Consider the following 230,686-nt stretch of genomic DNA (forward strand, 5'->3'; position numbering starts at 1 on the left):
ACTGGTGGATGTGCATGTCACTCAAGTGGGCTCTCTGTACAGACTTTCCTACGTGGATTGCACTTTATCGAATACGGTCAAAAGGCATTTACAGACATTGTTGACACAGTTGTAACCCTTGCAAACTCTGAAGATTTACCGGCACACGGTGAAGCAATGACTGCGCGCTTGGAGAATTTGTAATGGCTTGGCCAAGTTGGTTACCGCTGCGCGATAACTTGCGTCCGCTATCTCCATACGGTGCGCCACAAGTTCCGGCTCGCGCAGCTTTAAATACCAATGAAAATCCCTACTCTCCTTCACCTGCATTGCAAAAGGCGATCACCGATGCTGTTGCAAAGGTTGCTTCTGATTTAAATCGCTACCCAGATCGTGATGCAACTGTTCTGCGCACAAAGCTGGCGGATTACATAAACGAGCAAAGTGGCACAAAGTTTTCAGCAGACAACCTGTGGGCTGCTAACGGATCTAACGAGATTATTCAATCAATCTTCTTAGCTTTTGTCCAAGGTTCAGTTTTAGGTTTCACACCTTCCTATTCAATGCACCCTTTGATCGCGAAGGTGACTGGGTCGTCATGGATTGATGGAAAGCGCAACGCAGACTTTTCGCTTAATACCGCAGATGCTGTCGCAGAGATCCAAAAGCACAAACCAACTTTGATCTTTATTACAACACCTAATAATCCAACTGGTGGTGCAGTCACAATTGATTCCATTCAGATGTTGGCAGATGCTGCTAAATCTGTTGGGGGATTACTAGTTGTTGACGAGGCGTATGCAGAGTTCTCGCAAGAAATATCTGCGGTTACATTAATTGCCAATAACCCACATGTAATTGTTATTCGCACGATGAGCAAGGCATTTGCCTTTGCTGGTGCACGTGTTGGTTATTTGGTAAGTGATGCAAGTGTTAAAGATGCGATGATGATTGTGCGCTTGCCGTATCACCTCAGTGCATTAACTCAAGCTGCAGCTGTTGTTGCCATCGATCACCGTGCTGAGTTATTAGGAGGGGTTTCAACCCTTATCGCTGCACGAACACATGTTGTTCAGGCACTGCACGACATGGGCCTTGCCACCATTCCAAGCAGCGCTAACTTTGTTTTGTTCACTGGATTCAAGCAGGATGCGCCACAACTGTGGGCTGCGCTGCTGGAAAAGGGTGTTCTGATTCGAGATGTGGGATTATCAGGGTACTTAAGAGTGACCATTGGCAATGAAGCCGAAAACATTTTATTTATTTCAGCCCTCAAAGAGCTCATTTAAGAAGGAGAGACCCATGAGAACAGCACGCGTCGAAAGAAAGACCAAGGAGTCACATGTACTCGTTGAGATCAATCTTGATGGCCAAGGCATCATTGATGTTGCAACAGGGGTTCCATTCTTCGATCACATGATGTCTCAGTTGGGCAAGCACTCAGGTTTTGATCTAACAGTTAAGACAACTGGTGATGTTGATGTTGATTCACACCACACAGTTGAGGACACATCCCTTGCCTTTGGTCAGGCACTTCGCGAAGCACTTGGCGATAAGGCTGGCATCCGTCGCTTTGGAGATTCAATGGTTCCATTGGATGAGGTGCTTGTTCAGGCAGCGGTAGATCTTTCAGGTCGCCCATACCTAGTGCACCGTCAGCCAGAGATTGTTGAACTTATCGGAACCTTTGATACAACACTCGGAAAGCACATCTGGGAATCAATCGTTGCTGAGGCGCGAATTGCATTACACATCCGCGTACTTGAAGGTCGTAACGCTCACCACGTTTTTGAAGCACAATTCAAAGCTGTTGCACGTGCATTACGTGACGCAGTTTCACTAGATGGCAGAGTTGCCGGAATCCCATCTACAAAAGGTTCTCTTTGATAGCAATTCTTGATTACGGATCTGGAAATCTACGATCAGCCGAACGCGCATTTGCAACAGCAGGAAAAGATGTAGTTGTTACATCTGATCGATCAGTTGCACTTGAAGCAGATGGATTAGTAGTTCCAGGTGTTGGCGCATTTGCTGCATGCATGAGCGGATTAAATGCGGTTGATGGTGCAGCAATTGTTCGTGAACGTTTAGCAAAAGAACGTCCAACTTTAGGAATCTGTATCGGTATGCAAATTATGTTTAGCGAAGGTACTGAACACTCCGAAAAGGGAGCTCATGCAGGTATTGGAATTTGGCAAGGCGTCGTATCGAAATTAGATGCACCAATCCTTCCTCACATGGGATGGAACACCGTAGAAGCTGCAACTACATCTACGCTGTTTAGCGGTGTCGAAGGTGAGTCCTTTTACTTTGTTCACTCCTATGCAGCAAAGCAAGCTGTAGGTACAACGCAGGCGTGGAGTACCCATGGAGAAAAGTTTTTAGCTGCTGTTGAAGATGGCTACATCAGTGCAACGCAGTTTCATCCAGAAAAATCTGGTGCAGCAGGCTTGGCGTTAATTAAGAATTGGGTGGGATCGCTATGAGTTACCTAGAACTATTGCCTGCAGTTGATGTTAAAGATGGTCGCGCTGTTCGATTAGTTCAAGGCGAACTTGAAAAGGAAAGCATTTACGGCGCACCACTAGATGTTGCCCTTGAATTTCAAGCAGCAGGTGCTGAATGGCTGCACTTAGTAGATCTTGATGCAGCATTTGGTCGTGGCGAAAACTCTGCGCTACTTGCCGAAGTTGTTGGAAAGCTTGATATCAAGGTCGAACTTTCTGGTGGAATTCGCGATGATGAATCTTTAAAGCGCGCACTTGCCACCGGTTGTCGCCGAGTGAATCTCGGAACTGCAGCACTTGAAGATCCTGAATGGACCGCACGTGTGATTGCAGAACATGGGGACCGGATTGCAGTTGGCCTTGATGTTCGTGGTCACACACTTGCAGCACGTGGTTGGACAAAAGAGGGCGGAGATCTTTTTGAAACTCTTGCTCGTTTAGATCGCGATGGTTGCGCTCGTTATGTCGTAACAGATGTTGCTAAGGATGGAACTTTAGCTGGACCAAATATTGAATTATTGAAATCGGTATGTGCCGCAACAAGTAAGCCGGTAATTGCAAGTGGTGGAATTTCTTCCCTTGATGACATCGCCGCCCTAACGGCACTAGTTGGAACAGGTGTAGAAGGTGCGATCGTTGGTAAAGCTTTGTATGCAGGAAAGTTCACATTAGAACAAGCGCTGAAGGTCAGCGGTAAATGACTCTTTCTGTTCGCATCATTCCGTGCCTAGATGTAACCGATGGCCGCGTAGTTAAAGGTGTTAACTTCACCGATCTTGTCGATGCTGGCGATCCAGTTGAAATGGCATCCTTGTATAACCTCGAAGGCGCCGATGAACTTACCTTTCTAGATATCTCGGCAAGTGTTGCAGGACGTGAAACTACTTTGGATGTTGTTCGTCGTACCGCAGAGCAGGTATTTATCCCGCTAACTGTTGGTGGTGGAATTCGCAGTGTTGAAGATGTAGATCGTTTACTTCGAGCAGGTGCGGACAAGGTTTCAATCAATACCTCTGCAATCGCACGCCCTGAATTAATCGCTGAAATCGCAGATCGATTTGGCTCACAGGTTTTAGTAATTTCAGTTGATGCTCGTCGCGCTAACACTGAATCTGGTTTTGAGGTCACAACACATGGCGGCCGACAAAGCGCTGGACTCGATGCACTTGCTTGGGTTGAAAAGGCGTGCGCATTAGGTGTTGGCGAGATTCTTCTTAATTCAATGGATGCTGATGGAACTCGTGCAGGGTATGACATCGGAATGATTACCGCAGTTCGTGCAGTATCGAAGGTGCCTTTGATCGCAAGTGGCGGAGCTGGAAGCCTCGAAGATTTCTCGGCAGCCCTGGATGCAGGTGCCGATGCGCTGCTAGCTGCGAGCGTATTTCACTTCGGAATTCACCGCATTGGAGATGTGAAGTCATATCTGGGTAAGCACAATTATCCGGTGCGCACGTTGGCTGCTCGTTAAGGCAGAATGAGCACATGACGACAATCGATCCTCAGGTAGAAGCGTTGCTGAAGGATCCTGCTGCATTAATTCCAGCGATTGTTCAAGATGTTACAAATAATGAAGTGTTGATGTTGGCGTACATGAACGCCGAATCTTTAGCGCTCACACTTTCAACCGGCAAAGCAACATACTGGAGCCGTAGCCGCAATGAACTGTGGGTGAAGGGTGCAACATCTGGTCACTACCAAGATGTTCATTCAGTTGCACTTGATTGCGATGGAGATGCATTACTTCTCAAAGTTACTCAAACCGGAGCTGCCTGCCATACGGGGGATCGCACCTGTTTTCACACACCATTAGAGCTTGGCAAGTAAGTGAACATAGAAGAGTTTCGCGCCTATGCGAAGGTTTCAAATGTCATTCCAGTTTCTCGTCGTTTACTTGCAGATGGTGAAACACCACTTGGCGTGTATCGCAAATTAGCCAAGAGTGCCGATAACACTTTTTTATTGGAGTCTGCAGAACACGGCGGTGCTTGGTCACGGTACTCATTTATCGGTGTGCGCAGCGAAGCAACTTTGAGCGAAAAAGATGGTCTTGCGTACTGGCAAGGAACCGCACCAGCTGGAGCACCAACTGGAATTGATCCATTGGAAGCACTTCGCCTTTCTGCAGCTCATTTGAAATCTCCGAAGATTGCAGGGCTTCCACCACTTACTGGTGGCCTCGTTGGATTCATGGGGTACGACGTTGTGCGTCGCCTTGAACGCTTACCTGATCTGACAACAAAAGATATTCCGCTGCCCGAACTTTCATTCATGCTTACAAGTGATCTTGCAGTACTAGATCACAGCGATGGAACCATCACATTGATTGCAAATGCAATTAACTGGGATGGAAGCGATGATCGAATCGATGAGGCGTACGCTTCTTGCGTCGAACGTTTAGATCGCATGCAAGCCGATCTTTCAACACCATTAACTGGGGATGCGACAGCAATTCCAGATTTCTCATTACCTCATTACGAAGGCAATATTTCTGCAGATCAATTCAAGGAAAATATTGCAAAGGTAAAGGAAGAGATTCTTGCAGGCGAGGCTTTTCAGGTGGTGCTATCACAACGTTTTGCGATGCCATGTACTGCTGACGCAATTGATGTCTATCGTATGTTGCGCCTGAACAATCCATCTCCATATATGTATTTGTTCCGCTTTACCGATGGAATTGAAATTGTTGGTTCAAGTCCTGAAGCACTTGTAAAGGTAAATCAAAAAGATGTAATGATCCATCCCATTGCTGGCACCAGAAAACGCTCTGCAAATCCCGAAGAGGATCATCGCCTTGCAGAAGAGTTACTGGCAGATCCAAAAGAACGTGCTGAGCATTTAATGCTGGTAGATCTAGGACGCAATGATTTAGGTCGAGTGTGCGCACCAGGTTCAGTAGAGGTTGTGGACTTCATGCATATCGAGCGTTACTCACATGTGATGCATATTGTTTCTACAGTTATTGGAAAGCTTGCTGATAAAGCAACACCAGTAGATGCACTCTTTTCTGTATTTCCGGCTGGAACCCTGTCAGGTGCACCAAAGCCTCGCGCAATGGAGATTATCGAAGAGCTTGAAACAACTAGACGCGGTGTTTACGGCGGCATCGTTGGGTATCTTGATTTCACAGGCAATATTGATACCTGTATCGCAATCCGTACCGCGTTATTGCACCAAGGAACCGCTTACGTTCAAGCAGGTGCAGGTGTAGTTGCAGACTCTGATCCTGAATCTGAAAACCAAGAATGTCGCAATAAAGCTGCCGCTGTTTTAACCGCGGTGCATGCTGCAAATCGTTTAGGTGATGTGCGATGAAGGATTACTTAACGATCGCTGGCATGGCTGTTGTTGTGATGGTGTTAGTTGTTTTAATTGGCAGAAAATTTAATTTATCGTCCCGCTACGAACGCAAGCCGCGTGTACTTAACTCGTGGAACGCTTTAGATAAAGGAATAGATCCAACCGAGGATGTTCATCAATGAGCGTTCTCGATTCGATTATCGAAGGTGTGCGTGAGGATTTAGCTGCACGTCGACTACCTATGGGGCAGCTGCACGAACAATTAGAGCAGGCACCTGCAGTACGAGATTGTTTGGCAACTCTGCTCACCGAAGAGATTTCAGTTATCGCTGAAGTAAAAAGATCATCGCCCAGCAAAGGCGCCCTTGCTGCAATCACAGATCCGGCTGGCCTTGCTGCGCAGTATGAAGAGGCTGGCGCATCTGTCATTAGCGTCCTAACGGAACAACGTCGATTTGGCGGATCATTGGCAGATTTAGATGCGGTACGTAAAGCGGTTGACCTTCCCGTATTGCGCAAAGATTTCATGGTTGATGATTACCAATTTTATGAAGCACGCGCTCATGGTGCAGATGTAGTTTTGTTGATCGTTGCTGCACTAAGCAAAAATCAATTGGAAGATTACTTTCACTTATCAAAAGAGCTTGGAATGCGTGCATTGATTGAAGTGCACACACCATTAGAGTTAGAAAGTGCGTTAGATATTTCTCCTGACATCATTGGAGTTAACTCACGTAATTTGAAGACACTTGATGTTGACGCACAAGCCTTTGCCCAATTAATTCCACAAATCCCATCAACAATCGCTCGAGTTGCTGAATCCGGTATTTCCACCCGCGAAGAGGTTGCATTTGCGCAAAGCAATGGAGCCACCGCGATCTTGGTAGGCGAGGCGTTAGTTCGTGCAGGTGATCCTCGTGTTGCGATCAACCAATTGCTAGGTAGGCTTTAACTCATGAGCGCAATCGGCCACTTTGGTGAATATGGTGGACGCTTCGTTCCCGAAGCTTTAATTGGCGCACTTGAAGAGTTAGAGGCCGCACATAACTCGGCACAAAAAGATCCCGAATTTCTGGCAGAGCTTGCCGAACTTCATCGCAGTTACACAGGTCGCCCCAGCATCATTACCGAAGCTAAGCGATTTTCTGAACATGCAGGTGGCGCGCGAATCTTTTTGAAGCGTGAAGATCTCAATCACACAGGTAGTCACAAGATCAACAATGTTTTAGGTCAAGCGCTATTAACAAAGCGCATGGGCAAGAAGCGCATCATCGCCGAAACTGGAGCAGGTCAGCATGGTGTTGCATCTGCAACAGCTGCAGCGCTTATGGGACTCGATTGCGTTGTGTACATGGGCGAGGAAGACACACGTCGCCAAGCGCTCAATGTTGCACGTATGAAATTGCTTGGCGCCGAAGTTGTTCCAGTTACTTCAGGATCAAAAACTTTGAAAGATGCAATTAATGAAGCGATGCGCGACTGGGTTACCAATGTTGCCGATACTCATTACCTTTTAGGAACAGTTGCAGGTCCACATCCATTCCCAACAATGGTGCGTGATTTCCACAAAATTATTGGCGAGGAAGCCCGTGAGCAAATGCTCGCACTCACCGGTCGCTTGCCTGATGCAATCCTTGCTTGCGTAGGTGGGGGATCTAATGCAATTGGAATCTTTAATGCATTTATCCCAGATGAAAGTGTGCGTTTAATTGGTCTTGAAGCAGGTGGTGATGGAGTTGAAACCGGTCGCCATGCAGCAACAATCACTGGTGGATCTCCAGGTGTTCTTCATGGAACTCGTTCATATGTATTGCAAGATGCAAATGGTCAAACAATTGAATCGCACTCAATTTCAGCAGGTCTTGATTACCCAGGTGTAGGACCAGAGCATGCATATCTTCATGACATCGGTCGCGCTGAGTATCGTGCGATTAATGATGATGCTGCAATGGCTGCCTTTGCTTTAATGAGCAAGACCGAAGGAATTATTCCGGCAATTGAAACCGCACACGCATTGGCAGGTGCACTTGTTGTAGGTAAAGAGCTTGGCCCTGATGCGAATTTGTTGATTAACTTATCTGGACGTGGAGATAAGGATGTGCAAACAGCGGCCGAATACTTTGGAATTCCGCTGTAATGACGCAACTCGATTCTGTAATGGCCAAGGTGCGCGCAGAAAATCGCGCAGCGCTGATTGCATATATTCCAGCAGGATTTCCATCTCAAGCAGGGTGCGCAATGGCGATCCAAGCACTTGCTGATGCAGGTGTAGATGCAATTGAAATTGGTTTTCCTTACAGCGATCCAGTGATGGATGGCCCGGTAATTCAAGAGGCCGCAGATATATCTCTGAAAGCAGGTACTAATGCTGCAGATGTATTTGCTGCATTAAAGGTTGCAAGTAGCACCGGTGTTGCGGCGGTTGTCATGACTTACTGGAATCCGATTGAAAAGTACGGAGTTGAAAAGTTTGCGCAAGCGATCGCAGATAATGGGGGATCGGGTGTAATTACTCCCGATCTGACAATTGAAGAATCGACGGGCTGGCTTGCTGCTACAGCTAAGGCACAAATCAATCCGATTTATGTTGTTGCACCAAGCACCAAGGATGCACGCCTTGCCGAAGTCACCTCTAAGACAAGTGGTTTTGTTTACGCTGCAAGTTTGATGGGTGTCACGGGTACTCGAAACAGTGTTTCAACTGGTGCTGCTGATTTAGTTGCACGAGTTCGTTCTGTTACAGATTTACCAATCTCTGTTGGTTTAGGTGTTTCAACGCGGGAGCAAGCAAAATCATTAGCTGCATACGCCGATGGCGTCATTGTTGGCTCTGCATTTATTAAGTTGCTGCTTGAAGCAAAGAGCGAGCAAGAAGGCTTAGCTGCAATTTCACATTTAGCATCTGAATTGGCGCTAGGAGTCCGTGAAGGACGATGAAAAACTTCAACGCTCGTTTCCAACCTCAGATCACTTTATTGGCACGATTGCTATTAGGCGGAGTTCTGCTTGTCGCTGGTGGTTTAAAACTTAATAAACCAACTGACTCAGCAAATGCAGTTGCAGCGTACAAAATTCTCCCAGCAAATCTTGCTCATCTTGTTGGGTATGCATTGCCGTGGCTTGAGGTAGCAATTGCACTGTTGCTCATCATTGGAATTATGGTTCGTCCAGCTGCGCTCATTGGTGGAGCGATCATGCTTGTATTTACCGCGGCAATCGCTTCGGTGTGGGCGCGAGGGTTACTCATTGACTGTGGCTGCTTTGGCGGAGGCGGGGAAATCGATCCTTCTCTTGCGGCACAGGTGCATAGGACCTACTTCATAGAAATAATGCGCGATTTAGGTTTGGCTCTAGCAGCCCTTTATCTATACCTTTTCCCATACGGAAAACTTTCCTTTGAAAAAGCAGCGGTGGAGGAGTAACGATGGCACAGCAAAAGGCGAAAGCTCAGGACAACACAACACGTTGGATCGTCATCGCGATGGTCTTATTAGTTGTAGTCACTGGAGTTGTCTTCTCATTGATGAGCCAGAACAACAAGGAGAACGCCTCACTTGCAGCACTTGATGGCACAAAGTTAAAGCCAGCAGTAACCGCAACAATTGATCCAGCAAATGGTTCAGCGATTGTGCTCAATCCTGGTCAAGCAAAGGTTATAGATGTGTGGGAAGACCCACAGTGCCCTGTATGTAAGAACTTCGAAGATGCAAATGGTGATTACATCGAATCATTAGTTCGCGACAACAAGGCAACTGTTCGTTTCCATGTTCTTTCATTCTTAGGTGATGAATCTGTTCGTGCAGCTAACGCATCATTTTGCGCCGCAGATGAAGGTCAGTACTTAGATTTCCACCACGCTTTATACGCGGTTCAATCACCACTTGAAAACTCAGGTTTCTGGAGCATTGAAAAGTTGGTGGCGATCGGATCCAAGATCGGAATCACTTCGACAAAGTTTGCAGATTGCGTGAACAAGGGATCCAAGATTGATCTTGTGAAAGCAAATTACGATTCGATGGAAAAGTATGGAGTGAAGGGAACTCCAACTGTTTTCATCAACGGAAAACTTTGGGAGCGCAAGAGCCCAGACTTTAACCTTGCAGAGTTCAAAGCCGCTGTAGAGGCTGCTTAAACCTTGTTGCTCGCCTTTCCAACGCCAAGTAATTCGGCGTTAGAAATTGGGCCATTAACTATTCATTACTACGCGCTGTGCATCATCACTGGTGTTGCAGTTGCAATTTGGTTGGGTGACAAAAGATTTCGTGCTGCAACTCCATTGGGTGCACATGTTGTATCTGAAGTTGCAATCACTGCGGTACCAGCTGGTGTTATAGGTGGCCGTCTGTATCACGTGATCACATCCCCTTCTGCATACTTCGGAAGCAACGGAAACCCATTAGCTGCCTTCAAAATTTGGGAGGGTGGCTTAGGTATTTGGGGCGCTATTTCCCTAGGGTTATTAGGCGCTTTCCTTCGATATCGATCATTGCAAAAGCGAATTGAGCTCCCATCATTTGCAGTTTTTGCCGATGCGTTAGCACCAGGAATTCTTCTAGCTCAAGCAATTGGACGTTTTGGAAATTGGTTTAATGGAGAGTTATTTGGTCGTCCACTAGATACCTGGTGGGCGCTTGAAGTCCCTTTTAAGTATCGACCATATGGCTACAGCCAATTTGAAAGTTTTCACCCAACATTTTTATATGAAGCTTTGTGGTGCACCCTTGTTGCGATTGCCCTCATTGCATTTGGAAACAGGTGGAAGCCGGGTCAGGTTTTTGCAGGGTATGTATTTGCCTACTGTTTGGGCCGATTCTTCATCGAACTCATTCGGATTGATTCAGCCAATACCATCGCCGGTTTACGCGTAAATGTCTGGGTGAGTGTGATCGTCGCCCTATCTGCACTTAGCTTTTTTGCTCGCGCCTCAAAACAACAGCAATAGCTTTCAGGTAGGCTCGTTGCATGAGTTTAGAAGAGGTCTACAAGAGAAACCTTGAACATCGCACCCATCGCGCAGGTTGGTTACGTGCCGCTGTATTGGGAGCAAATGATGGACTCGTTTCAACCGCATCATTGATGATTGGTGTTGCAGCTGCGGGTAAAAATGATTTTCTCGTAACGGCAGGTATCGCCGGAATTACAGCTGGTGCGATGTCGATGGCTGTTGGCGAATATGTTTCTGTCCGTTCTCAAAATGATGTTGAAGAATCAGATCGCCTTTTGGAGATTCAGCATCTGGCAGCAGATCCAGATGGCGAACTTCAGGAGCTACAACATATTTACATTAATCGCGGTTTAACTCCAGAGCTTGCTTTGCAGGTTGCACTTGAAATGCATCGTAAGGATCCACTGGAAGCGCACCTTCGCGATGAGCTAGGTCAACATCCACATACAAAGGCCCGCCCCGTGCAGGCAGCTATTGCGTCAGCGATCTCGTTTACCGCCGGTGGTTTGATTCCATTTGCTGGAGCCTTCGCACCAACTCTGGGTGCTAAGGCGTGGAGCATCATCGGATTCACAATGGCTGGTCTACTGCTGACCGGTGTTGTCTCCGCTCGAACTTCAGGCTCAAAGGTCCTAGCTCCCACCATTCGCGTGATGATCGGTGGCTGCTTGGGTATGGCGATCACCGCTGGAATTGGTCAACTCGCCAACGTATCTGGCCTCTGATTTCACCGCTTCCGAGGCTTCCCTTCTACCTACTTGTTGCTACGATTTCGCACTAAGCAAGACGGGCCAAGGATGTCCCTGTACACGTAGGACAATCCCGTAGGAGCGACGCCCATGGCACTTGCATCCAATTATCCACAGGCACAAGGGCTCTATAACCCTGCCAATGAACATGATGCATGTGGTGTTGCAATGGTTGCGACCTTAAACAAGGTAGCAACACACGAGATCGTTGCTAAAGCGTTAACCGCTCTACGAAACCTTGAACACCGTGGCGCATCAGGTGCTGAACCAGATAGTGGTGATGGTGCAGGAATTCTTATCCGTGTTCCAGACGCATTTTTTCAAGCTGTTGTTGATTTCAAACTTCCGGCAGCTAACGCATATGCAACAGGTATCGCATTTGTTGCACAAGGTGCGGATGTAAAGGCAGATATCGCAAAGATCGCTGAAGAAGAGGGCTTAACAGTTCTTGGATGGCGCGAAGTTCCAATTAATTCTTCATCTTTAGGTAAGACCGCACTTTCTGTCATGCCAGATTTCCACCAGGTGTTTGTTGCAGGCAAGAATGGTGAAACCGGTATTGCGCTAGATCGTTTAGCGTTCTGTTTGCGCAAGCGCGCAGAGCATGCACTTGATCTGTACTTCCCATCATTGTCATCACAGACAATTGTGTACAAAGGAATGCTTACAACTGGACAGTTAGAAGAGTTTTTCCCAGAGCTATCTGATGAGCGTGTTGTATCTCCGCTTGCACTAGTTCACTCACGCTTTTCAACCAACACTTTTCCTTCATGGCCACTGGCACACCCTTATCGCTTTATCGCTCACAATGGTGAGATCAATACAGTTAAGGGAAACCGAAACTGGATGCGCGCTCGCGAATCATTGCTTGCAAGTGATGTAATCCCTGGTGATTTAAAGCGTCTATTTCCTATCGTTGAAATGTCAGGCTCTGACTCTGCTTCATTTGATGAGGTGCTAGAGCTGCTTTACCTTGGCGGGCGTTCATTGCCACACGCTGTTTTGATGATGATCCCTGAGGCATGGGAAAACCACGCAACAATGCCGCAGAATCGACGCGACTTCTATGCATTCCACGCATCAATGATGGAGCCATGGGATGGACCTGCGTGTGTGACATTTACGGATGGGCATCAAGTTGGTGCAGTTCTTGATCGCAACGGACTTCGTCCTTCACGTTTCTGGGTAACAAAGGATGGACTTGTTGTTCTTGCCTCTGAAGTTGGCGTGTTAGATATTCCTGCGGAAAACATTGAACGCAAGGGTCGCCTACAACCAGGAAAGATGTTCTTAGTAGATATTGAAGCAGGACGCATCATTGAAGATGGCGAAATTAAAGATAATCTAGCAAACGCTGCTCCATACGGAGATTGGTTACACGCTGGAATTATTAAGTTAAGCGAACTTCCTGCACGCGAGCACATTGTGTATCCACACTCATCAGTTGTTCGCCGTCAACGCGCATTTGGTTACACAGAAGAGGATCTACGCATCCTTGTTACTCCAATGGCTAAGAACGGCATGGAGCCACTTGGTTCAATGGGAACAGATACTCCAATCGCTGCACTTTCTGAAAAGCCACGTTTGATCTTTGATTACTTCTCACAGCTTTTTGCTCAAGTTACAAATCCACCACTTGATGCGATCCGCGAAGAATTAGTTACAAGTCTTGGCACATCTATGGGCCCAGAGCACAACCTGCTTGATCCTGGCCCAACATCATGTCGTCAAATTTCACTTGCCTTCCCGGTTATTGATAATGATGAACTTGCAAAGATCATTCACGTTAACGCCGATGGAGATCATCCCGGTTTGAGCGCACATGTAATCCGTGGCTTGTTCAGCATCGCCGATGGGGGAGACTCACTGCGCGAACGTTTAAATGAGATTAAGGCTGAAGTTTCGCAAGCGATTAATGATGGTGCGCGCATCATTGTTTTATCTGACCGTGATGGCGATGCTGAAAATGCACCAATTCCTTCACTGCTTTTAACATCTGCTGTTCACCATCACCTGATCCGCGAAAAGAGTCGCACCAAGGTTGGTTTAGTTGTTGAAGCTGGAGATGTACGCGAAGTTCACCATGTTGCACTTCTTATTGGTTACGGCGCAGCATGCGTTAACCCATACCTTGCAATGGAGTCAGCTGAAGATCTAGTTCTGCAAGGTGTAATCACAGGCATTACCCCTGAAAAGGCGGTTAAGAATTTAATTAAGAGCCTTGGCAAGGGCGTTCTAAAGGTTATGTCGAAGATGGGAATTAGCACCATCGCTTCATACACCGGTGCTCAAGTTTTTGAAGCGATCGGATTGTCACAGGAAGTTGTCGATGAATACTTTGTTGGAACCACATCTCGTCTTGGTGGAGTTTCACTCAATGTAATTGCTGAAGAAACTATCGCCCGTCACCACATCGCGTATCCACCTGGGGGAGAAGTACCAGGAACAAAGCGTCTTCCAATCGGCGGCGAGTATCAGTGGCGTCGCGAAGGTGAGCCTCACCTATTTGATCCTGAAACTGTATTTACTTTGCAGCACTCAACACGTAACAAGCGTTATGACATCTTCAAGCGTTATACCGATCGTGTTAATGAGCAGAGCAAGCGTTTAATGACTTTGCGCGGATTGTTCCAATTTAAAGAGGGCGAAAACGCACCTATTTCAATTGATGAGGTTGAGTCCGCGCATGACATCATCAAGCGCTTCTCAACAGGTGCGATGTCATACGGATCAGTTTCAGCTGAAGTTCACGAAACCTTAGCGATTGCAATGAATCGCCTTGGTGGAAAATCCAACACCGGTGAAGGCGGAGAAGAGCCAGAGCGCTTTGTTCCGATGGCTAATGGTGATTCAAAGCGTTCTGCAATTAAACAGGTTGCCTCTGGTCGTTTCGGAGTAACTAGTAATTACCTTGTTAACAGTGATGACATTCAGATCAAGATCGCACAGGGTGCAAAGCCTGGCGAAGGTGGACAACTGCCAGGTAACAAGGTGTACCCATGGATTGCTAAGGCTCGTTACTCAACTCCAGGTGTTGGTTTAATTTCTCCACCACCTCACCACGATATTTACTCAATTGAAGATCTTGCACAATTAATTCACGATCTAAAGAACGCTAATAAGAATGCACGCGTACATGTAAAGCTTGTGGCTGAAGTAGGCGTTGGAACAGTTGCTGCTGGTGTTTCTAAGGCTCACGCAGATGTTGTTTTGATTTCAGGTCATGATGGCGGAACTGGTGCATCACCACTTACTTCGCTGAAGCATGCTGGTGCTCCGTGGGAGCTCGGACTTGCTGAAACTCAGCAGACATTGCTGCTTAATGGTTTGCGCGATCGCATTGTTGTTCAAACAGATGGTCAGCTAAAGACAGGTCGCGATGTTGTTATCGCAGCTTTGCTTGGCGCTGAAGAGTTTGGTTTTGCAACTGCGCCGCTAGTTGTTTCTGGTTGCATCATGATGCGCGTATGTCACTTGGACACATGCCCAGTAGGTGTTGCAACTCAAAACCCAGAGCTTCGTAAGAAGTTCAGCGGTAAGCCAGAGTTTGTTGAAACTTTCTTCGAATACATTGCCGAAGAAGTTCGCGAATTACTTGCTCAACTTGGATTCCGCACACTTCAGGAAGCGATCGGACATGTTGAGTATTTAGATACTCGCAAGGCCGTTGATCACTGGAAGGCTGCAGGATTAAATCTTGAACCATTATTAGTACGTCCAGATGTAGATAGCGCGCTACACAACACAATCAAGCAAGATCACGGTTTGGATGCTGCTCTTGATAATAAATTGATTGAGCTTGCACAGCCTGCACTTACTAAGGGCGAAGCGGTAAAGATTGATCTTCCAGTTCGAAATGTAAATCGAACAGTTGGAACTATGTTGGGCGCTGAAGTAACACGTAAGTACGGGGCAGAAGGATTGCCTGCCGGAACTATCGATGTAACTTTGCATGGCTCAGCTGGTCAATCACTTGGAGCATTTATTCCAAAGGGTGTTGCAATTCGTCTTTACGGAGATTCCAATGACTACGTAGGTAAGGGAATTTCTGGAGGACGTGTGGTTGTACGTCCTGATGAAAGAGCATCCTTTAACTCACAGGACAATGTGATTGCCGGAAACGTCATTGGATACGGAGCGACAGCGGGCGAGATCTTTATTCGTGGTGTTGTTGGAGAACGTTTCTGCGTTCGAAACTCTGGAGCACTAGCGATTGTTGAGGGCATTGGCGATCACGGTTGCGAATACATGACCGGCGGAACAGTTGTAGTTCTTGGTCGTACTGGCCGCAATATTGCAGCGGGTATGTCCGGTGGACGTACATATGTATTGGATCTTGATACCGCAAATGTAAATGCTGACATGGTTGATGTGCTTGCAGTTCCTGAAGATCAGAAAGAGATTTTGAAGTCTCATATCTCTTCTTACTTCACCGAAACTGGTTCTGAAATCGCATCAGCGTTGCTTAAGGATTGGGATAAGAGCATTGCTCGCATCTCATTGATCATGCCTCGTGACTACGCACGTGTTCTTGCCGCAATGGAGAGAGCAACACGTGAAGGTTTACCGGTAGATGCACTAGTGATGGAGGTTGCAGCAAATGGCTGATCCAAAGGGATTTATGACAACTCCACGCGAAACACCAACGCGTCGACCAGTTGATGTTCGTATTCAAGATTGGCGAGAAGTGTATGAGCCACAGAGCCTTGAGCACTTACAGAAGCAAGCTGGTCGCTGCATGGATTGTGGAATTCCTTTTTGCCACAATGGGTGCCCACTCGGAAACTTAATTCCTGAATGGAATGATTTGATTTGGCGTGGAGATCTAGATGAAGCGATTGATCGCTTACATGCCACTAACAACTTCCCAGAGTTCACAGGGCGACTATGTCCTGCACCATGCGAAACAGCATGTGTAGTTGGAATTAATCGTGATGCTGTAACTATCAAGCAGGTTGAACTTCGCACGATCGAAGAGGCTTTTGGCGCAGGAAATGTAAAGCCAATGGCACCTGACCGTTTAACAGGAAAAACCGTTGCGGTAATTGGTTCAGGTCCAGCAGGACTTGCAGCTGCACAACAGCTAACCCGCGCAGGCCACACAGTTGCTGTGTACGAGCGTGCTGACAAAATCGGTGGCTTACTTCGTTACGGAATTCCAGAGTTCAAAATGGAAAAGCACATCCTTGATCGACGTCTTGAGCAGATGGAAAAAGAGGGAACTCGTTTCCGTCCAGGTGTTGATGTTGGTGGCGAATTAACAGGTTCTGATCTGCGTAAAAAGTACGATGCAATTGTTCTTGCAGTTGGATCAACTCAGTGGCGCGATCTTTCAATCAAGGGCCGCGAACTAAAGGGTATTCATCAAGCTATGGAGTTTTTGCCATGGGGCAACAAGCAGGCACTTGGTGAAGTTGAAACTCCACCCATTAATGTTGCGGGCAAGCATGTTGTAATTCTTGGTGGCGGAGATACCGGCGCAGATTGCCTTGGTACATCTATCCGCCAAGGTGCAGCAAGCGTTACTCAACTTGAGATCATGCCTCGACCAACTGAAGAACGTCCATCAGGACAACCGTGGCCTACATATCCAATGATTTATCGTGTTTCTAGCGCGCATGAAGAGAAAGACAATCGCATGTTCTCTGTCAGCACTGAAGAGTTCTTGGGTGATGACAATGGAAATCTTCGCGCAATCAAGATTGTTGAAACACAATTTATCAATGGAAAGTTCGAGCCAGTTGCTGGAAGTGAAAAAGAGCTTCGGTGCGACTTTGTCTTCATGGCGATGGGCTTTACAGGTCCTGAAAAATCTCCACTTCTTACTCAACTAGAAGTGCAATTAGATGAGCGCGGAAATATTAAGCGCGATGAAAATTTCCAATCAACTGAAGAAGGTGTATTTGTTGCAGGTGATGCTGGACGTGGTCAATCATTGATCGTGTGGGCAATCGCTGAAGGACGAAGCACAGCTGCTGCTGTTGATAGATATCTCACTGGACGCACCCAACTTCCTGCGCCCATAGAGCCAACTGCCCGCCCACTAATGGTTTAAGGTTCACTTATGCGTAGAGCGAAGATTGTTTGCACGATGGGTCCTGCTGTTGAGTCTCCAGAGAAGGTTAAGGAGCTCATCGAAGCGGGCATGAATATGGCGCGTCTGAACCTGTCACATGGTGGATATGACGAGCACCAAAACCGACTCGACCGAGTTCGTGCAGCTGCAAAGGAAGCCGGCAAGCCTGTTGCGATCCTTGTTGACCTTCAAGGTCCAAAGATTCGTTTAGCGCGATTTGCTAACGGCCCACACGAGCTTGCTCGTGGCGATATTTTCACAATTACTATTGATGAGGTTGAAGGCACGAAGGATCGTGTTGGAACTACTTATAAAGGTTTACCGGGGGATTGCAAGCCTGGAGATCGCATCTTGATCGATGATGGCAAGGTAACCGTCGAGGTTGTCGAAGTTAAGGGCAACGATGTTGTTACAAAGGTAATTCAGCCAGGATTTGTTTCAAACAATAAGGGAATTAACCTTCCAGGAGTTGCAGTCTCTGTTCCTGCGCTTTCTGAAAAGGATAAGGAAGATCTTCGCTGGGGCTTACATGCTGGTGCAGATTTCATCGCTCTCTCATTTGTTCGTAACGCAGCAGATGTTGATGATGTTCATGCAATTATGGATGAGGTCGGAATCCGCGTTCCAGTTATTGCAAAGATTGAAAAGCCACAAGCTGTAGAAAATCTTCAGGAGATCGTAAATGCATTTGACGGCATCATGGTTGCCCGCGGAGATTTAGGTGTTGAGCTTCCTATCGAAGAGGTTCCACTAGTTCAAAAGCGTTGTATCGAACTTGCACGCGAAGCGGCAAAGCCAGTAATTGTTGCTACCCAGATGCTTGATTCAATGATTACTAACTCATCACCAACTCGTGCAGAGGCGACAGACTGTGCAAATGCAGTGCTAGATGGCGCAGATGCATTGATGTTGTCTGGTGAAACATCTGTTGGTGCTTTTGCAATTGAAGCGGTTGCAACCATGGCTCGCATTATTGCTCGTACCGAAGAAGGTGGATTTGAAATGATCCGCCCACTTCGCACGACACCAAAGACAAAGGGTGGCGCTATTACTCGTGCTGCAGCTGAAGTTGGACCAATTGTTGATGCAAAGTATTTAGTTACATTTACTCAAACTGGTGACTCTGCGCGTCGCATGGCACGTCTGCGTTCACCAATTCCAATCTTGGCCTTCACCCCTGAAGTGGGCACATACAACCGTCTTGCGCTTACCTGGGGAGTAGAACCAGTAGTTGCATCAATGGTTAAGCACACCGATGACATGGTGAAGCAGGCAGATGCGACATTGATCGAATCAGGTCGCGCACAGGTCGGCGAAAATGTTGTCATCGTTGCCGGTGCACCTCCAGGAATTCCAGGATCAACCAACGCTATGCGCGTTCACCGCGTAGGCGATGCTGTTGGTGGCGTAGTTCCTGCGTATCGCTGAGCGGTTTTAAGCGGCTAGAATTACAGGCTTAAAGGCCTCGGTACTCCAACGGTAGAGAGGGCAGTCTCAAACACTGCATAGTGTCGGTTCGAATCCGACTCGGGGCACGCACGTTAACTGAAAATTCCGAAAGGATGAATGAGTATGAGCGTTCGTATCCTTGTCGCTGAAGATGAAGCATTAATTCGCATGGACCTTGTTGAAATGTTGCAAGGTGCGGGATACGAAGTAGTAGCACAGGCAACTAATGGTCAAGAAGCAATTGATCTAGCAACAGAACATAAACCAGATCTTGCAATTCTTGATGTGAAGATGCCGGTTTTAGATGGCATCTCAGCTGCTGAAAAAATTATTGAGATCGCACCCGTATTGATGTTGACCGCTTTTTCTCAAAAAGAGTTGATCGATCGCGCACGTGATGCAGGTGTCATGGCATATGTTGTTAAGCCATTCACAATTGGTGATTTGATGCCAGCTATTGAGATTGCAATCAGTAGGCATCTGCAAATGAAATCACTTGCAGCAGAGGTCGCAGATCTTCATGATCGTCTTGAAACCCGTAAATTAATTGATCGCGCTAAAGGTATTTTGATGAAGGCGCTCAATCTTTCTGAGCCGGAAGCCTTTTCCTGGATCCAAAGAGCTGCCATGGATCGCCGTCTCACTATGAAAGAAGTGGCCGAGGCGGTTATTAATCCCAATGCGGTCCCAGATCACTAAAGACCCCCAAATATAACGAAACTGAAACAATTCACGCGGGGCCCTGCCTTGTCTAACACTCACCCCTGCCATTACTCTTTCAGCCTCCCTGTCCCGGGACACAAGAACAGGAAAGGCACTACATATGAAGAAATTCATTTCGCTTGCAGCAGCTAGTGCACTAGTTGTAGGAGTATCTGTAACAGTTGCTCCATCAGCTTTTGCAGCTTGCACAGGCAACCCAGCAATTTACTTCCAAGGCGCGCTAACAGGCCCATACCAGGAAACTGGAATTAACGAGGCTAACGGTGTGATCTTGGCGATCGATAAGTACAACGCATCAAACCCAAAGGTTAAGGTTGAATACAAGTCAATCGATACTCAGGCTTCAGGCGCTAACTCACCAGCTCTAGCTCAGAAAGTCGTAGAAGACGAGTGTGCAATTGGTGTCGTTGGTGGAATGTACTCAGGTGAAACACTTGCTGCAGTACCTATCTACGAAGGTGGAAAAGTTCCAGTAGTTTCACCATCTGCAACTAATCCAGCTCTGACAAACAAGTCTCCATACTTCCACCGTGTCGTTGGTTCAGACCTAGTTCAGGGACCAGCTCTTGCGCAAATCGCAATTAGCCTGAAGTCGAAGCTATTTGTTGTTGATGATGCAACTCCTTACGGTAAGGGGCTTGCAACAATCGTAAAGAAGACAGCAGGCAAGATTGTTGTTGGAACCGACGGAGTTACAGAAGGTACAACTAACTTCACTTCTGTTGTTTCAAAAGTTAAGGCTTCAAAGGCAACTGCGGTCTTCTACGGTGGTTACTACCCAGAAGCTTCAATCTTTATCAAGGCTCTACGCGACAACCCTGCGACAAAGAACGTTAAGTTCATTGCTGGAGATGGTGTTCTTGATGGCGAGTACATCAAGCTTGCTAAGAAGAATGCAGAAGGAACTTACCTAACTGCTCCAGGTCAGCCAATGGAGAAGGTTGCTCCTGCTCTAGCTGCTGAATACAAGAAGAAGTTCAACCGCGCACACGGTCTCTACACTCTAGAGGCATACAACTCTGCGTATGTTCTTCTTCAGGGCATCAAGGCTGGAAAGACCACTCGTGAAGCTCTAAACACATGGTTGGGTGAAGCTGTAGTTAAGGTAAATGGAACAACTATTTCCTTCTCAGCAACTGGAGATCCTGACAACATCGTCATGAACCAGTACACAATCAAGAATGGCCAAATGGTTTGGGTTAAGAGACTTTCATAAGTTTCTTGCCAAGCTAACATTAATCAAGTGGCGGGTTCTAAATAGTGAACCCGCCACTTGATTCATAAACAAAGGAAGTAAAGTGAATTTTTCAATCTTGGTAACAGATTTTTGGTCACTCACAATTGATGGCATCGTGGTTGGCGCAATTGTCGCGCTAGTTTCTCTGGGATACACCTTGGTGTACGGAGTTCTTCGCTTAATTAACTTTGCGCACTCCGAGATTTTCATGATCGGAACTATGACTTGCTATCTCGTAATTCAACAATTTGGTTTCACGGGATATGAAGAACCATTACCTCTTTGGAAATTTGCTTCACTATTTTTACTATTCGGCCTAACCGCTGCCATCGTGAGCGGTGTTGCAGCAGTTATTTTAGAGATTGTTGCATATCGCCGCCTGCGTGTATTAGGCGCAAGCAGATTAAGCTCACTGATTTCTGCGATAGGCGCATCCTTTTTCCTTGTAGAAGTTTTCCAGAAACTCTCGGGAGCTAAGAATCTAGATTTCCCACGCTTGATAAGCAAGGAACCAATATTCACCTTTAGCAGTGCGTATATTTCTGCAGATAAAATCCTTGTAATTGTGGGAGCAGGAATCGTCTTTTACATTTTGAATAGAATCATTAACCACACAAAGCTGGGACTCGGAATCAGGGCTGTATCTCAAGATGAGAAAACTTCGATTTTGATGGGAGTGAATGTGAATCGCATAATCTCCTACACATTCTTACTTGGCGGTGCATTGGCGGGCGTCGGATCCGCCTTTTATATGGTTTTCTACGAAACAACGAAAGCAAATGTTGGATTCTTGATTGGAATTTCAGCATTTACAGCTGCAGTGCTGGGTGGAATCGGAAATGTTCGGGGAGCTCTCGTAGGTTCATTTGCATTAGGCCTTTTCCAGCAATACACATCAGCGGTACTTGGATATAGCTGGAAAGATGTTGTTACATTCATAATCTTGGTCTTTGTATTACTTGTAAAGCCAACAGGTTTATTTGGTGAATCGTTGCAGAAAGCGAGAGTTTGAGATGAAGGCAAAAGCTTTTAACCTCCGCGATATATTCGGAGATTGGTGGGAGAGTGCCACCCCTATTCAGCGGGGAATCACGCGCACAGTTGTTATCGCGACTTTCTATGCTCTTCCTTTTTTGAATAATCCTGTGATTGATACCCCTGAGACATCCTTTAAGTCAGTTCTGTTCTATCCACTAGTTCTATTTGCCTTAATGGCGGTCGGACTAAATGTTGTTGTTGGCAAGTCAGGAATACTTGATCTTGGGTATGTGGCCTTCTTTGCCATTGGCGCATACACACACGCTGTGATGAGCGCACGAACGCCGCTAAATTTTTGGGAAATTCTTCCCTTTGCAATGGGTTTTGCCATGTTGGCAGGATTGATTCTGGGTCTTCCTGCATTAAGACTCAGAGGCGATTATTTAGCGATCATCACCCTTGGTTTCGGTGAGATCATCCGTATTATTGCTATTAATACAGAAGCAATTGGTGGGGCAGCGGGTATTACCGATATCCCAGGTCCAACCCCAATATTTGGATTTGAGTTCTCAGTGATGGACCCACGTCCTTATTACTGGCTAACTTTGACTCTTTTGATCTTGGTTATTTGGGGAGTTCTTCGACTTTCTCATAGAAAGCCGGGCCGTGCTTGGGAAGCGATTCGCGAAGATGAAGATGTCGCTGAATTTATGGGAGTGGCTACTCTGAAATACAAATTGTGGGCCTTCATTATTGGCGGAGCTGTTGGTGGATTAGCAGGAGCAATTTATGCTTCCAAGATTCGCTCAATTCAACCAGAGTTATTTACCCTCAATTTATCCATCATGATTCTTGCTTGTGTTGTATTCGGCGGAATGGGAAATATCTGGGGTGTTATTTTGGGAGCGGTGCTTTTGGGTTATATCCCTGAAAAGCTTAGATTCCTCAGTGATTACAGAATCATTTTCTTTGGTTTATTGATGGTTGTAATGATGAATATCCGACCAAATGGTTTGATGCCTCGTAAGAAACGGGAGAAATTCCAGGAGAAGATTTCATGACAAAAAAACTATTAGAGATTCAAAATTTAGTTGTGAAATTTGGTGGCGTTACAGCCCTCAATGAAGTGAACCTTCATGTCAACGAGGGTGAGATAGCTGCACTTATCGGTCCTAATGGAGCCGGTAAAACAACAGTGTTTAATATTGTCACCGGCTACTACAAGCCGTTATCTGGCGATGTATTGGTTGATGGCAATTCAGTTCTTGGCTTGAGACCATATTTGATCGCTCGTATGGGCTTAGGACGAACCTTCCAAAACATTAGATTATTCGGCGACATGACAGCTCTTGAAAATGTAGCTACTGCAGCAGATGCATTAAATAAGTCTGGTCTGCTCTCCGCGCTATTCGGATTAGGTCGTAGCCGTAGAGATGAAAAGCGAAGCATGGAAACGGCACAATCTCTTTTGGAGTTTATTGGCCTAGACCATCGAGCACATCAAATGGCAAAGAATCTTCCTTATGGAGATCAAAGAAGACTAGAGATCGCAAGAGCTTTGGCGCTTAACCCCAAGGTTCTTCTTCTCGATGAACCTGCTGCCGGCTTTAATCCGCAGGAGAAGGTTGAATTGGGTGATCTGATTTTGAAGATTCGAGATAAGGGTTATGCGGTGCTTTTAATTGAGCATGACATGAGTCTTGTTATGAAGATTTCAGATCGCATCTCAGTGCTTGATTTCGGACAAAAAATTGCCGAAGGCACACCTTCTGAAATCCAGAAAAATCAAAGAGTTATCGATGCCTATCTAGGAGTTGCAGAAGATGCTTCTTAATATTAAAGATCTACATGTCTCATACGGCAAGATCAAGGCGATCAAGGGAATCTCTCTCGAAGTGCCAGCCGGTGAAATCGTGACTCTCGTTGGAGCCAATGGCGCAGGAAAGACAACCTTACTGAAGACTATTTCTGGGCTGCTTCAACCAGCAAGCGGAAGTATTGACTACGAAGGTAAACCACTTTCCGATATCAAGCCCTTCGAACGTGTTGTTGAAGGTATTTGCCAAGCTCCAGAAGGACGCGGAATTTTCCCTGGAATGACCGTCCTGGAAAATCTGGAAATGGGAAAGTTCAGCCGCGTCGCTGCAAAATCTGAGAATGCTCAAGATCTAGAAATGGTTTATAACTTATTTCCACGTTTGAAGGAGAGAGCAAACCAAGCCGGTGGAACTTTGTCGGGCGGAGAGCAACAAATGCTCGCGATTGGCCGTGCGCTAATGAGCCGTCCTCGATTACTTCTTCTCGATGAACCTTCTATGGGTCTTGCACCAAAATTCATCGCCCAAATTTTTGAGATCATTCAAGAGATCAAAAAGCAAAATGTAACTATTCTTTTGGTTGAACAAAATGCGGCTAAAGCCCTAACAATTGCAGATCGTGCTTATGTACTTGAAACAGGGTATATAACAATGCAGGGTAGTGGTGTTGAACTATTGAATGATCCAAAGGTTCGTCAGGCTTATTTGGGCCACGGCGCTTAAAGAGCTAGCGATCCGCGAGGATCATGCAGGTGATACGGGCAGTGCAGGTGCGCTGTCCGTCTTCATTTGTAATCACAATATCCCAGCAGCACAGCGTCTTTCCGATTGAAACCGCTGTTGCAACACCTGTCACCATTCCAGTTGCTGTTGCTTTGTGATGGGTTGCATTGATATCGATTCCAACAATTCTGCGATTTGCGCCAGCATTTATTTGAGTTCCGATCGAACCAAGACTTTCGGCGAGAACAACATTTGCGCCACCATGAAGAATTCCCATTGGTTGGGTATTTCCTTCAACAGGCATCGTACCCACCAAGCGAGTCAATGAAGCTTCGGTAATTTCGATGCCCATCTTCTTATCAAGGGCGCCGCTTCCGCGCTCACGAATAATTGAAAGATAATCCGGTTCTGTCATGCGCTGAGTCTAACGGGCACTCTACGATGCATCCATGACCAAACGCCTATTACTTATCGATGGGCACTCCATGGCATATCGTGCTTTTTACGCATTACCTGCTGAGAACTTCACGACCGCCCAAGGTCAGCACACCAACGCTATTTATGGCTTTGCAACGATGTTGCTTTCGCTGCTCTCAAGTGAAAAGCCAACACACGTTGCCGTAGCTTTTGATGTATCGCGCAAAACATTTAGATCCGAAATTTTCCCGGAATATAAAGCCAATCGTGCAAAGACCCCTGATGAGTTCAGATCACAGATGTCCTATTTACATGAGCTGGTAACCGCTTTTGGAATCACAACATTTGAGGTTGAAGGTTTTGAAGCAGATGACATCATCGCCACAATTGCAAAGCAGGCAGAGCGAGAAGGCGCAGAAGTATTTATCTGTACCGGCGATCGCGATTCATTCCAGTTGGTTAATGACAAGACAACTGTTCTGTATCCAAAGCGTGGCGTCAGCGATTTAACTCGAATGACTCCAGATGCCGTTCAAGAAAAGTATGGAATGTCTCCTGAGCAGTATCCAGATTTTGCCGCGTTACGTGGAGATCCAAGTGACAACCTGCCATCTGTTCCGGGAGTCGGAGAAAAAACTGCGGCTAAATGGGTTGTTGAATACGGTTCACTTCACGAACTTATTGCCAACATCGACAAGCTAGGTGGCAAAGTTGGGCAGTCCCTACGCGATTCAATTAATGATGTGATTCGAAATCGCGAGCTAACACAACTTGTTGCAAATGTTCCGCTTGAGTTAAGTATTGATGCTCTTGCTTGGAGCGGCGTAGATGAGAACAACACCAACCCACTATTTGAAAAGCTTGAGTTTAAAACCCTTAAAGATCGCATGAAACCAATTTTGCTCAAAGGCAGCGGCAAGAGTGCAGAGCCGGCCCTGGAATTATTCGCGGCAGAGATCGCCGAAGGGGTTTTAACTCCAGAAGAGGCATCAACGAAGATCGCACAGCACAGCGGCGAGATCGCAATCGCTTTTCAGTTAGTGGAAGAAAAATTGCACCGATATGCAGTTGCCTTGAGTCCGGATGATGTTTTCTTGGTGCATTCAGCGGTGATGGGGGATTGGGCCACTAATTCGGCGGTTCCGAAGATTGCGCATGATGCAAAATCACTTGCTCGAACAAATGGTTTGACTGGAATCGCTTTTGACACCTCACTTGCTGCCTATCTAGTAAATCCTGGTGTTCGCGCACAAGAGTTAAAAGATATTCAGGAACGTTGGGGAGATGGTTCTGCAATCAACCAATCCTCGCCAGAACAAGAGCTTCTTACATCGGCTCGTGCCATGTTTACCTTAAAGGATTCCCTCACCCGCGAGCTCAAAGAGCGCAATGTGTGGGAGCTCTTCACGACAATGGAGTTACCTGTCGCCGACCTTTTAGCGCGCATGGAATCAATCGGAATTGCAGTCAACAGAAAAGAGCTCGAATCCCTTGCCGCCTTTTTTGAAGGTGAGGTCGCTCGCGAAACTAAGGCGGCTCATGATGCGGTTGGGCATGAATTTAATGTTGCATCGCCGAAGCAATTACAAGTTGTCCTGTTTGACGAACTGAAATTACCAAAGACCAAGAAGATTAAAACTGGCTACACAACAGATGCCGAAAGCTTGGATTGGTTACACCAAAAGAGCGGCCATCCCGTTCTTACCTCGCTGCTTCGAATTCGTGAAACAAAGAAGCTCGGAACAACTGTTGAAGGCTTGATCGCTGAAATTGCAAAGGACGGTCGCATCCACACCCATTTCCAGCAAACTGTCGCTGCAACGGGACGCCTGTCATCAACCGGACCAAATCTGCAAAACATCCCAGTGCGCACCGAAGAAGGTCGCAGAATTCGAAACTGTTTTACCGTTGGCAAGGGCTATGTTGCATTGCTGACAGCTGATTACAGCCAAATTGAAATGCGCATCATGGCGCACTTGTCACATGATGAAAAACTTTTATCCGCCTTTGCATCGGGTGAAGATCTGCATGCGACAGTTGCTGGTCTTGTCTTTGGCGTTAAAGCATCTGAGGTTGATCCTGAAATGCGCCGACAAATGAAGGCGATGTCATATGGACTTGCATATGGACTGTCTTCCTATGGTTTAGCCGCGCAGCTGGATATTTCACCACCTGCAGCACAACAGTTAATGGACACATACTTCGAACGATTTGGCGGAATCCGTGATTACTTAAAGGATGTCGTAGAAGAAGCACGCAAAGTTGGCTACACCGAAACCATTATGGGTCGACGTCGATACCTGCCAGATCTTATGCATGACAATCGTCAACGTAGAGAAGTTGCAGAACGTATGGCTCTCAATGCACCGATCCAAGGATCAGCAGCAGACATTATTAAGTTAGCGATGCTCAATGTTCAAAAGGCAATCGAAAAGGAAAAATTGAACTCTCGCTTGCTTCTGCAGATTCACGATGAATTGATTCTTGAAGTTGTTAAGGGCGAAGAGGAGAAAATTAGCGAGCTTGTTCGTCGCGAAATGGGAGCTGCTTATCCGCTCAATGCACCATTAGATGTAAATGCAGGCTTGGGACTTACTTGGCACGAGGCGGCTCACTAACTACTTAACGTCGTCAGAGATATCTTTCATTGCGCGTAGATCCTCTTCTTCAGTTGGAACATCATTTGCTGCAGAGAGTCGACCTTTTCCGATTGTGAAAATTATTAAACCAATGATCAACATTATTGGCGTCAGCGCTAAACCAGTACGTGGCGAGTAATGCTCTGACACCCAACCACCAACTGCAGCACCAATTGCCATGAATGAACCTTCAACACTCCAGATCCATCCCAGTGATGAAGTTTGTGAACCTTGCGGACGAACCGCTTCCAAAACTTCAAAGTAAAAGACTTGTACCGCTCCGCCAATAAATCCGATTCCGGCACCGACTACCGCCATAGACCAATCAGGGTAGGTAAAGACAAATGGAATACTGGCAGCAACCCAGATTGCGTATGCGCGCAGAAGCGCTGAAAGGGGAGCTAATCTTTTCGAAACCAATCCACCCAATAAACCACCAATTACATTTGCAACTCCAAAGGCTGCAAAGATCCACGCGACGCGATGAGCAACACCTTCTTGGGTGGCAAAGGCTGGAACGGCAACATCAAATACACCCCATCCAAATCCGATGAAGCAACCTTCAAACATCAGAAGTTGAATCGCCTTATCGCGCCATAATCTTTGTTGGCCCTTTTCCTTCTTTTCTGGAATCCAGTTTCGAGACACCGAGGTTAAAGCAAGCGCAGTTCCACCGATCAGCATCAGCGCTGCGGTAACTCCAAGACCAAGTGCTGGATGTGAAGACAACGCCAAAGTTGTAATAACAACAGGACCAATCACCGATGTAAAACTCATCATTGATGAATCAAGAGCGTAGGCGGTGCGTAAGAAGTTTTCTGGAACAATGTCTTTCCATAAAGGTCGAACAGATAAATTAATTGGGGGAGCGGTTGCTCCTAAAACAAAAGCAGTGATCAGAAGCGATTCTTTTGATTGCATGGTGTTGAGCGCCAGGATCATCGCTGCATATGAAGGAACCAATATTCGAAGTGGCCACTTTTGTCCCCAGCGATCCATGACAGATCCACGAACTCCCGCGGTCAAAGATCCAGCGAGCGAGTTCAATCCAATAGCTAGACCTGCAGCTGCAACAGATCCTGTCGTCTGCTCTGTTTTAAAGAAGATTCCCAGAGCGATCATGGAATAGGCCAATCGGGCAGGAAATGCGCTAATTGCCAGAATCAGCACATTAGGCATCGCCAGTAACTCTTTATATCGCTTCATATCGAGTTTTAGTCTAGCGATCACGCTCAATAATTCATGCGGATTTGCCCTCACAAGCGTGCAAACCGTACCCTTGCCCTTCAGCCGCGAAAGCGGGAACTACTACTTTCTATCCCTACGGAGCACAATTGTCTACACCACAAATTGCAGTAAATGACATCGGATCAGCTGAAGATTTCCTAGCAGCGATCGAAGGCACAATCAGAAATTTCAATGATGGCGACCTAGTTTCAGGTGCCGTTGTTCAAGTTGGACGCGATGAAGTTCTTGTCGATATCGGATACAAGACAGAGGGTGTTATTCCTTCTCGCGAACTTTCAATTCGCCACGATGCAGATCCAAACTCAATCGTTAAAGTCGGTGAGATTATTGAAGCTCTCGTTCTTCAGAAAGAAGACAAAGAGGGTCGCCTGATTCTTTCTAAGAAGCGCGCACAGTACGAGCGTGCATGGGGAGACATCGAAGGCAAGAAGGAGCGCGACGAGGTTGTCGTCGGAACTGTTATTGAAGTTGTTAAGGGCGGACTTATCGTGGACATCGGTCTACGTGGCTTCCTTCCAGCATCACTTGTTGAAATGCGTCGCGTTCGCGATCTGACTCCATACATTGGCAAGCAGGTTGAAGCACGCATCATCGAGCTTGATAAGAATCGCAACAACGTTGTTCTTTCACGTCGTGCATTCCTTGAGCAGACACAATCAGAATCACGCACAACATTCCTGAATCAGCTTCAAAAGGGCCAGGTTCGCACAGGTGTTGTCTCATCAATCGTTAACTTCGGTGCTTTCGTTGACCTTGGTGGCGTAGATGGTTTGGTTCACGTTTCAGAGCTTTCATGGAAGCACATCGATCACCCAGGTGAAGTTGTTGAAGTTGGCGACGAGGTAACTGTTGAAGTTCTCGAAGTTGATTTCGAGCGCGAGCGTGTATCGCTTTCACTGAAGGCAACACAAGAAGATCCATGGCAGGCATTTGCTCGCACACACACAATCAATCAGGTTGTTCCAGGTGTTGTGACAAAGCTTGTTCCATTCGGTGCATTCATTCGTGTTCACGAAGGAATTGAAGGCCTAGTTCACATTTCAGAGTTGGCAGAACGCCACGTTGAAATTCCAGAGCAGGTTGTTCAGGTTGATGATGAACTATTCGTAAAGATCATCGACATCGACCTAGAGCGTCGTCGTATTTCACTTTCTCTCAAGCAGGCTAATGAAGGTACAGAGATTGAGATCGAAGCATTTGATCCAACTCAGTACGGAATGGCTGCTCGTTACGATGCAGAAGGAAACTTCATTTACCCTGAAGGTTTCGATGCTGACTCACAAGAGTGGAAGCCAGGATTTGAAACACAGCGCGAAGAGTGGGAAAAGCAGTACGCCCAAGCTCAAGAGCGTTTCATGGCACACAAGAAGCAGAAGGCTGAAGCGAAGGCTGCAGATGCAGCTGCAACTCCAGCAGATGAAGTTGCTGCTGAATAAGTAATAAAGACTTCCGTAAAAAGGAGTCCAGCTTGAAGTCGCGAGAAAAACGTTTGAACCTCGCTAACTTCAACTGGACTCCTTTTTCTTTGTACAGCACCCTTTCTTGCATCATCCAAATCCCCTCTTAAAAGATTGAGGTGGCGATAAGATTCAACTATGCGGGTGATTGCTTTAACTGGGGGCATTGGTTGCGGTAAGTCATTGGCGGCGCAATTCTTTGCTGAACTTGGAGCGTTGGTGATTGATGCTGATCAGTTGGCCAGGGCGGCGATTGAACGTGGGTCAAAGGGTTTTGATGAAGTAGTTACTGTATTTGGTGATGGTGTTTTAAGGAATGGCGATATTGATCGCCGAGCACTTGGTGAATTGGTGTTTAAGGATCCAATCGCAAAACAAAAGCTGGAAAACATCGTTCACCCCTTTGTTCGACGTGAGTTTGAAGAAGCTGTTGCATCGTTAAAGGCTGATGAAGTTTTGGTGTATGAAATTCCATTGCTCGTTGAAACAAAAGCGCATGAAAGATTTGATTTAGTAATCACCGTTGAATCTGAAATGGAAAATCGCATCGCACGTCTTCGTGACCGCGGAATGCATATCTCAGAGATTGAAGGCCGGATAGCAGCACAGGCCACTCGCGAGCAGCGTATAGAGGTGGCTGATTTCCTCATTGAAAATGATGGAACTGAGGATGAGCTACTGCGCCAGGTCGAAAACATTTGGGATAGCCTCCACGATAATTAGTAAGTAGGCTTGGCAAATGCGCCCGATCTCTGAACTCCAACGCAGAGTCGAGCCCTTTCAGGTCATCAGTGATTACGTTCCAGCAGGTGATCAGCCTCAAGCAATTGAAGAGATCGCTCGTCGCTTTAACGCTGGCGAGCAGGATGTTGTCCTTCTCGGAGCCACTGGTACAGGTAAATCTGCAACAACTGCCTGGTTAATTGAAAAGCTTCAACGACCTACATTGGTTCTTGCACCCAATAAGACCTTGGCCGCTCAGCTTGCAAATGAGTTCCGTGAGCTATTGCCTAACAACGCTGTTGAGTACTTCGTCTCGTATTACGACTACTACCAACCTGAAGCATATGTACCTCAGACTGATACCTTTATCGAAAAAGACTCAAGCGTTAACGAAGAGGTTGAACGGTTGCGTCACTCAGCAACAAATTCATTATTGACGCGCAGAGATGTAATTGTTGTAGCTACAGTGTCTTGTATTTACGGTTTGGGAACCCCTCAAGAGTATGTAGATCGCATGGTTCGTTTGCGCGTAGGTGAAGAGATTGAGAGAAATGCATTGCTGCGCCGCTTTGTGGATGTTCAATACAAGCGCAATGACATGGCCTTTGAACGTGGAACATTCCGCGTCCGTGGTGACACCATTGAAATCATTCCTATGTATGAAGAGCTGGCCATCCGCATCGAGATGTTTGGTGATGAGATTGAGAAGCTAACGACCTTGCATCCCTTAACCGGTGAAATTATTCGCGAGGAGGAAGAGATCTTTATCTTCCCTGCTACTCACTATGCCGCGGGACCTGAAACGATGAAGCGGGCCATAGGTGATATTCAGGATGAGCTGCAGGTTCAGTTAAATCTTTTTGAAAAGCAAGGCAAGTTACTTGAAGCCCAGCGCCTTCGGATGCGTACAACCTTTGATATTGAAATGATGGAACAGATTGGTTTCTGTTCTGGAATCGAAAACTACTCACGTCACCTTGATGATCGTGCAGCAGGATCTGCTCCTCACTGTTTGCTCGATTACTTTCCGGAAGATTTCTTGGTTGTAATCGATGAAAGTCACGTAACCGTTCCGCAGTTAGGCGCGATGTTTGAAGGTGATGCTTCACGTAAACGAACCCTGGTTGAGCATGGATTCCGTCTACCTAGCGCCTTAGATAACCGACCATTGAAGTTTCCAGAGTTTCTAGAGCGCACCGGGCAAAAACTTTATTTATCTGCAACGCCAGGAAAGTATGAGTTAGCAAAGGTAGATGGCGATGTTGTTGAGCAGGTAATTCGCCCAACAGGTCTGGTTGATCCGCAAATTGTTATTAAACCAATCAAGGGTCAGATCGATGATTTGCTAGAAGAGATCAAGATTCGCGCAGAAAAGAATGAACGTGTCTTAGTAACAACTTTGACTAAGAAAATGTCAGAGGACCTAACCGATTACTTGCAAGAAAAGGGTGTGAATGTTCGTTACCTCCATAGCGAGGTTGATACTTTGCGACGTGTAGAACTGCTGCGTGAACTACGTACAGGTGAATACGATGTTTTGATCGGTATTAACTTGCTTCGCGAAGGTTTGGATTTACCTGAAGTCTCGCTAGTAGCAATCCTGGACGCAGATAAAGAAGGCTTCCTTCGCTCATCTACATCGTTGATTCAGACAATTGGTCGAGCAGCTCGTAACGTAACTGGTGAAGTTCATATGTACGCCGACAGAATCACCGATTCAATGGCCAAGGCGATTGATGAAACAAATCGTCGCCGAGCAAAGCAGGTTGCATACAACCTCGAGCGCGGAGTTGATCCGCAGCCATTGCGCAAGAAGATCGCAGATATCACCGACCTCATTAACCGCGAATCAGATGACACCGATGAGCTTTTGGCGCATGAAAAGGGTGCTGCCAAGCGCGTTGATACCGCCGCTGGAATTTACGATAAATCATCGCTCTCCTTGCCGCGCAAGGATCTAATCGCGTTGATAGGCTCGCTCACCGAACAGATGCGTAACGCCGCATCTCAACTTCAATTTGAGGTCGCGGCGCGTTTGCGTGATGAGATCAAGATTTTGAAGAAAGAGCTACGAATGATGGAAGAGGCCGGGGTTTGAGCATCGATAAGTTGGTTGTGCGCGGAGCACGCGAACACAACCTTAAGAATGTTTCTATCGAGCTACCTAGAGACTCCCTAGTTGTATTTACTGGGCTATCAGGCTCAGGAAAATCATCACTTGCCTTTGACACCATCTTTGCCGAAGGACAACGCCGATACGTTGAATCTCTTTCTGCGTATGCACGCCAATTCTTGGGCCAGATGGATAAGCCCGATGTTGATTTCATTGAAGGTTTATCTCCTGCGGTTTCTATTGATCAAAAATCAACTAACCGAAACCCACGTTCGACCGTTGGAACAATCACAGAGGTTTACGACTATCTGCGTCTTTTGTTTGCTCGTGCAGGTCGTCCACATTGCCCTAAGTGCGGCAAGGCGGTTACTCGTCAATCTCCACAGGCGATTGTTGATCAAATTCTTGAACTTCCGGCCACAACAAAGTTTCAGGTTTTAGCTCCAGTTGTGCGATCACGCAAAGGCGAATTTGTTGAACTTTTTAGCGATCTGATTACTCAGGGCTACTCACGTGCACGTATCGATGGGGAAGTGGTTCAGCTTTCAGATGCACCAAAACTTAAGAAACAAGAAAAGCACACTATCGAAGTTGTTATTGACCGCTTAACTGCAAAAGCAGAAAGCAAGACTCGTTTAACAGATTCGATTGAAACGGCACTACGTCTTGCATCCGGAATCGTTGTTTTGGATTTTGTTGATGCAAAGGGTGATGACAAAGAGCGCACATACAGCGAGCATCTAGCATGCCACGACTGCGAACTCTCCTTTGAAGAGCTTGAACCGCGTTCCTTCTCATTCAACTCTCCATTTGGTGCCTGTCCTGAATGTTCAGGAATCGGAACCAAGAAAGAGGTTGATGAGGATCTCATCATTCCCGATGACTCGATTTCCATTAATGATGGGGCAATCGCACCGTGGTCTGGCGGTCAATCATCAGATTACTTCCTTCGTTTGCTTGAAGCGTTAGCAAAGGACCTTCCATTCTCATTGGATACGCCATGGAAGAAGATCTCCGCTAAGGCGAAAGATGCAATTTTGAACGGCTATGAGTACGAAATTAAGATGAAGTACAAGGGTCGTTACGGAGCACGTAACTACACAACCGGCTTTGAAGGTGTAGTGCCATTTATTCATCGTCGCCACGAAGAAACAGATAGTGATTACAGCCGCGATAAGTACGAGGCGTACATGCGCGAAGTTTCTTGCGAAACATGTAACGGAGCCCGCTTAAAGCCAGAAGTTTTAGCTGTGACTATCGGCGACAAAAACATTTCCGAGATTTGCGAGCTTTCAATTGCAGATTGCGCAGCCTTTTTAAAGCAGATCAAACTGAATAAGCGTGAAGCACAAATCGCTGAACGTGTGATGAAAGAGGTCCATGCTCGTCTTGGCTTCTTGCTAGATGTTGGTCTTGATTACCTATCCCTTGCTCGTCCTGCTGGCTCCCTTTCAGGAGGAGAAGCGCAACGTATTCGACTTGCAACCCAGATTGGTAGCGGACTTGTTGGAGTTCTCTACGTTTTAGATGAACCATCTATCGGTTTGCACCAGCGTGATAACAAGCGATTGATTGAAACCCTTACTCGCTTGCGCAACCTCGGTAACACCTTAATCGTGGTTGAGCATGATGAAGAAACCATTCGTACAGCTGACTGGATCGTTGATATTGGTCCAGGCGCAGGCGAACATGGTGGAAAGGTTGTTGTTTCTGGAAGCTATGAAGATTTAATTGCCTCAAAGGAATCAATAACCGGCGCATATCTATCTGGACGCAAGTCGATTGAAATTCCAAAAAGTCGCCGTCCTGTAGATCCAAAGCGCAAGCTTGTCGTCAAAGGTGCAAAAGAAAATAACCTCAAGGATATTGAAGTTGAAGTCCCTCTTGGCGTATTTGTATCGGTTACCGGCGTTAGTGGTTCGGGAAAATCAACTTTAGTAAATGACATTTTGTACACAGTGTTAGCTAACAAGCTAAATGGCGCCCGATTAGTGCCAGGTCGTCACCGCACGGTTACGGGTATCGAACTACTGGACAAGGTTGTTCACGTTGACCAATCTCCAATTGGTCGCACACCGCGTTCTAACCCTGCTACCTATACAGGTGTTTTCGACAAGATCCGTGCGCTCTTTGCTGAAACCAGCGAAGCAAAGATTCGTGGTTATCAGCAAGGTCGTTTCTCCTTTAACGTAAAAGGCGGGCGCTGCGAGAACTGCTCCGGTGATGGAACTATTACTATTGAAATGAACTTCTTGCCTGATGTTTATGTACCGTGCGAGGTTTGCCACGGCGCTCGTTACAACCGCGAAACTCTAGAGGTTCACTACAAGGGTAAAACTATCGCTGAAGTTCTCAATATGCCGATTGAGGAAGCGCATGGATTCTTTGAATCTGTACCAGCGATCGCTCGATACCTAAAGACTCTTAACGATGTAGGTCTTGGCTATGTACGCCTCGGCCAATCTGCGCCAACACTTTCTGGCGGAGAAGCACAGCGTGTAAAGCTAGCCACGGAATTACAACGCCGTTCAACCGGAAGAACTATTTACGTACTTGATGAGCCAACTACCGGTCTTCACTTCGAAGATGTTAATAAGTTGTTAACCGTTCTTAATCGCCTCGTTGATACCGGTAACACCGTTGTTGTGATTGAGCACAACCTTGATGTCATCAAGTGTTCTGACTGGGTCATTGATATGGGACCAGAAGGCGGATTCCGTGGCGGAATGGTTGTTGCCGAAGGAACACCTGAAACAGTTGCAGCCGTCAAGGAAAGTTACACCGGTCAATTCTTGGGCGAAATCTTAATATCAAATAGAAAAGCCCCAGCGAAGAAGTAGTCCCATGGCAGATCCTCAAAGTTATCGGCCAAGCAATATTCCTGAGCACCCCGGGGTTTATCGTTTTTACAATAAGCAGGACAAGGTTATTTATGTCGGTAAGGCGAAGAATCTTAAGAATCGTTTAAGCAATTACTTTCAGGCAAATCTTGCGACTAAGACATATCGCATGGTGCATGAAGCGGTTCGGGTTGATTGGACCATTGTCAGCACTGAACTTGAGGCGTTGGCGCTGGAGTTCAGTTGGATCAAGCAGTATCAACCCAAGTACAACGTTCAGTTTAAGGATGACAAGTCTTACCCCTATTTAGCATTGTCATTAAATGATGAGTACCCAATGATCTTCATTACTCGCAAAGATAAGCGTCCTGGACTTAAGTACTTTGGTCCATATACAAATGCATGGGCGTTACGTAACACCTTTGAAGTACTACTAAAGGTATTCCCAGTGCGTTCATGTTCATCCTCAAACTTCACACGTGCACAGAAGAGCAAGCGTCAATGTCTTTTGGGGGATATCGGCAAGTGCGCAGCACCATGTGTGGGCTGGATTTCTAAAGAAGATCATCATGAGTTAGCGGTAAAGCTCAATGATTTTATGGAATCAGGAATGGAAAATATCCTTCCAAAGTTGCATGAAGAGATGCAGAACGCAGCGAACAATGAAGAGTTTGAAAGAGCCGCGCGGCTTCGTGACCAAATCGAATCATTTGAAAAGGCTCAAAAATCTACCCAAGGTAATTTTTCAGATGATCTAGATGGTGACTTTATTTCGATCTATCAAGATGGCTTCCATGCTGCAGGCTCGATCTTTTCCATGCAGCGCGGTTCGGTAAAGGGATCACGTTCATGGATCGTTGATCAAGAAATGGTTCTTGAGGGTCAAGATGTACTTACATCTCTTCTCTATTCTATCTATGGAGCAGGAGCGATCTCCGTCCCGCGAAATATCTATATCAATGCCGAACCTCAGGACAAGGAACAACTTGAACAATGGTTGGCCACAATTGGTGGTTCAAAGGTCGAAATTAAAGTTCCGCAACGCGGTGAAAAGGTCGAGCTCTTAGATACCGTGAAGCGAAATGCCCAGTACTCACTTATTCAATACTTAAGTAAGCGTGCAACAGATGCGGCAGTTTCAGGTAAAGCCTTAACTGAAATAGAAGAGTTGTTAGACCTAGGTCGCACACCGCTTCGAATCGAGTGTTTTGATATTTCAAATATTTCTGGAACTAGTGTTGTTGCCTCCATGGTTGTTTTTGAAGATGGCATGGCTAAAAAGAGCGAATACCGCAGATTCATTATCAATACTGATGAAGGTTTTGATGACACTCGCGCGATGCATCAGGTTATTACTCGCAGGCTTAAGCGTTTAATTGATGATCGTCAGGAAAATGAAGCAGAGGTTGCCGAACTTGGAGGCAAGCCAAGCAAGTTCGCTTATCCACCACAGTTAATTGTTGTTGATGGAGGCGCACCTCAAGTTAATGCCGCAGCACGAGCGCTCAATGAACTAGGTATCACCGATATTGCGTTGTGTGGACTAGCAAAGAGATTAGAAGAGGTTTGGATAGCAGGATCAAGCGATCCGTTGATCTTGCCAAGAAACAGCGAAGGTCTTTACCTGCTTCAGCGAATACGCGATGAGGCTCACCGTTTTGCTATCTCATTCCATAGATCTCGTCGCTCAAAGGTGATGCTTGAGTCGATTTTGGATGACATTCCCCAACTAGGTTCCGCGCGCAGAGCCGCATTGTTAGATCGATTTGGATCGGTTGCAGCCATTCGTAAAGCAAAGGTTGAAGATATCGCGGCAACTCCTGGAATAGGTTCTAAAATTGCTTCAATCATTGAAGAGCATTTATCTGCGATTACCACGCAAAAAGTAAATGTAGAAACCGGCGAGATTCTAGAAGGTTGATGATGACAGAAAATTTCTTTGATACACCGGTGGAAGTGCAAACACATTCACTAGCGAAATTTGCACACGAGGTTTTAAAGAAGTACGGAATCAACAATGCAGAGGTTGAGTGCATCAACTTTGAATTTAATGCAACCTTTGCCATCACAACCGAATCAGCTCAGCGTTACGCCCTTAGACTCAACATCAATTCCACGCGAGTTGAATCCAATATTGTTGCCGAAGTTCAGTGGGTGCGACACCTGGCGCGAGTTCAAGGAATCAAGGTGCCGGCACCAATTGCGACTCTAGATGATCAATTTGTAGTTAGTGGAATACATCAAGATTCTGGACTAACTATTTACGGCGTGATGTACAGCTGGCTTGAAGGTGAAGAACTGGGCGATGAACCAACACTTGAGCAGCTGCATCTGGTCGGAAGCTCCATCGCGCTGATGCATCTGAACTCTGGTGAATTCGTGCTGAGTGAAAAAGCGGAGCTGCCAACCTTTAATGATTTCTTTTGGGGAACAGAGGATTACCTATTTTCAGAAAAATCATCTCTGCTCCCAGAACAACGTGATGCGATTGAAAAAGCCCATGATCTGATCATGAAGTACACGAAGCAGTTGTACGCCGAATCTCCAGTTCACATTATTCACGCCGATTATCACGGGTGGAACTTGATGTGGAACGACGGCCAGCTTTCAATCTTTGATTTCGATGATTGCGGTTTTGGAGTAGAGGCACAGGATTTAGCGGTTGCGCTGTATTACCTCGATACCCCTGAGCAAGAAGCGGCTTTGCTTGCTGGCTATACGAGTGTGCGACCATTGCCGGTGTACTCCGATAATGCGATGAAATCCTTATTACTTCAAAGAAGGTTATTGCTGTTGAACTACCTCTTCGAGACCAAAAATGCTGAGCATAAAGAGATGCTCCCTTCATATCTCGAAAAGAGCATGGAGCGTGTTTCCGCATTCTTGACAGATGTAACACAATAGAGCCATGACTCAAGAGACCTTGATCCTTACCGGGATGTCTGGCGCAGGACGTTCAACAGTTGCGCACGCATTGGAAGATCTTGGTTGGTATGTAGTCGATAACCTGCCACCAGCGTTGTTACCGGCGCTAGTCAGTAAAGGCACTGGCCCTCAGGGTAAAGAGTTAGCGGTAGTTGTAGATGTTCGCGGGGGAGAGTTCTTTGATGAACTCACTCATGCACTTGCAGAACTCAAAGAGAGTAAATCTGCTTATCGATTAGTTTTTCTAGATGCAACAGACCAGGCGTTAGTGCAGCGATTTGAATCCACACGACGACCTCACCCATTGCAAGGCAAGGATCGAATTGTCGATGGCATCGAACGTGAACGAGCAAAGCTTGAAGTTGTCCGGTCACAATCTGATGTTGCGATCGATACCTCTAATCTCAATGTGCACCAACTTGAAAAGCGTATCGGCGAAATCTTTGGCTCAGGTATGTTGCAAGGTATCCGAGTTAATGTTTTATCCTTTGGCTACAAATATGGAATCCCTGTTGATTCAGATTTAGTTTTGGATTGTCGCTTCATTCCTAACCCTCATTGGATTCCAGAACTTCGCCCACTGACTGGATTAACCCCACAGGTAAGTGAGAAAGTTTTGGGCAGCGAAGGCGTCAAGGATTTTGTGCACGGATATGTTCGTTTAGTGAATTCAATGATGGATGGGTATATGCGCGAAGGCAAGAAGTATGTAACCATCGCAGTTGGATGTACCGGTGGAAAGCATCGAAGCGTTGCCATCACAGAAGAGATTGCAAAGCAGTTGAATGCAATTGGTACCGACGTCTCGGCTCATCCAACGCACCGTGATGTAGGTCGGGAATAACTTTGTCTAAAGTTGTTGCTTTAGGTGGCGGCCATGGTTTGGCTGCAACACTGACAGCATTGCGCCAAGTTACGCAAGAAATCACCGCGATCGTAACCGTTGCAGATAATGGCGGATCATCTGGTCGATTGCGCGAAGAGTTTCCTATATTCCCACCTGGTGATCTGCGAATGGCACTTGCCGCACTGTGCGCAGATGACGAATGGGGTCGTACCTGGGCTCAAATAATGCAACATCGTTTTGTTAGCAATGGCGAACTCAATGGCCATGCAATGGGAAATTTACTTCTTGCATCTATGTGGAACGCTGGAGATGATCCCGTTGTTGCCTTAGATCGAGTCGGAGATTTATTAAAAGTTATTGGTCGCGTCTTGCCAATGGCAGCTGTTGCATTAGATATTGAAGGAACATTTACAACATCTACCGGGCGAATCGTTGTACGCGGACAAAAAGAGGTTGCAACGGCAAAGGGACATATTGAATCTCTACGGATAATTCCAGAGGACCCAGAGGCTCGTCCTGAAGCGTTAGCTGCGATATCTGCCGCTGAATGGATCACGATGGGACCAGGATCCTGGTTTTCAAGTGTGATCCCACACCTTTTAGTACCTGCTCAATTGGAGGCGTTGAAGAGTTCGAAGGCTAAAAAGATTTTGATTTTGAATCTCGATGCATCAAGTCGTTCTCAGGGCGAAGAGTTTGCAGGATCTACCCCAGAGCAGCATTTAGAGTTTTTCCATCGTTACGCCCCTGGTTTAACCGTTGATTACTGCCTTGTAGACCAATCAGTGGTTCGCGATGAGGCTGCTTTACGCGCAACAGCATCAACCTTAGGTTCAGAGATTGTTATCGCAGATATTCGCAAAGCCCCCGGCAGTATTCATCATGATGCGGAAAAATTAGCCCTCCATTTGGGCCACATTTTGCGCAAGTAACTGGTTGGATAACCCCATGGCAATGACAGCATCAGTTAAGGACGAGCTCACTCGTCTTTCCATCACCAAACCATGCTGTCGTAAGGCTGAAGTCTCTTCTCTTCTTCGCTTTGCTGGCGGCCTTCATATCGCAGCAGGCAAGATTGTTATTGAGGTAGAACTTGATACCTCGCAGAGTGCTCGCCGTTTGCGAAAAGATATTGCAGATATTTATGGACATGATTCAGATCTTGCCGTCTTGTCATCAAGTGGTTTGCGAAAAGGTTCACGGTATGTAGTTCGTGTCATTAATGAAGGTGATGCACTTGCTCGCCAAACAGGTTTAGTAGATGCAAATGGTCGACCAGTGCGCGGACTTCCACCACAAGTTGTATCAGCTGCAATCTGTGACTCAGAAGCTGCATGGCGTGGAGCGTTTATTGCGCATGGTTCATTAACTGAACCAGGACGTTCATCCTCACTTGAAATTACCTGTCCAGGACCAGAGGCAGCATTGGCACTTGTTGGTGCCGCTCGTCGTTTAGGAATTGTTGCAAAGGCTCGCGAAGTTCGTGGAGTAGATCGCGTTGTTATTCGCGATGGTGATGCGATCGGTGTTTTGCTTACTCGCCTTGGAGCACATGAATCTGTCCTTGCTTGGGAAGAGCGACGCATGCGCCGCGAAGTCCGCGCTACAGCTAACCGCCTTGCAAACTTTGATGATGCAAACCTTCGTCGTTCTGCACGTGCGGCAGTTGCAGCAGCCGCCCGTGTTCAGCGCGCAATGGAGATCCTTGGGCCAACAATTCCTGACCATCTGAAAGAGGCAGGGGAGTTGCGCATCAACCATGGGCAGGCCTCTCTCGAAGAGCTCGGCTCATTAGCGACACCTCCTATGACAAAGGATGCGATCGCAGGTCGTATTCGTCGCTTGCTGGCTATGGCCGATAAGCGCGCTGCAGAGCTCGGAATTCCCGATACTGAGAGCGGATTATCACCAGATTTACTGAACTAACCCATCAGTAGACGCAGACGTACGCCCATTCCCACTGATAAGGTTGGCAATAAGACCCCAGCGTTGTGGCAGTTTTACGAACCACCAACAGCTGGGCTTTTTCATGTGCCCCACTAGTAGCAAGGACACTTTCGTGATTAATGTCGGAATCAATGGTTTTGGACGTATCGGTCGTAACTTCTTCCGTGCCTCACTAACTAACCCAAATATCAACATCGTCGGAATTAACGACCTAACTCCTAATGAGACTCTTGCTCACCTATTGAAGTACGATTCAATCTTGGGTCGCCTAGGTCTAGAAGTTACCTACACAGATGATTCAATCACTGTTGGCGGAAAGACAATTAAGGTTTTCTCAGAGCGCGATCCAGCTAACCTACCTTGGGCATCTGTTAAGGCAGATGTAGTTGTTGAGTCAACAGGTATCTTCACAAAGGCTGCAGATGCTCAGAAGCACATCACAGCAGGAGCGAAGAAGGTAATTATCTCTGCTCCAGCAACTGATGAGGACATCACAATCGTTATGGGTGTAAACCACACTCAGTACGACGGTTCAAAGCACAACATCATTTCAAACGCTTCATGTACAACAAACTGCCTTGCACCAATGGCAAAGGTACTTCAGGACAACTGGGGAATCGTTAAGGGCTTGATGACAACAATTCACGCCTACACAAATGACCAGGTAATTCTTGACTTCCCACACAAGGATCTACGCCGCGCTCGCGCAGCTGCAACAAACATGATCCCAACATCAACAGGTGCTGCAAAGGCGATCTCGTTGGTTCTTCCAGAGCTCAAGGGCAAGCTAGATGGTTACGCAATGCGCGTTCCAGTTCCAACAGGATCTGCAACAGATCTGACTGTTGAACTAGCAAAGGAAGCAACAGCTGCTGAGATCAACGCAGCGATGAAGGCTGCTGCAAATGGTCCACTTAAGGGATTCCTTTCATACACTGAAGATCCAATCGTTTCTTCAGACATCGTGACCGATCCATCATCATGTATCTTCGACGCAGGTCTTACCAAGGTAATTGGTAACCAGGTCAAGATCGTTGGTTGGTATGACAACGAATGGGGTTACTCAAACCGTCTCGTTGACTTGATCGATTACGTTGGCAAATCTCTGTAATGCCAGATCTTTCAACAATTGATGTAGCAGGAAAGCGAGTCTTTCTTCGTTGCGATCTTAATGTTCCTTTGAAAGAGGGAGTCATTAAGGATGACGGACGTATTAAAGCCTCGCTTCCTACTATTCAAACTCTTCTTGAAAAGGGCGCATCACTTGTAATTGCTGCACACCTTGGTCGCCCAAAGGGTGAGGCAAAGCCTGAACTTTCACTTGCACCAGTAGCAAAGCGTTTAGCTGAACTGCTTGGCCGCGAAGTGAAGTTCACAGGCGAGGTAACAGGTGCTGCGGTAACAACCGCAGCTGAATCACTCAAGGCTGGCGAAATTCTTCTTCTTGAAAATATTCGTTTCAGCGCAGCAGAGACAAGCAAGGAAGAGTCAGAGCGCGCAGCATTTGCTGCAGATCTAGCAAAGCTTGCTGATGTTTATGTTGGTGATGGCTTTGGTGCGGTTCACCGCAAGCATGCATCTGTTTTTGATCTACCAAAGTTGCTTCCTCATGCAGCAGGAAAGTTAGTTGCAGCAGAGGTTGAAGTTCTTAAGAAACTGACTCAAAACCCAGAACGCCCATACGGTGTTGTACTTGGTGGAGCAAAGGTTTCAGACAAGCTTGGCGTGATCGAAAACTTGCTGGGCAAGGTAGATGTTCTAGCTATTGGCGGGGGAATGGTGTTCACATTCCTTAAGGCCCAAGGTAAAGAAATTGGAACCTCACTTGTTGAAGCAGAGATGCTTGATGTTGTTAAGGGATTAATCGCTACAGCTGAAAAGAATGGCGTAAAGCTGCTTCTTCCAACTGACATTGTTGTTGCACCTGCATTTGCAGCCGATGCAACACCAACCTTGGTTTCAGCCGATGCAATTCCTGCAGATCAGATGGGTCTGGATATCGGACCTGTCTCTGCAGCAGCCTTTGCATCAGAGATCGCTAAGTGCAAGACAGTATTTTGGAACGGCCCAATGGGAGTATTTGAATTCCCTAACTTTGCGGCTGGTACAAAGGTTGTTGCTCAAGCACTTACTGAAGTTTCAGGAATTTCAGTTGTTGGTGGAGGAGACTCTGCGGCAGCTGTACGTGCACTTGGTTTTGCTGATTCACAGTTTGGATATATCTCAACTGGCGGAGGAGCATCACTTGAATACCTTGAGGGCAAGGAACTACCTGGCCTTCAAGCGCTTGAATTAATCTAAACGAAGTTAATCTAGCCAGAGCTAGTTAGGGGAGCACATAATGCGTAAGCCATTAATGGCAGGAAACTGGAAGATGAACCTCAATCACCTTGAGGCGATTGCAGTTGCTCAGAAGTTGGTTTACGGACTAGATGACAAGGATTACGACGCAGTTGATGTTGCGGTAATTCCTCCTTTCACTGATATTCGTTCAATTCAAACCTTGGTTGATGGAGATCGCCTGCGCCTTCAATATGGAGCGCAGGATCTTTCACCAGAAGTTAGCGGTGCATTCACCGGAGATATCTCTGGCTCAATGCTTGCAAAGCTTGGTTGCACCTATGTTGTTATCGGCCACTCAGAGCGCCGTGCAATTCACAATGAATCTGATGCGCTCATTAATCGCAAGATCAAGGCTGCCCTTGCTAATGAATTAACTCCAATCTTTTGCGTAGGCGAAGAGTTAGCGATTCGCGAAGCGGGAACACATGTAAGCCATGTAATTCGCCAGGTGCGTGCAGGCCTTGAAGGTTTCACAAAGCCAGAGCTCAAGAAGATTGTTATTGCTTACGAGCCAGTGTGGGCGATCGGAACTGGAAAGACTGCAACACCTGAGGATGCTCAAGAGGTATGTGCTTCAATCCGTGAAGAGATCGAAAACATTGGATCTCCAGAGATCGCATCAAATATGCGCATCCTGTACGGCGGTTCGGTGAAGTCTTCAAACATCGTCGAAATCATGAAGAAGCCAGATGTTGATGGCGCCCTGATCGGTGGCGCGAGCCTAGATCCTGAGGAATTGGCCAAGATCGCCAAGTTCCACGCGGTGACAGAGTAAGCATTACCCCCATGGGGCGGGTATCCTTACCCTCTACGAACTAGGAGTTTAAGAAAAGTGAAACTAGCTCTCTCAATCGCGCTGATCATCACCAGCGTTCTCATGATCCTTTTGGTACTTCTTCACAAAGGTAAGGGAAGCGGCCTATCCGATCTATTCGGTGGCGGTATCTCATCAAACTATGGCGGTTCATCTGTTGTAGAACGCAACCTTGATCGCATCACAATCGTCGTTGGCGGCTTGTGGTTCGCATTTGTTGTGGCTTTATCTTTGTTGCTTAAGTAACTCTTTTCTTTTTTAATCAAGCATTTAACTGGGAGTAAATAATGGCAAGTGCAATTCGCGGAAGCCGTGTTGGCGCCGGACCAATGGGTGAGGCAGAGCGCGGCGATTCGATCGCTCGTGCATATGTTTCATACTGGTGTGCAAATGGCCATGAGGTTCGTCCATCATTTGCTGTTGAAGAAACAGTTGTTATTCCAGCTGAATGGGATTGCCCAAAGTGTGGTTATCCAGCAGGTCGCGATCGCAACAATCCGCCTAGCCCAGAAGTAAATGTGCCGTACAAGACCCACCTTGCTTATGTAAAAGAGCGTCGCACAGATGCTGAAGGTGAAAAGCTACTTGAAGAAGCACTTCGTAAACTTCGCGGAGAAGACGAAGAGTAACTTTTACAAAGACTTAGCAGCATCCAGTAATTCAGAGATACCCACTGCACGATTCGTAAGATTGAATCGAAGGAGAGGGTATTTTCTTGATGCCAGCGCCTTTCCATCACCTAGTGCTTGGGCAGCAACCAAGGTCTTAAAGCCATAGCTTTGTCCCGGAATTGCAATGTCATTCTTTACATCGCCAGTGATCTGTAAGAAGACTCCGTTTTGTTGTCCACCCTTATGGAATTGACCTGTTGAGTGCAAGAAACGTGGACCCCAACCAAAGGTAACTGGGCGACCAGATTTGTCAGCCAGAATTGCTCGCAACTCTGCAACCGCAACATCATCCTTGCGATCTAGGTACGCCATCACCGCTATGTAGCCATCTTCAGGAATCATTGCGATTAATTGAGTTAAGGCATCTGTAGCGTTTTTACCAGCACCGAAGATTTCTAAAACGCCATCTTTGGCATCTCCAGTAAATGTTGGCAGTACGCCCTTCCACTCATTCAGAAGTGCAGATGTTTGTTCCTTTGCTTCTGTCACATTTGGTTGATTGAAGGGATCAATTGCAAGAGCAGCGCCAATGAGCGCTGTAACCCATTCCCACACAATAAATTGTGAGGCTAGATCTGCTTCAACCACTAGATCAGCAGAACCTGCGAAGGCGACGGTAAATGCTTGACCTTCACGACCATTGTGCGAAGTTTCAGCAACAACCGGCAGACGACCAACCTGATTCTTTCCAGTTGATTCTGCAACTAACTGTTCGATCCAATCACTTAAGCCCGGCATGCCCGATGCTTCATCTGTGTACGCAACATATTGACCAGCTGCATATGTCAGTAAGTACGCGATATCGCACATCTGTTGTGAATCAGCAAAGAACCCTTTCTTCGCATCACTTGCGTTATCAAGTAAAACCGAGACATCCACGCCAATTAACGCTGCTGGGACTAAACCAAATGGGCTCAGCACACTAAAACGACCACCAACATTGGGATCTGCGTTAACAACTGTGAATCCGCCTTCGCGAACCTGCTTATCTAATGGTGATCCTGGATCTGTAACAAAGACCATGTGGTCGATCGGGTTAAGGCCAGCATCCTTGAACGCGCCTTCAAATAATGCGCGCTGCGAAGCGGTCTCAATTGTTGAACCTGATTTAGAGCTAACAACTACAACGCTCTTGGATAAATTAAATTTCAAAGCATGGGCTACATAATCTGGATCGGTTGAATCCAAGACAAAGAGTTTTTTCGAAAATGTTTGTGCAATAACTTCGGGTCCAAGTGATGACCCGCCCATTCCACACAAAATCACATGCTCCTTATCGCGGTGCTTTGCAGCAAGGGCATCAAACTGAGGGAGTAGTTCACGTGAGCTTTCTGGAAGATCGATCCAATTCAGACGGATCGCAGCCTCTGCTTGAGCTTCAGGGCCCCAGATAGTTGAATCCTTTGTCTTCAAACGGTCATGGAATACCTGTAGTGCTTTGTACTCAGCGGACGTTCGATCAATCTTTATTAGCGCATTACCTTTAAGTGAAATCATGATTGTTGTGCAGCCTTTACATTCTCTAGTAGTTCATCCCATGCCTGTGCAAACTTCTTCACTCCATCAACCTCTAAATCAGTTGTGATCTGATCCAGTGAAATCCCAAGTGCGGACAATCCTTTTAGTACCTCAACAGCTTCTGGATACTTACCGCTGATGGTGTTTCCTCGAACATCGCCATGATCGATTAATGCATCAAGGGTTGATTGAGGCATGGTGTTAACAGTGTCAGGGGCGATTAATTCGATTACATATTGAGTATCAGGATAAGCAGGATCCTTTACGCCGGTAGATGCCCACAATGGACGCTGCTTATTGGCACCTTTTGCTTCTAGTTCTAACCACTTAGCTGAAGAAAACTTCTCTTCAAATAATTGGTAAGCAAGGTGAGCGTTTGCAATTGCAGCCTTTCCAAGCAAGGCGGTCGCATCAGCTGTTCCATTTGCCTTGAGTAATGCGTCAACAGATGAATCAATACGGCTGATGAAAAATGAGGCAACTGAATGAACCGATGAAGGATTTTCGCTGCGGTCGATTCCCTGCATGTATGCATCAATAACCTGCCCGTAACGCTTTACCGAAAAGATAAGGGTGACATTGACGCTGATTCCAGCTGCAATTAATTCTGTAATCGCTGGCAAACCTTCAATTGTTGCCGGGACTTTGATCATGACATTGGGACGATCAATGATCTTCCATAACTCTTTACCCGCGGTGATAGTGCCTTCGGCGTCATGAGCTAAGCGAGGGTCCACTTCGATGCTGACGCGACCATCAACGCCTTTGCTGCTTGTATAAATCTGAGTAAATAGATCACATGCTTGGCGAACATCATCTGTCGTTAATTTCTTAACAACATCATCAACGCTTGCACCCTTCATCTGAGCAATATCTGCGCTGTATTCGGCGGCTCCACTAATCGCAGCGCTAAAAATACTTGGATTAGTCGTAACACCTACAACGCCACTTGTTGCAATTCGCGATGGCAGCGAATGTGAATCAGCGCCTGAAATCTTTGCTCGCGACAAATCATCAAGCCAGATCGATGTTCCGGCATCTAATACTTGCTGAGCTCTCATTAAATTGCCTTCTTTACTTGGGCGACAACGTTTTCAACAGAGAATCCAAACTCCTTGAATAAACGCTTTGCATCAGCAGAAGCACCGTAATGTTCGAGCGAGATAGCAACTCCTGAATCGCCAATTAACTCACGCCATCCCTGTGCGATTCCTACTTCAATGCTTACCTTTACAACACCAGGGGAGAGGACTGAATCCTTGTACGCCTGATCTTGCTCTGCAAACCATTCAAGACATGGAGCACTTACTACTCGTACATTGATTCCTTCGGCAGCAAGAGCTGACTGAGCATCCATTGCTAAGGAAACTTCTGAGCCAGTAGCGATCAAGATCGCCTTTGGATTTTCTGCATCCTTCAAGATGTATGCACCCTTTGCAGTTCCTGATGCTGGTTCACATACGGTGCGATCAAATACCGGAAGGTTTTGGCGTGAGAGCAAAATTCCCGTTGCCCGACCACGGGTAATGATTTTCTTCCAAGCCTCTGCAACCTCATTGGCATCTCCCGGGCGCACAACATCTAAACCAGGGATCGCACGAAGTGCTGCAAAATGTTCAATAGGTTGATGTGTAGGACCATCTTCGCCAACACCAATTGAATCATGGGTCCACACAAAGGTTGATCCAATATTCATAAGCGCGGCAAGACGTACAGCAGGACGCATGTAATCGCTGAAGACCGCAAATGTTCCACCGAAAGAACGGGTTAATCCATGCAAGGTAATTCCATTGAGAATTGAACCCATTGCATGTTCGCGAATTCCGAAGTGAATGATTCGTCCATAAGGATGCGCACCAGCAATTGCAGAGGATGCTGGCAAGAATGAACCGCCGCCCTTAATGCTGGTGTTATTTGATCCAGCTAAATCCGCTGAACCTCCCCAGAACTCTGGCAAGACAGCTGCGATCGCATTAATAACATCACCAGATGCTGCGCGAGTTGCAACATCTTTACCTGGTGCAAAAACTGGAATATCTGAGTCCCATCCTGCTGGCAAACTACGCGTGCGAAGTCTTTCTAACAACGCAGCCTTTTCACTATGTGCAGTTTTCCAAGCGGCAAACTTTTCATTCCATAGTTGATGGGCCTGGGCGCCACGATCTTTAACGGCGCGAGCATGCGCCAAAACTTCTGCTGGCATTGCAAAGTTCTCATCTGGATTTAGTCCTAATGCAACCTTTGTTGCTTTGATTTCATCCTCACCAAGTGCAGATCCGTGTGAAGCTGCGGTTCCTTGCGCCTTAGGTGCAGGCCAGGCAATAACTGATTTCATGCGAATTAAAGTTGGCTTAGCGGTTTCTTTCTTCGCGGCCGTCATCGCTGCATCAAGTGCCACTAGATCTACGCTGCCATCTTTTGCAGCAGCAACTTCAATTACATGCCAGCCATAGGCACGGTAACGAGCAGATACATCTTCAGTAAATGCGTTATGTGTATCGCCTTCAATTGAAATACGATTGTCATCATAAATAATGTTCAGGTTGCCAAGTTCTTGAGTTCCGGCAAGTGAATGCGCTTCGGCGCTAACGCCTTCTTGTAAATCACCATCTGAACAAATAACCCAAATTGAGTGATCAAATAAAGATGTATTTGCTGGCGCATCAGGATCTAGTAATCCACGCTCATAACGAGCAGCCATAGCCATACCAACCGCGGTGGATACGCCCTGTCCAAGTGGACCTGTAGTCATTTCTACACCTGCAGTATGTCCATATTCAGGGTGTCCTGGTGTTAAAGAGCCCCATGTTCTAAAGCTCTCAAGATCTTTCATTTCTAAGCCATAGCCACTTAAGAAAAGTTGAATGTACAAAGTTAAGGATGAGTGACCACAAGAAAGAATAAAGCGATCGCGACCTAACCACTGTGGATCTGATGGATCATGCACTAAATGGCGCTGGAAAAGCGAGTATGCAACAGGTGCAAGAGACATCGCAGTTCCGGGGTGACCATTTCCTACCTTTTGAACTGCATCGGCTGCCAACGCACGCGCATATGCGATCGCGCGATCATCTAGCTCTGTCCATCCGGTGAGTGTGCTCATTCTTTATCCATTCCGTGTGATGACTGACAGTCGGATGCGCCACGATGCGATCCAAACCAATGTAGCTCCCAATAAATGGGCTGCAACTAAAATTTCTGGAATACCTGTGAAGTATTGAATGTAACCAACTCCGCCTTGTGCCAAAGCAACTACTGCAAAAACTTTTAGCACTCTCTTTGTTCGCTCACTCGTACCTTGTGCAACGTAAAAAGCAACGGTGATCCCAAGCAGGAAAATAACCGCGTCAGCATGAATCCACGCCACGGTTCGAATATCAAAACCAAATCTCTTAGCTTGAAGATCTCCAGCATGTGGTCCAGATCCCGTCACCAATGTTCCAAGCACGATGACAATAAAAGAGGTAACAATATGAGTAATTGAAATCTTCGATGTAAGTGATGGTGCCTTTACAAAGGTGGCAGGTGAATGTCTACGTGAATGAAGTGATGTTGCTCCGGCGATCAGAATTATTGAAAGCAACAAATGTCCCGCTACAGGGATTGGATTCAAATCAGTCAGTACGGTGATTCCACCCAAGACTCCTTGGCCAAAGATTCCAAAGAACTGTCCGGCTGCAAGTAATCGTAAATCTTTTCGACCGGCACGTAAGACTGCAATTAAGACCGCGATTGCTGCAAAGACCAAAACAAAGGTCAGCAATCTGTTTCCGAACTCGATCCATGCGTGAAGCTGACCCTCTGCTTGATGGGGAACAGGGGTGTACGAACCGGGTGTGCATTCAGGCCAGGTAGGGCAACCAAGCCCAGATCCCGTTAAGCGAACCGCCCCGCCTGTTACTACCAAGGCGGCCTGTAGAAAGAGTAGTAAACCGGATGCGGGGGCCAAGACCCGAGTAGCTAGGCGCACGGTTCGGGACATGGCCTAAGCCTATGACCCCGACAGGCGGGTGGCTCCCGAGTGGCTGAACGTGTCGAATTACGACACAATACTGTTGTGAAAATGACAGGAGCCAACCCAGCTGGCGATGATGCCCGCACGAGGGATCTGGTTGCCCGCTCCATTCTCGAAAATGGTCCATCAACAGCAGCTGTCCTGGGGGAGCGTTTAGGCCTTACCCCTGCAGGAATCCGTCGCCACCTAGATCTTCTGGTTAATGATGGCGTTCTTGAAGCACGCGATCCTCGCGCATCCTCAATTCGCGGTCGCGGTCGACCATCCAAAGTTTTTGTTATGTCAGATCAGGGTCGCGAAAAGTTTGAGCATTCATACGATGACTTAGCGGTTGCCGCTCTTAAATTTATGTCAGCACAATCTGGCGAGCATCTGGTTAATGCCTTTGCTCAATCACGCGCAGATGACATCGAAAGAAAGGCTGCAGTTGCAATTGCAAAGCGCTCGCACAAAGTTGATGCGCTCGCAGCCTTCTTAACCGATCAAGGGTATGCGGCAAGCGCTCATGAAAAGCCAATGGGCGCAGAACTGTGCCAGCATCACTGTCCAATTGCACACGTTGCAGCTGAATTTCCCCAACTATGTGAAGCAGAAACAGAAGCGTTATCAAAACTTCTGGGAACACATGTTCAACGTTTAGCAACCATCGCTCATGGTGATGGTGTTTGTACGACATTTATACCTCAGGCGCAAACAAACAATGGAAAGGTCCGTGCATGACTACAGCACATCCAGAGCTCGATGGACTAGGCAACTACGAATACGGTTGGTCAGATAAAAGCACGATTGGCGATAACGCTAAGCGTGGTCTCAATGAGGATGTTGTTCGCGACATCTCATCAAAGAAATCTGAACCACAGTGGATGCTAGACCTTCGCCTAAAAGGCTTGTCTTTGTTTGATAAGAAGCCAATGCCTAACTGGGGATCAGATCTTTCAGGAATTTTCTTTGACACAATCAAGTACTTCGTTCGCTCAACAGAAAAGCAAGCGACAACATGGGATGACCTTCCTGATGAAATTAAGAACACCTACGATCGTTTAGGTATTCCAGAGGCTGAGAAGCAGCGCTTAGTTTCAGGTGTTGCAGCACAGTACGAGTCAGAGGTTGTGTACCACTCAATTCGCGAAGACCTAGAAGCACAAGGTGTAATTTTCCTTGATACAGATAGCGCGCTGAAGCAGCACCCTGAACTATTCAAGGAGTACTTCGGAACAGTTATTCCTGTTGGAGATAACAAGTTCGCAGCGCTCAACACAGCTGTATGGTCTGGTGGTTCATTTATCTATGTACCAAAGGGTGTTCACGTTGATATTCCTTTGCAGGCGTATTTCCGTATTAACACTGAAAACATGGGTCAGTTTGAACGTACATTGATTATTGCTGATGAGGATTCATACATTCACTACGTTGAAGGATGTACTGCACCTATTTACAAGTCAGATTCACTTCACTCAGCAGTTGTAGAAATTATTGTAAAGAAGGGTGCACGCGTTCGTTACACCACAATTCAAAACTGGTCTAACAATGTGTACAACTTGGTTACAAAGCGTGCAACATGTGCTGAAGGTGCAACCATGGAATGGGTTGATGGAAACATCGGTTCAAAGGTAACCATGAAGTACCCAGCAATTTTCTTGATGGGACCACATGCAAAGGGCGAGACCTTGTCACTTGCATTTGCGGGAGAAGGTCAGCATCAGGATTCTGGAGCGAAGATGGTTCACGCAGCTCCTTACACATCATCATCTGTTATTTCTAAATCAGTTGCACGTGGCGGAGGACGTACCTCATACCGCGGTCTGGTTCAGGTTCAAGAAGGTGCACACCACTCTGCAAGCACAGTTAAGTGTGATGCTTTGTTGGTTGACACAATTTCTCGTTCTGACACATATCCATATGTAGATATCCGTGAAGATGATGTCTCTATGGGTCACGAAGCAACAGTTTCAAAGGTAAGCGATGATCAGTTGTTCTACCTGATGTCTCGCGGCCTTAATGAAGATGAAGCTATGGCGATGATCGTCCGTGGATTTATCGAGCCAATCGCTCGTGAACTTCCAATGGAATACGCACTTGAGCTCAATCGTCTTATTGAACTTCAGATGGAAGGTGCTGTCGGTTAATGTCAGTTTTAACTACTAATTACTTAACACCAACTGGTCGTGAAGAGGCCTGGCGCTTTACACCGCTCAAGCGCCTTCGCGGATTACATGATGGTGTGGCGGTTCAATCTGATCGCCAATCACTTATTTCAAAGGGCACACTCCCTACGGGCGTGAGCTTTACCCGTGAAAATCTAGAACCTCTTGCTGCATCTGATGATGTAATCATCGAGCGCATCAGAGGAGCGGCAACATCTGTTGCACATCTAGCGATCGCTGCAAATACTGAAGTTTCAGAGCCAATCTTCTTGGGACGTTCTGCAGGAGCTTTAGACACAGCAGAGTTTTCACGCGTCCGCATCACTCTAGGAACGCACGCAGTTGCAACGGTAATTGTTGAAAATACAACAGATACCGTTCTTGCAGAAGACCTAGAGATCAACTTAGCGCCGGGTTCAAACTTAAAGTTTGTAACCTTGCAAGAGTTTGAATCTCAATCTGTCTACACCGCTCGTCACCATGCAGTGGTTGATAAGGATGCAACATTTAAGTCAGTGACTGTCACGGTTGGAGGAGATGTAGTTCGAATTCTTCCAACAGTTGAGTTCACAGCACCTGGTGGATCAGTAGATCTTCTTGGTGTGTACTTTGCAACCGCGGGTCAGTTCTTTGAGCATCGCATGCATGTTGATCATGCTGTACCAAATGCAAAGTCAAATGTGAATTACAAGGGCGCACTAGCGGGCAAGGATGCACACACTGTTTGGATTGGTGATGTTCTTATTCGCGCAGCGGCTGAAGGAACCGATACTTACGAGCTCAATCGCAATCTCTTGCTCAGCGATGGTGCTCGTGCAGATTCTGTTCCAAACCTTGAAATCGAAACTGGCGAAATTGTTGGCGCAGGCCATGCAAGTACTACTGGCCGATTTGATGATGAGCAGTTGTTCTACTTAATGTCACGCGGTATCGATATGGCTGATGCACGTCGCTTGGTAGTTCGTGGTTTCTTTAATGAAATCGTTTCCGAGATCGGTAATGAAGAGGTTCAAAACCGAATCATGGATCGCATCGATGCAGAACTTGAAAAGGCGGCTCACAATGGCTGATCTTGCATTTGATCAAATTGTTGAAGGAAAGCCGGTAAAGATTGAAAAAGCCGGCAAAACGATCTGCGTCGCACGTGTAGGCCAAGAGGTTTTTGCCATTGCAGATACCTGCACTCACTCAGATGCGTCATTGTCTGAAGGAGATGTCACTGGTTTCAAGATTGAATGCTGGCTTCATGGAGCTGAGTTTGATCTACGCACAGGGGAGGCCTTAACCCTTCCAGCAAATATTCCACTTGAAACATATGCGGTATCAATCGACGGAAACGCCGTCACGGTAGAGATTTAGTAACGAGAGAAGAGAGAAAACAATGAGCACACTAGAAATCCGCAACCTGCAGGTATCAGTAGATACAGATAACGGAACGGTCGACATCCTTAAGGGCGTAGATCTAACAATCAACTCAGGTGAAACTCACGCAATCATGGGGCCTAACGGTTCAGGTAAATCAACTCTTGCTTACTCAATCGCAGGACACCCTAAGTACACAATCACTGGTGGCTCTGTAACTCTTGATGGTGCAGATGTTTTGGAGATGACAGTTGATGAACGCGCAAAAGCTGGCTTGTTCTTAGCGATGCAGTACCCAGTAGAGGTTCCAGGAGTATCAGTTTCAAACTTCCTGCGCACAGCAGCGACAGCACTACGTGGAGAGGCTCCAAAGCTTCGCACATGGGTTGGCGAAGTTAAGGAAGCCATGGAAGCACTCAACATGGATCCATCTTTTGCTACTCGTAACGTCAATGAAGGTTTTTCTGGTGGAGAAAAGAAGCGCCACGAAATCATGCAGCTTGAACTATTGAAGCCAAAGATGGCAATCCTCGACGAGACTGATTCAGGTCTTGATGTGGATGCGCTGCGCATTGTTTCTGAAGGTGTTGTTCGTGCGAAGGCTGCAAACAACCTCGGCGTGCTACTTATTACCCACTACACACGCATCCTTCGTTACATCCAACCTGACTTTGTGCATGTATTTGCAAATGGTCGCGTTGTTGAACAAGGTGGACCAGAGCTAGCTGAGAAGCTTGAAGCAAATGGTTACGCAGATTATGTGAGCAAGTAAGAACTTATGTCCTTTAACGTTGCGAAGGTACGTCAAGATTTCCCAATCTTTGAACGTACTATTCGCGACGGTAAAAAACTTGTTTACTTAGATAGCGGTGCAACTAGTCAGAAGCCACTGTCAGTCATTGATGCCGAGAGTGATTTCTACAAGTTTCACAACGCAGCGGTGCATCGTGGCGCTCATCAACTTGCAGAAGAAGCAACAGATGCCTTCGAAGGAGCTCGTTTAAAGGTAGCCAACTTTATTGGTGCTCATGAAGATCAAATAGTGTTTACAAAGAGCGCAACTGAATCACTTAACTTAGTTGCGTACGCAATGGGTAATGCTGAACCAGGGACTCGCTTTGCACTGACATCTAAAGATCGCATCGTCGTATCCGAGATGGAACATCACGCCAATTTAATTCCATGGCAACAGTTAGCGGCTCGAACTGGAGCTCAACTTTCATGGTTTGAGGTAACGCCAGAAGGTCGTTTAGATCTATCCAATATCAACTCTGTCATTACTGAAGATACAAAGGTTGTTGCGCTCACTCATCAATCAAATGTTTTGGGAACAATTAATCCACTAGAGGCAATTGTTGCTCGTGCACATGAAGTCGGTGCAGTTGTTGTACTTGATGCCTGTCAATCAGTTCCACATATGCCAGTAGATGTAAAAATGCTAGGCGTAGATTTCTTAGCTTTCTCTGGCCACAAAGCCGTAGGTCCAACCGGTGTAGGCGTTCTATGGAGTTCATTGCTCAACGAGCTGCCACCATTTCTTTATGGCGGATCGATGATTGAAACTGTAACGATGACAACTGCAACGTGGGCACCTGCGCCTCGTAAATTTGAAGCAGGCGTTCCCAACATGGCTCAAGCCGTTGGGCTTGGTGCCGCGATTGATTACCTAACAGGTATTGGTATGCAAGCGATTCATGATCATGAAATTGAATTGACGGGATATTTGCTGAACAAGTTATTAGCTGTTCCTGATCTGAAGGTAGTAGGACCAACAAATACACAGTCACGCGGTGGTTCAGTTTCCTTCACCGTTGGCGATATTCATCCACATGATTTAGGTCAGTTCCTCGATAGCCAAGGTGTTGCAGTGCGTACTGGACATCATTGTGCTTGGCCGTTGACACGCAAACTCGGCGTACCTGCTACAACTCGAGCTTCTCTATATCTATACAACGATGAATCAGATTGCGATGCATTATTTGATGCAATCCTTGGCGCACAGAAATACTTTGCATAATGGAACTAGATAGCCTTTATCAAGAGGTGATCCTGGATCACTACAAACATCCCTTAAATAAGGGTTTGTCAGAAAATTATGGCGCTCAGGTCCACCATGTAAATCCAAGCTGCGGCGATGAGATCACTCTCAATGTAACTGCAACTAATGGAAAGATTTCAGCAATTACCTGGGATGGAGTTGGTTGCTCGATTTCTCAGGCGAGTGTTTCAATTGCAAGTGATTTGTTGGTTAACAAGAGCTTTGCCGAAGCTGATGCAATTCTTAATGAGTTCACCGAACTTATGCAGAGCAAGGGCACTAAAGAAGGTAACCCAGATGTTCTGGAGGATGCCGTAGCGCTTGCTGGGGTTTCTAAGTTCCCAGCACGTATTAAATGCGCATTACTAGGGTGGATGGCGTTCAAGGATGCAGCGGTTAGAATTAACACCACAACAGGGGGAGAGTAACAATGGCAACTAGCGTTGATGATGTAACTGAGGCGATGAAGGATGTGGTTGATCCTGAACTTGGTATCAATGTTGTAGACCTAGGACTTATCTACGATGTCATGGTTGATGAAGCAAACATTGCAATTCTCAATATGACACTTACCTCTGCTGCTTGCCCATTGCAAGATGTAATCGAGGATCAGACACGTGCCGCACTAGCTGGCATGACAACTGATGTAAAAATTAACTGGGTGTGGATGCCGCCTTGGGGTCCAGACAAGATCACTGATGATGGAAGAGAACAGCTCCGCGCTCTAGGCTTCACCGTTTAATTATGTCAATGCATGCAGCGTGGATGACCCACCGCTCAATGACAGCAGATCCTTCAGTGAAGGAACAGAAGTTAAAGCCAGGGACTGTTAAGCGCATCTTTAAGTTTGCGCAGCCATATCGCATCAACATCTTCATTTTCTTAGCAACAGTTGTTGTCGATGCTGCTTTAGTGGTTGCAACACCTTTGCTTTTGAAGCGCCTTATCGATGATGGTGTAATTCCAAAGGATGGTGCGGTTGTAACCAGACTTGCACTCTTAGTAGGCCTGCTTGCTATCGCCGATGCTGGTTTCAACATGCTGGGCCGTTATTTTTCTTCACGTATCGGCGAAGGACTCATTTACGATCTGCGTTCCTTAGTTTTTGCGCATGTACAAAAGCAGTCGATTGCATTCTTTACCCGCACTCAAACAGGTGCCTTAATCTCAAGAATTAACTCAGATGTCATTGGCGCACAACAAGCTTTTACTGCAACCCTTTCAGGTGTTGTCAGCAATGTGGTCAGTTTGGTTTTAGTAGGCGCAACAATGTTGATTTTGTCCTGGCAGATCACTATCTTTTCCCTGCTGCTTTTACCGGTTTTCTTAATCCCGACTAAATGGGTTGGCCGCAGATTGCAGGCGCTAACTCGCGAGTCATTTAACGTTAACGCCGAGATGTCGAGCACTATGACTGAGCGCTTCAACGTTTCAGGCGCAATGTTGGTTGCTCTGTATGGTGAACCAGATCGCGAACGTGAGTACTTCAGAAGTCGAGCACGTCGCGTTGCTGATATCGGAATCAAGATGGCCATGCTCAACCGCTTGTTCTTTATTGCACTTACAAGCGTGGCAGCTGTTGCAACTGCATTTGCCTACGGAATCGGTGGCCATTTAGCAATTAGCGGGGGAGTAACCGTTGGAACCCTTCTTGCAATTACCGCTCTATTAGCTCGTTTGTATGGGCCATTAACGGCGTTATCAAATGTGCGTATCGATGTCATGACATCACTTGTTTCCTTTGAACGCGTCTTTGAAGTCTTAGATCTTGAACCAATGGTCAAAAACCGCGAGAACGCAATCGAGTTGAAAACAAAAGAACCCCGCATCGAATTTAACAATGTAGATTTTTCATATCCGCGTGCTGAGGAAATTTCTTTGGCATCTCTTGAATCGGCAGCAAAGGCTGAAACAGTGCAAAGCGGTCAGGTGCTTCGTAACCTTTCATTTATCGCTGAACCTGGCACCATGACCGCACTTGTTGGTCCATCAGGTGCTGGTAAGACAACGATCAGCGCACTGTTGCCCCGTCTTTATGATGTAACAGAAGGTGCGATCACAATCGATGGTCACGACATTCGCGATCTAACCCTCGAATCATTGCGTGATTCAATCGGTGTAGTTATGCAAGATGCACATTTATTCCATGAATCAATTGCGGAAAATCTTCGCTATGCAAAGCAGGATGCAACGCTTGAAGAAATGAAGGCCGCTTGTGAGGCTGCGCAAATTTGGAATCTCATTGAATCCTTGCCGAATGGTTTGGACACAATGGTGGGAGAGCGTGGACACAGACTTTCAGGCGGAGAAAAACAGCGTCTGGCCATTGCGCGCTTACTGTTGAAATCACCTGCGGTAGTTATTTTGGATGAGGCAACAGCCCACTTAGATTCAGAGAATGAACAGTTAGTTCATGCCGCCTTGCAAACTGCGCTTAAGGGAAGAACTAGCATTGTTATTGCTCACCGCTTAAGCACTGTGCGTGATGCTGACCAGATTCTTGTGCTTGAAAAGGGTTCCATCGTTGAGCGCGGAACACACGATGAACTTGTAGCTAAGGGTGGCTTGTACTCCGAGCTATACAACCGTCAGGATTTAACGGGTGCGGCGAATTAAAATTCGTCCGTAGATAACTAGGCCGCCAAAAAAGATCCACTGCAAGGCGTAAGCCATATGTGGCCCATCGCTGAGTTCCGGAAGCTGCGCAGTAACTGCAGGTGTTAATTCTGCCTCAGACCCAGACAAAAGATCTATGTAAAACTTTTCAGTATTTAACTGCGATTGCGCATTGAGTTCAGATACCAAGCCCTGTCCCTTGCCCGGCAAGGCAAAGAAAGAACCTCGCGGCAAGGAAGAATCTAAACGTAGACGTCCTGTGATACTTACTTGATTATCGGGTACCGGAGTAACAACAGGTGCTGTTGTCGCGGTTGCACCTGCTTGCACCCAACCGCGATCAACCCAAAAGTTACGGGAATCATCTGATGTAAAAAGAGTTAAGACTTCGTACCCGTATTTACCTTCGTTGTATCTATTGCGTAAAAGAATTTGTTTGTTTGAATCAAAGCGCCCTGTTGCTGTGATCGTTTGCCATTCATAGTCGGCAAGTTCACCTTCAACCTTTGCTAACGCTAGGGGTGTTTTTGCTATTCGTTCTTCAATAACTGTGTTGCGTGCATGTCGATCAACCCCACGGTGATACTGCCACTGAGCAGCCCACGCACACAGAATTATGAGAAGTAAGGCTAAAAATGACTTAAAGAAAGCCCACGGCTCTTTTACTTTAATTTCAGAAGACATTATTAATTAAGTTCAAGCGGCTTATCTTCTACAACATCAGCACCGCGGGTAACGGTTTCGCGTCCTGCATTTGCGATCACAACAGCAAAGTACGGCAATGTGACCGCACCTAGAAGAGCAAACCAGCGGAATGGGCTGGGCAAAATAACTGTCAGGATGAAGCACGCGGTACGGATCATCATCGAAATGAAGTATCGCTTCTGGCGGCCAGCTTGATCACGTGTCAACGCCTTTGGAGCGTTGGTAATGTCGAAAATCTTCTTTTCTTTGGCCATGTACGCAAGCGTAGTGCTCGGCGCGCACCTTCGCTTCTTTTGTTTACTCAAAGGTAGCCAGTAGGTTTTGAACATGAGTTCAATCGCCCTGGTAACAGGTGGAAATCGCGGAATTGGTTTAGCGATCGCTCAATCCCTCAAAGCTGCTGGCCATGATGTCGTTGTGACCTACCGCAGCGGCAATGCACCTGATGGATTCAAAGCGGTTCAGATGGATGTCACCAGTACTGAAAGTGTTGATGCGGGATTTACCTCAATTGAAGAACAATGGGGATCTCCTGAAATCATCGTTGCTAATGCGGGCATCACAAAGGATGGCCTTGTCATGCGAATGAGCGATGAGGATTTTGAATCAGTTATTGATGCAAACTTAACGGGCGCCTTCCGAGTTGCTCGCCGGGCAACTAAGGGTTTGCTGAAGTTAAAGCGCGGACGTCTTATTTTTGTCGGATCTGTAGTTGGCGCACTTGGCTCAGCTGGCCAGGTCAATTACTCATCATCTAAATCAGGTCTAGTTGGAATGGCTCGTTCCTTTGCGCGAGAACTTGGTAGTCGCGGAATCACAGCAAATGTGATCGCACCCGGATTTGTTGAAACAGATATGACAGCAACCCTTGATGAAAAACGCCGAACAGAGATCGCAGGATCAGTTCCACTTGGTCGCTTCTGTTCAGCTGAAGAGATTGCAGATGTCGTCACCTTTATTGCATCACCACAAGCAAGTTACATCTCTGGAGCATTGATTCCAGTTGATGGCGGATTAGGAATGGGACACTAAATGGGAATCCTCGAAGGTAAAAAGATCCTTGTAACAGGAGTACTTACCGATGCCTCAATTGCATTTCACATTGCTCGACTTGCACAGGAACAAGGCGGCGAGGTCATCCTTTCTGGATTTGGCCGTGGACTTTCCTTAACAAATCGAATTTCTGGTCGTCTTCCAAAGCCATGCCCAGTAATTGAACTTGATGTAACTAGCGAAGCAGATCTTGCATCACTTGAATCACGAGTACGTGAACACTTTCCTGAAGGTTTAGATGGCGTTGTTCACTCAATTGGATTTGCTCCAGAAGCAGCACTTGGTGGAAACTTCTTAAACACTCAGTGGGAAGATGTTTCAACAGCGGTTCAGGTATCTGCATTTTCCTTGAAATCATTAACGATGGCTGCTCGCCCACTATTTAACGGCGGGGGATCAGTGGTTGGTTTGGATTTTGATGGTCAAGTCGCATGGCCAAAGTACGACTGGATGGGTGTTGCTAAGGCAGCACTTGAAGCAACCTCTCGTTACCTTGCACGTGATTTGGGCGCGGAAAATATTCGCATTAACTTGGTAGCAGCGGGTCCAATTCGCACTATCGCTGCAAAGTCGATTCCAGATTTTGAACGTTTCGAACATCTATGGGATGAGCGTTCACCTATGAAGTGGGATGTAAATGATCCAGTGCCAGCCGCTCAAGCTGCGGTCGCACTGCTCTCAGATTGGTTCCCTAAGACGACCGCTGAAATCATTCACGTCGATGGCGGCTTCCACGCCATGGGTGGCTAAGCGGGCGTTCACGCTCGATTTCACCTTTTTACCCCTATGCGGGTAATCTTTGCCCCAGACCAGTGGCGTAACAGTCACTGCAAGAGGAGTTACCGCTCCCACCTTCATCGCCACTAGTGCGGGCTGGTTTGTCGGATAAGAGAAGTATTTCTCTTGCCCTTGCGGTTTTCTTTTGCAGCGCTGTCACACCAAAGCGTTAACGAACCGAAGGAGCTCAAAGTCACCACTGAACCGCGCATCAACGATCGAATTCGCACACCCGAAATTCGTTTGATCGGTTATACCGGCGAACAAGTGGGAGTTGTAGATATCGATACAGCGCTCAAGATGGCAGATGAAGTTGGTCTCGACCTAGTCGAAATCGCACCAGATGCTAATCCACCCGTTTGCAAGATCATGGACTTCGGAAAGTACAAGTACGAAGTTGCACAGAAGGCACGGGAAGCGCGTCAAAACCAGACCCACATTGTGGTGAAGGAAGTGCGACTAACACCCAAGATTGAAAACCATGATTACGAAACAAAGCGTTCTCAGGTTGAAAAGTTTCTTAAGGGTGGCGACAAGGTCAAGGTAACCATGAAGTTCCGCGGACGCGAACAAACGCGACCTGAGTTGGGATACAAGATGTTGCAACGTCTTGCAGAAGATATTGCAGAAGTTGGTTTCGTCGAATTTGCTCCAAAGCAAGAGGGACGAAACATGACCATGGTTCTTGGTCCAACTAAGAAGAAGACAGAAGCAGTTGCAGAAGCAAAGGCAGCACGCAAGGCGAAAGCTGAAGCTGCTGCAGAGACAACGGAGTAAGGGAGCATAACCATGCCAAAGATGAAAACACACAGCGGTGCGAAGAAGACTTTTCGCATCACCGGTTCTGGAAAGGTTATGCACGAGCGCGCAGGAAAGCGCCACTTGCTCGAGCGTAAATCTTCACGAGTAACACGTCGTTTATCGACAGAGTCAGCTGCAAAGCCAACTGTCGCAGTCACAGCCAAGCGCATGCTTGGGTTGAAGTAAGGAGCGGGTTAAATGAGAGTAAAGCGCGGAGTCCACGCAGCTAAGAAGCGTCGTACAACTCTTGAACGTGCCAGCGGTTACCGCGGACAACGTTCACGTCTTTTCACAAAGGCGAAAGAGCAAGTTACGCACTCAATGGTTTATGCATTTAATGACCGTAAAGATAAGAAGGGCGATTTCCGTCGCCTATGGATCCAGCGTATTAACGCTGGTTGCCGCGAACATGGTCTTACATACAACCGTTTCATCCAGGGCCTAAAAGCTTCAGGTGTAGAGGTTGATCGTCGCGTTCTTTCAGAGCTAGCGACTAATGATCCTGCAACATTCAAGACTCTTGTGGATGTTGCTCGCAAGACTCTTGCATCACTCTAAGTTCCAATAATGATTGAGAGCCTTAACTCGCCACATGTTGCGCGAGTTAAGGCTCTTATTGGTTCTCGGGGAGTAAAGGAAAGAAAGAGCACTGGGCAGTTCGTTGCAGAAGGAATGCAATGCGCCCGCGAAGCACTTGTTGCACAAAGTGGTCCTCAGATCGAAACTTTGTATCTGACGACGAATGGCCGACTTAAGGTAGAAGAGATTGCAGATCTCACACAATTCAATGTTGTAGATGTAAGTGATGAAGTCATGAAGGAAATGTCAGAAACCATCACTCCACAAGGCATATTGGCAATCTGCACTATTCCTACAACAGATTTGAAATCGATCTCATTAAATGGTTCACGTCAATTTATTTATCTTTCCGAAGTTCAGGATCCAGGTAACGCCGGAACAATTCTGAGATCAGCTGATGCATTTGCAATGGATGCTGTTCTTACATCTCCTGGAAGCGTTGATATGTTTTCACCAAAGGTAGTTCGCAGCACCGCTGGATCCTTGTGGCACATTCCTGTTTTTGAATCGATACCGTTGGAAGAGCTAATTAATCTCGGAGTAAAACCATTTTCACTTGGCGCTTCGGGCTCACATTCATTAAATGAATTTCAGCCAACGGGGGACATCGCAGCAGTATTTGGCAATGAAGCGCGAGGCCTATCAACGGCGCAGCAGGTGGATTCAATTGAAGCGGTAAGCATTCCGATGCCAGGCAATGCTGAAAGTCTTAATCTTTCTGCAGCAGCCTCGATTGTTATGTATCACCTATCAAATATGCCGCGTAAATAAAGCACTTCCCGATAGAGTTCTCCCCATGCGCGTAGAGGAAATTTCTGCCTGGGTTGAAGATGCCCGTAAGGCTTTCGCCTCCGCTTCAGATCTGGATTCGCTGAAATCAGCTCGCTTGGCACATGCCGGCGACAAATCTCCAATTGCCTTGGCATCCCGCGGACTTGGTGCTTTGTCACCTGAAGATAAGGCCTCATTCGGAAAGGTAATCGGAGAGGCTAAGGCGGCGATTGCCCAAGCACTTGCTGAAGCGACCGCTGTTCTAGAAGCAGAGCGCGACCGTAAAGTTTTGCTCGAAGAGGTTGTTGATATTACCTTGCCCGTTAATCGCTCTCACCGTGGTGGGCTGCATCCCATTTCAATTATTAAGAATGAAGTTTCAGATTTCTTTATCGAACAAGGTTTTGCAGTAGAAGAAGGTCCAGAACTTGAATCTGGCTGGCTTAACTTTGATGCCTTAAATATTCCTGCCGATCACCCAGCTCGAACAATGCAGGATACATTTTTCATCGAACCAGTTGAATCAGGAATGGTTTTACGCACCCACACATCTCCTGTGCAAATTCGCACGATGTTGACGCAGCAACCACCAATTTACGTTGTATGTCCTGGGCGCACATTCCGCGCCGATGAGTTAGATGCAACTCATAGCCCTGTGTTCCACCAGGTTGAAGGTCTCGTCATTGATAAGGGAATCACAATGGCACACCTCAAGGGAACGCTGGATAACTTTGCTCGACACATGTTTGGGCCTGATGTCACTACACGTCTTCGTCCATCATTCTTTCCATTCACCGAGCCGAGCGCAGAAGTAGATATCTTCTTTAACAATCGCTGGATCGAATGGGGCGGTTGCGGAATGGTTAACCCAAAGGTTTTGGCTACATGTGGAATCGACACAGATGTCTACAGTGGATTTGCATTCGGTATGGGTCTAGAACGAACACTCATGGTTCGCCACGGCATTACAGACATGCATGACATTGTTGAAGGCGATCTTCGTTTCACCCGTCAGTTTGGAGTTGGCCTGTAATGCGCGCTCCTTTATCGTGGATCAAAGAGTTTGTTGAGATTCCTTCAACAGTTACAGCTGATCAAATCTCAGATGGCCTTATTCGAGTTGGTTTTGAGGTGGAAGAGATCATTCACCAAGGCGCTGATTTAACCGGTCCGCTGAAGTTTGCAAAGGTATTAACAATTGAAGAGATCACTGAATTTAAGAAGCCAATTCGCTATGTGGGGCTTGATTGTGGCGAAGGTGAAACTCGTTATGTGATTTGCGGTGCAACAAACTTTGCAGTGGGGGATTTAGTAGTAGCAGCGCTACCAGGTGCGATTCTTCCTGGTGATTTTAAAATTGGCGCACGCGAAACCTATGGTAAAACTTCAAATGGAATGATCTGTTCAGCTCGCGAATTAGGAATCAGCGATGACCATGCGGGCATTATGGTTTTTGCTGAAGGTGAAGTCACAATCGGCGCAGATGCAATTGAAGTTCTACAGATCAATGATGTGATCTTTGATGTAGCTGTAAACCCTGACCGTGGGTATGCCTTGAGCATTCGCGGAATAGCACGCGAGGTAGCGGGTTCGCTCGATCTAAAGTTCACAGATCCAGTAGATGCATTACGTGGTCTTAAATTTGAAGAAACCGGCAAAGGTGTATCTGCAAAGATCGCTGACAAATCGACAGCTTCAGTTTTCTATCTGCGCACGCTGTCTAACTTTGATCCTAAAGCAACAACTCCAATCTGGATGCGCCGCCGAATTGAAAAGATGGGGATGCGTTCCATCTCCTTAGTTGTAGATATAACCAACTACGTAATGCTCGAACTTGGTCAGCCTTTGCACGCCTTTGATAAATCAAAGATCAAGGGCGGATTAACGATCAAGCGCGCAGGGTCTGCTCAAAAGTTTGTAACCCTTGATGGCCAGGAACGCCAGTTGGATCCAGATGATTTGATGGTCTGCGATGATGAACAACCGTTAGCACTTGCCGGAACAATGGGCGGCTTGTCTTCAGAGATCACCGAAACAACTACAGATATCGCACTCGAAGCGGTGCGGTTCGATCCTGTATGCATCGCAAAGAATTCACGCCGTCACAAACTATCTTCCGAGGCTTCTCGTCGTTTAGAACGAAGCGTTGATCCCTCTTTGGCGCAATTTGCTTCGGCACGATTTGTTCAACTGCTGACCGCCCATAGCTCTGCACAACATGTTGCAACAGTTGTAGATGGCGAGCCTGTTTATGCCCCAACGGTCACTATTGATCCCACATACATTTCGAGGATTTTGGGCTTTGAAGTTCCGGCGGCCAAGGTTGCCGAAGTTCTTCGTGTAATTGGATGCGATGTTGATGAAAAGAGCTTCACTATCGATCCTCCATCTTGGCGCTCAGATCTACTGACCGCTGCAGATTTCACTGAAGAGGTAGCCCGCATGATCGGCTACGACAAAATTCCATCAATACTTCCACCTCGACCTTTACACGCAACTTTGACCCCAACGCAAAAGCGCCGTCGCGCTGTAGCAACCATGCTTGCCAGCCGCGGATTGGCCGAGGTTCAAACCTTTCCATTTACAAATCAGGCAACGATTGATTCCATGGGTTTTGTTGGCGAACGCGCTTCGACTTACAAGGTTGCAAACCCAATGTCTGAAGAGTTCCCATTGATGCGTGTTCACTTGGTGCCAGGACTTATTGAAGTTGCGCAGCGCAATATCAGCCGCGGAGCAAAGGATTTTGCGATCTTTGAAATGGGCTCAATCTTCCGTAGCTCTCAAAAGTTAGTTCCTGCGATTTCTCCTGATTTATCAAAGCGTCCGGATCAAAAGCTGATTGATGAAATCTTTGCAAGCGTTCCAACTCAGGGTTATCACGTTGCAGGGTTGCTCGTTGGAAAGACGGAAAATGAGAATTGGCAAGGAAAAGCACGCGCCTATAACTGGCAGGATGCAATCGCCTTTGCACAAGACATTTTGGCTTTGTGCAATCTTGAATGGAGTGTTGCTCGCTCCGATCTCGCACCGTGGCATCCAGGTCGTTGTGCCGAATTAATCGTTAATGGAAAAGCGGTAGCTCACGCAGGTGAACTTCACCCTCGCATCGTTGCGGCATATGGACTGCCAGAACGCTCTGTTGCCTTTGCGGTGGCACTCAATGCATTGCCAGACTCAACCCTTGTTCGCCCAACAACAGTTGGAACTATGCCTGCTGCAGTTCAAGATGTTGCCTTGATTGTTGATGCAACGGTGAGCGCCGCAGATATTGAAGGTGCGTTGCGAGAAGGTGCTGGCGAGTTGCTTGAGTCAATTACCCTCTTTGATCGCTACGACAAGATCGGGGATGGCAAGATTTCCCTAGCCTTCACCTTGGTATTCCGTGCAGCTGATCGCACACTTACAGGAGAAGAGGTCTCGGCTATGCGTGAGGCTGCAACTGCGGTGGCCGCGACCAAGTTCGGAGCTGTTGTACGAACCGCATAATTATGCATAAGATTGCATAATTATTGATAATCCCTTACGCTGGAGCCATGAAAACAGCGGTCATTGGTGCAAGTGGGTATGCAGGCGGAGAGCTATTAAGGCTCCTGGCGATTCACCCACATTTTGAGGTCTCAGTTGTAAGCGCTCATTCAAATGCAGGGGAGCAGGTAACTGCTCTTCACCCTCAATTACAAAGTTACGCTGGTCGTGAGTTTGCAACCGCTGATTCCATCGATTTTTCACATATAGAACTTGTCTTTCTAGCGTTGCCACATGGTGAATCTGCCGCATTGATTGCTCAAATTCCTGCCCATGTGAAGATTGTTGATTTGGGTGCCGATTACAGATTAGAAGATGCCAACCAATGGCAAAAGTATTACGGCGGCAAGCACGCAGGATCTTGGGTGTATGGACTACCTGAGCTTGCAGTAGGTCAACGTGAAGCGATAAAAAAAGAGAGCAAGGTTGCAAATCCGGGTTGCTATGCAACCTCGATTTCTCTTGGCATTGCACCAGCGGTTGCTCTCATTGATTGCTCCGACATCGTTGTAGTTGCAGCCTCTGGCACAACCGGTGCCGGAAGAAGCGCAAAGATTAATCTCATTGGTAGTGAAGTAATGGGATCTCTTACATCTTATAAATTTGGCGGTGTACATCAACACACGCCTGAAATCGAACAAGCATTATCTGCTGTCGCGCAAAAGGAAGCGAAGATCTCATTTACGCCCATCCTTGCGCCAATGCCCCGTGGAATTCTGGCGACAATTACCGCAAAACTGACAACTGCTTTAACAACTCAGCAAGCACATGACCTCTATGCAAAACATTATGCACACGAGTTCTTTGTAGATCTCCTGCCACTCGGACAGTTGCCTAAGACGAGTGCTGTCACAGGAAGCAACAAGGTTCAAATTCAAGTTGCAGTTGATGAACACACTCAACGCTTAGTTGTGTCTGTTGCTATCGACAACCTTGGTAAAGGTGCAGCGGGCCAAGCAATTCAAAATGCAAACTTGATTTGCGGCTTAGCTGAAAATAGCGGTTTAGCACTTGATGGAATCGGCGCATGAAGCTTCCGCAAGGTTTCAGATCAGCTTCAATTGCTGCAGGCCTGAAAAGTACGGGTGCTCTTGATTTAACTCTTATTGAAAATCAAGGCCCGAACTTCAACGCGGCCGCTGTTTTTACAACCAATAAAGTTGTTGCCGCCCCGGTTATTTGGTCACGACAAGTTGCAGAGGGTGAAATCGTACGAGCAGTTGTTCTCAATAGCGGGGGAGCAAATGCTTGCACCGGCCCACAAGGTTTTGCAGATACCCATAAGACTGCAGAGCATGTTGGACAGCTACTTAATGTTTCATCAGGTGAAGTAATTGTCTGTTCAACTGGATTAATTGGTGAACTATTGCCGATGCCAAAGATTGTTGCAGGGCTTGATGCTATTGCTCCGTTGATGGATAACGATGGGTTGCAAACAAGTGCGCAAGCAATCATGACAACTGATTCTGTTGCAAAAATCGCTACCGCGAACTTTAATGGCGCTCTTTTTGCTGGTATCGCGAAGGGTGCCGGAATGTTAGCCCCAGCACTTGCCACGATGTTATCTGTGGTTATGACCGATGCAGTTGTTTCTGACAACACTCAGGAAATATTTCAACGCGCAACCGACCGCACCTACAACCGCATCGATTCTGACGGTTGCACATCTACTAATGACACAGTGCTCTTCATGTCATCAGGTGCCAGTGGAGTAAAGATCTCAGATAACGATCTTGAAGACATGCTGATGCATGTATGTGGGACTTTGTCGGCTCAACTGATTGCCGATGCTGAAGGCTCAAGTAAGACTGTCGCGATCAAGGTGCTCAATGCTTCCTCTGAGAAAGATGCAGTGGAAGTTGGACGTGCTTGTGCGCGTAACAACCTACTGAAAGCTGCAATTTTTGGCGGAGATCCTAACTGGGGACGGGTACTAGCTGCGGTAGGTACCGCTGATGCTGACATGAACCCACTTGCGATCGATGTGAAACTCAATGGTGTGCAGGTATGCACCAACAGTGCACCTGATGCCGATAAATCCACGGTCAACTTCGATGCACGTTTAGTGGAAATTGAAATCGATTTAAAGATCGGTACAGCAACAGCGACGATTATGACCAACGACCTCACTCATGATTATGTTCACGAGAACTCTGCGTACTCGACATGATCGTCGTTAAATTCGGCGGCCACGCCATGAAGGATGAGAACGGTAACTTTGCTAAAGCCATCTCCGCTGCCTTAGCAACAGGTGAAAAGGTTGTGGTTGTACATGGTGGCGGTCCTCAAATTGATGCCGCCCTAAAGGCTAAGCACATCGAAAGCCAATGGATTGGTGGCTTTAGAGTCACAACACAAGAGATCTTTGATGTTGTTGAAGATGTATTGGTTAATCAAGTGGGTCATCAGGTTGCTGCAACGCTCAGCAAATCAGGCATCAAGGCTCAGGCGATATCAGCGCGAGCACTTCCAACTGTGATTGCACAACGTCGAAGATCTTTAATTGATGGAACTCCCGCGGATCTAGGTTTTGTGGGGGATGTCCAATCGGTAAATCCTGCACAACTTCTGCAACTTCTTGAGCAAGGAATCGTGCCAGTAGTTGCACCAGTATCTTCAGATGTTGATTTGAAAACAGGGCTTAACGTCAACGCGGATTTTGCTGCAGCTGCAATTGCTGCTTCTCTTGAAGCTTCGGCACTAATTGTCATGACTGATGTTGCTGGTATTTATCGCAATTGGCCGGATAAGAGTTCGCTCATCGAATCGATTTGTGCGGAAGAACTAGAGTCAATCAAGGCTACCTTTGCTGAAGGAATGGCACCAAAAGTACAAGCCGCATTAGATGCTTTGTCATTTGGCGCAAAGGCGGTTCGAATCATTGATGGTACAGATCCCGATAGCTTTGCATCAGCGCTAGCTGGTACAGGCGGAACGTTGGTGGTTGCATGACAAACAAGAAGATGCTCAATCGTTGGAGCACAGTTGTTCAAAATAACTACGGAACTCCGACTATTGCTCTTGTGAAAGGCAAAGGCATTGTCGTCACTGATGCCGATGGCAAGCAGTACCTTGATTTTCTTGGCGGAATTGCCACAAGTATCTTGGGACATGCACATCCTGCCATCGTTAAAGCTGTTACCAAGCAGGTTTCGACTTTAAGCCACGTCAGTAATTTTTATGCACATCCTCAAGCTATTGAGTTAGCTGAAAAGTTAACTGCGATGACGGGTGATAAGAATGCAAAGGTTTTCTTCTGCCAGTCAGGTGCTGAAGCAAATGAAGCAGCTCTCAAACTTTCTCGTCGTACTGGCAAAGTACGCGTTGTTGCGGCACAAGGTGCCTTTCATGGTCGCACTATGGGGGCTTTATCCCTTACCGGGCAGCCTTCTAAGCGCGAACCATTCTTGCCGTTGATCAAAGGCGTTAAGCATGTGCCTTACGGTGACATCGAGGCGATGCGCAAAGCGGTTACGAAAAAAACCGCAATGGTGATTATCGAACCGATCATGGGTGAAGCAGGAGTAATTGTTCCGCCAGCAGATTACTTACAACAGCTTCGCGCACTATGTGATGACAAGGGTGCACTTTTAGTGATGGATGCTGTGCAAACAGGTATGGGTCGTACCGGTGATTGGTTTGGTTATGAATACTCCGGAATTACTCCAGATGTTATTACCTTGGCAAAGGGGCTTGGCGGCGGATTGCCACTAGGAGCAATGATCGCGTTAGGAAAAGCGGCAGATCTATTCCAACCAGGAGATCACGGATCCACTTTTGGTGGCAACCCAGTAACAACTGCTGCAGGTTTAGCTGCTATTAAATTTATTGAAACCGCTGGAATTCTTGCAAAGGTTGAAAAGCAGGGTGCGCATTTGATGCAAGAGCTAGCGGTAATTCCTGGAGTTGCTGAAGTACGTGGTGCGGGTTTACTTCTTGGAATCGAACTAAGCAGTTTGAAGTCGGCAGATATTGCGAACGCTCTTCTTGCTGAAGGGGTTTTGGTAAATGCTGCAAACCCAACAACCATTCGCATTGCTCCCGCATTGATTGTGACCGATGCACAGATTAAGAAATTTATTGCGATTTTTAAGAAGGTGATGTCAGATGCCAAATAACGCACAATCTGTTTCTGCTCGTAGAGCTAAGGCAATTGCTCTTATCCAAGCAGGCCTCGTACATTCTCAATCTGATTTGGTGACGCTCCTAAAAAAGGCGGGATATAAAGTTACGCAAGCGACAGCAAGCCGTGATCTTGAAGAGATTGGCGCAGTACGAGCACGCAATAAAGATGGCGAAAGCACCTATCAAATCCGAGAAAGTTCAGATGATGCGATTGTTCGCAGTACTCCAATGCCATCAAAGTTGATTTTGTCTGTCGATCACAGCGCTAATCTGGCTGTAATCCATACTCCGCCAGGTGCAGCTCAATTCTTAGCTAGCTCTTTGGATCACGCGGGATTAACTGGAGTTATAGGCACTATCGCCGGGGACGACACGATAATTTTGGTATCGAAGAAAGCAACAGGTGGAGCACATTTAGCGAAAGAATTGCTTGCTTACGCACAAGGTGATGGGAAGAGGAAGTAATGGCTCTATGGGGCGGACGTTTTGCGCAAGGACCAGAAGACACGGTCTTCGCCTTGTCCAGAAGCGTGCACTTTGATTGGCGTTTAGCGCCATATGACCTGCGCTCATCTATGGCCCACCTTGCGATTTTGAATAAGAGCGGCTTGATCGCTCCTAAGGATGCGGAAGCCATTCTGAAGGCGCTTAAAGAGCTTGCGACTGAGGTGGCTAGCGGAAGATTTACAGCTATCGATTCCGATGAGGATGTTCATAGCGCCTTAGAACGGGGATTAACTGACAAGTTAGGCGCGGTCGGGGGAGCCCTTCGTGCTGGACGTTCTCGTAATGATCAGGTCACAACAGATCTTCGACTTTTCTCAATTGATCACATGCTCGAAATTGCAACCTTGGTGACCGCACTACAAACGGCGATCCTAGAAAAAGCCGCAGAGTATGTAAATGATCCTGCGCCAGGATTTACGCACATCCAACATGCACAACCAGTTTCCTTTGGCCATGAATTAGCAAAGCATGCACATGCATTTGCTCGTGATTTGGATCGGATTAATGATTGGCTAGCTCGTACTTCGGTTAGCTCATTAGGTGCAGGAGCCCTTGCCGGATCATCACTTGCACTAGAACCTGCGTTTACTGCAAAGAACTTAGGGTTTGAATCAACATTTGCAAACAGTATTGATGCGGTCAGCGATCGTGATTATGTGGCCGAAGCACTATTCATCTTTGCAATGATCGGAAATCATCTATCACGCATCGGCGAAGAGTGGACTATTTGGTCTTCGCAAGAGTTTGCATGGGCAAAGGTTGCAGATGCATATTCAACGGGCTCTTCGATCATGCCGCAAAAGAAAAATCCCGATATGGCAGAGCTTGCCCGCGGAAAATCTGGTCGACTAGTAGGAAATCTCATGAGTGTTTTAACAATGCTCAAAGGTTTGCCATTTGCTTACAATCGTGATTTACAAGAGGACAAAGAGCCTTTGTTCGACAGCATCGACACTTTGATGTTAGTTCTGCCTGCAGTTACCGGAATGGTTGCAACAACAGATTTTGATCGCGAAAAGATGGCGCTGGCTGCACCAACTGGTTTCTCTTTAGCTACTGAGATCGCCGATTACTTAGCGAAGAAGAATGTTCCCTTCGCTCATGCACATGAAGCTGCAGGTAAGTGCGTTGCGATCTGTGAAGCTTCCAATCGCCAATTGCACCAACTAACTGATGCAGAGTTCCTTCAGGTTCACCCAGAACTTGATGGGGGAGTGCGCGATGTATTGACGGTTCATGGCGCCCTGAACTCTCGCACCACATCTGGTGGCACTGCTCCAGTTTTAGTGGCACAACAGATTAAAGATGCATTAGCCGCCAATGAAAAAACTAGTAAAGAAATTGCCAGCAAGCACAAGGCATTTTCAGAGATGATGAGCGCATGAACCTGATTGAAGATCTTCGCTGGCGTGGATTATTAGCCCAATCAACAGATGAGGCGGCACTCTTAGAAGCGCTTAAGAAGCCAACAACGCTGTACGTAGGCTTTGATCCAACAGCACCTTCATTACACGCGGGGAACCTTGTGGTGCTTCTAGTTTTGCGCCGTTTCCAGTTAGCAGGACACAACCCCATTGCATTGGTTGGTGGAGCAACTGGATTAGTCGGAGACCCAAGCGGTAAGAATGAAGAACGAACTCTTAACAGCACAGAAATTGTTGAAGGTTGGGTTAACCGAATTCGCATGCAGGTTTCTGCATTTTTAGATTTCGATGCACCTAAGAATCCAGCACAGGTTGTTAACAATCTTGATTGGACTTCACCACTAAGTGCGATCGAATTCTTGCGCGATATCGGTAAGCATTTCAGCGTTAATCAGATGCTTTCAAAGGATTCAGTTTCTGCACGTCTTGAAGGTGGCGGCATTTCTTACACCGAATTTTCATACCAAGTTTTACAGTCCTACGATTTTCTCGAACTGTACCGACGCAACAACTGCACATTGCAGGTAGGTGGATCTGATCAGTGGGGAAATATCGTTGCGGGTCTTGATCTTATTCGTCGCGTTGAACAGGGGAGCGGTCACGCTTTAACCGTTCCGCTACTGATGAAAGCTGATGGAACTAAGTTTGGAAAGACCGCTGGCGGATCAGTATGGCTAGATCCCGAAATGACCTCGCCCTATGCGTTTTTCCAGTTCTGGTTAAACAGTGATGACAAAGATGTAATCAATTTCCTAAAGGTATTTTCATTCAAGTCTCATGAAGAAATTACAGAACTTGAAAAAACACATAGCGAAAACCCAGGTTTACGTGAAGCGCATCGTGCATTAGCTCGAGAATTAACTTCACTTGTTCACTCAGAAGAAACAACACAACGAGTAGAAGCTGCTGCGCGTGCATTATTTGGTCAAGGAGAGTTAGCAGAACTTGATGAAGCAACACTTTCATCAGCACTTGCTGAACTTCCACGAACAACAATTTCAGCTAATGAAGAGATTCCAACGTGGGTAGATCTCTTAGCAGCAACTGGCGTCGTTGACTCGAAATCAGCTGCGCGCCGCATCGTTAAAGAAGGTGGCGCATATCTCAATAACCAAAAGATTTCCGGCGAAGATTTCAGACCCTCAAAATCTGACTTTTTATGCGGAAAATACGCAGTTTTGCGAAAAGGTAAGCGAGATCTCGCTGCCGTCGAATTAGCGTAAATATCCAAAAAGCGCGGTAAAACGCTAGCGGGCGTGGATAATTCGCATTTTTGACCGATTTATAGCTTTAGCCAGGATCCGGCCATGCCGATTTGACCGGTCCTTGGGGCGTATGTATAGTTACGCTCCTTGCTGGGAACGGACGATTTAGGCCGGACAGTAGGCGTCGATGCTCAAGAGATTGAGCGTCAGCCAGATTAAGTACTTCATTTAGGCCGGTTTGACCGCGCCTGCATGCATGCACTAAGTTTGGCGATCTGCCCTGAAAATCAGGAGAAATTCTGAAAAGCAGTGCGCATCCGTACCTTGAGAACTCAACAGCGTGCCATAAGTCAATGCCAATAGTGGCTTAGTTAGTCATGCTTTCAATAGCGAAAAATCATTGTTTTACAATGCTTTTGATTAATTAAGAACCACGGCAAATATATAAATACCTCAATGAGGTATAGCCATAAAAAGCTATACCCGTTGATTTCCTTTGGTATATAAATGACAAATTAAACGACAGTTTGTTTGTCTGATCGCCAAGATGAAAACTTTCTATGGAGAGTTTGATCCTGGCTCAGGACGAACGCTGGCGGCGTGCTTAACACATGCAAGTCGAGCGATGAAGCACCTTCGGGTGTGAATTAGCGGCGAACGGGTGAGGAACACGTGAGAAATCTGCCTTCAACTCTGGGATAACTCCGTGAAAACGGGGCTAATACCGGATATGAGATCTACAGGCATCTGTGGATCTGGAAAGTTTTTCGGTTGAAGATGATCTCGCGGCCTATCAGCTTGTTGGTGAGGTAATGGCTCACCAAGGCGACGACGGGTAGCCGGCCTGAGAGGGCGACCGGCCACACTGGGACTGAGACACGGCCCAGACTCCTACGGGAGGCAGCAGTGGGGAATATTGGGCAATGGAGGAAACTCTGACCCAGCGACGCCGCGTGCGGGATGAAGGCCTTCGGGTTGTAAACCGCTTTCAGCAGGGAAGAAGCGAAAGTGACGGTACCTGCAGAAGAAGCACCGGCTAACTATGTGCCAGCAGCCGCGGTAATACATAGGGTGCAAGCGTTGTCCGGAATTATTGGGCGTAAAGAGCTCGTAGGTGGTTCGTCACGTCGGATGTGAAACTCTGGGGCTTAACCCCAGACCTGCATTCGATACGGGCGAGCTTGAGTATGGTAGGGGAGTCTGGAATTCCTGGTGTAGCGGTGGAATGCGCAGATATCAGGAGGAACACCAATGGCGAAGGCAGGACTCTGGGCCATTACTGACACTGAGGAGCGAAAGCGTGGGGAGCGAACAGGATTAGATACCCTGGTAGTCCACGCCGTAAACGGTGGGCACTAGTTGTGGGGACCTTCCACGGTCTCTGCGACGCAGCTAACGCATTAAGTGCCCCGCCTGGGGAGTACGATCGCAAGATTAAAACTCAAAGGAATTGACGGGGCCCCGCACAAGCAGCGGAGCATGCGGCTTAATTCGACGCAACGCGAAGAACCTTACCAAGGCTTGACATATACAGGAATATGGCAGAGATGTCATAGCCGCAAGGTCTGTATACAGGTGGTGCATGGTTGTCGTCAGCTCGTGTCGTGAGATGTTGGGTTAAGTCCCGCAACGAGCGCAACCCTCGTTCTGTGTTGCCAGCATTTAGTTGGGGACTCACAGGAGACTGCCGGGGTTAACTCGGAGGAAGGTGGGGATGACGTCAAATCATCATGCCCCTTATGTCTTGGGCTGCACGCATGCTACAATGGCTGGTACAAACGGCTGCAATACCGCAAGGTGGAGCGAATCCGAGAAAGCCAGTCTCAGTTCGGATTGGGGTCTGCAACTCGACCCCATGAAGTCGGAGTTGCTAGTAATCGTAGATCAGCAACGCTACGGTGAATACGTTCCCGGGGCTTGTACACACCGCCCGTCACGTCACGAAAGTCGGTAACACCCGAAGTCAGTGGCCCAACCGCAAGGAGGGAGCTGCCGAAGGTGGGATCGGTGATTGGGACGAAGTCGTAACAAGGTAGCCGTACCGGAAGGTGCGGCTGGATCACCTCCTTTCTAAGGAGCAATCAACTCACTCGGACAAGGTTTCGGGATTTAGTAGTTGAGCTCATAAGTGGAGCATTGACTTAGGTTTGTTTAAAAAATCATCTATTAGTACAGCCCATTCGTGGGAGTGGAAACTTAGCTCTGAGTGAAAATTAACTAGGCACGTTGTTGGGTCCTGAGGGGACGGCTGAAAATGCCAAACCTCTGGGCTTAATAAGGCGAAGAAACCAGGATTTCGATCCAAGGTCTTCAAGGCTTTATTGAGTACCGCCCGTATTTTGAGAACTACACAGTGGACGCGAGCATCTTTGTGGTCAAATTATTAAGCGCACATGGCGGATGCCTTGGCATCAGAAGCCGATGAAGGACGTAGTAGGCTGCGATAAGCCTCGGGGAGCTGTCAAACGAGCTTTGATCCGAGGATTTCCGAATGGGGAAACCCAGCTGGAGTAATGTCCAGTTATTTCTACCTGAATATATAGGGTAGATAAAGGGAACGTGGGGAAGTGAAACATCTCAGTACCCACAGGAAGAGAAAACAACCGTGATTCCGTTAGTAGTGGCGAGCGAACGCGGAAGAGGCCAAACCAGTACTGTGCCAAGCCGGCAGGCGTTGCAGTATTGGGGTTGTGGGACCAGTTAGAAGCGACTGCCGTTGCTTCAATGAGTCAGAAATTAATGGTGTAGGTGAATGGCGTGGGAAAGCCAGACACAGAGGGTGAGATCCCCGTAGCCGAAACACTGTTAACTCATTATTGGTATCCCAAGTAATACCGGACTCGAGGAATCCGGTATGAATCTGGCGGGACCACCCGCTAAGCCTAAATACTCTCTGATGACCGATAGCGGACTAGTACCGTGAGGGAAAGGTGAAAAGAACCCCGAAAGGGGAGTGAAATAGAATCTGAAACCGTGTGCGTACAAGCCGTTGGAGCTACCTTGAGTAGTGACAGCGTGCCTTTTGAAGAATGAGTCTACGAGTTAGTGTCATGTAGCGAGGTTAACCCGTCGAGGGGAAGCCGTAGCGAAAGCGAGTCTGAATAGGGCGAATGAGTTGCATGATCTAGACCCGAAGCGAGGTGATCTACGCATGGCCAGGTTGAAGCGCGGGTAAGACCGCGTGGAGGACCGAACCCACTAATGTTGAAAAATTAGGGGATGAGCTGTGTGTAGGGGTGAAAGGCCAATCAAACTTCGTGATAGCTGGTTCTCTCCGAAATGCATTTAGGTGCAGCGTCACGTGTTTCTTACCGGAGGTAGAGCTACTGGATGGTCGAGGGGGCCTACAAGCTTACCAACATCAGCCAAACTCCGAATGCCGGTAAGTGAGAGCGTGGCAGTGAGACTGTGGGGGATAAGCTTCATAGTCGAGAGGGAAACAACCCAGAATAGCAACTAAGGTCCCAAAGCCTGTGCTAAGTGGAAAAGGATGTGGAGTTGTATAGACAACCAGGATGTTGGCTTAGAAGCAGCCACCATTTAAAGAGTGCGTAATAGCTCACTGGTCAAATGATTCCGCGCCGACAATGTAACGGGGCTCAAGCACAGCACCGAAGTTCTATCATTCACACATTATCCCGGTCGCAAGATCCAGGAGTGTGGATGGGTAGGAGAGCGTTGTGTGGCTGGTGAAGCGGCGGAGGAATCCAGCCGTGGAAGCCACACAAGTGAGAATGTAGACATGAGTAGCGAGAGAAGTGTGAGAAACATTTCCGCCGAAAGACCAAGGGTTCCTGGGCCAGGCTAATCCGCCCAGGGTAAGTCGGGACCTAAGGCGAGGCCGTCAGGCGTAGTCGATGGACAACTGGTTGATATTCCAGTACCCGCTTTAATTCGCCCATGACGAACCCACTAATGCTAAGTGTTTGAAGTTTTGCCGGCTTTTGTCGGTGGGATGGATGGCACGAACCGGTGTGGTAGTAGTTAAGCAATGGTGTGACACAGGAAGGCAGTCCAGCCCGGGCGATGGTTGTCCCGGGGTAAGGCTGTAGGGGGTGATGTAGGCAAATCCGCATCACATATACCCTGAGAGCTGATGCCGAGCCGTAAGGCGAAGTGGATGATCCTATGCTGTCAAGAAAAGCATCTAGCGAGAATTATTGCGGCCCGTACCCGAAACCGACACAGGTGGTCAGGTAGAGAATACCAAGGCGATCGAGAGAATCATGGATAAGGAACTCGGCAAAATGCCCCCGTAACTTCGGGAGAAGGGGGGCCCTTCGACGTGTAGGAGTTTACCTCCGAAGCGTTGGAAGGCCGCAGAGACCAGGCTCAAGCGACTGTTTACCAAAAACACAGGTCCGTGCGAAGTAGCAATACGATGTATACGGACTGACGCCTGCCCGGTGCTGGAAGGTTAAGGGGACTGGTTAGCCGCAAGGCGAAGCTGAGAACTTAAGCCCCAGTAAACGGCGGTGGTAACTATAACCATCCTAAGGTAGCGAAATTCCTTGTCGGGTAAGTTCCGACCTGCACGAATGGCGTAACGACTTGAGCGCTGTCTCATCCGTGAACTCGGCGAAATTGCATTACGAGTAAAGATGCTCGTTACGCGCAGAAAGACGGAAAGACCCCGGGACCTTTACTATATCTTGATATTGGTGTTCGGAACGGTTTGTGTAGCATAGGTGGGAGACTTTGAAGCGGGCACGCCAGTGTTTGTGGAGTCATCGTTGAAATACCACTCTGATCGTTTTGAACTTCTAACCTCGGTCCGTAATCCGGATCAGGGACAGTGTCTGGTGGGTAGTTTGACTGGGGCGGTCGCCTCCTAAAAAGTAACGGAGGCGCTCAAAGGTTCCCTCAACCTGGTTGGTAATCAGGTGTCGAGTGTAAGTGCACAAGGGAGCTTAACTGTGAGACAGACATGTCGAGCAGGTGCGAAAGCAGGAACTAGTGATCCGGCGGTGGCTTGTGGAAGCGCCGTCGCTCAACGGATAAAAGGTACCCCGGGGATAACAGGCTGATCTTGCCCAAGAGTCCATATCGACGGCAAGGTTTGGCACCTCGATGTCGGCTCGTCTCATCCTGGGGCTGGAGTAGGTCCCAAGGGTTGGGCTGTTCGCCCATTAAAGAGGCACGCGAGCTGGGTTCAGAACGTCGTGAGACAGTTCGGTCCCTATCTTCTGTGCGCGCAGGAAACTTGAGAAGGGCTAACCCTAGTACGAGAGGACCGGGTTGGACGAACCTCTGGTGTGTCGGTTGTTCCGCCAGGAGCACCGCCGATTAGCTACGTTCGGAAGGGATAACCGCTGAAAGCATCTAAGCGGGAAGCTCGCTTCGAGATTAGGTTTCCCACCGGTTTACCGGGTAAGGCCCCCAGCTAGACGACTGGGTTGATAGGCCGGAAGTGGAAGAGTCGCAAGACTTGGAGCTGACCGGTACTAATAGGCCGAGGATTTAACTACAAAGTTGCTACGCGTCCACTGTGTGGCTCTCGAGATACGGTCTCGAGATCCACGATCAACATTGACCCTTCGTCCTTCTAGGAAAAGTGTCAATGCGACCGAAAACTCAATAGCGTTTCGGCGACCATAGCGAGAGGGAAACACCCGGTCCCATTCCGAACCCGGAAGTTAAGCCTCTCAGCGTCGATGGTACTGCAAGGGTGACCTTGTGGGAGAGTAGAACGTCGCCGGACTTCTTTTATAAAAAGGGGCGCTTTAACGAGCGCCCCTTTTTTATTTCCCTAGAATTATTGTTGGATTAAAGATCATAATTAAAGAGAGTGAAGGAGAAAGAAACGATGGAAGATAGAAATGAACGCCCATCCCGTCCTTCACGTCCTGTACAAAATCTAAAGCCAGGGGAGCGTCCAGCTCGCTCTGGAGAGCGTCGTCCATCTGGAGATGCACCTCGCAAGCCATCTGGTCCAAACTCACAACGTCGCCGTGAAGATCTTCCGGCACGTGGTGGTTCAACAAACCGAGCAGGAGCACCACGTCAAACACGTGACGGCTCAGATCCACGCGGAGCACGTCCAGCGCCGATAGAACGAGATCAATCTCGTTTACGTCCACGAATTTTTGAACCAGATATTCCTGAAGATGTTACTGGTGAAGAGTTAGAAAAATCAGTTCGCGCTGAACTGCTCTCACTTTCTGCAGAGAATGCAAAGGTAGTTGCACGACACTTAGTGTGTATCAATCTGTATCAAGACACAGATCCACAATTGGCTCATAAGCATGGAATCGCAGCTGCGCACCATGCAGGTCGCTTAGCTGTTGTGCGGGAATCAGCTGGATATGCCGCATACCGTGCAGGACATTATGAAATCGCGTTAAAAGAGTTACGTGCCGCTAATCGAATTTCAGGAGATGTTTCATCACTTCCTGTAATGGCAGATTGCGAACGTGGCCTTGGGAACCCTTTAAAAGCCTTGAATTTGGCTGGTTCCCCAGAGGTTAAGCGCCTAGCTAAGCCGGAAGAAATTGAAATGCGAATCGTTGCAGCAGGTGCACGACGTGATCTTGGTGAACTAGATGCAGCGGTTGTCACTCTTACCTGCAAAGAACTTAACAATGAAACAGATGAATGGGCGCTACGCCTTCGTTACGCCTATGCAGATGCATTGGATGCGGCGGGACGAAAAGCTGAAGCCCGTGAATGGTTTGCAAAGTGTGCTGAACTCGATGTTGATGAGTTCACAGATGCTGCTGAAAGAGCTGCTGAGTAGTTACCCACAAACTTAACTTCGACTCAGATATCTGTCAGTACCTACATTAAATATCTGCACTCCAATCAATACAGGAGGCGGTTATGGCAACAAAGAAAAAGGGTAATGAGTACGCAGTGATTGAAGAGGATTACTCTCTCAATGATGTTGTGCTTCGCGGTCGAGTCTCACAAGAGGCCGTTGAGAAGGAGTTACCAAGTGGTGACAAGGTTGTTGAGTTTCGCTTAATTATTACGCGAGAGAAGCAATCAGGTGTTGACACCCTTGATATTGGTTCATGGAGCGCAAAGTCACGCCGAACTGCGTTATCGCTCACACCAGATGAATGGGTAGAGGTTTCAGGCTCAATTCATCGTCGCTTTTGGAGCTCACCAACAGGGCTTGCAAGTCGTTGGCAGGTTGAAGCGGTGGAGATATCCCGAATTTAGGTAGGCTTATGGCATGAGCAAGAACAGCGATTTTCTATCAACACTTAAATCTATTGCCAACAATGTCCAATTGGGAAACAAGTCAGCAACCGATGTTGCCGACTCTGTTAACGCTTGGATCAAGGAAAGCAGTGAAGCCCTCAAAGTAAAGATTGAGGATGAGGTTGAGCGCTCCGTTTCAAAGATGGGTTTTGTAAAGCGTGGAGAGTTTGAAGCGTTGAAGCAAGAGGTTGCATCCTTGAAGAAGGGCGCTAAGAAATCTGCAGTCAAGAAATCCGCTGCAAATAAGAGCGCAGTGAAGAAAACTGTTAAGAAGGTTGCCAAGAAATCCGCTGCAAAGAAAGTTGTTAAGTAATGGATCAGAATAATCAATCAATGAACCAGCAATTTAATGGCGAATCTCTTGTTGAAGAGCTGCGTAATGAGCTTCAAGAGATCGATGCGATGGAGGTTGGCGATCACGCACAACGCTTCGAAGCCTTACATCAGAAGCTGAATCAAGCACTTTCATCTATTGACGGTCTATAAATTCAACCACAATGAAAACTCGTCTGGATGCTGAGCTAGTTCGTCGAGAGCTCGCGCGTTCACGGGAACAAGCTGCCGATCTCATTGAAAAACGCGCAGTGCTTGTCAATGGAATTCCTGCAACAAAACCGGCAACACAGGTGGATGCTGAAACCTCCATCGTCATCGCCGGCGATCGTGATGATTTTGTATCACGTGGCGGGCACAAGTTAGATGGCGCTCTCAATGCATTTACCGGAGTTGTTGTTGAAGGTAAGCGCTGCCTTGATGCAGGTGCATCCACTGGTGGCTTTACCGATGTATTGCTGCGCCGAAATGCGGGTCATGTTGTAGCGGTTGATGTTGGGTACGGTCAACTTGCCTGGGGTTTACGTCAGGATGAGCGGGTAACTGTTTTAGATCGCACCAATATTCGCCATTTAACGGGGGATATGGTCGGAGAACCGATTGATCTCGTTGTTGCCGATCTTTCATTTATCTCTTTAACTTTGGTGCTACCTGCATTAGCGGCGGTATCAAAGCCAGAAGCAGACTTTGTTTTGATGGTGAAGCCTCAATTTGAGGTAGGCCGCGAAAAGCTTGGAGCAGGTGGCGTTGTGCGTGATCCTGCTCTGAGAAAGGCAGCGGTTATTGAGGTAGCAGAGTCTGCTTACGATGTAGGTCTTGGCACATTAGGAATAACTGCTAGCCCACTTCCGGGACCAGCCGGCAATGTTGAATACTTTTTATGGCTGCGCAGAGGTGCACCAGAAATCGATCACGCGATGCTCGATGAAGCGATAGCGATTGGACCCCAATAATGAGAAACCTATTAGTTGTTTGTAATCCAGGACGAGTCGATGCCGTTGTAGCAGCGGTAGAGCTTCAGCAGAACCTTGCATCAACCTTTGCGATTTACACAATTTCAGATGTAAATATTCCAGGAATGATCAAGTCAACCTTGGCTGATCTTCCACCAATTGAAGTTGCAGTAGTTCTTGGTGGAGATGGAACAATGTTACGTGCAGCTGAGGTTACTCAAGCGCACGATATTCCATTGCTGGGCGTGAATTTGGGACATGTTGGATTTTTATCAGAAGTAGAACGATCAAAGATTGCCGATGTTATTCACGCATTAGTGAATAAGACATATGTCATTGATCCACGAATTACCTTGGCCTACTCAGTTGAACGAGATGGCGAAGTTATTACTTCGGGCTGGGCGTTAAATGAGGTAACTGTTGAACGCGAGAAGGCCACCATGGTGGAACTTTTCCTTGAAATTGATAATCGACCAATCTCTCGTTGGGGTTGCGATGGTCTTATCTGTTCTACACCGACGGGTTCTACCGCCTATGCATTTTCAACAGGCGGTCCAGTTGTGTGGCCTCAGGTAGATGCTCTGGTGGTTCTACCAATTTCAGCACATGCACTGTTTTCGCGTCCACTTGTAATCTCACCAGCATCACATATTGCCGTCGGAATTGAATCTGCTGAAGCCTTGCTATCTGCGGATGCGTTACGCAAATTCCCATTGCTGACAGGTGACCGGGTAACGGTTACAAAGAATTCACGGATTGTGCAGCTAGCTCACTTGAAGAACACATTATTTAGCGATCGATTGGTAGCAAAGTTCAAACTTCCCGTCGAAGGATGGCGTGGTGAGTGATCGCACCTTTCTTGAAGAGATAACAATCCGTTCGATCGGCGTTATAGATCAATCAAGCCTTGAGCTTTCTAAAGGGCTGACGGTTTTATCAGGTGAAACTGGTGCCGGAAAAACCATGATTTTAACCGCGTTAAACCTCATTTTAGGCGGCAAAGCAGATAGCGCATTGGTTCGAAAGGGATCTGAGCGTTTAGTAGCTAGCGGTAAATTCTCAATTCCAAAGGCGCATGAGTATTTATTTGAAGATGCCTTAGTTGAAGATGGCGAATTGATTGTCACTCGGACAGTAGCGGCCGATGGAAAAAGTAAAGCGACAACAAATGGCGTAAGTACAACCGCATCTGTGCTTTCTACTATTGGTGAGAATTTAGTTGAAGTTCATGGCCAAGCAGCTAATCAAAATATTACAAAGGCATCAAGACAACGTGAGCTTGTCGATCGCTTCGGAACAGTTGATACATCCGAATACGTTAAAGCCCTTTCGGAGTACCACGAGATGAAGGATCGGATATCAGCGCTAAAAAAGAGTATTGCGCAAAAGGATAAAGAGTTAGCAGAGCTTCGTGAGTTTGCTAATGCTTATACGAAATTGAACCCTCTGGATAATGAGTACTCCGAGATCGAAGGTGAGATCGCACGACTTTCTAGTGTTGAGGAGTTTCGCTTGGCAACCGCTCAAGCGGTGGCGGCAATTGAGGATGAGGAGGCGGGTTCTTTAACCTCTTTAGGTATCGCCCGTCGTGCTTTAGATAACTCACGTGGAAAAGACCCCCAGCTCGAGGCTATTTATCAACAGATAAGTGAGAGCTTCTTTGTTTTAGATGATGCACTCAGCGCTTTGAATTCATATAACAGCAAGCTAGAAGCCGACCCTGCTCGCTTGGATCATCTGCAATCACGTAAGGCAGAGATCAACACCTTGATTAAAAAGTTTGGTGGGGCAGCCTCACAGGATCAAGAGTTGGTAGAGCTTGCCATCCGGTTCAAGAGTTCAGCCGATGCAATAGCCGATCTTGAAGGTGGAGATCAACGATTACAAGAGTTAGAAAACGAGCTGTCAGGAATTAAGAAGAAACTGCTCAAGGAAGCAAAACTTCTATCCGCGCAGCGAAGTACTGCGGCAGAAAAATTATCCAAAGCGGTGACCCTAGAGATTCAACAACTATCTATGCCGCACGCCTCCTTTGTAGCGCAGGTTAATTCAGCAAATTACGAAGCACCTAAGGAATCAGATTTCACTGCAACTGGGTGCGATGAAGTAGCGATGTATATTCAAGGCCACAAAGATGCTCCACTTGTTGCTTTAGCTAAGGGTGCATCCGGAGGAGAAATGTCGCGAGTCATGTTGGCACTTGAAGTTGTAATTGCAACAACGCATCCAATCGGGACATATGTTTTTGATGAGGTTGATGCTGGAGTTGGAGGAAAGGCTGCCATTGAAGTTGGAAAGCGTTTACACCAACTCGCACAACATGCCCAGGTAATTGTTGTTACACATTTGCCACAGGTTGCAGCATGGGCAGATTCGCACTTTGTTGTCACAAAAAATAATGATGGTTCAGTTAGCCAGAGTGATGTAGCAAAGGTCGAAGGGGAGGAGCGAATTGAGGAGATCGCTCGCATGTTGGCAGGTCTTGAGAACTCCGCTAGCGCCCGTGAACACGCCACGGAGCTGCTTTCCCTGAAGGTGTAAGAGCTCGGCCCAAATAAATGATAGGTTCGACTCCCATGGGCCAAGCACATGTGACTAAACATTTATTCGTAACCGGCGGAGTCGCCTCAAGTTTGGGCAAAGGACTCACAGCCTCAAGTCTTGGACGATTACTCGTAGCACGCGGCGTCCGCGTAACAATGCAAAAGCTGGATCCGTATCTCAACGTAGATCCTGGCACCATGAACCCTTTCCAACACGGTGAAGTTTTTGTCACCGATGATGGAGCAGAGACAGATTTAGATATCGGTCACTATGAACGTTTCTTAGATCGCAACCTTCATGGTTCAGCAAATGTCACAACAGGTCAGGTCTATTCGCGAGTAATCGCACGCGAGCGTCGTGGTGAGTATTTAGGTGAAACGGTTCAAGTAATTCCACACATCACCAATGAGATCAAAGAACGCATCATTGCAATGGCAGGACCAGATATCGATTTAGTAATCACCGAAGTAGGTGGAACTGTTGGCGATATTGAGTCACAACCTTTCTTAGAGGCAATTCGCCAGATTCGTCAAACTGTAGGTCGCGACAATGTTTTCTATTTACATGTTTCACTTGTTCCATACATCGGCCCTTCTGGCGAACTAAAGACTAAGCCGACTCAACACTCAGTTGCCGCACTGCGCAGCATTGGTATTGCACCTGACGCGATTGTTTTGCGCTCAGATCGAGAAATTCCAGATGGAGTTAAGAAGAAGATTTCCTTGATGTGCGATGTTGATTCTGAAGCAGTTGTTGCAGCGGTTGATGCCCCATCTATCTATGACATTCCAAAGGTGCTTCACTCAGAGGGCCTAGATTCATATGTTGTGAAGCGTCTGGGCTTTGATTGCCATGATGTTGTTTGGGGCGAATGGGATGCACTGCTAGAAAAGGTTCACCATCCAAAGCATCACATCAAGGTGGGTCTAGTAGGAAAGTACATCGATCTTCCAGATGCTTATCTTTCTGTTTCCGAAGCGCTACGTGCCGGTGGTTTTGCTAACTTAGCAAAGATTGAAATCGTCTGGATCGCAAGTGATGAGTGTGAAACTCCCGAAGGCGCAAAGAAGCATCTTAGCAACGTTGATGCGATCTGCGTACCTGGTGGATTTGGTATTCGTGGAATTGAAGGAAAAGTTGGAGCGCTTAAGTTTGCTCGCGAAAACAAGATTCCAACGCTAGGACTTTGTCTTGGATTGCAGTGCATGGTGATTGAAGCTGCACGTCATTTAGCAGGAATTAACGATGCTATCTCAGCAGAGTTCTCTGACTCTGGTACACCTGTCATCGCAACTATGGATGATCAGAAAGATGTTGTATCGGGCAAGGGAGATCTTGGTGGAACAATGCGCTTAGGTCTTTATAAAGCAGATTTATTAGCAGGTTCAGTTGTCGCTCAAACTTATGGATCAACAGAGGTTTCAGAGCGTCACCGTCATCGTTACGAAGTTAATAACAAGTACCGTGATCAAATTTCGAACGCTGGCCTTGTTTTCTCTGGTGTTTTCAAGGAGCAAGATCTTGTGGAGTTTGTAGAACTTCCTAAAGAGGTGCATCCTTACTACGTAGGAACGCAGGCTCACCCTGAGCTTCGTTCACGTCCAACGCGACCACATCCATTATTTGTTGGGTTGATTGCAGCGGCAGTTGCAGCGAAAGGCTAAGAAATGATCTTAGGAGTTCCAAAAGAGATCAAGGTTCACGAATCACGAGTAGCTGTCACACCTGAAGGCGTTTCGGAGTTTGTTCACGCTGGTCACACAGTCATCATTGAAGATGGTGCAGGAGTTGGTTCTGCAATTACTAATGAAGAATTTGTCGCTGCGGGTGCGAGCATTGTTGCTACCGCTGATGATGTATGGAAGACAGCGGATCTAGTACTCAAGGTGAAAGAGCCTATTGAGCCTGAGTATCCAAAGATGCGTAAAGGACAAACCCTTTTCACGTATCTTCATTTAGCTGCTTCAAAGGCTTGCACAGATGCATTAGTTAAATCAGGAACGACAGCGATCGCATATGAGACCGTTGAAGTAAATGGAACATTGCCATTGCTTGCTCCAATGAGTGAGGTGGCAGGTCGTCTTGCAACACAGGTTGGTGCAACCGCCCTTCAGAAGCCACATGGTGGCCGTGGAGTTTTGCTTGGGGGAGTTCCGGGAGTTGCGCCAGGTCGCGTAGTTGTAATTGGTGGTGGAGTTGCAGGTTTGAACTCAGCTGTAATTGCACTTGGCATGGGTGCGGATGTAACTGTCTTTGATCGTTCCATTAATCGCTTGCAGTACATCGATACCGTTTATGGTGGACGCATTAAGACATTAGTTGCTTCAAAGCACGCGATTGAACGTGAGGTAAAGCAAGCTGATCTAGTTGTTGGCGCGGTACTTGTTCATGGCGCAAAGGCTCCGAAACTTGTATCAAATGCATTAGTTGCACAGATGAAATCAGGATCGGTACTAGTTGATATTGCGATTGATCAAGGCGGTTGCTTTGAGGATTCAAAGGCAACAACTCACGCTGAGCCAACGTACAAGGTTCATAACTCGATTTTCTATTGCGTTGCAAATATGCCTGGCGCAGTACCTGTGGCATCTACATACGCACTTACTAATGCGACCCTTCCTTTTGCGCTCTCTCTGGCAAATAATGGCTGGGAAGCTGCATGCGCGATCGATAAGAATCTTGCTAAGGGCCTCAATGTGCACGACGGAAAGATTTACTACTCCGCTGTTGCAGAAGCTCATGGTTACGCAAGCGCTCAGCTTTGATCTAGCCGCCTCTTCTTTTCTGAATCATCTTCAGATTGAGAGAGGTTTGGCAACAAACTCAATCGCTGCATATCGTCGTGATCTAGCTAAGTTCCAAAGCTTTCTTCAATATCTCGCTTTACATGAGGTAACACCTGAAATCATCAATGATTTCGAAACCTCATTACGAGAAATGAAGTTAGCAGTCGCAAGTATTAATCGCATCGATTCAACTCTTCGGTCATTCTTTAAACATTTACAGCAGGAGTATGGATACGCCGATCCCACCTTAGAGATTGCTCCAAGTAAGTCAGCTCGCAGATTGCCAAAAGCGTTAACTATCAAACAAATTGTTTCGATGATCGATGCGGCATATCGCGAGGGGGATTCAATCACCTTGCGTGATCAAGCGATGTTAGAACTTTTGTATAGCAGCGGCGCACGAGTTAGCGAGTTAATTGGAATCAACATCAACGACCTCAGTACAGTTCAAACAGCTGATGGCGAAATCACTACTTTGAAGTTGCGGGGTAAAGGTTCTAAAGAGCGAATTGTTCCGCTAGGTAGTTTTGCCACTAAAGCGATTAATGATTATGTGGTTCGCATTCGACCAACTCTGTCTGGCAAGAGCTCCAAGCCAAGTGCTGCGCTTTTTTTGAACTCTAGAGGCGGAAGAATTTCCAGACAATCTGCTTGGCAGATGGTTTTAGATTCTGCAAAGGCTGCTGGAGTAACTGAACATGTGTCACCGCACGTTTTTAGGCATTCATATGCAACTCATCTGCTAGATGGTGGAGCAGATATACGCGTTGTTCAAGAGTTATTGGGACATGCATCTGTTACAACAACGCAGATTTATACCCTTATTACTATCGACAAGGTGCGCGAAACATATTCAATGGCTCATCCAAGAGCCAGAGAGTAGTTGTTACTGACCGCGTAAGCGACGAGCCAAGATGCTTTGATCACCCTTTGCTTCAAGGTCGGCGATGATTACAGCGATTGATTCGCGAACAATGCGACCACGATCAACAGCTAGGCCAAGATCTCCGCGAAGTTGTAGGCGGGCTTGATCAAGGTCAAATAACTCATCTGGTGATAAGTAAACAGTGATTTTTTCATCGTGACGTTCGCGTCCCGATGGTGAACGATCAACAGTGGTAACGCGACGTCGAGCAATTGTGCGAACACCCTTTTTAGAGGATGGAGCCTTTGGTGTTGCAATTGCTGGAGGAACTAGGGGAGCAGCAACATCCTGTGTTGGTTGAGTTGGTACTGCGCTCAGTGCTGGAGCTGTTGAACGAAATAGCTCATCTGCACCTGGAAGGTTTGCTCTGCGTGTCATCGTGCGCCTCCTCTGGCGATAAGTTCTCGGGCTAAGCGGCGATATGAAGCTGCACCACCTGAAGATGTTGCATAGGTTGTGATTGGTTCTCCAACAACAGTTGTTTCTGGAAAGCGAATTGTCTTAGCAATAATTGTTTCAAAAACATCTTCTGGGAACTGTTCGAGAATGCGCTCTAGAACCTGACGATTATGAGATGTCTTCTTGTCATACATCGTCGCAAGAATTCCAATAAGGCGAAGATCTGGATTAAGGAAGTTTTTAACCTTATCTAGATTTCCCTTGAGTTCGATAAATCCGTGCAGAGCAAAGTATTCGCACTGCATCGGCACAATAACTTCTTGAGATGCTACAAGTGCGTTGATAGTTAACTGACCCATTGTTGGCTGGCAGTCAATCAAAATAACATCGTAGTAATCGCGCAATGGAGCAAGAGCGCGCTTTAGGTATTGCTGTCCACCAATTTCAGCACCCAGCGTTGTTTCTGCTGTACCTAAATCGCGGTTAGCAGGCAAGAAATCCAAACCAGGCACCGATGACTTCAAAACGATCTCATCAACATTTGCTGTTGGAGTCATCAAGGCGTAGTAAACAGTTTGTTCTAGTGGAAGTGAGTGGGCGTTGACTCCAAGACCCAATGACAAACCACCTTGAGGGTCGAAGTCGACCAGCAAAACTCGGCGACCCATTTCAGCAAGAGCGGCACCTAAGTTAATTGTGCTCGTTGTCTTTCCAACTCCACCCTTTTGGTTGAAGATTGAAATAACTTTTGCGTTGCCATGATCAGCAAGGGGCGCAGGTGTAGGAAAGCTCTTAGCAACCTTGCCTAACAAGGTAGATGTAGTCGCAACATCCTCTGCAATTGTCGATTTAGCGTTCAATCTTCAAACCTCTTTCCTGATATACGCGGGAGCCTATGCGTTACACATAAAACAGGCAAGCGTGAAGTAGGGTGCGACAGTGGAATTGACCAATGAGATCTCCGTCGAGGAGAACACCGATGTAAACGCTGCCTCAGGCGGCTTTTCCGTCCACCTCGACAACTTTGATGGTCCCTTTGATCTCCTCCTTCAACTGATCTCCCGTCACAAGATGGATGTCACAGAGGTTTCTCTGAGCATCGTGACCGATGAGTTCATCGCCTTTATTCGCGGCCTTGAGGCATCGGGTGAGGGTTGGGAGCTTGATCAAGCAACGGAGTTCTTAGTTGTAGCCGCTACCTTGCTCGATCTCAAGGCGGCTCGATTACTTCCAAGCGGCGAGGTCGAGGATGAAGAGGATCTAGCTCTCCTTGAGGCTCGAGATCTACTCTTTGCTCGTCTGCTTCAATATCGCGCCTTCAAAGAGATCGCTGCAACCTTTAGCGAGCGCATTCTGGCCGCCGATAAATCCTTCCCACGTGTTGTAGCTCTTGATCCAGCCTTAGCGAGCCTGCTTCCTGAGGTGCTTATTGGCGTTGGAGCTCAACGCTTTGCCGCCATCGCTGAGCGTGTTTTGACCCCAAAGGTTTCACCAGTTGTGGCTGTTGAGCACCTCCATATGCCTCTGGTAAGCGTCACAGAGGAGTCCAAGCGGGTTGTAGAGGCGCTGCGACACTCGAAGTCTCTGAGCTTTAGAAACCTGATCTCAGATGCAGATAGCACCCTGGTGGTTGTGGCCCGTTTCCTAGCGTTGCTCGATCTATATCGTCAGGGAGTTTTACGCTTTGAGCAGGTAATTGCCCTCGGGGAGCTGCATATCAGCTGGACCGGCAGCCTCGAGGGCGAGGTTGAGATCACCGATGAGTTTGATATACCCGTGGTTTTAGAGATGGAAGACTCGACAGAAGGTAGCGATAATGTCTAATGTAGAAGTTGAACGTTCAATTGAAGCGATCCTGATGGTCGTCGATGAGCCTGTCACCGAGGTTATTCTGGCTCAGGTTCTTGAGCGTCCCGTCGAGGAGATCGAGGCGGCGCTAGCTGCCCTTGAAGGCAGTTATGAGGAGCGGGGCTTCGCGCTGCGCAAGATCAATGGGGGATGGCGCTTTTACAGCCACCCAAATTATTCTGCTGTTGTTGAGAAGTTTGTGTTGGATGGGCAGCAATCCAGATTAACCCAAGCAGCCCTGGAAACCCTTTCAGTGATCGCCTACCGTCAGCCGGTTTCACGTGCGCGAGTATCGGCGATACGTGGGGTTAATGTTGAAGCTGTTATGAAGACCCTAATTACTCGAGGCTTGGTGGAGGAGTCGGGCCTTGAGCATGAGACTGGTGCGATTCTGTATAAGACCACCAGTTACTTCCTCGAGCGCCTTGGTTTGAACTCACTTGAAGATCTTCCAGCCCTGGCTCCATATCTGCCAGATCTTGATGGTCTCGATGAGATCCTCGATTCGCTAACTGAGTAGCCTTTCCGCTACCCTTACCTCCTGACTGTCGGGAGGATAGCCATGGCCCAAATGAGGCTTAATAAGATAATCGCTGATGCCGGTATTACTAGCCGTCGCGGAGCTGATGAGTTAATTGAAGATGGTCGAGTTACCGTCAATGGAATCACTGTTCGTGAGATGGGTAGCAAATTTGACCCTGAAAAAGATAAAGTCATGGTTGATGGTGAGACAATTACTCGCACTTTGACTAAGTCTTATCTTGTACTTCATAAACCAAAGGGTGTTTTGTCTACGATGTTCGACCCTGAAGGGCGACCTTCTTTGGATGATTTCATCGATCTTCGCAAGGAGCGTCTATTCCATGTGGGTCGTCTCGATAAGGACTCAGAGGGCCTGATTTTGCTGACAAATGATGGGGATTTGACCTTTCGAGCTACCCATCCCTCCTTTGGATTAGAAAAGACCTACATCATTGAGTTTGATGGCATCTTGCCAACTGGGGTGGACAAGGTTCTTTTAAAGGGTGTTGAGCTGGAGGATGGAATGGGCCGCGTCCTTACCTTTAAACAGTTATCTGCTCGATGGATTGAGGTCTCAATTCACGAGGGCAGGTATCACATCATCCGTCGCCTCATGGAGGCGGTAGGGGTGGATGTCCTTCGCCTGATCAGAACTAAGTTCGGACCTATCTCACTGGGAGATACCCCAGAAGGTCGCTGGAGAGATCTCAATGACACCGAGTTAATGAATCTTCAAAAGGCTTTAGATCTATAACCTTTTTACTACAAATCGATAATAGAGGAAAAACTATTTATAGTTTTATCTATATTACGAAGAGCAGTAGTTGATTTATCGATATTTAGCACGCTCAGATGTCGTTTTGCGTATAGATTTATCGATAATTATGGCCACGAGAGTGAAGCTCGAGAAAGAAGGGTCGCAAGAGGGAAAAGTAGTAAACAGGTTTAAATGTTTTACAGTTTTATCGACTTATACTGTTTTAAATACACGCCGATTTCGGTGAGGAAAGGTACCCTTAACCCATGAGTGTGCGCGCTATTCGAGGAGCGATCCAGGTCCCAGCAAATACCGCCGCGGATATCGCCGCCGGTGTTCAGGAGCTGATTTCAGCGATTCTGGAGGCTAATCAGCTAACACCCGCAGATGTGATCTCTGTTTTCTTTACTTCAACGGTAGATCTCAACGCCGCCTTTCCTGCTGCAGCCTGCCGCGAGATGGGCTTTGCCAATGTTCCGCTGATTGGTTCTGTAGAGGTAGATGTACCAGGAGCGTTAGATCGCACTGTGCGAGCGATGTTGCATGTTGAAACAGGCTCAACGCCAGAGCAAATCACCCATATCTATCTCCATGGAGCGGCTGCTTTGCGAAGAGATATCGCTCAATAATGACGATAAATACCCTTTCCCGCGTACGAATCGTAGGCTCAGGGCTGATCGGAACCTCGATCGGTCTTGGCTTAGTTCAGCGTGGGGTCCTAGTTGAGATGGTGGATTCAGCGCCAGAGAGCCAATCCCTGGCTAATGATCTGGTTGGTGGGGTAGTGGTCTCTGAGCCACAGCTAGTTATCTTTGCTCTACCTACATCAAAACTTTCAGTAGTCATAGCACAAGAAATTCAACTAAACCCTAACTCGACATTTATGGATGTTGGTAGTGTTAAGAATGAAGTTGTACTTCAGGTTAGGACATTTTCAGGGCTGTCGAAGCGGTTTTTGCCCACCCATCCCATGGCAGGCCGTGAGATCGGCGGTGCAGGCTCTGCACGGGCCGATCTGTTCCAGGGGCGTAGTTGGATACTTACGCCTAGCGATGATCTCGAGCCGAGTTCAAAAAATCTAGTGTTAGAGCTGATCTCGCTGTTGGGGGCAACAGCGATTGAGCTATCTGCTGAAGATCATGATCGAGCGGTCGCAAAGATCTCCCACCTGCCTCAGATCGCAGCCTCGCTGGTAGCCAAGCAATTAACTGGAACGCCAGCTGAATGGATGGAGTTAGCAGGGCAGGGGCTCAGAGATACAACCCGCATCGCAGGCTCTGATGAGTCCTTATGGAAAGAGATCATCTTTTCAAACCGAACTGAATTGCAGGAATTGCTAATAAATCTACAAAACGATCTTCATTCGATGATTACCGCTTTGGATGATCCTGAAAAGATCGCAGAGTTGATCGCGGCTGGACGAAAAGGAAAGGCAGCGATTCCTGGCAAGCATGGTGGCGTGGCTCGCGAGTATTCCTATCTTCCAATTGTTATCGATGACAAACCTGGCCAACTTGGTTCTATCTTCAATGAATGCGCAACTATGGATGTCAACGTTGAAGATTTGATCATTGAACACTCACCAGGACAGTTGAGCGCATTAATCACATTGGCTTTATCGCAATCAGATGCCGAGAAACTTTCATCACATCTATCATCGATCGGATGGAATGTTCATCCGATTCGTAAATAGAAGTAGGCTCAGTACATGGGCATAATCGTAGCTATTGATGGCCCTAGTGGCGCAGGCAAGTCGAGCACCGCAAAAGCAATTGCAGTTCGTGCTGGTTGGAATTATTTAGACACTGGTGCTTTGTATCGCGCTGTAACCTGGCTTGCACTGGAATACAAATGTGAAGAACCATTTGCAATCTTGCAAGCGATCAAAGATCACCCTATTAAATTTATTGCAGATCCAGAATCGTCAAATGTTTTCGCTGGTGAAACTCAGATCACTCATGCTATTCGCGGAACATCAGTTACTGAAAATGTTTCGCGCATCAGTGCGTTGCCTGAAATTCGCCGAGAGCTTCTGAACATCCAACACCACATAATTGATTCAGCAGAACGTGGCATTGTCGTAGAAGGTCGTGACATCGGAACCGTTGTTGCGCCAGAAGCTGGTTTGAAGATTTATTTAACAGCTGATTTGAATGCACGCGCTACACGTCGTGAAAATGAAACTGAAGACAAAAGTGTTGATGTTAAGGCGTCCTTAGATAGCCGTGATGCGGTTGATTCAACGCGTGCGGTATCGCCACTTGTAATGGCAGCAGATGCGGTTGAAGTTGATTCAACGTACTTAGATTTAGATGAAACTATTGACCGTATTTGGGAGCTGCTAAAGAAGCGTAATTTGCTGGGTTTACCGATCGTTGCAATTCTGGGTCGCCCTAACGTTGGTAAATCAACATTGATCAATCGCTTCTTGGGTCGTCGTGAAGCGATTGTTGAAGATACTCCAGGTGTAACACGTGATCGTGTTCAGTATGAATGTGAATGGGGCGGACGTCGCTTCATCATTATGGATACCGGTGGCTGGGAAGCAAAGCCAGATGGAATTTCAGTTCAGGTAAGTGCGGGTTCAGAACTTGCGATGCAAGAAGCAGATGTCTTGGCTTTCGTTGTAGATGCTCAAGTTGGTGCACTTGATGAGGATGACACTTTGGTTCAGCATCTTCGTAAGGCAAAGAAGCCAACTATTTTGATTGGTAACAAGGTTGATGGTGAGCGTGAAGAAGCAGAAGCACATGGACTTTGGAGCCTAGGTTTAGGTGAGCCTCGTTTTGTTTCCGCACTGCATGGTCGCGGTAGTGGAGATTTGCTTGATCACATCGTTAACGTCTTACCTGAAGTAGGTCGCGCACAAAATCAAGATGGATATCGCAAGGTTGCCTTAATCGGTCGTCCAAATGTTGGTAAATCATCCTTATTCAATGCGATCGCCGGTGAATCATTATCGATTGTTGATGATGCAGCAGGTACGACTCGAGATCCGGTTGACTCTTTGCTTTCATTCGGTGGGTCAACATGGAGATTTATCGATACAGCTGGATTAAAAAAGCGCGCCAATCAGGATTCCGGAACTGATTACTACGCATCGCTTCGAACAGCGACGGCCTTAGAGCGTTGTGAGGTTGCAGTTGTAGTTCTTGATGCATCAGAGCCAATTACTGAACAGGATTTGCGCGTCATCACAATGGTCGAAGAGGCTGGAAAAGCCATGGTGATTGTGATGAATAAGTGGGACTTAGTAGATGAGGATCGTCGCAATCAATTGGATCGTGAAATTGATCGACACTTAGATCAGGTCGAATGGGCGCAACGGGTAAACATTGCCGCTAAAACCGGTTGGCACCGTGACCGTTTAGCACCAGCCCTTCGCACCGCCCTTGAAAGTTGGGAGCGCCGCGTTCCAACTGCAAAGCTCAACTCCTTCTTGGGAGCCCTTATTGGTGCAACACCTCCACCTGTTCGTGGTGGAAAGCAGCCAAAGGTTTACTACGCAACGCAGGCGGGAATTGCTCCTCCTAAGTTTGTGGTGTTCTCTAGTGGCTGGATTGAGGCTTCCTATCGGCGCTTTATTGAGCGCCGTCTACGTGAAGAGTTCAAATTCCCAGGTACACCGGTTCAGGTGGCGGTCAGAGTCAAGGAGCGCGATAAGGAATGAGTAGTTCAGTGATTAGCGTTCCAAACGCTCTCACCTTTCTACGTTTCCTTGGCATCCCGCTTTTCATTCATCTAACCCTCAATCTTGAAGCAGATGGCTGGGCGATTGTTGTTCTGGCTATCGGGGGAGCAACTGATTACTTCGATGGAAAGTTAGCCAGAGCCTGGAACCAAACCTCTAGATTTGGCGAGTTAGCTGATCCTGCAATTGATCGGCTGTATATCTTGGCGATCTTGGCGGTTTTTTTAATTCGCGAGATCGTGCCAACCTGGATGATCGTTGTAATTGTTGGCCGAGACATCATCCTTGGATTGATCACCATTGCAATGAACCGCAAAGGTTTTCCTCCTTTCACAGTGACTTATCTCGGTAAAGCGGCAACCTTCAATCTGATGTACGCCTTCCCATTTCTACTATTGGCGCAAAGTGATGGGGCGTGGGGAACAGGGGCGTACATATTTGGGTGGAGTTTTGCCATCTGGGGGATTGCCCTCTACATTTCGACTGGTATTAGTTACGCACGCGAAGGAATTTCGCAGATAAGAGGGACCCATGTCATCGATTCCAAATGAGTTGTCATACACCAAGGAACATGAGTGGGTTTCAGCTGACAACTTTGTCTACACAATGGGTATCACCGATTATGCGCAAGCCGCATTGGGCGACATTGTTTATGTACAACTTCCAAAGGTTGGCGAAGTAGTAACAGCTGAAAAAGTTTGCGGAGAAGTTGAATCAACTAAAAGTGTTTCAGAGATTTATGCACCAGTAACTGGAACGGTAGTTGCGATTAATGAATCACTAGCGAACTCTCCAGAAACAATCAACTCCGATCCATATGGCGCCGGTTGGTTGGCAAAGATCGAGGTCGCAGCAGCGCCTGCAGACCTGTTGAGCGCAGCTCAATACGCTGAAATTACGGCTTGACCTTCTTCCGCTAACTCTCTACTGTCACCCTTAAGTTGACGGTGAGGAGGTAGAAAGCATGGCTGCAGAGCAATCGCAGAATGAATTAACTACCACTCTCCATTTAGGTCTTCGTGAAGTTACACATTCCCCAGCACAACATTTAGAAGAGCAGTTGGCCCTACTTTCCCCAGAGGACCGTTCTGTAATCGCCGAGATTCAAAGCTCCAAGGGTGAGAAGGCGATGATTCTTATCGCTCGTGGAGCAAACAAGGGATCTCGTTTTCTTGTAACTGCAGATGGAGCAACCATTGGTCGCAGTCCATCGAGTGCAATCTTTCTAGATGATGTAACTGTGTCACGATCACATGCAACGATCACAAAGGTTGCAGATTCATTTGTACTTCGTGATGGCGGCTCTCTAAATGGAACCTACATCAACAATGTTTCAATCACAGAACACACACTGGTCTCAGGTGATGAGTTTCAGATTGGCAAGTTCCACTTACTTTTTGTTGGCTCTAAAAACTAAATTTAATTCACAGAAAAATTAGGGGAGTAGTCATGGCAGTTCCAGCTCGCGCGTACTTAAGCATCGGTGAAGTTCTCAACCGTTTGCGTGGAGATTTCGCAGATATCACAATCTCAAAGATTCGTTTCCTTGAATCTGAAGGTTTGATTGAGCCGCAACGTACGCCATCTGGATACCGCAAATTCACAAGCTCTGATCTAGAGCGACTTCGATATGTTTTGTTGGCACAACGCGATCAGTACCTTCCACTGAAGGTGATCAAGGACAACCTTGATGCGATTGATCGCGGACTCCAGCCAGCTGCAGTTGGTGGAGTTCCTGCACCTCGTCCAAACATTGGCCTAGCAACTATTGATGGCGAGATGGCTCCAAGTGCATTTGGTGAAGTTAGCGAAATGCGCTTGTCTCGTGAAGAGTTATTGAAGAACAGTGGTCTCACTGAGGATCAACTAGTAGAGCTAGAAGGTTATGGATTGATCGCACCTCGTGGTCGTCATTACGATGGCGATGCATTGGCGATTGCTAAGGCAGTTACTGAAATGGGCGGCTTTGGAATTGAAGCCCGTCACCTACGTTCCTTTAAATCTGCGGCAGACCGTGAGATTGGTTTGATTGAACAAGTGATCACTCCTTTAACTCGACAGAAGAGCGCGGAATCAAAGGCTCGTGCCGAAGAGGTTCAAAAGGAGATTGCATCTCTTTCAATTCGTCTACACGCAGCTCTTGTGCGTGGTGGACTAAACCGACTTCGCTAAAGAGTAATTTTTATGTTGATCCCCATGGAGGTCATCGGCGTTCGCGTTGAGATGCCATCCAATCAACCCATCGTCCTGTTAAAGGAAATTGATGGTTCCCGCTTCTTGCCAATCTGGGTCGGCGCGGTTGAGGCAACAGCGATCGCATTTGCTCAGCAAGGGGTAGAGCCACCTCGTCCTCTGACCCATGATCTAATGAAAGAGCTTGTTGAATTATTTGATGCAACTTTGACCGCGGTACATCTAACCGAAATCAAGGAGGGGATCTTCTACGCAACGATGCATCTTCGAGATTCCAACTCACAACCACTAACGATCTCTGCCCGACCATCTGATGCGATCGCCCTTGCGGTTCGAACCCAGAGCAACATCCTGGCAACTGAAGAGCTATTGGCTGAGATCGGAATAGAGATCCCACAGGGCGAGGGTGAAAACCAAGAGGTCGAGAAGTTCCGCGAGTTCTTGGACCAGATCAACCCCGAGGATTTTGCAGGGTAGGCTCAACCCTCAACCTAAAGTAGAGGTTTCGATCGTGTCGGTTCTAGGTAAGCAAGGGGCGTGGGTTTACATTTAACCCACTCCCCAAGAGAAAAGAGCATTCCCCGTGTCTCCAGAAGAGTTGGAAATTGGCTACAGAGGTGCAACAGCTTGTTCTGCTGCCGGAATTACATATCGCCAATTGGATTACTGGGCACGTACTGGATTAGTTGAACCAAGCATTAGAACGGCAAGTGGTTCTGGAACTCAACGTCTCTACGGTTTCCGCGACATCTTGGTACTAAAGATTGTTAAGCGATTATTGGATGCGGGAGTTTCACTTCAAAATATTCGTACCGCTGTTGATCATTTGCGCAGTCGGGGAGTAGTTGAGTTAGAGCGAATCACTTTAATGAGTGATGGTGCATCTATTTATGAGTGTGCCAGCCCAGATGAAATTATCGATCTACTACAGGGCGGACAAGGCGTTTTCGGAATCGCCGTCGGCAAGGTCTGGCATGAGGTTGAAGGCTCTCTATCTGTACTTCAGGGTGAAGTGAATGGCCAGGTAATAGGTGGCGAACATAACGATGAACTTTCTCTGCGTCGCAAGAGTAAAGGGGCGTAAACGCCTAAATACAGATAAATTGCACCCTTGTACTAGTTGATCGCAACTAACAACAGGGGAGCACGATGAGTCGTTCATTTGAGGATCGTCATATTGGACCAACCTCTGTTGATGAAGCAGCGATGCTTAAGACTCTTGGTTACAAAGACCTCTCGTCCTTCATTGCCGATGTAGTTCCTGCAAATATCGCGATCAATGGCGTTATTGAAAGCGCTCTTGATTCTGGAAAGAGTGAAGTCGAAGTCATTGCTGAGCTTCGTCAAATTGCTTCGGAAAATAAAGTTTTTCGATCATTAATTGGCACGGGTTACTACGGAACCATCGTTCCTCCTGTAATCAAAAGAAATGTTTTAGAAAATCCTGCTTGGTATACCGCGTACACGCCATATCAGCCAGAGATTTCACAAGGTCGCTTAGAAGCGTTATTTGCCTTCCAAACAATGATTTGCGAATTAACTGCGCTGAATATTTCAAATGCATCAATGTTGGATGAAGGAACCGCAGCCGCAGAAGCCATGACGCTCGCTAGACGTGCCTCAAAGTTAAGTGATGACGCGGTCTTTTTGATTGAAGAGCATGTACATCCACAAACTAAAGCTGTCGTTATCACTCGCGCGAAGCCACTGGGCATCACTGTTGTTGAAGTTGATTCAGGTCATGTTGTGCGCGATGGTTTTGATGGCGAATTCTTTGGAGCATTGCTGCAATATCCAGATACAACTGGAACTGTTATCGATTATGCATCTTTTGCAGAGTATGCGCATTCGCGCGATGCCTTAGTTATTGCTGCAACTGATCTGTTAGCACTTACATTGCTTAAGGCACCAGGGGAGTGGGGTGCTGATATTGCTGTTGGTACTTCACAACGTTTTGGTGTTCCTATGGGCTTTGGTGGACCACATGCGGGATTCTTAGCGGTGCGGAAAGGATTAGAACGGTCAATGCCTGGACGTTTAGTTGGGCAAAGTATTGATGCAAACGGTAAGCCAGCATTTCGTTTAGCTTTGCAGACTCGCGAACAACATATCCGTCGCGATAAAGCGACTTCAAATATTTGTACTGCTCAAGTACTGCTTGCGAACATGAGTGCGTTCTATGCCATGTGGCATGGTCCAGTTGGTTTGAAGCAGATTGCAGAACGAGTGCATGGATTTGCAGCACGCCTTCATGCGGCAAGCAACAATCGCGAGGATGTTGTTTTCGATACTGTTCACATTGTTGTTGATAACGCTGATGCTATTCATCAAAAGGCTGTGGCAAAGGGATATAACTTTGCAAAGGTCAGTGCGACCGAAATTCGTATTTCATTTGATGAGGAAACAACGGAAGAAATCTTTGCTGATGTTCTAGCGATTTTTGGATTTAAGGATGTAGCAGGGGAGCAGATCCCGGCCAAATTCCTTCGTACGAGCAAGTACCTAACTCATCCGGTTTTCAATACCAATCACAGCGAAACAGGAATGATGCGCTACCTGCGCAACTTGGCAGATAAAGATTTAGCATTAGATCGCACAATGATTCCTTTGGGCTCTTGCACCATGAAGCTGAACTCGGTTACTGAGATGGAAGCGGTTACTTGGCCTGAGTTTTCTGCGCTGCATCCATTTGCGCCTGCAGAACAAACGGTGGGAACTCGCAAACTGATTCAGCAGTTATCGGATTGGCTTGTAGCCATTACTGGGTACGACGCAGTTTCTTTGCAACCTAATGCCGGAAGCCAGGGGGAGTTTGCCGGACTCCTGGCAATTCGCAACTATCACGATTCACGTGGAGATCAGAGCCGCAATATCTGTCTGATTCCATCAAGTGCGCACGGAACAAATGCAGCATCAGCAGTTATGGCCGGCATGAAGGTTGTTGTTATTGATTGCGATGACAACGGAAATGTTTCTGTTGATGATTTGAAGCACAAGATCGCAGAGCATGGGTCAGCCCTTGCTGCGTTAATGATTACTTATCCTTCAACCCACGGTGTTTTTGAAACTGCGGTGTCTGAGATTTGTGCACTTGTTCATGATGCAGGCGGTCAGGTGTATGTAGATGGTGCGAATTTAAATGCTTTAGTTGGTGTTTCTCAGCCCGGAAAGTTTGGCGCCGATGTTTCTCACTTGAATCTGCATAAAACTTTTGCGATTCCACACGGTGGAGGAGGACCTGGAGTAGGTCCAGTTATCTCTCGTGCACACCTTGCACCATTCCTACCTAATCACCCAATGGATGTACTGGCCGGACCTGCAACAGGACCAGGACCGATTTCGGCTGCGCCATATGGCTCTGCAAGCATTCTGCCGATCTCATGGGCGTACATTCGTTTGTTGGGGGGAGCAGGACTTACCCACTCAACCCAGGTAGCGATTTTGTCCGCAAATTACATGGCGGCTCGATTGCAGGATTCTTATCCTGTTCTGTACACCGGAGCTAATGGTCGAGTCGCTCATGAATGCATCTTGGATATTCGCGGACTTACCAGGGATTCTGGTGTCACAGTTGATGACATTGCAAAGAGATTGATGGATTACGGCTTCCATGCACCGACTATGTCATTCCCGGTAGCTGGCACCTTGATGATTGAACCAACTGAATCAGAGGACATCTCTGAAATTCACCGTTTCATCGATGCCATGATTTCGATTCGAGCTGAGATCCAGGAAGTTATTGATGGCAAGGTCAGCATTGAGGGCTCAGCCTTGCGCCATGCGCCTCATACAGCCCTTTCTGTGGTCTCAAGCCAATGGGAGCGGGAGTACAGCCGTGAAAAGGGCGGATATCCCGTTTCATTGGATGGCCTAGTTGCTGGTGAATCCATTGGTTCACGCATGAAGTATTGGCCACCGGTTTCGCGCATCGATGGTGCTCATGGAGATCGAAATCTGGTCTGTGCCTGCACGCCGATGGATGATTACCGCTAGGAGAGGTTGAGGGTTTAAGTACCTTTGCCGAATCTCATTTACTTTACATAATGTAACTTATCGGCGTAATACATACGCTCGGCGGGATACAAGCAGCAACCACATCAGCGTGAAAATCCCCGCCCAATCTCCTAAACGATCCCTTGGTGATTGGCTATCGATCAATCCAACGTTGGCAACTATGTGTTCTGCAGTTCCCATAGATGTTTTTTGCACAATCTCGCCTTTGTAATTGATAACTGCTGAATAACCAGTTGTTGATACTGAAAGGATATTTCGGAAATGTTCGATAGCTCGAACTCTAGAAATCGACAATTGTTGGGCACTTTCAGCAGATCGACCAAAGGTTGCACTGTTTGTTTGGACAGCCAAGATATTTGAACTTTTCGCAGCGTTTTCGAGGATGGAATCATCGATCAATTCGTAGCAAATTACGGGAGCCACCTTTGCCTTGCCAATTTTGAATACTATGGATTGATTTCCGGCAGAAAAGTCATCAACTTGATCAACTAAAGGCGAAATTTTTGAAGCTAGCGATCGCAAAGGAATGTATTCGCCAAAAGGTGTTAAATGTTGTTTTGCATACAGTTCATGACCAGATTTTCGCCACAAAATTGAGGTATTTAGGGTCGCACCATTGTTATCGACAATTGCTCCAATTAATAATGGCACATCATATTTGTTGAGCTCTGATGAAACGGTCGTATTGTTAAATGGATCTACATCGACCGCATTTTCAGGCCACAAAATAAAGTCGATATTTTTATTAACAGCCAGAGCCTTATCTGTTTCTTGTGCATGATTAAAGAAAACTTGCGTCGCACGTGAATTAAAATCTAAACCGTATTGTGGAACATTTCCTTGGACCATTAGAACATTTGTTTGAACATTTTCAGAAATACTTGAAGGAATCATTAGCAATAAAAGCGGAAGCAAGATTAAGGGTCGAAAAAGTTTTTGACCCAGCAAGAAAATAAGTAACGCAATAAGAGCGGTGATCGCTGAGAGTGCTATAGCTCCCCCATACGCCGCAATTTTTGAAAAAGGTGCATCTGCTTGTGAGTATGCGACTCTTCCCCAACCAAATCCACCAAATGGAAATCTATTGCGGATCTCTTCTGCAATTACAAAGAGCAATGGATACGCGGCAATCCCCCAGCGTTTAATCAGCATCAACGGCAGATAAAGAAGTGATAAGCCAAAGGTCAAAATGAGCCAGGGCATCGATCCAACATAAATACTTGTCCAATGCAGTAACAAGGCGTTGAATGTTAAAGCGAAAGCCAGAATTGATAGCGCCTTCTTGCCGGTTCGATTGAGCGCGTACATGTGGACAGCAAGTGCAAGTGGAGCTAGGTACCACTTCCCCACCGGTTCAAATGCACAGCTAAGAAGTGCTCCAGAAAGAGCTGATAGAAGGAGATTTACCAACCTAATGCACTGATCAAACGATCAACGCTTGCACCTAAGGCGTAACGCTCCTTGAATTGGTAGATTGCAGATAAATCCGCCGGTGCTTTTGGCACACTTAAATCAACCTTTGGCAATGGTGCATTTCTAGCAACTCGAACCAATGTTGGTGCGATCTTTAAATAGTCGGCACCTGCAATAATCTTTTTAGCCAATGCTGGTGGCAATGCATCATGTGCCGCAAGAGCGGCTTCAAGTGCCTCTTCAGCGGTCGCAAAGCTATTTGCAATCACCGCAGCTCCCTTTTCTCCAATACCTTTTACTCCAGGCAAACCATCAGATGGATCTCCTCGAAACATCGCGAAAAGATCGTAACGATCACCAGGTATTTGATACTTATCTGCAACATATTTGATGTCAACTAAATCATGTTGTGAAATTCCCTTTGCCAGATAAACAACCTTAATATCACGTTTGTCGTCAACCATTTGAAAGAGATCTCGATCGCCTGTAACGATTCTTATCGGACCCCTTTCAATTTCTGCATAAGTTGCCATAACATCATCAGCTTCGTAATCATCAACACCAACAACTGGAATACCAAAAAGATCCAAGAGATCTAATAAAATAGGAATCTGCGGAGTCAGAGTCTCAGGCTCTTCCTCTTCATCTCCCTCTTCCTCGAGGCGGTTTGCTTTGTATTCTGGAAAAATATCTACTCGCCAACTTGGACGCCAATCTCCATCGAGACATGCAACTAATCGATTTGGTTTGTACACATTCATTAACCGAGCGGTCATATCGATATATCCGCGAATGGCGTTAACCGATGTTCCATCTGGTGCCAACAAGGTATCTGGCATTCCGTAATAAGCGCGATACCAAAGGGATGCGCTATCAAGCAGCATTAACGTCATATCTCCCCCATCAGGTATGCAACTACTCCACGGTCTAAACGTTTTACGCCATCTTTGCAGACAGGACGTAACTTATCGCTAGCACCTGCTATTTGGTTCAATAGATCGATCAGCTGTTTTGTGGAGCGCACAAAATCACCGACAGACATATCGCTACCTTTAAGGACGCTATTGAGCGAATTACCACTTGCCCATTTATAGGAAATGAAGCAAAAACCAGCATCTGGTTCGCGTTGCGTTTTAACGCCAAATTCAGTTTCAATCTCTTCAAGTGCAGCCCACAGCGAGATGATTTCAGTAATGGTGGAGGTTACCTTTTGACTTGGCATTTTCGGCGCCAAGTTCTCGGCAGATCTAGATTCAAAGATCATGCAAGACACGACAGATAAAAGTTCAGTTGCATTCAGCTCATCAAAGAGTCCACGACGTATCGATTCAGTGAGTAAAAGATCTGATTCGGCGTAAATTTTCGTCAGAATTTTTCCTTGAGCCGTTGGCTTCTCGCCCTCAATGTAATTGAGATGGTCCAGGACTCTGCAGATTTGATCGAAGGTTTTTGCAATCACATGGGTTCGATTTTCTACGCGCGTTGTAAGTCCATCATTTTCACGTGTCAGACGACCAGCACGCTCTGCCAAGCGGGCGTGATCTTCTCGTTCTGCACAGCCGTGACAGGCATGATTCTTCAAGGATTTACGAAGATCAGCTAACTCACCTTCCATATGTCCGCGTTGACGGTTATCAAAAGTTTTTCTTTGGTCTCTGCGACTTAAAAGAACTTCGACCTCTTTGATGGAGCGTCGCAAACGCGCATACTCTGAAAAATCACCCATGTGACATTGGGCTTCTTTCATTAACTCCTTGATGACCTCTTCATTCTTGCGAATTTGTCTGGTTAATCCGACGACAGCCCGGTCTGCTTGAAATTGTGCAAATGATGATTCAAGAGAACGGCGGGCTCTTTCGCGACCAAATTGCGCAATTAAATTGATAGACATGTTGTAGGAAGGTGAAAATGAAGAACGCAAAGGATATGTACGAGTACTTGCAAGACCTGCAGCTGAAGCCGAATCAACAGTTGGCGACCACTGAATAACGGCGTTACCTTCAATATCGATACCACGACGGCCTGCGCGTCCCGTTAGTTGTGTGTACTCCCCCGGTGTAATTGGGACATGTCCTTCACCATTGAATTTTATTAATTTTTCCAAAACAACAGTTCGAGCCGGCATATTGATACCAAGTGCCAAAGTTTCGGTAGCAAAAACCGCTTTCACTAATCCACGTTGGAATAAATCCTCAACCGCACCTTTGAAGCTAGGCAACAATCCAGCGTGGTGAGCAGCGATCCCCCGCTCAAGGGCGGTCAACCACTCTTTGAAGTTAAGAACTTCAAGATCTTCCTCGGCGATATTTTGTGTATATCGCAAGGCGGTACGTCTAATCTCTTCTCGTTCTTCAGTTGACGTTAAGCGAAGACCTGCGTGTAGACATTGCTTGACCGCTGCATCGCATCCAACACGGGAAAAAATAAAGGTAATTGCCGGAAGCAATGATTCACCTGCAAGTTTTTCAATTATTTCAGCCCGTGTCATTCGATCAGATGGCTCTGCAAAACGCCCTCTACGATTTCTTCCTAAGGAAGCTCGGCGAGTCATCTCTCGTTCACGGTTGAGTACCTCCGGGTTTACCCGACCAGGCGCATCAAAAAGATCTAGTAAACGATTGCCGATCAACACATGTTGAAAAAGTGGAATAGGTCGGATTTCACTGACAATTACTTCAGTGTCACCGCGAACCTCGCCCAACCATTCACCGAACTCTTCCGCGTTAGAAACCGTAGCCGAGAGGGAAATAACTTGAACGCTCTCCATTAAGTGAATCAAAACCTCTTCCCATACCGCTCCACGGAACTTGTCGGCCAGGTAATGAACCTCATCCATTACAACGCACCCAAGATTGGTCAGGGTATTTGATCCGGCGTACAACATGTTGCGAAGCACTTCGGTTGTCATCACGAGAATTTCAGCCTCGCCGTTGATGCTTGTATCGCCAGTTAAAAGTCCTACGCGATCCTCGCCAAACTTCGCTACGAATTCTGAGTACTTTTGATTTGATAAGGCTTTGATCGGTGTTGTGTAGAAACATTTTTTTCCGGCTTGTAAAGCAAAGTAGGCCGCAAACTCACCTACGACTGTTTTTCCAGCTCCCGTTGGCGCAGCTACTAAAACACCTTTTCCTTCTTCAACTGCATGACATGCGGCAATTTGGAATGGATCGAACTCGAAATCAAAGGTCATTAAGAAATCGGTGGTTACAGGATGCTTTCCTCGTAACTTGGCGGCGGCGTATTTTTCGGCTGGGGTTGTCATGCGACCCACGTTTGAACAGCACCATTGATGCATTCGGCTACAACGGGCAACTGCCCAATGCGCTCACCGTCGGCATATGCAACTGCTTTTGATTCAATTTTTACAGTTTTGCTTCGGACAATTTCAACCGCTGGATGGGTTACATGAGTACCAGCAAATACCTTAGGAAATACTTTAAGGAACTCTAGCTTTGTAACAGGATGTAAAACCATCACATCAAAGTATCCGTCGCTGATACTTGCATTGGGACAAACAAGCATTCCCCCGCCGTAAGAGCGGCCATTCGATACCGCAATTAACATCGCTTCAGTTGACATCGTGCGATCATCAAGCGTGATCTCGTAATGTCGTGGCTTAAAGCGCGGAAGTTCAATCGCAATAGCAGCGTTGTACTTCATGGGGCCTTTAGGCCACTGCATGGTGTTTGCTTTCTCGTTTACTACAGAATCAAAACCTGTAGAAAGAATCGCGCCAAACCATTCTCCATCCACTAGCCCTAAATCTATGGAAGTTGGTCGCGTAGTGGTGACGCATTCGAGTTGCTGATCTAAATCTTCTAAATCCCAACCGAGCGTGCGGACGAAATCGTTGCCAGTACCTGCTGGAACGATTGTGAAAGGTATTTGAGCAGGAACAACCTTTTGGAGAATGATGTGTAGAAGCCCATCTCCCCCAACAGCTATTACGCCTTCGCAATCAGGATTTTTATCGATAAATATTTGTAAATGATCTGTTAAAGCAATGGAAGAGTTACCAGTGACTATCGTGTAGTCGATTGATCTTTGCGAGAGAAAACCAGCGACGTAAGTTCCAATCGTGGTGCCTTTACCCTGTCCAGAGACAGGATTTATAACTAGTGCCCACATGCGCGGAGCCTATCTGTTAATCCTCAATAGGTGTCGGAGCATCGATAGTCGATACACCAGTTTCAATCGAAGCTGATTTTTTGTCGCGACGCTTATCAACTAGCAGCGCGATTCCTCCAGCCATGAAGTACAAAACAATCAATGGAACTGCAAGTAGCATCATCGTTAAGGGATCTGCGGTTGGCGTGAACGCAGCCGTAAAGAGAACAATTGAAAATACCCATCCACGCCAAGGCTTAAGAATCGTCTCACCACGTAAGAATCCAATGAGGTTGAAGGTGATCAAAAAGATCGGTAACTCAAAGGCCAAACCAAATAGAAGAATGATTCTCAAAACGAAATCTAAGTAATCATCAAATTTAACCAAGTTGTTGAGCGCATTAGGAGTGAAACCAAAGAGAACTTTAATTGCAACTGGAAGCACGAGGTATCCCAATGTTGCGCCGATCGCAAAGAATGGTGTCGCAGAAGCTATAAAGAAAACGGTATTTCGCTTTTCTTTTCGGTGTAAACCTGGCGCAATGAATGCCCACAGTTGATATAACCAAAAGGGAGCTGAAACAATTACTCCGGACAGCAGGGCTACCTTGATCTGTAAATTCAGCGGTCCTAAGACACCATTGATATAGAGAGAACCACAGCTAGCAGAACCCGACTCTTGTGCAGCTTTGAGATCGCAAACAGGTTGCGCCAAAGTTGTAATGATCGTGTTGTAGAAGTACCAACCAATTCCAGAAGCAAGGAAAATCGCGACGGCTGCGCGAAAAACCCTTTTACGAAGCTCTCGTAAATGATCTAGTAACGGCATCCGCGCGTCTTTAGTAGACGCCATGGATTTACTTCTCTGTTGTGCCTTCTTCGTTGGCCTTCTTCTCTTCTGCGGTCATTTCCTTCATTTCACTCTTGAAGATGCGCATTGAGCGACCTAGTGAACGTGCAGAGTCTGGAAGACGCTTTGCACCAAACAAAACGAGAACAACAATGAGAAGAATCAAAATATGGCTTGGCTCGCGTAGAAACATTCTTCAAACTCCCTGCAGGTTGGTGGGTCTAATGCGCTTAGGCTACCCCAGCGCCTCAGAAAATGGGTAGGCGGAGTCAGACCGCTTTGTAACGATCCAGTATCAGTTGAGCCTTAGAGGCGATATCTGCACGGATATTCAATGGGCTAGCTAGCTCTACCCCATCACCTGAGGCCATTACCGATCTCTCAATCCATTGCTGAGAGAAAGATTGCAACCTCAGATTCTTCGAAATATCTGAATACTTAACATCAAATCGTTCAACAACATCTCTCGAAGGTTTCTTCAGTGAAATGGTGAAATCTATCGATTGTGAAGTAACTGTTGCTTCGTTACCAACAGGGCGTTCTGATGTCTGCGTAGCTTCAATGATTCGATCTACTCGGAAATCTCGCATAGCTCCAGCCGAGAAGCAGAATGCTCGAACATATTGATTTTCATTTTCTTGCAAAATTTCCATGGGTTGGATCGTCCGCTCAGATACTTCATCGCGATACAACGAGTGATACCTAATAGCAAGATAAGTATTTTTTGAGATCGACTCGTTGAGTGCCGAAGTAACTTGCGGAGATGATTTTGGTTGCGCATTTAACGAAACAGACAGACCAATCTTTGTGGAAATCTTGGTTTTTAAATCTTCAATTAAGGAAGCTAAATTTTGTTTTTCGTTGCTCAGCGAACTTACCAATAAATCTAATCCGAGTATCAGTGCAACACCTTCATCAAAGGAAATACTGCGAGGTTTGGCAAGGGTCGGCGCGTTACGAATGGTGACGTATCCCGATTCAAACTCAAGATCCATTAACTCCAAAGGGGTATATCCCGGAAGTCCACACATCCACAAAGTTGTTAGATCCGAGCTCATTTGTGCGGGTGAAACATCAAAACGTTGCGCTAACTCTTTAAGTGAGATCCCTTGATGGGTGTTTAGAAATGGAACTAGATCCAACAATCTGGCTGTTCGTGCTAATGGCGCAGAAATACTCTTAACCATGAGATTTCACCAACGCCTCTAGGTTCTTAATCACAGATTCTCTAAGGACCAAAGGTTCATGTACAAAAACATCTTCCCCATGCCACAGGATTTGTGCGGTCATCGCGTCGACTCCATAGATAGGAACTTTGATCTGATCCCATTCACCTAAATCGGTCAGGCTCATCGCCTGCATGCGTAATGAGTGACACTTACCTTTACGAACATCTAAGGTTGCATAACCTTCGGGCATTTGGGCTTCAAGCGGATTTGCAGCTAGTTCCGTCGGCAATTCAAACTCATCTGAATTTTCCTTACTTTCAATCGCACCTTGTATGCGATCCAAACGAAAGTTACGAATCTCTTGGACATCTTGATCCACGGCGGTGATATACCAAAACCCTGATTTGGTAGATAAGGCGAATGGAATCACTGTTCTTTCTTGGACTGAAAGATCAGCTCCGATGTACGAAAAAGTCAGAAAATCTGATTGAGAAATTGCCGCAGTAACAACCTTTAAATCCTCTGAGCTATTGGATAACTTCGGTGAGATCGCAGGAAGATCAAGTGAATCTGCAGGAATTCCAATCGAGTTAAGTTTGAGAATGGCACTTTGTGCAACATCGGCTAGCGCTGCACCCTCCCACGCTTGAGCTGCAAGCGATAACAATGAAATTTCAGTTGATGAAATATCGCCCAAATCTAATTGGTAACTTTCAGAATGGATGCGGTATCCCGCTTCATCTGCAAAGAGTGGATCGAAACTTCCAACCTCAATTTGAATACCTAATGTGCGCAGATCATCCTTATCGCGCTCGAACATTCGCTCTTTTGTTTCAGGCGAACCTTCATAGCCTTCTACTGTTCGAAAAATTTCAGATTTGGTGAGATACCTTTTAGTTGCCAGCAATGCGATTGTTAGATTGATTAATCTCTCAATCTTCCGAGACACCGTATGCACCCTTCGCAGGTCGACGTCGACGTGCAAGAACCTCTACTCCAGGAGCCATACGTCGACTTTGAATAAGAAATCCTGTGTGCCCGATCATGCGTTGTTGCGGACGAACAGCTAAACCTTCATGGTGCCATCCGCGAACCATAGTTTCGGAGCTTTCTGGTTCGGTGAAACGACCATCCTCTTTGAGCGCTTCGGCGGTTGCTGAAAGTTGGGTTGTAGTTGCAACGTAGGCTAAGAAAACTCCACCAGGACGTAAAGCACGCGCTGCGATGTCCACACATTCCCAAGGCGCAAGCATGTCTAGTACAACTCGATCAAATTCAGATTCAAAGTTTTGATCCTGCAGATCTCCTACTTCAAGGCTCCAATTCGCAGGCGCACCTTCAAAGTATGAATCAACATTTGAACGAGCGTTATCTGCAAAATCAGCACGACGTTCTACCGAAAGCACTTTGCCGGTGGGACCTGCGGCACGAAGAAGTGAAATTGTTAATGCACCACTGCCAACACCTGCCTCAAGCACGCGGGCACCAGGATAAATATCGGCAACACCGATAATCATTGCTGCATCCTTCGGATACACGATCGTCGCTCCACGCGGCATAGTTAAAACATAATCAGCCAACAAAGGTTTGAATGCGGTGAATTTCAAACCAGCGGTTGTGCTTACTACTGAGCCCTCAGGCATTCCAATGAGATCATCATGGGTGATCCAACCTTTGTGGGTGTGCCATTCCTTGCCAGGTGTAATCGTAAAGCTGTACAACTTACCTTTGGGGTCGGTTAATTGAATACGATCCCCTGCTCCGAAATACCCAAGATTAGACACGGGAGCATCTTAGGCGAATTTATCGGGACAGGTGCGAGTATCTTCAGCCAAGTGAGTAACCTTGAAAATCTGCGTCTTTCACCAAGTGCTGTCAGTGAATATGAAAACTGCCCTCAGCTCTATAGGTATCGCAAAATTGATAAGTTGCCTGAACCGCCTTCGCTCGATGCCGAACGAGGCACATTGGTACACACGATTTTGCAAGATCTCTTTGAAATTCCCGCTCCTGAACGTACCCCTGCAGCGGCGATCGATCTTTTACCATCTCGTTGGAGCGCTCAATTAGCTGATAAGCCAGCGCTGCTTGAGATGGTTACCAATGAAAAGGAATGGCTCGATCGGGCTTCGGCGCTGATTTCAACCTACTTCACTTTGGAAAACCCAACCGCGTTCGAGGCAACTCATCGCGAAATACACTTGGAAAATGATTTTGATACAAATGTTTACTTGCACGGTTATGTTGATCGCTTAGACATTGCACCAACCGGTGAGGTTCGAATTGTTGACTACAAAACTGGAAAAGCGCCAAAGCCTGGTTGGGAAGAGAAGGCGCTCTTTCAATTACGGGTGTATGCATTGTTGTATTGGAAAAACACCGGCGTACTCCCCCGTCTTTTGCAACTTATTTATTTAGGTGACGGAAAAGTCATAAAGAGCAATCCGACCATGTCAGATATTGGAAGCGCGGAAAAAGTACTTCGAAGAGTGGCGAAGGATATATTTATTTCAATTGAAAAAGAGTACTGGCCACCTAAGCCATCTCGTCTTTGTGACTGGTGCTACTTCAAGAGCATTTGTCCTGCGCACATCAGTTAAATCTGTACTGAAAAATCCTGGTGCAATTGCTGGAGTTTTGCATGAGAAAGTTGAGCCAAGGACTTAATTACTCTTACGCGTGCTGACTCTTCAATTGTCACCAGGTGCGGAACAGCTATGAGGTAAGCCCCGCTAGATGTAGCTGCCTTCATTCCTGTTAAAGAGTCCTCGAATACTAAACAATTTGCTATGTCCGATTGACTGATGTTTGCAGCCTTTAGATAAGCATCTGGATGAGGTTTTGTATTAACGACATCATCAGAGCTAATTGAAAATGGGAAAAGGTCATGTCCGAGATTGTCCAAAACAGCATCAACAATATTTCTAGGGCTTGCAGATACCAATGCTGTTTTAATGCCATGGGATTGCAGTTCGCGAACTAGCTCGACAGCTCCGGGCATTGTCGGCGTATTTCCACGCATCTTTGCAGCCTGCGTATCAATGAGAGATTGTGTGAAAAATTCAGGTGATTGTTGTTGTGCGCACTTGTCATGCATGTATTGACCGACTCGAGACAGAGGTCCACCTAAGCAAGCAATTTGATCTTCTTCCAGCCAGGTATAGCCATAGGGAGCGGTGACATCGATCTCTGATTGAAGCCATTCAGGCTCAGAATCAACCATCAAACCATCCATGTCGAAAAAGACAGCATCGAAGAAGCTCATTGTTTACTCCTTAATTAGCGTTGAAGTATTTAGCTTCAGGATGATGAACAATAATCGCAGATGTTGATTGTTCTGGGTGTAGCTGGAACTCTTCCGAAAGTTCGACGCCAATTCGAGCAGGATCAAGTAGTTCGCATAGCTGAACCTGTTGTTCAAGATCTGGGCAAGCTGGATAACCAAATGAATAACGTGATCCGCGGTAACCCTGATCCAAGATTCCCTGTAGTTCCGCAGAGTCTTCACCCTTAACCTGTAACTCTTCGCGCATACGTGCATGCCAATGTTCGGCTAGTGCTTCGGTTAATTGAACAGACAAACCATGAAGCTCAAGATATTCACGATAATTATTGTCTGCGAATAATTTAGCTGCAGCTTCGCTAACAGTTGATCCCATCGTTACAACATGGAATGCGACAACATCTGTTTTACCTGAATCTTTGGAGGCGAAGAAATCACTTATGCATAATCTACGGTCACGTGTTTGACGTGGGAAGGTAAAACGAATTCTCTCTTTACCTTTGTTTTCACCTTCGTGGTGAAGGATGACAAGATCATTTCCTTCGCTGTAACAAGGGAAATAACCGTAAACAACGGCGGCGTTGAGCCAACCCTTTGACTGAACCTCGTTGAGCAAGGAGCGCAAACGTGGGCGGCCTTCACTTTCAACCATCTGTTCATACTCGCCACGATTACCTTTAAGCCCCCACTGTCCAACAAAGAGTGCGCGTTCATCCAACATGCCTGCGTAATCGGCAAGTTGTATTCCCTTAATAACCTTTGATCCAAAGAACGGTGGAGTTGGAATTGAGTTATCTGCTGCAACATCACTTCTTCGAGTGTCCACTGGTAGATCTTCAGATTTAATTCGAGTGTTAGCGACACGACGTTCGCGTAACGGTGGAAGTGCTGCGCCCTCTTCTCCACGCTTAACAGCCATGATGGAGTCCATGAGTCGTAAACCTTCAAAGGCATCGCGTGCGTAGCGAACTTCACCTGGGAAGATTCCGGCGAGATCTTGTTCTACATATGCGCGGGTAAGTGCCGCTCCCCCAAGAACAATTGGCCATTTTTGATCTAAACCGCGTGAGGTGATCTCTTCGAGATTCTCCTTCATGATGACCGTTGATTTCACCAACAAACCACTCATTCCGATTGCATCGGCATTACTTTCTAGCGCACCGTCAATGATCTGGTTAATTGTTTGCTTGATTCCAATGTTGACGACTCGGTAACCATTATTGGTCAAGATGATGTCGACAAGATTCTTTCCAATATCGTGAACATCGCCCTTGACCGTAGCAAGCAACATCGTGCCGCGACCTTCATCTCCGGTTTTTTCCATAAATGGTTCAAGTAAAGCAACTGCTGTCTTCATCACCTCAGCTGATTGCAAAACAAATGGAAGTTGCATCTCGCCTTTACCAAATAACTCGCCAACAACCTTCATACCCTCAAGCAAATGCGAGTTGATGATTTCAAGGGGTGGCATTCCTTCGGACATCGCAGATTTCAAGTCATCTTCGAGGCCCACTTTTTCGCCATCAATGATTCTGCGTTGTAGGCGTTCAAAAAGTGGAAGGGCTGCAAGGGCCTCTGCCCGGGCATTCTTGCTCGTTGCTAGTTCAACGCCATCAAATAACTGCAAAAATTCCTGCAATGGATCGTATGTACATTCATCGCCATCAAAGGTGCGACGATCATAAATGAGATCAAGTGCAACCTGCTTTTGCCGTTCATCTATTCGGACCATCGGGGTTATTTTGGATGGATGAACAATTGCTGAATCTAATCCTGCTTGAACGCACTCATGAAGAAATACTGAATTGAGTACTACGCGTGCTGCGGGATTTAGTCCGAAGGAAACATTACTTACACCCAGTGTGGTTTGAACTTGAGGGAACTCATTTTTGAGTTGGCGAATTGCATTAATCGTTTCAATGCCATCTTTACGAGTTTCTTCTTGGCCAGTGGCGATCGGGAAGGTAAGACAATCGATCAAGATGTCGCCGATATTCATTCCCCAGTTATCGTGTAAATCATGAATCAAACGTCGAGCAACTCGTAACTTCCATTCAGCGTCACGAGCCTGTCCTTCTTCATCGATAGTAAGCGCGACAACGCTAGCTCCATGCTCCTTTACAAGAGGCATGATCTTGGCAAATCGTGAAGTTGGACCATCTCCATCTTCATAATTAACAGAGTTGATAACGCAACGTCCACCTAAATGCTCTAATCCAGCTTTTAGGACATTTGGCTCAGTGGAATCTAAGACAATTGGCAAAGTACTAGAGGTTGCAAAGCGAGAAGCTAGTTCGCTCATATCCTTCGCGCCATCACGTCCAACATAATCAACTGATAAATCGAGCATGTGTGCACCATCGCGAATTTGATCGCGTGCAATCTCAACACACTTCTCCCAATCTTCAGCAAGGAGCGCATCACGGAAGGCGCGCGAACCATTTGCGTTGGTACGTTCACCGATCGCTAAATATGTTTTATCTTGTCTAAAGGGCACATACTGATACAACGAAGAAGCGCCGGGATCTAATTCAGGAGTTCGAGAAGAAATAGGCTTGTTATGAACCTTTTCAACGACGGCAGCTAAATGTGCTGGAGTAGTTCCGCAACATCCTCCGATGAGCGAGATTCCGTAATCAGATACAAAACCATCTAACGCGGTAGCTAACTCATCAGGACCCAATGGATATGTTGCGCCATTTGGCCCTAATTGTGGGAGCCCCGCATTTGGCATAACTGAAATCGAAATCTTTGCATTCTTGCTGAGGTAGCGAAGGTGTTCAGACATCTCTGCGGGTCCAGTTGCACAGTTCAAACCAATCAAATCTATTCCCATTGGTTCTAATGCATTGAGTGCTGCGCCTATTTCTGATCCAAGCAACATGGTGCCAGTAGTTTCTACGGTCACTTGTGCAATTAAAACAATGTCACGAGCGGATTCAGTGATTGCATCACGACAACCGTTAACCGCAGCTTTGACCTGTAAAAGATCTTGTGAGGTTTCAATCAACAATGCATCGCAACCAGAATCGGCCAATCCTTTTGCCGCTGTGTGGTAGGCCTCTTTCAACTTTGCATACGTAGTGTGGCCAAGGCTAGGAAGTTTGGTACCTGGCCCAAGGGATCCCAAAACAAAACGTGGCTTATCAGATGTTGAAAAGGCATCGGCGGCCTCACGAGCAATCTTTCCTCCAGCAAAGGCCAATTCATAGATGCGATCTTCAATTCCATACTCGGCAAGGTTTGCCCAGTTAGCACCAAAGGTATTGGTTTCAATTGCATCTACCCCAGCGGCTAGATACTCATCATGAACGGAACGCACAATGTCAGCGCGGCTTACATTCAAAATCTCATTGCAGCCTTCATGGCCCTCAAAATCATCGAGGGATGGATTGGCTGCTTGGAGCATTGTCCCCATTGCACCATCTGCAATGACAACTCTTTGGGCGAGCGTACGGCGAAGCAAGCCTGGTGCTATCGGGCTTTTCGTCGTACTCATTTGGTGAAGGTTACCTTAAGGTTGGATTCATGGAGATTCATCAGATTCCGTTGCTTCGCAATCCAGTCATGGTTATGGCCTTTTCCGGCTGGAATGATGCTGCCGAAGGTGCATCAGGTGCCATTGAACATCTGCTCTCTATTTGGCGTGAGAAAGATGATGAAATCCTGCCTCAACTCATTGCAGATGTTGAACCAGAAGATTTCTACGATTTCCAGGTCAATAGGCCACAAGTTTCAATTGATGATTCATCGATTCGCAATATCACCTGGCCTTCAACTCAAATTTTTGGATTGGAAATCCCATCTATGGATCGTGATCTTGTAATAGTTACCGGCGTTGAACCATCAATGCGTTGGAAAACTTTTACTACTGATCTATTAGATCTTGCTGATGATCTTGAAGTTTCGCTAGTTGTTACCTTGGGATCGCTCTTAGCTGACACGCCACATTCACGCCCCATCACTGTGACCGGAACAGGAGCTCACCCAAATATCGCGGAACGTTTAGGTGTATCTGTTTCAAAGTATGAAGGCCCTACTGGAATTTTGGGAATTATCCAGGATGGATGTATGCGGCGTGAAATTGATGCGATTTCATTATGGGCCGCTGTACCACATTACGCATCGGCCTCCCCTTCGCCTAAAGCGTCCTTAGCGCTGATCAATTCATTGGAAGATTTCTTGGATGTTTCTTTTCCTCTGGGAACTTTGCAAGAAGATGCCGATGCATGGGAAAAGTCTGTTGATGAATTAGCAGCGGAAGATACCGATGTTGCAGAGTATGTAAAGGCACTAGAAGAGAGCAAAGATGCAGCCGAGCTACCTGATGTTTCAGGTGATTCAATTGCAAAAGAGTTTGAAAGATACTTACGCAGACGAAGTAACGATTAAAACTTTAATCCAAGTAAAGCATCCAACGCCGTGACAAGTTCTGGCAAATCTTGATGCGAACCTTCATTTTTTGATGAGTTCACCCAGCTGTTGATTGAATTGAGAATAGTTGGCGTATCGAGATCATCGGCTAGTGAGTTGACGATTGATTGAACTAATTCGGAAGCTGAGATCGCAGATCCATTCTTAAGAACCGAGCGAAGTGCGGCAATTTCGGATTCGGATTCAACCAATAATTGTTCAGTCCACATGCGATCAGAACGGTAATGGCTTTTCATCAAAGCCCAGCGAATTGCCAAGGGATCACGCCCAGCAGATATCAATTTCGAGACAAAAACTAGATTGCCCTTACTCTTACTCATCTTCTCGCCATCAAGGCCGATCATGCCAGCATGCACATAATGGGCCGCAAGTTCTTTTCCAGAAATTACTTGAGCTTGCGCAGCACACATTTCATGATGAGGAAAAATCAAATCACTTCCGCCACCTTGGATATCGATCAGAGTGTTATCAAAATCTGAGGGTGCAAGGTACTCGATCGCGATTGCTGTGCATTCAATGTGCCACCCAGGTCGTCCAACAGAAAATGGTGAATCCCAACCAGGTTCATTTGGTCTTTGAGACATCCATACAAGGCAATCCAATGGGTTCTTTTTACCTTCGCGTTGTGGGTCTCCACCGCGCTCAGAGAAGATTTGCAACATTTCATCGTGATTCAAATGGGAACGCTGTCCGAACTTACTATCGGCATCAACCTCGAAGTACAGATCGCTATCTACTGGATAAATACTGCCTCGCTCTTGCAGCATCGAAATTGCACTTGTAACTAATGGGATTGCATCAACAGCGCCAATGTAATGCGCAGGGGGTATGACCCTTAAGTCCTGCATATCTCCGCGGAAAAGATCGATTTGTTGATGTGCTAAATCTTTCCAATCAAGACCATCGCGATTAGCGCGTTCTAAAAGTGGGTCATCGATATCGGTAATGTTTTGTACATAGCGAACCTCAGAGCCCAGAAAGCGTAGATAGCGATTGACTAAATCAAATGTTAAATAGGTTGCAGCATGTCCAAGATGTGTTGCATCGTATGGAGTAATTCCACAAACATACATTCGGTATAGCGGCTTTAAAGTTACCTCTTCTTTTTTCTGAGTAGCTGAATCAGACAATCGAAGGAGTGGTTTGTTCAGAGCTTGGCTTATGACAGGAACATCAACCTCTGACCAAGAATTCATTTGAGTATCGTATTGGGTATTTAGAAAGCTGGCCAAGGAACTGCAGGCCAGTTCGGGTTAGGTAGCGGAAAACGTCGCGTTTCCAACAAATTCTTGATTCTAATTGCGGTCATTTCGATCTCAACCTGAGTCAACAATGGTTGTAATTGCACCGCTAACTCCCCCGACAAAAGATTCTGGGCATGCTGTAAAAGCTGAATCTCTGATTCATTTAATTGATTATCGGCCCATTGCCACAGCACCGTTCGCAGCTTGTCTTCTGGGTGAAAAGTTACTCCGTGATCACAGCCAAAAACTTGTTCCTGGTCAATCGGAAGCAGGTGGCCGATCTTGCGGTCTGTGTTGTTAATGATTGCATCGAAGAGTGCCATGGCACGCAAACGTGGATGATCGGTTGAGAAAAAGGCTCCTAAATCAATGGATTCATCAATTGTGATCCACTCTTGAACCATGCCAAATCCATAAGGACCATCGCGCAAAATTGTGAGCGGTACCAAATGAAATCCAAGCGCTTCGCTTACAAGGTAGGCGGCGTACTCTCGATGGGCTAATGATCCATCTGCGAAATCCCATAGTGGGCGCTCTCCTGCTATCGGTTTGTAGATACAAACGATCTCTTGTTCATCAAGAGTTGCTGTTGCATACAAGGTTGCATTGGAAGCATCGACAAGACGACCCGTAACTTTCAAATCACCTTGTGCAAGATGTTTCGCTTTATCGTCGGTAACCATTTGCCCTCGGACATAGATGACCTCGTGGGTCGATTGGTATTGCGCAGAATGGGCAAGGCAGACGCCCTGCACCTACGACAGCCTTTGATCTAGTAGCGAAAGCTATTGCTGCGCCCAGCGAAACATTTACCTCTAGAACTTCTCCTTCAGTGTCTTCCTCATCCTCTTCCAACTCGTAAAGTTCTAGGCAAATACATTGCGTTTGATCATCCCATGCCAAGGAAATAGCACCAACTTGGAACTCTGAATCGATAGGAGATTCCAAGGGTTGATCATCATGTGCAAGTTTTACAACTGAAATCAATGGATCTGACTTTTTAACTTCAGCAACCATCACCTCTAATCGTGCAGCGATAGCTTGAACTTGTGCTTTTTCTAAAGCTACGGAAATGACTCGAGAGCCTTCTCTAACCTGAATGAAAAAGGCTCTTTCTCCAGGTTCACCGACCGTTCCCGCAACAAATCGCTCTGGAGAGTTAAATGTGTGCCTCATTTACCCGAACCGCCACCAAGTAAATTCTTCTTGCGAGGAGCCGCAACTAACAGTTCAGTTACAACGGCACGAGAATCATTGAGCAATAAAACCCGCGGTTTAACTTCGGAGTACTCCAAGATTGATACAGATGCAGGATCGATGATGATGCGTTGGAATTCATCTAAATGCATTCCTAAGGCTGAAGCGATAATGGATTTGATGACATCACCATGACTGACAATTACCGCCGCACCCTTTTTCTTAGCGGCCACCATTTCATGCACAGAACTCATCGCTCGTGCTTGCATTTGGGCAATGCCTTCACCGGCAGGAAAGTACATACGGCTAGGTGATTCCTGAACAGTTCTCCACAATTTGTTTTTGCTGAGAACAGATAACTTACGACCACTCCACGATCCATAATCAACTTCGGTAAGTTCGGGATCAATAACCGGCTCAAAAGCAGAGTCACGGGGAATCACATGATCATTAATCCAAGGTTGGATCGTTTCGAAGCAACGTTCCATTGGGCTTATTCGAAGTTGTGAAATTGGAAATGTTCCAAGACGGTTTGAGAGCGCTTTTGCTTGTTCTAAACCTTTGGTCGATAGGTGAACATTTGGAAGACGGCCTGAAAGTATTCCTGCAGCGTTGGCCTCGGAATGTGCATGTCGTATCAAAACCAATCGCATAAATGAAAGGCTATCGCAGCTTTTGCCGCCTTGCCTTGCTAGGGTCGCCTCATGGAAAAGCGTAAAGCGGGTGGAAGCGGATTATCGCTATCTCGCCTCGGCCTAGGAACTATGACATGGGGTCGCGATACAGATGAGATTGAGGCTGCAGATCAGTGCCGTGCCTTTCTCGATGCGGGTGGCAATTTCATAGATACCGCTGCCACATATGGTGATGGAGACAGTGAACGTGTCATAGGCGGATTAATTGGAACATTATTTAATCGAGATGATGTTGTAATCGCTACAAAGGCTGGCATCACCTTTTCTGATGGAACGAGAACTGTTAATGCCACTCGCCACCATTTAATTGCTGAACTAGATAAATCCTTAGCTCGACTTGGTACAGATTTTGTAGATGTTTGGCAGATCCATGCTTGGGATGAAGCTACTCCGCTAGATGACACCTTGTCCGCCCTTGATTATGCATACACAACGGGTCGTGCGCGATATGTCGGAATTAGTAATTACTCGGGTTGGCAGATCGCACGCGCTGCAACTAAACAACAAGCTAATTCGATGAAAGCACCTTTAACTACTGTGCAAAGTGAGTACTCGCTTTTGAATCGTGAAGTTGAAATCGAAGTGCTAGATGCCGCCCAAGAGTGCGGTTTAGGCTTTCTTGCGTGGGCACCATTGGCTCGTGGCGTATTGACTGGAAAGTATCGCAAAGGAATTCCAAGCGATTCCCGAGGAGCAGCACCTCATTTTGCTAAACACATCGAACCGTACTTGGATTCACGTTCATCAAGAATCGTTGAAGCGGTAGCTGTCGCTGCCGAAGGTCTTGGATTTTCGCCACTGGAAGTTGCTTTGGCATGGGTTCGTGATGCGCCAGGTGTAACAACTTCTCTGATTGGTGCACGAACTGGAGCTCAACTTCGTGGCGTACTTAAAAGCGAAGAGATTTCGCTACCTGAAATCGTTCGTAATGCTTTAAATGATGTGAGTGCTTAAGCGTTTTCTAAGAAATCTTTTAGAACTCGAGCACCAAACACTAAACCTTCAACTGGAACTCTTTCATCGACACCATGGAACATGGCCATGAAATCAAAGTCGGCATCTAGCTTGAGTGGTGAAAAGCCATAACCAATAATTCCTAGATCAGCTAGCGCCTTGTTATCTGTTCCACCGCTCATGACATATGGAACGGGAATAGCTACAGCATCCTCTTTAATTAATGCATTACACATCGCTTCAACTAAATCACCCTCGAATGGAACCTCAAGCGCCTTATCTCGAGTGATTGTTTCTACTGTGATGTGCTCACCGATCAACGTTTTGATCGTGCTATTAAGTTCATCTTCAAAACCTGGAATAAAGCGACCATCAATTACTGCGCTGGCTGAACCAGGAATCACGTTGGCTTTATATCCCGCTTCGAGCATCGTTGGGTTTGCAGTGTTCTGAAGTGTTGCGCCAATCATGCGGGCTGCAAATCCAACCTCTTCCAAAAGCGGTTGTAGATCAGCTTCGTTATATGGCTTTCCAGTCTCGTCTGCAACGCGCTTAAAAAATGCTTTTACAGTTTTGCTGTAACGCTGTGGCCAGGTGTAATTACCAATCTTTGCAACAGCTTCAGTGAGTCGAGTGAGTGCATTTTCATCATTCATTACTGAACCATGACCCGCTCTTCCATGAGCTGTGAGCTTCATCCAGTGAATACCCTTTTCAGCGGTTTCAATTAAGTACAAACGCTTTCCACCCGCAACAGTTACTGAAAATCCTCCAACTTCAGAAACCGCTTCTGTGCATCCGGCGAACACTTCTGGGTGATTCTTAACCATGTAGTGAGATCCATAAATACTTCCGGCCTCTTCATCGGCAAAGAATGCAAGAACGATGTCGCGTTCAGGAACATAACCAGAGCGGGCCCAGCTGCGAACAGTTGCAAGGATCATTGCATCCATATTTTTCATATCGACCGCACCGCGACCCCAGATATAGCCATCCTTCATTTCAGCTGAAAATGGATCGACCGACCAATCAGCTGCATTGGCTGGAACAACATCAAGGTGACCGTGAACGACTAAACCTGGACGGTTTGAATTTGATCCCTTAATGCGCGCAATAACATTGCAACGACCTGGTGCTGATTCATAAATCTTTGATTCAATTCCAACTTCAGCTAGTTGCTTAACAACGTACTCAGCCACATCTTTCTCATCGCCCTTGCCATCGCCAAAGTTAACGCTAGGAATTCTGATTAACTCCTGGCAGATACGGATGGCGTCTAGTTCTAACTCTGAGTGTGTAGATGTAGTCATTTCGCTATTCTGTCACCAGATTGCTAGACTTTTCCAACACTTAGTCCGGGTGGCGGAATTGGCAGACGCGCTAGCTTGAGGTGTTAGTTCCCGCAAGGGATTAGGGGTTCAAGTCCCCTCTCGGACACATGAAAATTGATGATGCCCTATCGCTCATCCGTGAAATCCCAGATTATCCAAAACCGGGCATTCGCTTCCAGGACATCACCCCATTGTTGGCACATGGTGAAGCATTTATCGCCATCACTGAAAAGTTTGCCTCTTTTGCAGATTCATCAACATTAGTTGCAGGCATCGAGGCACGAGGCTTTATTTTCGCATCAGCTGTAGCCAACCAACTCAGAAGCGGCTTTGTTCCGATTCGCAAAGCGGGAAAACTCCCCCACATCACGATCTCTGAAAATTACGGTCTTGAATACGGTACCGACACCCTTGAAATACACCTTGATGCGATCCCTAAGGGTTCCAAGGTCCTTCTTATTGATGATGTCTTGGCAACTGGTGGAACCATCGGTGCAGCTATTGAACTCATCCACAGAGTTGGTGGCGAAGTTGTGCATGTTTTAGCCTTGCTCGAAATCGAGGGATTGCCGGGCCGCGCAACTCTCCAAGAGAAATATCCAAATATTCCGATAACTTCGCTGGTAGTTTCCTAACGGTGCGCATCCTCCAGATTCAAGGATTAAGAGCTCTTGCCGCTCTCCTTGTAACAATCTTCCACGCTCGTTTGGTACCTGGAGGATTCATTGGTGTAGATATTTTCTACGTTATATCTGGATACCTGATCACCGGTTTGATTCTTCGCGAGATAGAAAAAACTGGAAGCTTAGATCTGCACGCTTTTTATCAACGTCGCATCAAGCGATTACTTCCAACATCTGTTTTCGTACTGTTTTGTACGGCGATCGTTGGCATGTTTGTGCTTCCAGCAATTACTCGTGATGCGCTAGGACGAGATCTATTTGCCGCAGCTGCATATATTTCAAATTATCTTTTTGCATGGTGGCAAAATGATTATCAGAACTTAAATGCAACGCCATCACCCTTCATTCATTACTGGTCTTTAGCTGTCGAAGAACAGTTTTACGTAGTATGGCCAATCTTTCTTCTGTTTTTAGCCCGCTATGGAAAACGATCCATCTTCTACGGAATCTCAATCACCACGGCTGCATCACTACTTCTCTCGGTTTACCAAACTCAAACCTCTCCTATTTGGGCTTTTTATTCCTTACCTACCCGCGCCTGGGAGTTAGGTGTTGGCGCGCTGCTGCTCTTCATTCCTGAAAAGTTGTGGCGTAATCGTTTCATTCCGTGGATCGGTGTAATCGGAATTGGAATAGCAACATTCAATTTTAACGAGAACACCGCCTTCCCAGGCATTAATGCTGTATTGCCAGTGGTTGCAACCGCTTTATTAATTGGCTCCATTTCAATCTGGCCGCGACTTTTTAATGATTTGAGCAATAACCGATTGGCGCAATGGTTAGGTGCAATCTCATATCCCCTGTATCTGTGGCATTGGCCAGCCTTAGTTTTACCAAGTAGTGCATTAGGTCGCCCGCTGCGTGTACGAGAGCGACTCTTTTGTATTCTGCTGACCGTAGTTTTAGCGCATTTAACAAGTAAGTTCATTGAACAACCAATTCGTCACAAGAAAATATCCGGCAAGAAGGTTTATCTCTTTTTTGTGGCGACAACTGTGACCTCGTTGGTAGCTGGATTGCTCATTTCAGCGACCGCATCTTCGATGATCTCGGTCAAAGGCACCGATTACAAATTCAATTTAACAAAGGTGATGGAGAAGCCAGCTGTTTATGGCGATGGCTGCCATGTTAATTATGGTGAAACTAAGTCTGGTTACTGCACATACGGTGTAAAGACCTCAAAGAAAACAATAGTTCTTTACGGCGATTCACATGCTGCTCAATGGTTTCCGGCTTTAGAAAAGTTAGCCCTTGAAAAGGGATACAAACTTGTCTCTTTGACAAAATCTGCATGTCCTTCTGTGGATGTTCCTCGTGAAGATCAAGGCGCCTTCAAAAATGTCCATTGCGAAAAATGGCGGGAAAATTCAATCGCTCGAATTAAATCAATTCATCCTGCTGCCGTGATTATTAGCAGTTTCCAATACTTTACGCCACCAAATGGATATCCAAATCGTGCGGATTGGTGGAATGCAGGACAGCGTCGTTTACTCGCAGATTTGAAGGGCTCTTCTTCGCACTTGATCTATATCAGCGACACTCCCCGTCCTTTACGCGATATTCCAAATTGTCTGGCTTCGCGCGACTCACATTCATGTGACTCTTCTGAAAAGACGCCGGTAAAAATCATTTCTGGCTTTGAGAAAATTGATCCAACACTATGGATGTGTTCAATCTTCTGTCCCGCAATCCAGAATGGTTATGTCGTTTATCGTGATGCATCCCATATCTCCGTTGCAGCCGCAATCGCCCTCAAGCCACAATTAGAAAAGGCGCTTGCCGATAAGGGGCTATTTTCCTAGCGCTATGGCAGGATGCGTGCCATGGCTGAATTGATCTATTACTGCGGAACGATGGATAGCGGAAAATCAACGCTTGCCTTACAGACGGCACATAACCATCAGAGTCGTGGTCGCACAGGCTTGATCTTTACAAATAATGATCGTGCAGGTAGCGGAGTTATTTCTTCACGACTTGGATTATCAAGTCCAGCGATTGAAGTCATGCCGACAATGGATATTCACAAGCTTGTTGTAGATCGACTTTCTATGGGTGAGCGCATCGATTACATCATTTGTGATGAGGCGCAATTCTATGAGAGTGAACAGATTGAACAGCTAGCCCGCGTTGTAGATGGGTTGGGCATTGATGTCTATGCATTCGGAATCTTGGCAGATTTTAGAACCAAGCTTTTTCCGGGTTCAGCCCGTTTAGTTGAATTAGCTGACAGAGTGAACACGCTTCAAGTCGAAGCGCTGTGCTGGTGTGGCTCACGTGCAACGCACAACGCTAGAACAGTCGGCGGAGTTATGGTTACAGAAGGCGAACAGGTTGTAGTTGGCGATGTTTCAACAGGCGCTGAAGTTGCCTATGAAGTACTGTGCCGCCGTCACCATATGCGTCAAGTTACCGCACGAGCATCTCGTGCCGCACACACATCATCACTTCCATTACCGTTCAAGGAGTAACAATGAAATCACGTGGTTATGCAGCGCTGTCAGCCAAAAGCCCACTTGAATCCTACGAATTTGATCGCCGTGAACTAGGTGCACATGATGTGGCACTTGATATTTCATACGCCGGCATCTGCCACAGTGATATTCACCAGGTCGCTGAAGAATGGGGTCCAGCAATATTTCCAATGGTTCCCGGTCACGAGATTGCGGGAGTTGTAACCTCAATTGGTAGCGCTGTCACTAAGTTTGCCGTTGGAGACAAAATTGGCGTTGGAGTATTTGTAGATTCGTGTCGTAAATGTTCTAGCTGCGTAAAGGGACTTCAGCAGTACTGCGTTGAGGGAATGACTGGTACGTACAACGGATATGAGCGCGACGGCAAAACAGTTGCAATGGGTGGTTACTCAAACAACTTTGTGATCAATGAGGATTATGCGGTAACAATTCCCGATAACTTGCCGATGGATGGTGTCGCACCATTGTTGTGTGCCGGAATTACTTTGTATTCTCCAATCAAGCATTGGAATGTCGGACCCGGAATGAAAGTGGCTGTAATGGGCCTTGGCGGTCTGGGGCATATGGGCGTTAAGTTTGCAGTTGCTATGGGTGCAGAAGTGACTGTTCTGTCCCACTCCCCTTCAAAGCAGGCAGATGCTTTAGCGATGGGTGCCCATCACTTTGTTTCAACAAAGGATCCTGAGAATCTAAAGGCTCTTGAAAAGAAGTTTGATCTGATTCTAAATACGGTAAGTGCAGAGCTTGAAATTGGTGATTACCTAAATCTTCTTACCTTGGATGGAACCCTTGTTGTGATTGGTTTACCGGGTAAGCCATATGCAGTTCATGCTGGTGCCTTGCTTAATGGTCGTCGCCGTATCGCCGGTTCAATGATTGGTGGAGTTCCTGAGCTACAGGAGATGTTGGATTTTTGTGGCAAGCATCAGATTGTCAGCGATGTAGAAGTGATTAAATCTGATTACATCAATCAGGCGTACACACGAACAGTTGCAAGTGATGTTAAGTATCGCTTTGTGATTGATGCATCAACCTTTTAAAAGGAGTGAACCAGTAGGGCAAATACTGGTGCGATCGCTAACGCTGGTAAAAGGTTTCCTACCGCTACCTGCTTGATATTGAGTAGTCGGAAAGAGATGCATATCAACATTATTCCGCCCACAATTGTCATCGCATCGATTTGATAACCATCGAGGATTTCACCGAGTCCGAGTCCAATAACGGTCCACACGCCTTGATAAATACCGACTGGCAATGCTGAAACAGCTACTCCCCAACCCAGTGAAGTTGCAAATGCCATTGCGGCAAAAAAGTCCAAAGTGCTTTTCAGAATCAGCTGATCTATTCCATTGCCCATGCCATCGCTGATGCTTCCTAGGATCGCGAGAGGTCCGATTGCAAATAACAGCGAGGCTGAAACAAAGCCTTCAACAAAGGGTGAGTCACTGGATGCTTTGAATCTAATGCGCAGGTTTTCACCCAATGAATCAAGTCGATCTTCTAATTTGAAAAATGAACCAATGAGGCCACCAATTAATAGTGAACCGAGCACCACCAATAAGGTCCAGCCTTGTGGAAGTGCTTGCGTATAGCGATCAGACCACAACGGGATCAGCGCTGAACCTGCTCCCAGCAATGTCACCATGCCCAAAACATCAGTGAGCAAAGTTCTGGTTTTTGAATTCATGCGATTGCCGACCAAGACGCCCAGTGATGCACCAGAAATAATTGTGATTATGTTGATTAAGGTGCCAACGCCAGGAAACATTAGATGATTATACTCATGCAATGTCTAATCCCTTCTTAGAGTTCCTGCGTCCGCATAAAACCGTTCCCCAAACACCATGGACAGCAAAATCTCGATGGGAGTTATCACCGCTTCGAGTCAGTGTGCTTTTCTTCGGCTTATTTATCTTTGGTCTTGGAGATTCACTATTGATCCAAAGTGAGATTGGAAATGCTCCTTGGTCGGTGCTTGCTCAAGGAATTTCACATCGACTTGATATCACTATGGGTTGGTCAACATTTGCAATCAGTTCATTGGTACTTCTCTTATGGATCCCGTTAAGAGAAAAGCCTGGATTTGGCACCCTTTCAAATATCGCATTGATTGCAGCTGCGATCCAAGTAGGTGTCACGGTCTTCCCTACCCCTGACTCTTATTTTGTTGGAATCATCTACTGTCTTATTGGAATTGGAATGGTGGGCGTTGGCTCTAGTTTGTACATCACCTGTGGTTTAGGACCTGGGCCCCGTGATGGCTTGATGACAGCGCTACATCACCGAAGCGGGATCAGAATCGGCAGAGTGCGCCTGGGCATTGAAGGCTCTGTCTTGGTGATGGGATGGCTGCTCGGAGGCACCGTTGGATTGGGCACACTGCTCTTTGCCACCCTTATTGGTCAATCTATTGCGGTCGCACTGGGAGTCGTTTCAAGAGTTACCTCCCGGTAGCGCATAGGATCCTCACATCTTCCCAGGGCTGTGCGCCCTTTCGCACACGGGGTCGCAAACACCCCCGATAACAAAATTAGAGAGGCTGACTCCATGCTGGATTCATTCTTTAAAATCTCAGAACGTGGCTCAACCGTAGCCCGCGAAGTACGTGGCGGGTTTGTAACCTTCTTCACGATGGCTTACATCGTTGCACTTAACCCACTCATCATCGGTCTTGCAAAAGATGGCGATGGAAAGTTCCTAGGTGGCGGCGACGCTCCTAACCTTGCTGCAGTTGCAGCTATGACTGCGTTGATCGCAGGAATCCTTACGATTCTTATGGGAGTTGTCGGAAACTATCCATTGGCGCTCGCAACTGGTCTTGGTCTCAATACATTTGTTGCAGTTGGTATCGCATCAAAGATGACATGGGCAGATGCAATGGGACTTGTCGTCATCGAAGGTCTGATCATCACAGTTTTGGTTCTCACCGGCTTCCGTACCGCGGTTTTCCGTGCAGTTCCTGCGCAACTTAAGGTTGCTATCTCTGTTGGTATTGGTCTATTCATCGCCCTTATCGGTCTTGTTGATGCAGGATTCGTTCGTCGCACAGGTTCAGGTCCAGTACCTGTAACTCTTGGCGATAATGGAACCCTTGTTGGCTGGCCAACAATCGTCTTCGCTTTCGGACTTTTCTTGATGATCGGCTTGATGGTCAAGAAGGTTAAGGGAGCGATCCTGATTGGAATCATCGTTGCAACAGTTGCAGCTATCGCAATTGAATCTGCATTCAAGATTGGTCCAAACTTTGATGGAGCAACTGGCAAGGTGAATCCAAAGGGTTGGGGCTTAAATGTTCCAGCTGTGCCTTCAGATGTTGTTTCTACTCCAGATTTCTCATTGTTCGGTAATTTCAACCTACTAGGATCATTTGATCGCATCTCGCTAATCGCTGGAATCCTCTTTATCTTCACATTGCTTCTTTCAGATTTCTTCGACACTGTTGGAACTGTTACTGCAATTGGACATGAAGCAGATCTCATCGATAAGGATGGAAATGTTCCAAATAACGATCGCATCCTTTTGGTTGACTCAATTGCAGCAGTAGCTGGCGGAGCTGGAAGCATCTCCTCAAATACAAGCTACATCGAATCTGCAGCTGGTGTTGGCGAAGGTGCACGTACTGGTCTTGCATCAGTTGTTACCGGAGTTCTCTTCCTTCTTACAACATTCCTAGCGCCATTAGTTGCCGTAATTCCTTACGAGGCTGCAACACCAGCACTAGTAATTGTTGGTTTCCTCATGATGACTCAGATCAAGAATATTGATTGGCAGGATTACGGAATTGCGATTCCTGCATTCTTGACCATCATCTTGATGCCTTTCACTTACAACATCTCAGTTGGTATTGGTGCGGGCTTTGTTTCACATGTTGTGATCCGTTTGATCCAAGGACGTCGCAAGGATGTACATCCATTGCTTCTACTTGTATCTGGATTGTTTATGATCTACTTCTTGTCATCTCCAATCAATGCTTGGATTGGCTAAGGTAGATTAAAGAAAAGCCCCCGGGAAACCGGGGGCTTTTTTCTTACCAAATTATCGGTGCAAGGTTTCGCTGAACCAGGATTTCATTTGTCTTAGTAAATGGTTTGGAACCAAAAAATCCACGATATGACGAGAGTGGACTCGGATGAACCGATTCAATGCACATCTCCTGGCGGAAATACCCCTTCAACTCCCCTGCAGATTTACCCCAAAAGATGCCAACTACATCATGCTTGCCAAGCTCTTGCGCTACAGCATCTGTAACTGTTTGCCAACCTAAAGTTGCGTGAGCCATCGAACATCCAATTTCAGTAGTGAGTATTCGATTCAGTAACAAAACTCCTTGTTCAAACCAATCGGACAGGTCAGCGTTTGTTCGCTTCACGGAACCGGTATCACTAGAAAGCTCTTCAAAGATATTTCTTAGTGTTGGAGGCAGCGGGTTAACATGTCCATCAACTGAAAAAGCTAAACCATGCGCATGTCCTGCGGTTGGATAAGGATCTTGACCGAAGATCACTACCTTTGTTGCTGAAATGGGATAACTCAGTGCACGAAATATTCTGTGCATAGGTGGAGCAACGATTTGAGGATCCAGTTGCGCTTCTATTGTTGCTATTAAATCCTTATGCGGAGCGAGTACAACTTGCCATTCTGGATGTAGTTGTTTAAAGAGCTGCGCGTGCAAAGAAGCGCCCTGATTCTGAGGTTACAGAGATTGAAGTTCCAAAGACCGCAGATACATGTTCTGAGGTAATAACCTGATCAATAGGACCTGAAACTGCGATAACCCCATCCTTGAGCAACAAGGCGTGGGTGCTTCCTACCGGGATCTCTTCAATATGGTGTGTCACCAAAATTGTGGCCGGTGCGGTTGGATCAGCGGAGAAATGTGCAAAACGCTGCAATAGATCTTCACGTCCTCCTAGATCTAAACCGGCGGCAGGTTCATCCAGCAACAAGAGCTCCGGGTCGGTCATCAGTGCACGTGATATTTGCACCCGCTTCTTTTCACCCTCACTGAGAGTCCCATACAAACGATCACCTAGATCACGTACACCAAAGGTTGTAAGTAGCGCAATCGCTCGGGACTCATCCCATAAATCATAATTCTCGTTCCAACGTCCCAAGATTGCATAAGCCGCTGTTAAAACCACATCCTTTACCGTTTCATCGTAAGGAATATCTTCGGCGATTACCGAACCGCAAATTCCAATACGCGTGCGAAGTTCAAAGAGATCAACCTTGCCCATCTCTTTATCCAAAACTCGAACCTGCCCTTTGGTCGGAAAGATTTTGGTAGCAAGAATCTGCAGCAAGGTTGATTTGCCAGCACCATTTGGTCCTAAGACAACCCAACGCTCCCCTTGTGAGATCGAAAAGTTGAGCGGACCCAAAATGGTGCGGTCACCGCGACGCACTGATACATCGCTCAGGGAAAGGACGGTGCTGCTCATAGATGCAAAAGATAGTGCCATTTGAGCCCTCGATGTCTCAATGCCTCGCCTAAAGGGCAAGTGATTCACGATAACCTAGCCCTCTTATGACTGTTGAAACTGAAGTTAAAGAGCAATTCACAGGATTAATCCTGCTGACCGGGGTCGATAAAGCTGGAATCTCCGCCGCCTTATTCCAGAGCTTGTCACCATTTGCGATCTCGATTGTAGATGTTGAACAGTTAGTAGTTAGCGATCGTCTGATTTTGACGGTTTTGATCGCCCTTAATCCATCACATCAGAAAGCGATCGAGGCAGATCTTGAAGAGTGCGCAGCCGCAAATGATGTGGACATAGCAACACTATTTACCACCCGACCTCTTACCTCGGTAAAGGGATCGTTAGTTGATGTGACGATTACAGGTGAAAAACTGCACCCTTCTACAGTTGCCTTCGTTTCAAATTGCGCGAATGAATTAGCAGGAAATATTGAATCGATTCAACGTATCGGGTCCAATCCAATTTCGTTGTGTTTCACAATCTCTAATTCACCAATCGCTGCACTGTCAGCGGCTTTGAATTCGGCGACCTTTGAAGACGGAGCTACGGTGTCGGTAAAGGCTCACCCATAAATGACCGTAGCAAAACGGCTTGTGCAGCTAGATGTTGACTCAACATTTATTCAGCAGGAAGCTATTGAACTGCTTGCCGCTAAGGCCGGTGTACTTGAAGAGGTTTCCCGAGTAACTGAAGCTGCCATGCGAGGCGAACTAGATTTCTCAGAAAGTTTGCGCGCTCGAGTTGCCTTGTTGAAAGGTTTACCAGAAGCTGCAATTGTAGAAGTGCAAAATGAAATCCTGCTTACAGATGGTGCAGATGCTCTCGTTAAGACCCTTCACGAAAAGGGACATTGTGTTGCATTGGTATCTGGTGGTTTTAGTGACATTTTGAAACCTCTGGTCGAATCTTTGGGAATTAAGCATTACCGAGCAAATAAGCTTGGCATCGCTAATGGCTTACTGACTGGAACTGTTGAAGGGGCAATTGTTGATCGTGCAGCTAAAGCGGATGCCCTTAGATTCTTCGCAGCAGAGTGCAATGTGAATTTACAAGACACAGTCGCTATCGGTGATGGCGCAAATGATTTAGATATGATGGAAATTGCGGGAATAAGTATCGCTTTCAACGCCAAACCAGTTGTTGTTCAAGCCGCTGATTATGCGATCAATGAACCTTCGCTACGCTCTGTTTTTGATTTAATTGGAGCAATTTAAGCTTTACAGACGGCAGGCGTGAATATCCGTTACCAAAATTCCACGTGCTCCAACAGACCACAGCTCATCCATTACTCGGTTTGTTTCTTTGCGAAGCACCATTGCTCGAACCGCAACCCAATCTTGCTTCTGCAGAGGTGAAATCGTAGGAGATTCAAGTCCCGGAGTAATTGCACAAGCCTTATCAACCAAATCTTTTGGAACGTCGTAATCCAACAGGACATAACGGCGGGCGGTAACAACACCCTGAAGACGTCGAATCAAAATTTCGAGCTCAGCTGGAATTGCTGCTCCCTTACGTGCAATCACAACCGCTTCACTTGTCAGGATTGGGTCACCGAAAATCTTCAACCCTGCTTGGCGCAAAGTGTTTCCAGTACTCACAACATCAGCGATTACATCGGCTACGCCAAGGCGCACTGAACTTTCAACAGCTCCATCAAGGCGCACAATCTGCGCGGTAATACCCAGATTCTTTAAACTGTGTTCAACCAATCCTGGGTAAGCGGTAGCAACACGCTTGCCAGCAATACTTTGAACCGTCCACTCTTTATCTGCAGGTCCAGCAAATCTAAAGGTAGAGCCACCAAAATCTAGCGACAAGATCTCATCTGCCTGTGCTGCCGAGTCGATGAGCAAATCTCGACCAGTTATTCCAGCCTCTAACTCACCTGATCCAACATAAACAGCGATATCTCGTGGACGAAGATAGTAAAACTCAACTGAATTGTCGTTGTCGATTAAAACTAAATCGCGGCTGTCGGTGCGTTGACGATATCCAGCCTCTTTTAAAATAGCAATTGAACTGTCAGCTAAAGAGCCTTTATTGGGAACTGCAATTCTTAACATGTAATCTCCTAAAGAAACTTGTAAATATCGTTGATGGTTAAACCGCGAGCTAACATCAATGTCTGGAGATGATAAATAAGCTGGCTAATCTCTTCGGCTAGCGCTTCATCTGACTCGTGTTCTGCGGCTAGCCATACTTCGCCCGCCTCTTCGAGAATCTTTTTTCCAATAGTGTGAATTCCGGCATCCAGTGCTGCAACCGTGCCTGAACCTTCTGGGCGCGCAATAGCCTTTTCGCTGAGCTCGACCCAGAGTGATTCAAAGCTTTTCATAGTGCAAGTTTACTAGACGCACAGCGGGTCTGGCCCCACAATAAATTACTTAATTAACTGTTGCGCAAACTCTCTGATTGAAACAACCATCTGCGCTGGATCTGGAGCATTAAAGACTGCGCTTCCTACAACAAAGGTGTCGGCCCCTGCTTCAAGAGCGATTTGAATGGTACTCATCGATATACCTCCATCGACCTGTAACCAGATTGGTCGATCTCCAATAATCTTTCGTGTGCGTCTTACCTTTTCCATCATATTTTCCATGAACTTTTGACCGCCAAAGCCCGGCTCTACTGTCATGATCAAAAACATATCTACATCATCAATCAGATCCGCGTATTGTGAAATATCGGTATTTGGTTTAATGCCTAAACTTGATCGTGCACCAGCTTTACGGATATTTCTTAAGGTTGCAGGAATATCACTTGTTGCCTCTGCATGGATTGTGACTGATGCGCATCCAATTTCAGCGTACTGAATTGCAATGTCATCAACATTAGCAACCATCAAATGGGCGTCAATTCCTAGTGAAGAGTTCTCAACGATCTTAGCTGCAGCTTCGAAGTCAAAGGTGAAGTTTGGAACAAATACATCATCCATAACATCCAAATGAATCAGATCTGATACGCCAGCTATACTTTCAATCTCTTGATCAAGTTTTGAAAAATCCGCGTTTAAAATACTTGGCGTTATACGAATCTCTAAACTCATAGTTGAATTTTAGCCCTGAACCTTTTGAAAGAGCGCTAAGTACATGGCATCGGTGCCGTGTTTATGCGTCCAGAGCGACATTGCACCATCTCGATTTGCACCTTCTAGCCTTTCCGGAAGAAATGGATCCACATCTATTTTGTTGAGTTCGGTGTGCTTCCTCTTAATGTCTGCAATTTGAATACTCGTCTCGGCTAGGTGAGGCGAACAGGTGGCATAACCAAGGACTCCCCCTGGATTGAGCGCTTCGATTGCAGAATCAATGAGTTCTCGCTGTAACTGTGTAAGAGCACGCAAATCTTGAAGAGTTCGACGCCATCTGACCTCTGGGCGCCGACGCAAAGCACCTAAACCTGTGCATGGTGCATCAATTAATATCGCATCAAATTTTTCACCTAGCGAGTTAATCTCGCGTCCATCTGATACCAAAACACGATCTCCATGTACTACTTGTTTGACTAGCTCTGCTCGCGGAGCGGAAAACTCATTAGCTGTAAAGGTAACCCCACGAGTTCGAGCGATACTTGAAAGCAGTGCAGCTTTTCCACCTGGTCCGGCACATAAATCAAGCCATTGAGTACCAGCAGCCGCTTTCGCAAAAACTTCAGCAACTAGTTGTGAACCCTCATCTTGAACACCAATTTTGCGTTCCTTGATTAAGTCCAATGCTCCGGGATTACCCTTCCAATGGGCGCCAAAGGGCGAGAATTCAGTTGGATCTCCACCGATATCGATGAGATCTTGTTGCGTTGAATATCCCGGCCAAGCAACCAAGGTTGGCAAGGCGGCCTCATTGTTAATTGCTAACGCCGATTCAACCTCTCGCCAATCCTTCAGCAGATCAAAATAAGCAGACACTATCCATTCGGGATGTGAGTATTGAATCGAAAAGCGTTCAACGGGATCAGAGATGGTAAGCAACGGGGCAAACCACTCTTCGATACTTTTACGCGTCACACTTCGCAGCAAAGCATTTACAAAACTCGCCTTTGATTCACCTACTCTTTTGCGAGCAACTTCTACAGTTGCCGCTACCGCTGCGTGATCTGGAATACGCATTTCATGAATTTGATGAACGCCCAATCGACAGATATCGACAATTCCGGGATCTACTTCATTCCAGGGGCGATCGCTAATCTGAGACAGTACCCAATCATGCTTTCCTTGCATTCGAATCGTTCCGTACAAAAGTTCTGTAACGAGTGCGCGATCTCGTTCTTCAAGTTTGCTGGCATTTAGTGCCTGCGGTAACAATAGATTGGAGTAACCCTCGTTTCGGTTTACTTCAGTCAGTAGATCAAAAGCTAACAATCGAGATGCATCTGGCTTTGGAGATTTAAAGGTGTTTCTGCGCGCTTCAGCCAAGGAGTTCACCGCCTGAAAGTCGAGCCCCTCGAGCCCATTCAGATGCGGTCATCTCTTTCTTACCTGACGGGATTACAGTCAATATTTCAACTGCGCCATCCTTTGCCCCGACAAAAACTGAACCTTCGATAGTTGCAAGGGTTCCTGCGGGGAAATTATTTTCAGAAGCAAGCTGGGCAGAAGTAATCTTAAAAGACTCACCTTTCCATGTAGTCCATGCGCCTGGTTCGTAGGTAAAAGCACGAATGGCATTGACCACCTGAAGTGCTGATGTTGTGAAATCTATCTTCGCCTCTGCTTTTGAAATCTTAGGCGCAATTGAAGAGCTGCCACTTTGAATAGTTGGCGTGTGCCCTTGTTTAACTAATTGCAAAGCTTCAGACACCGATTGAACTCCAACTTTCGCGAGTTCGTTCAGTAATTCAACGCTGCGCCATGACGGTTGGATATCAATTTTTGCTTGAGAATAGATAGGACCCGTATCCATACCCTTATCAAGTTGGAAAACAGAGACTCCCGTCTTCACTTCACCATTCTGCAGCGCACGTTGCGCTGGTGCTGCACCGCGATAAGCAGGCAATAGCGAGAAATGTAGATTCAAAAAACCATGCTTAGGCAAACTTAAAATACGTTCAGGTAGCAAAACTCCATAACCAATAGTCAGGATCAGATCGAGATCTTCAATCTTTCCAATCAAATCATCTGGGGAGCTAGGTTTGAAGAGGGAAATACCATGCGCAACCGCCCAATCCCCCACGATTGATTGTGTCAATGTTCTGCCACGCCCAGCTGGCTTATCGGGTTGAGTGATTACTAATTCAAGTGAGTGTTCGGATTGCAATAGCCAATCCAAAGTCGGAATCGCCACATCCGGAGTAGCTGCTACTCCGATACGCATTAAGAGATCCGTCCGAAAATGGTGTGTGGTGAATCCTTAACTTGAATGTTATTTCCTTGCTCTGCCGCAAGGTTAAACCACTCTGATTCACGAATTTCCTTCATCGCAAGTTTACGATCTTCAGCCGACAATTTGTCTATGAACAAAATTCCATTGAGATGGTCAGTTTCATGCTGCAACGCTCGAGCTAGAAACTCAGTTCCCTCGACGGTAATGGGTTCGCCATACATGTTGTAACCCTTTGCAACCGCACGCATGGCACGAGGAGTTTCATATCTAAGCTCTGGAAAAGAAAGACATCCTTCTTCACCATCCTGCATCTCTTCGCTTAAAGTCAAAACGGGATTAATTAAATGGCCTAACGCCTCATCAACATCCCACACAAATACGCGCAATGGAACACCGATTTGTGGCGCCGCTAAACCCGCGCCTGGCGCATCCAGCATGGTGTCCGTTAAATCCTGGACGAGGACGCGCAATTCTTTGTCGAAATCGAGTACCTCAGAAGCTGGGGTCGTCAATACGGGATCCCCAAAGAATCTAATCTCTTGAATTGACATGGCGCGAGTCTACCAATTGGTTAGAGGGAATATGGATTGATTCGCAGGGTGAAGAGTTCCTTCTTCGCGATACTTCTGCGTCTTTGTAGTTCATGAACCACGCCGATTAAAGAAGGTGCCTCGCTATTTTCTACATGTAAAACAATTTTCGCTTGCCCCTTCGCGATGGGAGCTGGACCAAACAATCGCGTTGATTGGGGTAGACGCCCTTGTTCGATCGCCTTGCTTAAACCTGTAAAAATCTGGGTCGCATCCGATTGACCCATCACAAGTACAGCTGAAGTTGTATATGGCGGCAGTTGCAACTCGCTTCTTTCAGTGAGCTCACGTTTTAATAAGGGAGCAACATTCCATCTCGCAATGCTTGCCGATATTGGATGGGATTCATCCAGAACCAATAAAACCTTTCCTTTGCGAGAGATCAATGCAGATGTCTCAAGGAACAGTTCTCGCGCTCTTTCAGCGGTACGAAGATCTGTGTGAGCGAAAAAACGCATTCCATCAAGCACGACTACCGCGGCATAACCACCAGCAACTTCTGGTTGTGCACCAGGAGTAGCCAGAACCAAAGAAGGTTTATTCTGGATCTTTCCTTTGATGACATCACCTGCTGAAATAATTACCGGAAATCCAGTAAACGCGCGAGAAATTTCCTCTGAGGCTCTTTCGATACCGCGGCCAGCCAGGTACTGCTTATCGCGATGGCAGAAGGAACATTTCCAAGAATCAAAATTCTTTCCGCAATGTACGCATATTGGATTGGCAGCCTTTGATCCCACTGACAATCGTCCTCCACATTCACACAATGCGATGTTGCGACAGTGCGCGCACAGTAGGGCGTTTCCATACCCTTTTCGAGGGGCGAGGAAAAGAACTGGTCCAACCTTTAGTGCCGCACGGATCTCTGAAAAGATTCGTCCCGGTAACAACGCTCCATCTGTGGGTGTGAACGCCTTTACATCGATACTTTCGCGAGAAGTTATGTATTTGATGTGTCGATTCTCAATTTCGAATCCAACTTCGATAGAAGGAGAAAATCCCGTAAGCACCAGCTTCAGTTTTTCTTGAGAGGCGCGAAGTTGAGCGACCGCTCGCGAATTCCAACCTGGTGATCTCACCTCATAGTGATCAAAGGATGACTCTTTGAAAATAATAATCGTTGATAAGTTGGTAACTGGTGCAAATACTGCACTTCTCGTACCAACAACTATGGATTTATCAGAATTTATTGCGGTCATGAAGTTTGTATATCTCTGATCACGCTGCATAGCGGCAGTTAATTTCAAGGGTGAAAAGCCTGATTCCGACAGTGATTCAATGATCTGATCAACATCTTTCTCATCAGGAGCAACGATCAAGACCGATCCTGCATCAAAGTTTTCTGAGACTAAGGCATTTAATTGTCGATATGGCTGAGTAAATGGATGAAATGTTTCAAATGTTGTCCCTGTTTTTCCAGACTTACTCTTACCAAATTGTATTGATGTAAAGAGTTTGTCTACTGAAGCTACTCTTGGCGGAATCGCGGATCGAATGATGTCCCATGGATTGCACGCATATTTTTCAGCTAATACCTCAAACAATGTAAGTGATTCGACGGTTGCAATTGGATGAGGCGATAAGACCTTTGAAATCGGCTTTAACGCCCCTGCACGTTCTGGTTGAGCAACACGTTCTTGGACGATTCCTTCAGTTTCACGACCACCAAATGGAAGCTGAACTCGTACGCCAATCTGAATCTGTGCGGATAGTTTTTCGGGGATTGCATAGTCATACAACTGATCTAGATGAAAAACACCTGTATCAACTCGAACTCGAGCAACAGGTAAGACCAAGGCTCTCGGGCCAGAAGCAGCTGGTGCTACTTCTGCCTTTAACTTGAAGAGCCTTGGAGTTCCCACCGACTACTTGATTGCGTTTTGAAGTGCTGAAACTCGATCAGTACGTTCCCAAGCGAACTCGGGAAGTTCACGACCGAAGTGACCATAAGCACTTGTTAGTGAGTAGATAGGACGTAACAAATCAAGATCGCGAATGATCGCAGCAGGACGAAGGTCAAATACTGAAAGTACAGCATCCTGAATCTTTGCCACTGGCACTGTTTCGGTACCGAATGTTTCGACGAAAACTCCAACAGGCTGCGCTTTTCCAATCGCATATGCAACTTGAACTTCGCAACGACGTGCAAGACCAGCTGCCACAACATTCTTTGCTACCCAACGCATTGCATACGCTGCTGAACGATCTACCTTTGATGGATCCTTACCGCTAAATGCACCACCGCCATGGCGTGCCATTCCACCGTACGTATCAACAATGATTTTGCGTCCCGTTAACCCTGCATCTCCCATCGGTCCGCCAATAACAAAGCGACCAGTTGGATTAATAAGGGTACGAAGATCCTTCTTTGGAAGATCAATAGAGGCCAAGATTGGGTCGATAACCTGCTCAATAATTTCAGGAGTAAGTTTTTTCACTACATCGACATCTTCAGAATGCTGGCTTGAGATAACTACTGTATTTAATGCAACCGCTCGATCACCGTCATACTCGATAGTTACCTGAGTTTTTCCATCTGGACGTAGGTATGGAAGAGCTCCAGATTTGCGAACCTTAGTAAGTTGCTGAGCCAATGCATGTGCCAACCAAATTGGTAGCGGCATCAGCTCTTTCGTGTCATCACATGCATAACCAAACATCAATCCTTGATCGCCTGCACCTTGAAGATCCAATGGATCCACCGCTGAAGTAACGCGGTGCTCGTAGGCATCATCTACGCCTTGAGCAATGTCTTGAGATTGCTGTCCGATAGAGATCGATACTCCGCAACTATTTCCGTCAAAACCTTTATCAGATGAGTCGTAACCAATATTCAAAACAGTGTCGCGAACTATTCCCATAACATCTGCGTAACCATCAGTAGTAACTTCACCAGCAACATGAACTTGACCTGTTGTGATCAGTGTTTCTACCGCAACGCGGCTCTTTTTGTCCTGCGAAAGCAGTGAGTCCAAAACCGCGTCGGAGATCGCATCTGCGATCTTGTCTGGATGTCCTTCAGTTACTGATTCAGATGTAAAAAGTCGCTTTGACATAAATTAACCTAACTGCCGGATGGCGTGATCAAGAAGTAAATTACCGAGAGCGTCTTTGGAGACTTCCTTGACCGCTATATCCGCATCATTGCGTAGGAGAATGGTACCCATAGTCTGGTCCTGACCAAATATCGCCCCGCCAGAAACATCATTCACATAGATTAAATCCAAGCCTTTGGACTCTAACTTCCTGCGAGCCTCTTGCAGGTGGTCCTTAGTTTCAGCGGCAAAACCAACTATTACCTGATGGCTTTTGCGGGCCGATACAGTGGCTATCAGATCTGGATTTTCCTCTAGCTCGATACTTCCAAGAAATGTTTTCTTGATCTTATCTATCGCTGTGTTTTTTGGTCGAGCATCGGCAACCGCTGCACTCATAATCAAAATATCGCATTGATCGAAATTCGAATCTAAGGCTTGCTTCATATCGCTAGTGGTTTCAACCTTTGTAACATGAATTCCACTAAGCGAGTCAGTATCAAAGTTCGCTGCGATTAAATGAACATCAGCACCTCGCGCCGCTGCCGCCTTTGCTATCGCGATACCCTGTTTGCCTGAAGATTTATTGCCAATAAAACGAACCGGATCAATCGCTTCACGCGTTCCACCAGCTGTTACTAAAACTCTTTTACCTTTGAGATCTTGCGTATGTCCCGTCATTTGGTCAAAGTTATGAATGATTGAGGGAACTTCTGGGAAACGCCCAGGACCAATGTCATCACCAGTTAGTCGTCCGACTTCAGGATCCATGACCAGGTAGCCGCGATCGCGTAATGTTTTTACATTTGCAACTGTTGCTGGATCTAGCCACATCGATGGGTGCATCGCAGGCACGATCATTTTCGGAACGTCAGAGGCGAGGATCAAGTTTGTGAGTAAATCATCTGCTCGACCTTGAGCAATGCGGGCTATCAAATCAGCGGTCGCTGGTGCAATTAGGAAAAAATTAGCTCGTTCAGCAAGTGCAATATGCGGAACTGTATGGACACTCTCCCAGACCTGAGTATTTACTGGACGGCCCGACAGCGCCTCCCACGTCGCCTTACCCACGAAGTTAAGTGAGGATGGAGTTGGAACAACTGTTAGAAGGTAGCCGCGATCCTGCAGACGTCGTAAAAGTTCGCAGGATTTGTAAGCTGCAATTCCGCCACCAACGCCGAGAATAACCTCACGGCCAAGAAGTGACATTGTGAAAAAATTTAAGCTGTTGGCTCGAGGTTTTCGATTGTTAGCAGGCCTTCATTGATCTCGCGAAGCGCGATAGATAGAGGCTTCTCATGCACATGAGTCTCAACAAGTGGTCCTACATACTCGAGTAGACCTTCACCAAGTTGTGAGTAGTAAGCGTTGATCTGACGAGCACGCTTTGCAGCGTACAAAACAAGGCTGTACTTAGAACCGCTCTTGTCTAGAAGTTCGTCGATTGGTGGATTTGTAATGCCATCCATGGTTTCCCCGCTTCTGTATTTATCTCGTACTTAGTGAAATATCTTCGTACTCAGTGTTTAACTCTGTGCTAACTCTATCAGTTTCTGAACCACGCTCTCGACCTGGTCATTTATCACCACAACATCGAAAAATGAGGCGGCAGCGAGCTCATCCTGGGCCAATGCGAGCCTTTCAGCCCTTCTTTCGGGACTATCAGTTCCACGGCCTTCTAATCGCGAGACCAACTCTTCCCAAGTGGGTGGTTCTAAGAAAACGAGAATCGACTGCGGAAGGTGAGCCTTTACCTGCTTTGCTCCAGCTATCTCGATCTCAAGTAGAACATTCCGACCAAGCAGCAACGCTTGTTCAACCTTTTCTTGTGGAGTTCCATAACGATTACCTGCAAACTCGGCCCATTCTAGAAACTCATCTGCGTTAATCATTCTTGAAAATTCATCGTTGGTTACGAAGTAGTAATCATGTCCATCAACTTCGTTGTTTCGAGGGGCACGAGTAGTCGCGCTAACGCTTACCCAGAAATCGCCAGCTTCGCGAAGTTTCTGAGCAACGGTACTTTTTCCAACTCCCCCAGGACCAGATAACACCAACAGTTTTCCGGGCTTGATTGCGTGCTCTGATTTCATAAATTCGTTACGCAATTCCTTAATCTGATGACGACCTAAGCCCTGAATTCTACGCGTTGGGGAGATATTTAGCCTCTCCATTAATGACTGTGCTCTGATCTTTCCGACACCTGTCATTGACTCAAGTAACTCTTTCACTCGCATCTTTGCAATTGCATCTTCATTCTTTGCAATTTCCAAGACGGTGTCGATTGAGAATTCACCATTCTTAATCTTGAACTTAACTTCGGCTCGTCTTTTACGCGAGGCAGCAGCCTTCAGCAACGCTTCTTTGCGCTGTTCATCACTTAGCTGCGGAGGCAATCCCATGGGGGTAAATCTAGTGGGAAAGTGATTAGAGTAAATCTGCCGCTATCTGTGCGGCGCGATCACGCATGGCATCCGCCCCTTGACTCCAGCTTTGCGTGATGGGGCGACCGATGACAACCAGAGTTGCTCCAGCCTGAATTGCATCACGTGGGGTCATAGTTCGAACTTGATCATCACTCTTTGTTGAATCTGCTGGTCTCACACCTGGCGTAATAATGATTGGGTTTGCACCAACCGCTGAACGAATTGCAGCGATTTCTAGCGGAGAACACACAATTGCGCCGGCACCAGCAGAGGTTGCAAGTGTTGCAAGACCGACAGCAGAAGTTAGCGCGTTTGCGGCATAACCAATCTGAGTGACATCGGCTTCAGACAGAGAGGTAAGAATCGTTACTCCGGTGATGTGTGTTGAAGGAACAGCATCAACAGCAGCTTTGATCATCGCCGCACCACCTGATGCATGAACAGTCAAAAACTTCGGTGCTAGATGTGCAACAGCTTTGGTGGCGCCACTTACTGTGTGCGGAATATCGTGCAATTTCAAATCTAGGAAAATATCAGAATCTGTAACATCCTTTATCGCTTTCACACCGTCAGAACCAAAGGTAAGAAAGAACTCAAGACCCAATTTAAAAACTGATACTGATTCTTGGGTTGCCTTTACCCATTCAATAGCGGTTGAAAGATCCGGAGTATCTACAGCTAAAACAATAGGTGCTTTGCTCATTGTGCACTTTCCGTTTCTGCGCGATGTGCGTATCCGATGGCTTGCTTTAAAGATGTGAAACCACGATCGATCAGTAGCTGCTTGAGCTCATTTTGAATAGACATGATTGCCGTTGGATTTCCAAAACTTGCGGTACCAATTGAAACTCCACTTGCTCCCGCCAAAATCATTTCCAGTGCGTCGCGACCCGACGAGATGCCACCCATTCCTAAAATTGGAGTGTTTGGAAGTGCTGCGTGGACTTGATACACCGCACGAACAGCAATAGGGCGAATCGCTGGACCAGATAATCCGCCCGTCTTTCCTCCAAGCTGTGGCCTCATCGTGTCGATGTTAATTACCATTCCGAGAACAGTATTAATAAGTGCTAAACCATCCGCACCAGCATCAACCACACCGCGAGCAATAGATACTAAATCCGTTACATCTGGCGAAAGTTTGGCGATGATTGGAAGCTCTCCCCCAATTGTTCGACGCACTCCATCAATAACACGACGTGATGCTTCAGGATCACAGGCAAATACCAAGCCACGGTTTTCAACGTTTGGGCATGAGATATTTACTTCGATGGCACTGATGCCAGAAACAGAACGCAATTTTCGAGCGAGGGTTGAATACTCTTCAACAGTCTCACCGGCGATTGAAACAATAATGCGAGCCTTTTGCTCCGTTAGGTAAGGAATGTCCTTAGCAAGAAAGGCATCGATTCCGGGACCTTGTAAACCAATGGAATTAAGCATTCCGCTTGGTGTTTCAGCCATTCGCGGAGTTGGTCGCCCAGGGCGAACCTTTGACATCACAGACTTGGTCACAATTCCGCCCATTTCACGGAGCGGGAAGAATTGCGCTAACTCCCGTCCGGAGCTTGCACAACCACTTGCCGTAAATATTGGAGCTGGAAACCAGGTGTTTCCGATTGTTGTAGAAAAATCGAGGCTGGTCATAGCTGCATACCTACCTGACTCCACTGAACCTTTGAACCATCCATCACTGGTCCATCAATACACGAACGCAAATTTGAGATTGAACCATCTTCATTCTCCACCGGCAATACACAAGTCATACAAATACCGATTCCGCATGCCATGGATTCTTCAACTGCGCATTGATGTACGACACCAAATTGATCCGAGATTTTAGTGATCGCTGACAACATCGCCATCGGACCGCACGAATAAATAACTGCAATATCTAAATCCTTAATAATTTCTGGAATTGGATCTGTAACACGACCGGCTTGACCCATAGAGCCATCTTCGGTGTAGATACGCATCGAATTAACGGCTCGCTTGCCCTCCATCGGGGCGTAAATTTTGGAAGCGGTACTCGCACCAAGCAACATATCAACTCTGCAGCCGCGAGCGTTAAGAACTTCGGCTAATCCAAACAGTGGGGCAGAACCGTAACCTCCACCAACTAGAAGCACTGGAACTGGCTCAGTTGGAATTCCAAAAGCTGTTCCGAGCGGAGCGACGATGTCGATCATTGCGCCTTCTTGTTGGGCACATAGCCATTTACTGCCTTGACCGTGCGGTGCAACTATAAGTTCCATAGTGCCACCAAAAGTTGAACTATTTGAAACTCGAGAAATTGCGAAAGCTCTGCGAAGCACCATCTTTGAGGTATCGCCACCAACGCTGATCGCGACGAAGTTCCCTGGCTTGCACACCGCTGCTAAGTCACCAATGTTCAAGATAATTTGGTGATACTGACCAACACGCTTGTTACTGACAACAGGTGCCAATATCTGTTTAGCGCTCTTGTTTATTTGTGACATCTACGCCAACCATTCCTGCAGAGATTTGATACTTAAAGGACCACTTTGAAGGAAGGTGATCGCATCCACCGCGGCGCTAAATCCAGCCGTGGTCGTAATGCAAGGAATCGAACGCTGTACCGCTGCTGTTCTAATCGCCCAGCCATCTGCTCGTGTTCCGCGACCAACAGGAGTATTAATGACTAAATCAATTTCGCCAGCGTTAATAATCTCGACGATAGTCTTTTCACCCATAGGACCGGTGCCATCTGAGTTCTTGCGCACCGTGGTGCACTCGATCCCATGATCCTTCAGGAAGTTTGCAGTTCCTTCAGTAGCCAAAATTCTAAAGCCGAGCTCTGAAAATCCCTTAGCTGGTTCAATTCCAGTCTCTTTATCCTTGTCAGCTAATGAAATAAATACTGTTCCAGAACTTGGCAAAGGACCAAAGGCGGCGATCTGACTCTTGGCGTAACTTTCGCCGAAGGTTGGTGAGATACCCATTACTTCTCCGGTGGATCTCATCTCAGGTCCAAGTACGGCATCAACACCGCGCCCATCAGTTCTGCGGAAACGATTCCACGGAAGAACCGCCTCTTTAACTGAGACACCACGAGCAACGCCATCACCGACAGATGGCAACAACCCTTCAGTGCGCAGTTGAGCGATCGTTGTGCCAACTGAAATTCTTGCAGCTGCTTTTGCTAGCGGAACTCCACTTGCCTTGCTCACAAAAGGAACAGTTCGAGATGCGCGAGGATTTGCTTCGAGCACATAAAGAACTTCATCAGCGATAGCAAACTGAATATTGATGAGACCACGGACATCAACACCGCGAGCAATCTTTTCTGTTGCAGTACGGATTTCGGATCTTTGGGCTTCAGTAACTGTCATCGATGGAAGCACGCACGCGCTGTCACCACTGTGAATGCCAGCTTCTTCGATGTGCTCCATGACTCCACCCAAGAAGAGTTCTTCGCCATCAAAAAGCGCATCAACATCGATTTCGATTGCATTATCTAAGAAGCGATCTACCAATACTGGGTGATCTGGAGTTATATCTGTAGCTCGGGTGATGAAACCACCCAAAGCAGCATCATCATAAACAATTTCCATTCCGCGGCCACCGAGTACAAATGATGGTCGAACCAATACTGGATAACCAATTTCATGAGCGATATTGGTTGCTTCTAGTTGTGAAGATGCCATTCCAAACTCTGGCGCCTTCAAACCTTGCTCAGCCAAGATATTTCCAAATGCTCCACGCTCTTCAGCAAGGTTAATTGCATCAGGTGAGGTACCAAGAATTGTCACTCCATTAGCTTTCAAGCCTGCTGCCAAACCAAGTGGTGTTTGCCCTCCGAGTTGAGTAATTACACCTAGTACTGGACCAGCCTGTGTCTCTGCATGAACAACCTCTAATACATCTTCCAAAGTCAATGGTTCGAAGTACAAACGATTACTAGTGTCGTAATCCGTCGATACTGTCTCTGGATTGCAGTTGATCATGATGGTTTCATAACCTGCTTCACGCAGAGTAAATGAGGCATGAACACAGGAGTAATCGAACTCAATACCCTGCCCAATTCTGTTTGGTCCACTTCCAAGAATGATTACAGCAGGAGTTGTTCGAGGCTTAACCTCAGTTTCTTCTTCGTAACTTGAATAGTGATACGGAGTAAAAGCTTCAAACTCTGCAGCACATGTATCAACTGTTTTGTAAACAGGTCTGATCGACATGTGATGGCGAGCCTTGCGAATCTCATCCTCAGTTACACCGCGAAGGATTGCAATCTGTGAATCTGAAAAGCCTTGTGTTTTCGCGGTGCGAAGCAGCTCGGAGGTTAATTCGCCCGGTTGAGCAATGACAGCAGCTTGTGCGTTGATTAACTCAATCTGTCGCAAGTACCAAGGATCGATCTTAGTAGCCTCGAATACTTGCTCGATCGTGGCCCCAGCCCACATCGCCTTTTGAACTTGCTGTAAACGATATTCAGTTGGGACCTTCATGGCTTGCATAAGCGCTGAAAGCTCAGCAGCACTGATTTCGGGCCAGGTGAAAATCGCTTCCTTTCGCTCTAAAGAACGGGTTGCCTTCATTAAAGCTTCAGAGAATGAGCGACCGATCGCCATCGCTTCGCCAACGCTCTTCATAGTTGTCGTCAGGCGAGGATCTGCATCTGCGAATTTTTCAAATGCAAAACGTGGCATTTTTACTACAACATAATCGAGGGTTGGTTCAAATGAGGCAGGAGTTACCTTTGTGATGTCATTTTGAATTTCATCTAATGTGTAACCGATAGCCAACTTGGTTGCAATCTTTGCGATAGGAAATCCCGTTGCCTTAGATGCCAACGCACTTGAGCGAGAAACACGTGGATTCATCTCAATCACAATAATTCGACCATTTTTTGGATTGACCGCAAACTGGATATTGCAGCCACCGGTATCAACGCCAACCTCGCGGATGATGTCCATGGATAGATCACGAAGTCTTTGGTATTCAACATCGGTCAAGGTCATAGCTGGAGCTACTGTGATCGAGTCACCAGTATGTACGCCCATCGGATCTAGGTTTTCGATAGAACAAACGATTACTACGTTGTCCTTGCGATCACGCATTACTTCAAGTTCATACTCTTTCCAACCGAGGATTGATTCTTCGAGAAGTACCTCTGATGTTGGACTATGACGCAATCCTGCACCCGCAATTTGTCGTAGTTCATCCTCATCAAATGCAATGCCGGAACCTAAACCACCCATCGTGAAAGATGGACGGACTACAACTGGATAGTTGAGCTCGACCACTGCGGCGAGAATCTCTTCCATTGTGTGACAGATGCGAGACTTCGCAGATTCTCCCCCAACTTTTTCCACGATTGCGCGGAATAGTTCGCGATTTTCACCACGTTGAATCGCATCAACATCTGCACCAATTAAGCGAACTCCATACTTCTTTAACGTGCCACGTTCGTAAAGGCCAATCGCGGCATTCAGGGCGGTCTGTCCACCCAATGTTGCCAATACAGCATCCGGCTTTTCGTGAGCGATGATTCTCTCGATGATTTCAGGGGTAATTGGTTCGATATAGGTTGCATCCGCAAACTCAGGATCTGTCATGATCGTCGCAGGGTTTGAATTAACGAGAATGACTCGAATACCTTCTGCCCGAAGCACGCGACAAGCCTGCGTACCGGAGTAATCAAATTCGCAAGCCTGTCCAATAACAATGGGACCACTTCCGATAACTAAAACACTTTTAATTGTTGTATCAAGACCCATTACGCACGCACCTTCTTTGCCATGAGATCTACAAAACGATCAAATAGATATGACGCATCGTGCGGACCAGCGGCAGCTTCTGGGTGATACTGAACTGAAAATGCTGATCTGTCGAGCAACTGCAAACCTTCGACTACCCCATCGTTAAGGCACACATGTGTCACTTCACCTCGACCATAGACCGTTGAGAACTCTTGATCGGTTGGAGCTTTCACCGCGAAACCATGGTTATGTGCGGTGATCTCTACCTTGCCAGTGTTCTTATCGATAACAGGTTGATTGATTCCGCGGTGACCAAACTGCAACTTATATGTCTCAAATCCAAGGGCACGACCAAGAATCTGATGTCCAAAACAGATTCCGAACAACGGAATCTCTGCCAAAAGAAGTTCACGAACTACTTCAATTACATCCGTCATAGTTGACGGATCACCAGGACCATTAGAAAGGAAAACACCATCAGGCTTTATCGACATAATCTGTTCAATGGTTGCGTCATATGGCATCACATGAACTTCAACTCCACGTTCGGCTAACGCTCTAGGAGTTGCAGCTTTGATTCCTAGATCGAGGGCGGCGATTGTGAACTTCTTTTCACCGATTGCAGGCACTACATAGGTTTCTGGCGTTGATACATCGCGTACTAAATAGGCACCAGCCATAGCATCTGCTTTTCGCACTTCAACAACCATCTCTTCGCGCGATAAATCTAAACCAGAAAAAATTCCAACTCGCATCGCACCACGATCACGAAGATGTCTGGTTATGGCGCGGGTATCGACACCTTGAATTCCAACAATTCCTTGCTCGCTTAACTCTGCCTCTAAATCATTTTGCGCACGCCAGTTAGAGGTAAGGGATGAAGGATTGCGAACCACAAATCCTGATACCCAAATCTTTGCAGACTCATTATCTTCATCATTAACACCAGTATTGCCAATATGAGGTGCGGTCATGATGATTACCTGCTTGTGATACGAAGGATCTGTAAGAGTTTCTTGATACCCGGTCATTCCAGTTTGGAATACTGCTTCACCGAAAGTTTTCCCGGTCGCTGCCCATGATGAGCCCTCGAAAATTCGACCATCATCTAAAACTAAGTAAGCTGAACTCATCACTTAGCTCCATTCTGTGCGACTACTCCATTGTTTAATACATGCTTACCTTTAAAGAAGGTATGCATGATTACTCCTGGCAATTGTTGGCCATGGTATGGAGTATTTGATGACTTTGATAGGACTAAATCGCGGTCTACTGTCCACATTTGGGTTGGATTCATCACAACGATATTTGCTGCCGAACCTTCAACCAAGGGTTGACCTTGAAGTTCATAGCGACCAATGCGAGCAGGTGCATATGACATTCGTTCTGCAACCTGTTGCCAAGAGATCAATCCCGTATCCACCATTGTTTTTTGAACTATTGATAGCGCGGTTTCTAGACCGAGCATTCCAAAGGCTGCCTCTTGCCACTCGCACTCTTTAGCTTCAGTTGGGTGAGGAGCATGATCTGTTGCAACGATATCAATGGTGCCATCTGCTAACGCTTCGCGCAGAGCCATCACATCAGCTTCAGTTCGTAATGGTGGATTCACCTTGTAAACAGGATCATATGAACTTGCCAAATCATCAGTTAATAAAAGGTGATGCGGAGTAACTTCTGCCGTCACATTAATCCCACGTGCTTTAGCCCAGCGGATAATTTCAACTCCACCTGCAGTTGTTAAGTGACAAATATGTAAACGTGATTTCACATGATCTGCTAACAGCACATCCCGGGCGATGATTGCCTCTTCTGCTACCGCTGGCCAACCTTTAAGACCAAGTCGTGCAGAAATTTCGCCTTCATTCATTTGAGATCCAACTGTCATGCGTGGATCCTGGGCATGCTGAGCAATTACTCCATCAAATTTTTTGATGTATTCAAGGGCTCTGCGCATCACCAGCGGATCAGAGACACAGTTGCCATCATCCGAGAACACTCTTACACGAGCAACGGAATCTGCCATCGCGCCGATCTCTGACAGCGCTTCACCCTTTAAACCTTGAGTAACCGCACCAATCGGGAAAACATCGAGCAAGCCTGCTTCTTGCCCTAATCGATATACCTGTTCAACAACACCTGCAGTATCGGCGACAGGTGAGGTATTTGCCATTGCTGATACCGCGGTAAATCCACCTTTAACACCAGCACGACTTCCGGATAAAACCGTTTCGGCATCTTCACGTCCTGGTTCACGCAGGTGCGTGTGAAGATCTACTAAACCAGGAAGGGCAACACATCCAGAGCCATCAATGCTGTTTGTTGCTTGATCTTTAGAGCCTTTAGCGATGCTACTTATTACTCCATCGGTGATGCCGATGTCTGCAACCTTTCCATCTGGCAAGGAAACATTCTTAATTAAGAAATCCACGTTGCTCATTTAGTTGCTCCCTGCTTCTAGTGCTCCACCGGCGAGCAAAACATACAAAATCGCCATTCTTACGCTCACGCCATTTGTAACCTGTTCCGTGATTACAGAACGCGCGCTATCTGCAACCTCAGCTGAAATTTCTAAACCGCGATTCATGGGTCCGGGGTGCATAACTATTGCACCTGGCTTCATAGAAGACATTCGTTCTGCATTTAGACCAAAGTAACGTGAGTATTCACGCGCATTTGGAAAGAATAAGTCGGTCATTCGTTCTTGTTGTACACGCAACATCATCACAACATCAACATGTGGAATCACCGCATCAAAGTCATAAGAAACCTCTGCTGGCCAACTTTCAATACCTAACGGCAACAAGGTTGGTGGTGCAACTAAAGTCACCTTTGCGCCTAGCAGCGATAGTAGTAAGACATTTGATCGAGCAACTCGTGAGTGCAGTACATCGCCCACAATTGCAACGCTTAACCCTGAAAGATCCGCACCACCCATACCTAAATGTTTGCGAATTGTGAAAGCATCTAACAGTGCCTGGCTTGGATGCTCATGTGTTCCATCCCCCGCGTTCACAACGCTTCCGGACATCCATTGATTATCTGCCAAACGTTGGGCAGCTCCAGATGCAGAGTGACGAATAACAACGGCATCAGCGCCCATAGCTTGAAAGGTCATTGCCGTGTCTTTCAGAGATTCACCCTTACTTAGACTGGAACCCTTAGCTGAAAAGTTAATAACATCTGCCGACAATCTCTTTGCCGCCGCTTCAAATGAGATTCTGGTACGAGTTGAATCCTCTGCAAAGAGATTAACAATTGTTCTTCCGCGCAGAGTAGGCAGCTTCTTGACGGCGCCATCACTTACGCGAGCAAGTTCAGTCGCTGTATCCAAAATCGAGATCGCTTCTGCCTTACTGAGGTCTGCGATTGACAGTAGATGGCGCATTACTTTGCCTCCTCTTCGATACTTACTTCATCTCGGCCATCAATTTCAGCCAATAAAACCTTTACCGTTTGGTTTTTCGAGGTTGGCAGATTCTTGCCAACAAAATCTGCCTTGATTGGAAGCTCGCGGTGGCCACGATCAACAAGTGCGGCTAACTGAACTGTTTGTGGGCGTCCGATTTCGCCGAGGGCATCTAGAGCTGAGCGGATTGTTCGACCAGAAAACAAGACATCATCAATTAGCACCACATCTTTTCCTTCAATCCCAGAAGTAGGAATCTTCGTGGGCATGATTGCTCGTGGTGGTCGCAGACGCAGATCATCGCGGAACAAGGTGATATCTAAGGTTCCTGTTGCAACTTCAGTTCCTTCGATTGCTTGAATAATCTCTGCAATGCGAGCTGCTAGGTGGGCTCCGCGTGTAGGGATTCCGAGCAAAACGATGTTGGAAGCTCCTTGATTCTTTTCAAGGATCTCATGTGAAATACGGGTCAACGCACGTGAAATATCCTGTGCGGACAGGGCTACGCTCATGTAAATCTCCTTTCCCACCTCTCTGGATGGGTCGTTAAAGGATGCAGGCTCGATACTAGCATTTATTGCACGAAGCTGTGGATATCCTATTTTTCAGATGTCGAGTCGCGTTAACGTGCCCGCATGGATACAAAACAACACATACTTCAGCTCACTCTACGCCTCCGCCTTCTTCGTGAATCTCGAAAATTAACCCTGGTGCAGGCCGCAGCCTTGTCGCAGGGCGCCATTACGCCGATCGCTCTGGGCTCATATGAACGCGGTGATCGCGCTATCACGGCAAATAAACTTCTGACCATTTCTCAGATGTACGGGGTTCCGGTTCAGGAACTATTTGCAGCACCGGACAAAACGATTTCTAGCCACAGAATCACTGTAGATATTCGAAAAGTTGTTGGAAACGGATCTGAACTATCCAAGAGATTTTCAGGGGTGGTTGCAAAGATCGCCCGAATGCGTAGCGATTGGAACGGTGAAGTTATTTCCTTACGCAGTGAGGATTTAAAGAATCTTTCAACTTTTTCCGGTTTCTCACCAGAAGAAATCACACTGATAACCAGTGAGTATGTAATTCCTAGATCGAAATAGTGTCTTTGAGGCTGGCGATTCTTCCAAGTACACCGTGGATGTACTTTGAAGATTCATCACTTGATAGCTCTTTGGCCAACATAAGCGCTTCATCAATGGCAACGCTAGTAGGAACTTCAGTTGCCCAGAGAATTTCGAAGATGCCTAATCGTAAAATATTTCGATCCACCGCTGGCAAACGATCCATATCCCAGCCTTGGGCATACGTGGTGATCAACTCATCAATCTTGCGACGATTATCTGAAACACCATTTACAAGTTCACGGGTGTAGTCACGAATTGGTCGTGCATCTGGACCATCTGCAGGTATATCTCGTGCAATAAGTGTTTCCACCAGATTTGTTCCGCGAATATCTGTTTCGTACAACAGATCCAGTGCTTGCTTACGAGCCTTACTTCTAGCGGACACTAGTTAGCGCGACCCTGATAAGACCCATCACGAGTATCTACAAGAACTACCTCATCCTGCTTGATGAAAAGTGGAACTTGAATTTCGATTCCAGTTTCAACTGTTGCTGGCTTTGTTCCACCAGATGAACGGTCGCCCTGAATTCCTGGCTCTGTGTAGGTAATTTTCAATGGAACTGAGGCTGCTAATTCAATATACAAAGGGTTACCTTCATTGACAGCAACAATCGCTTCAGTATTTTCCAGCATGTAGTTAGCGGCATCGCCTACTGTTGCTGCGCTAATAGTCATTTGGTCATATGTCTTTGTATCCATGAATACAAAGTCATCGCCTTCCTTGTACAAGTACTGCATTTCGCGCTTTTCGAGGATCGCTACATCAACCTTTACGCCTGCGTTGTATGTGCGATCAACTACCTTGCCGCTAAGAACTGACTTCAACTTGGTACGTACGAAAGCTGGACCCTTACCTGGCTTAACGTGTTGGAACTCTACGACTGTCCAAAGTTGACCTTCGATATCTAGAGTCATTCCGTTTTTTAGATCATTAGTTGTTGCCACAGTAAATCCACCCGCTCTTGTCTATAAGTACTTTGTTAAATGAGGTGCTAAGGATACCCGTACTGACGGGGTGCTCTGCTACCTCTGAACTAGATTTGAAAGGGCGATGATGGCCAAAACATAGGAATTTGGCCCAAATCCGCCGATAGTTCCATTCGCAACACCTGAAATAACTGATGTATGCCTGAACTCTTCACGAGCAAGCGGATTAGAAAGATGGACCTCGATAAGTGGAGCTTTAACAAGTTCGGCAGCATCACGAATTGCATATGAATAATGAGTAAATGCCGCAGGGTTAATAATTACTGGTGTCTTCTTATCAGCTGCTTCATGAAGCCATCCAATAATGGTTGCCTCATCATCACTTTGACGAACATCAGCTTCAAAGTCATGCTTCTTAGCCGCTATCTCAATCATCGACTTTAATTCGGCATAATTGAGGTCACCATAAATCGAAGAGTCACGAATATCTAGGCGTGACAGGTTTGGCCCGTTAATTACCAAAATCTTCATGAACAAATTCTCTCATAGGCAGCATCGAGTTCGGCGGAGGTTAAATCCTCGAGCCGGGTAGTCGTGCCAATTCCTTGTAAAGCGACAAAGCGAATTGTGTTTCCTCGTGATTTCTTATCGAGTGCTAATAATGGAGCAAGTTTTTGCCATGCATCACGTTGATATGTAATGGGTAATCCAAAACTAGCTAACAGAGTTCTGTGCTGAGCTAGATCATCAGAAGAAATCAGCTTACGGGCGTGAGCTAACTCAGCCGCATAAACCAACCCAATTGACACTGCTTCACCATGACGCAATTGATATTTGGCGAATTTTTCAATTGCATGCCCAAGGGTATGTCCGTAATTCAAAGCTTCACGTGCAAAACTTTCTTTAAAATCTGCTGCCACAACCGAGGCCTTAACCGCTACCGACCTTGAAATTAGCTCTTCAAGTAATCCTGTTTCAGATCGCAAAGTGGAAACATTTTTACCTTCACATAAACTCAAAATTTGAGGATCTGCAATGAATCCGCATTTAATAACCTCTGCCATGCCCGCTGATAAATCTCTATCAGACAAGGTTGTAAGCCAGGAAGGATCAATTACTACCGCGATCGGAGAATGAAAAGCACCAATCAAATTCTTGCCGTAATCGGAGTTAATTCCAGTCTTGCCACCAACGGAGGCATCAACCATTCCAGCCAAAGAGGTCGGTACCGCTACCCAGTCAAGACCGCGCAACCACGAAGCCGCTGCAAAGCCTGCCAAATCTGTGATCGCTCCCCCGCCTATTCCGATTACTAAATCAGAGCGGGTAAATCCAGCTGCTCCTAACCAGTTCCAGAGATTGGTAACAGTGGAAATGCTTTTTCCCTCTTCGCCATCCGGTACCTGAAACAGATGCAGCTCTGCATCCACATCATTCAGTGAGGTTAAGTCAGGTGAAAAACTTTTCGAGGTAATGATCGCAACACGTGTTCGCTCGCTACATAGTTCGCGAACTTCATGAGCCCCTGAACCACCAATTGTCACAGAGTAATCGCGCTCAGCGGAAATTGAAATTTTCTTCATGAGATCATGCTCTCTGCGATCGCCACAATCTCATCTACATTCATGTCATCCACCTTAATTGAATGCGTCGCTAATTCCTCGTAAATAGGTCGTCGCTTGTCACTTAAAGCCTGCCATTGTGCGCGCGGGTTACCCAATAACAATGGTCGATCACGGTTGAAACCGACTCTAGGTGCGGCAGTTGCCAGCGAGACATCCAAGAAAATAACTGTTGAATCTGATTTACGAATCTCATCTTGTGCATGCGCGGGTATTGGCGCTCCACCACCCAGGCTTATCACCGCCGAATCTTCCCGCAAGACCTCTTTTAGAACTTCAAACTCCAATGCGCGGAATTGCTCCTCGCCATCAACAACAAAAATATCTGTGATCTTCTTGTCAGCTTTTAATTCAATCAAAGCATCGGTGTCTATAAATGGCCATTGCAGATGAGCAGCCAAGGCGTGACCAACCGTTGTTTTTCCACTTCCAGGTGCACCGATCAAAACAATGCGAGACATCACTGCCTACTTAAAGTTCAAATGAGCCATATATGACTCGTAATTGCGCTTAGTTTCTGAAACAGAATCTCCACCGAACTTTTCAAGTACCGCTTCAGCCAGAGTCAAAGCAACCATTGCTTCGGCAACAACACCGGCTGCAGGAACAGCGCACACATCAGAGCGCTGATTAATTGCCTTAGCAGCCTCGCCTGTCGAGACATCAATAGTGTCTAACGCCTTTGGAACGGTGGAAATCGGCTTCATCGCTGCACGGACGCGCAAAATTTCACCGTTCGACATTCCACCTTCAGTGCCACCGGCACGATCGGTGCGACGAACAATCTTTCCAGTTGAGTCTTTTTCAATTTCATCGTGCGCCACAGAACCACGACGTGTTGCAGTCTGAAAACCATCACCGATTTCAACGCCTTTAATAGCTTGAATACCCATGACAGCACCAGCTAAACGTGCATCGAGGCGTCGATCCCAATGAACATGTGAGCCCAGACCAGGAGGCATATTAAATGCCAGAACTTCAACAACCCCGCCTAATGTATCTCCGTCACGATGTGCGCCTTCAATTTCAAGGATCATCTTTTCGCTCGTTGCCGAATCAGCACAACGAACTGGATCAGCATCAATTGTTTTCATATCCCCAGCTTCAGGAAGCTTGGTATTTTCCGGAACTCGCACTGAGCCAATTGACAGCACATGACTCAAAATAGTTATTCCAACACTTTGTTCTAAAAAGTTTCGAGCTACAGCACCAAGTGCAACTCGTGCCGCTGTTTCACGCGCACTGGCGCGTTCCAAAATTGGTCGCGCATCATCTAAATCGTACTTTTGCATTCCAACTAAATCTGCATGTCCAGGACGGGGACGAGTAAGCGGAGCGTTACGCGCTAAATTCTTAATTTCATCCTCTGGAACGGGATCGGCTGACATCACCTTTTCCCATTTTGGCCATTCAGAGTTGCCAACCTGAATCGCAATGGGACCACCTTGGGTCAAACCAAGACGAACTCCCCCGAGAATAGAAACCTTGTCAGCTTCAAAGTTTTGCCGTGCTCCGCGTCCAACACCTAAGCGTCGACGTTCCAGATGGTAATCAATATCAGCTGTCGTCACCTTTACTGAGGCAGGGATACCCTCAACAATCGCACTGAGTGCCTGACCGTGTGACTCACCAGCTGTTAACCAACGCATGTGCGTATTCTTGCAGATAACCCGCTTATCTCGTCGCCAAATAAGTTATGAAGCCAAAGAAAATCGCTGGGGCCAATGGAATTGAGTGTTGGATCGCTCGATTTCGAGCAGCTGATATCACTATATGAACCAATGCTGCTGCAGATACCAATATAAGCAAAGTGAGGATCTGGCAATTAAAGGTCAAAATCAAAATTGTTAATAGTTTTATATCGCCCATACCCACCTTAAAAAGGAAAAGAACTACTGCCGTAAACATGCAAGGAAGGTAGACACCTGGCAGCGGGATGCCATTAATAATGAAGCTCAGAAGCATTAGACAAAAAAGAATCTTCAAATAGATATTTGGGATCACATGTCTGCGTAAATCCGAGATGGTAATCGGAATCAGAAATAGACCAAAAATCAAGCTCATCCCCGGAGCCTAAAGCCAATTCTTAGAAATCAAACTGGCTGTGGATTAGTGAAACGCTTTCAATCCTTCGCTTCGAAGTAGCTGAGCCATAGATAAGCGATCCACTTCTTGGCCTGAAAATATCTTGATTTGAGAAATCGCTTGATGGATTAAAAGATCCAAACCATCAACATAAGAACCGCCTACCTGTTTCCACTTATTTAGCAATGCGGTTGGCCAAGGTTTGTAAATAACCTCGAAGAAAACTCCTTGAGGGTCGTTGACCCGATCAAGAAATACGGCCGCAGTGTCCGCAGGGGTTGTGTTTACTACTAAATCGAAGCTATCTAGATCTAGATTGGTATCCCAATCGACAAAGGTAATTGAGGTATTCGCAGCCGACTGACGAATTGATTCATGACGTGAAGTTGATCGTCCAACAACAGTTATCGATGTTGCTTCACGATTACAAGCTGCTGCAACCGCTCGTGCGGTTGCTCCTGCACCAATAATCAAAACCGTCTGAGTTGAAAGGTTGCCCGCACCAGCTAACGCAAATGAAAACCCTTCAACATCGGTACTCGTTAAATGCCAACCATCCTCTTCTTTGTGCAAAGTGTTTCCACTTGCGATCTGTGAAGAAATTGTTGATACGTGATCCGCGATAGTAAGAGCTTCCTCTTTCAGTGGCATCGTTAAGGATAAGCAGTTTAAACTCTTACCTTGATTCAGAAGAAAGTTTTCAAGCCCGCCTGAAGCAACTTCATACGCTTTGTATTCACCCTTGATTGCTAAAGCTTTATAAGCAGTTGTATGTAACAGCGGACTCAATGAATGAGCGATCGGCGAACCCAAGACACCAGCATTAATCATTTAAACGCCCCTGCCTTTCGATTCTTTTCATACAAACTCTTCCAGGAATTAAACTCTTCAATTGATTTAGTGAAGCGGGTATCCCCTGGTGCAACTGTAATGAAGAACAACCAATCCCCGGTGGCAGGTTCTAACGCCGCCTTCATCGCTTCAACACCAGGGCTTCCGATAGGACCAGGGGGCAATCCATAGCGCTTATAGGTGTTGTACGGCGAATTTATCAAGGTTGATTGCGTACTCAAGAAGATTTGTCCTCGCACCTTTTTGACGAAATGAACTGTCGAATCCAATTGCAACGGCATGCCTATCTTTAAGCGGTTTCGAATTACCCGCGAAACCTGGGCGTAATCCTTAGCATCACCTTCAGCTTGTACTATCGACGCAATCGTCAAAAGCTGTGCTGCGGAAAATTCCGGACTACCTTGGAGCAACTGTTGTGAAACCGTTTCACTTGTAAAACGATCAACCATTGCTTGCACAGCCTGTTGCGCAGTTACTCCCTTTGCAAATGTGTATTGCGCAGGAAATAAAAGGCCTTCAATATCTTTAAAACCTTGAGGTAATTTCGCTTGCCTGAACGCGGCAGCTGTTTCAGTTGATGTGAAACCATACTTTCTAAGCGCGTCAGTAACTTCACTCTTCCATCCACCTTCATATATTTTTATAAGGTTAGGAATGCGATTAGGGTCAAGTAACTGCTCTAGTGCTTGTCGCGCAGAGATATTCTGTGATATTCGATGATTGCCTGGCGCAATCTTTTCTGAGCGCTTGTCACCTACCGCAACTCGAAAAAATGCCTCAGAAGATTTAGTAACTTTGTTCTCAAACAGCAACTTTGCAATCTCAGAACCTGAAGAACCTTGCGGAATTTCGATAACAACTTCAGGTTGGTCTGCGATCATGGTGTTGGTTGGAAAATCAGGCGCAACAGATGGTCCCGAACGCGATATATAGAGAGCCGATAAAGTCAGCAAGGCTAGAATTGACGCGACAACCTTCTTCTTCATTTGCGCTTTTCTATCTCAAGTGCGAATTCAAGGATGGCTACCGCTGCAGCCATATCTATGCTCGACTTAGATTCCTTTGCACTTTTTCCAGAATCACGTAAGTTTCGTGCTGCACTTACCGTGCTCATCCGTTCATCAATCATTTCCACGGACACGTGGCTCAAGTTTCGAATTCGTTCTGCAAAGGCCAACGCCTTTTCTGAAGCTACCCCGTCATTACCTGACAAAAGAGCAGGACGACCAACAAATATTTGGACCGGTTCATGCTCCTGAAGTAACTGAGTTATGTTCGCATCAAGGCGCTTATCCGCTGCCTGCAGCGTTGTTAATGGAGAGCAGAGAATAGAATCCGGATCACTTACGGCAACACCAATACGTACATCACCAAAATCAAATGCGATACGACGTCCGCGAAGCATTTACTATCCAACTAAGGCGTTAGAGATCGCCTTTAAGGCATCTAAAGATTTACTTGAATCCGTTCCGCCACCCTGAGCGAAATCATCTTTACCGCCACCACCACCGCCAAGAACTGTTGAACCAACCTTCACCAATGCTCCAGCCTTAACTCCAGCATCACGCGCTCCATCGCTAACAGCAACTACTAGAACAGGTTTGCCATCGTTGCTGCTGATCAAAGCAACTACGCTCTTTGCGCTGGTTGATCGCAGATCAATAGCGATCTTACGTAAGTCATCTCCTGATACACCATCTGTCATAACGGTAGATATTAACGAGATGCCATTTACTACGGTCGCACTCTTAGCTAAATCTCCAACTTGTGAAAGCGCCTGAGCAGAACGAACCGCTGCGAGTTCCTTTTCAATCTCCTTCATCTTGTTGAGAAGATCTGAAATTCGCTCTGGCAGCTCTTCAGTTCGAGCACCCTTAATTAATTCAGTTAAGGAATTAAGCAGAATATGTTCACGAGCTAGGAACTTATATGCGTCAACGCCTACGAGAGCTTCAACGCGTCGAACACCTGCGCCGATTGAGGACTCGCTCAGTAATTTAACAACTCCAAGTTGTCCCGAACGAGAAACGTGGGTTCCACCGCACAGCTCTCGTGCCCAGTCGCCAACACTGACAACTCGAACAACATCGCCATATTTTTCACCAAACAAAGCCATCGCACCAAGCTCTTTAGCCTTTGCTTGGCTCATGCTTTCAGCGGTTACTTCAAGGTTGTCCAATAGCAATGTATTAACCCGTGATTCGACATCATTTAAAACACTGACTGGAACCGAGCCAGTAGCTGGGAAATCGAAGCGGAATCGACCTGGTGAGTTTTCTGAACCCGCCTGAGTCGCAGTCTCGCCAAGAATTTCACGGAAAGCTTTGTGAACCATGTGCGTTGCTGTGTGTGCGCGAGAAATAGCGTTACGACGCTCATTATCAATTTCAGCTAACGCATCACTGCCAACTTCGATGCTGCCATTGAGAACTCGACCTCTGTGAACAGATACGCCTGGAACAGGTGATTGAACATCATCAATTTCAACAATTGCGCCATTGCTTAAAGTGATTCGACCACCATCGGCTAACTGTCCGCCGCCTTCAGCATAAAACGGAGTTCGATTCAAAACAATTTCAACATCATCGCCCTCTGATGCACTTGCAACACCGACTCCATCAACAACAATTCCAGTTAGGGATGATTCAGATGATTGATGTGTGTAACCGAGGAATTCAGTTTTTCCGCTCTTGTCAGCAATAGCGCGGTAGACAGAGACATCGGTATGTCCTGATTTCTTAGCTTTAGCATCGGCCTTAGCGCGATCCTTTTGCTCCTTCATTAAGCGACGGAAGCCATCCTCATCTACAGATAAGCCCTCTTCGCGCGCCATTTCTAGAGTTAGATCAAAAGGGAATCCATAAGTGTCGTGGAGTTTGAATACCTCTTCACCAGGAAGAACGGAACTTTTGCTCTTTTTTAATGCAGTTGATGCAAGATCAAATATCTGAGTACCGCTCTTGAGAGTTTGCAGGAAGCTTTCTTCCTCAGAAACGCTCACTGAAAGAATTCGTTTTTGATCAGCGATTAGCTCTGGATATTGAGGACCCATGGCACCAATTGCTGCAACTGTTAATTCAGACATAATCGGATCCATTGAACCCAAAAGACGCATATTTCTAATAGTTCTACGCATCATTCTGCGCAATACATAACCACGGCCTTCATTACCTGGGGTTACTCCGTCACCGATCAACATCGCAGAAGTTCGAGCATGGTCGGCGATTACTCGAAGCGAGACATCTGATTTTTCAGAAGCTCCATACTTAACGCCTGTTAAAGCGGAAGCACGGTTAAGAATCTGAATTGTTGTGTCGATCTCGTAAATATTTTCAACACCTTGCAATAGCGCAGCTGTCCGCTCAAGACCTAGACCGGTATCAATACTCTTGGCTGGAAGTTCTCCAAGAATTGGATAACCATCTTTTCCGCCACCTGCGCCACGTTCATTTTGCATGAACACGAGGTTCCATACCTCTAGGTAGCGGTTCTCATCTGCAATCGGACCACCCTCAACACCATATGCAGGGCCGCGATCGTAGTAAATCTCTGAGCAAGGACCGCAAGGACCAGGTACGCCCATTGACCAGAAGTTATCGGCCATATCGCGACGTTGGATTCGTTCCTTGGGAACGCCAATCTTCTTGTGCCAAATATCTGCTGCTTCATCATCATCTAAGTAAACAGTTACCCATAATTTCTCTTCTGGGAAGCCATATCCGCCATCTGCGATTGGACGAGTTAACAACTCCCATGCAAGTGCGATTGCACCCTCTTTGAAGTAATCACCAAAGGAGAAGTTGCCGCACATTTGGAAAAATGATGCGTGACGAGTTGTCTTTCCAACTTCATCAATATCAAGTGTGCGAACACATTTCTGTACCGATGTTGCACGCTTATAAGGAGGCGTAACCTCACCTAAAAAGTAAGGCTTGAATGGGACCATTCCTGCATTTACTAAGAGCAGGTTTGGGTCATCAGCGATTAAAGATGCAGATGGAACAACTGTGTGAGTTAAACCCTGACGGTTGTCTGATTCAAAAAAGCGCAGCCAGCGCGAACGGATCTCGGCGGATTCCACTAGTTAAGGTCACTCCGCCTTCTTCTTCTTGGAACGGCCCTTGCTCATTTGAGCTGCAGATAAAAGCGCTCCTGCAACCTTTACAGCTGAACCATTCTTATTCATAAATCCTGTAGTTGCTTCTGATACCTTCTCAGATAACTCTTCAATATTTTTTGAAACGCGGTTGATGCTGTGCAACGGTCCATTTACAAGGGTCACTGTTGTGTGAACCTCATCAATTAGTGGTGCAGTTTCAGCGGTGATCGCCTTTAATGAAGCCTTCGCTTCATCAATCAAACGACCTACGCGAATAACCACGTAGGCGATAGCGACCGCGATAATCGCCAAAGACGATGCTGCGATGATTGTTGCAATTCCACCTGGACCCATGTTGTTAGCCTACCTGACCGTTACTTATCTTCGGTGGTTTTAGGCTGTGGAACCCAGTCGATTCCACTCTCTTTACGTTGTGCAGGTGTAATCGGTGTTGGAGCTCCAGTTAATGGATCACCACCGCTTGCAGTCTTAGGGAATGCGATTACTTCACGAATTGAATCTGAACCCGTCAACAATGCGCACACACGGTCAAGACCTAGTGCGATTCCACCGTGTGGAGGCGGTCCGTAATTAAACGCCTCAAGTAGGAAGCCAAACTTGCTCGCTGCCTCTTCATCACTCAAACCAATAACAGAGAAAACATCCTTTTGAATATTTCGATCGTGGATACGAATCGATCCACCACCTAATTCAGTGCCATTCAAAACGATGTCATAGGCATATGCCAAAGCAGATGCTGGATCTGATTTAAATGTTGATGCAAACTCTGGCTTTGGACCGGTAAATGGGTGGTGAACAGCTGTCCATCCCCCGTTATCTGTTGGTTCAAACATTGGTGCATCGACAACCCACAAGAACTCCCATTGTCCATCAGGAATTAGACCGCAACGCTTTCCAATTTCAAGACGAACTGCGCCTAAGAGATTAAGCGATGAGGTGCGATCACCAGCTGCAAAAAAGATTGCATCTCCTGGCTTTGCCCCGGCTGCCGCAACAACTCCTGCAGTCTCTTTTTCAGAGATGTTCTTGGATACAGGTCCACCCAAGGTTCCATCTTCATTAACTAAAATATAAGCAAGTCCCTTTGCACCACGTGCCTTTGCCCAGTCCTGCCACGCATCTAGTTCACGACGAGCAGATGATGCTCCCCCTGGCATTATGACCGCACCAACATAAGGTGCTTGGAAAACGCGGAAGGGAGTTTCAGCAAAGAATGAGGTGAGATCAACTAATTGATTTCCAAATCGAAGATCTGGTTTATCTGAGCCATAGTTAGTCATGGCATCTGCGTATGTCATGCGCTTGAGTGGAAGTGGAATGTCGTAATTGACAGTCTCTTTCCATACGCGAGCTACGATCTTTTCCGCAACAGCCAAAATATCTTCTTGATCAATAAATGACATCTCAATATCTAATTGAGTAAATTCAGGCTGGCGATCTGCACGGAAATCTTCATCGCGGAAACAGCGTGCAATTTGGTAATACTTTTCCATGCCCGCAACCATTAACAACTGCTTGAATAATTGCGGTGACTGAGGCAATGCATACCAACTACCTGGTTGTAAACGAACTGGCACCAAGAAATCGCGGGCACCTTCAGGTGTAGAACGAGTTAGGTACGGAGTTTCAATCTCAAGGAAGGTTTCTTCTTCCATAACTCGACGAATAGTCGATGTGACCTTTGAACGCAGACGCAGGTTATGAGCTGGCTTTTCACGACGGAGATCCAAGTAGCGATACTTCAGGCGAACCTCTTCATTGATATCTGTGTCATCACCACTGTCTACCGGGAATGGCAACGGAGCAGACTCTGAAAGAACGACAACAGTGTCTCCCATGACCTCAATCTCGCCAGTTGCGATATTTGAATTTTGATTTCCATCAGGGCGTGCGACAACTTCACCGGTGATGAGCAAACACCACTCAGCGCGAAGGGATCCAGCAACCTTTTCATCACGAATAACTACCTGAACAGAACCAGATGCATCTCGAAGATCAATGAATGCAACTCCACCATGATCGCGACGGCGTGATACCCATCCTGCAAGGGTTACGGTCTGACCCGCATGTGATTTGCGGAGCGATCCAGCTTCATGTGTGCGCAACATCTGTAAGTGTCCTAATTTCTATTTAAAGTGATTGGAGCAAGGAGTCAATCTTAACCGATACTGTCTTGCCAGTTTTCATCTCTTTCAACTCAACTGTTCCGCTTGAGATCTCAGATTCACCCAAGACAATCACATAGGTTGCCCCACTTTTATCGGCACCCTTCATGGCGCCTTTGAGAGCACGATCTCCGAAGGCGATTTCGACCACTTTTCCAACTTTGCGAAGATCTGCGGCGATTGTGAGTGCTTCAACCTTTGCCGACTCTCCCAGAGGAATGATGAAAAGATCTGAAACAAATGCATCAGATGCGATAACACCTTCAGCCTCTGCCGCAAGAAGCGCACGATCTACACCTAATCCAAATCCAATTCCGGACAATGATTGACCACCAAGTTGCTCCATCAAGCCGTCGTAACGTCCACCGCCACCGATTCCTGATTGAGCGCCTAATAGTTCATGAACAAATTCAAAGGTAGTGCCGGTGTAATAATCCAAACCGCGAACCATTCGTGGATTCAAAACATATGCGATACCAAGTGCATCAAGATACTTTTTGACAAGTTCAAATTGAGCCTTAGATTTTTCATTCAGGTAATTGATGAGCAACGGAGCATCAGCCATCGCTTTTTTCATCTCTTCACGCTTGTCATCAAAGAGACGTAATGGATTAATCGTTGCACGTGCCGCGGTAGCTTCATCAAGATCTAATGTAGAAATAAATTTCATCAAGTCGACGCGATGAGCCGCGCGAGATTCTGCATCCCCTAATGATGTAATTTCTAAACGGTACTTAGTTAAACCCAAAGCTTTAAAGCCGGCATCTGCGATCGCAATAACTTCAGCATCGATCGCTGGATCATCCAAACCAATCGCTTCTATTCCAACCTGATAGAACTGGCGATAACGACCAGCTTGAGGGCGTTCTGCTCTAAAGAACTGTCCTGAGTACCAAACTTTTACTGGTAATTGACCACGATCTAAACCATGTTCAATAACAGCACGCATTACACCTGCGGTTCCTTCGGGTCGCAATGTAATTGAACGACCTCCGCGGTCTTCAAATGTATACATCTCTTTAGAGACCACATCGGTTGATTCTCCAACACCGCGAGTAAATAGATCGGTGTCTTCAAATACAGGAAGCTCAATGAGTTGATATCCAGCACGCTTGGCGGGAGCAACTAGGTTTTCACGCACAAACTCAAAGGCTGCAGAACGATCTGGCACATACTCGGAAACACCTTTAGGTGCAGAAATCTTTTGTCCAGCCATTAGTAACGACCCACCAAACTCTTTAAATAAGGATTTGTCTTCTTCTCAATTGCCATCGTTGTATCCGGTCCATGACCAGGAAGCACGCGTAGATGATCCGATAATGGCAAAACCTTTTTACGCAAAGTCTCTTCCATATCCTTTGATGATCCCGTTGGTAAATCTGTTCGACCAATCGAACCAGCAAAGAGCACATCGCCGCTGATAATTACTTCGTTCGAGACTTCAAACATCAATGAACCACGTGTATGGCCCGGCGCATGGATCGCTTTAAAGGATAAACCGACTAGATCAATCACATCTCCATTGCGAAGTTCGCGCACATCTTTAGGTTCTGAAAAACTCATACCGGAAAGTGTTGCCACAAACTCAGCTCCATGGAGTTTTTCAGGATTGCCCAAAAATGCTCGATCCTCGCTGTGAATGTACGAAGGGATCGCGTAACCATCGGCAATTGGCTGGATAGAAAAGGTGTGGTCCAAATGTCCATGTGTTGCGATAACAGCCACAGGCTTCAAATTATGTTTTTCCAGCATTTCAGTAAGTTGATGTGAAACATCAGGCATCCCTGGATCAATAACTACGCACTCAGCCCCAGGCTCGGTCGCAATGACCCAACAATTTGTAGCAAACATAGGTGCGGCAAAGGAGTCGATAAGCATTGGCTCTCCCCCTCATTCCACGCTCAGATATGGGTGTAATTGACGCTCACACCATGAGACAGGGTACCTTTTGCACAGGAATACAGACCTAACCCACGCTCAGAGGCGTTAAAACTTCTGAGTATCGCACCCACCACATAGCGAACTTCATAATGAAGAAACGCGCTGAAAGGATCACTCTCATGACAGATATGAATTTCCCACACCAGGCCAGCGCAGCCAGTGCGTTGATCGGAGATCCTTCAGCTTTTGGTCGAGTCGCAGAAGATGGCACCGTTTTTGTACGTACATCACAGGGTGAAAAAGCAGTTGGTTCTTACCCAGGAAAAACAGCAGAAGAAGCGCTTGCCTACTTCGTTCGCAAATTTGAGGTACTAGCTGCTGAGGTTGCACTACTTGCTGCACGCATTAAGAGCGGTGCAATGGTTCCTTCCGATGCATATGCAGCGGTAAAGAAGTTGCGCGATCAGGTTAAAGAGCTCAATGGTGTTGGCGATCTCGAAGCGCTAGCTGCTTCTGTTGAGCAGATCGAGCCACTCATTGAAGGGCATCGTGAGGCGTATGAAGCAAAGAAGGCGGCAGAAACCGCTGCAAAGGCTGCTCGTCGCGAACAAATAATTGTCGAAAAAGAAAAGATTGTTGCAGAAGCTGAAAGCTTGGCACTGTCTGAAAGCTGGAAGGCAACCGGAGATCGCTTAAAGGTGCTCCTTGATGAGTGGAAGGCCGCTCCTCGCCTAGATAAAAAGGCTGATGCCGATCTTTGGAAGCGTTTCTCTTCCTCACGTAATAAGTTTGATAAGCGTCGTCGTACCCACTTTGCATCTCTTGAAGCAACTCAATCAGTTGTTGCAGATGCTAAGAAGAAGATTGTTGAAGAGGCAGAAAAGCTTGCTACATCAACTGAATGGGTTCCAACAGCAAAGCGATACAAGGCGCTCATGGATGCATGGAAAGCTGCCGGTCGCGGTAAGAAGAATGATGATGCAAAGTTGTGGGCACGATTTAAGGCAGCTCAGGATAAGTTCTTCACAGCTAAGAACGCTGATTTGGAAAAGCGCGATGTAACAATGGCTGCAAACCTTGCTAAGCGTGAAGAGCTATTAACTCTTATTGAAGCCGTACTTCCAATTACCGATGTAAAAGAAGCGCGCAAGGCGCTCAATGAGCACCTACGTTCTTGGGAAAAGATCGGAATGACCCACCGTGATAAGCGTGCAGCACTTGATGCTCGAGTAGCTGCAGTTGAATCAACTATTAAAGAGGCAGAGGCTGAAATCTGGCGCAAGACAGATCCAGCTGCAAAGAAGCGCGCTCAAGAGGTTGTTGCTCAACTAACTGAGTCAATCGCTAACTATGAAAAGGCTGCTGCAAAGTTTGCCGCAAGTGGAAATGCAAAGAAGTCACAAGAGGCTTCTGAATCTGCTGCTGCTCGTAAGGTATGGCTTGCTGAAGCTGAAAAGGGTTTAGCTGAGTTCAACTAATTATTAGTTGTTCGGTAAACATCGTAAACACCTTCAATACCTCGCACCGCTGCTAAAACAGCATCAAGGTGGGTTGCATCCGCCATTTCAAAGGTAAAACGTGAAAAGGCGGTTCTATCCTTTGATGTACTCACGGCAGCGCTGAGAATATTTACATGTTGTTCTGACAAAGTTCTAGTCACATCGGCAAGCAATGAGGCACGATCCAACGCTTCAACCTGGATGTTTACTAAGAAAATAGATGCCGCCCCAACGCGCCATTTAACATTTACAACTCGATCTAATTGATGTTTCTGTAAATCGTGAGCGTTTGTACAGTCGTTGCGGTGAATTGAAACGCCGCTGCCCTTTGTTATGAATCCCATAATTGGATCACCAGGAACTGGCGTACAACAGCGAGCAAGTTTTACTAAAACATCATCGGTTCCCTCAACATCAACCGCGTTGCTTGATCGTCTTGTAGTAGGTGCACGGTTTGGAAGTACATCCATGGTGGGCTCTGGGTGTGAATCTTCCACACCCATCGATGCAACCAATTTATCGATGATTGAAGCGGCAGAAACATGCCCATCGCCAACAGCCGAGTACAGACCTTCGATATCTGAATATCGTAAATCGTGAGCCAGCTCGAGTAATGAGTGACCCGCGAAAATCTTTTGCAAAGGAAGTCCCGCTTTACGCATCTGACGTGCGATTGACTCACGACCTGCATCGATCGCTTCTTCACGTCGTTCCTTGCTAAACCATGCCTTGATCTTTGATCGTGCACGCGGACTTTTTACGAAGTTAAGCCAATCGCGACTCGGACCAGCAGATTCACTTTTATTGGTGACGATTTCAACAACATCACCATTATTAAGTCGAGATTCCAATGGAACCAAACGGCCATTGACCTTTGCACCGGCACATCTCAAACCCACATCTGTATGAACCGAGAAGGCAAAGTCCACTGGTGTCGATCCACCAGGCAGAGCCACCACGCTCCCCTTGGGTGTGAAAACAAATACTTCAGGAGAACCTAGATCAAAACGTAATGCTTCAAGAAACTCTGAAGGATCCTCTGTTTCTTTCTGCCATTCATGCAGTTGACGCAGCCACAACATTTCAGGAGAGCTTTCAGAGTTCTCTGGTCCTTGCTTGTACTTCCAGTGCGCTGCAATACCGAATTCTGCACGCGCATGCATATCGTAGGTACGGATCTGAATTTCAATCGCCTTGCCAGTTGGCCCAATAACAGTTGTGTGAAGTGACTGATACAGATTGAACTTTGGCATTGCGATGTAATCCTTGAAACGACCGGGTACTGGACTCCAACGTGCGTGGATAGAACCTAATACTGCGTAACAATCACGAACATCATTTACTAAGACACGAATCCCGACAAGATCATAAATATCATTGAACTCACGGCCACGAACAACCATCTTTTGATAAACGGAGAAGAAGTGCTTCTTGCGTCCGGTGACCGTAGCTTCGATGTGATCACGTGCTAAATCCTCCTTGACTGCGCTAATAACCTCTTCTGTTAACTTGTCACGTGAAGGGGAACGCTCTGCAACCAAGCGAGAAATTTCCTCAAACTTCTTAGGTTCAAGAACTTCAAATGAAAGATCTTCAAGCTCCCACTTGAGCGCATTCATTCCCAGGCGATGTGCCAATGGCGCATAAATATCTAGAGTCTCGCGAGCTTTTCGTTCTGCGCTTTCAGCAGAAACATACTTCCAAGTGCGCGCATTATGTAAGCGATCGGCTAATTTGATAACCAGTACACGAATATCGCGAGACATAGCGATAACCATCTTGCGTACAGTTTCAGCTTCGGCGGTAGGTCCATAGGTAAGTTTGTCTAACTTAGTAACACCATCAACTAAGTTCGCGATCTCGTCACCAAAGTCGGTGCGCAACTGGGTTAATGAATATGAAGTATCTTCGACGGTGTCATGCAGCAGCGCAGCAATAATGGTGGCTGGATTCAATCCGAGATGCGCCAAGATTTCGGCTACAGCTACAGGATGAGTTATGTACGGCTCCCCTGATTTGCGAAGTTGACCCTCATGGGCATCACGCGCAACTTCAAATGCGCGTGATACCTCATCGGAATCTACAGAGGCGTGATTTTCTTTGAGAGCACTAATTACTGGTGCTATCAAAGTATCCACAAAGAACCTTACTTACGACCTTTGCGCTTTGGTTGGTTACGTGGACCACGTCCATTAACCGCCGCAACAGATGCACTTACAGCACCTTCTGTTGTTGCACCAGAGCGAGAGTTAACACGCTTTGCAAGAGCCTGCATTGCTGGCTCTTTTTCGCGAAGTTGTGCAAGCACTGGAGGTGCAATGAACACTGAGGAGTAAGTACCGACCGCAAGGCCGATAAACAACGCCAGCGAAAGATCCTTCAGAGTACCTGCACCAAGTAAACCTGCTCCAACAAACAAGATTGAGCCAACAGGAAGAAGCGCGATCAAAGAGGTATTTGCTGAACGAACCAAAGTCTGATTAACAGCATGGTTAACAGCTTGAGAATAAGTCTTTGTAGAAGAAGAGGTAATCGCTCGAGTGTTCTCACGAACCTTGTCGAACACAACCACTGTGTCATAAAGCGAATATCCCAAAATAGTGAGGAAACCAATGACGGTCGCAGGTGTGACATCAAAGCCAACCAATGCGTAAATTCCCACCGTGATAAAAACGTCGTGAACCACTGCAGCGATTGCCGCTACCGCCATCTTGGGCTCGAAAGCCATCGCCAGATAAAGCATCACTACGATCAGGAATCCAAAGAGTCCGTAAACCGCTTTGCGAGTAATTTCCTTACCCCATGATGGTCCAATAATCTGAGTGTCAATGGATTCAACAGATACTCCGAACTCGGCCGCCAATGCATCTTGAACAGCGTTGTTTTGCACCGTATCGAGTGCGCCAGTTTGAACGCGCACTTTGTCGTTTCCAATTTTTTGAACAATAAGTTCACCTGGGATGCCAGCAGATTTAACAGCTGACTCTGCTCGTTCAATCGTTGCTGTTGATTGGTTCACGGTGAAAGAGGATCCGCCCTTGAACTCAATACCAAGATGCAAACCCTGCAGAGTTAAAGCTGCAATTGATGCCAATACGAACAATGCTGAGATTGAGTACCAACGACGACGCTTACCAATGAAATCAATCGCTGTTTCGCCGCGGTAGAGACGACCGCCAAGACCTGACATCTTCGACATTCTTATGCCTCCTTCGCAACGATTGTTCCCAAGCTCTTGCTTGAGAATCCTGACAATGGATGACCAGAGCTATAGAAATTAACTCGAGACAAGATTGAAACCAGCGGCTTTGTGAATACAAAGACCACCACAAGGTCGATCAAAGTGGTTAGACCCAAAGTGAATGCGAAGCCACGCACGCCACCTACCGCAAAGAAGTACAACAACACTGCGGCGATGATCGATACAAAGTCTGCAACAAGAATGGTGCGTCGAGCGCGTGTCCAACCCATTTCAACCGCGGTTCGTAGCGAACGGCCTTCACGTACTTCATCACGAATACGCTCGAAGTAAATAATGAATGAGTCTGCAGTTACACCGATTGCAACAATGGCACCGGCAATACCAGCCAATGTAAGAGTAAAGCCAATCCATTCACCCAAGAGCAAGAACAGTAGGTATGTAAGCGCTGCTGCAACAGTCAAAGAACCAACTGTTACAAGACCCAAACCACGGTAGTAAAGCAATGAGTAAAGGAATACAAGTCCCAGACCAAGTGCACCTGCGATCAAACCAGCGTTGAGCTGATCTGCACCAAGTGTTGGTGAAACCTGTTGTACTTCGCCGCGATCAAATGCGAGTGGCAAAGCACCGTACTTCAAAACATTTGCAAGATCCTGAGCTTCAAGTTGTGTGAAGCTTCCAGTGATCTGCGCATTTCCTGAAGGAATTGCTTCAGTAATTCGAGGTGAAGAAACAACTAATCCATCAAGAACAATTGCAACTTGATTTGTTGGTTCTGGCAATGAAGTTACACGTGAAGTTAAAGCACCGAACGCTGAAGTTCCTTCATTGTTAAATGTAAGACTTACATACCAAGCATTTCCGCCTTGAGTATCAATTCCGGCAGCTGCCTTAGAAATCTGGCGACCAAGTACCTCAGCAGGAGCCAAGATGTACTTGGTTCCCCCTGCACGATCACATGCGACGATGGTGTCTGTTGGTGCATCAGTTCCTGTGCCTTGAAGATTCTCAGCCTTAGTGCAATCAAGGGCTGCGAACTTTGCATTGACATCTGCACTCACTCCGGATGCTGGAGTCGCTGCAGCATCGGCGGCAGCTGGAATTCCCGAAGCAGATGCAAGCACCTGACGGAATCGAAGTTCTGCTGTCTGTCCAACTAACTCAACTACACGTCGACCCGTATCCCCTGGAACAGAGATAACGATCTGGCGGTTAGTTCCGCTTCCTTGCGCAGCTACCTCAGACTCGGCAACACCAAGTGAGTTAACACGTTGACGAATAATTGAAACAGCTTGATCAATTGATTCGCTAGTTACTTTGCCTTCTTCACCTGGAGCAATTCGAGGTTGCAAAGTAACTGATGTTCCTCCGCGAAGATCGAGTCCAAGATGAACTGAGGTCGCTCCTTGAATGAAGACGAGGCTGGTCATGGCAACAAGCACCAAGCCAAGAATCGCCAAAGAACGGCCAGGGCGGGCAGCCGTCTTTACAGGTTTATTAGTTGTAGACATAACCGCAGAGTCTAGGCGTCAGGTGCAGGTAAGTCGAAAAGCGAGGCAATTTCAGCAGGTGGTGTTCGTCCTATATGTCGCCAGCCCTGAGCGGTCGCGACCCTTCCGCGTGGGGTTCTGGCCATGAAGCCATTTCTGACCAAAAAGGGTTCGGCCACTGATTCAACGGTCTCGATCTCTTCGCCTACGGCAATTGCCAGGGTAGATAAGCCGACTGGACCCCCATTGAATCGTTCGATCAGAGCGGTTAGAACTCCTCGATCCAATCGGTCTAGACCTAGCTCATCAACTTCATACATCTCTAGTGCAGCTTTGGCATCAACCAACGAAATCCGTGAACTGCCTTGAACCTGACCATAATCACGAACACGTCGCAATAAGCGGTTAGCAATACGTGGAGTACCCCGTGAGCGACCTGCAACCTCAACAATTGCATCCTTATCAATATCAATTTTTAAAAGCTCGGCGCTACGGGTAATTACATGAGCGATGTCTGCTTCATTGTAGAAATCCAAATGTGCGGTAAAGCCGAAACGATCGCGCAAAGGACTTGGCAATAAACCGGCACGAGTTGTTGCGCCTACTAATGTGAAATGTGGAAGCTGCAAAGGAATCGCCGTTGCACCTGGTCCTTTACCCACAACAACATCTACTCGAAAATCCTCCATCGCCAAATACAGCAACTCTTCAGCAGGTCTTGGCAATCTATGAATCTCATCTAAGAAGAGAATTTCACCTTCTACAAGTGAGGAAAGAATCGCTGCTAAATCCCCAGCATGGGTAATTGCAGGTCCACTAGTAATTCGAATTGGTGCTTGCATTTCAGATGCCAAAATTAAAGCAAGCGTTGTTTTTCCCAAACCTGGAGGTCCAGACAACAAAATATGATCTGCAGGAGAATTGCGGTGACGTGCAGCGGTTAACAAAACATCAATCTGTTCTCGAACTCGATGCTGTCCTACAAAATCCTTTAATGATTTTGGTCGCAACGCATGTTCAAGTGCCGACTCTTCACCCTTGATCTGCGGAGTAACTAAACGATCATCAGCCACGTGAGCTCTTTCCGCTTGCCAGGGTAAGTTTTAACAGTTCACTCAATTCAACTGTGGATGCATCCACCTCATCTGCTTGCAGACTAGAAACAACATTAGAGATTGCCGCATCAGATTCTTTAGGTGAGAAACCTAATGAAACCAAGGCACTGGTTAATTGTTCACGCCAAGCAGGCTGATGCGCTTTGTATTGCTGAGCATGAGATAGATCAGATAACTTACCTTTGAGCTCCAAAATAAGTCGTTGCGCACCTTTGCGACCAATACCAGGCACCTTTTCAATCGCGGCAATATCCTCTTGAGAAATGGCTCGACCAAGATCTTCTGGTGTTAAGGCACCTAAAATCGATAGGGCAACCTTCGGTCCAATTCCAGAAACAGTCTGAACTAACTCGAACAAAGAGCGAGACTCTTCAGTGATAAAGCCAAATAAAGTCAAAGAATCTTCGCGGACAACCAATGAGGTGAAAAGTTGAATTTGGGATCCAAGTGTTACTTGCGCCGAAGTTTGGGGATTTACCAACACCGACAATCCGAATCCGCCAACTTCAACAGTTAAGCGATCAGTTGAAATTGAGCGAACAGTTCCGGTTAACAATGAGATCATCGCGCACGCAACTTCTTTAAACGAGTTTGTTCTGCGGCAAGTGCGTTGGCGATCTTGGTATTGCCTCCACCTCGCCAAATATGACAAATTGCTAGCGCCAAAGCATCCGTTGCATCAACTGGTTTAGGTATACTTTCTAGTCGCAAAATATTTTGCACCATTGTCGCTACTTGGGCTTTGTTCGCACGTCCGCTTCCGGTGACTGAGGCTTTTACTTCAGATGGCGTGTGCATCATGACTGGAATTCCCGCCTTTGCCGCGATTAACAAAGCAATTCCGGCTGCTTGGCCAGTTCCCATAACAGTTCGAACATTGTGTTGTGAAAAAACACGTTCGACCGCAATTACATCTGGCTTCCACATATTTACCCACTGAGAAAGTTGCTGATCTAAATCAAGTAAGCGCTGTTCTAGAGGGGCTTCAGTTGGCGTCAAAATAACTCCGACTTCAACTAGAGATATAGGCGCACCAATAGCGCCTTCAACAACTCCAACACCGCAACGTGTAAGACCTGGGTCAACACCCAAAACTCTCATCGTTGTCCTCGTGCTTTCCTCGTTAGATCAGTGTTCAAGCCTAGAGATAACGAGCAACTACCTATTCGAGGCTCGCCATAACCTCATCGGAAACATCGAAGTTGCTGTAAACATTTTGAACATCATCTAGCTCTTCAATAGCGTCAATCAGTTCAAAAACCTTTTTAGCACCATCTGCATCCAACGGAATGCTCATTGAAGGCAGGAATGAGGAGTCTGCAGATTCATAATCGATTCCTGCCGACTGCAAAGCGGTACGAACCGGAACCAGATCTACAGGTTCACTTACGATTTCAAAGGCCTCGCCCAAATCATTGACCTCTTCAGCGCCGGCTTCAAGAACCGCTTCTAGGATTGAATCCTCTGTCAGGGTTCCATCCTTCTTAACAATTACAACGCCCTTGCGATTGAAGAGGTATGAAACTGAACCTAGATCTGCCATAGATCCACCATTACGAGTAACGGCAACCTTTACTTCAGATGCTGATCGATTTCGGTTGTCAGATAAACATTCGATCATGATCGCTACGCCATTTGGTCCGTAACCTTCATACATAATTGTGATCCAGTCTTTTGCGCCCGCTTCAAGACCTGCACCGCGCTTGATCGCACGTTCAATATTGTCCGATGGCATCGAAGATTTCTTCGCCTTTGCAACCGCATCAAACAGAGTTGGATTGCCATCCATGTCGGCGCCACCATTACGAGCAGCTACTTCAATTGCGCGAATCTGCTTTGCAAACACCTTTGCACGTCGGCTATCAATGATCGCCTTCTTATGCTTGGTCGTCGCCCATTTGGAATGGCCGGACATGGAAACACCTCAATCTCGTTTTAAACTGGCTGAGCCAAATTATGGCGCTACTTTACCTTCTCGAGCGCTGGACGGGCTACCTCTTCAATGAAGTATCTATGAATCCGATGGTCTCCCGTTAATTCTGGGTGAAAAGAAGTAGCTAAAACTGTCTTTGAACGGACCGCTACCGGATGATTTTCCACCGATGCTAAAACTTCAACACCTGCTCCAACCTTTTCAACCCAAGGTGCGCGAATAAACACGGCACGGATCAGATCTGCTGAACCATCATTAAATGCAATATCTGATTCAAAGGAATCTACTTGACGCCCAAAGGCGTTACGACGAACCGTGATATCTAAACCACCGAAGGTTTTCTGTCCAACCTTGGCATCGAGAATTTCATTGGCTAACAAAATCATTCCGGCACAAGAACCGTACACCGGCATTCCTTCAGCAATTCTGCTTTTTAGCTGATCGTAAATTCCAAAAACCTCAGCCAATTGCGCAATAGTTGTTGACTCTCCCCCAGGTAAAACAAGGGCATCAATTGCATCGATTTCTGATGATCTGCGAACTGAAATGGGTTCAACCCCACACGCAATGAGCGAACTGACATGTTCACGAACATCACCTTGTAGCGCTAAAACACCAACCTTCATTGGTTAAGAAATTACCAACCGCGTTCAGCAAGACGATGTGGTGCAGGAAGATCGGCAACGTTAATTCCAACCATCGCTTCACCCAAGCCACGAGATGCATCAGCAATTACCTTTGGATCATCCCAAAATGTTGTTGCACGAACACATGCCGCTGCACGTTGTGCCGGATTACCAGATTTGAAAATTCCGGAACCAATAAATACTCCATCGGCGCCCATGCTCATCATCAATGCTGCATCAGCTGGCGTTGCGATTCCGCCGGCAGTAAATAGAACCACTGGGAGTTTTCCAGTTTGCGCTACCTCTTTAACCAAGTCATATGGTGCCTGGAGCTCTTTAGCTGCAACGTAGAGTTCATCTTCACGAAGTGAGGAGAGGCGACGAATTTCGCCACCGATCTTGCGCATGTGTTGCATCGCGTTAGAAACATCGCCGGTACCAGCTTCACCCTTTGAGCGGATCATTGCTGCACCTTCATTGATACGGCGAAGCGCCTCACCAAGGTTTGTTGCTCCGCATACAAATGGAACTGTGAAGTCCCACTTATCGATGTGGTTTTCATAATCTGCAGGAGTAAGAACTTCAGATTCATCGATGTAATCGACGCCGAGAGATTGCAGAACTTGGGCTTCAACAAAGTGACCAATGCGTGCCTTTGCCATTACTGGAATCGAAACAGCTGCTTGAATCTTCTCGATCATGTCAGGATCTGACATACGTGCAACGCCACCTTGTGCGCGGATATCTGCTGGTACTCGCTCAAGAGCCATGACAGCAACTGCGCCTGCATCTTCGGCGATCTTTGCTTGATCAGCGTTAACAACATCCATGATGACGCCGCCCTTAAGCATCTCTGCCATACCGCGCTTAACGCGACCAGTGCCTGTTACTTCAGCCATATCACCAAACTCCGCTTCGATCGAAAGAATAGGAGCAAATACTACTTTGTCTTTGAGGTTGGGCGCGACGTGAAATCAGGCTCACGGTCGGTCAAGGCTATCCATATCTGACCTGGAGCAAAGTTCATCCGCTCCCCGTTATTTAATGTGAAGGTTGTGCCTGAATCTTCAAAAGGACGATTCCATGTAGTTGCAAACAATTCGCCATTGCGTAGAACGTACGCCTTACCTGAACCAACTGTTTGAGATAACGGTGTTACTCCCCCAAGTTTGTCCTTGTATTCAGATGGAATTATTGAAACCATCTGAATAATCAATGTGGTCGGACCTAGATGAATCCCACTTTCAGCAAGGTTTGTGTTGTTGTTATGTTGTAACAACCACCGCTGTTCTGTCTCAGACCATTGAGCAGAATATGTTGCAGCTGGCCAATGCATAACAACCTTTGTCGTTGGAGTTCCACCTTCTTGCAAATCACCAAAGATTGAACCCACATTTTTTGCTACATCAATTGAATACTTCTTTTCCGCGACTTTCTGCATGAGTAAATCTGCACGCAGCACCATTGCATACGGAGGAATGCGATTTGGATCAGTTGTATAAATACTTGAACCCTCATGTTGAGCACCTAGGTCTTGCAGATTAGCTGCCGCAATTACAGGTAAAAGTTTTTTCTGAGCCCCGCTGTATGCAAATGCAATGTGTCCATACTGAGCCACGATGTCGATGTCAGAGATTCGCGCACTTCGAACTGGACCAACACGTTGCGGGATCACTGATGAAAAGACAGCAGCAAGACGAGTCAAGCCACCTTCTACTTGTTCGATGTAAACAACATCTGCATCCTCAAGACCAATTTGAGGATGTGCTTGGGTTGTGTCATCAATCTTTACAACAAGAAGAGGACCATTGGTTCCGGGTTTACCTGTCAGGAAGTTCTTTTCCGTGCGCTGAGGAAGCAAATCTGTCACTACCGCGCATCCGCTGAGTGAAAGAGTTAGTGCTGTCGCAATTACCAAACTGCGTTTAAAGAACATCAGATTCAAACTCATAGGTGACGGGCAATGGGGCGGTACCAGCTAATCTGAAAACCTTCACAACAAACTTACCTCTAACCATTTGAGTCCTACTCACTGCATCGGTGTGGATCGCGATTGCGACTCGGATCTTGTCAGTCAATGCTGAGAGTTCAGTGAGCAGAAAATTGTCTGCGGCTGTGGCCAGATGCTGCGAATCTTCAAGCAAAAGTCCTAGCGCTCCTGAAAGACCGCTTTCAGCCTGTGATCGACTCTTAATATCGGCATCGCGCGCTTGATATGCAGCTCCGGTCAACAACATCGATGATGCAGGATCGGCGATGTCGCTGTGTGCAATTTCAAGTGCTACCGCTGCTCGCTTTTGAAGCAATACATCCAAATTGGCCCAACTCGTTTCGACGCGATGATGCAATCGATCCAAGCGAGTTGCAGTGAAAGATAGATACCACAGAGAAATCAAAAGAATAAAAGCTAAGGCAACCCAATTAATCATCACTTGTCATCCTTAGATAGAAAACGATTCCAGGATCTGGTATCCGAGGCTAAACGAACCTTTTCACTACCGACAATTGACATCTCGTAAACTGAATAGATCTGCTCTGCTACCGCAGTCCAATCAAAACTTTGGCCTCGAGCTTTTCCAGCCTCCGATAATTTCTGGCGTTTAGCATCATCACGCAGTAAATCAATGATGACCTTTGCTAAATCTGTTGAATCTTCTGAAGTAAATAGTGCGCCAAACTCACCGTGACCTAATAAATCATCAAAAGCCGGGATGTCGCTAGCAACTACACATGCGCCTCCAGCAAGTGCCTCAGCCAAAATGATTCCGAAGGATTCTCCTCCGGTGTTGGGAGCCACATACAAAGAAACCGATGCCATGAAATCAGCTTTGTCCTCTTCTGAAATTTTGCCCAAGAATTCAAAACGATGACGCAACTGTGGATCAATACTTTTTTCAACATCTGTCGAGTCACCAGGGCCTGCCACAAAAACCTTAATATCTGGAGCAAAACGAGCAATGATTGGTAACGCTTCGACTAAAACGCTTAATCCCTTGCGAGGTTCTTCAAATCGACCAATAAAACCAATTGTGTTTCCTTGCCATTTACTTTGTTTAGTCCCATGGGCATACCGCGAAGCATAAATTCCATTAGGGATAATTACGGCATCCGTATCTAAGTGATCTGTAAGCGTAAGGCGAGCTGCTTCAGAGACTGCAATTCGAGCAGACAATTTCTCGATTGCAGGTTCCAGAATCGGCCCGATTGCAAAGATGATCTTTTGGCGTTTAGCGGCGGCGTGAAATGTTCCAACCATTGGACCATCAGCAGCCCAACATGCCAACAATGAAATTGAAGGAATGGCTGGCTCATGTAAATGCAATAAATCAAAATCCCCTTGCGAAATCCACTGACGAACTCTGGCAAAGGCGACTGGTCCAAAAAGGACTCGAGCAACTGCGCCGTTATATGGAATCGAAATTGGTTTTCCGGCGCTGACCACATATGAGGGCAGCAAGCTTTCATCAATTGCAGGTGCAAGAACTGAAACCTCGTGACCTGCTGCAATCAGAAACTCTGCAAGGTCACGAATATGATTTTGTACTCCACCAGGCGTATCCCAACTGTATGGACAGACAATTCCAATTTTGAGCGAACGTGTGAGCATTAGTTGCGCTCCACGAAGTCGCCATCAATCCAAATGCGCTGAAGCATGTGCCAATCCTCGGGCTTTTCTTTAATTCCATCTTCAAAATGTTGGGCTGTCATCTGAACAATTTCGGCAACTTTTTGCTCTTGAGTTCCAGCCGTCGGAATCACCACATTCTTGAAAACAATATTGATTCCGGTTTCTGTGTATGAAACAAAAGCTGTAATGAGCGGAGCATCAGTCTTAAGCGCCAATAATGCAGGCCCAGCCGGCATGCGAGCTGGTCCCCCAAAGAATTTAACATCGATACCTGAACGGGATAAATCTCTATCTGCAACTAAGGCAACCAAAGCACCTTGGCGCAGGCGTTGCGCAAGAGTTCCTAGAACACGTCCATCTAAGGGCAGAACTTCCATGCCCATGTTCTGTCTAAATGCAAGAAACTTCTGGAAGAGTTTTTCTGGTTTTAAATGTTCAGCGACGGTAACTAGATTGACACCTTTGCCACAGAAATAAGCTCCTGCGTGATCCCAATTGCCTGCGTGCGGAAGCGACACAATTACACCGGTCTTCGCGGCTATTGCATCCATCAACAAATGCTCATTTTCGACGGTAACGGTCTGACTAATTCGCTGCTGCGACCAATCTGGAAATCTAAAGGTGTCGCACCAATAGCGCATATATGAACGCATTGCATTAATGGTCAGTAGATCTAAATCCAGCGCGGTGATGTCGGGTTGCGTTCGTTGCAAATTTTCTCGTAGGCGTTGAACACTCTTACCGTTTCTACGAGCCAAGATGTCTGCTACTGAATACGCTAAAGAGTAGGCAAACTTTTCAGGAAGCCATCTAACAATTCGCCACCCAGCAAAATACACATATGCAGTTAAGTTCTCTTTCATTTAAATTGCTCGCTTAACAATGAGCATTCTTTGAATAACGGTAAAGATTCCGAGGATGGCTAGTAACCACATGCCTGCTGCAAGCACGTAAGGAACTCCCAATCCCTCTAGACCAATCGCAGTCAGTGAAATGATTAAGCGTTCAGTGCGCTCTGCGATTCCACCTGAACACGCGATTCCAAAACTTTCAGCCTTAGCTCGAATATATGGAACCAACATTCCTGACACCAGGGTCACTAAAACAACCATAGATAACGAGTCATCCTGATTAATTAAGTAGATCGTTACACCAATCAAAATCGCTGAATCGGTAATGCGATCGATCGTTGAATCTAGGAAGCCGCCCCACTTGCTAGATCCGGCCTGAGAAATGCGTGCCATGGTGCCATCAAATAAATCACTTAAAGCTAAGAGAAAGATAATCACTGTTCCAATGAAAAATTCTCCACGAGGATAGAAATACATGGCAGATGCAACAACGCCAATAGCCCCAACCCAAGTCACCGCATTGGGCGTGATTCCGCAGCGCAGCGCAAAGGAGGCCACAGGAGTAATTACTCGTGTGACCGCCGGCTTCAATCGTGCACTTAACATCAAGGACCATCGTAGGCTGACCCAGTGCAAACTCAAATCAACGACCTGGTGATCCATGTCTATGGCCATTCAAGCGCTCAACCTGATTTGGTGGCACGCTGCTTTTCGGGGTTCACTCCTGAACATCTATCGGCGGATGCAGATCTAGCCATCTTTGCCATCGACCCATCAGCCGGAATTGATCAAGTAACTATCGATCAATGGCTTGCACTTGATGAGTTTCAAATTCCACGACTAGTGGTTGTAACAGGCTTGGAAAAACAAGAAGCAGATTTTGATGATGCTGTCATGATTGCTAACCGAGTATTTGATCAAATGATTACGCCTTACTTAGTGCTACACGATGAAGCTGGTTTCCCAATCGCACTGATTTCCTTACAGGATTTAACCATCATTAATTACTCGACAACCCCTGCCACAAAAACTCCAAGCGAACCAGAACATCAAACTTTGGTTCAAGAGTTTAGAGATGAGTACATCGAACTGTTGCAGGCGCTCGGTGAAGAATCATTTGCCGCAGGTTTGATGTTCCCAGCTATTCCTTTATGGATTGAAAGAGGAATTGGCGTAGATATCGTTAACGGTTTTATCTCAGAGTTAAAGTAAGCGCTACCAGGCTGCAGCTATCTCATCGCGAGTTAAATGAAGCAATTGCGGGAGCACCTTTGTCTTGCCAATGATCGGCATGAAGTTAGCATCACCTGACCATCGCGGAACAACATGTTGGTGAATATGTTGTGCAACTCCAGCACCAGAGATCGCACCCTGGTTCATTCCTAAATTAAATCCTTCAGGGCCGGAAACTTTTCGAATTGTGGCCATCGCATGCGCAGTTAAGGCTGAGATCTCATTGCGCTCTTCTTCTGTTAGATCAGTTAGATCCGGAACATGTCGATAAGCACAAATCAAAAGGTGACCTGGGTTGTATGGATAAAGATTCATAACTACATATGCAGTGGCACCTCTATGAACAATCAAACCCTCTTGATCATCAAGGTTTGGAATTCTGCAAAAGGGGCATTCAACTTCATTGCCTTCTAAAGGACGATTTTCACCGCGCAGATAATCCAATCGATGTGGAGCCCACAGTCGTTGCCAACCATCGGGCATTCCTAAACCATCGATTGAATTACTCATACCTATACCTGGGTGCGTTCCTGAACTACCTTTTTGATCTCAGCGATCGCATCGGCGATAGGAATACCGTTCTTTTGTTCACCATTGCGGTAACGGAATGACACAGCTCCTGCCTTTTGATCCTCTTCTCCGGCGATAACCATGAAAGGAATCTTTTGCATTTGTGCGTTACGTACCTTTTTCTGCATACGATCATCAGATGCATCTAGCTCTGCGCGAATTCCCGCTTTACGCATTTGCTTAATGACATCACCCAAGTAATCAGAGAAGGTATCGGCAACTGGAATACCAATCGCTTGTACTGGAGCAAGCCATGGTGGAAATGCTCCGCTGTAATGCTCGGTAAGAACACCAAAGAAGCGTTCGATAGAACCAAAAAGAGCACGGTGAATCATCACGGGACGTTGACGAGTTCCATCGGTTGCAGAAAATTCCAATTCGAATCGTTGTGGCAACTGGAAATCAACTTGGATCGTTGACATCTGCCAAGTACGCCCGATCGCGTCCTTTGCTTGCACCGAAATCTTTGGTCCGTAGAAAGCAGCGCCACCCTCATCAAGTACTAGTTCGAGGTTTTGTGCGGTCGCAGCTTTCCGCAACGCTTCAGTTGCCTCTTCCCAATCAGAGTCTTCTCCCACGAATTTTTCATCGTTCTTTGTAGAAAGCTCTAGATAGAAATCATTCAAACCGTAATCGCGAAGTAAATTGAGAACGAAGGTCAAAAGCGAATCAAGTTCACCGACCATCTGCTCCTTTGTGCAATAGATATGCGCGTCATCTTGAGTAAAGCCGCGTGCACGTGTAATTCCATGCAGTACGCCAGATTTCTCGTAACGATAAACAGTTCCGAACTCAAATAAACGCAAGGGAAGTTCGCGATAGGAGCGTCCTCGAGATTTGTAAATAAGGTTGTGGAATGGGCAGTTCATAGGCTTCATGTAGTACTGCTGACCGGCACGTTTCACAGTGCCATCTGCGTTGTACTCCTCATCCAAGATCATTGGCGGATACATGCCATCGGCGTACCACTGCAAGTGACCTGAAGTTTCAAAGAGCGCTGCCTTAGTTATGTGAGGTGAGTAAACAAACTCATAACCTTCTTCTTCATGGCGGATACGTGAGTAATCCTCCATTGCACGGCGAACGATTCCACCCTTTGGATGAAATACCGCCAAACCAGAACCAATCTCTTCAGGAAAGGAAAAGAGATCTAGTTCAGTACCTAAACGTCGATGATCGCGCTTTTCTGCCTCTGCTAAAAGTTCTAGGTAAGCGTTGAGCTCATCCTGAGAAGGCCACGCTGTTCCATAAATACGTTGCAGCATTGGATTCTTTTCAGAACCACGCCAATAAGCAGCCGCTGTACGCATCAACTTGAAAGCTGGGATGTGCTTAGTAGATGGAAGATGAGGTCCGCGACATAAATCGCTCCAGACCGGGTTTCCATCGCGCCCTAAATTGTCGTAAATCGTTAACTCTGAACCACCAACTTCAACTGATGCTTCCTCGCCCGCTGGACCTTTAATTCCAATTAACTCGCACTTATATGGTTCGTGAGCCAACTCTTTCAAGGCTTCTGCTTCTGTGGTTACTCGACGACGAAAACGTTGACCTTCCTTGATGATCTTGCGCATTGCGCTTTCAATCTTTGTTAGATCATCTGGATTGAATGTATTTTCTGGATCAAAGTCATAATAGAAACCATCTTTGATTGGTGGTCCAATTCCAAGACGGGTATTTGCGTAAACCTCTTGAACAGCTTGGGCCATCACGTGAGCTGTTGAGTGACGAAGTACTGCAAGTCCATCGGCAGAAGAAATCGATACTCCTTCTACGACATCGCCTTCAGAAAGGTCGGTCCACAGATCCTTGAGCACACCATTGATCTTGCATACAACGATCTCTTTATTGTCAGCAAAGATATGCGTAGGACGCTGATCAGCTTCTACTGAAAGCTGCTTACCGTCAACTGTTACCGATATCTGAGACATGTCCCTAGCCTACCGAAGTCTGTAACGCCATCGCTCGGATTTCATCGCCAAAATCATCAGATGATGACAAATTTCTTGGACCAATAGCGGCTATGGGTTGAGCTATACGAAGACTGCTCAGCAAGAAACCGGATTGAATAGCAGCGATTTCTTCATAATCAATACTGCGGACCTGAACCTTTAAGTACTCGACCACAAGTGCTCGCATGACGCCCGGCAGAACACCATCTGAAAGCGGAGGCGTACACCACTTATCTTCAATCTGGAATAACAGGTTAGTTACCGCACCCTCGCATACCTTGTTATTAGCGTTGACAACGATCGCTTCATCAAACCCTTCGGCAACCACCTTGTTAAGGATCTGCAAGCGATGATCGTATGGAAAAGTTTTCATCGGAGTTCCATCAGCAATTAGCGAATTAGTTACAACGGTCAACTTGGCAGCTTTTGATTTTTCTTCATAATGATTATGGACCGCCGCCCAATTACCGTTTAAATCAAATGAAACTCGTAGAGCGCCTAAGGAATGATTTTCAACTGCCAATAACTCATCAATGCCATTCCGCAAACTTTCCTCATTTGGAAGAACTAGATTCAACTTGGTCGCACTATTGACCGCACGACGCATATGCCTGGATAAAGCCCATGGTTTGCCATCAACTGTTTTGATGGTTTCAAATATTCCTGATCCTTTGAGCCAGCCATCGGTGATCAAAGCATTTCCGGTAACTTCAGTTAGGGCTCCGTTGTACATAAATTTCATGACAACACTCCCCCAGCAATAGAAATCAATTTTCGTGCTTTCAATTGGGTCTCTTCCCATTCTTGCTCAGCATCACTGTTCCAGGTAATTCCGGCACCTGTACCAAAGTGCAGGCCTTCATTTTTCCAAAAGATTCGTATCGCTACCGATAACTCTGCTTCTTGACCGTGGACCCATCCAAGTGCGCCGCAGTAAGGACCACGAGTTGATTCATGATCAGCAATTACAGATAGTGCAGATGATTTAGGTGCACCGCTAATTGAACCTGGTGGAGACAATGCCTCGAGGATCTCCTTCCAAGAAAGCTCTGAGCGAAGCTGACCTTGAATATCTGAAACTAAATGGCGCAATCCTGGATGTTCTTCATTAGCTAATAACCGCGGCACTTCAACGGTTCCGCTTTCGCAAATGCGACCAAAGTCATTGCGCATCAAATCGACGATCATTACATTTTCAGCTTTGTCCTTATTTCCAAAACCAGTCTCGTCTAATCGTTGCGTCCCTTTAATTGGTGAAGTCTTGACCAAAGACCCCTTGCGACTGAAGAAAAGTTCAGGTGATGCGGATGCAATATTCACACCCGGAATTTCAAGATAGCTTGCCCATGGCGCAGGGTTATGCAAAAGAATTTGTGAAAATAGACCACGCAAATCATTTGAAGTGTCCTGAATAGATAAAACCCGACAAGCATTGACTTGATAAACCCAACCTTGAGCAATGGATTCTCGAATATTTTCAACATATGCGCAGTAATCACTCTGCGAAAAGGAGCTCTGCCACGTTCCTTGTACCTGCGTCCATTCGCTATGCGGAAAATCAGATTCCACAACTGTTGCAAACTTTGCAGCGATAAAGCCACCTTCAAAATCGGTAGAGACCGCCCAAAAACCACCATCATCGAGATCTGATGCATCGCGGGAAATGGCAACACAATCTGTTGCTAACCGACCGCCCATCCAGAAGATCGGCGCTTTCTCCGCATAACTCACGGGGTAACGCTAACCAATCTCCCTCACTTTGGCGCTTACGCCCCTCCTGCGATAGATTTACCCTCCTCGCGGACGTAGCGCAGTTGGTAGCGCGGAACCTTGCCAAGGTTCAGGTCGCCGGTTCGAACCCGGTCGTCCGCTCTGATACTCGCCGTTTAGATTGATCTCTTTTCGAAGAAGGAAATCTCAACGGCGATATTTATATGGTCGGGTGGCCGAGAGGCGAGGCAAGGGACTGCAAATCCCTCTACACGGGTTCAAATCCCGTCCCGACCTCCATTATTAGTGAGAGACTCTGGTCTACACACAGTAAGGAAATCGCGTATGTCTGCAGATGAGTCGGTACGACCTTGGGGTCGCTACGAGATTTTGCAGGAAAGTGAAATCCATAAAGTTAAAAGCATTTACGTAAATCCCGGAAAAAGACTTTCATACCAACGTCACCAAAAGCGCAGTGAACATTGGTTTATTGTCTCCGGAATCGCAACCGTTGTCTTAGATGGTGAAAGCTTTACAAAACTTCCTGGCGAAACCGTTGATGTAAAACTAGGTCAACTTCATCGCATTGGAAATGATGGAACCGAAGAGCTAGTTTTCATCGAAATCCAAACCGGAACTTACTTTGGCGAAGATGATATTGAGCGTGTAGAGGATGACTTTTCGCGATAATTGACTGTTGTATAGTTCATCCACCTAAGGACGATTGGCTCAGCGGTAGAGCACCACATTGACATTGTGGGGGTCACTGGTTCGATCCCAGTATCGTCCACACAGATAGATATCCATCACATTCCATCGATTAACCCCATCAAAACACATTCTCTACTCGCGAGTTAGCCTCTCTCATCTCTACAGTTCATGTATGGAGAGAACAGTTCAATACCCGACCGTAATTCAAGGTGGCATGGGTATTGCCGTTTCATCTTGGCAGTTAGCAAAGCAGGTCGCGATCGCTGGTGAGCTCGGAGTAATTTCCGGAACTGCAATTGATTCAGTTGTAGCTCGCCGTTTGCAAGATGGTGATTTATCGGGCGATATCCGTCGCGCAATGTCTCATTACCCAAATCAGCAAACGATCAAGGAAATTATGGATCGCTTCTATGTAGAGGGTGGTCGACCTGCAGATAAGCCTTACCTAGATGTTCCTAAGTTGAGCATCAAGGGAAACCTTTTCTCAAATAATCTTTTAGCGGTTTCCAGTTTCGTCGAAGTATGGCTTGCAAAAGAAGGCCACGATGGTCTGATCGGAATGAATATTCTTGAAAAGATCCAGTTGGCGATCCCAGCGCAACTTTACGGCGCGATGCTTGCAAATGTTGACTATATTTTAATTGGTGCAGGCATTCCTGCGCAGGTTCCACGTTTGCTTGATGAAATGTCTATCGGCAATAAGGTCGCCATGAAGGTAGATGTAGCCGACACCAAAGAAAAGCATTATCTCCATTTTGATCCAAGGACTTTAGGCGTTGATAACTTTCCAATCAAACGACCGCTTTTCTTAGCAATCGTTACATCACATGCTCTTGTTGCATATCTAAATAAAGATGAAGAAACAAAGCCCGATGGATTTGTTATCGAATACCACGTTGCAGGTGGACACAACGCTCCCCCTCGTGCAAAAAACCATGTTGATGAAAATGGTGAGGCGGTTTACAACGAGCTTGATATTCCTAACCTCGAAAAGATTCTTGGTTCCGGTTCGCCTTTCTGGCTAGCCGGTGGCTTTGCAACACCTGAAAAGGTCAAGGAAGCACTTTCTTACGGGGCACAAGGTGTTCAAGTTGGATCACTATTTGCCCTTGCACAAGAGTCTGGCTTTACCGATGAAAATCGCGCAGGAATCATGAAGGCCTTATCCGACCCAACGATGAAGGTCATGACAGATGCAAGCGCATCACCAACTGGTTTTCCATTCAAGGTAATTCAAAATCAGCAAACACTTTCTAATGATCTTTTGTATAAAGAGCGCATGCGAATTTGCGATTTGGGTTATTTGCGAACCATGTTCCAACGTGAAAATGGCGGCATTGGCTACCGCTGCCCAGCTGAACCTCTAGATAATTATGAATTCAAAAAGGGTGCAGTGGACCAAGCGCAAGGGTCAAAGTGTTTATGTAATGCACTTATGGCAGATATTGGATTAGGGCAGTTACGTCCAGATGGTCGCACCGAAATTTCTTTGTTAACTTTTGGATCAGATCTCGAAGGCCCTCGTGCTCTTCGCACAATCCATCCCGAAGGTTGGAACGCAGTGCAGGCTTTAAACTTTCTAAAATCTGCTCTGTAGTACAGAATCCTTCACGTGAGCGAGCTTCTACTGGCGGTTCCCGCCTTTGCCTTTACAACCTTGTTGCTTGTCATGGTGCCTGGCCAAGGCGTTGCAATGGTTTTGCGTCAATCAATATTGGGCGGAAGTAAGGCGGCCTTTTTTTCCGCATTAGGAAACTGCGCGGGAATTTTAACGTGGGCTACTTCAAGTGCTATTGGCTTATCGGCGATCTTTGCTCGTTCCCATACCGCATATACGCTCTTGAAATGGAGTGGCGTAATCTTCTTAGTAATTGTTTCTATTCAAACATTATTGACACTTAAAAATGAGTTCGGAAAGTTTGATCTTGAAAGCAAATCTGAGATGAATTTACTGTCATCATTTCGTCTTGGTCTAGTTACTAATTTGACCAATGTAAAGGCAGCTGTTTATGCAGTTGCATTTCTGCCCGCATTTGTACCCGATGATTTTTCATTGGGATGGGGAATCTTCATCTTCGGAAGCATTTGGGCGCTGGTCTCGATCTGTTGGAACATCTTCCTGATTTGGACAGTTAAAAAGAGTGCGGCCTACATACAAAAGCCCGTTGTGCGTAGAGTACTAACAGCTATTTCAGCGCTAGGAATAATGTTCCTAGCTGTTGGACTAGCTTTATCGTCAGGCCGTTAAAGATTCAATAAAAGTTAAACTGTTTTGAAAGATTAGCTCTTGATCATAATCAAGGGTTGCAACGTGATAACTGTTTACCAATTCGATACGGCTCTTATTCACTGAGCCTAACCCCGCCATAATGATTTCAGTATTAGATACTGGAAGTGTGTGATCTTCTACAGAATGAAATAGCTGAACCGGTACAGTCACTTGTGCAAGATTTCTGCGGGTAATGCGCAACATCTTTAGCAATTGATACACACCACGAGTTGGAAGAGCGTCATAGCCCCATTCGGTTATTCCGGGGCGCTTGATGTCATCCCCCACGCTTGTCCTTAGTTTTTGCAGACGTGACAAGAAAAATGCCAACTCAACCGGAACGCCTTTAACGTGGATCATCGGATTAACAAGAATTACACCTGTGAGTTTTTCATTGTTAGCTTCGGCAACATTAAGTACAGTTCCGCCGCCCATAGATAAGCCAACTAAGAAAACCTTGTCGCATGTCTTCATCAATTCATTTAATTCAAAGGTAACTTTCGCTGGCCATTCAGGCCACTTCACTTTGTTTAGATTCTCGGGTGTAGTTCCATGTCCCGGAAGTAAAGGAACACGAACTGTGTACCCCTTTGAATGTAAAAACTCTCCCCATGGACGCATTGAAGGTGGAGATCCGGTAAAGCCATGAACTAGTAAAACTCCAATATGTGCATTTTTTCCTGTTCCGGCAGCGGACCAATCTTGCATCCAACCAACAGGTGCTCCTTCAACGGCCATGATGCAAGAGTACGTCCAGTGTCATGTCAGATCAATGACATACGATCCTCGTTATGACACATGCACCAGATTGGCCATTGGTGGATACCACCTTTGCGGTGCTTGATCTAGAAACCTCTGGCGGATCACCGCGATCTGGTGCTGTGATTACTGAAATCGGAGTTGTGAAAGTACGCGGCGGGCAAGTTCTAGGAACATTTAAAAGCTTCGTCGATCCGGGACACACCTTGCCTATTTTCATTACTCAACTAACGGGCATAACTGATGAAATGTTGATTTCTGCACCCTTTATCGATGAAGTTCTTCCAACTCTCTTCGAGTTCTTGGGTTCACCAGAAGAAACGGTATTAGTTGCCCACAACTCCCCATTTGATATGAGTTTCTTAAAAGCTGCAGCTCTTGCTCATGATTATGAATGGCCGCACTATTTAACAATCGATACCGCACGACTTGCTAGAGCGGTTTTAGACCGAGATGAAGTCATCAATTGCAAACTTGGCACGCTTGCTGAATTTTTCGGTGCCCAAACATCTCCAAATCACCGAGCGCTAGATGATGCACTAGCTACCGTGGATGTCTTGCATGGCATTATTGAAAGGCTCGCAGGACACGGAGTTACAACCTTTGAAGCGATGCGCAACTTTCCATCACTTAAAAGAAGAAAAGCTAAGCGCCCAATTTCTGACTGAGTGCGGCCCAATCATTTACTAAGCGAGAGGCGGCACCTGAATCAATCGCTGCAACTGCGCGTTCAACACCTAGCGCAATTCGATCATGAAGATTTAACTCAAATTTGCCATCAAAAGCTGCAATAGCAGCAGCGGCATTGAGGACTACAGCATCACGAGGTGCTCCTTTTTCGCCTTTAAATATTGCTGTAGTTATACGAGCATTTTCTGAACCATCGCCACCTGCTAATGCTGAAATTGGCGCCCGCTCCATTCCAAAATCCAAAGGATCTAAGAGATCACTTGAAATCTCACCGTTGCCAATAGTTAATACGGATGTGGTGGTAGCAAGAGTGATTTCATCCAACCCGTCATCTCCGCGAAAAACAAAACCATCTACACCTTTATCTCCCAAAACTTGAGCCATTACTAAGTGCATTCGATCATTGGCAACACCAATCGCTGCAGCTTTTGGCTGAGCAGGGTTTGCCAAAGGCCCCAAAATATTGAAAACGGTAGGCACCGCTAACTCTTTACGGGCAGGTGCTGCAAATCGCATCGCTGGATGAAATACAGGAGCAAAACAAAAACCTATTCCAAGTTGCTGAAAAGTTGTTTCAACTCCCATTCCGTCCAGCATGATATTGATGCCTAGATTTTCTAATAGGTCAGCAGCACCTGATTTCGAAGAAGCAGCTCTATTTCCGTGCTTCACAACCTTTGCTCCAGCTGCAGCAGCAATAATCGCCGCAGTCGTAGAAATATTTATTGTGTGTGCGCCATCTCCACCGGTTCCAACTGTGTCGACCGCGCGTTCATTAATTAAAATAGGAGCACAATGTTGATACATCTGTGCGACAAGTGCGCCAACCTCTTCAGAGGTTTCACCTTTAGTTTTCAGAGCTAGCAAGAACCGCTTAATAACTTCGATATCTGCAGAGCCGATAAGAATTTCATTCATGCACCACTGCACTAATTGGGGTTCTAGATCTAAACCACTATCCAACAATGAGATTGCGTGATCCCATTGCGAAGTGCTCATTAAGAAAGTTAAGCAGAAACCAGTGCGTTGCCGCGCAGTAATTGTGCAGCTGTCTTAGCCAATGTGAACGGATCGATCGGGTGAACAACTGATGCCTCAGCCAAAGACCATGCTGCAAGCCAAGCATCTTCCTTGCGTCCGGTGATAAGCAAAACTGGAGGGCAGTTAAAAACTTCATCCTTTAATTGACGAGCAATACCCATTCCACCTTCTTGAGCCGCTTCACCATCAAGGATGAAAAGATCTGCTCTGAAACCACCACCGACTTTTTTGCTGTCGATGTAGGCACGTAGCGCTGAGCCAGTAGCAAACTCATGAACCTCATGTTCAGGAAGATCGGCCGCTACTCGACGTCCAAGTGCGGAGACAACAGCTGCACGAACCGATGAGTCATCGGAGTAAACAATGATCTGCTTTTTAGTCTCTGACATAGCTCCAAGTCTATTCTCGAAGCAGGCTTTCGCGCCTCTTTCAGAGCACCTAGTGCCACCACTTTTGTAGTGATCCGTTTCACCCTAGTTCTGCTCAAAACCGACACCCTGAAGCCAGACTAGGGAGACGGCGAGCCTGTTTTCAGGAATAATCGCCCCTATGTCGAGCGCCGTAGCACACCACAAAATCACACGACCTAACGCTGTAGCCGTTGGAACGATCGTGTGGCTGTCCAGTGAACTTATGTTCTTCGCCGCACTATTCGCGATGTACTTCACCATTCGCGCAGTGCAAGGTCCAGCGATCTGGTTAGAGTCAACTTCGATTCTAAATATTCCATTCGCTGCGATCAATACAACAGTTCTGGTCCTGTCATCGGTGACCTGTCAGTTTGGAGTCTTCGCTGCGGAGCGTTTCCAGAATCACCGCACGGGATCCTTGCTTCAGATTAATAAGTGGGGAATGCGTGAATGGTTCGCACTTACATTCTTAATGGGAGCATTCTTTATCTCAGGTCAGATTTACGAGTACGCACACCTAGTAGCTGAAGGTTTAACCCTTTCATCTAATGCATACGGTTCAGTTTTCTACATCACCACAGGTTTCCACGGACTTCACGTAACTGGCGGACTCATCGCATTTCTCATTGTGATGGTTCGCGTTGCTAAAGCCCGTCGCTTTACCCATCAACAAGCAACGACAGCGATTGTTGTTTCTTATTACTGGCACTTCGTTGACGTCGTCTGGATCGCGCTTTTCTCTGCGATCTACCTAATTAAGTAGTAAAGGAAAATAGTGAAGCGTCTATCCCGCTACCGTCGCCACAAGGCTGCCGCACCATTGCTTTTGATTTTTGCACTGCTTGGTATTGGAACCACTTTCAGTATTGCAAGTGCAACAACAACTGCCGAGACAACTACTGCTGATCGTTCAGCGCTCATCGAAGAAGGTCGTCAGATCTTCCTCAAGGGTTGCTCTTCATGTCACGGCTTAAATGCTGAAGGCGGACAGATCGCACCATCATTAATCGGTGTTGGCGCAGCCTCTGTTGATTTCCAAGTTGGAACAGGTCGTATGCCAATGGCTGATATGAGCACACAGGCTATGCGCAAAGCACCTGTTTACGATGCTCAAGAAACAGCAGCTATTGCAGCCTACGTTGCATCATTAGCGGCAGGTCCAGAAATTCCTGCAGAAGAATCATTGAATTATGAACGTGATGGAAGCACTGCAGAAGGCGGAGAACTATTCCGAAATAACTGCGCGATGTGCCACAACTTTGCTGGACAAGGTGGAGCGCTTACCCAAGGTAAGTACGCACCAACATTGATGGGTGTAGATCCTAAGTACATCTACGAGGCAATGATTACTGGCCCACAATCAATGCCAGTGTTTAGCGATAAGACAATTACACCTGCTGAAAAACTCTCACTGATTAAGTGGATCAAGTCAGCAGAGAAGGAACCAAACTTGGGCGGTGCATCACTTGGTCGCGTTGGTCCGGTTACTGAAGGTTTATTAGGTTGGACTCTTGGACTCGGAATACTTATCGGTGTTGCGGTCTGGCTAGCGATGAAGGCGAGATAAGTACATGTCTAATGAAATCGAAGCTATAAAAGATCCAGGACTTCCAGCGCACGTTCATCGCAAAGCAGATCATGATCCTGAAGCTGCAAAGCGCGCAGAACGCCAAGTTGCAACAATGTTTGGCATCTCAGCACTAGGAACAATTCTTCTCATCGTTTCTTATGTCTTCATCCCTCAAGATCTTTTTGTATTCATTCCTGTTATGGGAGATCAAAATGCACATCAACTAGGCCTTGGCCTTGGAATGGCGATCTCATTGTTCTTTATTGGAATGGGAGCAATTCATTGGGCAAAGACATTGATGCCAGATACTGAAGTTGTCGCACAGCGTCACGAGTTCCGCTCCCCCGATTCCGATCGTAAAGAGTTTGTTGAAGCGGTTAAAGCTGGAGCAGGTGCAGCAGGACTTGGTCGTCGTTCACTTATCAAGAAATCTTTAGGCGCAGCACTTGGACTTTCAGCTTTGTCTCCATTGTTACTGCTTCGCGATTTAGGACCACTTCCAAAGAAAGAGTTTGAAAAGACAACTTGGCAGGCTGGAACTTACTTAGTTACAGATCCAGGAAACCGTCGAATCAAAGCCTCTGATCTTGAAGTTGGAGCGGTTGCTCAGGTTCTTCCAGAGATTGAAGATCCAGAACATCGTAAGTTGAGCGACATTGGTAAGGATGCGGTTCTTTTGATCCGTCTTCGTCCAGAAGAGTTCAACCTTGAAGCAGATCGTCTAGCAATGACCCACGAAGGAATCATCGCCTTCTCCAAGATTTGTTCACACATGGGCTGCGCAGTTGCTCTGTATGAGCAACAGACAAAGCACCTATTGTGCCCTTGCCACCAATCAACATTTGATGTGACTCGTGCAGCGAAGGTTATTTTTGGACCTGCGGCACGACCACTTCCGCAGTTAGATATCACAGTGGATGGCGAGGGGTACCTCGTTGCACGTCAACCTTTCTCCGAACCGGTCGGACCTAGCTTCTGGGAGCGAAACTCACAATGACAGCTGAAGCACGTTTAGGCAGTGTTGCTAACTATGTAGATGAGCGCACAGGCGCCGCTGCATGGATGAAGAAGAACCTGCAAAAGGTTTTCCCTGATCACTGGTCCTTCCTACTTGGTGAAGTTGCTCTGTACTCATTCATCATTCTTTTGCTGTCAGGAACATTCCTCACATTTTGGTTCGATCCTTCACAACGTGAAGTTATCTATGAAGGTGGATATGAACCTCTAGAAGGTTTGAAGATGTCCGCTGCATACGCTTCAACATTGCACATCTCATTTGAGGTTCGCGGTGGTTTGTTAATGCGCCAAATTCACCACTGGGCCGCGCTTATCTTTATGTCAGCAATTGTGGCTCACCTGCTTCGCGTTTTCTTTACAGGTGCTTTCCGTAAGCCTCGCGAAGGAAACTGGATTATTGGTGTTGGACTACTAACTCTTGGAATCGTTGAAGGCTTCCTTGGGTACTCACTACCTGATGATCTTTTGTCAGGAACTGGTATCCGAATCGCAGAGGCGATCATTCAAGCCTTACCAGTGGTCGGTTCCTATCTTTCCTACTTTGCATTTGGTGGAGCTTTCCCGGGTGAATCATTTATTCCACGAATTTATACAGTGCACGTACTCTTATTACCGGGTGCATTCCTTGCTCTGATCACCGCCCACTTAATGTTGGTTTGGTACCAGAAGCACACTCAGTATCCAGGTCCAGGACGCACAGAAAAGAATGTTGTTGGATACCCATTGATGCCTGTGTACATGGCAAAGGCTGGCGGATTCTTTTTCATCGTCTTCGGCGTAATCGCCTTCTTATCTGCAGTAGCTTCCATTAACCCAATCTGGTTGTACGGTCCTTACACACCTGGACAGATCTCCGCAGGTTCACAACCTGACTGGTACATGGGTTGGCTCGATGGTTTGGTACGTATGGCTCCCCCACTTGAAACACATGCCTTTGGACATACGATTTCATGGAACATTTTGATTCCAGGATTGATCGTTCCGGGTATTTTGTTTACTGGAATGGCGCTGTATCCATTTATCGAAAGTTGGATTACTGGAGACAAGCGTGAGCATCATCTATTGGATCGCCCACGTAACGCTCCAAACCGCACAGCACTCGGTGCAATGTCTCTAACATTCATGATCGTTGCTTTAATTAACGGCGGAAATGACATCATCGCAACACACTTCAGTCTGACAATTAATCAGATTATGTGGTTCACCCGCTTTGGAATCTTCATTCTGCCTCCAATTGCATTTGTAGTTACAAAGCGTCTTTGCTTGTCACTGCAACGCGCAGATCGTGAACTTGTATTGCATGGTCGCGAAACTGGACGTCTTCTACGTCTTCCTCATGGAGAGTTTGTTGAAGTACATGAGCCAATCTCACCTGAAAAGGCATACCTGCTCACATCACACGAGCAAGCAGGCCCTCTGGAGCTTCCAGCAGTTGATGCACGTGGAGTAAAGCGTGCTGGTGCGATTCGTAACAAGATTCGTTCACGTATGAGCGTTGCTAATGCTGAAGCGGTAGCAAAGGTTTCAGCAGATGATCTCAAGGAGATTGACAGTCATTAATTTAATTGATTGGCATTAATTAGTAATAACTAGCCAAACACCCAAGGCGGTCACTCCTATTCCAAGGAAGCCTTGGGTGTTTACTTTTTCCCCAAACAAAAAGAATGCTTCAATGGCGGTTGCTGGTGGAACGAGATAGAAAAGAGATGAGACGGAAGCGGCGCTTCCGGTATTCAGGAGCCATAACAGCAACAAGATCGCTCCGACAGATAAGACCGCGATGAGCCACATGAAGGCAAGGAGAAACCTGCCGTTCCACTGGATTGAAGTGCCACCAGTTGCGAACGCGATCGCAAGTAATACCGCCCCACTTCCAAGATATTGATACGCAGTTCCAGCTACTAAAGGAATTCCGGTACCTATCTTCTTTTGTAACAAAGTGGCGGTCGTGCTGCCAATCAACGCAACAACAATTGCGATTATCCCTGCAACCGGAATGTTCGCATCAAAAGATGGACCAAGTACCAATACAACACCGGACAGACCCAACAATAAGCCAATTACTTGTTTGACCTTTAATTTCTCGCCCAGAACCCGAACCGCAAGGACTGAAACTAAAACTGGTTGCAGACTAGTAACAACCGCAGCAACACCGGCTGGCAATCCCCGCGAGATCGAATAGAAGACTCCCCCGAGATAACAGGCATGTAGAAAGAATCCGATGAGCATTGATGAAGTAATTGCTTTTGATCCAATTGCTATTGGGGATTTCAATACCACGGCAATCGCAAAGAGAATGACAGCTGCGATTAGAACTCTGATTGCTAAGAAGATAAAGGGATCTGCATATGGAAGGCCGTACTTAGCTCCGACAAAGCCGGTACTCCACAGAAGAACAAAAAGAAGTGGAGCGAATTTAGCGAGTTTCAACCCTCGCAGATCGCCTTCAGGCGTACTAATGATTTTGCCATCCACTTCGGGTTGTGGGCCATCGCGCCAGTCTTCTTCAACCACCAAGCGGCATAACCTGGAATAGCACTAGCATCAAAAGATTCAGTAACAACGGTTTCTCCATTGCCAACTTCATAGAGCTCATAACACCAGGTCCACTTCATCAAATGGCACCAGGTGATCTTTTTATTCTCTTCAAAAGCTACAACGGTGTTCTTGATCCGATATGGAACCTTGATCTTCATCGCCATGCCGAACTTTGCGCCGAGAAATAAGCGCTCTGGTCCGGAAATTACCCCTTTGATAGTTCCAGAACCATCAAAGAGTTGATGTGCTGCGGGGTTAGCCAAGAGATCGAAAATCTTTGCAGCTGGTGCATGAATACTTATTCGAGCAGCGGCGGTGTTTGGGTAATCAGTCTGCAAAATCTCCGCACGCACGTTAGACATTAGTGAGCTGCTGAGCTAACTGGCTTTTCATACTCTGTAACCATTCCGATAACAGAGATCATCAAAGCGCCAACGCTAATGAGTGAAAGCCACCAACCAATAATCAGTCCAAGACCAAATGCACATGCACTAAGAGCGACTGGTAATGGCCACCATGAGTGCGGGCTATAGAAGCCAAGCTCCCCTGCACCATCTGCAATTTCAGCGGTTAAGTTATCTTCAGGAAGGGTTACACCAATGCGCTTCTGGGTAAACCAAACGTAGAAACCAACCATGCCTGCAAGACATGATGACAACAACATTCCGGCTATACCAACTGATTCGCCGCCGACCTGCCAGTAAATGACTGTCATGATGACGTAGAAAACCGATAATCCACCAAATAATTTCCAAGATGCCTTCATTTTCTATTCATGCCCCTCGGTCTTGATATGCGGATGATGTAAATCAAATGCTGGACGCTCACTTGAAATGCGAGGCATAGTCAGGAAGTTGTGGCGTGGTGGTGGACATGATGTTGCCCATTCCAATGAAGCCCCGTAACCCCAAGGATCATCTACGCCAACCAATGGAGCCTTACGAGTGATCCAAATATTGATTGCAAATGGAATCATCGACAGAGCTAACAGGAATGAACCAATTGTTGAAACTGTGTTCATAAATGTGAAGCCATCTGTTGGCAAATAATCCGCGTAACGACGTGGGAATCCCTTAATGCCCAACCAGTGTTGGATCAAGAAGGTCAAGTGGAATCCAAAGAACAAAGTCCAGAAGTGAATCTTTCCAAGACGCTCGTTAAGCATGCGACCTGTCATCTTTGGCCACCAGAAATAGAAGCCTGCGAACATCGCAAATACCACTGTTCCGAAGAGAACGTAGTGGAAGTGAGCAACGACGAAGTAACTTGCAGAGACAGCAAAATCAAGTGGTGGTGAAGCCAAAATAATTCCAGTTAATCCACCAAATAGGAATGTAACCAAGAAACCCATTACCCAAAGCATTGGGGTTTCAAAGGTAACTTGACCTCTCCACATTGTTCCAATCCAGTTGAAGAATTTAACTCCAGTTGGCACACCAATAAGGAATGTCATGAATGAGAAGAATGGAAGTAGAACCTGACCACTAGCAAACATGTGGTGAGCCCATACAGAAACTGAAAGCGCAGAGATCGCAATCGTTGCAGCGATCAGACCCAAGTAGCCAAAGATTGGCTTGCGACTAAACACGGGCAAAATCTCAGTTGCGATTCCAAAGAATGGCAGCGCAAGAATGTAAACCTCGGGGTGTCCGAAGAACCAGAACAAGTGCTGGAACAACATCACTCCACCATTGGCCGGATCGAATAAGTGGGTTCCATAAATTCGGTCCGCTTCTAAACCAAGTAGAGCTGCAGCCAAAGGTGGGAAGGCAAGCAATACAAGAATCGCAGTTAACAGAACGTTCCAAGAAAAGATAGACATACGGAACATGGTCATACCTGGTGCACGCATCGTGAAGATAGTCGTAATGAAGTTAACGCCACCAAGAATTGTTCCAACACCAGAAATCGCAAGACCAACTAGCCATAAATCTCCACCAATGCCTGGTGAGTAGGTTGAGTTAGATAGCGGTGCATACACGGTCCAACCGAAAGATGCTGCTCCACCTGGTGATAAGAAACCACCAAATGCCATCAAAGAACCAAATAGGTACAACCAGTACGACAACATGTTTAAACGTGGGAAAGCCACATCCGCTGCGCCGATCTGTAAAGGCATGATTACATTTGCAAAACCAACGAACAATGGGGTTGCAAACATAAGCAACATGATTGTTCCGTGCATTGTGAAGATCTGGTTGTATTGCTCGTTGCTCAGGAACTGCATTCCTGGGCGAGCTAATTCTGCACGCAGGGCAAGGGCTAACACGCCACCGATCAAGAACCAAGCAAACGATGTCATCAAATAGAGATAACCGATTGTCTTGTGATCAGTTGATGTAATCCACTTTACAAAAGACTTACCTTTTGGAGTTGGCAATGGCGCGTTCGCAGTTACCGTTGGACGATCTGCATAAGTTGTCATGCTTGACTCCCCTTAAGTGTTTCAAGATAAGCATCGAATTCGGCAGGTGTAACCACCTTTACCTTGAAGAGCATTTGTGAGTGGTTGCGACCGCACAAGATGTTGCATCGGCCCGGGAACTCACCCAGTTTATTTGCAGTGAATTCAAGGTGATTAGTTACACCCGGAAGGTTCTGCATTTGAATCATGAAGGCTGGAATCCAGAATCCATGAACAACATCATTAGCTGTAATCGTGTAACGAACACGCTCGCCCAGAGGTACATACAGAGTTGGAGTTTGCGCAGGAGTTCCGGTTACCACAGCCTTTGGACCAGCTTCTGGATAACCAAACTGCCATGACCACTGAATACCTTCAACAGTTATTTCATGCGCATATGTCGTTGTCTTTTCAGTAATCACGCTTTCTTTCTGTGCTGTGAAGTAGAAAAGAACGGCAACGATAATAAAAGGAATGATTGTGTAAGCCACTTCAACGGGAACGTTGTATTGAGTTTGCTTTGGAAACTCTGGATTGCCCTTCTTAGCGCGATGAAAAACCGCAGGCCACAAAATCAAAATTAAAGTAAAGACGCCAACCACACCGGCGGTTATCCAAGCACCCTTCCACAATGAGAATGATTGATCGTTAACACTGGTGATTCCATCTACGAATCCCCAATCAGTGTTAGAGGAACAACCGGTCAGAAAGAGAACTGGGGCTACTAGGAGCAGAGCTCGTAGGCGGCTAAAAACTGGGCGTCGCGACATGTGGGTAAGGATAGTTTGTATTTGCCGTGAGCGTGGCATGAGCGTAAGACCGGCGAGGGGTGGCCCTCCTCACATCTACTTGAGGTGAGCAGCAACCTCATCAGCAGCAGCCTTGCCATACGCCTCTTCAAAGCGGGCTACAAATTGAGCAGCGGTAAATCGGTACTCCTGAGTTCCAAGGGTTTCGATCACATAGGTTGCGATCAAAGCACCCAACTGGGCGCATCGCTCGTGGGAAAGCCCCCATGCAAGACCTGCAATAAATCCTGATCTGAATGAATCTCCAACACCGGTTGGGTCTGTTTTGGATTTCTCCTTAGGGCAGCCCACCTGAACATATTCGCCTGATGCACTTTCAACCTTTGCCCCATTAGAACCCAAAGTCACGACGCGATACTTAACACGTTCCAGAATTTCGCGATCACTCCAGCCGGTCTTTTGCATCGCCAAGGCGAGTTCATACTCATTTAAGAAGAGGTATGCCGCGCCATCAATAAGTTGCTTGATCTCTTCGCCATCCATGCGGGCCATCTGCTGTGAAGGATCGGCGGCAAATGCAATTCCTAATTGTCGGCACACTTCAGAGTGACGCAACATCGCTTCTGGATCATCGGGAGAAATAACCATCATGTCGAGACGACCGGTTTTTTCCATGATTGGAGAGAGCTCGATATTGCGCGCCTCGGACATGGCTCCTGGAAAAAATGATGCGATCTGATTCAAATCTTGATCAGTAGTTACAACAAAGTGAGCGGTGTGCAGTGTGGTTGAAACAAGAGCGTGTGAAGTATCAACACCGTGACGTGAAAGCCAGGCATCGTAATCAGCCCAGTCCTTACCAACAGCGGCAATTAGAATTGGATTTAAGCCAAGCACACCCATGCCGAACGCGATATTTGCTGCGCATCCTCCACGGCGAACATCAAGGCTGTCGACTAAGAATGAGAGTGAAACCTTTTCAAGTGAGCCGGCCACTAATGAGTCGGTGAACTTTCCAGAGAAAGTCATTAAATGATCAAGGCCTACCGAACCCGCTACACCGATTTTCATGTAGGGATCTTATGGGTCAAGAGGTGCTTAGTTAAATGAATCGCCGCATGCACATGAACCTTGTGCATTTGGATTATCAATTGTGAAGCCCTGCTTTTCAATGGTGTCAACAAAATCAATAGTTGCACCTGAAAGGTAAGGATCACTCATCTTGTCTGTAATTACCTTTACCGCACCAAATTCGCGGACGATGTCGCCATCCATGTTGCGATCATCAAAGTACAGCTGATACTTAAGGCCTGAGCAACCTCCAGGTTGAACTGCAACACGTAGGTTCAGGTCATCGCGACCTTCCTGTGCAAGTAGCGCAGCTACCTTGCTTGCAGCAACATCGGTGAGAAGAATTCCAGTAGTTGTAGTTGCTTCAGTTGTCATCAGTGCTCTCCTTGATCGGCTTTACGGGTGAAATCCTACTCCCCTGACCCACCCGTTGCGAGTCGAGGGCATTAAGACACCGCCTCTATAGTTGCCCCATGACTACAAATGAAGGCAAGGGTCGTCCAACCCCAAAACGTAAAGAAGCGGAATCAAAGCGCAAGGTTTCTTCGCTTTCTCCAGTCGTGACTAAAGATCAAAAGCGTGCAGCTAAGTTGCAGGCCCGTCAGGACCGAGTTGGCTCACGTGCTGCATATTTGCGCGGAGATGAAGCAGCTCTACCTGCTCGCGATCGTGGTCCAGCCCGTCGCTATGTTCGCAACTTTGTAGATTCCCGTCGATCAACTGGCGAGTACTTCCTGCCAATCATTTTCGTTGTTTTAGTTTTAACCTTGTTTCCAATCCCAGCGATTCAAATCGGTGCAATTGCATTGATGTATGCAGTGCTACTGCTTGCAGTCGTTGATGGCTTCTTCCTATCGCGCAAAATTCGCAAAGCTGTAGAAGCAAAGTTTCCAGGCACATCTACAAAAGGTCTTGGAATGTATGCATGGCTTCGCTCAACTCAGATGCGACGTTTACGTGCACCCCACCCTCAGGTGAAGGTTGGCGATCAGATCAATTAAGCGCTAGTTAACTAAGCTCTGGGGTTGGGACTTTGATTTTTCTTAGGATCGCGCTCTGGAAGTTTTCCAAGAGCTTTATCGATCGCCTTCATGATGTCGGCATCTAGCTTGACACCAGATGCCTTTGCATTTTCCTTTACCTGCGAAGGTTTAGTTGCGCCCATGATTGCACTTGAAACATTGGGATTTTGAAGAACCCATGCGATTGCAAGTTGAGACATCGACAATCCTGCTTGATCAGCAATTGGCTTCAGGTTCTGGACCGCGTCAAGAACCTCATCTCGCAACCAGCCTTTAATCATGGTGGCGCCACTTCCCTTGCTTGCAGCCCGAGAGCCTGCTGGCGCCTTCTTTCCCTGAAGGTACTTACCGGTCAGCACTCCTTGAGCCATTGGTGAAAAAACTATTTGACCAATTCCCTCTTTTTGAGACAAAGGAACTACCTCAGCTTCAATAACTCTCCATAAGGCGGAGTATTGAGGTTGATTTGATACAAAACGGTTGTAGCCGCGAGCATCCTGAATGCTTAATGCGGATTTAATCTGTGAAGCGTTCCATTCAGAAAAACCAATGTAATGAACCTTTCCTGCACGAATCAGATCATCAAATGCGCTTAAGGATTCTTCTAGCGGAGTTTCGTGATCAAAGCGGTGCATCTGATACAAATCAATGTGATCTGTTTGAAGGCGCTTTAACGATGCGTTACAGGATTCAATGATGTGTTTGCGCGATAAGCCGCGATCATTCTTTCCAGTTCCAGTTGGAAAGTACACCTTCGTGAAAAGTTCATAGGACTCACGACGTACGCCTTTGAGTGCTTTACCCAGAACAACTTCAGCTTTTGTACCCGCATAAACATCTGCGGTATCAAATGTTGTGATGCCTTGATTAAGCGCCTCTTTCACGCATTTAATCGCTGCATCTGATTCGATCTGATTTCCGTGAGTGATCCAGTTTCCGTATGAGATCTCAGAAACGTACATTCCGGTACTGCCCAGGCGTCTGTATTCCATGTTGCGAGCCTAGATCGTGCGCGCCTAGTTGCCAAGCCGAAATGGGTATGGTTTGGTTCGCTCACAACTTAATAGCTCTTCTAGTAGGGGAAGTTCGGTGCAAATCCGACGCTGACCCGCAACCGTAAATCCTTTGTGAGGATAAGTCGGATTACCTACTTGTCAGAGATGAGACAAACACCCGCCGAGGTTTGCGGGGTGTGCTCCTAACACTAGAAGTGTCGGCTACTCCGTCCTCTCTAGGTGCGGTTCACTCCCTGTGAGACTCTTTAAATTTTGAGAGGCTACACAGAAATGAAGTTCAAACTCTTATTAGCGATTGTTGTAATCGCATCATGTATTACTCCCACAGCACACGCGGCAGATACTGGCTGGCGCTATTGGGGTTATTTCCAAGCAGCACCTGGCGCAAGTAAATGGACCGCCGCAATGACGGGGCCAACTGTCAATGTTGCTGATGGATCAGTTGAAGGTTGGGCATTCACATTTAGCAGTGATGCAATTCCAGATGCAAAGGCACCAAAGGTTGCTCCATCTTTTTCAACTATTTGTGGAAAGACAAAGGCTGTCGCTGGAAAAAAGCGAGTAGCGATAATGGTTGATTTTGGATCAGCGGTATTGCGACCAAAGGGTGAAACAACTCCACGCCTAATTCAAAAATGTGTGGTCGCGGATAAATCTGCGCTAGGAATAGATGTACTGGGTCTTGCGGTCAAAGTTCGCGCAGAAGGATCAGGATTCATCTGCGGAATCAACGGATATCCGGCTAAAGAATGTGGAGTTGAAATGAAAACTCCTAAGGATTACCTGAAGAAGTAGCTATGAAAAAGCTGTCACTGCACCCACTTACATGGTGGATATGGGCGATTGGTTTGGCCTTTGCGGTCATCCGTTTTGATTCAACCATATTCACACTGTGTTGCGTGGGTGCTGTTGCAGTTGTTGTCTTTAACAATCGCGACGAGGCTCCTTGGGGTAACAGTTTCAATTGGACCTTAAAATTAGCTGCTTGGATTCTTTTCATCAGAACTTTAATTGGCATAGTTATAGGGGTTCCAATTCCAGGTAGACAACTTTTCGTCTTGCCAATAATCCCGTTGCCGTCCTGGATGCCCGGTATTCGTATCGGAGGAGCGGTTACATGGGAACGTTTAAGTTCTGCATTAACTGAAGGATTAATGATCTGTTCAATCATTGTCATTTTTGGAGCAGCCGCATCACTAACCAGTCCTCATAAATTATTGCGAGTACTACCTATCTACATTTACGAGTTTGGAATCGCCGTTGTAATTGCGACATCAGTTCTACCGCAATTGGTGACATCGGTTGCTCGCATTAGACAAGCACAACGATTGCGTGGACAAACTCTTAAGGGTTTTAGATCGTGGAAACGCGTAGCCATCCCATTACTTGAAGAGTCCTTGGCCCGTTCACTTGATTTGGCAGCGGCGATGGATAGTCGTGGTTACGGAGTTAGTAGAAAGCGATCTACCTACCGTCCCATTAAATGGAAGTTGTCAGATGTGATGGTCATAGCTTCCTCCTTAGTTGTTTTGGGGCTGTCATGATTAAGTTTTCTAATGTCTCTTTGATCTATCCAAATTCAACCACCACTGTTCTTGAAAACCTGAACTTGGAGATTCAAGAGGGCGAACTAGTACTTGTCATAGGTTCAACTGGTTCAGGTAAATCCTCGCTTTTACGGTTGATCAATGGGCTAGTCCCCCATCACACCGGCGGAATTCTGGCTGGAGATGTAAGTGTTGATGGAGTCTCAACCCAAATGGTGAAGCCAGGCGGGATGGCCCACTTAATCGGAATTGTTGGTCAAAATCCTGCTAATACCTTTGTAGCTGACACCGTTGAAGATGAATTGGCATTTGGGATGGAAACGCTCAACCTGCCAAATGATGTTATGCGCAAGAGAATTGAAGAGACTTTAGATTTACTTAGTCTTACTGCGCTGCGCAACAGAACAATCGCAACGCTTAGCGGCGGGGAACAACAAAGAGTCGCAATAGGTGCCGCTTTGGTAACTCATCCAAAGGTTTTAGTTTTAGATGAACCAACAAGCGCGCTTGATCCCATCGCCGCCGAAGAGGTTCTTTCGATCCTTCATCGCCTTGTGCATGATCTAAGTCTTACTGTGGTTATTGCAGAACATAAATTGGAACGCGTCATTCAGTTTGCCGATCGAATAGTTCAGATCAATGGCGATGGTGTTGCAAAAGTTGGAACACCCGAACAGATCTTGTTGGAATCTCCCATTGCGCCACCAATTGTTCATTTAGCCCGTGCACTTGGTTTGAAGGAAATCGGCGTTTCGGTACGAGACATGCGTCGCATGACAACAGAGATTCGTGAAGGTGAATACGTACAGGAGCCAGCAAAGATGGCTCCGATTGGTAATCCAATAATTTCCATTGAATCACTTTCTTTGAACTTTGCCGATAAGGAGGTTCTAAAGCAGGTCAGCGCCAATGTTTTTGCCCACGAAATTGTTGCGGTTATGGGGCGCAATGGCGCGGGCAAGAGCTCATTACTTAAGTCATTAGCTGGAATTATGGATGGAATAACAGGCGCAGTTCTTGTTGACTCTCAAGATCCGCAAAAACTGAAGGGCACAGTTCGTCGAGAATGTATTGGTTTTATTCCGCAAGAACCTAGCGATCTTTTGTATGGACAAAGCGTTGCCATCGAATGCGAACAAGCCGATTCTGACAATGGAGTGCCAAAAGGAACAACGGTTTCAGTTTTGAATCAATTGGTTCCCGGCATCTCACTTCATGCGCATCCTCGCGATCTTTCTGAAGGACAACGTCTAGGTCTTGCACTCAGTGTGGTTTTATCCGGAAATCCTAAGATTTTGATTCTCGATGAACCAACACGAGGTTTGGATTATCAAGCAAAGAATGAACTAACCAGAATTTTGATTGAGTTTGCGCGAGCAACTGGTAAGTGTGTGCTGCTTGCAACTCATGATGTTGAACTTGTCGCTGAGCTCGCAAGTCGAGTCATCTTTATTGCTGACGGTGAAATAGTTGCAGATGGAACAACCTTGGATGTGTTGCTCTCATCCCCTGCCTTTGCTCCACAAGTTTCTAAGGTGATGTCGCCTCAGCCGTGGTTAAAGGTTTCAGATGTAATCGCAGCGCTGGACAATCCTTTATGAACACAACACAGGACATAGTTAGATTCTCATTCAAGAACTCAGTGATCCTTGGAATCGCTTCAGCGTTAAGCATCGCAGGGTTCATCTGGCCCTTTTTTTATTCAGGTAAAGAACTACCTCAAACCCAACTCTTCTTCTGGCTAGCAGTCGCCTTTGCTTTTCTCGTAGTTATCTTTGAAATTTCCAATACAAGGCTTGATGCTAAATCAGTTGCACTGCTCGGAGTTTTAGCTGCACTGATTTCGGCGCTGCGACCACTCGGTGCAGGAGCAGTTGGCATCGAACCAATGTGGTTTGTTTTAATTCTGAGTGCTCGAGTCTTTGGTCCTTCTTTTGGTTTTCTTTTAGGGATAATTTCAATGTTTGCTTCGGCGCTATTAACAGGTGGCTTAGGACCCTGGCTTGGTTACCAAATCTTTGCTGCGGCATGGATTGGTTTATTAGCGGGAGTTCTGCCGCGAAAGGTTCGCGGAAAGTTTGAAGTATTTATGCTTATTGTTTATGGGGCAATCGCTGCGGAAATCTTCGGCATATTGATGGATCTTCAGTTCTGGCCGTGGGCTTTAGGCTCTAATACACAACTGTCATATGTGACTGGAGGTTCTATCGCTGAGAATCTTTCGCGCTTTTTTACCTTCCACTTTGCGACCGCAATGGCGTGGGATATTCCGCGTGCAATCTTTACCGTAGGCCTAATTGCATTTACAGGAAGTTCAGTTTTAGCTGCTTTGAGACGTACTCAAACTCGAGCCGCCTTTGTGACTCCAGTGGTTTTTAGCGAACGTGTGAAGTAACAAAGGGCAACTTCACAACTTCGCATTGTGAGTCCCGGCCACGCACATCAATTGTTAATTGATCTCCAATTGACGTATCTGCTGAAAGCAATGCAAGTGCAATTCCATGCTTTAACGTTGGTGAGAAAGTGCCACTAGTTACTTCTCCAACAACAACACCGGCTGCATTTTTTACAACCATGCCAGCTCGTGGGATTCCGCGGTCTAAAGATTTCAAAGCCATGCTCTTGCGCTTAGCCGCCCCTGCTTTTTGAGCGATTAATACATCAGATCCGATAAAGGAATCTTTCTTCCAACCGACCGCCCAGCCAGCACTTGCCTCTACTGGAGAAATTTCAAGTGAAAGCTCATGGCCATGTAATGGATAACCCATTTCAGTGCGCAATGTGTCTCGTGCTCCTAATCCGCACACCAAACCATTAAGCGGTTTAATCGCTTCAACTAATGCGTCCCACACAGCAACCGCATCCTTAGTTAATGGAAGCAGTTCATACCCCAATTCGCCTGTGTATCCGGTGCGACACAAGATGACATCGGCTCCTGCAATCGTCACACGATCAAAGGCCATGTAATCGATATCAGTATTAATCCCTAAACTTTCCAAAACCTTTGGAGCAAGCGGACCTTGCACAGCAAGAACTGCGTACTCCATGTGCAGATTTGTAACGGTGATTTCGGCAGGTGCGCAGCTTTGTAAAAATGCAACAACTTCAGTTGTGTTTGATGCGTTGGGAACTAGGAAAAAATCACTCTCGCTATTGCGATAGGCAATTAGGTCATCTACGACTCCACCTGATGGTGTGCACAAAAGGGTGTACTGGGCTGAACCATCTGAAATCTTTGTAAGGTCATTAGTCAGGCATTGATTTAAAAATGCCAAGGCTCCGGGTCCCCTTACCGAGGCCTTTCCAAGATGGGAAACATCAAAGATTCCAACGCGCTCACGAACCGCCGCATGCTCAGCTAAAACACCCGCACCTGGATACTCAATCGGCATCATCCATCCGCCGAAATCAGCCATCTTTGCGTTGAGGGCAACATGTTTTTCATTCAGTGGCGAGATCTTCATTGTGTAAACCTACCAAGATTTCTATTAGGCTTCGCGGCATGAGCACATTGAAGATTTCTGATGGCGTAGTTAAAGATGAGATTTTGGTTCTGGGTTTAACCTCAACCAATTCCAAGGGCGGAATTGCGATCGAAGCCGGCGATATGGCGATCGATACAAAGACGATCCTTTCTCAACTAGTTGATATGGGAGCTACCGGAAAGGTAGATGAAGTTGTAAAGCTTCCAGGCTCTCATGTTCGTCTCTTGGTTTTCACTGGCCTTGGTAAGAAATCAACAAGCTATCCTCACGAAGTTTTACGTCGCGCCGCCGGAAGTGCAGCTCGCGCACTTGCAGGAAACTCAGCTGCAACTTTTTCACTGCCAGCAAAGAGTTTGGCTGAAGTCTCAGCAGTTGCCGAAGGTGCTGCCCTTGGTGCATACACATTTACCGAATTCCGTGGTTCAACAAAGGATGATCACAAGACTCCTTTGAAGACAATTACAGTGCACTCAAAGTTGGCATCCTCTACCGAAGCTAAGGCAGCTGTTTCACGTGCTGCTGTCGTTGCAAAGTACACATACTTAGTTCGCGATTTAATTAACACACCACCTAGTCACTTAACTCCGGACTCATTCACCAAGAAGTTAGCTGCTGCGGTCAAAGCCGCTGGTGGTGCAAAAGTTGGATTGAAGATTCAAATCTGGGATGAAAAACAATTAAAGGCTCAAGGTTTTGGCGGAATTATTGGTGTGGGACAGGGATCAGCGAATCCCCCACGTTTACTTCACATTTCATATACACCAAAGGGTAAGGCTGCAAAGCGTTACGCATTTGTGGGCAAGGGAATCACATTTGATACTGGCGGATTAGCGCTAAAGCCTGCCGCAGGTATGGAAGCGATGAAATCTGACATGAGTGGTGCTGCTGCTGTTAGCGCCGCGGTTATTGCAATTGCAGAATTAAAGTTGCCCGTTGCGATCGAATCATGGGCGCCACTTGCAGAAAATATGCCAAGTGATACCGCAACTCGTCCCAGTGACATCATTACTATTTGGGGTGGAAAGACCGTTGAAGTTCTCAACCCTGATGCTGAAGGTCGCTTAGTACTTGCAGATGGTTTGATGAAGGCCCAAAGTTCGAAGAACAAGCTCGATGGAATAATTGATGTTGCGACTTTGACGGGTGCACAAGTTGTTGCACTTGGAACACGCACAAGTGCAGTTATGACAAATAACCAAGAGTTCAGTGATGCATTTATGAAGGTCACTGCGATTTCAGGTGAGCAGTTCTGGCCGATGCCACTTCCAGAGGAGCTTCGCGCATCTTTGGATTCACCTGTTGCAGATCTAGCCAACATTGGCGATCGCATGGGCGGAATGCTGGTGGCGGGTTTGTTCCTCAAAGATTTCGTCAATTCTGAACTTCCATGGTTGCACCTAGATATCGCTGGCCCTGCCTACAACGAGGCGAAGCCACATGGCTACACACCGGTCGGCGGAACAGGGATAGCCCTCCGCTCACTTGTGACATTGGCCGAACAAGCGTAAATCCGCAGATTTGCATTGGGAGAATTACCCCTCTTTGAGGCAGGATAGGCACCTAGCCCGCATGGGCGTACGGAGGGAGCCGATAAGTGTCGCAATTTGATCTAGTCATCCTTGGTGGTGGCAGCGGGGGTTACGCCGCAGCATTACGTGGTTCTCAACTTGGCCTATCTGTAGCGCTGATCGAAGCAGACAAAGTCGGTGGCACCTGCCTTCACCGTGGATGTATTCCAACTAAGGCGTTATTGCATGCAGCTGAGATCGCTGATGGCGCACGTGAAGGTTCACACTTTGGAGTTAAATCAACTTTCGACGGTATCGACATGGCTGGCGTTAACTCTTATAAAGATGGCGTCATCGGAAAGTTGTACAAAGGTCTTTCAGGTTTAGTGAAGTCTCGTGGAGTTACATTTATTGAAGGTCACGGAAAATTGGTAGCAAAGGACACTGTTGAAGTTAACGGGGTTCGCTACACAGGTAAGAATGTAATTCTTGCAACTGGTTCATATGCAAAAACTTTGCCAGGTCTAGAAATTGATGGCGAGAAGATCATTACCTCTGATCACGGAACAAAGATGAACTACGTACCTAAGAGCGTCATAGTTCTTGGTGGTGGAGTTATTGGTTGCGAATTCGCATCTGTTTGGAAGTCATTTGGTTCAGAGGTAACAATCATTGAAGGACTTCCTCACTTGATCGCTCTTGAAGATGAGTCTTCCAGCAAGCAGCTAGAGCGCGCATTCCGTAAGCGTGGAATTAACTTTGAACTTGGTGTTCGTTTCCAATCAGCTGTTAAGACCGCTGATGGCGTAACAGTGACCCTTGAAGATGGAAAGACATTTACCGCAGAAGTACTAATGGTTTCAGTTGGTCGCGGTCCTGTTTCTTCAAATATTGGTTATGAAGAGCAAGGCATTGCGATGGATCGTGGTTATGTTCTTGTTGATGACAAGTGCCGCACCAATGTTCCTGGCATCTGGGCTGTTGGCGATTTGATTCCTACGCTGCAACTTGCACATGTTGGCTTTGCTGAAGGAATTTTAGTTGCAGAAGAGATTGCGGGATTAAACCCTCGCCCAATTAACTATGACGGTATTCCACGCGTTACATACTCAGATCCTGAGGTTGCATCAGTTGGCTTAACTACAGCTGAGGCGAAGAAGCGTGGCCATGATGTTGTAGAACTTACGTACGATCTTGCTGGTAACGGTAAGGCACAGATTCTTAACACTGCAGGTTCAATCAAGCTTGTTGCACAAAAGGATGGGCCAGTACTTGGCGTCCATATGGTTGGTGCACGTGTTGGTGAACTACTTGCTGAAGCTGAATTGATTTACAACTGGGAGGCTCGCGCAAGTGATGTCGCTCCATTGATCCATGCACACCCAACACTGTCAGAGGCAATGGGCGAAGCTCATATGGCTCTTGCAGGCAAACCGCTTCATGCACACGGATAACCAAGGAGAAAACAGATGACATTTTCAGTAACGATGCCAGCACTTGGCGAAAGCGTTTCAGAAGGCACAGTCACTCGTTGGTTAAAAGCCGAAGGTGATCATGTCAATGTTGATGAACCGCTCCTAGAAGTTTCAACTGACAAAGTTGATACAGAGATTCCTTCACCAGTTGCGGGAACACTTCAAAAGATTGTTGTGCAGATTGATCAAACTGTTCCGGTAGGAGCAGAGCTTGCGATTATTGCGGATAATGCTGCTGCACCAGTTCCAGCACCGGCTACACCCGTTGCTGCACCTGTTATCGAAACTCCAGCACCTGCACCAGTTGTCGCTGCACCAGTTACTCCTCCGCCAGCACCTGCTGCGCCAGCAGCACCTGCCGCTTCAGGATCTGGAACTGTTATCACCATGCCAGCACTTGGCGAAAGCGTTTCAGAAGGAACTGTTACTCGTTGGCTAAAAAATGTAGGTGACTCAGTTGCTGTTGATGAAGCGTTGCTAGAAGTTTCAACTGACAAGGTTGATACAGAAATTCCTTCACCTGTTGCAGGAACACTCCTTGCTATTGATGTTGCGGTTGATACAACTGTTCCAGTTGGAGCTCGTCTTGGATTAATTGGAGCTGCGGGAGGCGCTGTTTCTGCACCAACTGCTCCTGTAGTTACTCCTGTTGTTGCAGCTCCTGTGACTCCACCGCCGGCACCTGTTGTGTCCGAACCAGTGATTTCCACTCCGGTGGCACAGGTTCCAGCTCAACCCGTAACAACAGTGGCTGTGTCTGCACCTGTGTCACAACCAGCAGATGCGTATGTCACTCCCCTAGTTCGCAAACTTGCATCAGAACTTGGTGTCAATCTTGCGCAAGTTAAGGGCACTGGTATCGGCGGAAGAATTCGTCGCGAAGATGTTGAAGCACTTTCTCGTCCGGCAGCTCCGGTTGCTTCTGCTCCTGTTGCTTCTGCACCAAGTGCTGCAAAGCCTGCAGTTGTTGCAGTATCCCCACTTCGTGGAACAACAGTGACTATGTCTCGACTTCGCAAAGTTATTGCAGCTCGTATGGTGGAGTCACTTCAGGTAAGTGCACAACTAACAACTGTTGTTGAAGTAGATGTCACAAAGATCGCTCGACTTCGTGATCGCGCAAAGGCAAGTTTTGAAGCACGTGAAGGCGTAAAGCTTTCATTCCTTCCATTCTTCGCAGTTGCTGTTTGTGAAGCGCTGAAGCAACATCCAGTTCTTAACTCATCAGTTGAAGGCGATCAGATCACTTATCACGGTGCAGAGCACCTAGGTATTGCAGTTGATACGGAGCGCGGTTTGCTTGTGCCTGTTATTGCAAATGCTGGCGACCTGAACATGGGTGGAATTGCTCGCAAGATTTCTGATCTTGCAGCACGCACACGCGATAACAAGGTAACTCCAGATGAACTAGGTGGCGGAACATTCACACTGACAAACACTGGAAGCCGTGGAGCGCTATTTGATACACCAATCATTAACCAACCACAGGTAGCAATCCTTGGACTTGGCGCAGTTGTTAAGCGTCCAATGGTCGTCCGTGGTGAAGATGGTGGCGAGACAATCGCAATCCGTTCAATGGTTTACCTAGGACTTTCATATGATCACCGAGTTGTCGATGGCGCAGATGCTGCACGCTTCTTAGTAACGCTCAAAGAGCGTCTCGAAGGTGGCGCATTTGAGTCAGATCTAGGACTCTAAGTAACGCATGTCAGTTCCACAACGCATCGCAATTACGGGTGCATCAGGACTTATTGGTACCGCACTTGTCGGACACCTAAAGAGTGAGGGACATACTGTTCAGCGCTTAGTTCGTCGCACACCAATCTCTGCCGATGAAGTTCAGTGGGATCCGCAAACAGGTTTTGTTGATCTTGAACCACTGCGCGGCGTAGATGCCATCATCCATTTAGCTGGCGTTGGCGTTGGAGATAAGCGATGGAATAAGAAGTACAAGAGCGAAATCCTTAATTCACGTTTACTTGGAACAACTGCAATTGCTCACGCTGTCGCCGAATTAAAGCCACAAGTTTTTATCTCGGCATCTGCTATCGGCTGGTATGGCGAAAGTGGTAATCGAGCTGTTGTTGAAACAGATCGTGCAGGAGATGACTTTCTTGCAGCTGTGTGTCGCGAGTGGGAAGGTGCAGCAGATCTTGCTGGCGACACTCGCACAGTAAAGATTCGTACCGGCCTAGTCTTAGATCCAACAGGTGGCGCTTTAGGAAAAATGTTGCCGTTGTTTCGCTTAGGTCTTGGTGGAAAAATGGGAAATGGAAAGCAATGGTGGTCATGGATCACCTTGCACGATCAAATTCGAGCAATTGTTTTCGCACTTGAAAATCCAATTTCAGGGCCGGTTAATTTAACTGCGCCGAATCCAGTAACTAATCAAGAGTTCACATCTGCATTAGCTCGCGCAATGCACCGTCCTGCACTCTTTCCTGTTCCAGGGATCGCATTGAAGATTGCACTCGGAGGTTTCTCTTCCGAAATCTTAGGATCAAAGAAGGTAATTCCTCATGCCTTACAAGAAGCGGGATTTACTTGGGATTACCCACATATTTCTGAAGCGCTAGGAAAATTAGTCGAGGATTAATTGAGCTGCAAGGCGACCAGAAAATAGTGCGCCTTGCTGTGATGGAACTGTTCGATGATCACCAGCCACGTAATGATGCTCAGAGATCTTGATGCTCTGCGATAACGAGCGTCCAACGCATTGAATTGGTAGCGCTGCAGGAATCTCGTATTTAGCAATAAATTCCCAATCATGAGTACTTGCTTGCCACATTAACGCCAAGTGTCTGCGGACATCGGATTCAGTGGCGCTTAAATCGGTCGTTGTAGAAACAAGTTGCTGACCTGCAGGAGCATAGGCAGCTGAAATATCTGACATGACAACGGTATTAATCACTGGACCACGCTTTTGTCCATCGATCGTTAGTCGACCATTACCCGATGGATTGTTTGTAGTTGAGTGATACCAGGTGATACATCCCGCCATCCGAGGAACCTCAGTTAAACCCAGTAATTGAGTCGCAGTTGTTGCATCGGTTGCGACGAGAATCTTGTCTGCTGTAAAGCTTCCGTTAGATGTATGAACATTGGTGCCATCTAGCCGATCAACTCGAGTGTTAAAAAGGATTGGTTTAATTCTGGAAGCCAATGCGTTGCTTAACTGACCTACACCTTTACGTGGAACTCCAGGTTCGCCATTTACAAAACTTTTGATAATTGAATGTCCGTACAGCGCATCAACATTATCCGGATCAGTTAAGAAGACACCTTGCAAAAACGGGCGCAGCACTCGTTCGTAAACTGATCCAGTGGCACGAAGTGCCTGACCAATTGAAGTTCCAGCTTGAGGGCTACTAGCGATAAATCGCAACAACGATAACTTTTCAGGAATACTTCCTGTTGCTCTATTGAGGGCGGTTAATGGTGCCTGCCGCGGATCTCCAATTGCATGTCGGCTATCCCCTATTGCAACTTCAATAACACGGGGTGCTGAAACAAAATCAATTTCGTTAATGACATCTAACTCTTGCAGCGCGGGATACTTTGAATTAATAAGTTGAAAACCACGATCGCAAATGAAGCCATCGATGACATCACTTGCTACTCGCCCACCCGCGCGATCTGAGGCCTCAATAACAGTTACATCAACCCCTGCTGCTTCTAGCTGAATCGCTGCATTTAGTCCTGCCAATCCAGCTCCGATAATTAATACTTCGGAAGTACTACCCACGTGTCCCGACCTCGCGTGCTTGATCAATTATTCGAGCCACTAATAGGGCGTCTTCATGTGGAACTGGCCATGGGCTTCCTGAAGTAATTGCAGACTCAACCTCTTTGTAAAAGTGAGCGTAATTTCCAGGTTGGGATGTGATCTCTTCGACTTCGTCGCCTCGATGAATAAAAGCTCGTGAATTAGTCGGAACTGTCCAGGTGCCACCTTCTGGATACTTGCCTGCACGCAGTAATGCCTCTTGTGGATCTAAATCATTAATTACCAGCGCACCTTTTGTTCCAAGAATGCGGATACGAGGGCCAGGTGCACCAACAACCGCACTTGCTGAAAGATATGACATGGTTCCGGATTCGTGACGCAGAACCAATACTGAATCATCATCTGCGCCACCCCGAAGAGATCGGACAGTCGCTGTAACTAATTCAGCTTTTCCAAACCAATCTATGGCGGTTGAAATCAGATGTGGTTGCAAATCCAATAACTGACCACCGCCATCTGCTGCAGACATGTTTTCGCGCCATGAAGTTGCATTGAGTTCTGGTCTAAAACGTTCAAAACGTGAATCGATTCGATGTACTTCGCCGAGCGCGCCGCTAGCAAGAACTTTCTTGATCGTTAAGGCATCACTATCCCAGCGACGATTGAAAAAGGTTGAAAGCCCAACTGATGCTTTCTTGGCCGCGTCAACAATTAGCTCTGTTTCAGCAAGCGTTCTTCCCATTGGCTTATCAACTACTACTGGAATCCCAGCATTAATGGCCGCAGTTGCATGCTCTGCATGAACCAAGTTAGCTGAGGCAACCACAACTAGATCTAAATCCTTAGAAACCAGCTCTTCTATTGTTGCTACAACGGTTGTATCGGGGAAATCAGAAAGCGCATGTTGCTTGCGTTCTTCGTTGTTTGTTTGAATAGCTACAACTTCAAAGCCACAACCTTTAAGTAAAGGTGCATGAAAGTATCGCCCAGCTAATCCATAGCCGGCGATACCTACACGCAACGTCATGTTTACTTATCCTGCAACTTAGATGGCCACCAGATCTTTGGTCCAATCTCGTGCACCAAAGCAGGCACCAGGATTGAACGAACGATGATTGTGTCTAGCAGAACGCCAAATGCGACCGCAAAACCAAGTTCAGCAAGCGGCACTAGTGGAAGCAAGCCTAGAACGGCAAATGTTGCAGCTAGAACAATTCCAGCTGAAGTAATTACTGCACCTGTCACCGTTACACCCTTAATGACGCCTTCACGAGTGCCGATCTTCTGCGACTCTTCACGAACACGAGTCATCAAGAAGATGTTGTAGTCGATACCGAGTGCAACCAAGAAGATGAAGGCAAAGAGTGGGAATGAGTTATCTCCCCCGGCAAAGCCAAACACGTGGTTGAAGACCAACGCACACACTCCCAAAGTAGCGAAGTAAGAAAGCACAACGGTTCCAAGTAGAACAATCGCGCTGAGAATACTTCGGAGCAACAATCCCAAAATGATCGTAATAACAATCAGAATAATAGGAATAATTGTTTGGTTGTCCTTCTTATTTGCCGTACGAACATCAAAGTACACGGCACTAGTTCCACCAACTAGTGATGATGGGTCCTTTGCGTGAGCAATTTGGCGAATCTTCGGAATGTCGTTTCCGGCTTCAACACTGTCTGGAGCCTTATCCAATGTCAGATTCAAAATTGCTTTGCCATCTACGATTTTCAGAGCAGATGGGTTCATTGGATCCATCATCGGCGCAACATTTGTCACGCCTGGTGCGGTAGATAGAGCTAAAGCGACTTCATCAAGTTTATTTGCAGAAACTACAACCTGAGTTGGATCTCCTTCTCCACCAGGGAAGTGCTTCAGCAGAAGTTTTTGACCGACAACAGATTCAGGATTTCCGGTAAAGGTATCTACAGTTCCGATTCCATCAGCCTTTAAGGTTGTTGAAGTAAAGGCCAATGCAAGTAAAACAGTTCCGGTAATTACCCAAGCCTTGCGATGGTTGCGACCAATGCCTTGTGCAAGCTTTGACCAAGGTCCGCTCATCACATGATCATCGCCATCAAATAATGGACGACGTGGCCAGAAGATCCAACGACCGAATACAAGTAACAATGCTGGCAGTAGCGTCAAAATTGTGATCATTGCGCACACAATTCCGATTGCTCCAATTGGACCAAGCCCTGCTGTATTTGTTAATTGGCTAAAAAGAAGAATGAGAAGTGAGATTGATACTGTCGAGCCTGAAGCAAGGATTGGCTCCCAAACACCCTTATATGCAGCTTTCATTGCATCAAATCGGCTCTCATGTAAATGAAGCTCTTCTCTATAACGCGCGATGAGAAGAAGTGCATAGTCAGTTGCAGCTCCAATTACCAGAACAGACAAAATACCTTGCGACTGTCCATCGACATCAATAATGTTGTTCTTGGCCAAGAGATACACAATTCCACCAGCAGTCGTTAATGCAAACATTGCAGAAAGCAATGGGATGATCCACAACACCGGTGATCGGTAAACAAAGATCAAAATGAGTGCAACAACTCCGAGGGTAGTTAAAAGTAATGATGAATCTAAAGTGCCGAATGCACCGAATAAATCGCCAAGAAGACCACCTGGACCAGTTACATAATGTGTGAGTCCGTTAGCTTCTGCAATTGGCTTGATATCAGTTCGAAGTGCCTCGACAATCGCAGGCAACACTGGTTGATCGTTTGGCAAAGTCTTAGCAATTGAATTTCCATCAAGAGGAATATTTGCAAGCAGCGCCTTTCCATCTTGAGATGGAAACACCGAAATTTTCTGACCTGGCGCAAGATAATCGGCGATCTTTGCATTAGTTCCATCAAGATTCAGCTCTCCAACTGACGATAAGTGTGAATTAATAGCCGCAAAGGTTTCTGGAGTTGCTTTGCCTTCAAATAAGATCAAGGTTGGAAAATTGAAGGAATCCTTACCTGAAAACTTAGCGATTTGATCAGAAGCCAACGTTGCTTCAGCCCCTTTAGGCAAAAAAGAAGAGTTATTGTTTTCTTGAACAGAAGTGAGCTTTCCAAATAGCGGCCCAAAGACTCCGGTGATAGCAAACCAGATGATTACTACCAGTAGAGAGATGGCAAAGGGCTTACGGCTCTTATTCATAGTCGAAGATGACACGGCTAAATGGCCTTTCATGGTGCTCGGATTGTTCCAATTGGTAAGGAGCCAAGCCTACCTTTAGGCTATGGGTGTGCCCGTCCTTGAAAGCCCATCTAACGCATCAATTGCGCTTTCTCGCCATGGCTTAGTGGATTATCAAAAAGCGTGGGAGGTCCAACGCACGATTCATCAAGAGGTTGCCGATGGGATTCGTCCCAATACCTTGCTATTGCTAGAGCACCCATCTGTTTACACCGCCGGTCGTCGCACCGATGATTCTGAGCGACCAACAGATGGAACTCCTGTGATTGATGTTGATCGCGGCGGACGTATTACTTGGCATGGTCCTGGTCAATTAGTTGGCTATCCAATTGTGAAATTACTAAAACCAACTGAGTTAGTTGGTTTTGTCCGCGAGATCGAAGCAGCCCTCATCAATGTGTGCGCTGATTTAGGTATTACCGCTGTACGCGTGGCTGGTCGTTCTGGAGTTTGGATTCAAGATTCACAAGGAGATCGCAAGATTGCCGCGATAGGAATTCGTGTTGCTAAAGGTGTAACGATGCACGGATTCGCACTCAATGTGAATCCAGATCTTTCAGCATTTAGAAGCATTGTTCCATGTGGAATTAGCGATGCTGATGTCACATCACTGGAAATCGAATTAGGACGCACAATTACTATCGAAGATGTTGCACCATTAGTAGAGCGCCATATCTTTGAATCTCTGAAAAAGGTGAGCGCATGACAATGGCACCAGAAGGACGCAAGCTTCTTCGAATTGAAGCTCGAAATGCGGAGACACCGATTGAACGAAAGCCTGAATGGATCAAGACTCGCGCCAACATGGGTCCTGAGTACACCCGACTTCGTTCATTAGTTAAGACCGAGGGTCTTCACACAGTTTGCCAAGAAGCTGCTTGTCCTAACATCTTTGAATGCTGGGAAGATAAGGAAGCTACATTTTTAATTGGTGGAGATCGCTGTACTCGTCGTTGCGATTTCTGCAACATCGATACCGGAAAACCACTGCCGGTTGATCTGATGGAGCCACATAAGGTTGCACTTTCTGTTCAATCAATGGGTCTGCGCTACGCAACGATCACTGGTGTTACACGTGATGATCTAGATGATGAAGGTTCTTGGTTGTACGCCGAAACTATTCGTAAGGTTCACGAATTAAATCCAGGAACCGGTGTTGAAATGCTTGCACCAGATTTCAACGCTAAGCCAGAACTGCTCAATCCCATCTTTGAAACTCGTCCCGAGGTATTCGCACACAATCTTGAAACAGTCCCCCGCATCTTCAAGCAAATTCGCCCTGCCTTTACCTATGAAAAATCATTACGCGTTATCGGTATGGCACAGGAGTTTGGCTTAATTACTAAATCCAACTTGATCTTGGGCCTTGGCGAAACTCGCGAAGAGGTTTCACAAGCACTTGTCGATCTTCACAATGCAGGATGCGACTTGATCACAATTACTCAGTACCTGCGTCCTACAAACAAGCACCACCCAGTTGAGCGTTGGGTGAAGCCACACGAGTTTGTGGAACTAGCCCAAGAGGCAGAGCAAATCGGATTCCTTGGCGTCATGAGTGGTCCACTTGTTCGATCCTCTTACCGCGCAGGTCGTTTGTACAAGCTAGCCATGGAGAAGAAAGCCTCACGTGGTTGATCTGGTTTACCCCCCAGTTATTGGCGTAGTTAAAGGGGTATGGAAATACCTGGGATTCAAATTTGATTTTCAGGGTGAAGAGAATGTGCCGCGCAAAGGTGGAGCAATTCTTGCAATCAATCACACAAGTTATTTAGATTTTGCCTTAGCCGGTACTGCCGCTCTACCTGCAAAAAGATATGTACGTTTTATGGCAAAGAAGGAAATCTTCGATAATAAAATCGCAGGTCCTTTAATGCGCGGAATGCATCACATCAACGTGGATCGCAGCAATGGCTCAGCATCATTTGTTGCAGCGTTACGGGCGCTGAAGTCTGGTGAAATTATCGGCATATTTCCTGAAGGAACAATCTCGACAAGTTTTGAAATAAAAGGTTTGAAATCTGGTGCTGTGCGATTGGCAATCGGCGCCGGTGTTCCAATAATTCCAACGATCGTGTGGGGCGGGCAACGCGTATATACAAAGGGCGTAAAACCCAGCTTTAAGCGCGCACATATTCCGGTAACTGTCTCTTTCGGAAAACCCATCGCATACTCTCGAGACACAGATATTGAGGTCGCAGAAAAGCACCTGCGTGAAGTGATGATCGAAATGTTGCGTGAAGTTCAAGAAAAATACCCTGATAGTCATGTGGGCCAGCGCTGGGCGCCGGTTCGTCTTGGTGGAACTGCGCCAGCCCCACTAAACTAAAGCCATGTTCAAGAAAAAAGCTAAAGAAAAGAAGATCAAGACTCCACGTTTCCAAACCTTCCGTGATGCCTATGCGGTCACTAAGCAGGTTAAGCCATGGATCACCATCGCCTTAATTGGCATCTTTGCAGTGACATGGGCAATCGGAATTTCGATTGGCGCCTCGCTTGGTCATCCTTACTACTTTGGATTTATCTTCTTGCCCGTTGCATTACTTGCAACAATGCTTTTCTTTACCCGCCAAGCTGGAACCGCTGCCTATGCATCTATTGAAGGTCAGATCGGTGCGGGAGCAAGTGTTTTGATGGCCATTCGCAAAGGTTGGACTACAACTCCTGCAGTTGCTGTTGCGCGAAACCAAGACATGGTTCATCGCAGTGTGGGTCGCGCAGGAATCGTTTTGACAGGTGAAGGTTCAAACTCAGTTCGCCAAATGATGGCCGACGAAAAGAAGAAGGCTGAGCGTTTTGCACCAGGTGTTCCAATTACCGAAGTTCTAGTTGGAACAGAAGAAGGCCGCGTGCCAATTCGTAAGTTACAAAAGCATCTGCGTCGACTTCCAAAGAAGTTAACTCCACATCAAATGCGTGAAGTTCGTGCACGTCTCAAGGCTGTTGGCGGAATGTCTATGCCAATTCCAAAGGGACCAATGCCAACTCGTGCTCCAAAAATTCGCTAACCTCGAGTTAAAACACTTCCACTGAATCGTTCGTGCATTCCTCTGCCATTTTCATCAAAGGTAATCGCAAAGATCACTGAGATCAGCAACGCGGTTCGAATCACTGCTTGAAGTGGAGATATAGATCCCCCATCGCTAAAGCGGACAATACGAATTCCGAAGAGGCGGTGCCCCATGGATGCACCTTGCAAGGCTGACAAGATTGCCACCTCGGCAAAGAAGAGCCCAAGCACCGTCAGCGAACGGTTGGGCGCCATCTGCCCGATGCCTCCGGAGGTCGCGGCAACAATGAAGTAACAGGCCAGCCAATCGACCATCAGGGCGGCCATGCGCCTTCCGAGGCTCACACGCGTAAATTCAAAGCTCATGTGGCAAGGGTAACTGGCATCCGCCCCATACGTAACATGGATTTAACAAGCGGGTTATGCCATTTTCACCGCTTGGACCTAGGGTTCAACTACGCAAAAGCGCAGAGGCTCAATGATGAGAGATCTGCGCATCACATGTGAAATTGGGAGAAGCATGTTTAAGAACGCAGCAGAAATTTTTGCTTATATTAAGAAAGAGGATGTCAAGCTCGTTGATGTTCGCTTTACAGATTTGCCAGGTATTCAGCATCACTTCAACGTTCCTGTTGAGTCTTTTGATGAAGCTGTTTTCACCGATGGCCTAATGTTTGATGGTTCATCTATCCGTGGATTCCAAACCATCAACGAATCAGATATGAAACTGTTACCAGTTCCAGAATCTGCATACATCGATCCATATCGTAAAGAAAAAACTCTCATCATTATTTTCTCAGTACACAATCCAGTTGATAACACGCCATACAGTCGTGATCCACGTGGAGTAGTTGCTCGCGCAGTTGAGTACATGCGTTCACAAGGAATTGCCGATACTGCGTTCTTCGCTCCAGAAGCTGAGTTCTATGTTTTCGATAGCGTTCGCTTCAAGACAGGAATCAATTCAGCGGTACACGAGATTGAATCTTACGAAGGTGCTTGGAACACAGGCGTTGAATACGATGCTGATGGAACTCCAAACCGCGGATATCGCACTCGCGTAAAGGGTGGATACTTCCCGGTTTCTCCAACAGATCAGTTCGCAGATCTTCGCGATGAAATGGTTATGCAGCTTGGCAAGGTAGGACTACTTGTTGAGCGTTCACACCACGAAGTTGGAACTGCTGGACAGATGGAGATCAACTACCGCTTTACAGACATCCTTTCTGCTGGTGATGATGTTATGAAGTTTAAGTACGTCATTCGCAACACTGCTTGGCAGGGCGGAAAGACCGCAACATTTATGCCTAAGCCTCTCTTCGGAGATAACGGTTCAGGTATGCACGTTCACCAATCACTGTGGAAAGATGGAAAGCCACTGTTCTTCGAAGCAGGAACCTACGGCGATCTTTCAGACATGGCTCGTTGGTACATCGGTGGTCTGCTAAAGCACGCTCCATCATTGCTTGCATTCACTAACCCAACTGTTAACTCATACCGTCGTTTGGTGCCAGGCTACGAAGCTCCAGTAAACCTTGTTTACTCAGCGCGTAACCGTTCAGCATGTATCCGTATCCCAATTACAGGATCAAATCCAAAGGCAAAGCGCATTGAGTTCCGTTGCCCAGATCCATCTTCAAACCCATACCTAGCATTCGCTGCAATGCTTATGGCTGGCCTCGATGGAATCATCAATAAGATCGAACCACCTGCCCCAGTTGATAAGGATCTTTACGAACTAGAAGGCGAAGAGGCGGCATCAATTCCTCAGGTTCCTGGTTCACTCGATGCAGTACTTAACAACCTAGAAAAGGATCACGAGTTCCTTACACGTGGTGGAGTATTTGCTAAGGATCTTATTGATACATGGATCGCATTCAAGCGTAAGGAAGAGGTTGACTACGTTCGCCTACGTCCGCACCCAGCTGAGTTCGAACTGTATTACGACATCTAAGAATCCGTTAACACAAAGCCCGCCCCTTAAAAGGCGGGCTTTGTTGTATCTACCTACAGTAGATTGCCACCATGTTCATTGACTTGCTGATCGCCATCTTTTTCTTTTTAGTTGGCCTAGAGATCAAGCATGGTTTGAAGGATTTCAAATCTGCAATAGTTCCGATTGTTGCTGCAATGGGTGGAATGATTTTTCCAGCCCTGATTTATATTTCGTTGAATCCTGGTTCGCATGTATGGGCTACAGCTATGCCAACCGATATCGCCTTGGCGCTAGGGGTTTTATCTCTTTTAGGAAAACGTGTTCAACCGCAAGTTCGCCTATTTTTATTAACCCTTGCTATTGCCGATGATCTTTTCTCTCTTGTAGTTCTGGGAATTTTCTACGGAAATGACCTGCATCCCGAGAAAGCACTTTCCACCTTAGGTGCTGCCGCCCTTGGTGTCGCACTTCCATTGAGTAAATCTCAACTCAATAAGGCGATCAAGGTACTCTCCCCTGTTTCGACCTATTTCATTGTTCCTGTGATCATTGCTGTCAATATTCCATTGGATATCAATCTCGACAGCTTCACATCTACAACAACGGTTGCACTAGTAATTGCTCGCTCAGTTGGAAAGATTGTTGGAATTACTCTGTTTGCCTGGTTTGCAATCAAACTAGGCGGTAAAGCACATATTCATCTGAAGGCCATTGCCGGGGTTGGTGCATTAGCCGGAATGGGAATGACCGTTTCCTTAGTTATTGCAGAAATTGCAGCAAACAACCAAAGCGAACTAAACGAGGTTCGTTTGGGGTTATTTATCTCGGCAATTTTTTCGGGATTGATCGGATATATCTGGCTTAGAAGGACTCCTGCTTCGAAATAGTTTTTCTTGCCAAAACAATATGTCCCACAAACCCAACGATCAACGCCATTACAACGCCAATATTTGAGTATGCCCATGCTCCTTCTTTGCCACCAATAACTCCCAAGAAGTAGCCCTGCCATGAAAGCCACGAAGCAAAGGTATTTGTCACAAAGCCCCAACCAACAATGGATCCAATAACCATAAGTGCTATTGAACCCTTATTGACTGATCCGTAAATTCCGCGAGGATCATATAAATCCTTTTCGCTATAGGCCTTCGAGCGCATAACTACATCTGCAACAAAGATCGCAGACCAAACAGCGATTGGCACACCTAGCGTGATGAGAAAACCCTGGAATGGAAAGAAGAAGTTGTCGGCGATCCACACAATATAAATACTTCCGGCAAGCATGATGAGCGCATCAATCGATGCTGCTTGATGACGTTTGATTGGAACGCCAATCGAAACTAAAGCCAGCCCTGACGAGTAAAGATCAAGAATTGCTCCACCGACTAAACCAAGAATTGCTACCAACGCAAATGGGATTAAGAACCAAATTGGTAGAAGTGAAGTCAATGCACCAATTGGATCCATGGCAATTGCATCGCTGAGCTCCTTGCTACTTCCTGACAGTGCAGCTCCGTAAATAACTAAAACAATAGGAACAACCGACGCGCCGAAAACCGTCCAACCAACCACTGCCTTGCTAGACACCGTACGTGGCAGATAACGCGAGTAATCAGCGGCGCAATTGACCCAACCCAGCCCGATTCCAGTAACTCCAAAAATCAACGCACCGATAAAGCCTTGCGTTGAGCCATCCTTAATTGCACTTACTGCGCTCCAGTTAACTGAATCGATTGTTAGGGCAACATAGACGATTGTCATTACTACGGTGATAACGGTGAGAATTTTCTGCAATCTCATAATGACGGTGAATCCCAAAACTCCGCCAAAGACAGTCAATGACACTGCAATCACAAAGCCAAGGATCAGCGCCAGATTGTGGTCAACTCCCCCAATTCGAGAAAAAACAGTTCCGGTTGCAAGAGTTGCCAAGGAAACTAAAACTGTTTCCCAACCGACAAAAATTAAATAAGAAAGAAGTCCTGGAACAACGCTGCCCTTCACTCCAAAGGATGCACGTGTTAGCACCATTGTTGGAGCGTTTGAACGTTTCCCAGCTAAGGAACTAATTCCAACTAAAAAGAATGATGCAATTGTTCCAATAATTGCTGCATAGGTTGCCTGCTTAAAGGAGATTCCAAATCCTAAGAAGAAAGCTCCATAAGAAAGTGCGAGCAAGGAAACATTTGCACCGGCCCAGGGCCAGAAGAGTGAACGTGCAGTACCTGTACGTTCAGATTCTTGGATTGTGTTGGGACCATTGATCTCTACATCAAATGCCGGCATTCCTACTTTTTCTCATTCTTGCGCTTGACCAACATTCCTACTGCGAAAACTCCAAGAAATACAATCATTACGATTCCACCGATAGAGAGATTTGAACTCTTTTCTGGAGCGGCGGTAGTTACTGGTGCATCATCTGCGAAGTTCGGCGAAGCGTTAAAGGTATAACTTCCTTCAACAGGATGACCATCCTCAGAGACAATTCGATAATTGACGGTAAATACTCCGGGTGCGCTTTGCCCCGACAACTTGGTCGAGATCTTTCCACCTTCGATAATTGGATCGCCATAGCTAACAGTTAGTCCGGTTGAATCAACAACATCAATAGTGTTGATCGCTTGACCATCTAGCGTCTGCAAATTTCCATCAAACTCAATCCATACCTGCGTAGGAATTGGAGTCGCATTGGTGTATTGCTCTGGGAAGGTTGAAATAATTTCACCATGGGCAGATGCGGTTGGTGATGAAACAAAGGCTAAACCGGAAAGGCAAAGTCCAATCAGTAATTTACGCATGGCGGTACTTTATCGGTTGGATCGCCTATTTCTGCGCTCATATAGGAACCAAGCGACAATCGCTCCTGTAGCAATAAGCGCTTCGTAAATATGGAAGCTGTGACGATGAAAAAATGATTCGTGTTCATGATCTGAAGCAACAGACTCTTGCTCGTTAATTGACATCTCTGAACTTTGAGTACTTGGTGAAGTTGTTTGCTCGTCTGCAGAGGTGGCTTTCTTTGAGGCTCTTGCTGTGGGCGAACCTTCATTTGAGCTTAAATCGGGAGTACTTAGATTGAAATTAAATCCACCTTCTACTGGATGGCCATCCCCCGAAACCACTCGGTAAGAAACCTTCACCATTCCTGGATTAACTCTAGACGAGAGATTAATGATGACTCTTGCGCCAGCAACAATAGTTTTGCCATTCGTAATAGAAGCACCGGAGCTGTCGCGAACTTCCAAGAAGTTCACATCTGCACCTTCAATCTCCGTTAGATTCCCATCAAATTCGATCCAGACCTGATCGGGAATAGTGGAAAGTGTTGAATTGCTTTTCGGAAAAGTTTCCGTCACTTGAGCATGCGCATATGCATTGCTAGGAAATAGAAAAAGGAGACCAATGGACAGGCTAATTAATGCACGCAGACTCTTCATTGGCCTCCTCCTTCTCATCGGATTACGGAATTGTAGTAACTGAAGGAGCTGGGCCCCATTCGATTGTTGGTTCCGCCGCCTTGGTTGACCCATCAGTAATATGCCAGTTCAAATACAGTGGCAACTTGCTTCCACTTGCAGTTGTTGCATAGCAAATCTGAGTTGTCTTGAATGGAACTACTTGTGGAGTCTTATCCCATTTAACCTTTAATCCAAAGTCAAAAAATGTTCCATCATCGATCACCCATGAGCGAGCCTTAGCTGTCCATGTAACCGTGTAGTAATCAGGTGTCTTGTTCGCATCAACCGTTGATGATGGAGCTACAACAACCTTGAATCCGGGGACAAATTCAGGCGTTGGCTTGCCAGCCGACTTCGGAACAACTACTGAAAAAACTGATGTTCCATACTTAACTTCTTTGTAAGTGCACCCATGCCCAAGACTTAGATACACCCGACTTGATTGTCCTGCCTGAAGCGTATTCCCACGCATTTGCGTTCCAACATGCGCAGAAGCAGGCGTTAACCCGGTTACAACTAATCCAATTAAGGATGCAAAAATGAATAACTTTTTCATGTGATTCCTTTGTGAGTTATGTGGAATCCGCTGAACAGCAGCCTAAATAAACCTCGCGGGAGATGACTTATCTTCAAATAGCTGCACAGAAAGGTGGCGCTCGATTTGAAACTTTGGAAAGGTGTGGCGAAGGTGCAGGGTAAATAACGCTTACAAAAGTTAAAGATTTTCTTATTGACTTTGTGAATTGTTTAAGAAAAACCGGAAAAAGTGTCTGAAAATATTTAAGGACTGAATCTATAAGTCCTTGAAAATGTAGAACCAATCCATAAGTAAGAATGGCGGCCACGATATGGGACGCACTCATTCTTGAATCACTCGTTGACGATGAAAAGGACAAATGCCCCAGAACCTGAAAACCAAGAATATAAGAGGCCAGAACTGGTCCCTCTAATCGCTTTGGTGATAGGTATGTGAAGAATACCGAGCTAATAAGGAAAACTATTGGGGCGAAAAATGTGAGTTCATGAGTTCCGCCACCCAATATGTGAGCAACTGCCATTCCAAAATTCATCAAAGAAGAAAGAGTGACTCCTCTAATGAATCGCGTCGCGTGCATTACTCAATCTTAATCCAAGAAGAAGTCGAGAAGGAAATCCTTAGTCCCTGGTGTCACCGAATACTTTTCAAGATCGGTTATTCCCTCGCTTGCCAATAAAACATCATCTACAAAGAAGTTACCTGTGCACTCTTTTGCATCACGATTAAAGATTACATAGGCCGCATCAGCCAAAATTTCAGGAGTTCGACCAGCTGATGCATCAATCCCAGGAATCATTTGCAAGGCCGCTGTATCAATCACTGTGCGTGGCCATAATGCATTCACGCCAATGCCATCACGCTTGAACTCTTCAGCCATTCCTAAAACGCACATACTCATTCCGTACTTAGCCATTGTGTAAGCCACATGATTTTTAAACCAGATTGGCTTCATGGAAAGGGGTGGTGACAAGTTAAGAATATGAGGGTTGCGACCTTCAGCAGCTGATTTACGAAGGTGCGGCAGTGCCGCCTGAGAAGTCAAGAATGTTCCGCGAACATTGACATCAAACATCAAGTCAAAACGCTTTGCAGGCGTCTGATCTGTGCGCGTTAAATTAATCGCGCTTGCATTATTAATAAGAATGTCGATTCCACCGAATGCTTCTGCAGCCTGTGCCACTGCGGCCTCAATCTGCGTTTCATCGCGAAGATCGCACTGGATGGCTAACGCCTTTCCGCCCGCTGCTTCGATCTCTGCCGCTGCAGTGTGAATTGTGCCTGGCAACTTCGGATTTGGATCAGATGTCTTTGCAGCGATTGCAATGGATGCACCGTCGCGAGCTGCTCGAAGAGCAATAGCTAAGCCAATACCTCGTGAACCGCCTGTAATGAAGATGCGCTTTCCTGCAAGTGACATTTACTTACCCTTCTTCGACATGAACTTCATAAAGGCTTCCATGGCTTCTTCGGATTGAAGAGCCATTGCAAAAATCTCAAACTCGGCTTTCATCACAGCAGCAACTGCATCATGATTCTTTGCCTTTAGTAACGCCTTTGTATTAATAATCGCTTGCGGCGGTTGCTCTGCAATATGTTCAGCAATCTTCATGGCATGAGCCAAAGGATCTGAATCCTTTGCTGTAACCAATCCCATTTCAATTGCGCTATCGGCATCAAAACTTTCTCCGGTCATAAAGATTCGTGCAGCGCGTTGATAACCTACAAGCTGTGGGAACAGGAAGCTTGAGCCTGCTTCTGGAACTAAGCCCAGGGAAGCAAATGGCATTGAAAACTTTGCTGACGGTCCTGCAATAACAACATCACAGTGCAGCAACATCGTTGTACCAACGCCAACGGCGTTACCGTTGACGGCAGCAAGTAATGGTTTTGGGAAGTTAAGAAGTGATGCTAAAAATTGTGCAACCTCTGAATCATCTGAGGTCGGCGGGTTGTTCATAAAATCCATAATGTCGTTGCCCGCGGTGAAGTTATCCCCCGCTGCCACTAGAACCACAGCCCGGACACCGAAATCCCCTGCCGCTTCATTGAGCCCCGTAGCCAAACCCGAATACATGGAACGGGTCAACGCATTCATCTTCTCGGGGCGGTTAAAGGTGAGGGTTAGCACTCCATTGACTTGGTTACTTACAATTTCACTCATACCGGCATCCTATTGGGTGATTTGTGGAAAAAAGAAGAGCAGAATGGGAACACGCGGAGAGGCGGAAAGACCATGGCACGAGATATCACAATTTCAACACGAGAATTAACTCCATTTGAACAGCTAGTTCTGGAATTGGTATGCGAAGGCAAATCCAATGCAGCAATCGCACTTCAGACTTC

The 230,686-nt window shown here is 46.6% G+C and carries 228 protein-coding genes, 5 tRNA genes, 3 rRNA genes and 1 riboswitch (2 of these 237 only partly in view); of the genes, 133 read left to right on the forward strand and 103 right to left on the reverse strand.

The window, feature by feature from the left end; translation table 11 throughout:
* From hisD to AC8GFU_RS03145, 26 genes are all read left to right on the forward strand, one after another.
* Positions 1-183: the final stretch of a histidinol dehydrogenase gene (gene hisD, locus AC8GFU_RS03020; protein WP_506627030.1), read on the forward strand. The gene continues 1,125 nt to the left of window position 1, outside the view; the window shows 183 of its 1,308 coding nt (coding positions 1,126-1,308); its start codon lies beyond the left edge, outside the window; the stop codon is at positions 181-183.
* Positions 183-1,268, forward strand: coding sequence for a histidinol-phosphate transaminase (locus AC8GFU_RS03025; protein WP_506627031.1), 1,086 nt, complete (start codon positions 183-185; stop codon positions 1,266-1,268). The genes hisD and AC8GFU_RS03025 overlap by 1 nt, the downstream gene beginning before the upstream one ends.
* Before the next feature lie 13 nt (positions 1,269-1,281).
* A complete protein-coding gene (hisB, locus tag AC8GFU_RS03030; protein ID WP_506627032.1) occupies positions 1,282-1,866 on the forward strand; it encodes an imidazoleglycerol-phosphate dehydratase HisB in 585 nt (194 codons plus the stop codon).
* Positions 1,863-2,465 carry an imidazole glycerol phosphate synthase subunit HisH gene (gene hisH / locus AC8GFU_RS03035; RefSeq protein WP_506627033.1) on the forward strand — a complete coding sequence of 201 codons (603 nt, stop codon included), beginning with the start codon at positions 1,863-1,865 and terminating at the stop codon, positions 2,463-2,465. The genes hisB and hisH overlap by 4 nt, the downstream gene beginning before the upstream one ends.
* Positions 2,462-3,187: a bifunctional 1-(5-phosphoribosyl)-5-((5-phosphoribosylamino)methylideneamino)imidazole-4-carboxamide isomerase/phosphoribosylanthranilate isomerase PriA gene (priA, locus tag AC8GFU_RS03040; RefSeq protein WP_506627034.1), complete on the forward strand. Its 726-nt coding sequence runs from the start codon at positions 2,462-2,464 to the stop codon at positions 3,185-3,187. Before hisH ends, priA begins: the two co-directional genes overlap by 4 nt.
* Entirely contained in the window at positions 3,184-3,957 is a 774-nt protein-coding gene (gene hisF / locus AC8GFU_RS03045) for an imidazole glycerol phosphate synthase subunit HisF (RefSeq protein ID WP_506627035.1), read from the forward strand. Before priA ends, hisF begins: the two co-directional genes overlap by 4 nt.
* Before the next feature lie 14 nt (positions 3,958-3,971).
* A complete protein-coding gene (hisI, locus tag AC8GFU_RS03050) occupies positions 3,972-4,313 on the forward strand; it encodes a phosphoribosyl-AMP cyclohydrolase (RefSeq protein WP_506627036.1) in 342 nt (113 codons plus the stop codon).
* Entirely contained in the window at positions 4,314-5,801 is a 1,488-nt protein-coding gene (locus tag AC8GFU_RS03055) for an anthranilate synthase component I (RefSeq protein WP_506627037.1), read from the forward strand.
* On the forward strand, positions 5,798-5,968 hold the full coding sequence (locus tag AC8GFU_RS03060) for a hypothetical protein (protein ID WP_506627038.1): 171 nt from the start codon (positions 5,798-5,800) through the stop codon (positions 5,966-5,968). Before AC8GFU_RS03055 ends, AC8GFU_RS03060 begins: the two co-directional genes overlap by 4 nt.
* Positions 5,965-6,738 carry an indole-3-glycerol phosphate synthase TrpC gene (gene trpC, locus AC8GFU_RS03065; RefSeq protein WP_506627039.1) on the forward strand — a complete coding sequence of 258 codons (774 nt, stop codon included), beginning with the start codon at positions 5,965-5,967 and terminating at the stop codon, positions 6,736-6,738. Before AC8GFU_RS03060 ends, trpC begins: the two co-directional genes overlap by 4 nt.
* Positions 6,739-6,741: 3 nt before the next feature.
* The gene (trpB, locus tag AC8GFU_RS03070; RefSeq protein ID WP_506627040.1) at positions 6,742-7,923 is read left to right on the forward strand and encodes a tryptophan synthase subunit beta; all 1,182 of its coding nucleotides are present in this window, start codon (positions 6,742-6,744) and stop codon (positions 7,921-7,923) included.
* Positions 7,923-8,723: a tryptophan synthase subunit alpha gene (gene trpA, locus AC8GFU_RS03075; protein ID WP_506627041.1), complete on the forward strand. Its 801-nt coding sequence runs from the start codon at positions 7,923-7,925 to the stop codon at positions 8,721-8,723. The genes trpB and trpA overlap by 1 nt, the downstream gene beginning before the upstream one ends.
* Positions 8,720-9,208 carry a MauE/DoxX family redox-associated membrane protein gene (locus AC8GFU_RS03080; protein ID WP_506627042.1) on the forward strand — a complete coding sequence of 163 codons (489 nt, stop codon included), beginning with the start codon at positions 8,720-8,722 and terminating at the stop codon, positions 9,206-9,208. The genes trpA and AC8GFU_RS03080 overlap by 4 nt, the downstream gene beginning before the upstream one ends.
* A gap of 2 nt (positions 9,209-9,210) precedes the next feature.
* The gene (locus AC8GFU_RS03085) at positions 9,211-9,918 is read left to right on the forward strand and encodes a DsbA family protein (RefSeq protein ID WP_506627043.1); all 708 of its coding nucleotides are present in this window, start codon (positions 9,211-9,213) and stop codon (positions 9,916-9,918) included.
* Between the two features lie 3 nt (positions 9,919-9,921).
* Positions 9,922-10,728, forward strand: coding sequence for a prolipoprotein diacylglyceryl transferase (gene lgt, locus AC8GFU_RS03090; RefSeq protein ID WP_506627044.1), 807 nt, complete (start codon positions 9,922-9,924; stop codon positions 10,726-10,728).
* Between the two features lie 20 nt (positions 10,729-10,748).
* Positions 10,749-11,456, forward strand: a complete 708-nt coding sequence (locus AC8GFU_RS03095) for a VIT1/CCC1 transporter family protein (protein WP_506627045.1) — start codon at positions 10,749-10,751, stop codon at positions 11,454-11,456.
* 114 nt (positions 11,457-11,570) lie between these two features.
* Complete coding sequence (gltB, locus tag AC8GFU_RS03100; protein WP_506627046.1) at positions 11,571-16,088, forward strand: glutamate synthase large subunit; 4,518 nt, start codon at positions 11,571-11,573, stop codon at positions 16,086-16,088.
* A complete protein-coding gene (locus AC8GFU_RS03105; RefSeq protein ID WP_506627047.1) occupies positions 16,081-17,535 on the forward strand; it encodes a glutamate synthase subunit beta in 1,455 nt (484 codons plus the stop codon). Before gltB ends, AC8GFU_RS03105 begins: the two co-directional genes overlap by 8 nt.
* 9 nt (positions 17,536-17,544) lie before the next feature.
* Positions 17,545-18,984 (forward strand): pyruvate kinase, encoded by a 1,440-nt coding sequence (gene pyk, locus AC8GFU_RS03110; protein ID WP_506627048.1) that lies wholly within the window; start codon positions 17,545-17,547, stop codon positions 18,982-18,984.
* Positions 18,985-19,018: 34 nt separating this feature from the next.
* Positions 19,019-19,091: transfer RNA gene (locus AC8GFU_RS03115), tRNA-Leu, on the forward strand.
* A 31-nt stretch (positions 19,092-19,122) separates the two neighbouring features.
* Positions 19,123-19,704 (forward strand): ANTAR domain-containing response regulator, encoded by a 582-nt coding sequence (locus AC8GFU_RS03120; RefSeq protein ID WP_506627049.1) that lies wholly within the window; start codon positions 19,123-19,125, stop codon positions 19,702-19,704.
* A 124-nt stretch (positions 19,705-19,828) separates the two neighbouring features.
* Positions 19,829-20,944, forward strand: coding sequence for a branched-chain amino acid ABC transporter substrate-binding protein (locus tag AC8GFU_RS03125; RefSeq protein WP_506627050.1), 1,116 nt, complete (start codon positions 19,829-19,831; stop codon positions 20,942-20,944).
* 82 nt (positions 20,945-21,026) lie between these two features.
* On the forward strand, positions 21,027-21,977 hold the full coding sequence (locus AC8GFU_RS03130) for a branched-chain amino acid ABC transporter permease (protein WP_506627051.1): 951 nt from the start codon (positions 21,027-21,029) through the stop codon (positions 21,975-21,977).
* A 121-nt stretch (positions 21,978-22,098) separates the two neighbouring features.
* A complete protein-coding gene (locus AC8GFU_RS03135) occupies positions 22,099-23,004 on the forward strand; it encodes a branched-chain amino acid ABC transporter permease (RefSeq protein WP_506627052.1) in 906 nt (301 codons plus the stop codon).
* The gene (locus AC8GFU_RS03140) at positions 23,001-23,777 is read left to right on the forward strand and encodes an ABC transporter ATP-binding protein (protein WP_506627053.1); all 777 of its coding nucleotides are present in this window, start codon (positions 23,001-23,003) and stop codon (positions 23,775-23,777) included. The genes AC8GFU_RS03135 and AC8GFU_RS03140 overlap by 4 nt, the downstream gene beginning before the upstream one ends.
* On the forward strand, positions 23,767-24,483 hold the full coding sequence (locus AC8GFU_RS03145) for an ABC transporter ATP-binding protein (RefSeq protein ID WP_506627054.1): 717 nt from the start codon (positions 23,767-23,769) through the stop codon (positions 24,481-24,483). Before AC8GFU_RS03140 ends, AC8GFU_RS03145 begins: the two co-directional genes overlap by 11 nt.
* Positions 24,484-24,487: 4 nt before the next feature.
* Here the strand turns inward: AC8GFU_RS03145 and AC8GFU_RS03150 are convergent, their stop codons facing one another.
* Positions 24,488-24,898, reverse strand: a complete 411-nt coding sequence (locus AC8GFU_RS03150; protein ID WP_506627055.1) for a PaaI family thioesterase — start codon at positions 24,896-24,898, stop codon at positions 24,488-24,490.
* 34 nt (positions 24,899-24,932) lie between these two features.
* On the opposite strand from AC8GFU_RS03150, the gene polA reads away from it, so the two are divergent.
* Positions 24,933-27,518, forward strand: coding sequence for a DNA polymerase I (gene polA, locus AC8GFU_RS03155; RefSeq protein WP_506627056.1), 2,586 nt, complete (start codon positions 24,933-24,935; stop codon positions 27,516-27,518).
* On the opposite strand, the gene AC8GFU_RS03160 is transcribed toward polA, so the two are convergent.
* Positions 27,519-28,769 (reverse strand): MFS transporter, encoded by a 1,251-nt coding sequence (locus tag AC8GFU_RS03160; RefSeq protein WP_506627057.1) that lies wholly within the window; start codon positions 28,767-28,769, stop codon positions 27,519-27,521.
* 104 nt (positions 28,770-28,873) lie between these two features.
* On the opposite strand from AC8GFU_RS03160, the gene rpsA reads away from it, so the two are divergent.
* The 14 genes from rpsA (at position 28,874) to AC8GFU_RS03230 (ending at position 45,425) form a co-directional block, all read left to right on the forward strand.
* Positions 28,874-30,223, forward strand: a complete 1,350-nt coding sequence (rpsA, locus tag AC8GFU_RS03165; protein ID WP_506627058.1) for a 30S ribosomal protein S1 — start codon at positions 28,874-28,876, stop codon at positions 30,221-30,223.
* Between the two features lie 159 nt (positions 30,224-30,382).
* Complete coding sequence (gene coaE / locus AC8GFU_RS03170) at positions 30,383-30,967, forward strand: dephospho-CoA kinase (protein WP_506627059.1); 585 nt, start codon at positions 30,383-30,385, stop codon at positions 30,965-30,967.
* A gap of 16 nt (positions 30,968-30,983) precedes the next feature.
* The gene (gene uvrB, locus AC8GFU_RS03175) at positions 30,984-33,065 is read left to right on the forward strand and encodes an excinuclease ABC subunit UvrB (RefSeq protein WP_506627060.1); all 2,082 of its coding nucleotides are present in this window, start codon (positions 30,984-30,986) and stop codon (positions 33,063-33,065) included.
* The gene (uvrA, locus tag AC8GFU_RS03180; RefSeq protein WP_506627061.1) at positions 33,062-35,920 is read left to right on the forward strand and encodes an excinuclease ABC subunit UvrA; all 2,859 of its coding nucleotides are present in this window, start codon (positions 33,062-33,064) and stop codon (positions 35,918-35,920) included. Before uvrB ends, uvrA begins: the two co-directional genes overlap by 4 nt.
* Positions 35,921-35,924: 4 nt before the next feature.
* The gene (uvrC, locus tag AC8GFU_RS03185) at positions 35,925-37,841 is read left to right on the forward strand and encodes an excinuclease ABC subunit UvrC (protein WP_506627062.1); all 1,917 of its coding nucleotides are present in this window, start codon (positions 35,925-35,927) and stop codon (positions 37,839-37,841) included.
* A gap of 2 nt (positions 37,842-37,843) precedes the next feature.
* Positions 37,844-38,824 (forward strand): phosphotransferase enzyme family protein, encoded by a 981-nt coding sequence (locus tag AC8GFU_RS03190; protein ID WP_506627063.1) that lies wholly within the window; start codon positions 37,844-37,846, stop codon positions 38,822-38,824.
* A gap of 4 nt (positions 38,825-38,828) precedes the next feature.
* Positions 38,829-39,689, forward strand: coding sequence for an RNase adapter RapZ (gene rapZ / locus AC8GFU_RS03195; RefSeq protein WP_506627064.1), 861 nt, complete (start codon positions 38,829-38,831; stop codon positions 39,687-39,689).
* A 2-nt stretch (positions 39,690-39,691) separates the two neighbouring features.
* Entirely contained in the window at positions 39,692-40,624 is a 933-nt protein-coding gene (locus tag AC8GFU_RS03200; protein WP_506627065.1) for a gluconeogenesis factor YvcK family protein, read from the forward strand.
* Positions 40,625-40,640: 16 nt separating this feature from the next.
* The gene (whiA, locus tag AC8GFU_RS03205) at positions 40,641-41,618 is read left to right on the forward strand and encodes a DNA-binding protein WhiA (protein WP_506627066.1); all 978 of its coding nucleotides are present in this window, start codon (positions 40,641-40,643) and stop codon (positions 41,616-41,618) included.
* A 103-nt stretch (positions 41,619-41,721) separates the two neighbouring features.
* Complete coding sequence (gene gap, locus AC8GFU_RS03210; RefSeq protein WP_506627067.1) at positions 41,722-42,750, forward strand: type I glyceraldehyde-3-phosphate dehydrogenase; 1,029 nt, start codon at positions 41,722-41,724, stop codon at positions 42,748-42,750.
* On the forward strand, positions 42,750-43,940 hold the full coding sequence (locus AC8GFU_RS03215) for a phosphoglycerate kinase (RefSeq protein WP_506627068.1): 1,191 nt from the start codon (positions 42,750-42,752) through the stop codon (positions 43,938-43,940). Before gap ends, AC8GFU_RS03215 begins: the two co-directional genes overlap by 1 nt.
* A gap of 40 nt (positions 43,941-43,980) precedes the next feature.
* Positions 43,981-44,757, forward strand: a complete 777-nt coding sequence (tpiA, locus tag AC8GFU_RS03220) for a triose-phosphate isomerase (RefSeq protein ID WP_506627069.1) — start codon at positions 43,981-43,983, stop codon at positions 44,755-44,757.
* A 57-nt stretch (positions 44,758-44,814) separates the two neighbouring features.
* The gene (gene secG, locus AC8GFU_RS03225) at positions 44,815-45,042 is read left to right on the forward strand and encodes a preprotein translocase subunit SecG (RefSeq protein WP_506627070.1); all 228 of its coding nucleotides are present in this window, start codon (positions 44,815-44,817) and stop codon (positions 45,040-45,042) included.
* Between the two features lie 41 nt (positions 45,043-45,083).
* Positions 45,084-45,425: an RNA polymerase-binding protein RbpA gene (locus AC8GFU_RS03230; protein WP_506627071.1), complete on the forward strand. Its 342-nt coding sequence runs from the start codon at positions 45,084-45,086 to the stop codon at positions 45,423-45,425.
* 3 nt (positions 45,426-45,428) lie between these two features.
* Here the strand turns inward: AC8GFU_RS03230 and AC8GFU_RS03235 are convergent, their stop codons facing one another.
* Genes AC8GFU_RS03235 through AC8GFU_RS03250 form a run of 4 tightly spaced genes read right to left on the reverse strand, consistent with a single transcriptional unit; the run spans position 45,429 to position 50,967 of the window.
* Positions 45,429-46,964, reverse strand: a complete 1,536-nt coding sequence (locus AC8GFU_RS03235) for a phosphoglucose isomerase-related protein (protein ID WP_506627072.1) — start codon at positions 46,962-46,964, stop codon at positions 45,429-45,431.
* A complete protein-coding gene (tal, locus tag AC8GFU_RS03240) occupies positions 46,961-48,046 on the reverse strand; it encodes a transaldolase (protein WP_506627073.1) in 1,086 nt (361 codons plus the stop codon). Before tal ends, AC8GFU_RS03235 begins: the two co-directional genes overlap by 4 nt.
* A complete protein-coding gene (gene tkt / locus AC8GFU_RS03245) occupies positions 48,046-50,088 on the reverse strand; it encodes a transketolase (RefSeq protein WP_506627074.1) in 2,043 nt (680 codons plus the stop codon). Before tkt ends, tal begins: the two co-directional genes overlap by 1 nt.
* Positions 50,089-50,091: 3 nt before the next feature.
* Positions 50,092-50,967, reverse strand: coding sequence for a COX15/CtaA family protein (locus AC8GFU_RS03250; RefSeq protein ID WP_506627075.1), 876 nt, complete (start codon positions 50,965-50,967; stop codon positions 50,092-50,094).
* An 81-nt stretch (positions 50,968-51,048) separates the two neighbouring features.
* Here AC8GFU_RS03250 and AC8GFU_RS03255 point away from each other — a divergent pair, with 81 nt between their 5' ends.
* Genes AC8GFU_RS03255 through AC8GFU_RS03295 form a run of 9 tightly spaced genes read left to right on the forward strand, consistent with a single transcriptional unit; the run spans position 51,049 to position 59,160 of the window.
* Positions 51,049-51,720, forward strand: a complete 672-nt coding sequence (locus AC8GFU_RS03255; protein WP_506627076.1) for a helix-turn-helix transcriptional regulator — start codon at positions 51,049-51,051, stop codon at positions 51,718-51,720.
* Positions 51,717-53,126 carry a Fe-S cluster assembly protein SufB gene (gene sufB / locus AC8GFU_RS03260; RefSeq protein ID WP_506627077.1) on the forward strand — a complete coding sequence of 470 codons (1,410 nt, stop codon included), beginning with the start codon at positions 51,717-51,719 and terminating at the stop codon, positions 53,124-53,126. The genes AC8GFU_RS03255 and sufB overlap by 4 nt, the downstream gene beginning before the upstream one ends.
* Complete coding sequence (gene sufD / locus AC8GFU_RS03265; RefSeq protein ID WP_506627078.1) at positions 53,126-54,214, forward strand: Fe-S cluster assembly protein SufD; 1,089 nt, start codon at positions 53,126-53,128, stop codon at positions 54,212-54,214. Before sufB ends, sufD begins: the two co-directional genes overlap by 1 nt.
* On the forward strand, positions 54,207-54,503 hold the full coding sequence (locus tag AC8GFU_RS03270; RefSeq protein WP_506627079.1) for a non-heme iron oxygenase ferredoxin subunit: 297 nt from the start codon (positions 54,207-54,209) through the stop codon (positions 54,501-54,503). The genes sufD and AC8GFU_RS03270 overlap by 8 nt, the downstream gene beginning before the upstream one ends.
* A gap of 22 nt (positions 54,504-54,525) precedes the next feature.
* On the forward strand, positions 54,526-55,278 hold the full coding sequence (gene sufC, locus AC8GFU_RS03275) for a Fe-S cluster assembly ATPase SufC (protein WP_506627080.1): 753 nt from the start codon (positions 54,526-54,528) through the stop codon (positions 55,276-55,278).
* Positions 55,279-55,284: 6 nt separating this feature from the next.
* Complete coding sequence (locus AC8GFU_RS03280) at positions 55,285-56,523, forward strand: cysteine desulfurase (protein WP_506627081.1); 1,239 nt, start codon at positions 55,285-55,287, stop codon at positions 56,521-56,523.
* Positions 56,523-56,972: a Fe-S cluster assembly sulfur transfer protein SufU gene (sufU, locus tag AC8GFU_RS03285; RefSeq protein ID WP_506627082.1), complete on the forward strand. Its 450-nt coding sequence runs from the start codon at positions 56,523-56,525 to the stop codon at positions 56,970-56,972. The genes AC8GFU_RS03280 and sufU overlap by 1 nt, the downstream gene beginning before the upstream one ends.
* A gap of 2 nt (positions 56,973-56,974) precedes the next feature.
* Positions 56,975-57,286, forward strand: a complete 312-nt coding sequence (locus tag AC8GFU_RS03290) for a metal-sulfur cluster assembly factor (RefSeq protein WP_506627083.1) — start codon at positions 56,975-56,977, stop codon at positions 57,284-57,286.
* 2 nt (positions 57,287-57,288) lie between these two features.
* On the forward strand, positions 57,289-59,160 hold the full coding sequence (locus AC8GFU_RS03295; RefSeq protein ID WP_506627084.1) for an ABC transporter ATP-binding protein: 1,872 nt from the start codon (positions 57,289-57,291) through the stop codon (positions 59,158-59,160).
* Here AC8GFU_RS03295 and AC8GFU_RS03300 read toward each other — a convergent pair.
* Together AC8GFU_RS03300 and AC8GFU_RS03305 are read right to left on the reverse strand one after the other, a co-directional pair.
* The gene (locus AC8GFU_RS03300; protein ID WP_506627085.1) at positions 59,140-59,844 is read right to left on the reverse strand and encodes an SURF1 family protein; all 705 of its coding nucleotides are present in this window, start codon (positions 59,842-59,844) and stop codon (positions 59,140-59,142) included. The genes AC8GFU_RS03295 and AC8GFU_RS03300 overlap by 21 nt on opposite strands.
* A gap of 2 nt (positions 59,845-59,846) precedes the next feature.
* Positions 59,847-60,119, reverse strand: coding sequence for a DUF3099 domain-containing protein (locus tag AC8GFU_RS03305; RefSeq protein WP_506627086.1), 273 nt, complete (start codon positions 60,117-60,119; stop codon positions 59,847-59,849).
* A 73-nt stretch (positions 60,120-60,192) separates the two neighbouring features.
* Here AC8GFU_RS03305 and fabG point away from each other — a divergent pair, with 73 nt between their 5' ends.
* The 28 genes from fabG (at position 60,193) to AC8GFU_RS03445 (ending at position 89,340) form a co-directional block, all read left to right on the forward strand.
* On the forward strand, positions 60,193-60,897 hold the full coding sequence (gene fabG / locus AC8GFU_RS03310; protein ID WP_506627087.1) for a 3-oxoacyl-ACP reductase FabG: 705 nt from the start codon (positions 60,193-60,195) through the stop codon (positions 60,895-60,897).
* Entirely contained in the window at positions 60,898-61,668 is a 771-nt protein-coding gene (fabI, locus tag AC8GFU_RS03315; protein WP_506627088.1) for an enoyl-ACP reductase FabI, read from the forward strand.
* Positions 61,669-61,827: 159 nt separating this feature from the next.
* Complete coding sequence (gene infC, locus AC8GFU_RS03320) at positions 61,828-62,472, forward strand: translation initiation factor IF-3 (protein WP_506627089.1); 645 nt, start codon at positions 61,828-61,830, stop codon at positions 62,470-62,472.
* Positions 62,473-62,484: 12 nt separating this feature from the next.
* Positions 62,485-62,682 carry a 50S ribosomal protein L35 gene (gene rpmI, locus AC8GFU_RS03325; RefSeq protein WP_029018543.1) on the forward strand — a complete coding sequence of 66 codons (198 nt, stop codon included), beginning with the start codon at positions 62,485-62,487 and terminating at the stop codon, positions 62,680-62,682.
* Between the two features lie 12 nt (positions 62,683-62,694).
* The gene (gene rplT, locus AC8GFU_RS03330; protein ID WP_506627090.1) at positions 62,695-63,054 is read left to right on the forward strand and encodes a 50S ribosomal protein L20; all 360 of its coding nucleotides are present in this window, start codon (positions 62,695-62,697) and stop codon (positions 63,052-63,054) included.
* A 9-nt stretch (positions 63,055-63,063) separates the two neighbouring features.
* Positions 63,064-63,846, forward strand: coding sequence for a TrmH family RNA methyltransferase (locus tag AC8GFU_RS03335; protein WP_506627091.1), 783 nt, complete (start codon positions 63,064-63,066; stop codon positions 63,844-63,846).
* 25 nt (positions 63,847-63,871) lie between these two features.
* On the forward strand, positions 63,872-64,879 hold the full coding sequence (gene pheS / locus AC8GFU_RS03340) for a phenylalanine--tRNA ligase subunit alpha (protein ID WP_506627092.1): 1,008 nt from the start codon (positions 63,872-63,874) through the stop codon (positions 64,877-64,879).
* On the forward strand, positions 64,879-67,335 hold the full coding sequence (gene pheT, locus AC8GFU_RS03345) for a phenylalanine--tRNA ligase subunit beta (protein WP_506627093.1): 2,457 nt from the start codon (positions 64,879-64,881) through the stop codon (positions 67,333-67,335). Before pheS ends, pheT begins: the two co-directional genes overlap by 1 nt.
* Positions 67,336-67,382: 47 nt before the next feature.
* Positions 67,383-68,405 carry an N-acetyl-gamma-glutamyl-phosphate reductase gene (gene argC / locus AC8GFU_RS03350; protein WP_506627094.1) on the forward strand — a complete coding sequence of 341 codons (1,023 nt, stop codon included), beginning with the start codon at positions 67,383-67,385 and terminating at the stop codon, positions 68,403-68,405.
* Entirely contained in the window at positions 68,402-69,544 is a 1,143-nt protein-coding gene (gene argJ, locus AC8GFU_RS03355; RefSeq protein WP_506627095.1) for a bifunctional glutamate N-acetyltransferase/amino-acid acetyltransferase ArgJ, read from the forward strand. Before argC ends, argJ begins: the two co-directional genes overlap by 4 nt.
* Before the next feature lie 26 nt (positions 69,545-69,570).
* Positions 69,571-70,326 carry an acetylglutamate kinase gene (argB, locus tag AC8GFU_RS03360; protein ID WP_506627096.1) on the forward strand — a complete coding sequence of 252 codons (756 nt, stop codon included), beginning with the start codon at positions 69,571-69,573 and terminating at the stop codon, positions 70,324-70,326.
* The gene (locus AC8GFU_RS03365; protein ID WP_506627097.1) at positions 70,323-71,492 is read left to right on the forward strand and encodes an acetylornithine transaminase; all 1,170 of its coding nucleotides are present in this window, start codon (positions 70,323-70,325) and stop codon (positions 71,490-71,492) included. The genes argB and AC8GFU_RS03365 overlap by 4 nt, the downstream gene beginning before the upstream one ends.
* Positions 71,482-71,964 (forward strand): arginine repressor, encoded by a 483-nt coding sequence (locus AC8GFU_RS03370; protein ID WP_506627098.1) that lies wholly within the window; start codon positions 71,482-71,484, stop codon positions 71,962-71,964. The genes AC8GFU_RS03365 and AC8GFU_RS03370 overlap by 11 nt, the downstream gene beginning before the upstream one ends.
* Positions 71,964-73,391, forward strand: coding sequence for an argininosuccinate lyase (argH, locus tag AC8GFU_RS03375; RefSeq protein ID WP_506627099.1), 1,428 nt, complete (start codon positions 71,964-71,966; stop codon positions 73,389-73,391). Before AC8GFU_RS03370 ends, argH begins: the two co-directional genes overlap by 1 nt.
* On the forward strand, positions 73,388-74,653 hold the full coding sequence (gene tyrS / locus AC8GFU_RS03380; protein ID WP_506627100.1) for a tyrosine--tRNA ligase: 1,266 nt from the start codon (positions 73,388-73,390) through the stop codon (positions 74,651-74,653). The genes argH and tyrS overlap by 4 nt, the downstream gene beginning before the upstream one ends.
* 539 nt (positions 74,654-75,192) lie before the next feature.
* A 16S ribosomal RNA gene (locus tag AC8GFU_RS03385) occupies positions 75,193-76,705 on the forward strand.
* 303 nt (positions 76,706-77,008) lie between these two features.
* Positions 77,009-80,103: ribosomal RNA gene (locus tag AC8GFU_RS03390) — 23S ribosomal RNA — on the forward strand.
* Positions 80,104-80,219: 116 nt separating this feature from the next.
* A 5S ribosomal RNA gene (gene rrf / locus AC8GFU_RS03395) occupies positions 80,220-80,336 on the forward strand.
* The 16S, 23S and 5S rRNA genes sit together here, the layout of an rRNA operon.
* 105 nt (positions 80,337-80,441) lie before the next feature.
* Positions 80,442-81,371, forward strand: coding sequence for a hypothetical protein (locus AC8GFU_RS03400; RefSeq protein ID WP_506627101.1), 930 nt, complete (start codon positions 80,442-80,444; stop codon positions 81,369-81,371).
* Positions 81,372-81,454: 83 nt separating this feature from the next.
* Entirely contained in the window at positions 81,455-81,799 is a 345-nt protein-coding gene (locus AC8GFU_RS03405) for a single-stranded DNA-binding protein (protein ID WP_506627102.1), read from the forward strand.
* Positions 81,800-81,812: 13 nt separating this feature from the next.
* Positions 81,813-82,154: a hypothetical protein gene (locus AC8GFU_RS03410; RefSeq protein WP_506627103.1), complete on the forward strand. Its 342-nt coding sequence runs from the start codon at positions 81,813-81,815 to the stop codon at positions 82,152-82,154.
* Positions 82,154-82,327: a hypothetical protein gene (locus tag AC8GFU_RS03415; protein WP_506627104.1), complete on the forward strand. Its 174-nt coding sequence runs from the start codon at positions 82,154-82,156 to the stop codon at positions 82,325-82,327. Before AC8GFU_RS03410 ends, AC8GFU_RS03415 begins: the two co-directional genes overlap by 1 nt.
* Positions 82,328-82,338: 11 nt before the next feature.
* Positions 82,339-83,127: a TlyA family RNA methyltransferase gene (locus AC8GFU_RS03420; RefSeq protein WP_506627105.1), complete on the forward strand. Its 789-nt coding sequence runs from the start codon at positions 82,339-82,341 to the stop codon at positions 83,125-83,127.
* On the forward strand, positions 83,127-83,975 hold the full coding sequence (locus tag AC8GFU_RS03425; RefSeq protein WP_506627106.1) for an NAD kinase: 849 nt from the start codon (positions 83,127-83,129) through the stop codon (positions 83,973-83,975). The genes AC8GFU_RS03420 and AC8GFU_RS03425 overlap by 1 nt, the downstream gene beginning before the upstream one ends.
* On the forward strand, positions 83,968-85,668 hold the full coding sequence (gene recN, locus AC8GFU_RS03430; protein ID WP_506627107.1) for a DNA repair protein RecN: 1,701 nt from the start codon (positions 83,968-83,970) through the stop codon (positions 85,666-85,668). The genes AC8GFU_RS03425 and recN overlap by 8 nt, the downstream gene beginning before the upstream one ends.
* A gap of 35 nt (positions 85,669-85,703) precedes the next feature.
* Positions 85,704-87,335 carry a CTP synthase gene (gene pyrG / locus AC8GFU_RS03435; RefSeq protein ID WP_506627108.1) on the forward strand — a complete coding sequence of 544 codons (1,632 nt, stop codon included), beginning with the start codon at positions 85,704-85,706 and terminating at the stop codon, positions 87,333-87,335.
* Between the two features lie 3 nt (positions 87,336-87,338).
* Positions 87,339-88,436, forward strand: a complete 1,098-nt coding sequence (gene ald / locus AC8GFU_RS03440; protein WP_506627109.1) for an alanine dehydrogenase — start codon at positions 87,339-87,341, stop codon at positions 88,434-88,436.
* A gap of 46 nt (positions 88,437-88,482) precedes the next feature.
* Complete coding sequence (locus AC8GFU_RS03445; RefSeq protein WP_506627110.1) at positions 88,483-89,340, forward strand: tyrosine recombinase; 858 nt, start codon at positions 88,483-88,485, stop codon at positions 89,338-89,340.
* Positions 89,341-89,343: 3 nt separating this feature from the next.
* On the opposite strand, the gene AC8GFU_RS03450 is transcribed toward AC8GFU_RS03445, so the two are convergent.
* Both AC8GFU_RS03450 and AC8GFU_RS03455 read right to left on the reverse strand, forming a co-directional pair.
* Complete coding sequence (locus AC8GFU_RS03450) at positions 89,344-89,760, reverse strand: hypothetical protein (RefSeq protein WP_506627111.1); 417 nt, start codon at positions 89,758-89,760, stop codon at positions 89,344-89,346.
* Entirely contained in the window at positions 89,757-90,641 is an 885-nt protein-coding gene (locus AC8GFU_RS03455) for a ParA family protein (RefSeq protein WP_506627112.1), read from the reverse strand. The genes AC8GFU_RS03450 and AC8GFU_RS03455 overlap by 4 nt, the downstream gene beginning before the upstream one ends.
* Positions 90,642-90,726: 85 nt before the next feature.
* On the opposite strand from AC8GFU_RS03455, the gene AC8GFU_RS03460 reads away from it, so the two are divergent.
* From AC8GFU_RS03460 to gcvP, 13 genes are all read left to right on the forward strand, one after another.
* On the forward strand, positions 90,727-91,605 hold the full coding sequence (locus tag AC8GFU_RS03460; protein WP_506627166.1) for a segregation and condensation protein A: 879 nt from the start codon (positions 90,727-90,729) through the stop codon (positions 91,603-91,605).
* Entirely contained in the window at positions 91,598-92,149 is a 552-nt protein-coding gene (gene scpB / locus AC8GFU_RS03465) for an SMC-Scp complex subunit ScpB (RefSeq protein WP_506627113.1), read from the forward strand. The genes AC8GFU_RS03460 and scpB overlap by 8 nt, the downstream gene beginning before the upstream one ends.
* Positions 92,150-92,200: 51 nt before the next feature.
* Positions 92,201-92,905 (forward strand): pseudouridine synthase, encoded by a 705-nt coding sequence (locus AC8GFU_RS03470; RefSeq protein WP_506627114.1) that lies wholly within the window; start codon positions 92,201-92,203, stop codon positions 92,903-92,905.
* Between the two features lie 269 nt (positions 92,906-93,174).
* Complete coding sequence (gene aroH / locus AC8GFU_RS03475; protein WP_506627115.1) at positions 93,175-93,537, forward strand: chorismate mutase; 363 nt, start codon at positions 93,175-93,177, stop codon at positions 93,535-93,537.
* A complete protein-coding gene (locus AC8GFU_RS03480; RefSeq protein WP_506627116.1) occupies positions 93,537-94,601 on the forward strand; it encodes a prephenate dehydrogenase in 1,065 nt (354 codons plus the stop codon). Before aroH ends, AC8GFU_RS03480 begins: the two co-directional genes overlap by 1 nt.
* 15 nt (positions 94,602-94,616) lie before the next feature.
* Positions 94,617-96,578 (forward strand): ribosome biogenesis GTPase Der, encoded by a 1,962-nt coding sequence (gene der / locus AC8GFU_RS03485; RefSeq protein ID WP_506627117.1) that lies wholly within the window; start codon positions 94,617-94,619, stop codon positions 96,576-96,578.
* The gene (locus AC8GFU_RS03490; RefSeq protein ID WP_506627118.1) at positions 96,575-97,150 is read left to right on the forward strand and encodes a CDP-alcohol phosphatidyltransferase family protein; all 576 of its coding nucleotides are present in this window, start codon (positions 96,575-96,577) and stop codon (positions 97,148-97,150) included. Before der ends, AC8GFU_RS03490 begins: the two co-directional genes overlap by 4 nt.
* On the forward strand, positions 97,131-97,505 hold the full coding sequence (gene gcvH / locus AC8GFU_RS03495; RefSeq protein WP_506627119.1) for a glycine cleavage system protein GcvH: 375 nt from the start codon (positions 97,131-97,133) through the stop codon (positions 97,503-97,505). The genes AC8GFU_RS03490 and gcvH overlap by 20 nt, the downstream gene beginning before the upstream one ends.
* Positions 97,506-97,563: 58 nt before the next feature.
* A complete protein-coding gene (locus tag AC8GFU_RS03500; protein WP_506627120.1) occupies positions 97,564-98,016 on the forward strand; it encodes an FHA domain-containing protein in 453 nt (150 codons plus the stop codon).
* 32 nt (positions 98,017-98,048) lie between these two features.
* Positions 98,049-98,771: a transcriptional regulator FtsR gene (gene ftsR, locus AC8GFU_RS03505; protein WP_506627121.1), complete on the forward strand. Its 723-nt coding sequence runs from the start codon at positions 98,049-98,051 to the stop codon at positions 98,769-98,771.
* Positions 98,772-98,786: 15 nt separating this feature from the next.
* Positions 98,787-99,269: a bifunctional nuclease family protein gene (locus tag AC8GFU_RS03510; protein WP_506627167.1), complete on the forward strand. Its 483-nt coding sequence runs from the start codon at positions 98,787-98,789 to the stop codon at positions 99,267-99,269.
* Between the two features lie 106 nt (positions 99,270-99,375).
* A complete protein-coding gene (locus AC8GFU_RS03515; RefSeq protein WP_506627122.1) occupies positions 99,376-99,876 on the forward strand; it encodes a MerR family transcriptional regulator in 501 nt (166 codons plus the stop codon).
* A 65-nt stretch (positions 99,877-99,941) separates the two neighbouring features.
* A complete protein-coding gene (gene gcvP / locus AC8GFU_RS03520; RefSeq protein ID WP_506627123.1) occupies positions 99,942-102,785 on the forward strand; it encodes an aminomethyl-transferring glycine dehydrogenase in 2,844 nt (947 codons plus the stop codon).
* Between the two features lie 57 nt (positions 102,786-102,842).
* Here the strand turns inward: gcvP and lnt are convergent, their stop codons facing one another.
* The 9 genes from lnt to AC8GFU_RS03565 form a co-directional block, all read right to left on the reverse strand.
* On the reverse strand, positions 102,843-104,156 hold the full coding sequence (lnt, locus tag AC8GFU_RS03525; RefSeq protein WP_506627124.1) for an apolipoprotein N-acyltransferase: 1,314 nt from the start codon (positions 104,154-104,156) through the stop codon (positions 102,843-102,845).
* 53 nt (positions 104,157-104,209) lie between these two features.
* The gene (locus AC8GFU_RS03530) at positions 104,210-105,103 is read right to left on the reverse strand and encodes a 5'-3' exonuclease (protein ID WP_506627125.1); all 894 of its coding nucleotides are present in this window, start codon (positions 105,101-105,103) and stop codon (positions 104,210-104,212) included.
* Between the two features lie 5 nt (positions 105,104-105,108).
* Complete coding sequence (locus AC8GFU_RS03535) at positions 105,109-107,484, reverse strand: DEAD/DEAH box helicase (protein WP_506627126.1); 2,376 nt, start codon at positions 107,482-107,484, stop codon at positions 105,109-105,111.
* Positions 107,481-108,350: a diacylglycerol/lipid kinase family protein gene (locus AC8GFU_RS03540; RefSeq protein WP_506627127.1), complete on the reverse strand. Its 870-nt coding sequence runs from the start codon at positions 108,348-108,350 to the stop codon at positions 107,481-107,483. Before AC8GFU_RS03540 ends, AC8GFU_RS03535 begins: the two co-directional genes overlap by 4 nt.
* Before the next feature lie 16 nt (positions 108,351-108,366).
* Positions 108,367-109,158 (reverse strand): twin-arginine translocase subunit TatC, encoded by a 792-nt coding sequence (gene tatC / locus AC8GFU_RS03545; protein ID WP_506627128.1) that lies wholly within the window; start codon positions 109,156-109,158, stop codon positions 108,367-108,369.
* 28 nt (positions 109,159-109,186) lie between these two features.
* The gene (gene tatA / locus AC8GFU_RS03550; protein WP_506627129.1) at positions 109,187-109,372 is read right to left on the reverse strand and encodes a Sec-independent protein translocase subunit TatA; all 186 of its coding nucleotides are present in this window, start codon (positions 109,370-109,372) and stop codon (positions 109,187-109,189) included.
* Between the two features lie 76 nt (positions 109,373-109,448).
* Positions 109,449-110,366, reverse strand: a complete 918-nt coding sequence (locus AC8GFU_RS03555) for a helix-turn-helix transcriptional regulator (RefSeq protein ID WP_506627130.1) — start codon at positions 110,364-110,366, stop codon at positions 109,449-109,451.
* Entirely contained in the window at positions 110,359-111,297 is a 939-nt protein-coding gene (locus AC8GFU_RS03560) for a helix-turn-helix transcriptional regulator (protein ID WP_506627131.1), read from the reverse strand. Before AC8GFU_RS03560 ends, AC8GFU_RS03555 begins: the two co-directional genes overlap by 8 nt.
* On the reverse strand, positions 111,281-112,132 hold the full coding sequence (locus AC8GFU_RS03565; protein WP_506627132.1) for a tRNA (adenine-N1)-methyltransferase: 852 nt from the start codon (positions 112,130-112,132) through the stop codon (positions 111,281-111,283). The genes AC8GFU_RS03560 and AC8GFU_RS03565 overlap by 17 nt, the downstream gene beginning before the upstream one ends.
* A 51-nt stretch (positions 112,133-112,183) precedes the next feature.
* Here AC8GFU_RS03565 and AC8GFU_RS03570 point away from each other — a divergent pair, with 51 nt between their 5' ends.
* Positions 112,184-112,948 (forward strand): RecB family exonuclease, encoded by a 765-nt coding sequence (locus tag AC8GFU_RS03570; RefSeq protein ID WP_506627133.1) that lies wholly within the window; start codon positions 112,184-112,186, stop codon positions 112,946-112,948.
* Here AC8GFU_RS03570 and AC8GFU_RS03575 read toward each other — a convergent pair.
* Together AC8GFU_RS03575 and metH are read right to left on the reverse strand one after the other, a co-directional pair.
* A complete protein-coding gene (locus AC8GFU_RS03575) occupies positions 112,945-113,613 on the reverse strand; it encodes an HAD family hydrolase (protein ID WP_506627134.1) in 669 nt (222 codons plus the stop codon). The genes AC8GFU_RS03570 and AC8GFU_RS03575 overlap by 4 nt on opposite strands.
* 10 nt (positions 113,614-113,623) lie before the next feature.
* Entirely contained in the window at positions 113,624-117,130 is a 3,507-nt protein-coding gene (metH, locus tag AC8GFU_RS03580) for a methionine synthase (RefSeq protein WP_506627135.1), read from the reverse strand.
* A gap of 29 nt (positions 117,131-117,159) precedes the next feature.
* Between metH and AC8GFU_RS03585 the strand changes: the two genes are divergently transcribed.
* On the forward strand, positions 117,160-118,023 hold the full coding sequence (locus tag AC8GFU_RS03585; RefSeq protein WP_506627136.1) for a PAC2 family protein: 864 nt from the start codon (positions 117,160-117,162) through the stop codon (positions 118,021-118,023).
* Here the strand turns inward: AC8GFU_RS03585 and mshC are convergent.
* Genes mshC through AC8GFU_RS03605 form a run of 4 tightly spaced genes read right to left on the reverse strand, consistent with a single transcriptional unit; the run spans position 118,020 to position 121,159 of the window.
* Complete coding sequence (mshC, locus tag AC8GFU_RS03590) at positions 118,020-119,261, reverse strand: cysteine--1-D-myo-inosityl 2-amino-2-deoxy-alpha-D-glucopyranoside ligase (protein ID WP_506627137.1); 1,242 nt, start codon at positions 119,259-119,261, stop codon at positions 118,020-118,022. The genes AC8GFU_RS03585 and mshC overlap by 4 nt on opposite strands.
* 20 nt (positions 119,262-119,281) lie before the next feature.
* Positions 119,282-119,992 (reverse strand): SCO1664 family protein, encoded by a 711-nt coding sequence (locus AC8GFU_RS03595; protein WP_506627138.1) that lies wholly within the window; start codon positions 119,990-119,992, stop codon positions 119,282-119,284.
* The gene (locus AC8GFU_RS03600; protein WP_506627139.1) at positions 119,976-120,485 is read right to left on the reverse strand and encodes a DUF3090 family protein; all 510 of its coding nucleotides are present in this window, start codon (positions 120,483-120,485) and stop codon (positions 119,976-119,978) included. The genes AC8GFU_RS03595 and AC8GFU_RS03600 overlap by 17 nt, the downstream gene beginning before the upstream one ends.
* Positions 120,482-121,159, reverse strand: a complete 678-nt coding sequence (locus tag AC8GFU_RS03605; protein ID WP_506627140.1) for an MSMEG_4193 family putative phosphomutase — start codon at positions 121,157-121,159, stop codon at positions 120,482-120,484. The genes AC8GFU_RS03600 and AC8GFU_RS03605 overlap by 4 nt, the downstream gene beginning before the upstream one ends.
* 51 nt (positions 121,160-121,210) lie before the next feature.
* On the opposite strand from AC8GFU_RS03605, the gene AC8GFU_RS03610 reads away from it, so the two are divergent.
* On the forward strand, positions 121,211-122,155 hold the full coding sequence (locus AC8GFU_RS03610) for an aldo/keto reductase (protein ID WP_506627141.1): 945 nt from the start codon (positions 121,211-121,213) through the stop codon (positions 122,153-122,155).
* Here the strand turns inward: AC8GFU_RS03610 and AC8GFU_RS03615 are convergent.
* Positions 122,152-123,465 (reverse strand): M20/M25/M40 family metallo-hydrolase, encoded by a 1,314-nt coding sequence (locus AC8GFU_RS03615; protein WP_506627142.1) that lies wholly within the window; start codon positions 123,463-123,465, stop codon positions 122,152-122,154. The genes AC8GFU_RS03610 and AC8GFU_RS03615 overlap by 4 nt on opposite strands.
* 43 nt (positions 123,466-123,508) lie before the next feature.
* Between AC8GFU_RS03615 and AC8GFU_RS03620 the strand changes: the two genes are divergently transcribed.
* The 5 genes from AC8GFU_RS03620 to AC8GFU_RS03640 all read left to right on the forward strand — a co-directional run bounded on the left by AC8GFU_RS03620 (position 123,509) and on the right by AC8GFU_RS03640 (position 127,680).
* Positions 123,509-123,592: transfer RNA gene (locus tag AC8GFU_RS03620), tRNA-Leu, on the forward strand.
* Between the two features lies 1 nt (position 123,593).
* Positions 123,594-124,121, forward strand: a complete 528-nt coding sequence (locus tag AC8GFU_RS03625) for an adenine phosphoribosyltransferase (RefSeq protein WP_506627143.1) — start codon at positions 123,594-123,596, stop codon at positions 124,119-124,121.
* A gap of 2 nt (positions 124,122-124,123) precedes the next feature.
* On the forward strand, positions 124,124-125,971 hold the full coding sequence (locus AC8GFU_RS03630) for an acyltransferase family protein (protein WP_506627144.1): 1,848 nt from the start codon (positions 124,124-124,126) through the stop codon (positions 125,969-125,971).
* A gap of 21 nt (positions 125,972-125,992) precedes the next feature.
* Positions 125,993-126,637 carry a thymidine kinase gene (locus tag AC8GFU_RS03635; RefSeq protein WP_506627145.1) on the forward strand — a complete coding sequence of 215 codons (645 nt, stop codon included), beginning with the start codon at positions 125,993-125,995 and terminating at the stop codon, positions 126,635-126,637.
* Between the two features lie 2 nt (positions 126,638-126,639).
* Complete coding sequence (locus AC8GFU_RS03640) at positions 126,640-127,680, forward strand: NAD(P)-dependent alcohol dehydrogenase (protein ID WP_506627146.1); 1,041 nt, start codon at positions 126,640-126,642, stop codon at positions 127,678-127,680.
* Here AC8GFU_RS03640 and AC8GFU_RS03645 read toward each other — a convergent pair.
* The gene (locus AC8GFU_RS03645; RefSeq protein WP_506627147.1) at positions 127,677-128,408 is read right to left on the reverse strand and encodes a DUF554 domain-containing protein; all 732 of its coding nucleotides are present in this window, start codon (positions 128,406-128,408) and stop codon (positions 127,677-127,679) included. The genes AC8GFU_RS03640 and AC8GFU_RS03645 overlap by 4 nt on opposite strands.
* 20 nt (positions 128,409-128,428) lie before the next feature.
* On the opposite strand from AC8GFU_RS03645, the gene yczE reads away from it, so the two are divergent.
* Both yczE and AC8GFU_RS03655 read left to right on the forward strand, forming a co-directional pair.
* Positions 128,429-129,094, forward strand: a complete 666-nt coding sequence (yczE, locus tag AC8GFU_RS03650) for a membrane protein YczE (protein WP_506627148.1) — start codon at positions 128,429-128,431, stop codon at positions 129,092-129,094.
* 93 nt (positions 129,095-129,187) lie between these two features.
* Positions 129,188-130,624, forward strand: coding sequence for an NCS2 family permease (locus AC8GFU_RS03655; RefSeq protein WP_506627149.1), 1,437 nt, complete (start codon positions 129,188-129,190; stop codon positions 130,622-130,624).
* Between the two features lie 43 nt (positions 130,625-130,667).
* Here the strand turns inward: AC8GFU_RS03655 and AC8GFU_RS03660 are convergent, their stop codons facing one another.
* Together AC8GFU_RS03660 and AC8GFU_RS03665 are read right to left on the reverse strand one after the other, a co-directional pair.
* Entirely contained in the window at positions 130,668-131,312 is a 645-nt protein-coding gene (locus AC8GFU_RS03660; protein ID WP_506627150.1) for a uracil-DNA glycosylase, read from the reverse strand.
* Complete coding sequence (locus tag AC8GFU_RS03665) at positions 131,293-132,102, reverse strand: ABC transporter ATP-binding protein (protein WP_506627151.1); 810 nt, start codon at positions 132,100-132,102, stop codon at positions 131,293-131,295. Before AC8GFU_RS03665 ends, AC8GFU_RS03660 begins: the two co-directional genes overlap by 20 nt.
* Before the next feature lie 65 nt (positions 132,103-132,167).
* On the opposite strand from AC8GFU_RS03665, the gene AC8GFU_RS03670 reads away from it, so the two are divergent.
* Together AC8GFU_RS03670 and serB are read left to right on the forward strand one after the other, a co-directional pair.
* Positions 132,168-132,692 carry an ACT domain-containing protein gene (locus AC8GFU_RS03670; protein WP_506627152.1) on the forward strand — a complete coding sequence of 175 codons (525 nt, stop codon included), beginning with the start codon at positions 132,168-132,170 and terminating at the stop codon, positions 132,690-132,692.
* Complete coding sequence (gene serB, locus AC8GFU_RS03675; RefSeq protein WP_506627153.1) at positions 132,693-133,334, forward strand: phosphoserine phosphatase SerB; 642 nt, start codon at positions 132,693-132,695, stop codon at positions 133,332-133,334.
* Positions 133,335-133,337: 3 nt separating this feature from the next.
* On the opposite strand, the gene hisG is transcribed toward serB, so the two are convergent.
* Genes hisG through pyrR form a run of 19 tightly spaced genes read right to left on the reverse strand, consistent with a single transcriptional unit; the run spans position 133,338 to position 153,133 of the window.
* Positions 133,338-134,183 (reverse strand): ATP phosphoribosyltransferase, encoded by an 846-nt coding sequence (gene hisG, locus AC8GFU_RS03680; protein ID WP_506627154.1) that lies wholly within the window; start codon positions 134,181-134,183, stop codon positions 133,338-133,340.
* Positions 134,184-134,191: 8 nt separating this feature from the next.
* Complete coding sequence (locus tag AC8GFU_RS03685; RefSeq protein ID WP_506627155.1) at positions 134,192-134,455, reverse strand: phosphoribosyl-ATP diphosphatase; 264 nt, start codon at positions 134,453-134,455, stop codon at positions 134,192-134,194.
* 45 nt (positions 134,456-134,500) lie between these two features.
* Positions 134,501-135,166 carry a ribulose-phosphate 3-epimerase gene (rpe, locus tag AC8GFU_RS03690; RefSeq protein ID WP_506627156.1) on the reverse strand — a complete coding sequence of 222 codons (666 nt, stop codon included), beginning with the start codon at positions 135,164-135,166 and terminating at the stop codon, positions 134,501-134,503.
* A gap of 9 nt (positions 135,167-135,175) precedes the next feature.
* Positions 135,176-136,540 (reverse strand): RsmB/NOP family class I SAM-dependent RNA methyltransferase, encoded by a 1,365-nt coding sequence (locus AC8GFU_RS03695; RefSeq protein ID WP_506625800.1) that lies wholly within the window; start codon positions 136,538-136,540, stop codon positions 135,176-135,178.
* A complete protein-coding gene (locus tag AC8GFU_RS03700) occupies positions 136,524-137,429 on the reverse strand; it encodes a methionyl-tRNA formyltransferase (RefSeq protein ID WP_506625801.1) in 906 nt (301 codons plus the stop codon). The genes AC8GFU_RS03695 and AC8GFU_RS03700 overlap by 17 nt, the downstream gene beginning before the upstream one ends.
* Positions 137,429-137,989 (reverse strand): peptide deformylase, encoded by a 561-nt coding sequence (gene def, locus AC8GFU_RS03705; RefSeq protein ID WP_506625802.1) that lies wholly within the window; start codon positions 137,987-137,989, stop codon positions 137,429-137,431. Before def ends, AC8GFU_RS03700 begins: the two co-directional genes overlap by 1 nt.
* 20 nt (positions 137,990-138,009) lie before the next feature.
* Positions 138,010-139,890, reverse strand: a complete 1,881-nt coding sequence (locus tag AC8GFU_RS03710) for a primosomal protein N' family DNA-binding protein (RefSeq protein ID WP_506625803.1) — start codon at positions 139,888-139,890, stop codon at positions 138,010-138,012.
* A 3-nt stretch (positions 139,891-139,893) separates the two neighbouring features.
* On the reverse strand, positions 139,894-141,084 hold the full coding sequence (metK, locus tag AC8GFU_RS03715) for a methionine adenosyltransferase (protein ID WP_506625804.1): 1,191 nt from the start codon (positions 141,082-141,084) through the stop codon (positions 139,894-139,896).
* 3 nt (positions 141,085-141,087) lie between these two features.
* Positions 141,088-142,272, reverse strand: a complete 1,185-nt coding sequence (coaBC, locus tag AC8GFU_RS03720; protein ID WP_506625805.1) for a bifunctional phosphopantothenoylcysteine decarboxylase/phosphopantothenate--cysteine ligase CoaBC — start codon at positions 142,270-142,272, stop codon at positions 141,088-141,090.
* An 11-nt stretch (positions 142,273-142,283) separates the two neighbouring features.
* Positions 142,284-142,532 (reverse strand): DNA-directed RNA polymerase subunit omega, encoded by a 249-nt coding sequence (rpoZ, locus tag AC8GFU_RS03725; protein ID WP_018207237.1) that lies wholly within the window; start codon positions 142,530-142,532, stop codon positions 142,284-142,286.
* Between the two features lie 57 nt (positions 142,533-142,589).
* Positions 142,590-143,465 carry a guanylate kinase gene (gmk, locus tag AC8GFU_RS03730; RefSeq protein WP_506625806.1) on the reverse strand — a complete coding sequence of 292 codons (876 nt, stop codon included), beginning with the start codon at positions 143,463-143,465 and terminating at the stop codon, positions 142,590-142,592.
* Between the two features lie 25 nt (positions 143,466-143,490).
* Entirely contained in the window at positions 143,491-144,192 is a 702-nt protein-coding gene (gene pyrF, locus AC8GFU_RS03735; protein WP_506625807.1) for an orotidine-5'-phosphate decarboxylase, read from the reverse strand.
* On the reverse strand, positions 144,189-145,136 hold the full coding sequence (locus AC8GFU_RS03740) for a dihydroorotate dehydrogenase (RefSeq protein ID WP_506625808.1): 948 nt from the start codon (positions 145,134-145,136) through the stop codon (positions 144,189-144,191). Before AC8GFU_RS03740 ends, pyrF begins: the two co-directional genes overlap by 4 nt.
* Positions 145,133-145,969, reverse strand: a complete 837-nt coding sequence (locus AC8GFU_RS03745; protein WP_506625809.1) for a dihydroorotate dehydrogenase electron transfer subunit — start codon at positions 145,967-145,969, stop codon at positions 145,133-145,135. The genes AC8GFU_RS03740 and AC8GFU_RS03745 overlap by 4 nt, the downstream gene beginning before the upstream one ends.
* Entirely contained in the window at positions 145,970-149,230 is a 3,261-nt protein-coding gene (gene carB / locus AC8GFU_RS03750; protein WP_506625810.1) for a carbamoyl-phosphate synthase large subunit, read from the reverse strand.
* The gene (gene carA, locus AC8GFU_RS03755; RefSeq protein ID WP_506625811.1) at positions 149,230-150,345 is read right to left on the reverse strand and encodes a glutamine-hydrolyzing carbamoyl-phosphate synthase small subunit; all 1,116 of its coding nucleotides are present in this window, start codon (positions 150,343-150,345) and stop codon (positions 149,230-149,232) included. The genes carB and carA overlap by 1 nt, the downstream gene beginning before the upstream one ends.
* Positions 150,345-151,652 carry a dihydroorotase gene (locus AC8GFU_RS03760; RefSeq protein ID WP_506625812.1) on the reverse strand — a complete coding sequence of 436 codons (1,308 nt, stop codon included), beginning with the start codon at positions 151,650-151,652 and terminating at the stop codon, positions 150,345-150,347. Before AC8GFU_RS03760 ends, carA begins: the two co-directional genes overlap by 1 nt.
* A complete protein-coding gene (locus AC8GFU_RS03765) occupies positions 151,653-152,600 on the reverse strand; it encodes an aspartate carbamoyltransferase catalytic subunit (RefSeq protein WP_506625813.1) in 948 nt (315 codons plus the stop codon).
* Positions 152,600-153,133, reverse strand: a complete 534-nt coding sequence (pyrR, locus tag AC8GFU_RS03770) for a bifunctional pyr operon transcriptional regulator/uracil phosphoribosyltransferase PyrR (protein ID WP_506625814.1) — start codon at positions 153,131-153,133, stop codon at positions 152,600-152,602. Before pyrR ends, AC8GFU_RS03765 begins: the two co-directional genes overlap by 1 nt.
* A 123-nt stretch (positions 153,134-153,256) precedes the next feature.
* On the opposite strand from pyrR, the gene AC8GFU_RS03775 reads away from it, so the two are divergent.
* Positions 153,257-153,721 carry a helix-turn-helix domain-containing protein gene (locus tag AC8GFU_RS03775; protein WP_506625815.1) on the forward strand — a complete coding sequence of 155 codons (465 nt, stop codon included), beginning with the start codon at positions 153,257-153,259 and terminating at the stop codon, positions 153,719-153,721.
* Here AC8GFU_RS03775 and nusB read toward each other — a convergent pair.
* The 15 genes from nusB to AC8GFU_RS03850 form a co-directional block, all read right to left on the reverse strand.
* A complete protein-coding gene (gene nusB / locus AC8GFU_RS03780; protein WP_506625816.1) occupies positions 153,708-154,130 on the reverse strand; it encodes a transcription antitermination factor NusB in 423 nt (140 codons plus the stop codon). The genes AC8GFU_RS03775 and nusB overlap by 14 nt on opposite strands.
* Positions 154,130-154,690, reverse strand: a complete 561-nt coding sequence (efp, locus tag AC8GFU_RS03785; RefSeq protein WP_506625817.1) for an elongation factor P — start codon at positions 154,688-154,690, stop codon at positions 154,130-154,132. Before efp ends, nusB begins: the two co-directional genes overlap by 1 nt.
* A 78-nt stretch (positions 154,691-154,768) precedes the next feature.
* Complete coding sequence (aroQ, locus tag AC8GFU_RS03790) at positions 154,769-155,203, reverse strand: type II 3-dehydroquinate dehydratase (RefSeq protein WP_506625818.1); 435 nt, start codon at positions 155,201-155,203, stop codon at positions 154,769-154,771.
* Positions 155,200-156,255 carry a 3-dehydroquinate synthase gene (gene aroB / locus AC8GFU_RS03795; RefSeq protein ID WP_506625819.1) on the reverse strand — a complete coding sequence of 352 codons (1,056 nt, stop codon included), beginning with the start codon at positions 156,253-156,255 and terminating at the stop codon, positions 155,200-155,202. Before aroB ends, aroQ begins: the two co-directional genes overlap by 4 nt.
* Positions 156,252-156,755 carry a shikimate kinase gene (locus tag AC8GFU_RS03800; protein ID WP_506625820.1) on the reverse strand — a complete coding sequence of 168 codons (504 nt, stop codon included), beginning with the start codon at positions 156,753-156,755 and terminating at the stop codon, positions 156,252-156,254. Before AC8GFU_RS03800 ends, aroB begins: the two co-directional genes overlap by 4 nt.
* A gap of 6 nt (positions 156,756-156,761) precedes the next feature.
* Positions 156,762-157,943, reverse strand: coding sequence for a chorismate synthase (aroC, locus tag AC8GFU_RS03805; protein WP_506625821.1), 1,182 nt, complete (start codon positions 157,941-157,943; stop codon positions 156,762-156,764).
* A gap of 25 nt (positions 157,944-157,968) precedes the next feature.
* Positions 157,969-158,358 (reverse strand): prepilin peptidase, encoded by a 390-nt coding sequence (locus AC8GFU_RS03810; RefSeq protein ID WP_506625822.1) that lies wholly within the window; start codon positions 158,356-158,358, stop codon positions 157,969-157,971.
* Between the two features lie 45 nt (positions 158,359-158,403).
* Positions 158,404-159,210: a saccharopine dehydrogenase NADP-binding domain-containing protein gene (locus tag AC8GFU_RS03815; protein WP_506625823.1), complete on the reverse strand. Its 807-nt coding sequence runs from the start codon at positions 159,208-159,210 to the stop codon at positions 158,404-158,406.
* Complete coding sequence (gene mltG / locus AC8GFU_RS03820; protein ID WP_506625824.1) at positions 159,207-160,217, reverse strand: endolytic transglycosylase MltG; 1,011 nt, start codon at positions 160,215-160,217, stop codon at positions 159,207-159,209. Before mltG ends, AC8GFU_RS03815 begins: the two co-directional genes overlap by 4 nt.
* Positions 160,214-160,636: a Holliday junction resolvase RuvX gene (ruvX, locus tag AC8GFU_RS03825; RefSeq protein ID WP_506625825.1), complete on the reverse strand. Its 423-nt coding sequence runs from the start codon at positions 160,634-160,636 to the stop codon at positions 160,214-160,216. The genes mltG and ruvX overlap by 4 nt, the downstream gene beginning before the upstream one ends.
* 3 nt (positions 160,637-160,639) lie before the next feature.
* On the reverse strand, positions 160,640-163,312 hold the full coding sequence (alaS, locus tag AC8GFU_RS03830) for an alanine--tRNA ligase (protein ID WP_506625826.1): 2,673 nt from the start codon (positions 163,310-163,312) through the stop codon (positions 160,640-160,642).
* Between the two features lie 9 nt (positions 163,313-163,321).
* Entirely contained in the window at positions 163,322-163,684 is a 363-nt protein-coding gene (locus AC8GFU_RS03835; protein ID WP_506625827.1) for a DUF948 domain-containing protein, read from the reverse strand.
* Between the two features lie 20 nt (positions 163,685-163,704).
* Entirely contained in the window at positions 163,705-165,459 is a 1,755-nt protein-coding gene (aspS, locus tag AC8GFU_RS03840; protein ID WP_506625828.1) for an aspartate--tRNA ligase, read from the reverse strand.
* A gap of 22 nt (positions 165,460-165,481) precedes the next feature.
* The gene (hisS, locus tag AC8GFU_RS03845; RefSeq protein WP_506625829.1) at positions 165,482-166,732 is read right to left on the reverse strand and encodes a histidine--tRNA ligase; all 1,251 of its coding nucleotides are present in this window, start codon (positions 166,730-166,732) and stop codon (positions 165,482-165,484) included.
* Positions 166,732-167,394 carry an MBL fold metallo-hydrolase gene (locus AC8GFU_RS03850; RefSeq protein WP_506625830.1) on the reverse strand — a complete coding sequence of 221 codons (663 nt, stop codon included), beginning with the start codon at positions 167,392-167,394 and terminating at the stop codon, positions 166,732-166,734. Before AC8GFU_RS03850 ends, hisS begins: the two co-directional genes overlap by 1 nt.
* A gap of 182 nt (positions 167,395-167,576) precedes the next feature.
* Between AC8GFU_RS03850 and AC8GFU_RS03855 the strand changes: the two genes are divergently transcribed.
* The gene (locus AC8GFU_RS03855; protein ID WP_506625831.1) at positions 167,577-168,875 is read left to right on the forward strand and encodes a DUF349 domain-containing protein; all 1,299 of its coding nucleotides are present in this window, start codon (positions 167,577-167,579) and stop codon (positions 168,873-168,875) included.
* Here the strand turns inward: AC8GFU_RS03855 and AC8GFU_RS03860 are convergent.
* The 14 genes from AC8GFU_RS03860 to pgsA form a co-directional block, all read right to left on the reverse strand.
* Positions 168,872-171,034, reverse strand: coding sequence for a RelA/SpoT family protein (locus tag AC8GFU_RS03860; RefSeq protein WP_506625832.1), 2,163 nt, complete (start codon positions 171,032-171,034; stop codon positions 168,872-168,874). The genes AC8GFU_RS03855 and AC8GFU_RS03860 overlap by 4 nt on opposite strands.
* A gap of 8 nt (positions 171,035-171,042) precedes the next feature.
* Positions 171,043-172,095, reverse strand: a complete 1,053-nt coding sequence (gene secF, locus AC8GFU_RS03865; protein ID WP_506625833.1) for a protein translocase subunit SecF — start codon at positions 172,093-172,095, stop codon at positions 171,043-171,045.
* A 2-nt stretch (positions 172,096-172,097) separates the two neighbouring features.
* Entirely contained in the window at positions 172,098-173,609 is a 1,512-nt protein-coding gene (gene secD, locus AC8GFU_RS03870) for a protein translocase subunit SecD (RefSeq protein WP_506625834.1), read from the reverse strand.
* A gap of 11 nt (positions 173,610-173,620) precedes the next feature.
* Positions 173,621-174,661 carry a Holliday junction branch migration DNA helicase RuvB gene (ruvB, locus tag AC8GFU_RS03875; protein ID WP_506625835.1) on the reverse strand — a complete coding sequence of 347 codons (1,041 nt, stop codon included), beginning with the start codon at positions 174,659-174,661 and terminating at the stop codon, positions 173,621-173,623.
* Positions 174,654-175,268 (reverse strand): Holliday junction branch migration protein RuvA, encoded by a 615-nt coding sequence (ruvA, locus tag AC8GFU_RS03880; protein ID WP_506625836.1) that lies wholly within the window; start codon positions 175,266-175,268, stop codon positions 174,654-174,656. The genes ruvB and ruvA overlap by 8 nt, the downstream gene beginning before the upstream one ends.
* Positions 175,265-175,804, reverse strand: coding sequence for a crossover junction endodeoxyribonuclease RuvC (ruvC, locus tag AC8GFU_RS03885; RefSeq protein ID WP_506625837.1), 540 nt, complete (start codon positions 175,802-175,804; stop codon positions 175,265-175,267). The genes ruvA and ruvC overlap by 4 nt, the downstream gene beginning before the upstream one ends.
* 61 nt (positions 175,805-175,865) lie before the next feature.
* Complete coding sequence (locus AC8GFU_RS03890) at positions 175,866-176,618, reverse strand: YebC/PmpR family DNA-binding transcriptional regulator (RefSeq protein WP_506625838.1); 753 nt, start codon at positions 176,616-176,618, stop codon at positions 175,866-175,868.
* A gap of 47 nt (positions 176,619-176,665) precedes the next feature.
* Positions 176,666-177,262, reverse strand: a complete 597-nt coding sequence (gene pdxT, locus AC8GFU_RS03895) for a pyridoxal 5'-phosphate synthase glutaminase subunit PdxT (protein ID WP_506625839.1) — start codon at positions 177,260-177,262, stop codon at positions 176,666-176,668.
* An 11-nt stretch (positions 177,263-177,273) separates the two neighbouring features.
* A complete protein-coding gene (gene pdxS / locus AC8GFU_RS03900) occupies positions 177,274-178,161 on the reverse strand; it encodes a pyridoxal 5'-phosphate synthase lyase subunit PdxS (RefSeq protein WP_506625840.1) in 888 nt (295 codons plus the stop codon).
* 41 nt (positions 178,162-178,202) lie between these two features.
* The gene (locus AC8GFU_RS03905; protein WP_506625841.1) at positions 178,203-179,198 is read right to left on the reverse strand and encodes a DUF3048 domain-containing protein; all 996 of its coding nucleotides are present in this window, start codon (positions 179,196-179,198) and stop codon (positions 178,203-178,205) included.
* A complete protein-coding gene (locus tag AC8GFU_RS03910; RefSeq protein WP_506625842.1) occupies positions 179,188-179,691 on the reverse strand; it encodes a hypothetical protein in 504 nt (167 codons plus the stop codon). The genes AC8GFU_RS03905 and AC8GFU_RS03910 overlap by 11 nt, the downstream gene beginning before the upstream one ends.
* Complete coding sequence (locus tag AC8GFU_RS03915; protein ID WP_506625843.1) at positions 179,691-180,869, reverse strand: glycosyltransferase family 4 protein; 1,179 nt, start codon at positions 180,867-180,869, stop codon at positions 179,691-179,693. The genes AC8GFU_RS03910 and AC8GFU_RS03915 overlap by 1 nt, the downstream gene beginning before the upstream one ends.
* Positions 180,869-181,753, reverse strand: a complete 885-nt coding sequence (locus AC8GFU_RS03920; protein ID WP_506625844.1) for a phosphatidylinositol mannoside acyltransferase — start codon at positions 181,751-181,753, stop codon at positions 180,869-180,871. The genes AC8GFU_RS03915 and AC8GFU_RS03920 overlap by 1 nt, the downstream gene beginning before the upstream one ends.
* Positions 181,754-182,347 carry a phosphatidylinositol phosphate synthase gene (gene pgsA, locus AC8GFU_RS03925; RefSeq protein WP_506625845.1) on the reverse strand — a complete coding sequence of 198 codons (594 nt, stop codon included), beginning with the start codon at positions 182,345-182,347 and terminating at the stop codon, positions 181,754-181,756.
* 24 nt (positions 182,348-182,371) lie between these two features.
* On the opposite strand from pgsA, the gene AC8GFU_RS03930 reads away from it, so the two are divergent.
* The gene (locus tag AC8GFU_RS03930) at positions 182,372-182,953 is read left to right on the forward strand and encodes a P-loop NTPase family protein (RefSeq protein ID WP_506625846.1); all 582 of its coding nucleotides are present in this window, start codon (positions 182,372-182,374) and stop codon (positions 182,951-182,953) included.
* A 3-nt stretch (positions 182,954-182,956) separates the two neighbouring features.
* Here the strand turns inward: AC8GFU_RS03930 and AC8GFU_RS03935 are convergent, their stop codons facing one another.
* Genes AC8GFU_RS03935 through AC8GFU_RS03950 form a run of 4 tightly spaced genes read right to left on the reverse strand, consistent with a single transcriptional unit; the run spans position 182,957 to position 187,227 of the window.
* Entirely contained in the window at positions 182,957-183,484 is a 528-nt protein-coding gene (locus AC8GFU_RS03935) for an HIT family protein (protein WP_506625847.1), read from the reverse strand.
* 2 nt (positions 183,485-183,486) lie between these two features.
* A complete protein-coding gene (gene thrS, locus AC8GFU_RS03940; RefSeq protein ID WP_506625848.1) occupies positions 183,487-185,475 on the reverse strand; it encodes a threonine--tRNA ligase in 1,989 nt (662 codons plus the stop codon).
* 4 nt (positions 185,476-185,479) lie between these two features.
* Positions 185,480-186,238 (reverse strand): aminotransferase class IV, encoded by a 759-nt coding sequence (locus AC8GFU_RS03945; protein ID WP_506625849.1) that lies wholly within the window; start codon positions 186,236-186,238, stop codon positions 185,480-185,482.
* A complete protein-coding gene (locus AC8GFU_RS03950) occupies positions 186,235-187,227 on the reverse strand; it encodes a chorismate-binding protein (RefSeq protein WP_506625850.1) in 993 nt (330 codons plus the stop codon). The genes AC8GFU_RS03945 and AC8GFU_RS03950 overlap by 4 nt, the downstream gene beginning before the upstream one ends.
* Positions 187,228-187,295: 68 nt before the next feature.
* On the opposite strand from AC8GFU_RS03950, the gene AC8GFU_RS03955 reads away from it, so the two are divergent.
* The 6 genes from AC8GFU_RS03955 to AC8GFU_RS03980 all read left to right on the forward strand — a co-directional run bounded on the left by AC8GFU_RS03955 (position 187,296) and on the right by AC8GFU_RS03980 (position 190,165).
* Positions 187,296-187,368: transfer RNA gene (locus AC8GFU_RS03955), tRNA-Gly, on the forward strand.
* Positions 187,369-187,432: 64 nt separating this feature from the next.
* A tRNA-Cys gene (locus AC8GFU_RS03960) sits at positions 187,433-187,506 on the forward strand.
* A 45-nt stretch (positions 187,507-187,551) separates the two neighbouring features.
* On the forward strand, positions 187,552-187,896 hold the full coding sequence (locus AC8GFU_RS03965) for a phosphomannose isomerase type II C-terminal cupin domain (RefSeq protein WP_506625851.1): 345 nt from the start codon (positions 187,552-187,554) through the stop codon (positions 187,894-187,896).
* A 28-nt stretch (positions 187,897-187,924) separates the two neighbouring features.
* Positions 187,925-187,996, forward strand: a tRNA-Val gene (locus AC8GFU_RS03970).
* A gap of 93 nt (positions 187,997-188,089) precedes the next feature.
* Positions 188,090-189,514 (forward strand): nitronate monooxygenase, encoded by a 1,425-nt coding sequence (locus AC8GFU_RS03975; RefSeq protein WP_506625852.1) that lies wholly within the window; start codon positions 188,090-188,092, stop codon positions 189,512-189,514.
* Positions 189,515-189,529: 15 nt separating this feature from the next.
* Positions 189,530-190,165, forward strand: a complete 636-nt coding sequence (locus tag AC8GFU_RS03980) for a LysE family translocator (RefSeq protein WP_506625853.1) — start codon at positions 189,530-189,532, stop codon at positions 190,163-190,165.
* Here the strand turns inward: AC8GFU_RS03980 and AC8GFU_RS03985 are convergent.
* Positions 190,154-190,924 carry an alpha/beta hydrolase gene (locus tag AC8GFU_RS03985; RefSeq protein ID WP_506625854.1) on the reverse strand — a complete coding sequence of 257 codons (771 nt, stop codon included), beginning with the start codon at positions 190,922-190,924 and terminating at the stop codon, positions 190,154-190,156. The genes AC8GFU_RS03980 and AC8GFU_RS03985 overlap by 12 nt on opposite strands.
* A gap of 53 nt (positions 190,925-190,977) precedes the next feature.
* Between AC8GFU_RS03985 and AC8GFU_RS03990 the strand changes: the two genes are divergently transcribed.
* A complete protein-coding gene (locus tag AC8GFU_RS03990) occupies positions 190,978-191,613 on the forward strand; it encodes an exonuclease domain-containing protein (RefSeq protein ID WP_506625855.1) in 636 nt (211 codons plus the stop codon).
* On the opposite strand, the gene trpD is transcribed toward AC8GFU_RS03990, so the two are convergent.
* Both trpD and AC8GFU_RS04000 read right to left on the reverse strand, forming a co-directional pair.
* Positions 191,591-192,634, reverse strand: coding sequence for an anthranilate phosphoribosyltransferase (trpD, locus tag AC8GFU_RS03995; protein WP_506625856.1), 1,044 nt, complete (start codon positions 192,632-192,634; stop codon positions 191,591-191,593). The two genes, AC8GFU_RS03990 and trpD, sit on opposite strands and share 23 nt — an antisense overlap.
* 8 nt (positions 192,635-192,642) lie before the next feature.
* The gene (locus tag AC8GFU_RS04000; protein ID WP_506625857.1) at positions 192,643-193,065 is read right to left on the reverse strand and encodes a hypothetical protein; all 423 of its coding nucleotides are present in this window, start codon (positions 193,063-193,065) and stop codon (positions 192,643-192,645) included.
* A 160-nt stretch (positions 193,066-193,225) separates the two neighbouring features.
* Here AC8GFU_RS04000 and ctaE point away from each other — a divergent pair, with 160 nt between their 5' ends.
* From ctaE to qcrB, 4 genes are read left to right on the forward strand one after another with little or no spacing between them, the layout of a single operon-like run.
* Positions 193,226-193,849, forward strand: a complete 624-nt coding sequence (gene ctaE, locus AC8GFU_RS04005; RefSeq protein ID WP_506625858.1) for an aa3-type cytochrome oxidase subunit III — start codon at positions 193,226-193,228, stop codon at positions 193,847-193,849.
* Positions 193,850-193,861: 12 nt separating this feature from the next.
* Positions 193,862-194,653, forward strand: coding sequence for a cytochrome bc1 complex diheme cytochrome c subunit (qcrC, locus tag AC8GFU_RS04010; RefSeq protein ID WP_506625859.1), 792 nt, complete (start codon positions 193,862-193,864; stop codon positions 194,651-194,653).
* A gap of 4 nt (positions 194,654-194,657) precedes the next feature.
* Positions 194,658-195,653: a cytochrome bc1 complex Rieske iron-sulfur subunit gene (gene qcrA, locus AC8GFU_RS04015; RefSeq protein ID WP_506625860.1), complete on the forward strand. Its 996-nt coding sequence runs from the start codon at positions 194,658-194,660 to the stop codon at positions 195,651-195,653.
* Positions 195,650-197,233: a cytochrome bc1 complex cytochrome b subunit gene (gene qcrB, locus AC8GFU_RS04020; RefSeq protein ID WP_506625861.1), complete on the forward strand. Its 1,584-nt coding sequence runs from the start codon at positions 195,650-195,652 to the stop codon at positions 197,231-197,233. Before qcrA ends, qcrB begins: the two co-directional genes overlap by 4 nt.
* 15 nt (positions 197,234-197,248) lie before the next feature.
* Here the strand turns inward: qcrB and AC8GFU_RS04025 are convergent, their stop codons facing one another.
* The 7 genes from AC8GFU_RS04025 to AC8GFU_RS04055 form a co-directional block, all read right to left on the reverse strand.
* Positions 197,249-198,103, reverse strand: coding sequence for a DMT family transporter (locus tag AC8GFU_RS04025; RefSeq protein ID WP_506625862.1), 855 nt, complete (start codon positions 198,101-198,103; stop codon positions 197,249-197,251).
* Positions 198,100-198,573, reverse strand: a complete 474-nt coding sequence (locus AC8GFU_RS04030) for an SRPBCC family protein (protein ID WP_506625863.1) — start codon at positions 198,571-198,573, stop codon at positions 198,100-198,102. The genes AC8GFU_RS04025 and AC8GFU_RS04030 overlap by 4 nt, the downstream gene beginning before the upstream one ends.
* A complete protein-coding gene (locus AC8GFU_RS04035; protein ID WP_506625864.1) occupies positions 198,573-198,977 on the reverse strand; it encodes a cytochrome c oxidase subunit 4 in 405 nt (134 codons plus the stop codon). Before AC8GFU_RS04035 ends, AC8GFU_RS04030 begins: the two co-directional genes overlap by 1 nt.
* A gap of 3 nt (positions 198,978-198,980) precedes the next feature.
* Positions 198,981-200,636: an aa3-type cytochrome oxidase subunit I gene (gene ctaD, locus AC8GFU_RS04040; RefSeq protein ID WP_506625865.1), complete on the reverse strand. Its 1,656-nt coding sequence runs from the start codon at positions 200,634-200,636 to the stop codon at positions 198,981-198,983.
* The gene (ctaC, locus tag AC8GFU_RS04045; RefSeq protein ID WP_506625866.1) at positions 200,633-201,385 is read right to left on the reverse strand and encodes an aa3-type cytochrome oxidase subunit II; all 753 of its coding nucleotides are present in this window, start codon (positions 201,383-201,385) and stop codon (positions 200,633-200,635) included. The genes ctaD and ctaC overlap by 4 nt, the downstream gene beginning before the upstream one ends.
* A gap of 75 nt (positions 201,386-201,460) precedes the next feature.
* Entirely contained in the window at positions 201,461-202,435 is a 975-nt protein-coding gene (locus tag AC8GFU_RS04050) for a carbohydrate kinase family protein (protein WP_506625867.1), read from the reverse strand.
* 27 nt (positions 202,436-202,462) lie between these two features.
* A complete protein-coding gene (locus AC8GFU_RS04055; RefSeq protein WP_506625868.1) occupies positions 202,463-202,810 on the reverse strand; it encodes a HesB/IscA family protein in 348 nt (115 codons plus the stop codon).
* Between the two features lie 98 nt (positions 202,811-202,908).
* On the opposite strand from AC8GFU_RS04055, the gene AC8GFU_RS04060 reads away from it, so the two are divergent.
* Entirely contained in the window at positions 202,909-203,436 is a 528-nt protein-coding gene (locus AC8GFU_RS04060; RefSeq protein ID WP_506625869.1) for a DUF3043 domain-containing protein, read from the forward strand.
* 11 nt (positions 203,437-203,447) lie between these two features.
* Here the strand turns inward: AC8GFU_RS04060 and AC8GFU_RS04065 are convergent, their stop codons facing one another.
* Entirely contained in the window at positions 203,448-204,449 is a 1,002-nt protein-coding gene (locus tag AC8GFU_RS04065; protein WP_506625870.1) for an aldo/keto reductase family protein, read from the reverse strand.
* Positions 204,450-204,512: 63 nt separating this feature from the next.
* Positions 204,513-204,655: riboswitch (adenosylcobalamin (AdoCbl) riboswitch) on the forward strand.
* Between the two features lie 88 nt (positions 204,656-204,743).
* Here AC8GFU_RS04065 and AC8GFU_RS04070 point away from each other — a divergent pair.
* From AC8GFU_RS04070 to AC8GFU_RS04085, 4 genes are read left to right on the forward strand one after another with little or no spacing between them, the layout of a single operon-like run.
* On the forward strand, positions 204,744-205,268 hold the full coding sequence (locus tag AC8GFU_RS04070; protein WP_506625871.1) for an SCO2322 family protein: 525 nt from the start codon (positions 204,744-204,746) through the stop codon (positions 205,266-205,268).
* A gap of 2 nt (positions 205,269-205,270) precedes the next feature.
* Positions 205,271-206,017 carry an energy-coupling factor transporter transmembrane component T family protein gene (locus AC8GFU_RS04075; protein ID WP_506625872.1) on the forward strand — a complete coding sequence of 249 codons (747 nt, stop codon included), beginning with the start codon at positions 205,271-205,273 and terminating at the stop codon, positions 206,015-206,017.
* A complete protein-coding gene (locus AC8GFU_RS04080; protein ID WP_506625873.1) occupies positions 206,014-207,621 on the forward strand; it encodes an ABC transporter ATP-binding protein in 1,608 nt (535 codons plus the stop codon). Before AC8GFU_RS04075 ends, AC8GFU_RS04080 begins: the two co-directional genes overlap by 4 nt.
* Positions 207,618-208,415 carry an ECF transporter S component gene (locus AC8GFU_RS04085; protein ID WP_506625874.1) on the forward strand — a complete coding sequence of 266 codons (798 nt, stop codon included), beginning with the start codon at positions 207,618-207,620 and terminating at the stop codon, positions 208,413-208,415. The genes AC8GFU_RS04080 and AC8GFU_RS04085 overlap by 4 nt, the downstream gene beginning before the upstream one ends.
* Here the strand turns inward: AC8GFU_RS04085 and gcvT are convergent.
* A complete protein-coding gene (gcvT, locus tag AC8GFU_RS04090) occupies positions 208,396-209,484 on the reverse strand; it encodes a glycine cleavage system aminomethyltransferase GcvT (RefSeq protein WP_506625875.1) in 1,089 nt (362 codons plus the stop codon). The two genes, AC8GFU_RS04085 and gcvT, sit on opposite strands and share 20 nt — an antisense overlap.
* 38 nt (positions 209,485-209,522) lie before the next feature.
* On the opposite strand from gcvT, the gene AC8GFU_RS04095 reads away from it, so the two are divergent.
* The 4 genes from AC8GFU_RS04095 (at position 209,523) to AC8GFU_RS04110 (ending at position 215,084) form a co-directional block, all read left to right on the forward strand.
* Positions 209,523-211,013: a leucyl aminopeptidase gene (locus AC8GFU_RS04095; RefSeq protein ID WP_506625876.1), complete on the forward strand. Its 1,491-nt coding sequence runs from the start codon at positions 209,523-209,525 to the stop codon at positions 211,011-211,013.
* A gap of 86 nt (positions 211,014-211,099) precedes the next feature.
* Positions 211,100-212,467: a dihydrolipoyl dehydrogenase gene (gene lpdA, locus AC8GFU_RS04100; protein WP_506625877.1), complete on the forward strand. Its 1,368-nt coding sequence runs from the start codon at positions 211,100-211,102 to the stop codon at positions 212,465-212,467.
* A 15-nt stretch (positions 212,468-212,482) separates the two neighbouring features.
* On the forward strand, positions 212,483-214,186 hold the full coding sequence (gene sucB, locus AC8GFU_RS04105; protein WP_506625878.1) for a 2-oxoglutarate dehydrogenase, E2 component, dihydrolipoamide succinyltransferase: 1,704 nt from the start codon (positions 212,483-212,485) through the stop codon (positions 214,184-214,186).
* A gap of 7 nt (positions 214,187-214,193) precedes the next feature.
* A complete protein-coding gene (locus tag AC8GFU_RS04110) occupies positions 214,194-215,084 on the forward strand; it encodes a TIGR01777 family oxidoreductase (RefSeq protein WP_506625879.1) in 891 nt (296 codons plus the stop codon).
* On the opposite strand, the gene AC8GFU_RS04115 is transcribed toward AC8GFU_RS04110, so the two are convergent.
* Genes AC8GFU_RS04115 through AC8GFU_RS04125 form a run of 3 tightly spaced genes read right to left on the reverse strand, consistent with a single transcriptional unit; the run spans position 215,070 to position 219,368 of the window.
* Positions 215,070-216,233, reverse strand: coding sequence for an NAD(P)/FAD-dependent oxidoreductase (locus AC8GFU_RS04115; RefSeq protein ID WP_506625880.1), 1,164 nt, complete (start codon positions 216,231-216,233; stop codon positions 215,070-215,072). The two genes, AC8GFU_RS04110 and AC8GFU_RS04115, sit on opposite strands and share 15 nt — an antisense overlap.
* Positions 216,226-217,242, reverse strand: a complete 1,017-nt coding sequence (locus AC8GFU_RS04120) for a Gfo/Idh/MocA family protein (protein ID WP_506625881.1) — start codon at positions 217,240-217,242, stop codon at positions 216,226-216,228. Before AC8GFU_RS04120 ends, AC8GFU_RS04115 begins: the two co-directional genes overlap by 8 nt.
* Before the next feature lie 2 nt (positions 217,243-217,244).
* Entirely contained in the window at positions 217,245-219,368 is a 2,124-nt protein-coding gene (locus AC8GFU_RS04125; RefSeq protein WP_506625882.1) for an MMPL family transporter, read from the reverse strand.
* Between the two features lie 82 nt (positions 219,369-219,450).
* Between AC8GFU_RS04125 and lipB the strand changes: the two genes are divergently transcribed.
* Genes lipB through AC8GFU_RS04145 form a run of 4 tightly spaced genes read left to right on the forward strand, consistent with a single transcriptional unit; the run spans position 219,451 to position 222,412 of the window.
* Positions 219,451-220,113 (forward strand): lipoyl(octanoyl) transferase LipB, encoded by a 663-nt coding sequence (gene lipB, locus AC8GFU_RS04130; protein ID WP_506625883.1) that lies wholly within the window; start codon positions 219,451-219,453, stop codon positions 220,111-220,113.
* Complete coding sequence (gene lipA, locus AC8GFU_RS04135; RefSeq protein WP_506625884.1) at positions 220,110-221,042, forward strand: lipoyl synthase; 933 nt, start codon at positions 220,110-220,112, stop codon at positions 221,040-221,042. Before lipB ends, lipA begins: the two co-directional genes overlap by 4 nt.
* Entirely contained in the window at positions 221,035-221,733 is a 699-nt protein-coding gene (locus AC8GFU_RS04140) for a lysophospholipid acyltransferase family protein (RefSeq protein ID WP_506625885.1), read from the forward strand. The genes lipA and AC8GFU_RS04140 overlap by 8 nt, the downstream gene beginning before the upstream one ends.
* Positions 221,734-221,737: 4 nt before the next feature.
* Positions 221,738-222,412, forward strand: a complete 675-nt coding sequence (locus AC8GFU_RS04145) for a DUF4191 domain-containing protein (protein ID WP_506625886.1) — start codon at positions 221,738-221,740, stop codon at positions 222,410-222,412.
* Here AC8GFU_RS04145 and AC8GFU_RS04150 read toward each other — a convergent pair.
* Positions 222,409-222,780 (reverse strand): RDD family protein, encoded by a 372-nt coding sequence (locus AC8GFU_RS04150; RefSeq protein ID WP_506625887.1) that lies wholly within the window; start codon positions 222,778-222,780, stop codon positions 222,409-222,411. The genes AC8GFU_RS04145 and AC8GFU_RS04150 overlap by 4 nt on opposite strands.
* Positions 222,781-222,934: 154 nt before the next feature.
* Between AC8GFU_RS04150 and glnA the strand changes: the two genes are divergently transcribed.
* Positions 222,935-224,368 carry a type I glutamate--ammonia ligase gene (glnA, locus tag AC8GFU_RS04155; RefSeq protein ID WP_506625888.1) on the forward strand — a complete coding sequence of 478 codons (1,434 nt, stop codon included), beginning with the start codon at positions 222,935-222,937 and terminating at the stop codon, positions 224,366-224,368.
* Positions 224,369-224,439: 71 nt separating this feature from the next.
* Entirely contained in the window at positions 224,440-225,237 is a 798-nt protein-coding gene (locus tag AC8GFU_RS04160; RefSeq protein ID WP_506625889.1) for a Na+/H+ antiporter NhaA, read from the forward strand.
* On the opposite strand, the gene AC8GFU_RS04165 is transcribed toward AC8GFU_RS04160, so the two are convergent.
* The 6 genes from AC8GFU_RS04165 to AC8GFU_RS04190 form a co-directional block, all read right to left on the reverse strand.
* Positions 225,212-226,633 (reverse strand): purine-cytosine permease family protein, encoded by a 1,422-nt coding sequence (locus AC8GFU_RS04165; RefSeq protein WP_506625890.1) that lies wholly within the window; start codon positions 226,631-226,633, stop codon positions 225,212-225,214. The genes AC8GFU_RS04160 and AC8GFU_RS04165 overlap by 26 nt on opposite strands.
* 2 nt (positions 226,634-226,635) lie before the next feature.
* On the reverse strand, positions 226,636-227,145 hold the full coding sequence (locus tag AC8GFU_RS04170) for a copper resistance CopC family protein (RefSeq protein WP_506625891.1): 510 nt from the start codon (positions 227,143-227,145) through the stop codon (positions 226,636-226,638).
* 9 nt (positions 227,146-227,154) lie between these two features.
* Positions 227,155-227,784, reverse strand: a complete 630-nt coding sequence (locus AC8GFU_RS04175; RefSeq protein WP_506625892.1) for a copper resistance CopC family protein — start codon at positions 227,782-227,784, stop codon at positions 227,155-227,157.
* 22 nt (positions 227,785-227,806) lie between these two features.
* Complete coding sequence (locus AC8GFU_RS04180) at positions 227,807-228,361, reverse strand: hypothetical protein (protein WP_506625893.1); 555 nt, start codon at positions 228,359-228,361, stop codon at positions 227,807-227,809.
* 568 nt (positions 228,362-228,929) lie between these two features.
* Positions 228,930-229,760 (reverse strand): SDR family oxidoreductase, encoded by an 831-nt coding sequence (locus AC8GFU_RS04185; RefSeq protein WP_506625894.1) that lies wholly within the window; start codon positions 229,758-229,760, stop codon positions 228,930-228,932.
* Positions 229,761-230,504, reverse strand: coding sequence for an enoyl-CoA hydratase (locus AC8GFU_RS04190; RefSeq protein WP_506625895.1), 744 nt, complete (start codon positions 230,502-230,504; stop codon positions 229,761-229,763).
* A 72-nt stretch (positions 230,505-230,576) separates the two neighbouring features.
* On the opposite strand from AC8GFU_RS04190, the gene AC8GFU_RS04195 reads away from it, so the two are divergent.
* A protein-coding gene (locus tag AC8GFU_RS04195; RefSeq protein WP_506625896.1) for a LuxR C-terminal-related transcriptional regulator crosses the window boundary here: on the forward strand, positions 230,577-230,686 show its 5' end (the start). 211 nt of this gene lie beyond the right edge of the window; the window shows 110 of its 321 coding nt (coding positions 1-110); its start codon is at positions 230,577-230,579; its stop codon lies beyond the right edge, outside the window.

It is taken from the genome of Planktophila warneckei (SeqCode) (genome assembly GCF_965234675.1).
GTDB classification, from domain to species: Bacteria; Actinomycetota; Actinomycetes; order Nanopelagicales; family Nanopelagicaceae; genus Planktophila; species Planktophila warneckei.

Coding starts and splice junctions, on each gene's coding strand:
- AC8GFU_RS03025 (WP_506627031.1), top strand. CDS start 183: ATGGCTTGGCCAAGTTGGTTACCGCTGCGCGATAACTTGCGTCCGCTA.
- hisB (WP_506627032.1), top strand. CDS start 1,282: ATGAGAACAGCACGCGTCGAAAGAAAGACCAAGGAGTCACATGTACTC.
- priA (WP_506627034.1), top strand. CDS start 2,462: ATGAGTTACCTAGAACTATTGCCTGCAGTTGATGTTAAAGATGGTCGC.
- hisF (WP_506627035.1), top strand. CDS start 3,184: ATGACTCTTTCTGTTCGCATCATTCCGTGCCTAGATGTAACCGATGGC.
- hisI (WP_506627036.1), top strand. CDS start 3,972: ATGACGACAATCGATCCTCAGGTAGAAGCGTTGCTGAAGGATCCTGCT.
- AC8GFU_RS03060 (WP_506627038.1), top strand. CDS start 5,798: ATGAAGGATTACTTAACGATCGCTGGCATGGCTGTTGTTGTGATGGTG.
- trpC (WP_506627039.1), top strand. CDS start 5,965: ATGAGCGTTCTCGATTCGATTATCGAAGGTGTGCGTGAGGATTTAGCT.
- trpB (WP_506627040.1), top strand. CDS start 6,742: ATGAGCGCAATCGGCCACTTTGGTGAATATGGTGGACGCTTCGTTCCC.
- trpA (WP_506627041.1), top strand. CDS start 7,923: ATGACGCAACTCGATTCTGTAATGGCCAAGGTGCGCGCAGAAAATCGC.
- AC8GFU_RS03080 (WP_506627042.1), top strand. CDS start 8,720: ATGAAAAACTTCAACGCTCGTTTCCAACCTCAGATCACTTTATTGGCA.
- AC8GFU_RS03085 (WP_506627043.1), top strand. CDS start 9,211: ATGGCACAGCAAAAGGCGAAAGCTCAGGACAACACAACACGTTGGATC.
- AC8GFU_RS03095 (WP_506627045.1), top strand. CDS start 10,749: ATGAGTTTAGAAGAGGTCTACAAGAGAAACCTTGAACATCGCACCCAT.
- gltB (WP_506627046.1), top strand. CDS start 11,571: ATGGCACTTGCATCCAATTATCCACAGGCACAAGGGCTCTATAACCCT.
- AC8GFU_RS03105 (WP_506627047.1), top strand. CDS start 16,081: ATGGCTGATCCAAAGGGATTTATGACAACTCCACGCGAAACACCAACG.
- pyk (WP_506627048.1), top strand. CDS start 17,545: ATGCGTAGAGCGAAGATTGTTTGCACGATGGGTCCTGCTGTTGAGTCT.
- AC8GFU_RS03120 (WP_506627049.1), top strand. CDS start 19,123: ATGAGTATGAGCGTTCGTATCCTTGTCGCTGAAGATGAAGCATTAATT.
- AC8GFU_RS03125 (WP_506627050.1), top strand. CDS start 19,829: ATGAAGAAATTCATTTCGCTTGCAGCAGCTAGTGCACTAGTTGTAGGA.
- AC8GFU_RS03140 (WP_506627053.1), top strand. CDS start 23,001: ATGACAAAAAAACTATTAGAGATTCAAAATTTAGTTGTGAAATTTGGT.
- AC8GFU_RS03145 (WP_506627054.1), top strand. CDS start 23,767: ATGCTTCTTAATATTAAAGATCTACATGTCTCATACGGCAAGATCAAG.
- AC8GFU_RS03150 (WP_506627055.1), bottom strand. CDS start 24,898: ATGACAGAACCGGATTATCTTTCAATTATTCGTGAGCGCGGAAGCGGC.
- polA (WP_506627056.1), top strand. CDS start 24,933: ATGACCAAACGCCTATTACTTATCGATGGGCACTCCATGGCATATCGT.
- coaE (WP_506627059.1), top strand. CDS start 30,383: ATGCGGGTGATTGCTTTAACTGGGGGCATTGGTTGCGGTAAGTCATTG.
- uvrB (WP_506627060.1), top strand. CDS start 30,984: ATGCGCCCGATCTCTGAACTCCAACGCAGAGTCGAGCCCTTTCAGGTC.
- uvrC (WP_506627062.1), top strand. CDS start 35,925: ATGGCAGATCCTCAAAGTTATCGGCCAAGCAATATTCCTGAGCACCCC.
- AC8GFU_RS03190 (WP_506627063.1), top strand. CDS start 37,844: ATGACAGAAAATTTCTTTGATACACCGGTGGAAGTGCAAACACATTCA.
- rapZ (WP_506627064.1), top strand. CDS start 38,829: ATGACTCAAGAGACCTTGATCCTTACCGGGATGTCTGGCGCAGGACGT.
- whiA (WP_506627066.1), top strand. CDS start 40,641: ATGGCAATGACAGCATCAGTTAAGGACGAGCTCACTCGTCTTTCCATC.
- gap (WP_506627067.1), top strand. CDS start 41,722: ATGTGCCCCACTAGTAGCAAGGACACTTTCGTGATTAATGTCGGAATC.
- AC8GFU_RS03215 (WP_506627068.1), top strand. CDS start 42,750: ATGCCAGATCTTTCAACAATTGATGTAGCAGGAAAGCGAGTCTTTCTT.
- tpiA (WP_506627069.1), top strand. CDS start 43,981: ATGCGTAAGCCATTAATGGCAGGAAACTGGAAGATGAACCTCAATCAC.
- AC8GFU_RS03230 (WP_506627071.1), top strand. CDS start 45,084: ATGGCAAGTGCAATTCGCGGAAGCCGTGTTGGCGCCGGACCAATGGGT.
- AC8GFU_RS03235 (WP_506627072.1), bottom strand. CDS start 46,964: ATGATTTCACTTAAAGGTAATGCGCTAATAAAGATTGATCGAACGTCC.
- tal (WP_506627073.1), bottom strand. CDS start 48,046: ATGAGAGCTCAGCAAGTATTAGATGCCGGAACATCGATCTGGCTTGAT.
- tkt (WP_506627074.1), bottom strand. CDS start 50,088: ATGAGCACACTCACCGGATGGACAGAGCTAGATGATCGCGCGATCGCA.
- AC8GFU_RS03250 (WP_506627075.1), bottom strand. CDS start 50,967: ATGTCCCGAACCGTGCGCCTAGCTACTCGGGTCTTGGCCCCCGCATCC.
- AC8GFU_RS03255 (WP_506627076.1), top strand. CDS start 51,049: ATGACAGGAGCCAACCCAGCTGGCGATGATGCCCGCACGAGGGATCTG.
- sufB (WP_506627077.1), top strand. CDS start 51,717: ATGACTACAGCACATCCAGAGCTCGATGGACTAGGCAACTACGAATAC.
- sufD (WP_506627078.1), top strand. CDS start 53,126: ATGTCAGTTTTAACTACTAATTACTTAACACCAACTGGTCGTGAAGAG.
- AC8GFU_RS03270 (WP_506627079.1), top strand. CDS start 54,207: ATGGCTGATCTTGCATTTGATCAAATTGTTGAAGGAAAGCCGGTAAAG.
- sufC (WP_506627080.1), top strand. CDS start 54,526: ATGAGCACACTAGAAATCCGCAACCTGCAGGTATCAGTAGATACAGAT.
- AC8GFU_RS03280 (WP_506627081.1), top strand. CDS start 55,285: ATGTCCTTTAACGTTGCGAAGGTACGTCAAGATTTCCCAATCTTTGAA.
- sufU (WP_506627082.1), top strand. CDS start 56,523: ATGGAACTAGATAGCCTTTATCAAGAGGTGATCCTGGATCACTACAAA.
- AC8GFU_RS03290 (WP_506627083.1), top strand. CDS start 56,975: ATGGCAACTAGCGTTGATGATGTAACTGAGGCGATGAAGGATGTGGTT.
- AC8GFU_RS03295 (WP_506627084.1), top strand. CDS start 57,289: ATGTCAATGCATGCAGCGTGGATGACCCACCGCTCAATGACAGCAGAT.
- AC8GFU_RS03300 (WP_506627085.1), bottom strand. CDS start 59,844: ATGTCTTCTGAAATTAAAGTAAAAGAGCCGTGGGCTTTCTTTAAGTCA.
- AC8GFU_RS03305 (WP_506627086.1), bottom strand. CDS start 60,119: ATGGCCAAAGAAAAGAAGATTTTCGACATTACCAACGCTCCAAAGGCG.
- fabG (WP_506627087.1), top strand. CDS start 60,193: ATGAGTTCAATCGCCCTGGTAACAGGTGGAAATCGCGGAATTGGTTTA.
- fabI (WP_506627088.1), top strand. CDS start 60,898: ATGGGAATCCTCGAAGGTAAAAAGATCCTTGTAACAGGAGTACTTACC.
- rpmI (WP_029018543.1), top strand. CDS start 62,485: ATGCCAAAGATGAAAACACACAGCGGTGCGAAGAAGACTTTTCGCATC.
- rplT (WP_506627090.1), top strand. CDS start 62,695: ATGAGAGTAAAGCGCGGAGTCCACGCAGCTAAGAAGCGTCGTACAACT.
- AC8GFU_RS03335 (WP_506627091.1), top strand. CDS start 63,064: ATGATTGAGAGCCTTAACTCGCCACATGTTGCGCGAGTTAAGGCTCTT.
- pheS (WP_506627092.1), top strand. CDS start 63,872: ATGCGCGTAGAGGAAATTTCTGCCTGGGTTGAAGATGCCCGTAAGGCT.
- pheT (WP_506627093.1), top strand. CDS start 64,879: ATGCGCGCTCCTTTATCGTGGATCAAAGAGTTTGTTGAGATTCCTTCA.
- argC (WP_506627094.1), top strand. CDS start 67,383: ATGAAAACAGCGGTCATTGGTGCAAGTGGGTATGCAGGCGGAGAGCTA.
- argJ (WP_506627095.1), top strand. CDS start 68,402: ATGAAGCTTCCGCAAGGTTTCAGATCAGCTTCAATTGCTGCAGGCCTG.
- argB (WP_506627096.1), top strand. CDS start 69,571: ATGAAGGATGAGAACGGTAACTTTGCTAAAGCCATCTCCGCTGCCTTA.
- AC8GFU_RS03365 (WP_506627097.1), top strand. CDS start 70,323: ATGACAAACAAGAAGATGCTCAATCGTTGGAGCACAGTTGTTCAAAAT.
- AC8GFU_RS03370 (WP_506627098.1), top strand. CDS start 71,482: ATGCCAAATAACGCACAATCTGTTTCTGCTCGTAGAGCTAAGGCAATT.
- argH (WP_506627099.1), top strand. CDS start 71,964: ATGGCTCTATGGGGCGGACGTTTTGCGCAAGGACCAGAAGACACGGTC.
- tyrS (WP_506627100.1), top strand. CDS start 73,388: ATGAACCTGATTGAAGATCTTCGCTGGCGTGGATTATTAGCCCAATCA.
- AC8GFU_RS03400 (WP_506627101.1), top strand. CDS start 80,442: ATGGAAGATAGAAATGAACGCCCATCCCGTCCTTCACGTCCTGTACAA.
- AC8GFU_RS03405 (WP_506627102.1), top strand. CDS start 81,455: ATGGCAACAAAGAAAAAGGGTAATGAGTACGCAGTGATTGAAGAGGAT.
- AC8GFU_RS03410 (WP_506627103.1), top strand. CDS start 81,813: ATGAGCAAGAACAGCGATTTTCTATCAACACTTAAATCTATTGCCAAC.
- AC8GFU_RS03415 (WP_506627104.1), top strand. CDS start 82,154: ATGGATCAGAATAATCAATCAATGAACCAGCAATTTAATGGCGAATCT.
- AC8GFU_RS03420 (WP_506627105.1), top strand. CDS start 82,339: ATGAAAACTCGTCTGGATGCTGAGCTAGTTCGTCGAGAGCTCGCGCGT.
- AC8GFU_RS03425 (WP_506627106.1), top strand. CDS start 83,127: ATGAGAAACCTATTAGTTGTTTGTAATCCAGGACGAGTCGATGCCGTT.
- pyrG (WP_506627108.1), top strand. CDS start 85,704: ATGGGCCAAGCACATGTGACTAAACATTTATTCGTAACCGGCGGAGTC.
- ald (WP_506627109.1), top strand. CDS start 87,339: ATGATCTTAGGAGTTCCAAAAGAGATCAAGGTTCACGAATCACGAGTA.
- AC8GFU_RS03450 (WP_506627111.1), bottom strand. CDS start 89,760: ATGACACGCAGAGCAAACCTTCCAGGTGCAGATGAGCTATTTCGTTCA.
- scpB (WP_506627113.1), top strand. CDS start 91,598: ATGTCTAATGTAGAAGTTGAACGTTCAATTGAAGCGATCCTGATGGTC.
- AC8GFU_RS03470 (WP_506627114.1), top strand. CDS start 92,201: ATGAGGCTTAATAAGATAATCGCTGATGCCGGTATTACTAGCCGTCGC.
- aroH (WP_506627115.1), top strand. CDS start 93,175: ATGAGTGTGCGCGCTATTCGAGGAGCGATCCAGGTCCCAGCAAATACC.
- AC8GFU_RS03480 (WP_506627116.1), top strand. CDS start 93,537: ATGACGATAAATACCCTTTCCCGCGTACGAATCGTAGGCTCAGGGCTG.
- der (WP_506627117.1), top strand. CDS start 94,617: ATGGGCATAATCGTAGCTATTGATGGCCCTAGTGGCGCAGGCAAGTCG.
- AC8GFU_RS03490 (WP_506627118.1), top strand. CDS start 96,575: ATGAGTAGTTCAGTGATTAGCGTTCCAAACGCTCTCACCTTTCTACGT.
- gcvH (WP_506627119.1), top strand. CDS start 97,131: ATGTCATCGATTCCAAATGAGTTGTCATACACCAAGGAACATGAGTGG.
- AC8GFU_RS03500 (WP_506627120.1), top strand. CDS start 97,564: ATGGCTGCAGAGCAATCGCAGAATGAATTAACTACCACTCTCCATTTA.
- ftsR (WP_506627121.1), top strand. CDS start 98,049: ATGGCAGTTCCAGCTCGCGCGTACTTAAGCATCGGTGAAGTTCTCAAC.
- gcvP (WP_506627123.1), top strand. CDS start 99,942: ATGAGTCGTTCATTTGAGGATCGTCATATTGGACCAACCTCTGTTGAT.
- AC8GFU_RS03530 (WP_506627125.1), bottom strand. CDS start 105,103: ATGCTGCTTGATAGCGCATCCCTTTGGTATCGCGCTTATTACGGAATG.
- AC8GFU_RS03535 (WP_506627126.1), bottom strand. CDS start 107,484: ATGACAACCCCAGCCGAAAAATACGCCGCCGCCAAGTTACGAGGAAAG.
- AC8GFU_RS03540 (WP_506627127.1), bottom strand. CDS start 108,350: ATGTGGGCACTAGTTATAAATCCTGTCTCTGGACAGGGTAAAGGCACC.
- tatC (WP_506627128.1), bottom strand. CDS start 109,158: ATGCCGTTACTAGATCATTTACGAGAGCTTCGTAAAAGGGTTTTTCGC.
- tatA (WP_506627129.1), bottom strand. CDS start 109,372: ATGTTTCTACGCGAGCCAAGCCATATTTTGATTCTTCTCATTGTTGTT.
- AC8GFU_RS03555 (WP_506627130.1), bottom strand. CDS start 110,366: ATGGTTAAGAGTATTTCTGCGCCATTAGCACGAACAGCCAGATTGTTG.
- AC8GFU_RS03575 (WP_506627134.1), bottom strand. CDS start 113,613: ATGAGCTTCTTCGATGCTGTCTTTTTCGACATGGATGGTTTGATGGTT.
- metH (WP_506627135.1), bottom strand. CDS start 117,130: ATGAGTACGACGAAAAGCCCGATAGCACCAGGCTTGCTTCGCCGTACG.
- AC8GFU_RS03585 (WP_506627136.1), top strand. CDS start 117,160: ATGGAGATTCATCAGATTCCGTTGCTTCGCAATCCAGTCATGGTTATG.
- mshC (WP_506627137.1), bottom strand. CDS start 119,261: ATGAATTCTTGGTCAGAGGTTGATGTTCCTGTCATAAGCCAAGCTCTG.
- AC8GFU_RS03595 (WP_506627138.1), bottom strand. CDS start 119,992: ATGGTTACCGACGATAAAGCGAAACATCTTGCACAAGGTGATTTGAAA.
- AC8GFU_RS03600 (WP_506627139.1), bottom strand. CDS start 120,485: ATGAGGCACACATTTAACTCTCCAGAGCGATTTGTTGCGGGAACGGTC.
- AC8GFU_RS03605 (WP_506627140.1), bottom strand. CDS start 121,159: ATGCGATTGGTTTTGATACGACATGCACATTCCGAGGCCAACGCTGCA.
- AC8GFU_RS03610 (WP_506627141.1), top strand. CDS start 121,211: ATGGAAAAGCGTAAAGCGGGTGGAAGCGGATTATCGCTATCTCGCCTC.
- AC8GFU_RS03615 (WP_506627142.1), bottom strand. CDS start 123,465: ATGACTACATCTACACACTCAGAGTTAGAACTAGACGCCATCCGTATC.
- AC8GFU_RS03625 (WP_506627143.1), top strand. CDS start 123,594: ATGAAAATTGATGATGCCCTATCGCTCATCCGTGAAATCCCAGATTAT.
- AC8GFU_RS03635 (WP_506627145.1), top strand. CDS start 125,993: ATGGCTGAATTGATCTATTACTGCGGAACGATGGATAGCGGAAAATCA.
- AC8GFU_RS03640 (WP_506627146.1), top strand. CDS start 126,640: ATGAAATCACGTGGTTATGCAGCGCTGTCAGCCAAAAGCCCACTTGAA.
- AC8GFU_RS03645 (WP_506627147.1), bottom strand. CDS start 128,408: ATGTTTCCTGGCGTTGGCACCTTAATCAACATAATCACAATTATTTCT.
- yczE (WP_506627148.1), top strand. CDS start 128,429: ATGTCTAATCCCTTCTTAGAGTTCCTGCGTCCGCATAAAACCGTTCCC.
- AC8GFU_RS03655 (WP_506627149.1), top strand. CDS start 129,188: ATGCTGGATTCATTCTTTAAAATCTCAGAACGTGGCTCAACCGTAGCC.
- AC8GFU_RS03665 (WP_506627151.1), bottom strand. CDS start 132,102: ATGGCACTATCTTTTGCATCTATGAGCAGCACCGTCCTTTCCCTGAGC.
- AC8GFU_RS03670 (WP_506627152.1), top strand. CDS start 132,168: ATGACTGTTGAAACTGAAGTTAAAGAGCAATTCACAGGATTAATCCTG.
- serB (WP_506627153.1), top strand. CDS start 132,693: ATGACCGTAGCAAAACGGCTTGTGCAGCTAGATGTTGACTCAACATTT.
- hisG (WP_506627154.1), bottom strand. CDS start 134,183: ATGTTAAGAATTGCAGTTCCCAATAAAGGCTCTTTAGCTGACAGTTCA.
- AC8GFU_RS03685 (WP_506627155.1), bottom strand. CDS start 134,455: ATGAAAAGCTTTGAATCACTCTGGGTCGAGCTCAGCGAAAAGGCTATT.
- rpe (WP_506627156.1), bottom strand. CDS start 135,166: ATGAGTTTAGAGATTCGTATAACGCCAAGTATTTTAAACGCGGATTTT.
- AC8GFU_RS03700 (WP_506625801.1), bottom strand. CDS start 137,429: ATGCGTATCGGAGTAGCAGCTACTCCGGATGTGGCGATTCCGACTTTG.
- def (WP_506625802.1), bottom strand. CDS start 137,989: ATGTCAATTCAAGAGATTAGATTCTTTGGGGATCCCGTATTGACGACC.
- metK (WP_506625804.1), bottom strand. CDS start 141,084: ATGTCAAAGCGACTTTTTACATCTGAATCAGTAACTGAAGGACATCCA.
- coaBC (WP_506625805.1), bottom strand. CDS start 142,272: ATGTCACTTCTTGGCCGTGAGGTTATTCTCGGCGTTGGTGGCGGAATT.
- rpoZ (WP_018207237.1), bottom strand. CDS start 142,532: ATGGATGGCATTACAAATCCACCAATCGACGAACTTCTAGACAAGAGC.
- gmk (WP_506625806.1), bottom strand. CDS start 143,465: ATGGGATTGCCTCCGCAGCTAAGTGATGAACAGCGCAAAGAAGCGTTG.
- pyrF (WP_506625807.1), bottom strand. CDS start 144,192: ATGAGCAAAGCACCTATTGTTTTAGCTGTAGATACTCCGGATCTTTCA.
- AC8GFU_RS03740 (WP_506625808.1), bottom strand. CDS start 145,136: ATGACCAGCCTCGATTTTTCTACAACAATCGGAAACACCTGGTTTCCA.
- AC8GFU_RS03745 (WP_506625809.1), bottom strand. CDS start 145,969: ATGTCACAAATAAACAAGAGCGCTAAACAGATATTGGCACCTGTTGTC.
- carB (WP_506625810.1), bottom strand. CDS start 149,230: ATGGGTCTTGATACAACAATTAAAAGTGTTTTAGTTATCGGAAGTGGT.
- carA (WP_506625811.1), bottom strand. CDS start 150,345: ATGAGTTCAGCTTACTTAGTTTTAGATGATGGTCGAATTTTCGAGGGC.
- AC8GFU_RS03760 (WP_506625812.1), bottom strand. CDS start 151,652: ATGAGCAACGTGGATTTCTTAATTAAGAATGTTTCCTTGCCAGATGGA.
- AC8GFU_RS03765 (WP_506625813.1), bottom strand. CDS start 152,600: ATGCGCCATCTACTGTCAATCGCAGACCTCAGTAAGGCAGAAGCGATC.
- pyrR (WP_506625814.1), bottom strand. CDS start 153,133: ATGAGCGTAGCCCTGTCCGCACAGGATATTTCACGTGCGTTGACCCGT.
- AC8GFU_RS03775 (WP_506625815.1), top strand. CDS start 153,257: ATGGATACAAAACAACACATACTTCAGCTCACTCTACGCCTCCGCCTT.
- aroQ (WP_506625818.1), bottom strand. CDS start 155,203: ATGAAGATTTTGGTAATTAACGGGCCAAACCTGTCACGCCTAGATATT.
- aroB (WP_506625819.1), bottom strand. CDS start 156,255: ATGAAGAAAATTTCAATTTCCGCTGAGCGCGATTACTCTGTGACAATT.
- AC8GFU_RS03800 (WP_506625820.1), bottom strand. CDS start 156,755: ATGTCTCGCATTGTTTTGATCGGTGCACCTGGAAGTGGAAAAACAACG.
- aroC (WP_506625821.1), bottom strand. CDS start 157,943: ATGCGTTGGTTAACAGCTGGTGAGTCACACGGTCAGGCACTCAGTGCG.
- AC8GFU_RS03810 (WP_506625822.1), bottom strand. CDS start 158,358: ATGAGCTTGATTTTTGGTCTATTTCTGATTCCGATTACCATCTCGGAT.
- AC8GFU_RS03815 (WP_506625823.1), bottom strand. CDS start 159,210: ATGATTAATGCTGGTGTCTTGGGTTCGCCGATCGCTCATTCATTGAGT.
- mltG (WP_506625824.1), bottom strand. CDS start 160,217: ATGAAGAAGAAGGTTGTCGCGTCAATTCTAGCCTTGCTGACTTTATCG.
- ruvX (WP_506625825.1), bottom strand. CDS start 160,636: ATGCTTCGCGGACGTCGTATCGCATTTGATTTTGGTGATGTACGTATT.
- AC8GFU_RS03835 (WP_506625827.1), bottom strand. CDS start 163,684: ATGGGTCCAGGTGGAATTGCAACAATCATCGCAGCATCGTCTTTGGCG.
- aspS (WP_506625828.1), bottom strand. CDS start 165,459: ATGTTGCGCACACATGAAGCTGGATCGCTCCGCAAATCACATGCGGGT.
- hisS (WP_506625829.1), bottom strand. CDS start 166,732: ATGGCTGGACAAAAGATTTCTGCACCTAAAGGTGTTTCCGAGTATGTG.
- AC8GFU_RS03850 (WP_506625830.1), bottom strand. CDS start 167,394: ATGCTTATCGACTCCTTTGCCGCACCTATGTTTGCTACAAATTGTTGG.
- AC8GFU_RS03855 (WP_506625831.1), top strand. CDS start 167,577: ATGACAGATATGAATTTCCCACACCAGGCCAGCGCAGCCAGTGCGTTG.
- secF (WP_506625833.1), bottom strand. CDS start 172,095: ATGTCGAAGATGTCAGGTCTTGGCGGTCGTCTCTACCGCGGCGAAACA.
- secD (WP_506625834.1), bottom strand. CDS start 173,609: ATGTCTACAACTAATAAACCTGTAAAGACGGCTGCCCGCCCTGGCCGT.
- ruvA (WP_506625836.1), bottom strand. CDS start 175,268: ATGATCTCATTGTTAACCGGAACTGTTCGCTCAATTTCAACTGATCGC.
- ruvC (WP_506625837.1), bottom strand. CDS start 175,804: ATGAGAGTTTTGGGTGTTGACCCAGGTCTTACACGTTGCGGTGTTGGA.
- AC8GFU_RS03890 (WP_506625838.1), bottom strand. CDS start 176,618: ATGTCCGGCCATTCCAAATGGGCGACGACCAAGCATAAGAAGGCGATC.
- pdxT (WP_506625839.1), bottom strand. CDS start 177,262: ATGAAGGTTGGTGTTTTAGCGCTACAAGGTGATGTTCGTGAACATGTC.
- pdxS (WP_506625840.1), bottom strand. CDS start 178,161: ATGGCTGAAGTAACAGGCACTGGTCGCGTTAAGCGCGGTATGGCAGAG.
- AC8GFU_RS03905 (WP_506625841.1), bottom strand. CDS start 179,198: ATGTTCTTTAAACGCAGTTTGGTAATTGCGACAGCACTAACTCTTTCA.
- AC8GFU_RS03910 (WP_506625842.1), bottom strand. CDS start 179,691: ATGATTAATTGGGTTGCCTTAGCTTTTATTCTTTTGATTTCTCTGTGG.
- AC8GFU_RS03915 (WP_506625843.1), bottom strand. CDS start 180,869: ATGCTCACACGTTCGCTCAAAATTGGAATTGTCTGTCCATACAGTTGG.
- AC8GFU_RS03920 (WP_506625844.1), bottom strand. CDS start 181,753: ATGAAAGAGAACTTAACTGCATATGTGTATTTTGCTGGGTGGCGAATT.
- pgsA (WP_506625845.1), bottom strand. CDS start 182,347: ATGTTAAGTGCACGATTGAAGCCGGCGGTCACACGAGTAATTACTCCT.
- AC8GFU_RS03935 (WP_506625847.1), bottom strand. CDS start 183,484: ATGAGTAATTCAATCGATGGTTTAGGAATGCCCGATGGTTGGCAACGA.
- thrS (WP_506625848.1), bottom strand. CDS start 185,475: ATGTCTCAGATATCGGTAACAGTTGACGGTAAGCAGCTTTCAGTAGAA.
- AC8GFU_RS03945 (WP_506625849.1), bottom strand. CDS start 186,238: ATGAAATTTATGTACAACGGAGCCCTAACTGAAGTTACCGGAAATGCT.
- AC8GFU_RS03965 (WP_506625851.1), top strand. CDS start 187,552: ATGTCTGCAGATGAGTCGGTACGACCTTGGGGTCGCTACGAGATTTTG.
- AC8GFU_RS03975 (WP_506625852.1), top strand. CDS start 188,090: ATGGAGAGAACAGTTCAATACCCGACCGTAATTCAAGGTGGCATGGGT.
- AC8GFU_RS03985 (WP_506625854.1), bottom strand. CDS start 190,924: ATGGCCGTTGAAGGAGCACCTGTTGGTTGGATGCAAGATTGGTCCGCT.
- AC8GFU_RS03990 (WP_506625855.1), top strand. CDS start 190,978: ATGACACATGCACCAGATTGGCCATTGGTGGATACCACCTTTGCGGTG.
- trpD (WP_506625856.1), bottom strand. CDS start 192,634: ATGAGCACTTCGCAATGGGATCACGCAATCTCATTGTTGGATAGTGGT.
- AC8GFU_RS04000 (WP_506625857.1), bottom strand. CDS start 193,065: ATGTCAGAGACTAAAAAGCAGATCATTGTTTACTCCGATGACTCATCG.
- ctaE (WP_506625858.1), top strand. CDS start 193,226: ATGTCGAGCGCCGTAGCACACCACAAAATCACACGACCTAACGCTGTA.
- qcrA (WP_506625860.1), top strand. CDS start 194,658: ATGTCTAATGAAATCGAAGCTATAAAAGATCCAGGACTTCCAGCGCAC.
- qcrB (WP_506625861.1), top strand. CDS start 195,650: ATGACAGCTGAAGCACGTTTAGGCAGTGTTGCTAACTATGTAGATGAG.
- AC8GFU_RS04030 (WP_506625863.1), bottom strand. CDS start 198,573: ATGTCTAACGTGCGTGCGGAGATTTTGCAGACTGATTACCCAAACACC.
- AC8GFU_RS04035 (WP_506625864.1), bottom strand. CDS start 198,977: ATGAAGGCATCTTGGAAATTATTTGGTGGATTATCGGTTTTCTACGTC.
- ctaD (WP_506625865.1), bottom strand. CDS start 200,636: ATGACAACTTATGCAGATCGTCCAACGGTAACTGCGAACGCGCCATTG.
- ctaC (WP_506625866.1), bottom strand. CDS start 201,385: ATGTCGCGACGCCCAGTTTTTAGCCGCCTACGAGCTCTGCTCCTAGTA.
- AC8GFU_RS04050 (WP_506625867.1), bottom strand. CDS start 202,435: ATGAAAATCGGTGTAGCGGGTTCGGTAGGCCTTGATCATTTAATGACT.
- AC8GFU_RS04055 (WP_506625868.1), bottom strand. CDS start 202,810: ATGACAACTGAAGCAACTACAACTACTGGAATTCTTCTCACCGATGTT.
- AC8GFU_RS04060 (WP_506625869.1), top strand. CDS start 202,909: ATGACTACAAATGAAGGCAAGGGTCGTCCAACCCCAAAACGTAAAGAA.
- AC8GFU_RS04065 (WP_506625870.1), bottom strand. CDS start 204,449: ATGGAATACAGACGCCTGGGCAGTACCGGAATGTACGTTTCTGAGATC.
- AC8GFU_RS04070 (WP_506625871.1), top strand. CDS start 204,744: ATGAAGTTCAAACTCTTATTAGCGATTGTTGTAATCGCATCATGTATT.
- AC8GFU_RS04075 (WP_506625872.1), top strand. CDS start 205,271: ATGAAAAAGCTGTCACTGCACCCACTTACATGGTGGATATGGGCGATT.
- AC8GFU_RS04080 (WP_506625873.1), top strand. CDS start 206,014: ATGATTAAGTTTTCTAATGTCTCTTTGATCTATCCAAATTCAACCACC.
- AC8GFU_RS04085 (WP_506625874.1), top strand. CDS start 207,618: ATGAACACAACACAGGACATAGTTAGATTCTCATTCAAGAACTCAGTG.
- gcvT (WP_506625875.1), bottom strand. CDS start 209,484: ATGAAGATCTCGCCACTGAATGAAAAACATGTTGCCCTCAACGCAAAG.
- AC8GFU_RS04095 (WP_506625876.1), top strand. CDS start 209,523: ATGAGCACATTGAAGATTTCTGATGGCGTAGTTAAAGATGAGATTTTG.
- sucB (WP_506625878.1), top strand. CDS start 212,483: ATGACATTTTCAGTAACGATGCCAGCACTTGGCGAAAGCGTTTCAGAA.
- AC8GFU_RS04110 (WP_506625879.1), top strand. CDS start 214,194: ATGTCAGTTCCACAACGCATCGCAATTACGGGTGCATCAGGACTTATT.
- AC8GFU_RS04120 (WP_506625881.1), bottom strand. CDS start 217,242: ATGACGTTGCGTGTAGGTATCGCCGGCTATGGATTAGCTGGGCGATAC.
- AC8GFU_RS04125 (WP_506625882.1), bottom strand. CDS start 219,368: ATGAATAAGAGCCGTAAGCCCTTTGCCATCTCTCTACTGGTAGTAATC.
- lipB (WP_506625883.1), top strand. CDS start 219,451: ATGGGTGTGCCCGTCCTTGAAAGCCCATCTAACGCATCAATTGCGCTT.
- lipA (WP_506625884.1), top strand. CDS start 220,110: ATGACAATGGCACCAGAAGGACGCAAGCTTCTTCGAATTGAAGCTCGA.
- AC8GFU_RS04145 (WP_506625886.1), top strand. CDS start 221,738: ATGTTCAAGAAAAAAGCTAAAGAAAAGAAGATCAAGACTCCACGTTTC.
- AC8GFU_RS04150 (WP_506625887.1), bottom strand. CDS start 222,780: ATGAGCTTTGAATTTACGCGTGTGAGCCTCGGAAGGCGCATGGCCGCC.
- glnA (WP_506625888.1), top strand. CDS start 222,935: ATGTTTAAGAACGCAGCAGAAATTTTTGCTTATATTAAGAAAGAGGAT.
- AC8GFU_RS04160 (WP_506625889.1), top strand. CDS start 224,440: ATGTTCATTGACTTGCTGATCGCCATCTTTTTCTTTTTAGTTGGCCTA.
- AC8GFU_RS04165 (WP_506625890.1), bottom strand. CDS start 226,633: ATGCCGGCATTTGATGTAGAGATCAATGGTCCCAACACAATCCAAGAA.
- AC8GFU_RS04170 (WP_506625891.1), bottom strand. CDS start 227,145: ATGCGTAAATTACTGATTGGACTTTGCCTTTCCGGTTTAGCCTTTGTT.
- AC8GFU_RS04175 (WP_506625892.1), bottom strand. CDS start 227,784: ATGAAGAGTCTGCGTGCATTAATTAGCCTGTCCATTGGTCTCCTTTTT.
- AC8GFU_RS04180 (WP_506625893.1), bottom strand. CDS start 228,361: ATGAAAAAGTTATTCATTTTTGCATCCTTAATTGGATTAGTTGTAACC.
- AC8GFU_RS04185 (WP_506625894.1), bottom strand. CDS start 229,760: ATGTCACTTGCAGGAAAGCGCATCTTCATTACAGGCGGTTCACGAGGT.
- AC8GFU_RS04190 (WP_506625895.1), bottom strand. CDS start 230,504: ATGAGTGAAATTGTAAGTAACCAAGTCAATGGAGTGCTAACCCTCACC.